The organism is Pseudomonas sp. CFII64, from assembly GCF_000416235.1.
Classification (GTDB): Bacteria; Pseudomonadota; Gammaproteobacteria; order Pseudomonadales; family Pseudomonadaceae; genus Aquipseudomonas.
Genome location: NZ_ATLO01000004.1, coordinates 1 through 230163 on the forward strand (window position 1 = coordinate 1; position 230163 = coordinate 230163).

A 230163-nucleotide genomic window follows, 5' to 3' on the forward strand; every position below is an offset into this window, starting at 1 on the left:
CTGATGGCGCGGCATGTTCGGTATGTGGATTAGCATGGCGACTCTGTGTGATCTACACAGAATTAAACTAACCCCCACCCCACAACCCGCCTAAAATACCCGCCTTCGCTGCTTTCCAGCTTCAGCCCGCCCCGAGGCGTTTTTCGATGTCAGTCACTGCAACTCCCGCCCAGTCTGCTCAGGACCACCATGCCCAGTTTCTCGGCTTGCTGGAGAACAGTCTGTCGCAGAACTCGTTCATCAAGCTGGTCCTGGCTAAATACGTTGGCGAAGAAGCCGAGTTGCAGCGGGTGATCATCAAGCAGCTGACCGTCAAGGATCAGCCGTGTCTGTCGTTCGTCTATCGCTACAAAACCCGGGACATCACCAAGAATCTGCCGCTGGGCGACGCGGTGCAGCTGATCGGCGGCTTGCTGCCGGACTCGTTCAAGAACGCGCATTTGCTGTCGCTGACCGACGAAGTGCAGTTCGAATACGGCAAGAAAGGCAAAAGCACGCTGTTCAAAAGCAAGGCTCAGCAAGAGCGTGAAGCGCCAACGGCCGGGCATGACAGGGAGAAAAAGCGCTATCTGGAGCTGACCCGTCCATTCCTCACCGATCTGGGCGTGACCAATAAACAGCATGAACTGATCCCTTCCATGTCTCGCAAGTGGAAGCAGATCAACAAGTTCATCGAGGTGTTTTCCCACGCCCTGACGTCCTCGCCGCTCAAACTCGATCAGCCGATAAAAGTCGCGGACTTCGGTTCGGGCAAGGGTTACCTGACGTTCGCCATTCATGACTATCTGCGCAATACCTTGCAGGCCGAAGGGCAGGTGACTGGCGTTGAACTGCGCGAAGACATGGTTACGCTGTGCAACAACGCCGCTGCTCGCCTGGATCATCCGGGCCTGGTGTTCGAGTGCGGCGATGTGCGCAGCGTGGCGCCGAGCGCGCTGGACGTGATGATTGCCCTGCATGCCTGCGACATCGCCACCGATTACGCCATTCATATGGGGATTCGTTCCGGGGCGTCGATCATCATGTGTTCGCCGTGCTGCCACAAACAGATTCGCCTGCAAATCCAGAGCCCGGCGCTGCTCAAGCCCATGCTGCAATATGGTCTGCACATGGGCCAGCAAGCAGAAATGGTCACCGACAGCCTGCGTGCGCTGCTGCTCGAAGCCTGCGGTTACGAGACCAAAGTGTTCGAGTTCATCTCGCTGGAACACACCAACAAAAACAAGATGATCCTCGCCGTAAAACGCGCCGAACCGCTGCGGTCCAGCGACATCCTGGCCCGCATCCAGGAACTGAAAACCTTCTACGGGATTCAGGAGCAATGCCTGGAAACCTTGCTGGTGGCGGACGGTTTTATCAGCTGACTGTCAGCAAAGTTTCGGGCTGCTGAGGGGTTGGTCTTACCGCCGCGTAGGATCCGTCTGAAAATCGCTCACCCCCGACATCTGTCGGGTTCTCGCTGAGCCCGTCGGCAGGCAAAGTTCTGCGCTCCTAAGCCGGTGCAGAGGATAAGTATTCAAGCGCTGGCGCCCTTTGCGCAGGTTCCAGCATGTCCATTCAGATCAGAAAATCCCATCGCTGCCTGTTACTCGCAGTATTGGCCACGGCGCTGCCGGGCTGCGCCATCAGCACTGCCTCGCAACACGACTATTCAGGTTTGCCCGATGACGAGTTCGCGCAAGTCGTGAAGCAGGTTCGAGGTGGCAGCCGCGAACTTTTCAACAACATCGAGCGCGGGCAGATCATTTCGCAACAATTTGTTCGCGGTCGGAACGCCGAGCAAATCCGGACCCTGTTCACTGCGGCGCAAGGTGTCTGCGTGGCAGGGGCGGACTCTTCGCAGCTGGTTTGCGTGGTCGATCGCTGGTGGAAATATGCGATGTCGCGCTCGGCCGCTGACTCGAGGAACCGCTGCATTCCGGGGATTCAGCTGAGGTATCGCTTCAGATTCGATAAACCGAACCAGCCGGCTGCAACCTGGTCCAGGTATGACTTCGATGTCATTCACCTGGCGCACTGCAACCGTACACGCACCCTTCCCGGATAAACGCCGGGAGCAAACCTATCGGTTACTTGCGCTGGATCAATTTCACCCTCGTTGCCAACGCTCATGCTGTAAGCATTCCCCCCGCCGGGTTGTTGTGCAATCGCTCGGCTGATCGTTAGCAATGAGGATCCGTCATGAGCAGCACTTTTTTCATACCCTCCGTGAACATCATGGGCCTGGGTTGCCTCGATGAGGCCATGCAAGCCATCCGCAATTACGGCTTTCTCAAGGCGTTGATCGTTACCGACGCCGGCTTGGCCAAAACAGGGCTGGCCGCGCAGATCGCCGGTTTGCTGGTGGAGCAGGGCATCGACTCGGTGGTCTACGACGGCGCCAAGCCCAACCCGACTGTCAGCAATGTTGAAAATGGCCTGGCCATGCTGCGCGAACGTGAATGCGACTTCGTGATTTCCCTGGGCGGCGGTTCGCCCCATGACTGCGCCAAAGGGATCGCGTTGTGCGCCACCAATGGCGGGCACATCAGCGATTACGAAGGTGTGGACCGCTCCGCCAAGCCGCAATTGCCGCTGATCGCCATCAACACCACCGCCGGCACCGCCAGCGAAATGACCCGTTTCTGCATCATTACCGACGAAGTGCGCCACGTGAAAATGGCCATCGTTGATCGTAACGTCACGCCGCTGTTGTCGGTCAACGACCCGGCGATGATGGCCAAAATGCCGAAGTCACTGACGGCCGCCACCGGCATGGACGCGCTGACTCACGCCATCGAAGCCTATGTGTCGACTGCCGCCACGCCGATCACCGACGCCTGCGCACTCAAGGCCATGACGCTGATCGCCGATAATCTGCACAAGGCCGTAGTGGATGGCTCGGACCTCACCGCACGGGAAAACATGGCCTACGCACAGTTCCTCGCGGGCATGGCGTTCAACAATGCGTCGCTGGGTTTTGTGCATGCCATGGCGCACCAGTTGGGCGGGTTCTACGACTTGCCGCACGGCGTCTGCAACGCGGTCTTGTTGCCCCACGTACAAAGCTTCAACGCCAGCGTTTGCCCGGCCCGCCTGAGCGACGTCGCCCACGCCATGGGCGCTGACACTCGCGGCCTGTCCCCTGAAGAGGGCGCCCGTGCGGCCATCGCGGCCATCCGCAGCCTGTCGAGCTCCATCGACATTCCACCGGGCCTCACCGCGCTGGGCGTCAAGGAAGAAGACTTCCCGATTCTGGCCGCCAATGCCCTCAAAGACGCCTGCGGCCTGACCAACCCGCGACCTGCCGATCAACTGCAGATCGAAGACATCTTCCGTCGCGCGCTCTGATCGCCATTGCCCGCGATTCGGCGAATCGCGGGCTCGAACTTCTCCAGAGGTCATCGATGAAAACCACCTCCAGCGCTATCTGTGAAGCCGCCGACCGACTCGCCGGGTTCGTCGGTTACCACCACAAGGCCCATCGCCATATCGTGCGCTTCAGCGAAGATTCCTTCGGCATGGACGTCGCCGACGACAGCATCACGCCAACCTGCGAATTCGTCTGGTCGCCGGCAGACAACGAACTCATGACCCTGAGCCGCGAACGTCTGCAACTGTTGCTCGAACAGAACATCGACGACCGCCTGCGCATCACCGAACCGCTGCGCGTCTACATGCGCCGGCTTGACCTGCCGGAAATCGTGGTGGAGCGGCGGGTGAAGGCTTAATTTCGCTTGTTGGCGCAAGGCTTGCCCGCGAATCAGGAGGGCTCTTAATTGATATGAGCGATATTTAGCTCAAGAAACAAGGTATGTAATCTATAAGGCTCGCTATGAGTCAATGCAATCTATATTGTTCTTTAAGCTTGACGAGAGCCATATAGGTTACATAATGGGGTTCTTCTCTGAGGCTTCCCCTGTGAAAACTACCTTGCTTGATCAAATTCGTAAGCGTCGTCAGTCTCTCGGATTGAAAATCCAGGACATGCCACTGCGCTCCGGACTGACCAGGCAGCAGTACGGCAAAATCGAGGCCGGCGGCAACCCCCGTCTTGGCTCTATCGATCAGATAGTTGAAGGGCTGGACTGCACTTTATTGCTCATCCCGAAATCAAAAGTCGACATCGTTGAAAGGATCCTTGCCAGCAAGACACTGGCAGATGTGGATCATCGTTATCCCCGGCAAAGGCTCGAGTCCGAAGGACAGCCTCTGGACGCCGTTAAGGATGATGAAAGCCCTTGGGGAGACCTTTGATGGCCGATGAAACGGTGGCAGCATTAAAGCTAACGCTTCAAGGTGAGCTCGTCGGTTATGTCGCTGGGTATTCGAATGGGAAGAATGTGTTCACCCTGTCCCCGGAATACATACAGAACGAAGATCGGCATCCGCTGACGCTGTCCCACACCGAACCCGAGGCGTTGGCCCGTCAGTTAGCCAGAAGGCATCCTTTCATCAGTAGCCACCGCTTGCACCCGGTCCTGAGTAATTTGCTGCCGGAGGGGGCTTTGCGCGACTTTCTCTCGCAGGCCATGAAGGTTCACAGGGACAACGAATTCTCGTTGTTTAGTTGGCTGGGCCGGGACTTGCCCGGGGCCTTGATTGCTGAGCCGATGGAGGCTGCAGAAATCCCGTCACTCGCCTTGCAGCATCACGGCAAAATTGAGCCAGTGGTAATCGCTGTCCCAGACAGCCGAGCGCACTTTTCATTAGCGGGCATACAGATGAAATTCTCTATGCGCGATCAGGATGGGCGTTACATCACAGGCGACCCCGGAAAACCAGGTGACTGGATTATCAAGACGCCGTCGACTGTCCATCCATTTTTGCCGCTCAATGAATACACGGCGATGACGCTCGCAAAGCTTGTCGGCGTCGACATCCCGGAGATAAAGCTAATCTCAATGGGCGACATCGAGGTTCTGCCGAATATAAACCTGCCCAACGAACGGTTCGCTTATGGGATCCGCCGATATGACCGGCTACCAGGCAATCAGCGCATTCACTCCGAGGACTTCGCGCAGATATTCTTCGCTTATGCCCATGATAAATATCTCGGAGCGAGTTATGACCAGATCGGGAAACTGATTTACAGGAACTCGCTTCATGGGCAGCGAGATGCCGTGCAGATGGCGATAAGACTGTTGGTCAACATTCTGTTGGCAAACGGTGATGCACATCTAAAGAACTGGAGCATGATCTATCGGGATGGCAAACATGCCGAGCTTTCACCTGCATACGATATCGTGGTGACTAAAGCCTACATCCTGGATGAGGCTCAGTATGGCCTGAACATGGACAAGACCAGAAATTGGTACGATGTTTCTTTCGGACACTTCGAGAGATGGGCGAAGTATGGGGATATTCCGCAGCGCTTGGTACTCACCAATTTGAAAGCCGTGATGGCAAAGGCTCGTTCCCTTTGGCCCGCCGCTTTGAAGGAAAGCGAGATGCCAGAAAACCAGAAGACCGTATTACGCAGCCATTGGAAGCGTCTACATCCTGATTTTCGAATCGAAGATACCAGGGCTTAAAACCAGAGTGCGAAGAGATGAGTCTTATTAGAAAAGCTCCAGGCATTTCACCGAAATATGGAGTGGCTTCACGGTCTATTGGTCAGTTCAATTCTTGGAGCTCGTAAAGAACTTCTGTCCAGTATCGTACTAAGCCTCACGTATTCCGACGCACAGATGGCCATCCGATGGACGACGCAATCAAGCGCAGCGTAGTACACCTTTAATGGGCGCTGTTTGCGACCGCTGGCCGCATCGCCGCGATTGTCGGCACTAGCGATCGAACTTCTGGGCTGAACGGACACCATCGCGCCTCTGCGTAGCGGCAAAATAGTGACCCGGTGAATCGCCAAAGGCGCGGCGAAACATTGTGATGAAGTTGCTGGGCGCGGCATAGCCGAGAGCGTCCGAGACTACGCTGACGGGATCGCCTCGGGCCAGCATTTCGAGGGCGTGGGTCAAACGCGCCTGCTGTCGCCATTGGGCAAAGCTCAATCCCGTCTCGGTCAGGATGAGACGCCGCAGCGTGCGTGACGATAGCGCCGCCCAAGTCGCCCATTCGTCGAGCGTTCGCTCGCTCTCGGGACGGGCGAGGATCGCATTGGCGATGCGTACCAGTCGCGGATCGGATGGCATCGGCAAATGCAGCCGCTCTTGCGGCGCTTGTGCGATCTCGTCGAGGAGTACGGCGACGAGGCGATCCTGATCTGGTTGCAGCGTGTCCAGGGTGTTCCATGTGACGGCCCTGCGAACCAGCGCGCGCATCAATTCCCCGATGCCCATCACACGGGGGGCGTGGGGCAGATTGCATCCTGCGTCGGGGGCAATGAATACGCTCCACCCACTCAGCGCGCCGCTGACGCTAACAGCATGAGCAACGCCCGGCGGAATCCAGCCGGCACGGTGCGGCGGCAGCAGCCAGGAACCCTGCGCCGTCCGCACATGTATCAGGCCGCTTTCGACGCACAGCACCTGTCCGCGCCGATGCGTGTGCCAGTCATATTCCCGCGTTCCCAACCGATACTCCGTGCCGGGGTCATCATTGCCCCACACGGCAATCAGCGACGGGCCATCGAGCCTGTCGCTGACATCGACGGGAACCGACGATGCTATGGTCATATTGTTTGGCCACTTCTCAGTATTTTATGTCCATATAACGATACCCTTTGTAACCCACCTCAGTCGATCCTGAAAGGCGACACAAACGGTCTTCCAGGTGGATGCACCGTTATTCAACCCGACGAGGTGCATTCGATGTCATCTGCTTCCGCCGCCCCGGTGGTTCCAAATTCCCTTTTGCGTAGCGGTGTTCCGGCGTGGATCGCCGCAGTGGTCGCCTGCCTGTGCTCGTTCATGGTCGTCATGGACGGAGCCATCGTGAACGTCGCGCTGCCGGCGATCCGCGCTGATCTCGGCCTGACCCCAATGGGTCAGCAATGGGTTGTCGATGCCTATCTGTTGTCGCTCGGTGGTTTCATGCTGCTCGCGGCACGTGCGAGCGATATCTACGGTCGCCGCGCCATCCTTCAGGCCGGTCTCGTCACCTTCACGCTGGCGAGCCTGGTAGGCGGCTTCGCGACCAGCGGTCCTATGCTTCTGGCAGCACGGGCGGTTCAGGGCCTCGGTGCTTCAGCGCTCGCAAGCTCGACGCTGGCCGTCATCATCTCGGTCTATCCCAAGGGCGCCGGGCGCGAACGGGCGATCTCCTTCTGGGCGGCATCGGGGGCGATCGCCGCCGCCTTCGGCGTCATCATTGGCGGTGTGCTGGTGAGCGTTCTGAACTGGCGCTGGGTCATGTTCGTCAACGCCCCGATCGGTGCGCTGCTGAGCCTGGTCGTCGCGACCTGCCTCGCGCCGCAGCCCCATGGCCAAGATCGCTTGAAGCTCGACATACCGGGGGCGATCTCAATCACGCTCGCAATCGGCATTTTCATCTTCGGCATCACCCAATCGGTCGCATCGGGCTGGGGATCACCCGTGGTCCTTGGCGCTCTCGGCATCGCCGCTGGCCTTCTTGCGCTGTTCGTCGGCATCGAAAACCGCACCGACCAGCCCCTGATCCGTTTGAGCGTCTTCCGGCATCGCAACATCCCGGTCGGCGTCGTTATGGTCATGGCCCTTGGCGCATCACTGACCGCGTCCATGTTCTTCATCTCGCTCGTCCTCCAGCAGATTGCCGGTTACAGCCCGATGGACACGGGCCTTGCCATGCTGCCGATGGCGCTGCTCCTGGCCATTACCGCCATCTCGTCGCGTTATCTTCGCGATGCCGGTTTCGACCGCTTGCCGTTCTTCGGCGGGTTGATGGCGGCGGCAGGACTGGTCTGGCTGGCTTGGGTGCCTGCCGCGCCCGTCTATGTCGCCGATATCCTGTGGCCGTCATTTCTTGTCGGTGGCGGACTCGGTCTGATGATCATGACGGCGACGCACGCGGTTCTTGCCGGTATTCCCCACGCCGAATCCGGTCTGGCGGCCGGGCTGCAAAACACGGCTCGCCAACTCGGCGGCGCTGTGGGCATCGCTGGCCTCGTGACGCTGGCGCACACAGTGTCGATCGCTCACAGCGGTGGAGGCTCGGACGTGCTCGGCCAGCTGGCCGGATACCACGCAGCGTTTATGGCGACTGGAGCGATCAGCGCGGTCTCGGCGCTCGCCTCGCTGCTGCTCCGGCATGACCCCTGCTAATTCTCAGCCATACCCAGGCTGATGGCGAGGACCTTGCCCGCGCAGGCGGCACGACTCGACCCCACACTTTCAGGAAATGAATCGTGGACTAAAAAGCGTAAGCTGGGGGTGGTTTTGGGTGGAATGGCCGGACTGAAAGTTATGGAAAAAACCTGGTTTTCAGTGGCGTATGGACACAGTGAGTGGATGTCCATAGAAGCTGTATTGGAGCGGGTGAAGGGAATCGAACCCTCGTTATCAGCTTGGGAAGCTGGAGTAATGCCATTATACGACACCCGCTCTGAGCGGCTGACTTTGTACCAGAATGGGCGGCTGAATTGAAGCGCTAATTTCCTGTCGGCCGTTAAACCCTGCTTATCTCCACGGAGCCCATTCGCCGATTACGGCGTTGTCGCGCTGGCGAATGGTTCCCCGGCTCGGTCGAGCGTTGGGTTCAGAGGGCGAAGGCATGTTCTGTCTGGGCCTGTCTGTAGTGGAAGGTCTGACGGGTGCGTGTTGGCTGGGGTGTGAGGTAGTCCAGCAACGCGAAACGCGAGTCGCGGCAGGCGGCTTTGTGCTCCATGTCCAGGAAGTGCCCCGTGGCGCGTATCGTTGTGAACGTGCTGTGTTTCACCACTCGCTCAAAGAGCCTGGCATCGGCGGGGGCGGTGTATTCGTCCCATTCGCCGTTCATGAACAGCACCGGCACGTTAATGTTTTTCGCTGCGCTCAGGTACTCGTTCTCATCCAGGTTCAACACATGACTGATGTGGAAGTGCATCTGGTCATATTCATGGGTTTCCAGGCTGCTGACGTGCCGGTAATTGAAGCGCTTGAACAATGGCGGCAAGTGTTTGCCAATCGTGTCATTGACCAGATTGCCCACTTCATAACGCGCATGCGCACTCAGGTGCAGGACGCCGCGCTCCAGGTAATCGCGCATGTGTTCGTTGACGATCGGCGAGAACGAACTGATCACGGCTTTCTCGATCCGTTGTGGTCGGTGCGAGAGTGCAACCAGCGCCGCCGCGCCGCCCCACGAGAACGACATGATGTGTTCGGCGTTGAAATGGTCGACCAGCTCCAGCAGGATCTGGCCTTCCGCTTCTTTGGTCAGCGGCATTGCGTTGACGTTGTGGGGCTTGGACTTACCCGCGTAGGGCTGATCGTAAAGCACCACGTTGAATTGGGGATGAAGGTTACGCACGGTCTGCGCAAATGACGCAGTGGTGGCCAGTGAGCCGTTGACCAGAATGATGGTCTTCTCTGCGGCATCTGCCCGATAGAACTCCGTGTAAACCCGAAACTGTCCCTGTATATCAAGCACAGCGATTTCTGGCCTCATATCGTATGTCTCCTGGCGTAAACAGTTTTGCGCGCAATCGAAATTGCACGAGCTTCGTGACAGGTTGGCATTCGCCTTAAGGGGCCCAACGTCGATCCGAAACTATCTGTTCGACAGGTATTGTTATTGGCGGGCGATTTGTCGGGAGCCGAGGCTCTGGTCGACAAAAGGATTTCTTAGAATACGTTCATGACTCATCAGTCACATGTGGACCGACGATTGGATTCAAGCAGGGGAGAGGCAAACCCGCAAGTGCCGTTCGTACATTGAACGGCGCGTTCTGCCAGGCGGTAGGCCCTTAGCCGATAGCCACGATTTCTGCAGGATGCAGCGCGCGGTACTGCCCAGGCTCTAGGTCGGGGTCCAGGCTGAGGCTGGCCATGCTTTCGCGGTGCAGACGCAGCACTTTGTTATCGAAGTGGCCGAACATGCGTTTGACCTGATGGTAGCGGCCCTCGACGATTTCCAGTCTGGCCGAGTGCGGGCCGAGCAGGGTCAAGCGGGCTGGCTGTGTGGTGATGTCCTCGAAGGCGAAGTAAAAACCGGCGGCGAATTTTTCGGCGTAGCGCTCGTCGATCACCTGCTCGGTTTCAACATGATAGACCTTCGGCAGCTTGGTCTGGGGCAGCGTCAGCCGACGCGACCATTGCCCGTCATTGGTGATAAGCATCAGACCGGTGGTGTTGAAGTCCAACCGGCCGGCAATGTGCAATTCGTGCTTGTCCGGCTCGTCCAGCAAGTCGATAACGGTCGGATGCTGCGGGTCAACCGTGGCGCTGACACAGCCCTGGGGCTTGTGCAGCATGAAGTAGCGTGCCGCTTTGCCAGCCTGCAGGATCTCGCCATCGAACGCGACGCAGCTGAACTCACGCACATCATGGTGCGCATCGCTGATCACGTGGCCATCAACCGCTACCCGTCGGCCTGCCAGAGCGAGACGCACGTCCTTGCGATTGAAGCGCGGCAGGTTGCTGAGGAAACGATCAAGACGCATGGCTTTGGCAATATGAGTTGGAAGGGCGACAGGGTACGCGATCTACAAAGCTGATTGGTCAGCGCCTGCTTTTTCGATACCGGCGCAGCGCGGACACAGGCAGGCTTTGGCGCGTACCTCAGGCGCCAGCGCCTCGATGATGGCCGGATCGATGGCCACCGAAAAACACCAGCAGGCCTGATCGGCGGTACGCGGGTCCGCCAGGGCGCAGCGGTTGCTGGCCCCACAGGCGGGGCAGCGATCTGGATCGACGTCTGAAAGGTTCATGCGCTTACCGCATCCTCGGTGCAGACCTGATTGCGACCGCGTTGCTTGGCGGCGTACAGCGCGCGGTCGGCGCGGGCGATCAAGCTGTGCAACGTATCGTTGTCTTGCAGTTCGGCCATTCCGATACTGACAGTGATTTGCAAGGCCGTTCCGGAGAACACGTAGGTGTGGTGCTCGGCCAGTAGACGAATTTTCTCGGCAATGCGTCGGGCGCTTCTGATGTCGCTGCCCTTGAGCAGGATGATGAACTCCTCACCGCCCCAACGACAAATGATGTCCGACTGACGCAGGCAGCTTTTAAGATCCTCGGCGAATCCGGCCAGCACCTGGTCGCCCGCCAGGTGACCCTGAGTATCGTTGAGTTGCTTGAAGTGATCCAGGTCCAGCAGCATCGCCGTGAGCGGCTTGGCCTCGCGCTGAGTGTCCCTGAGGGTTTTCGATGCCAGCAGGTCGAAGCCGCGCCGATTGGGCAGGCCGGTCAGGCTGTCGAGAGTGGCCTGGGTTTCAATGTTGTATTTGTAGCGATTGATCAGGCGATGCAGCAGCAGCACGACGATCAGCGTGACGATCAGGCAGATCAACAGATTCAGGTACAGCGATTGGCGAATATCGGTGAGCGCTGTGTCTTCGCGCTTGTCGACGAACAGATACCAATTCAGTTCGGGGATGAAGCGAACGTTGAGAAAGTGCTCGTGACCTTCGGAGCGGTATTCATAAGTGCCGCTTCTTGGCTTGGGCAGTTGTTTGTGCAGTTCGCTCATGCCGGGCAACTTGTTGAGCGACTGGCCGATGGCCGCGCCATTCGGGCCGCCTTCGGCACCGGCCAGGACGATGCGTCCGAACGTGTCGACGAAGTACACGCTGCGCTCATAACGTTGTTGATAGCGATCGATCAATTTGATGACGGCGTCGACCGTCAGCCCGACGCCGGTCGCGCCGATGAACCGGTTGTCGTAATCAAATACTTTGTAGTTGATGAAAAAGGTCAGGCTGTCCTTGTTGGCCATGTCCGGATCGACATTGATCTCATAAGGCGCGGCCATGTCCCGCACCCGGTAGTACCAGACGTCCCGGGGTTCGCGAGCGTCGATTTTCTTCAGCACGCCTTTGGCCTGGTAATACTTCAGGCTGCTGTCGGAAACAAAAAAAGAGGTGTAGGCGCCGTAATGATCCATCACTTCTTTCAGATAACGGGTCATCTGTTCGGGATTGCGTTCACCTTCCACGACCCAGTCGCGCATGAAAGTATCGCGGGCCATCATCGAGGAGATCAGCACCGGGCGCACCAGGTCTTTCTGGATCTCGGAATAGACCGTGTCGGACGTCAGCGGCAATTCGGTGTTGATGATGTTGTCGCGAATAGACGCCCGCGAAGCGTAGTAACTGAGCAATGAAGTCGCCAGGAAGCCGCTCCCTAAAAGAATCACTAACGTCAGTAGCAACGACCGCTGTGAAGTAATGGCGGAGCGAAAAGGCATGGAGTGTCCGATGAAAAATTAGATGACAGGGCACATGCTAGCTTGCCGCCACTACTCACGCTATCGCGAATGTGTTCCAGCCGACAGCTGTCTGGCGTTGATTGCATTCCCCTTGATCATGACCCCGGGTAAACAGGCGCCGTGCCAAATGCCGAGCATCGGCAGTGCAGCAGCAGGATCTTGTCGTAGCGAATGCCGTGATCGAACAAGCTCTTGAACAATTCTTCCAGCGTTGGATCAGCCATGCCCAAGCGCTTTCTTACGGTCAGTACATCCATTGGCGTGCGCAGTAGTCGCCCGCTGAACGGCGATAGATTGGAATTGCGAACCACATGGCTGATGTAGTGGTAGCTTTCGCCATCGGGGGACTGGAATTTGGAGAGCGTGTAGTTCTTGATCTTCCCCGACTGCGATGTGCCGGCCAGCAACTTGTCGGTGAGAACATAGGAAGGCGGCGTGTTCGGTGCAGCGACCCATGTGTTGGCTTGGTTATCCAGGATGCCAAAGGGTTTTACCCGTTGCTGGACCACGTGATGGAGCGAGGGGTCGAGTAAGGTATACCCGTGGGGCGCGTAGACATGCAGTTCGGTGCCGTTGGGGATCAGCGTGTTTTTACTCCACGGCAAATAATAGCCGTGCGTGCTTACCACCAGCGTTCGAGCCTTGCCCCGGTCGGATGTCCACAACAGAAACTTGTGTGTCAGCTTCCATGTTTTGACTGGAGATGTTCCGAATTGGGGATGGCCGGGGATATTCCAGGTTTTCAGCAGGCTGTCGGTGTCGAAGAATTTTTCCAGACGGGTATGGCGAGTGTGCATCGAGCGATTGAGCAACCCGCTGAAGCTGCGGGTGTTGTTGGTTAATGTGGCTGAAGTGGTCACGAACTTTGTAGGACGAACCAGTTTGCCCAGCGAGCGCAGCAATGCCGGTGTGTAAGGTGACAACTGGAGAAAACCCAACGACAAGACAGCGAGCGCGGCCTGCCGTTTTTCTTCGTGGCGTGCGCCTGGCAAGTTCGCCGATGCGATGTTCAGTGAGACGATCCCTGCTTCCGTCGCCAGTGTCGCAATCAATGCCGGGGTCAATAAGAAGGACATGGGGGCCAGCAAGATTTGTAGATGGTTGAATTGGCGAGTCCAATAGTTGAGCAGCACCTCATTGGACGTCACGATAACGTCCTGCGCGTCCATTAAACCGTTCTGCCTGAGGGCTTGCGCCATGTAGCGAAATGGCGAAACAGTCAGGTGTTTGCTGCACAGGTTATGGCCTGCGGCCGTATGTGCGTCGTGGTTGTACAGTGTGTCGGTCCAGGGCCGCAGCAGGGATGTCGGTTCTCTCGGACTTAGTTCGCCGGCCCATATTTGCAGGATATAGCTCAGCCGTTGGTGGTGGCGCAGCGGAACATAGTTGAGGACTGACTCCCGCCATTGCTGGTTTTTTGCTGCTTTTTGCACGTATTGCACAATGGCCTCATCGCTGTCGAATTCGATGAAGCACTTGGCCAGCCCCGCCTGGTAAAGAACCCTTTGCGCACGGCCCTGCTCCCGAAAGACCAGCAGGCCTGGACAATAGATTTCCTGCATGCCTTCAAAGACCGAATATTGCAGGTAAAAGCCCAGCGTTGTTCGCTCGATTACACCGCTGCGTGGTTTGACGTAGAGCTGTTCGAGGGCTTTTACAACAATGTCGAAGCCGCTTTTGAACAGCAGTCGCGCTTTGAGGCACACCACCGCTTGCGTCATGAACGTTGTTTTGAAACATTGTTCGACGCTGTCCTGATGCCGGTCCCAGAACCGCTCGACGCGGCGAGTCATGACGCGCAGGAAATCAATTTTCCGGATGTGGTTTTCGATGGCTTGTGGTGTGACGGCGAGCTCCTGGATATCAACGGCATGACCGTTTTGCGTAGCGTCGATATAAACAATCGTGCGCGCGTCATGATCCAGATAACCTTCGGCGTGCTCGACCCGGTAATTGTTTATCAGCGCCTGGCTCAGGCTAATCGGCAATCCAGCGGGTGTACTGACCTGAGTGATGGGGACGCGGGCGCTGCCCAACGGAGTAAAGGTTTTACCCCTGACATAACGGATAAATACCTGGTCCGGATTTATGTCGAGCCCATGTTCGTCTTTCATCACTTTGCGCATGAGCCGAGCGGCGGTTTTCAGGGGCGCCGGCACGCGCTGCAGGACAGTCGGCCGGGTTTGCCAAAGGTCAGCGGCGCTGACCAGGTTCAGCGCGCTGCGGATCGGTTTTAACCACGGGTGTTCGGTCACTGGCTCGACGTCTGTCATTGCCTCACGGTGCAGATAATCCAGAGAGAGCTGTTTTTGAACCTTGGTGATCGCAACAAAAAAATCGCCTTCAACTGTACTTAGTTCGGGCACCACAACCGCTTCGTTTTCTGCCGCGTCAGTTATTTGCACTCCACCGGTGGCATTCAGGGCATCGAGCAGCATTCGTGTCATTCGCTGCGGATCATCGCTGATGTATTCGGTGGGCTGGGCTGCATCCCCTGGCTGATGAATAAAACAGTGTGAAGTGGTGTGGGATCTGAGCTGAAACACTCCGGGAGCCCGGCGACCGTTCAACGACAGCATGCTGACGCTGGAGAGCGTGCCTGTGGCGGGGTATTCCAGGCATTCAGGATTATCGGGGAAGTCTCTCAGCCCGAGGATATCCAGCCCGAGGTGATAGCCCTCCCAACCGAGTTTTCGCTGGGCAAAGTGAGTGTGCAGATCGTGCAGGAAAGACAATTTGGCCAGGGCACGAAAAGTCGCTTCGTGACGAGCCCAGAAAGCGTTGATCAAGGCCTTATAGTCGGCCGCCCAAGGCGCATTCAGAATCACGTCCATGGCATTGCTGGCCATAAAGTCGGGCAGTGAGTCATCCAGAGCGGTGTCAGCCAGGGTTGCGCCCAACAAGGCCTGCATGGCCGGTACGTTGAAAGAAATAGTCGCCAGCTCTGTCAGCGAGAATTGCTTTGTGTACTGTTCCCGCCCGTCACTTTCAACGGCGGGCTGGGTGTCATGGGTGAGACGGATGAATAACGTGTCAGGGTCCAATGCCTTGCCGGTAAGTTGGCGCAAACGCCGGGTCAATTGATCGCGAACATACCCACTCCACATTGGCGGGCAATCCATGTCCAGTTGATAAGCCTTGAGCAGCAACGCCGAGTTGGCGACAAGTTTCATCGCCGGGCTTTTTCTTGACGCTTTGAGTTTCTTCAGCGCCAGAGACGGCGCGGCTGGGGCTGCAACAGCGGGGGATGCCGGGCTGTAATAAAACGGTGAAGTGGCAAAGCTGCCTGACGAATTGAGGCTGTCCTGCTTCTGCGCCGATCCATTGCTTACAGTATTGAAGATTGGCAGCTCCAGCTCGGAGCCGTTGGGATATTCGTGATACGTCGAGTCGGAAGCGGGCGAATCGGGTGTTATTTCGGGCTCTTTCATATGGGCGGGCAAACTGGCAGGTCACGATGAATGGCCTGCCACTATCTCATCCGGATTTTTGTTATTTCCGGTAATTATTTAAACGCTTATATATGCCCGCCAGCCGCCCAGATGGCTGATATTGGTTGCCCCTGCAAGACCATAGGGCTCGCAGATGAATCCGCATTCCCAGCTCCCGTCAGCCAGCTGCACTTTGCCCAGGCCCAACGGCGCCGGAATGCCGGTCAGGAACGAACCCAGTTCTCGACTCGGCAGCTCCCAGACTTCCACTGCGATAGCCACGCCGTCCTGTTCGACCCGGACCATTCCCGGGCGAAATGGCGGACCACCGGCCAGCGCATAAAGCTGATAATCCGATGAGCTTTGGGTCGCTTCCACCAGGCGCGCGCCGCGTTGCTTGAGCTGCCAGTTCAACGGCAACCCGTCCAGATGCGCGCCGCACACCACGAGCCGGGCCATGTCATTGCGCGCGCTGCCGGCAGGTTTGGACAGCTGTCCGGCGAGCCCGCCAATCAAGGGCAGTTCGGTGTGGCGTTGCAGGGCGTCGGCGATGCTCAGCAAGTACTGATCGGTGAACACGCGCCCGAACACGGTGACGCCCCACGGCATGCCGTTGTCCATGAACGCGCTGGGCACGGCGACGGCGGCGTAGTCCAGCAGGTTGACGAAGTTGGTGTAGTAACCCAGCTCCGAGTTGCGCAGCACTGGTTCGGCTTCCAGTTCTGCCGAGCTGACGGGGCGGCCGATGCTCGGCGTGACGACGAAATCCACGCCTTCCATGACGCGATCACTAATGGCCTTGAGTGCTTGCAAACGGTACTGCGCCTGAAATGTTTCCACGCCGGTCACCAGCGGCGCTTTACCCAACACCGCGCGGATGACCGGCAGCACGGCTTCAGGGTTGCTCTGCATCAGCTCCCCAGCCACGCTGTAGCGCTCGGCAACCCACGGGCCGTTATACAAAAGGCCTGCGGCTTCGAGGAATGGCGACAGGTCGATGGTCACGGCTTCGCCACCCATGGCGGTCAGGCGGTCGATGGCATCCCCGAACAACAGCGGCCCTTGTGGGCAGCCGAAGTATTCAAGGTCCTGAGCGCGCGGTACGCCGAAGCGAAATGGTCGCGGCGCACCGAAGGCCGAGGCGTCGTTCCATGCCGGATTGCTGCGGCTGTATTCGTCACGCGGATCAAGTTTGGCCACCAGCCCCAACAACTGGCTGGCTTCCCGAGCAGTGGCGGTGAACGTCGTGACGCAATCCAGCGTCCGGCACGCCGGAACCACGCCTGCGGTGGAGATCAATCCTTTGCTGGCCTTCATGCCGACCAGATTGTTCAGCGCAGCGGGCACGCGGCCCGAGCCCGCCGTGTCGGTGCCCAGCGCGAAACTGCTGACGCCGAGGGCAACCGCCAGCGACGAGCCGGAGCTTGAGCCACCGGCCGGATATTCCTTGAGCACGCTGTTGGGGCAGGCGCCAAATGGCGAGCGACTGCCATTCAAACCGGTGGCGAACTGGTCCAGATTGGTCTTGCCCAACGGAATCGCGCCCAGGGCAATCAGTTGCTCCACGATGGTCGCCGAACGCTCGGGCTTATAGGTATAAGCAACGCAGGCCGCCGTGGTCGGGATGCCGGCCAGATCAATGTTGTCCTTGATCGAAAACGGCACGCCATACAGCGGCAGGTCGTTGATGTCCCGGCCTTGCAGCGCGGCGAAGTAGGGCTCCAGTTCAGTGGGATCCAGCAGGTAAATGTACAGGTGATATTCAGGGTTCAGCGCAGCAGCTTTTTCCCGCAGCGCTAGGATCAGCTCGCGGGGCGTAAGGTTGCCCGACTGGTAGGCCGCGCGTACTGACTCCAGGCGCAGGTCGCTCAAGGTGACTTCAAGGCTCATGGCGAAATTCCATAAAATTGATAAGAACAGACCGCATCAAACGGCTTCTATGACTACGACTCGCTGTCCCGCACGCACCGCCGAACCCGGTTGTACGCGCACCTCCCGAACCACGCCGGCAAGTGGCGCCAGCAGCGGGATTTCCATTTTCATCGACTCCAGAATCACCAACACATCACCAGCAGCGACCTGTTGGCCTACCTCAACCTGCACTTGCCAGAGATTGCCGGCAAGGTGACTGTCGACACTGTGTTCACCGGCGTTTAGCGGCGCTTCATCGGTCAGCGGCGCCACGGCTTCATCGCTTTCGAAGTTGGCCTGGCCGCTGGCAATCCAGCGCTCCCGCTCGGCCTGAAACGCACTTTGCTGCTGGCTGCGGAAGGCGGCGATGCCTTCGGCTTCACTGCTCAAGAACGCCTGATAATCTGCCAGGTTCAAGGTGCTGTGTTCAATTTGCAGTGGGTAGCGGCCCAGCGGGAAATCCCGGCGAATGCGCAGCAGCTCTGCGGCGCTGACCGGATAGAAACGAATCTGATCGAAAAAGCGTAGCAGCCAGGGCTTGCCATCGAAGGCCGCCACGTCCCGATAACGATTCCACATCTGCAACGTACGCCCGACAAACTGATAACCCCCCGGACCTTCCATGCCATACACGCACATGTAGGCGCCGCCGATGCCCACCGAGTTCTCCGCCGTCCAGGTGCGCGCCGGGTTGTATTTGGTGGTCACCAGCCGATGGCGCGGGTCCAGCGGCGTGGCGACCGGCGCACCCAGGTAGACATCGCCCAGGCCCATGACCAGATAACTGGCTTCGAACACCGTGCGCTGCACTTCGTCGAGGTTGGGCAGGTCGTTGATGCGGCGGATGAACTCCAGATTGCTCGGGCACCACGGCGCGTCCTTGCGCACAGTGGTCATGTATTTCTCGATAGCCAGCTGACAGGCCGGATCGTCCCAGGACAGCGGCAGATGCACGATACGCGACGGGACTTGCAGGTCCTTGGCCGCGCACACCGCATCCCATTCACCGGCGACGATTTCCAGCAGTTGGTGAAGCGGCAATTGCTCGGGCTGGTAATGCACCTGCAGCGAACGAATGCCCGGCGTCAGGTCAATTACGCCGTGCAGATTTTTGGCCTCCAGCGCCTGCATCAACGCATGGCCGCGAAAGCGCAGCACCAGATCCAGCTCCGGCGCACCGATCTCCAGCAACAGATGAGTATCGCCGGAGAGCCGCGCTACCAGGCGCGTGTCGTCGCGGCCGATGTCGAGCATGATCGGTGAACGCAGATCATCTTGTAGGACCGGCTTTGGCCGGGAGAGGGGCGTGACATTCGCAGCCTTTGCGGCGTTGGAGAGATCTTCCTCCCGGCTAAAGCCGGTCCTGCAGGTTGCGTAGTCGGCGGTGAAAATATCCCGGGCAGTCTGGATGCTCACTGCTGCAAACATCACCTTATCGCCGGCCTTGAGCTGCCCCAGCTGCCACAGATCCGCTTCGATGATGGTCACCGGGCAGACGAAGCCGCCGAGGCTCGGCCCGTCGGGGCCGAGGATGACGGGCATGTCGCCGGTGAAGTCCACCGCGCCGATGGCATACGGATTGTCGTGAATGTTCGACGGATGCAAACCCGCTTCCCCGCCATCGGCCCGTACCCATTCCGGTTTCGGGCCGATCAGGCGCACGCCGGTGCGGCTGGAGTTGAAATGCACTTCCCAGGCCGTGGCAAAAAACGTCTGCATGTAGCGTTCAGTGAAATACTCCGGCGCGCCGTGCGGGCCATAGATGACGCGAATGTGCCGAACGTCCGCCAACTCCGCGAGCTGATCCGTTGCGATGTGTTGCCCGGCGCTGCGTTCAATCAACGGCGAAATGTGCAGCACATCGCCAGCCCGCAATGCCCGACCGCCATGGCCGCCAAACTGGCCCAGGGTGAAGGTACTTTTGCTGCCCAGATAATCCGGCACATCCAGCCCGCCACGTACGCATAAATAGCTGCGCGCGCCTGCTCCGGCAATGGTGCCAAGCGCCAGCTGCGTACCGGCAGGCACCAACAACGCGGTATTCATCGGCTGCATCTCGCCGTCCAGCGTGATGGGGATCGCCGCACCCGTCACAGCAATCACCGCGTCGGTGTTAAAGCGCAGCAACGGCCCGCTCATGGTGATTTCCAGTGCCGCGCAGCCTTCGACGTTGCCCAGCAGGCGATTGCCCTGACGCAAGGCGCGGCTGTCCATTGGCCCGGACGGCGGCACACCGACTGCCCAATAACCGAGCCGCCCCGGATAGTCCTGAACGCTGGTCTGCGTGCCGCCGCTGAGCACTTCGAACGTGTCGGCGTGGTACACCAGACCTTCCAGGCAGCGGGTCCACGGCTGGCCGCTGGCAAACGGGACGTCGGCGATGATCTGGCGCAGGTAATCACGGTTGGTTTCGACGCCGTACAGGCGGGTGTCGCTCAAGGCTTTGGCCAGCCCGGCGCGGGCCCGCTCGCGGTTCGGCGCCCAACTGATGACCTTGGCGATCATCGGATCGAAGAACGGTGGAATCTCGCAACCGGCTTCGACCCAGGTATCAATGCGCAGGCTTTTGCCGTCTACAGCAGGGAAGTTCACGGCGGTCAGCAAACCGGGACTCGGCTGGAAATCCCGACCCGGATCTTCGGCATACAGACGGGCTTGAATGGCATGGCCGCCGGGTTTCAGTGCTGCCTGCAATTCACTCAACGGCGGCAGGTCGCCAGCGGCCAGTTGCACCATCCAGCTGACCAGATCGACGCCCCAGACTTGCTCGGTCACCCCGTGCTCGACCTGCAAGCGGGTGTTCACTTCCAGGAAATAAAAGCGCTGATCCTCGCTGTCGAAGACAAACTCCACAGTGCCGGCGCTGCGGTAGTTGACCGCTTTGGCCAGCTTGATCGCCGCCATGCACAGCGCTTCGCCCATGCCTTCGGGCAGGTTCGGCGCCGGGGTTTCTTCAAGGACTTTCTGGTTGCGCCGCTGCACCGAGCAATCGCGTACACCCAGCGCGAGCACTTCGCCACGTCCATCGCCGAACACCTGAACTTCAAGATGCCGGGCGCGCTGGATGTACTTCTCGATGAACACCCCAGCGTCGCTGAAGTTGTTCTGCCCGAGGCGTTTCACCGCCTCGAACGACTCGCTCAGCTCGGCGGCGCTGCGGCACACGCGCATGCCAATCCCGCCGCCGCCGGCGGTGCTTTTGAGCATTACCGGGTAACCGATGATTTGCGCAGCGCTCAGCGCGGTGTCGAGGCTGTCGAGCAATTCGGTGCCTTCGAGCATTGGCACGCCGTGCTGTTTGGCCAGGGCGCGAGCGGTGTGCTTGAGGCCGAACACCCGCAGTTGTTCGGGCGTCGGGCCGACGAAGGCAATGCCTGCGTCTTCGCAGCGTTGCGCGAACGCGGCGTTTTCAGAGAGAAAACCGTAGCCGGGATGAATCGCTTGCGCGCCGCTGGCTTTGGCGATGGCGAGGATTTTCTCCACCGCCAGATAAGTCCCGGCCGCGCCGCCTTCACCCAGGCTGTGGGCTTCGTCGGCTTGCAGCAAATGCAGGCTGGCGGCATCGGCTTCGGAATACACGGCAACGCCTTTGACGTGCAGGGCGCGCAAGGTGCGCAGGATGCGGCAGGCAATGGCGCCACGGTTGGCGATCAGCAGTGTGTCAAACATGGCTTGAACCCCGGAAGTCGATGGTTCGACCCCAAACTGGGAAGCGGGCCGTCCCGCTATTGATGTGTCTGCACGAGGGTCGTCCGTCGTGGTCAGTTGCTAGCCCGCTCGCGGCTGAAGCCGCTCCTACAAAACACCGCCCGTAGGAGCCGCCGAAGCCGTCCCCGAAACACCGTCCGAAGGGGCCGCCGAAGCCGTCCCCCCGAAACAATTTCCGTAGGAGCGGCTTCAGCCGCGAGGGCTCAATTCCAGACGTGCAATTCAGCCGGCGTCGGGTTGTAGCCATTGCACGGGTTATTCAGCTGCGGACAGTTGGAAATCAGCACGATCACGTCCATTTCGGCGCGCAGTTCGACGTATTTGCCCGGCGCGGAGATGCCGTCCTCGAAGGTCAGCCCGCCGTCAGCGGTGACCGGCACGTTCATGAAGAAATTGATGTTTGGCCCGATGTCGCCTTTGCCCAGACGCCCGTCATGTACGCAGGCGCGCAAGTAGTTGTCGCGGCAGCTGTGCATGTGGCGTTTTTCCAGGGCGTAACGCACGGTGTTGCTCTCTTGTGCGCAAGCGCCGCCGAGGGTGTCGTGACGTCCGCAGGTGTCATCGACGATGGTCAGCATCGGTTTGCCGAGGTTGGAATACAGCACGCTGCCGGTGGTCAGGTAAACGCTGCCTTGACGGCGCAAGGTGCGCTGCACGTCGTAACGTTCACGGGGGTTGGCGAGGCTGAAGAACAGCGTGTCGACCGCCTGATTGCCCTCCAGATCGAGGATGCGCAGGGTTTGCCCGGCCTTGAGTTCAGTCAGCGAAGGTTCGCCGGCCGGAATGAAGGTGGTGGATGCGGCGGTAGCGGAAGTCGTATTCATGGACGTGCTCCTCAGGCGAACAGGCGATCGGTATTGATGAAGCCGCGCTGGTTTTCCGGGCGGGACGTGCGGCAATGTTCGGCAACGCTGGCATCGGCTTTCATCCAGCTCAGCTGCAGCGGCTGCGGGGCGTATTCAGGATTCGGGTCCATGGGATGCTGCAGCGCGGTGAGGACGACCAGGGTATCCATCGGCGCGTACAGCTCGATGTAGTCCCCGGCTTTTGAATTGCCCGGCACAAAATGCAGGCGCCCCGCGTCGTCAACGTTGACGCGGCTGAACAGGTTCAAGGTCATCAGCAGGTCCGACAGGCCCAGGCCCCATTTGCCCAGCTCGACCAGCAGGTTGTCGGTGCCGTTGCGAAAGAAGCCGTTGCGCAGTTCCTGATAGCGGCCCTGACCGTATTTCTCCGCGACTTCATCAGCGCAGAGCACGCCGCCGAGGCTGTCGCTCCAGCCGCAGGTGTCGGCGGTGATTGCCGCCAGCACGCGGCCCATGTCCGAATACAGGCAATGGCCGCTGGTGAGTTTGGCGGTGTGCTGGCACTTGAGGCTGTCCGGCAGATTCAAACGCTCGGTTTTTTCATGGGCGTTGAGCAGCGTCAGGCTGATGTTGGCGTTGCCGTTGAGATCGGTCAGACGCAACAGTTCGCCGCGCTTGAGCACGAATGAACGATGGCCGCCGCCGGGCAGCAGTTCTTCGGCGAAAACCGGGAATAGCGTGTTCGATGTGGTCATGAGCAGAATCCTCTAAGCCTGTTGCAGCGAATCAAGCGCGGCGCGTGCTGCGCGGCGGTCGCTGTTCAGGGGAATGTCGTAAGTGATACGCGCGCCATAAGCGCCGGGGGCGTGGGGGTCGATGCGCACTTTGTCGAAGACCAGCAAGCGGGTGCCGAGGTTGAAACCTTCGGACAAGTCATGGGTGACCATGAACACCGTCAGCTGCGTTTCGCGCCACAGGTCCAGCAGCAAGGCGTGCATGTCCTTGCGGATGCCCGGATCGAGGGCGCCGAAGGGTTCGTCGAGCAGCAACACCCGGGGTTTCATGATCAGCGCCTGGGCGATGGCCAGCCGCTGTTGCATGCCGCCGGACAGCTGCGTCGGGTACTTGTCCAGCGAATGACCGAGGCCGACTTTGTTCAGCAACACCGCCGCTTGTTCGCGAGCTTCGCGTTTGGCATTGCCGAACAATCGCCCGAGCAACGCCGAGCGCGGCAGTTCCAGGCCCAGGGCAACGTTGTCCAGCACTGACAGATGCGGAAACACCGAATAACGCTGAAACACCACGCCACGGCTGGCATCCGGCTCGCTGGCCAACGCCTTGCCGTCGAGCAGAATCTTGCCCTTGCTTGGCACTTCCTGACCCAGCAACAGACGCAGAAAGGTGGATTTGCCGCAACCCGAGGCACCGACCAGGGTGCAGAATTCACCCTCGGCGACGCTCAGGTTCAGGCCTTCGAGCACCACTTGATCGTCGTATTGTTGCCAGACGTTTTGCACGGAAATAAAACTCATCCTCGCGCCCCTTCATACCAGGGGAACGCCTTGCGGGTCAGCGCCTTGAGGCCCCAATCCATCAGCCACGCCAGCAGCGTGATCCAGACCACGTAGGGCAGGATCACGTCCATCGCCAGATAGCGCCGTACCAGAAAGATCCGGTAACCGAGGCCGTCCGTGGAGGCAATGGCTTCGGCCGCGATCAGGAACAACCACGCCGATCCCAGCACCAGCCGCAAGGCGATCAGCAAACGTGGCAGCAATTGCGGCAGGATCACCCGCAGGATCAGCGTCCAGGTGGAAGCGCCCAAGGTCTGCGCCTTGATCAGCAGTTCTACCGGGATTTCCCGGGCGCGCTGTTCCAGATCACGGGCCAGGATCGGCGTGATGCCGATCACGATGAGCATGACTTTCGACAGCTCACCCAAACCGAAGACGATGAACAGAATCGGCAGAATCGCCAGCGGCGGCACCATCGACAGCACCGTCAACAGCGGCGACAACGGCGCGCCGAACAACGGCAGGATTCCCGAGGCAATGCCCAGGCACAAACCCAGCAACGCGCTGATGCCCAGACCGATCGCCAGCCGGCGCAGACTGGAACCGGTGTCCTGCCACAGCAGGTATTCGCCAGTGCGGGTATCGGCTTTGAACGCCATGCGATTGACCGCATCGGCCATCTGCACGGCGCTGGGCAGCAGCTTGTCGTTGGGGTTTTCCGTCAGCCGTGTCGCCGAGCCGGTGAAATACGCGAACAGCAGCAGGGCGAACGGCAGGATCACCAGAAGCAGGCGACTGGCCCGATCCGGGCGGCGATTTATCAAACGCATGGCAATGACCTTTGTGCGAAACGCGGATTACAACGTGCCGTCGGCGGCCATTTGCACGTAGCTCGGGTCGAAATGCAGCTTGAGGTTGGCCTTGTCACCGGACATCACGCCGTTGGCGAAGGACATGCCCACGGCGCTGGAATCCTTGGCGCCTTCACCCAGCAGGCCGTGTTCGAAGGAGAAGCTGGCGACCTTGCGCATGGTGTCTGGCAGTTGTTTGCTGGTGGCGAATTCCAGGGCTTCCTTGGGTGTGGCGAATAGCTTGGTGGTGTCCAGTTGCGACTGGAAGCCTGCCAGATCAGTGCCCGAAGCCTTGGCCATGTGCTCCAGCGCGACTTTGCTCGCGGCGGATTTGGCGTTCATCAATGCAACCACTTCAAACCAGGCACCGGTCAACGCTTTGCCCAGCGCCGGGTTGTCTTTCAGGGTCTGGGTGTTGACCACCATCATGTCCATGATTTCGCCGGGGATCTTGCTGGAATCGAACACCTGGGTAACGCCGGGCTTGGCCTTGATATCCGCGAGCATCGGGTTCCAGGTGGTGACTGCCTGGACGTCGTTGGTGTTGAAGGCGGCGGAGATGTCGGCATCGGAGGTGTTGACCACTTTCAGGTCTTTCTCGGACAGGTCAGCCGTATCCAGCGCACGGGCCAGCAGGTAGTGGGAGACGGAGAGTTCCACCAGATTGACGTTCATGCCCTTTAGGTCGGCGACTTTCTTGTTCGCGCCTTTGATGACGATGCCGTCGTTGCCGTTGGAGAAGTCGCTGACGATCAGCGCGGTGCTGTCGACGCCGCCTGCAGCCGGGATGGTCAGTGCATCCATGTTGGTCATGGTGCAGCCATCGAACTGGCCAGCGGTGTATTGGTTGATGGATTCGACGTAATCGTTGAGCTGGGTGACATCGATCTTGATGCCGTACTTTTTCGCCCACTTGTCGACAATGCCTTGGGTGCCTGCGTATTCCCAGGGCATCCAGCCGGCATAAATGGTCCAGCACACGTTAAATTCTTTTTTCACGGCGGCTTGCGCCGAAGAGAGGCTCAATGCAGCGACGAGGCCGGCAGCGAGCAGGCCGAACAGACGGGACTTTTGCATGTAACAACCTCCAGTAGCGAAAAGGGGCGGTCAGGAGCAACGCGACACCACTGGTGTCCTGTCTCCCGGGCTTTTATCCCGCCGTGTAACCTCTACTGGAGGTCGCCAACTCTCGGACCAGCCACTCGCCATTCACTGGCGAGCCGGAACCCTAGTCGGCTATTGCAAATTGTGGTGCCGCGAACCTGTTTTGACTCCTGCACGGGTTTCCTAAAGCGAGAGTTGTGCCAACTCGTCACAATGCCCGACACAGAGGGGCTGCGACGCGCGGGCAGGTTCCGGGCGGACGCATATCGGCTGATCATGGTGCGCGCACGCACCGGCTTGGGGCGCGAGCGCACAAATATAGTTAGGCCTACGGGGCACTTGAAGGGGGATTTCGTGTCTTATTTTTTGTCCGCCAGCTATTGGCGAACGCCGACCAGCGTCGCTGGTTTGTGCCCTATCGCGGTCCGGGAGGCCGCCATGTATCGACGACCCTTGCTGCTTGTTTTACTGGCTCTGACTCTTGCTGGTTGCTATGGAGGTCCCGGTTACTACGAATCCGATGTGTATACCCAGCCCGCAACCGTTGTTGGAGGTGGATATGCTTATGACAATGGCTACCGTTCGACTTATTACCAGGAACGGCGCATCTATGTAGCGCCGCAACCACGCTACTACGCCCCGGCGCCGCGCTATTACGCGCCGCCACCGGTTCCACGTTATTACCAACCCGGCAGACCGCCCGGTTATGGTTGGGGTGACAACCGCTATCGCGGCGGCAATCCCGGCTATCGCAACGATCCGCGTCGCGACTACCGAGGCGGCCCGTCATGGGGCGATCACGGCGGCAACCGCGGCCATGACGGCCGAGGTCCGGGTCGAGGCGACGGACGCGGCGATGGCCGTGGCGGTCGCGGCGGAGATGGCCGAGGCGGGCATCGCTGATCGGTAGATGAAAAAAGAACGGCACTCTATGGAGTGCCGTTTTTTATAGGTCGGGATTTTCTCAATGGATGCTGGCAACCCTCCTTCAGATATTTCTGATAGGGGCGTGGGAGCATTCCTGAAATACATATCTAGCCTCAGAAACGGGTTCGACATTGATAGGGTTTCACACCCAAAAATGGAGATTACCCATGCTTCGATGGCTCAACTTGATAGGTGCATCAAGTCTCGCTGAATGGCATTGCACGACTTCCAGTCTAGGGCCATATAGCGCTGGTTATTTTTTTGTACGTACGATTAAATGGTAATCATCTACGATGAAAACAAACGTCAGATCAACCTTGCCAAGCACGGGTTGGATCTGGCGGATGCCGGTCTGGTGTATGACGCGCCGAATAAAACCACGTTGTGTTCGCCTCGTCAGGATGAAGACCGATTTCTCGACGTGGCCATGGTCGAAATTGTAGGTGTCGTACTGGTGCTCGTGTACGTTGAGCGCGGTCCGGACATCCGAGCAATTTCACTTCGTCGCGCTTCGAAACAGGAGAGGAAACGCTATGCCGACTTCCAGCAAAACTGACTGGGATCGCATCAAACGCGAAGCCGACGCAGAAACGCCGGTTGAGCATGATGCCGAGTCTCCATACAACCCTGATGATCCAGCGGCTGTGGACGCCTTCTGGGACACGGCCGTTGTTCGCCGGCAAGGTGAGCGAGGCCCGCAGAAAGCGCCCGTCAAAGAGCGTGTGACACTGCGTCTATCGCCGGATGTCGTGGATTATTTCAAAGCCGGCGGCAGTGGATGGCAAACCCGGCTGAATCAAGCCCTCAAGGACTATATTCACGAACATCAGCGTTAGATGAACCGGCAGGCAAATTTAGATCCAGCCAAGCACCGGTTTTTGCATCTGACGACACTTCCACTGCCATCCATTCGGAATCCTTCCGTTCGCCTCTTTATCAGTCGGACTTATTGCTCAATACCCCGACAAATCCGCCAACGGATGCCGACCTTCCCAAGCCTTGGCGAAGTGTGCGTCGATCACTGGCTGCGGGACATTGACCACGTCCTGCCAATGCCAGTGGGGTTTGTTGTCCTTGTCGATCAGGCGCGCGCGGACGCCTTCGCTGAATTCGGGATGGCGGCAGCAGTTGAGGCTCATGGTGTATTCCATCTGGAATACTTCGGCCAACGACAGGTGGCGGGCGCGCTGGATTTGTTCCCAGACCAGATGCGCGGTCAGCGGGCAGCCTTCGGTCAGGGTCTTGGCAGCGCGGGCCAGCAGGGCGTCGTCTTTATGTTGCAGGTGGCTGATGGCGCTCCAGGCGCAGGGCAGGTTGCCGACGTCGAGGATTTCATCGATCTGCTTGCGACGCGGCAACCACTGCGCCGCTGGCAACTGGCCGATGGCTTCCTGTTGCAGTGCCTTGAGCAGGCTGTTGAGCTGGATCGAAGTCTGTTCCTGCCAGTTGAGCTGTTGCAGGCCGTCGATCAACTCGTCCTGCTGTTCATCGAGCAGGAAGCGGTCGGCGAGGTCCAGGTCCAGTGCGTCGTGGCCGTTGATATGCGAGCCGGTCAGGCCCAGAAACAGACCGAGCTTGCCCGGCAGTCGCGAAAGGAACCAACTGGCGCCCACGTCCGGATACAGCCCGATACTGATTTCCGGCATCGCCAGGCGACTGCTCGGTGTGACGATGCGGATGCTGGCCCCTTGCAGCAGGCCCATGCCGCCGCCCAGCACATAACCGTGTCCCCAGCAAATCAACGGTTTTGGATAGGTGTGCAGGCTGTAATCGAGGCGGTATTCAGCGGAAAAGAAATGCGCCGCCAGCGGCGGCACTTCACCGGGATGCTCACGGCAGGTTTCCACCAGAGTACGTACATCGCCGCCTGCGCAGAACGCTTTGGGGCCGTTGCCCCGCAGCAATACGCAAACAATGCTGTCATCGCTGGCCCAGTTGTCCAGCTTGTCTTGCAGGGCCAGGATCATCGGCAGCGACAAGGCATTCAATGACTTCTCCGCGTCCAGCGTGGCCACGCCGATTCGGGCGCCGTCCTGAGCAGGGAGTTCTTCAAAGAGCAGATTCATCGTGACCTCTCGAGGGCAATACAGTTATCCAACAGAGTTTTTGATTGCCTCATGTCGGGTTAAGTTGCGATCAAGTGTAGGAAACGGCCGAGCGTGATGCGCGGTATTTGACATTGATGGCGAGCTTTCATAGGGTCTGCTCCCGCTCCAGCACAGTCCGCGCGCAATGTTTTGCAAGGTATGACCATGACATCCGACGATCGCATCAAGCTTGAACCCAGCTGGAAACACGCGCTGCGTGACGAGTTCGAAAAAACCTATATGAACCAGCTGCGCGAGTTTCTGCGCCAGGAACACGCGGCCGGCAAAGAGATCTACCCGCCGGGGCCATTGATTTTCAACGCGCTGAATTCCACGCCGCTGGATCAGGTCAAGGTGGTCATCCTCGGCCAGGACCCTTACCACGGCCCTGGTCAGGCCCACGGGTTATGTTTCTCGGTGCAACCCGGCGTGCCGGCGCCGCCGTCGCTGGTCAACATCTATAAAGAGCTCAAACGCGACCTGAATATCGACATTCCCGCCCACGGCCATTTGCAGTCATGGGCTGATCAGGGCGTATTGATGCTCAACACTACCTTGACCGTAGAACGCGCCAATGCCGCTTCCCACGCCGGCAAGGGCTGGCAACATTTCACCGACAAGGTGATCGAAACGGTCAGCGCTCACCAGCCGCATCTGGTGTTCATGCTCTGGGGCGCTCATGCGCAGAGCAAACAGAAACTGGTCGATGCCACCAAGCATCTGGTGCTGACCTCGGTGCATCCTTCGCCGTTGTCGGCTTATAAAGGCTTTCTGGGCTGCGGGCATTTCAGCCGGGCCAACAAGTATCTGGAGCAGAACGGCATGGCGCCGATTGAGTGGCGATTGCCTGCGGTTTGAGTGTGGGAGCAAGCTCGCTCCCACGGGGCTTGGTGTTATTCAGGATTGCTCTCGCCGATCCCAATACCGAAACACCGGCTCCGCCAGAAACAACACAAACAATAAGCGCATCACCTGCATTGCCGTCACCAGCGGCACAGAGAGTTGCAGCACCTCCGCCGTGAGGCTCATTTCGGCAATGCCGCCGGGCATCATGCCAAGGGTGAGTGAGCGCAGGTCCAGATGGGTGGCGGCGCTCAACCCAAGCGCGGCGAGGGCGGCGATGAGCATGGTCAGCGCGGTGCCGAGCAGCGTCTTGCCGATAAACGAAGGGGCGCGACGGAAAAACTCACGGTTGAAATGACAGCCCAGACCGCTGCCGATCAGCCATTGCCCGATCTGGCTGCCGCCGTCAGGCAAACCGATGTGCAGATCCCAGACAATGCTGACCGTCGCGCTCACCAGCAAGGGGCCGAACAGCCATGGATTGGGTTGCTTCAAACGCTGCCAAAGCCAGGCCACAGCTGCGCCCAAAGGAAACAAAACGGCAAGCCACCGCCAGTCAACGGAGCCCGCATGGAAAGCTGGCGTGCCATCGCCCAACAGGTATTTGAAAATCGCCGGAACGCAGAGCACCACCGCCAGTACGCGCAGGCTTTGTCCGGCGGCGACGCTGCTGAGAATGGCGCCGTTACGTGCGCCGAGGTTGACCATTTCGCCGGAGCCGCCGGGCATGCTGGAGAAGAACGCGGTAGCGCGATCCTCCCCGCTGCGCCGCATCAACCACACCCCGACAACGCTGGAAACACTGGTCACCAGCGCACCGAAAAAGATCAGGCCGAAATGCGCCATGACCTGCTCGATCACTACGGGAGTGAAGTGCAGGCCAATGCCGATGCCGACCACCCATTGACCGCATTTGCGGCCGCCGGGGATTTCTGCCAGTTGCCACGGGGTCAGGCAACGGACCAGGATGATCGCCAGTAACGAGCCTACCATCCAGGGCAATGGCCAGCCGACCTGGCTGGCGAGGTAACCGCCCAGCAGGCCGACCAGCGGGGTTGCCCACCACGTTCGGAAGGGTCGCTCAGACACGAGTGGCTGCAAGCCGTTGTGCTGAACGTCGACGCCAGATGCGAATCAGCGGGAACACCAACATGAAGATGGTCAGTACCCAGACGCCGAGGGTGATCGGGCTGGACCAGAGAATCTCCATCGCACCGTTGGAAATCGACAGCGCGCGACGCAGGTTCTGTTCCATCAAGCCGCCGAGGATGAAGCCCAGCAGGATTGGCGACAATGGGAAGTCCAGCTTGCGCAGGATGTAACCGAAGATGCCGATGCCGACCATCAGGAACAGGTCGAACGTCGTGGCATGCACCGCGTAGACGCCGATCCCGGTGATGATCGCGATAACCGGCACCAACGCCCAATTTGGCACATTGAGGATGCGGGTGAAGATGCGGATCATCGGGATGTTGAGGATCACCAGCATGATGTTGGCAACGAACAACGAAGCGATCAGGCCCCAGACAATGTCTGGTTGTTGCTGAAACAGCATCGGGCCGGGGGTGATGTTGTACAGCGACAGTGCGCCGATCATCACCGCCGTGGTGCCCGAACCCGGAACGCCCAACGTCAGCATGGGCACCAGGGCACCGCACGCCGAGGCGCCGATGGCGGTTTCCGGAGCGGCGAGGCCGCGCATGTCACCCTGGCCGAATTTGCCGGTTGCACCCGCCAGACGTTTCTCGGTCATGTACGCCACGGCGCTGGCCAATGTTGCGCCCGCACCCGGCAATACGCCCATGATGAAGCCCAGCAGGCCGCAGCGAATGTTGACCACGAAGACCGAACTGGCTTCCTTGAAGTTGAACATCATGCGGCCGGTGGCTTTCACCGCTTCCTGACCGCGATGGGTTTTTTCCAGCAGCAACAGAATCTCGCTGATGGAGAACAGACCCAGCACCAGCACCACGAACTGAATGCCGTCGGTCAGGTGAATGTTGTCGCCGGTGAAGCGATACACGCCGCTGTTGGCGTCAATGCCGACTGCGGACAGGAACAGGCCCATCAGCGCGGCAATAAAGGTTTTCAGCGGCCGATCACCGGCCATGCCGCCCAGGCAAACGATGGCGAACACCATGAGCACGAAATATTCCGCCGGACCGAAGGCGATCGCCCATTTCGCCAGCAGCGGCGCGAACAGCACCATGCCGCACGTGGCAATCAGCGCACCGATGAACGAACTCCAGGCCGACAACGACAGCGCCACGCCCGCCAGACCCTGGCGCGCCATTGGGTAACCGTCGAGGGTGGTCATGACGGTGGACGCTTCGCCCGGAATGTTCAGCAGGATCGAACTGATCCGGCCGCCATATTCACAGCCCAGGTAAACCGCCGCCAGCAGGATCAATGCCGACTCCGGAGGCAGGCCCAGCGCAAAGGCAATCGGGATCAACAGCGCAACGCCGTTGATCGGACCCAGCCCTGGCAGCAGGCCGACGACGGTGCCGATCAAGGTGCCGCACAAGGCGGTAATCAGGTTGTAAGGCGTCAGCGCAACGCCGAAGCCCTGGCCGAGGTAGCTGAAAGTATCCATTGATCAGTTCTCCAGAACGTCAAGCAAGCCCAGGGGCAACGGAACGTCCATGGCTTTATCGAATAGAAGGTAAAGGCCGATGCTCATCAAAATCACCACGATCACGCTTGGCACCCAACGCCCGCCATACAGGCGCGCCATGGGAATGCCGATCAGGATGCTGCTGAGAATGAAGCCCAACGGTTCGAACGTACCGGCAAAAATCAGCAGCAAAGCCACGCAGGCGGTGATCTTGATGATGGTTTCGCGGTCCAGCTTCGGGTCTTCTTCGGTGTGGACGATGGGCGTCGGCCGAAACAGCAGGTACAACAGCGCCAGCCCCATCAGGCCCAGCATCAGCAGGGGAAACGCCCGCGGACCGACCGGCTCGTAGGAAAACGGCGCTTGATAGGGCCAGGCCATCAACGCCAGGCCGGCGCAGACCAGCAGCAGAAACGCGGCAAAAATTCGTTGGATCAACATGGTGCAAGCTCCTGGGTTGCGCCGCCTCGCTGGCGGGCGCAACCGCTAGTCAGTCAGGCGATCACTGAATCAGGCCGAATTCCTTGGCCAGGGTCTTGTAGTCGGCGACTTGCTTCTTCACGTAGGTGTCCAGTTCCTGGCCGGTCATGGCAAACGGGAACAGTTCACGCTGGTCGCGCAGCTTGGCGAAGTCTTCCGAGGCCAGCAGCTTGTCGAAAGCGTCTTTCCACCAGTTGTATTCGGCGTCGGTCACTTTTGGCCCGAGGTAGAAGCCACGCACTACCGGCCAGACGATGTCGTAGCCTTGCTCTTTGGCCGTCGGGATGTTTTTCATTTCCGGCTCGTCCAGACGCTTCTCGGCGAACACCGCAAGCAGGCGCATGTCGCCGCTGAGGATGTGCGGCATGGAGTCGGAAATGTCGGTGCTGCCCACTTGAATGTGACCGCCGAGCAGCGCCGTGGCGATTTCGCCGCCGCCTTCGAGGGCGACATAACGCAGGTCACGCGGGTTGATACCGGCGGCCTTGGCGATCAGTGCGGTCTGCATCCAGTCCTGGCTGCCGACGGTGCCGCCCGAGCCGATCACGACTTTGCTCGGGTCAGCCTTGAGGGCCTTGACCAGATCGTCGAGGTTTTTGTAGGGCGAATCGGCTTTCACCGCGATGGCGCCGTAGCTGGTGCCCACCGCCGCCAGCCAGCGCACCGCGTTTTCATCGAAACGACCGAATTTGCCTTGGGCCAGGTTCAGCAGCGAGCCGCTGGACCACGCCACCAGCGTGCCGGCATCGGCAGGGCGCTGAGCGACTACCGCGTTGTAGGCCACTGCGCCTACGCCGCCGGGCATGTAAGTCACACGCATCGGCTTGGTAAGAATTTTCTCGTTGATCAGCGCGCTCTGTACCAGCTTGCACGTCAGGTCGAAACCACCGCCTGGCGAGGCGGGGGCAATGCATTCAGGGCGCTTGGGTTCATCGGCGAACAGCTGGGTAGCGAGCATCATGCAGCCGGCGGCTACAGCGAAACGACGCAAAGACAAGTTCATGGTCAGTCTCCAGAAGAGTTGTTGTTTTTTTGAATGGTGCTTTTAGATGTTGAAGCAGTGACGCAACCCCGCAACCGAGGGCTCAGGCGAAATGCTTCATCGGAGGCGGTGAGGCGAATTCGCAGGCGGGGGAGCTGACGCAGAAGATCCACGCTGCAAGCTGATGCCGACAGAGATCGAGGAAGAACGGGAAGAGGGGTGTGAATTCGGAACAGCTGACAACCCAGGCTTGGTCATGGGATTGCTCATGGATAACTCCGTTTTTCATTTTTGTTTTTATTGTGAAAGCGCATCGTGGCGCTTTTCTTTCGGTCCCGGGTTGCGGGCCTTTTCGCGATGCTAAACAGCGAAGCTTTCACAAACCTTTCAGCTACCTTTCAACTGCCAACTAAAATGAGTTTGCAGGTGTTTCGTGCTTCACAGGCAGCGGCGCGCCTGTAAACTCCGCGCTCCTACCGTCACGCAATCAGGAGAAGTCGATGCGTGTTCTGCTCGTCGAAGATCATCCACAACTGGCTGAAAGTGTGGCACAGGCGCTCAAAAGCGCAGGTTTGACTGTGGACGTGCTGCATGACGGTGTCGCCGCCGACCTTGCCTTGAGCAGCGAGGAATACGCCGTGGCCATCCTCGATGTCGGCTTGCCGCGCCTCAATGGTTTTGAAGTGCTGGCGCGTTTGCGCGGGCGGGGCAAAAACCTGCCGGTATTGATGCTGACCGCACGCAGCGACGTGAAGGACCGCGTCCATGGTCTCAATCTGGGCGCCGATGATTATCTGGCCAAGCCGTTTGAGCTCTCCGAACTGGAAGCGCGGGTCAAGGCGCTGCTGCGCCGCAGTGTATTGGGCGGCGAGCGCCAGCAACGTTGCGGCGTATTGGCCTACGATCTTGATACCCGACGCTTCACCCTTGGCGAAGAACTGCTGACCCTGACGTCCAGAGAACAAGCGGTGCTGGAAGCGCTGATTGCCCGGCCGGGTCGAGTCATGAGCAAAGAACAGCTGGCTTCCCAGGTGTTCGGTCTGGATGAAGAAGCCAGCGCCGACGCCATCGAAATCTACGTGCATCGCTTGCGCAAGAAGCTCGACGGCCAGCCGGTGGGGATCGTGACGTTCCGGGGCCTGGGCTATTTGCTGGAAAGTCGCGATGAGCCGGCATAACAGTCTTCGCTGGCGCTTACTGTGGAATCTCGGGCTGCTGTTGACGGTGTTGATGCTGGCCAGCGGCCTGAGTGCCTACTGGAATGGCCGCGAAGCCGCTGACACCGCGTATGACCGGACGCTGCTGGCCTCGGCGCGAACCATCGCCGCCGGGGTTTCCCAGCGCGACGGCACGCTGAGCGCCGATGTGCCTTATATCGCCCTGGATACCTTCGCTTACGACAGCGTCGGGCGCATTTATTACCAGGTCAACGACATCAATAAACAGTTGATCTCCGGCTACGAAGGTCTGCCGCCACCGCCGCCCGGTACCTTGCGCACCGATGACTACCCGGCGTTGGCCAGTTTCTACAGCGCCCGCTATCAAGGCCAGGATGTGCGGGTGGTCAGCCTGCTCAAGCCGGTCAGCGAGCCGAACATGAACGGCATGGCCGAGATCCGTGTCGCGGAAACCGAGGAAGCGCGGGTCAGAATGGCCCGTGGTCTGATGGCCGACACCTTGTTGCGCCTGGGCATGCTCGGCGCGGGGGCGTTGTTGCTGGTCTGGTTTACTGTCAGTGCAGCCTTGCGCCCGCTGGAGCGGCTGCGCACTGAGGTCGAAGAGCGTCAGCCAGATGATCTGCGCTCCTTGCCTCTGGTCGAAGTGCAGCACGAGCTGCGCCCGCTGGTCAGCGCCCTCAATCACTTTACCGAGCGTCTGCGCCAGCAATTCGAGCGTCAGGCGCAGTTCATCGCCGACGCCGCTCACGAATTGCGCACGCCGCTGGCGGCACTCAAGGCGCGGGTCGAGTTGGGTCTGCGCTCACACGAGCCCGCCGATTGGCGCACGACCCTCGAAAGCGCGGCCCAAGGCACCGATCGACTGACCCATCTGGCCAATCAGTTGCTGTCGCTGGCACGTATCGAAAACGGCGCCCGAGCCATTGCCGAAGGTGGCGCGCAGCTGCTGGATCTGAGCCAGCTGGCCCGTGAACTCGGCATGGCCATGGCACCGCTGGCACACGCGCATGGTGTTGCCTTGGCACTGGAAGCTGATGACCCGGTCTGGCTGCGGGGCGAGCCGACCTTGCTCAACGAATTGCTGAGCAACCTCATCGACAATGCCCTGGCGCACACGCCGTCGGGGGGCAATGTGATTCTGCGGGTCAGCGCTCCGGGCATCCTTGAGGTGGAAGATGACGGCCCCGGCATTCCTGAAACCGAGCGTGACCGGGTTTTCGAACGCTTTTATCGCAGTCGTCAACAGGGCAGTGGATCGGGGCTGGGTTTGGCCATCGTCGGCGAGATTTGCCGGGCGCATCTGGCGCAGATCAGTTTGCATGACGGCGCCGAGCAGGGTTTGAAAGTGCGGGTCAGCTTTGTGACGGCTCAATAAGCCAACCTCAACGCCAACCTCGTTGGAGCGAGGCTTGCCCGCGAATCGGGTTAGCCATCGACATTTCAATTGCCTGGCCAGACGCATTCGCGAGCAAGCTCGGCTCCCACAGGATTACGCGAAGCCGTTGGAGCGAGGGTTGGTTTGTTTGACGAGAGGGTGCAGCTCAATAAAGCATGAGCTTGGCTTCATCCATTTCGGCGCCCAGGTGGCCGCCGCTCAGGTTCAGCCCCAGTTGATGAAACGCAGGCAGGCTGCTCAACTCGATCTGGCTGTACGGGTGCGCGGTTCCTTGATGCAGGTGCACCGTTGCTACCTGCACCAGATCGATGTAATCGGCACGTTGCGAGACTCGGGTGAAGTCCTGAAATCTGGCGGGCACCAAAGCCAGCGGCTCGGGGAAATCCCATGAGCGCAGCAGTCGTTCGCCAATCACCGGATGAATCTGCTCGATCACATGGTTGAGGCTGACCTCGTCCGACAGCAGCTCGTTGTGGTCTTCGGCATAAGTCAGGATCGGCAGCACGCCAATCAAATGTATCAGCCCTGCCAGTGTCGCCTGGTCAGGCCTGAGGTGCGCGCGGCGGCTGCTCAGTGCGTAGCTGATGCCCGCCACCTGCAGGCTTTGTTGCCAGATTTCACGCATTTTGCGTTCGACCACTGGCGACTTGGCGTGGAACATTTGCTCGACCACCAGACCGATGGCCAGGTTGCAGCTATAAATAACGCCCAGCCGAGTGATGGCCGTGTTGACGTCACTGACTTCAAAGTTGGGGCGCAGCAAGGGGCTGTTGACCACCTTGATCAGTCGCGCGGAAAGCGCTGTGTCGCTGCCGATGACTTTACTCAGGGCAGCAATGCTTATTTCCGTGTCCTCTGCGGCGAGACGAATTTTTAGTGCTACTTCCGGCAGGGTAGGCAGAAACAAGGCATCTCGATCGATGGCCTTGATCAAGTTCCTCTGCACTTCGTCAGCCATTTCACTCATGTTGCATCTCGTTGGCGAAGGGAAGTCTGGGGCCTCCGGGCCCGGAAGGGCGGAGGCGGGGCAGATAAGCAGACATTGACCGAACCCAGGCGTTCGTTCGGTATCAGCGCTGGGTTTCGAGTTTGCTGTCCAGGGCATAAGGCAGTTCGGCCAGTTGCAGCCTCGGGCCTTCAACCGATCCCAGATGGACATCACCACTTTCAGCCGCATCGGCCTGCAAAACAGCCAATAACTCGACGCCTTCTTGCGTCCGGGCAGCGAGCACGACGTTACCCACGGCGCTGGCATGAACCGGGGAAAACAGCGCGGCACCTGGCTCCGGAGCGCTCTGTTGCGCGAGTGTCAGCCTGTACAAGCGTCGCTTGAGCTTGCCCAGGTATTGCATGCGCGCAACGATTTCCTGACCGGTGTAGCAGCCCTTTTTGAAACTCACGCCGCCGACCGCTTGCAGGTTCAGCATTTGCGGAATGAACTCCTCCCGCGTGGCCCCTACCACTTGTCCGATACCAGCACGAATCTGCCCCAGCAACCAATCGTTGAGCGTGCCTTCGGGCAATTGTGCGGCCAGACGCGAGCGAATATCGGCGGCTTGCTCGATGCGAACCCAGAGTTCGGCCCTGGCCGGGGAGACGCGGATGGCGATCAAATCGTTGTCGCGAACAACCGAGTCAGTGTCCTGCGGCAAGTCCAGGCCCAGGCTGACCAATGCGCCATCACCGTCCTGCAGGCCAAAGCGCAGCCAGGCAGCGCTCTCGTCGCTCAGTTTCGACTTGGAGAACACCGCGTATTTCTTCAGGTCGTCCAGCTGTGGCTCAATCAGTTCACTGGCCATCGCCAGCAGGCAACCGTCACCTTCAAGCAGGATGCGGAAGCTCGACTGCATGCGGCCTTTTTGCGTGCAGCGCGCGCCCAGGGTCGCTTTTGCATCGCTCAGGTAGTCGAGGTTGCAGGTCAGTTGTCCTTGCAGGAATTTACTGGCGTCCACGCCGCGTACGGCAAGGACCCCTTCGTGGGAAAGCGGGCAGAAGAAAGCTGAATCGGACATGGGTCTTCGCGGGCCTGAAAAGTCTGGGGCACATAATAGTGCCCAGTCTTCATTATGTGTACATGAAAACTACTGCGACCATTGTGCGGTTCGCGCAGCTGGCCTGCAGTTGTATACTCGCCGCCTATTTCGAGGAGCGCTCCATGGTCGAAGACGTCGAACTCAACCGCCTTTACTGGCACAGCCGCCGCGGCATGCTTGAACTGGATGTGCTGCTGGTACCGTTTGTCCGGGAAGTCTACCCGACGCTTAACGATGCGGACCGCGATCTGTATCGCCGCCTGCTGACGTGTGAGGACCAGGATATGTTCGGCTGGTTCATGCAGCGCGCGGAGTCGGAAGACGCCGAGCTGCAGCGCATGGTTCGCATGATTCTGGATCGTGTCCAGCCTGCCTGATCGATTCGAATGCCGTTGGCAGCCGTCCCGTTGGCTGCTTGCGGCGTATTTGAGTGCCCAGTTACTGGCACTGACCTCGCTTTATCTGCTGGATATCCCGACGTGGGCGTTGCTCGGCGGTGTTGTGCTGTGCGCCGCGCACGCGTGCTGGATCATCCCGCGCCGTATCTTGCTTGGCAGTCCTCGCGCATTTACCGCCCTGCGGCGTAATGCCGAAGGGTGGCAACTGTGGAATCGCCGCGATGGCTGGCAAGCTGTGCAGTTGCGTCGTGACAGCATGGCGCTGCCGCTGCTCGTAGTGCTGCGCTTCCGGTTGGCAGGCAAGGGCGGCTCAGGTGCGCGGTGGGTGTGCGGGCTGTGTATCCCCCTGGATGCAATGGCGCCGGACGAGCACCGGCGCCTGCGGGTACGCTTGAAGTTCAGCCGGCGTAGGTGGGCGGCACCAGAATAGTGTCCAGCGCCTCGGGCAGCATGTCCGGGTAATCCAGGGTGTAATGCAGGCCACGGCTTTCCTTGCGCGCCATGGCCGAATTGATCATCAACTCGGCCACCTGGGCCAGATTGCGCAACTCGATCAGATCGCGGCTGACCTTGTAATTGCTGTAGAACTCGTCGATTTCATCCAGCAGCATGCGGACCCGGTGCTGGGCGCGTTGCAGGCGCTTGTTGGTGCGCACGATCCCGACGTAGTCCCACATGAAGCGCCGCAGCTCATCCCAGTTGTGAGCGATGATCACGTCTTCATCCGAATCGGTCACCTGGCTGGCGTCCCAGCTGGGCAGGCTCTGCGGGGCAGCGCTTTCGGGCAGCTGGCGCAGAATGTCGGCCGCTGCGGATCGGGCATAGACAAAGCATTCCAGTAACGAATTGCTGGCCATGCGGTTCGCGCCATGCAGACCGGTGAAGCTGGTTTCGCCGATGGCGTACAAGCCCGGCACATCGGTGCGCCCATGCTCGTCGACCATGACGCCGCCGCAGGTGTAATGCGCGGCCGGAACCACAGGGATCGGCTGGCGAGTGATATCGATGGAAAATTCCAGGCAGCGTTCGTAAACGGTCGGAAAGTGGCTCTTGATGAAGTCTGCCGGTTTGTGGCTGATATCCAGATAAACGCAATCGATGCCCAGGCGCTTCATTTCATGGTCGATGGCTCGGGCCACGATGTCACGCGGCGCCAGTTCGGCACGCGGATCGAAGCGCTGCATGAAGCGCTCGCCATTGGGCAGCTTGAGGTAAGCACCTTCGCCGCGTAGCGCCTCGGTCACCAGAAAACTCTTGGCCAACGGATGGTAGAGGCAAGTGGGATGGAACTGGTTGAACTCCAGATTCGCGACCCGACAACCCGAACGCCAGGCCATGGCGATGCCGTCGCCGCAGGCGCCGTCGGGGTTGCTGGTGTACAGATAAACCTTGGCGGCACCGCCCGTTGCCAGAATCGTGAAGCGCGCGCTATAGGTGTCGACTTCCCCGCTGCTACGGTTGAGGACGTAGGCGCCGAGGCAGCGTTTGCCGTCCAGGCCCAGGCGTCGTTCGGTGATCAGATCGACCGCGACACGTTGCTCCAGCAGCTCGATGTTCGGCCGTTCCTTGGCCCTGGCCAATAATGTCTTGAAGATCGCGGCACCGGTGGCATCCGCCGCGTGAATGATTCGTCGATGGCTGTGGCCGCCTTCACGGGTCAGGTGAAATTCGAATCCGCCGTCTTCCGTGCTGGTCTGATCGTCACGAGTGAACGGCACGCCTTGATCGATCAGCCACTGAATTGATTCACGACTATGCTCGACGGTGAATCGCACGGCGTCTTCATTGCACAAGCCGCCGCCCGCATCGAGGGTGTCTTCGACGTGGGATTGCACGGTGTCAGTGTCGTCCAGCACCGCAGCAACGCCGCCCTGAGCCCAGAATGTGGAGCCATTGGCCAGCTCACCTTTGCTCAAGACCGCAACGCTCAGATGAGCGGGCAATGTCAGCGCAAGGCTCAAGCCTGCCGCGCCGCTGCCGATCACCAGTACATCGTGTTGGAAATGTTGGCTCATGTCTGAATTCCGCATCAAGCGGCCACTAGTATAAGTATGGGTGGAACGGCACAATGGCCGCACTTTTATGGCATTGTGAAACCACAGCGGCTTGGGATTGTGCGCCAGTCCAAAGCATCGTGCATACCCATTTCCAGTTGGCTTTGACGCAGAGTAATACGGCGCCAGATAGTTTTTCCTACAGGAAAGGTAAAGTGGGTCTTACACCTGATTGTTAAATCTGGGAACTTTTTGATAGCGCCCAGGCTCAATAGCAGGTTGCCTTTAAAAGGACAGCGTCGGCTTAATGCGGGGCTAATTACAGCCATTGCCAGCGATTTCGACGACAAGATTATTCGCGCAGCCGACCTAGTTCGAGCTGCGTTTTTCGTGCAGGCCTGTGAGTGTCAGCCGGAAACTTGCTTGGAGGGGGAGAACTTTTGCGAGAAGCCCGAGTCTATGTATGCAAGCCGATACAATGGCCGTTGCAATGCTCCTTTAAGCTCAATGAGGAGTGTTCATGCTAACCCAGGAAGAGGATCAGCAGCTGGTCGAACGCGTACAGCGCGGCGACAAGCGAGCTTTTGATCTGTTGGTGCTGAAATACCAGCACAAGATTCTCGGGTTGATCGTGCGGTTTGTGCACGACACCCATGAAGCCCAGGACGTTGCGCAAGAAGCTTTTATCAAGGCTTATCGCGCGCTTGGAAACTTTCGCGGAGACAGCGCCTTTTACACATGGCTGTACCGCATCGCCATTAACACGGCGAAAAACTATTTGGTGTCCAGAGGTCGGAGGCCGCCAGATAGCGATGTAAGGTCTGAAGATGCGGAGTTCTACGATGGCGATCATGGCCTCAAGGACATCGAGTCGCCAGAGCGTGCATTGCTGCGGGATGAAATCGAAGGAACTGTCCATCGAACCATCCAGTTGCTGCCAGAAGATTTGCGTACGGCTCTAACTTTACGTGAATTCGATGGTCTGAGTTACGAGGACATTGCCAGCGTCATGCAATGTCCGGTGGGTACCGTGCGATCTCGGATTTTCCGCGCTCGGGAAGCCATCGATAAAGCCCTGCAGCCTTTGTTGCAGGAATCCTGAGACAGCGGCGATAGCCAAGAGAGGAACCGCCATGAGTCGTGAAGCCCTGCAGGAATCGCTGTCCGCGGTGATGGATAACGAAGCGGACGAATTGGAATTACGTCGGGTATTAAATGCCATTGACGATGCGGACACACGTGCCACATGGTCTCGTTATCAGATTGCCCGTGCAGCCATGCATAAAGAGCTGTTGCTCCCTCATCTGGATATTACGGCTGCTGTATCTGCCGCAATCGCCGATGAAGTCAGCCCACTCAAGGCCGGTCGTGGTCCTTGGCGTAGCCTGGGTCGTTTGGCAGTTGCTGCCTCCGTCACTGTTGCGGTATTGGCTGGCGTTCGCTTGTACAACCAGGACGAGATTGCCGGTGCTCAACTTGCACAGCAGACTCAACAACCTGCAGCTCTGTCTACCCCGCAAGTGAAGGGTCCGGCAGTGTTGGCTGGCTATACAGAAAGCACTGAGCAGGCACCTGGTCCGATGGCTAACGGTGTATTGCAGAACCAGGCTGGCTGGCATGATCAGCGTTTGCCGGGTTACCTGCGTCAACATGCTCAGCAAGCTGCGTTGAAGGGGACTGAAAGCGCTCTGCCTTACGCTCGCGCCGCCAGCCTGGAAAACCGTTAAGGAGGATCATGCGCGCCGTCCCTCTACTGCCGTTGCTGTTAGGTGGGTGGCTTGTCCTCCCTGCTCATGCCGATGATGCGCAAGATATGCTCAAGCGTCTTGCGCAGGCGCAGCAACAACAAAGCTTTCAAGGTACTTTTGTTTACGAGCGCAATGGTAGTTTTTCTACCCATCGGATCTGGCACCGCGTGGTCGGTGGCAAGGTCAGGGAGCATCTGCTTCAGCTGGATGGCTCCGCGCAGGAAGTGTTGCGCGTCGATGGTTTGACCCAGTGCGTCAGCGGTACTCTTGAAGCGGGCGTCAGCAATCTGCCTGATTCCCCGGCAAGAACATTCGATCCAAAGAAACTATCGGCTTTGTACGACATGAAAAATGCCGGCAAGTCGAGAGTGGCTGGCCGCGCGGCGACAATTATTGCGCTGACGCCCAAGGATCAGCATCGATTCGGCATTGAATTGCATCTGGACAACGAAACCGCATTGCCACTCAAATCGCTGTTGTTAAGCGAGAAGGGGCAGTTGCTGGAGCGTTTCCAGTTCACTGAACTCGATACGGCAGATATCCCGACCGATCAGGTCTTGCAGCCAAGCGCTGATTGCAAACCAGTCGATTTGACCAAGGCCAAGCCTGAAGCCCCCGGCAAACCCGGTCCGTGGCGTTCCGAATGGACTCCACCCGGCTTCGAGCTGACCAGCAATACATCTCGTATGGACCCGACGTCAAAGGTGCTGGTCTCCAGCCTCATGTATGACGACGGCCTTTCGCGATTCTCGGTGTTTATCGAGCCGGTGAGTGCCGCGACAGTCACTGATATCCGTACGCAGCTCGGTCCTACCGTAGCAGTATCGCGACGTCTGACGACGCCCAAAGGTGATGCCATGGTGACGGTTGTCGGTGAAATACCGCTTGGGACTGCCGAACGTATCGCGCTCTCCATGCGCAGCGCCGACGTCCCGCCGAGCAAAAAGTAGTCGGCTTGGCGATGATCCGGGCCCAAGATGTAAAAGCTTTCATCTTGGGCCCGATACGCCGTATAGACTGGCTTTTCGGGGTCGCTGGGGCACTCGCTGAAACGTTTGGTGAGATATGCAAGTTGCAAAAATCCTCGTTTTTTTCTATAGGTCACAGCTTCGCAGCTCTGGCCTTTGTTGTTTCCGAGCCAAAAATGCTGACTGATGGCCGCGCGCTTTTTCCGAGTGCTTCACGCGAGCCGTTGTGTCGTTCGATCTGTATTGCTTAATCATGCTCATCGTTAACGGGAGCCGTATGTTGATACCAAGCTTTAAGTCCTATCTTTCCCTGATGGCCGCTGTGCTGATGTTGGGCCAGGTGGCTACTGCCCAGGCCGAGGCGTTGCCAGACTTCACCACGCTCGTCGAGCAAGCATCGCCCGCGGTGGTAAACATCAGTACCCGCCAGAAATTGCCGGATCGTGCGGTCGCCGGGCAGATGCCGGATCTTGAAGGTCTGCCGCCGATGTTGCGCGAATTCCTTGAGCGCAGCATGCCAAACCAGGGCCCGCGCGCGCCTGGCTCCCCCAAAGGGGATCGTCAGCGTGAAGCACAATCCCTCGGCTCAGGTTTCATCATTTCCGCTGACGGCTATGTCCTGACCAACAACCATGTGGTTGAAGGCGCCGACGAAATTCTGGTTCGCCTGTCCGATCGCAGTGAGCTGAAAGCCAAGCTGATCGGCACTGATCCGCGCACCGACGTGGCCGTGCTGAAGATCGAAGGCAAGGATTTGCCAACCGTGAAACTGGGCGATTCCGAGAAGTTGAAAGTCGGCGAATGGGTACTGGCTATCGGTTCGCCGTTCGGTTTTGATCACTCGGCGACCAAAGGCATTGTCAGTGCCAAAGGCCGCAGCCTGCCCAACGACACGTACGTGCCGTTCATCCAGACCGACGTTGCGATCAATCCGGGCAACTCCGGCGGTCCGCTGTTCAACATGTCGGGTGAGGTGGTCGGGATCAACTCCCAGATATTCACGCGCTCCGGCGGCTTCATGGGCCTTTCGTTCGCCATTCCGATCAACGTCGCGATGGACGTAGCCAATCAGCTCAAGGCCAGCGGCAAGGTGAATCGCGGCTGGCTGGGCGTCGTCATTCAGGAGGTCAACAAAGACCTGGCTGAATCGTTCGGGCTGGACAAGCCGGCCGGTGCGCTGGTTGCCCAGGTACTTGAAGACGGCCCGGCTGCCAAGGGCGGCCTGCAAGTGGGCGATGTGATCCTCAATGCCAATGGCCATCCCATCGTGATGTCGGCTGATTTGCCGCAAATCGTCGGTAACCTCAAAGATGGCAGCAAGATTCAGCTGGATGTTATCCGCGAAGGCAAACGCAAGACACTGGAAGTCACGGTTGGCGCGTTGCCGGACGAAGGTCAGGAAATGGGCGCGGCGGACGGTTCGGGCGTAGAGCGCAGCAGTAATCGTCTGGGCGTTTCCGTAGCTGATCTGACCGCCGAACAGCAAAAAAGCCTCGACCTGAAGGGCGGCGTGATCATCAAGGAAGTGCAGGAAGGTCCTGCGGCATTGATTGGTCTGCAGCCTGGCGATGTGATCACTCACCTGAACAATCAGGCGATCTCGTCGGCGAAGAACTTCACTGAGGTGGCAAAAGGCCTGCCGAAGAATCGTTCGGTTTCCCTGCGTGTGCTGCGTCAGGGTCGCGCCAGCTTCATCACCTTCAAGCTTGCGGAGTAGTCGCTTGCGTTAGCCAGAAAGGGCGGTCATTACCGCCCTTTCTTATGCGCGGCACACAGGCTAATGCCGATCCGCTCGCCTGTGAACGTGACGCCCCGGCGTTACTTCAGGTACAATTCCCGGCTATTTTTCGGCGGGTAAACTGCCTGCAACCTTTTTGAGTGTTGATCCGTGAGTGATTTGAGTCATATCCGCAATTTCTCCATCATCGCCCACATTGACCATGGCAAGTCGACGCTGGCCGACCGTTTCATTCAGATGTGCGGCGGCTTGTCCGAGCGCGAGATGGAAGCCCAGGTACTTGACTCCATGGATCTTGAGCGCGAGCGCGGGATCACCATCAAGGCCCATAGCGTCACGCTGCACTACAAGGCCAACGACGGCAAAACCTATCAGCTGAACTTCATCGACACCCCGGGCCACGTGGACTTCACCTATGAAGTCAGCCGTTCCCTGGCTGCTTGTGAAGGCGCGCTGCTGGTGGTCGATGCGGGCCAGGGCGTTGAAGCCCAGTCGGTAGCCAACTGCTATACCGCCATCGAGCAGGGCCTTGAGGTCATGCCGGTGCTGAACAAGATGGACCTGCCGCAGGCCGATCCGGACCGCGTCAAGGAAGAAATCGAGAAGATCATCGGCATCGATGCCACTGACGCCGTGGCCTGTAGCGCCAAGAGCGGCATGGGCGTCGACCTGGTGCTGGAGCGTCTGGTCCATACCATTCCCGCACCGACCGGTAATATCGAAGCGCCACTGCAAGCCTTGATCATCGACTCCTGGTTCGACAACTACCTGGGCGTTGTTTCCCTGGTGCGTGTGCGTCACGGTCGGGTCCGCAAGGGCGACAAGATTCTCGTCAAATCCACCGGCAAGATGCACCTGGTCGACAGCGTGGGCGTGTTTACTCCCAAGCACACGGCCACGGTTGACCTGAAAGCCGGTGAAGTGGGCTTCATCATCGCCGGTATCAAGGACATTCACGGTGCGCCGGTTGGCGACACCCTGACCCTGAGCACCACGCCTGATGTCGAAGTGCTGCCTGGCTTCAAGCGCATTCAGCCGCAGGTTTACGCCGGTCTGTTCCCGGTCAGCTCCGACGACTTCGAAGACTTCCGTGAAGCGCTGCAGAAGCTGACGCTGAACGACTCGTCGCTGCAGTATTCGCCGGAAAGCTCCGATGCACTGGGCTTCGGCTTCCGTTGCGGCTTCCTCGGCATGCTGCACATGGAGATCATTCAGGAGCGTCTCGAACGCGAATACGACCTGGACCTGATCACGACTGCGCCGACGGTTATTTTCGAGCTGCTGCTCAAGACCGGCGAAACGATTTACGTTGATAACCCGTCCAAGCTGCCGGATCTGTCGACCATCGAAGATACGCGCGAGCCGATTGTGCGGGCCAATATTCTTGTGCCCCAGGAGCACCTCGGGAACGTCATTACGCTGTGCATTGAAAAGCGCGGCGTTCAGCACGACATGCTGTTCCTGGGTACTCAGGTGCAAGTGAGCTACGACCTGCCGATGAACGAAGTGGTTCTGGACTTCTTCGATCGTCTCAAGTCGGTCAGCCGTGGTTATGCGTCGCTGGACTATCATTTCGATCGTTACCAGTCCGCTAACCTGGTCAAGCTCGATGTACTGATCAATGGTGAGAAAGTCGATGCCCTGGCATTGATCGTGCACCGCGACAACGCGAACTACAAAGGTCGCGCGTTGACCGAGAAGATGAAAGAGTTGATCCCTCGGCAGATGTTCGATGTGGCAATCCAGGCCGCCATTGGCGGGCAGGTTGTGGCACGTACCACTGTCAAGGCGCTGAGAAAGAACGTACTGGCCAAATGTTATGGCGGCGACGTCAGCCGTAAGCGTAAATTGCTGGAGAAGCAAAAGGCCGGTAAGAAACGCATGAAGCAGGTCGGCAACGTGGAAATTCCACAGGAAGCTTTCCTTGCAGTGCTCAGGTTGGAATAGTCAGGTCCTATGTCACTAAATTTCCCGCTGTTGTTAGTCATCGCTGTTTTTGTCTGCGGTCTGCTGGCATTACTCGATCTGATCGTCCTGGCGCCTCGTCGCCGGACGGCCATCTCGACGTATCAAGGCAGTGTCACTCAGCCGGACATCGAGGTTGTCGAGCGCCTGAACAAAGAGCCTTTGCTGGTCGAATACGGCAAATCGTTCTTTCCGGTGCTGTTCATCGTTCTCGTCCTGCGTTCGTTTCTGGTTGAGCCGTTCCAGATTCCTTCGGGCTCGATGATCCCGACGCTGCGAGTGGGTGATTTCATTCTGGTGAACAAGTTCTCCTACGGCATTCGTTTGCCGGTGCTGGACCAGAAAGTCATTCAGATTGGCGATCCACAGCGTGGCGATGTAATGGTGTTCCGCTTCCCGAGCGATCCGAGCGTCAACTACATCAAGCGCGTCGTCGGCTTGCCGGGCGACCAGATCCGCTACACCAGTGACAAGAAGCTGTTCGTCAATGGTGAGTTGGTGGCCAAGCAGTTGATCGGCACTGAGCCGGGCACGCTGGGCAGCGCGGAGCTTTACAACGAGAAGCTGGGCGAGGTCGAGCATCAGATCCGTCAGGAAATGACCCGTTATCGGGCGCCACCTGATCGTGAATGGACGGTTCCGGCTGCGCATTACTTCATGATGGGCGACAACCGGGACAACTCCAACGACAGCCGTTACTGGGATGATCCGAGTATTCCCAAGGACGAGCTGGGCATGGTTCCGGACAAGAACATTGTCGGCAAGGCGTTCGCCGTATGGATGAGCTGGCCTGAGCCTAAATTGAGTCACCTGCCCAACTTCTCGCGGGTAGGGTTGATCAAGTAATCGATGCGGCGCTGTGTGATACAGCGCCGTATGTCATTTGGGCTGGCTCGAATCGGTGTCGCAGTGGAGCAATCCTGTCGACCGCTTTCGACGGGCTATCCTTGAGGTTTCATATGAAAGTCGCCGGTTCGCAGAAAGGGTTGTCGTTTGTGGGATGGCTGTTGGCGCTGGCGCTGTTGGCGTTTGTCGTCAATGTGGCCTTCAAGCTGGTCCCGCATTATCTGGACCACCGGTCGCTCAAGAGCGCCATTGAGGCGGTCGAGACCAATCCTTCGCTGGATATCACCACGGTCAGCGATTTCTACAGTTATGTCGGTAAAAGCATGCAGGTCAACAGTATTCGGGATTTGGATTTGAACAAGGTGTTAAGTGTGACGGTGGAAAACAACAAGTTTCTCGCCCATTTGAAATACGAGAAGCGTGAAGCACTGATCCAGAATATCGATCTGGTGGTCAAGTTCGACGACACATTCAGCGTGGGTAAACCGTGAGCGTTTCGTTGAGTCGCCTGGAGCGCCAGCTCGGCTATACCTTCAAGGATCAGGAACTGATGGTCCTGGCCCTCACTCACCGCAGCTTTGCCGGGCGCAATAACGAGCGTCTGGAATTCCTCGGTGACGCCATTCTCAACTTCGTCGCCGGTGAAGCCTTGTTCGACCGCTTCCCACAGGCGCGCGAAGGCCAGTTGTCTCGCCTGCGGGCGCGTCTGGTAAAAGGCGAAACCCTGGCCGTGCTGGCGCGTGGTTTCGATCTGGGCGAGTACTTGCGTCTGGGTTCCGGCGAACTGAAGAGCGGCGGTTTTCGTCGCGAGTCGATTCTTGCCGATGCACTTGAGGCGCTGATTGGTGCGATCTACCTTGATGCCGGCATGGACGCGGCGCGTGAGCGGGTTCTGGACTGGCTCACCACCGAGTTCGACAGCCTGACGCTGGTCGACACCAACAAAGATCCAAAGACCCGGCTGCAGGAGTTTCTCCAGTCGCGTGCCTGTGACCTGCCGCGTTATGAAGTGGTGGATATCCAGGGCGAACCGCATTGCCGAACTTTCTTCGTCGAATGTGAGATCACCTTATTGAATGAAAAAAGCCGGGGTCAGGGTGTCAGCCGTCGCATTGCCGAACAGGTAGCAGCGGCCGCAGCACTCATTGCCCTTGGCGTGGAGAACGGCCATGAATGATTCAATCGCAACACGCTGTGGCTATGTCGCCATTGTCGGCCGCCCGAACGTGGGCAAATCCACGCTGCTCAACCATATTCTGGGTCAGAAGCTGGCGATCACTTCGCGCAAGCCGCAGACCACGCGTCACAACATGCTGGGTATCAAGACCGAAGGCGCCATCCAGGCGGTCTATGTCGATACCCCGGGCATGCACAAGAACGGCGAAAAAGCACTCAACCGCTACATGAACAAGACCGCATCAGCCGCGTTGAAAGACGTTGATGTGGTTATTTTCGTGGTTGACCGTACGCGCTGGACCGACGAAGACCAGATGGTGCTGGAGCGCGTGCAGTACGTGCAGGGCCCGGTGATCCTGGCGATCAACAAGACCGACCGCCTGGAAGACAAGACCGAGCTGATGCCGCATCTGGAATGGCTGCAGGGGCAGCTGCCCAATGCGTCGATCATGCCGATTTCCGCGCAGCACGGGCACAACCTTGAAGCGCTGGAAACCCTGATTGCCAAGCACCTGCCGGAAAACGAGCACTTCTTCCCGGAAGACCAGATCACTGACCGCAGCAGCCGCTTCCTGGCCGCCGAGCTGGTTCGCGAGAAGATCATGCGGCAGTTGGGTGCCGAGCTGCCGTACCAGATCACCGTTGAAATCGAAGAGTTCAAGCAGCAGGGCAAAACCCTGCACATTCACGCCTTGATCCTCGTCGAACGTGATGGCCAGAAGAAAATCATCATTGGCGACAAGGGCGAGCGCATCAAGCGCATCGGCACCGACGCGCGCCGCGACATGGAGCTGCTGTTCGACTCCAAGGTCATGCTCAACCTTTGGGTCAAGGTCAAAGGCGGCTGGTCCGATGACGAGCGCGCCCTGCGTTCGTTGGGCTACGGCGACCTGTAAGCTCAATGCCCAATGGTGGAGCCTTCGCTGCGCTCTGCCATGGGCAGTTACATTCCTGCCTTGTCTTCGCCTCTTTCGAGCCAGCCTGAACAATGAGCGCGCCAATCGGCCAACTTGCTTACGTGTTGCACAGCCGGGCGTACCGTGAGAACAGCGCACTCGTCGATTTCCTCACGCCGCAAGGTCGCTTGCGCGCCGTGCTGCGCAGTGCGCGTGGCAAGGCCGGCACCCTGGCGCGTCCGTTTGTACCGCTGGAGATCGAATTTCGTGGCCGTGGCGAACTGAAGAATGTCGGGCGCATGGAAGCCTCGGGCGTGGCCAGCTGGCTGATAGGCGAGGCGCTGTTCAGCGGCCTTTACCTCAATGAGCTGATCATTCGCCTGTTGCCCGCCGAAGATCCCCATCCCGCTGTTTTTGATCACTACGCTGCAACTTTGCTGGCTCTGGCCGAAGGTCGTCCGTTGGAACCGCTGTTGCGTTCTTTCGAATGGCGCCTGCTCGACGATCTCGGCTACGGTTTCGCGCTGGACATGGATATCAATGGCGAACCGCTGGCCAGCGACGGCATGTACCGTCTGCAAGTGGACGCCGGCTTGGAGCGGGTGTATCTGTTGCAGCCGGGTCTGTTCCAGGGCGTCGAGCTGCTGGCCATGGCCGAAGCCGACTGGAGCGCGCCGGGAGCGTTGTCGGCCGCCAAGCGGTTGATGCGTCAGGCATTGGCCGTTCACTTGGGCGGCCGACCATTAGTCAGTCGCGAACTGTTTCGCAAGCCATAAACAGGCTTTATGCTCACCGACCTGTTCCGCCCATCTTTGAGGAGACACCCGTGACTCACAGCACTCGCATCCTTCTTGGCGTCAATATCGATCACGTCGCCACGTTGCGTCAGGCCCGGGGAACGCGTTACCCGGACCCGGTCAAGGCCGCGCTGGATGCCGAAGAGGCGGGCGCCGATGGCATCACCGTGCATTTGCGTGAAGACCGCCGCCATATCCAGGAACGTGATGTGCTGCTGCTCAAGGACGTGTTGCAGACGCGCATGAACTTCGAAATGGGCGTGACCGAGGACATGCTGGCGTTCGCCGGGCGCCTGCGCCCCGCGCATGTCTGTCTGGTGCCGGAAACCCGCCAGGAATTGACCACCGAGGGCGGTCTCGACGTCGCAGGTCAGGAAGCGCGCATTCAGGCGGCCGTTGAACGCTTGAGCAAGATTGGCTGTGAAGTGTCGCTGTTCATCGATGCCGATGAGCGGCAGATCGCCGCGTCCAGGCGTGTGGGTGCGCCGGCCATCGAGTTGCACACCGGCCGGTATGCCGACGCGCAAACCCCGACGGCTGTCGCTGACGAGCTGCAACGCATTGTTGATGGCGTCGCCTTTGGTCTGGCTGAAGGTTTGATCGTCAACGCCGGGCACGGCCTGCATTACCACAACGTCGAAGCCGTCGCGGCGATCAAAGGTGTGAACGAGCTGAACATCGGCCACGCGCTGGTGGCTCACGCGCTGTTTGTCGGCTTTAAATCAGCCGTGGCGGAGATGAAGGCGTTGATTCTGGCGGCGGCTTATAAGGGCTAAAACTGTTCGCTGTAAGGCTCGGCAGGACCGGCCACTTTGTCCGGGAAGGCGTCAGGTATGCCGAGGAAGATCTTCAGCGTCTGCACTGGCGTCTTCGGGGACAAGTCCCCTCCTACCGGATCTTCACAAGGTCAAGGCTTGCGCCCCACAATCACCGCCCGCATCGGCGCGGGCAGGCCTTCCACGGTCTTGCTGTGATCTTGCGGATCGAGAAAGTCGCTCAGGGACTGGAAGCGCATCCATTCCGTGCCGCGCTGTTCCTCGACCGTGGTAACGCTGACGTCCACGCAGCGCACATCGACAAAGCCTGCGCGGCGCAGCCACAGCTCCAGCGCCGGCACCGAAGGCAGGAACCAGACGTTGCGCATCTGCGAGTAGCGGTCCTCAGGGACCAGCACCTGATGCACGTCGCCTTCGATCACCATGGTTTCCAGCACCAGCTCACCGCCTTTGACCAGGCAATCCTTGAGCGCCAGCAAGTGATCGATGGGTGACTTGCGGTGATACAGCACGCCCATGGAAAACACTGTGTCGAAGCCTTCCAGCCGTGCTGGCAAATCCTCAAGCGTGAACGGCAAATGCCAGGCCGGAAGGTCGGGCAGGAAGCGCTGCATGGCCTGGAACTGGCAGAAGAACAGCCAGTTCGGATCGACGCCAATCACGCTGTCAGCCCCGGCACCAAGCATGCGCCACTGGTAATAACCATTGCCGCAGCCAACATCAAGGACGCGTTTGCCCTTGAGGTCCAGATGCGGGGCAACCCGCGACCACTTCCAGTCCGAGCGCCATTCGGTATCCACATGCACGCCGAACACATCGAACGGCCCTTTGCGCCATGGCGACAGGCCTAACAGCGCCTTGCGCACCTGAGTGCGGGTTTCGCCGTCGCATTCGGCGTCCAGGGTAAAACTGTCCGCCAGATCGACGCGGGTCGGCTTCAAATCGGGCAAGGCATTCAGCGCGCCTTGCCAGCGTTCCAGATCGCCGTGGCCTTTGGTCATCTTGGTATCTAGCTGCGCTTGCAGGCCGTTGGCCCATTCAGTCAAGGGAGTGCCCGCCAGACGGCGGACCAGAGGAGCGAGATCAATCATGGCAGGGCAATCAACGAGGCAAAGTTAAGGCATTGGAACCAGGGCACCACCTTGGAAAATCCTGCATCAAGCAGGCGCTGGCGGTGTTCGTCGAGGCTGTCGGGCTTCATCACGTTTTCGATGGCGCTGCGTTTCTGGGCAATTTCCAGTTCGCTGTAGCCATTGGCGCGCTTGAAGGCGACGTGCAGATCGGTGAGCAGAGCGTGTTCCTGTTCGTCATTGAAGCGCAGCTTCTCCGACAGAATCAGCGCGCCGCCCGGCACCAGTGACTGGCGGATACGGCTTAACAGGCTCAGACGCAGCTCGGGGGCGATGAACTGCAGCGTGAAATTGAGTGCCACCACCGAGGCTGGCTGGAACTCAAGGGCCAGAATATCGCCTTCGATGACCTGCACCGGCAGCAACTCCTGAAACATCGAGTCCTGTCCATTGAGGTATTCGCGGCAGCGCTCAACCATGGCCGCCGAGTTATCCACAGCAATGACCTGGCAACCCTCGGTTCGCACATGGCGACGCAAGGCTTGAGTCACGGCACCCAGTGAGCTGCCCAGGTCGTACAGCACGCTATTGGGTTGTGCGAATTGCGCCGCGAGCACACCAAGATTTTCGACAATCGTCGGATAACCGGGCACCGAGCGCTTGATCATGTCCGGGAACACCCGCACCACGTCCTCGTTGAAGGCGAAGTCCGGCACCTGGGCAAGGGGCTGGGCGAATAGGCGGTCGGGTTCTTTGCTCACGGCAGTTCCGGCGTAGGGCTGAAAAGTGCGGCATTTTAGCCAATTCCACGTCAGGGCCCAAACCTCATCTGCGCAGAGTTGGCTAAAAGTTACTCATTGACGGTAATCACGCAGTCGAAAGTGCGTTCCGGCGCGACTTCCGGCGCCCAAGGCTGCTGATAAACCATCATCAGGTGACCGCTGCCAGCGTCGGACGCCTTGTAGCGCCATACCGACTGGCCGGCACTGCCGACCATATTTTTGTCTTCAGGGTTGCTGTACACCTCGGGCCCCATGCTGCGCAGGATGCCCTGCGCCGGGTTCTGGATCTGCCAGCGGTAACCGGTGGTCGGCGTGCTGGGCAGCGTCAGCATCAGGATCTGCCCGGTTTTCAAGGTCAGCGGGCATTCGCTTTGTTTTTCGAGGGTGACGATATGGCGCGGTTGCTGCGCACAGGCAGCGAGCAGGCACAGGCTTAGCGGGGCGATTAGACGGGCGGGGGTCATGGAGGCTCCAGTCTCGTTTGACGAGACTGGAGAATAGCCGATTCTGCTGGAACGAGGCTGTAGGGCAATTACCTGCTAGAACAACACCTTCGCCACATCCGCAAAGCGCTTGGCGAAATGCACGGTGATGCCTTCTTTCAGGTAGTCCGGCAGTTCTTCGAAGTTGCCACGGTTGGGTTCCGGCAGGATCAGCTCGTTGATCTTCTGCCGACGGGCCGCAATCACCTTCTCCCGCACGCCGCCGATTGGCAGGACATGCCCGGTCAGGGTCAGCTCGCCGGTCATCGCCACGCCTTTTTTCGGTGCCTGATTGCGCGCCAGGGACAGCAAGGCGCTGGCCATGGTCACGCCAGCACTTGGACCGTCCTTGGGCGTCGCGCCTTCGGGTACGTGCAAGTGGACAAAGGCTTCGTCGAAGAAACGCGGGTCGCCGCCAAACTGTTCAAGGTTCGAGCTGACGTAGCTGTAGGCGATTTCAGCAGACTCCTTCATCACATCGCCCAACTGGCCGGTGAGTTTGAAGCCACGGTTGAGGGTATGAATCCGCGTTGCCTCGATCGGCAAGGTCGCGCCGCCCATGCTGGTCCAGGCCAGACCCGTGATCACGCCGGTCCCGGACAGGACCTGTTCATTGCGGAACACCGGCATGCCCAGCGAGGCTTCGAGATCTTTGGGACCGATCTTGATCACCGACTTGGGCTCGTCCAGCAGCTTGACCACGGCCTTGCGCACCACTTTGCTCAGCTGTTTTTCCAGCTGTCGCACACCGGCTTCTCGGGCATAACCGTCGATCACCGCCCGCAGGGCGTTGTCGCTGATCGCCAGGCTGCCTTTGGACACACCGGCTTTTGCCAGCTGCTTGGGCCACAGGTGACGCTTGGCGATGGCCAGTTTCTCTTCGGTGATGTAACCGGAGAGGCGAATCACTTCCATCCGGTCGAGCAGCGGGCCGGGAATCGAGTCGAGAGTGTTGGCGGTGCAGATGAACAGCACTTTGGACAGGTCCAGACGCAGGTCCAGATAATGGTCGAGGAATTCGACGTTCTGTTCCGGGTCGAGGGTTTCCAGCAGCGCCGAGGCGGGATCGCCCTGGAAACTTTGGCCCATCTTGTCGATTTCATCGAGCATGATGACCGGGTTCATCACTTCCATGTCCTTGAGCGCCTGCACCAGCTTGCCCGGTTGGGCACCGATGTAGGTGCGACGGTGGCCCTTGATCTCTGCTTCATCGCGCATGCCGCCGACACTGAAACGATAGAACGGCCGGCCCAGGGATTCGGCAATGGAACGGCCGACACTGGTTTTACCGACGCCCGGCGGACCGACCAGCAGCACAATGGAGCCGCTGATCTCGCCTTTATAAGCGCCGACCGCGAGGAATTCGAGGATGCGCGCCTTGATGTCATCCAGACCCGCGTGATGCTGGTCGAGCACCTTGCGGGCGTGCTTGAGGTCCAGCTTGTCCTTGCCGAACACACCCCACGGCACCGAGCTGGCCCAGTCCAGGTAATTGCGGGTAACGGCATATTCCGGCGAGCCGGTTTCCAGCACCTTGAGCTTGCCGATTTCCTCGTCGATGCGCTTGCGCGCCTGCGGCGGCAGGGTTTTGCCTTCCAGGCGGGCTTCGAACTGTTCGATGTCGGCGCTGCGGTCATCTTTGCTCAGGCCCAGCTCTTGCTGAATGACCTTGAGTTGCTCCTTGAGGAAGAACTCGCGCTGGTGTTCGCCGATCTTGCGGTTCACCTCGGCAGAGATTTCCTTCTGCAGGCGCGCCACTTCAACTTCCTTGCGCAGCATCGGCAAGACTTTTTCCATGCGCTTGAGCATGGGCACGCAATCGAGCACTTGTTGCAGCTCGACGCCGGTCGCCGAGGTCAGCGCTGCGGCGAAGTCGGTCAGCGGCGACGGATCGTTGGGGCTGAAGCGATTGAGATAGTTCTTCAACTCTTCGCTGTACAGCGGGTTGAGCGGCAGCAGCTCCTTGATCGCGTTGATCAGGGCCATGCCATACGCTTTGACCTCATCGGTCGGCTCATTGGGCTGATGCGGGTACTCGACTTCCACCAGGTACGGCGGGCGATGATGCTTCAGCCAGGTCTTGATGCGCACCCGGCTCAGGCCCTGGGCGACAAACTGCAGCTTGCCGTTTTCGCGACTGGCGTGGTGCACCTTCACCAGCGTGCCGTATTCGGGCAATGCGTCGGTATTGAAGTGACGCGGGTCTTCCGGCGGGGTGTCCATGAAGAACAGCGCCAGGGAGTGGTGCTCGGACTTGCTCACCAATTCCAGCGTTTCGGCCCACGGCTCTTCATTGACGATGACCGGCAACACCTGTGCCGGGAAGAAAGGGCGGTTGTGAATCGGGATGATATAGACCTTGTCCGGCAGGTTCTGCCCAGGCAAGGCGAGCGAGGTGCTGGTGGAACTCAGGGTTACTTCGTGCTCAGCGTCTACTTCATCTGGCAAATCGTGTGAGTCTGCTTGCTGGTCGCTCATGGGGCACCTGCACAATTGAACATGGCTCTTAGATGGGGCGATGTCGCTCAGGTTTCAATGGCTGCGGTCGATAGCATTTGTGAAGGGGATAAAAACAAGGCGTTGGGCCATCAATAATCCGCCTCGCGCTGATCAACGGACGCTTACGGCGCCTGACTTTTTTATGCGTGAACCTCCGTGCCGCCGCGACAATTAGCCTGCGACGGGCACTTCGATGCCAAGGCTGGCGCTCTTATTACCGGCTTGCCGTTGCGGACTGACACTGTATGAACACACTTCTATCTTTTCTGATCCTGCCGGCGATTTGCGCGATGTGCATGGGTTCAGCGTCGGCGGCGACGTTGACTGCGCAGTTGATCAATCAAAACGGCAAACCGTTGGTCGGCGCGGTACTGACCCTGCAAGGTGCGGCAGGCAGGCCCGCCGTAGCGCTCAAGGCCGACATGGACCAGCGCGACAAGGAATTCGTCCCGCATGTGCTGGCCGTGCGAACGGGCACTGCGGTCAAATTCCCCAACAGCGACAACATCCGTCATCAGGTGTATTCCTTCTCGCCCGCCAAACGCTTTGAACTGCGGTTGTATGGCGGCACTCCGTCTGATCCGCTGCTGTTTGATAAACCCGGCGTCGTGGTGCTGGGCTGTAATATTCACGACTGGATGCTCGGTTATATCTATGTCACCGATGATCCCTGGTTTGCCGTCAGCGACAGCAATGGCAACGTGACGCTCGATCAACTTCCGGCCGGCCGGTACGTCGCAACACTTTGGCATCCGAAGGTTGCTGACATGCAGCCTGTATCCGGGGGGGATATGGACGTTCCGGCTTCAGGTCTGACCCGGCGCTTCAGTCTGGCGGTGGAAAGCAGCGATGACCCACCCGTCGCCCCGGCCCCCACGACGTTTGGCGATGCCTTTCACAAGGCGGCCCATGAATGAACCTGCGCACCAGCTTTCAGGCACGGATTGCCTTCGTATTGATCGCCTTGTTGGTCGTGGTGTTGGGTGCCGTGTTCTTCGCGGTGAAAGCCGCGACCGGCGATGCCGTTCGTTCCCAGGCCCAGGCCCAGCTTGAGGTCGGTCGCCGGGTTTTCGAAGGCCTGATGGATATGCGCGGTAAACAACTGCGCGGCGGTGTGCAGCTGCTTTCAGCGGATTTCGGGTTTCGCGACGCAGTGGCCAGCGTCGATGCATCGACCATTCGTTCGGTGCTGCGCAATCATGGCGGCCGCATCAACGCCTCGGACATGTTCTTGCTGGGCATGGACGGCAAGGTCATCGCCAGTACGGTGCCAGCGGTGGCCGAAGGCTCGCCGTTTCCCTTCGAGCAGGCATTGCGCGAGGCCAGGCTCAACAAACAATCAATGGTCATCGTACCCGGCGGTGGACAGCCCCATTTGCTGGTTGAGAGCACGGTTCTCGCGCCGCTGCCCATCGGCCGGGTCGTCATGGGTTTCATCATGGACCAGGCCTTCGCCCAGCAATTGCGTTCGCTGAGTAATCTGGAGGTCTCGTTTCTGGCCGTGGAGCACGGCGCTGCGGGGCAACTGATCAGCACTCAGCCAGCTGAAATGCAGGCCAGTCTCGTGGATCTGATGCTCACGGCTTCGATTGAACAGGTGCGCATGACCCAGCATTCTGACCAGAGTTTTCTCAGTCAGACCATTGTGGTCGACAACGTCACCGACGGCCGTGGCGAGCAGGTCATTGCGCTACTGCAAAGCCCGATCGACAAAGCCATGCTTGCGTTCGCGCCGCTGGATCAAAAAATCTTCTGGATCTCCATCATTGCGTTGCTCGCCTCGTTGATCGGTACGTTGATCCTGGCGCGCAGTGTATCGATGCCGGTGCAGATCCTGGCACTGGCGGCCAAACGTATTGGCAACGGCGATTACAAGACGCCGGTGGGCATGGCGCGTAGCGACGAACTGGGCATGCTTGCCGGGGCGATCAACGCCATGCAGCAGGGGATCGCCTCGCGTGAGCATCAATTGGCGCACAACGCCCTGCATGACTCGCTGACCGGCTTGCCTAACCGGGCGCTGGCCATGGAACGTCTGGGCAGTTCGATTACCGCGCAGCGTTCCATGGCGTTGTTGTATCTGGGGATCGATAACTTCCTGGCGATCAACCAGGTCTGCGGCGCCGCAGGCGTAGATGAGCTGTTGCAGCAAGTCGGCCAGCGGCTGCAAGCCAGCCTGAACCCCGGCGATACGGTCGCTCGCCTGACAGCCAACGAATTTCTCCTGTTGCTGGACCATAAGGGCAGCGACGGCGCGGTGGCTACTGCCGACCAGCTGCAGCGCTTGCTGAGCCACGCACAACGCATCGACAGCCACGACGTGACGCTGGAATGCAGCATCGGCATTGCGGTGTACCCGGAGCACGGCGACTCGGCACTGGAGTTGCTCAAGCGCGCGGCCATTGCTCGCCAGGACGCGGCTGGCATGCCGGGCCGTTTGCAGGTTTATCAAGACGGCAGCGATCTGGCTCACCAGCGCCAGATCAGCCTGATTCGCGATTTGCGCCACGCTGGCCGTAATGGCGAGCTGACCTTGCACTACCAACCCAAACTGGACATTCGCCAGGGCCGCGTTCGCCAGGCTGAAGCGCTGCTGCGTTGGCAGCACCCGCAGTTCGGCAACGTGTCGCCGGCCGAATTCATCGTTCTGGCCGAGCGCACCGGGAGCATTCAATTACTGAGCAGTTGGGTGATCGAAGAGTCCCTGCGCCAGTTGGCCGAGTGGGCCAGGCGCGGCCTGCACATCCAGCTTTCGGTGAATATTTCTGCCGAAGACCTGCTCAGTGCTGACTTGCCTGCGCGTGTGGTCGGCTTGCTGCGTTTGTACAAGGTTCCGGCGGAGCAACTGATTTTTGAAATCACCGAAAGCGCGATCATGCGTGAGCCAGAGCACGCGCTGGCGGTTCTCAACAAGCTGCGCGAATGTGGCATCAGCCTGTCCGTGGACGATTTCGGCACCGGTTACTCGTCCCTCGCGCATCTCAAGCGGCTGCCGGTGCAAGAGTTGAAAATTGATCAATCCTTCGTGCGTAACCTGGATGAAACCAGCGAAGACGCCGTGATCGTGCGTTCCACCATCGAGATGAGCCACAACCTGGGCCTCAAGGTGGTCGCCGAAGGCGTCGAGTATGAGCACAGCCTGCGCCTGCTTGAGCGCTGGCATTGCGACACGGCGCAAGGCTATCTGATCAGCCGCCCGTTGACCGCGGTGGCCTTTGAGGCATGGATGAGCGCTTCTACCTATTCACCCAGCCTGATGGTTCGTTGAAACATGGCTTACAGATATTCGGTTGTGCTGAGCTCGGTGTTGAGCTGTGTCTTGGGCGCCTGCGTACAAACCGTCGAGGCCGATAACGGCCGGCTGATCGCCACCGGCGGTGCGTCAAGCATTGAAGGGGCAGCGGGCGGCGGGATCATTCCCTGGGCAGTATTGACCGGTTACGGCGAACAGGGCGAATGGGGTAGCAGTGTATTTGCCACCCATGTCGATCTGCCGGATTACACCCTGGACGTTGCAGGTATGTCGGTTGCATACGGCAATCGTGTGGAATTGTCGTACGCCCATCAGCGGTTTGATCTGGGCACACTGCAGCACAAGCTAAGCCTGCCGGACGACAATCTCACTCAGGATATCTTTGGCCTCAAGGTCCGGTTGTTCGGTGATCTGATCTACGACAGCTTGCCGCAGGTGGCTCTGGGCCTCGAATACAAGCACCAGAACGACTTCCTGATCCCTGCTCTGGTGGGCGCCAGGCGTGATTCGGATGTGGAAGGTTATCTGACCGCCAGCCGCTTGTTGATGGGCGCCGCGTTTGGTTACAGCGTGGTACTCAACGGCGGTTTGCGTTATAGCCGCGCCAACGAAACCGGCTTGCTGGGGTTCGGTGGCGACCGCCGCGATACCCGCAGCGTGTTGAAGGAAGGTTCGGTGGCCATCCTCTTCAATCCACGCTGGGCGCTGGGCGTGGAATACCGGGAAAAGCCTGACAACCTTGCTTTTGCAGGCGAAAGCGATTGGGCTGATTTGTTCGTCGGATATTTCCCCAATAAGCATTTGTCGGTAGTACTGGCTTACGCGCGTTTGGGCGAAATCGCCACCCTGGATGACCAGAACGGGGCCTATCTGTCCATTCAGGGGAGTTTCTGACATGCGCCTGTTGAGCGGTTTGTTGATTGCCTTGCTGGTCGGTTGTGCGCAACAGCCGCCACAAGATGACAGCTTGTATCTGGCTTTGGGCGAGCGTCCCGGTATCCAGCGGATAATCGAAGGCATGTTGCTGAACATCGCCAAGGACCGGCGCATTGTCGAGCACTTCAAAAAGGTCGATATCGTGCGCCTGCGCGACAAACTGGTCGAACAGGTGTGCGTTGAAGCGGGTGGCCCCTGTCGCTATTCCGGCGACAGCATGGCTGAATCCCACAAGGGGCAGAACCTGACGCGCAGCGACTTCAACGCGCTGGTGGAAGACCTGATCGACGCCATGGACGCCGAAGGCATTTCCGTACCCAATCAGAACCGCCTGATCGCCCGCCTGGCGCCGATGCGTGGGGATGTGATCGAGAAGTAGGACTGGCTTTAGCCGGGAGAGCGTGCTCCCGGCTAAAGCCAGTCCTACGAACTGCCCCATAACGAAAAAGCGGCCATCTTTCGACAGCCGCTTTTTCATTGCCTCAGCGAACCATCAATCCGGCAGTTTGAACGCCATCACGTAGTCGCCTTGCTTGGTGCCCAGCGAACCATGACCGCCCGCCACGACCAGCACGTATTGCTTGCCGTCTTTGCCGGTGTAAGTCATCGGCGTGGTTTGCGCGCCTGCTGGCAGGCGGCCTTCCCACAACTGCTTGCCGTTACGAACATCGTAGGCGCGCAGGTATTGGTCAAGCGTGCCGCTCAGGAATGCGACGCCACCGGCGGTGGTGAACGTCCCGCCCAGGCTTGGCACGCCCATGGACAGCGGGATAGGAACCGGCGAGCTGTCACGCACGGTGCCGTTTTTGTGCATCCAGATGGTTTTGTGATTGGTCAGGTCGACCGCCGCGACATAACCCCAGGCTGGCGCCTGGCAAGGCAAGCCCATCGGCGACAGCAGTGCTTCGAGGATCACACCGTATGGCGCGCCTTTGTTGGGCTGCACGCCTTCGGTTTCGCTTTTGCGACCTGGACCGCCTTCGACTTCGACCGCCGGCACCAGTTTCGAACGGAAGGCCATGTAGCTCGGATTCACGAACGCGATCTGGCGTACCGGATCGACTGAAATGCCGCCCCAGTCAAACACACCGAAGTTACCTGGATAAACCAGCGAACCTTGCAGCGACGGCGGGGTGAACGGGCCGTCGTAACGCAGGGATTTGAAGTCAATCCGGCACAGCATCTGGTCGAACGGCGTCACGCCCCACATGTCACGCTCCTTGAGGGGCGGCGGCATGAAGTTCAGGTCGGATTTCGGTTGCGTCGGCGAAGTGTGATCGCCTGCCACCGCGCCCTGAGGGACCGGGATTTCGTTGATCGGGATGATCGGCTGACCGGTGCTGCGGTCCAGCACATAAATGCTGCCCTGCTTGGTCGATACCAGTACCGCTGGCTTGACGCCATCTGCGGTTTTCATGTCCAGCAAGGTCGGCTGACCGCCCACGTCCATGTCCCACAGGTCATGGTGAGTGAGCTGCATGTTCCAGCGTACTTTGCCGGACGCGATATCCAGCGCCACAATGCTTGCGCTGTATTTTTCCGACTCCGGCGTGCGATTGCCGCCCCATTGATCCGGGGTCTGGTTGCCCATCGGCAGGTAAAGCATGCCCAGCTTTTCATCGACCGCGAACATCGACCACATGTTGGGCGAGTTGCGGGTGTACTTCTGGCCCTCGGCAAGCGGCGTGGTGTCGTCCGGATTGCCACTGTCCCAGTTCCACACCAGACGGCCGGTGTGGACGTCGAACGCACGGATCACGCCGGAAGGCTCGTCTACCGAAACGTTATCGGTGACGTGGCCGCCGATAACCACCAGATCCTTGGTCACCGCGGGTGGCGAAGTGGAGTAGTAACCGCCAGGTGCGAAGGTGCCGATATTGGCGCTCAGGTCGATGGCGCCTTTGTTGCCGAAGTCTTCACAGACTTTGCCGGTGTCGGCGTTCAGCGCGATCAGGCGCGTGTCGGCAGTTGGCAGGAAGATACGACGTGGGCAAGCGTTGCTGCCGTTAGTCGCGACGGCCGGAGTGGCCGGGCTTTGCGCTGGCGCTGCGGCATAAGCGGCATCATCGTGATACGACACGCCACGGCAGGTCATGTGCGCCCAACCTTTGAAGTTGGCGGCATTCTGGGTGCTGATTTTTGGATCGTAGCGCCAGATTTCCTTGCCGGTATCCGGATCCAGCGCGATCACCTGGCTGTGCGGCGTGCAGACATACAGCATGCCGTTGACCTTGAGCGGGGTGTTTTCCGCCGTGGTTTCGCCTGGGTCGTTCGGGCCAGGGATATCGCCGGTGCGATAGGTCCAGGCCGGAACCAGCTTGTTGGCGTTTTCCGGAGTGATCTGCGCCAGCGGCGAATAGCGGTCACCGAAAGCCGTACGACCATAGGACTGCCAGTCACCGTCGGGCATGGCCGGTGCGGTGTTGCTGGTGCCCGCGGTGTCGCGGTCCAGTTGACCCTTGATTTCGCCAGGGTGGGTGAACTGGCTGGCCAGCGCGGCAACACCGGCCAGCACCACGGCCACGCTCAACGCGCCGGTCGCCAGGCCGCCGGGTTGGCCACGCAGCACTGGGCGGCGGAACCAAGGCAGCAACAAGACGATACCCAGGGCAAACCACAACGCCAGACGCGGCACCAGTTGCCACCAATCCAGGCCGACTTCCCACAAGGCCCAGACGGTGCTCGCAAACAGAATCACTGCATACAGACCCAGGGCAGCGCGGCGTCCGGTGATGAGCAGCAGGCCCGTCACGGCGAAACCGATACCGGCCAGCAGGTAATACAACGAACCGCCCAGTTGCAGGAGTTTGACACCCCCCGCCAACATGATCAGGCCCATCAACAAGATCACCAGCCCGAGCAACGTCGGTAGCAAGCGATATCGACTGAAAGCACCATCAGTGCTCATAGTGTGAATCTCCGTGACAGTTAAGTGATTGAAACTTTTATATTCGTGACGCCGATTCCTGACGAATCGTGTGGCGATACTTTGACGCTAGTTGCTGAAACCTATTACCGACAGTTCAAATCAACCGTTGGTCAGAACGACGACTGGATTTTCAAGCCCGCGACCAGCGCGTCGTCGACCTTGTCCACACCGCCCGGATGACGGATGAACTGCAGGTTGGGACGCACGGTCAGCCAGTGGGTGACGTGCACGCCGTAATACAGCTCGGCGTTGTATTCAGTATCCTGCAGCGGCATGAAGGCCGGGTCGCTGTAGTCGTAGACCGCCGCTGCCCGATTTTGTGCGTCCGTGTTTTTGCGGTACGCCGGGTTGACGTGAATGCGCGCGATGGCCAGACCGATGTCGTCCTGCGGGCGGGCATCGAACGGACCTTTGTAGAAGCCGCCGAGTGCCACATAGTTGTCGACCCTGTTGGTTTTCTTGTCGTGCAGCGTGCCGTTGACGAACAGGCTGAGGCCGCGACTGGAATCGCCATCGACGGCGGTGACTTGCTGACGCAGGTTCAGCCACAGGCCGTGTTTGCTCGAAGCGCTGCGATAGGCGCCATCGGTGGCGGCTGCTGACTGACCATTGCTGTTCTTGTACACATCCTGGCTGTCGGCGGTGCTGTAGTAATAACCGGCGCGGTATTCGCCTGGCAGGCCGGCAACTTTTGGCGACCACACCAGTTCAACCGGCAATACCGCGCCTTGGGTGCCGCTGCCGCTGAGCTTGAAGCCGTTGTCGTTTTCCAGGTTCGAGGGGTTCTGCTCGAACACGCCGATCTGCGCAAAGAATTCAGGCGTCAGCTGATATTTAACGCGCATGGCCCATTGGCTGATCGGCCAGTTGTAGACGATGCCGCCGTCCCAGTTGCCGACCTGGGAGCCGCATAACGCCAGGTTCTGGAAGTCGCACGGGAAGGTGCCGAAATCTTCGCCCTGATTAAAACGGCCGAGCTTGATGCTCAAGGCCTGATCAAGGAATTTCTGCTGGTACCACATCTGCGTCAGGCGGGTAACGCTGCCTCGGCCCCAGACTTCCTGGGACGACGAAAGCGTGCCGGTGCGCGGATCGCCGACGCGGTCATTACTGATGTTGTCGCCATTACGATTGCTGACCGTCAGCTGGAACTCGGCATCGTGCCAGCCGAGAATCTTCTGCAGATCAAGGTGCGCGCCCAATGCCCATTGATCGCTGTAACGAACGGCTTTGTCATGGTTGTAACCGCCATGCAGGTTGGAGCCCGTCTCGGAGGTGTAGTCCAGCTTGAAGTCATACCCTTGCTGCGCAAGCTCACTGCGCTTGCCATTCCAGTCGCCCAGCATCCAGGGCGAGTCGGCATCGAATGCGGGTGCTGCCTGCGCGCAAGTCGCAAGCCCCAGTGCCAGCAGGCCGCAAACGCCATGGATGGTTTGCAGGCGCGACACAGCAGGCACGGCGATGGCAGCAGATCGTCTCGGGTAATCGGACATTAGGAGCATTCTTTTTAAGTTATTGAGTGAGGGTCGAAAGCGGCATCTCGCACCTGAAGAAACGAGAGAAGGAAGCGAAAAAACAGGATTAATCGATTCAGCCGTTGAGGATGGCAATGATAGGGGGCTAACGACTCAGCAAACAGCGGGGAAATTGACATGGATCATTGCGAGGGCTGCAACAGTGAGCTTGAGGGGCGACCGCGATGTCCTCCGCGCACACTATTTCAGGACAACTCCTACACTTTTGATGGGCATTAGCAGTGCGACAATCGGCAGCCTTCGCACGCTAAGCTCTTCCCGCTGTCAGAAGGCTCGGCTAAGGTGCGCAGCTCTTTGAAACGCCCTTGCTCATCAACTCGAAGGTTCCGCATGACAACACAGCATTCCAATCCTCTGCATGGCGTGACGCTGGAACAGATCCTCAACGCTCTGGTTGAGCATTACGAGTGGTCCGGCCTGGCTGAGCGCATTGATATTCGCTGCTTCAAGAGCGACCCGAGCATCAAGTCCAGCCTGACGTTTTTGCGCAAGACGCCCTGGGCTCGGGAAAAGGTCGAAGCGCTGTACGTGAAGTTGCACCGCAGCAAGGGTTGGTAACTTTGTCCGGGTTGGAGCCTGGGCCACAAGGATTAACATCGATGTACGCCGAACACACGCAACCGGCGCAGGGACAGCGCCGCTACACGATCATTGCCGCGAGCCTGGGCTGGTCGGGACTGGTCATTCAGCTGTATCTGATTTTCTTCGCGCGCTGGGCAGACGACGCCAGCCTGATTGGCGGATTAGTGCGGTTCTTCAGCTTTTTTACGGTACTGAGCAACACGTTGGCGGCGGTGGCCCTGACCTGTGCGCTGAGCCGCAGCACGTCAGCGGCGCAGCGTTTTTTTCGCCATCCCGTGGTGTGCGGCGCGATTGCGACCAGCATTGTTCTGGTCGGTCTGGCCTACAACATTCTATTGCGCCATTTGTGGCAACCCGAAGGCTGGCAATGGGTCGCGGACGAATTGCTCCACGACGTCATGCCGCTGATGTTCCTGGGGTATTGGTGGCTGTATGTGCCCAAGGGCGTGTTGCAATTCAGACATGTGCTGCTGTGGATTCTTTATCCAATTGTCTACTTTGCCTACGTGCTGCTGCGCGGCAATTCCCTCGGCGATTACATGTACCCCTTCATTGATGCGGGAACCATCGGCTTTGCCAGGGCCTTCATCAATGCCGGCGGGGTATTAGCGGGGTTTGTCGGGGTCGGTTTGTTGTTGGTGGGGGTGGATCGATTCAAGGGGCGTCGGGCGTAAACGCCCGCTCGCTCCAACGGGGATTCAGCCCTCATCCCGCTCATCAAGCCGCCAGTAACCCGAGCACTTGACCAGCGATTCATCGAGCCCGAATTCGCCGAGCAATACGCGCCGAATCCTGCGTGACAACGCCGCTTCGGTGGCGACCCAGGCATACAGCTGGCCTTCGGGCATTTCCAGGCGGCGGGTGACGTCCACCAGGTCTTGCTCGCCGCGCACGATCCAGATCACGTCGACTTGCGCCTGGCTCTGGAACACCTGCTGTTCGCCCATATCCGCAACCTCGACCACCACCAGCGCGCAGCGATTGGTCGGCAGGCCTTCAAGACGCCGGGCGATGGCGGGCAGCGCGGTCTCGTCGCCGATCAACAGGTAGCTGTCGAACATATCCGGCACGATCATCGAACCACGCGGGCCACCGATGTACAAAAACTGCCCCGGTTCGGCCTGTGCGGCCCAGGTGGCGGCCGGACCTTCGCCATGGAGCACGAAGTCGATGTCCAGTTCGCCGCTTTCGGCGTCATAACGACGCGGCGTGTAATCGCGCATGGCCGGGCGCGGGCCGTCATCCGGCGCGCCGAGTTGCAGGGTTTCCATCGCTTGCTGTTCTTCTGGGGTACGCGGAAAAATCAGCTTCACGTGATCGTCGGTTCCCAGGCTGATAAAGCCGGTCAGCTCCGGCCCGTGCAGCGTAATCCGACGCATCTTCGGGGTGATGTCTGTGACGCGCAGCACCTGCAACTTACGGCGTTTGATTTCATGGCTGACGCGGTGGATCGATTGTTGCGAATTCATACCGACTTCTCCGAACCTTGAGGGCCATCGACGATGGCTTTGGCGGTGTTATTGAGCAGGTCGCGAACCCGCAGGATTTCCTCGGGGCTCCAGCGGCCATCATGCAGATGCATGGCGTGACGCAGATTGTTCACGGCTTCATGGATTTCCGGCGGCCGTTCGTGACCTCGCAAGGAACGCTTGCTGACGTCGATGCGCATGCGGACGCCGTCCAGCGCCACGGCTTGCTCGGTCAGTGACGCGCGACCCGTCTCAGTGATGGCGTAGTGTTTTTTGCCGCCGTGAGCGCTGCCTTCGATCAATTCGCTTTCTTCAAGAAAGGTCAGGGTTGGATAAATCACGCCGGGGCTCGGGCTGTAGGCGCCATCGAACATGCTTTCAATCTGACGGATCAGGTCGTAGCCGTGGGATGGCTGTTCGGCGATCAGCGCCAGCAACAGCAATTTCAGATCCCCCGGCGCAAACACCCGAGGCCCACGGCCACCGCGTTCGCCGCGAGGACGCTTTTCAAAACCGTCACGACCTTCGCCGTGGTCGCGGTGATGGGGGCGGTGTTCATTGTGGTGATGGTCATCACGCATTTCTCTATCTCCTGTGCAAGTTAGATATACCTTAAGATATATCTTAATCATTGCGCAAGAGATAAAGACGAACGGTTCTCATCTGCCACATTCCGTTGGAGTGAGGCTTGCCCGCGAATCAGACGCCTCGGTGGACCAGAGCTATCGCGTTATCGCTTTTCGCGGGCAAGCCTCGCTCCAACGGGGCCGTCGGCGCACTGCATTGCGTATGCGCGCCCGGTTCAAGATACGGACTCAGGATCGGCGCCATGCCCTTGAGCACTTGCACCGGCAGTGCCGAGGTGAAGCGAAATCCTTCCGCGGCCTTGCCGGGCACGAAGGCGGTAAGCGTGCCGAAGTGGTTGTCGCCCAGATAAAACACGAACGTCGCCGTGCGGTTTATCGCCCGGGAGCTGAGGATGCGACCGCCCGCGCCGATGCTTTCGATGCGGTTGTCGCCGGTGCCGGTTTTACCGCCCATTGCCAGCGGGCTGCCATCCGGTAATTTGAAACTGCCCTGCACGCGCTTGGCTGTGCCGCCGTCCACCACTTGCGACAAGGCTTCACGCATGGCCGCCGCCACTTCGGACGGCAATACGCGCTTGCCAAGCTCCGGGTTGTTGGCCAGCCGCGTTTCATAGGGCGTGTCGGCGGCAAAATGCAGGCTGTCGATGCGCAAGGTCGGCAAGCGGATGCCATCGTTCTGGATGATCCCGATCAACTCCGCCAACGCCGCAGGACGGTCCCCCGAGCTGCCGATTGCGGTCGCCAGGGAAGGCACCAGATGATCGAACGGGTAGCCGACCCGCTGCCAGCGTTGATGGATATCGAGGAACGCTTCGATCTCCAGCATGGTGCGGATGCGGCTGTCGCGAGCGCTTTTATGCCGGCTTTTGAACAGCCAGCCGTAGACTTCCTGACGTTCGAAATGGCTGGCCGTCACCGCATCCTTGAACTGCGCCTCCGGGTTTTTCAGGAGATAACCCACCAGCCACAGATCCAGCGGGTGAACCCTGGCGATATAGCCCTGATCCGGCAAGTCGTAGGCGCCCGGGCCGTAGCTCTGATACAGCTCGGCCAGGCGCTTTTCGCTCAGCCTGGGGCCGATTTTTTCTTCGGCCATGTGCGCCCGGACAAACGAGTTGAACGCCGTCTGATCGGCTTCCGGCAGCAAATAGCGATGAACGGCCGCCAGCCGTGGCGCTGTGGGATGAACGCCATCAAGGAACGTGTCAAGCCGCTCCTGGGTGGTCTTGTCCTTGTAGCGTTTCCAGAATCGCAGCAGAAAAACCGAGCCTTCCCGATCCGCGAAGCGGGCGAGGTATTCCTGGCGGCGCGGGTTGTCATCGTCCTTGAGCAGCTCGGCGCTGTTGCTGGGTGCCTGGTACGTGCTGTAACGCACCAGATCGCGCATCAGGCGAATGAACGGCAAGTTGATCGACTCGCGCAACGCCTCGCGCAGCGTCGGGTTGCGCCCGTTATCTTCTTTGCGGAAATTGTTGAAGTGATGCAGGCCTCCGCCGGTGAAAAACCGCTCGCCTGGGCTCGCCGAGTAATGCCGATCCAGGGCCGCAGAAAGCATCTTCGACACGCTGCGATCCTTGTTCTGCGCCAGATAATCCACCGCCCAGCGAGTCAGGCGATCCTGCTCTTCCACCGGGGTTTTACTCAGTTGCGCCGAGGTCAGCCCGGCGTAGCGCCCGTGCAACTCGGCGATCATCTCCAGATACGTCGTCAGCACCCGCATCTTCGCCGTCGATCCGAGTTCCAGCTTGCTGCCTTCGTTGATGTCGAACGGCTGGTCGGTGCTGTCGGTCTGCACCCGCACCCGCGATCCGTCCGGGCCCCGCTCGAACAGGGTAAAGCTGTAACGCACCTGCGCGGTACTGGCGGGCGTCAGCAAGCGCTCGCCCAATAATCCGACGTTCGCTGCGAAAGCCGGGTCGGCCAGATCGCGCAGGTACTGGCCAACGCGCGCCTGCAACTCGCTTTGCAAGGTGGTGGTGGCTGACAGGTCCAGACGATCCAGATCATAAAGCGGGCGATTGAGCATCCCCGACAGGCGACTGCGCGCCACACTGATGCCCTTGTTGGTTTCAATCGGCTGAATGGTCGGCTGCTGAATCCAGTTACGGTAGGTGACCGTGCTGTTCAGCGCCGCATCCGCCAGACGCTGATCAATGACTTTATTCTGCGCCAGCAGGCGGATATGGCTATCGGTCAGGTCAGCCAATTCCGCGCGGCCCTTGGCCAGATAGTGCGACGGACGTCGCTGGGCGATCACCAATGAGAGCACTTCACGCAACGCCAGGCCACGCGCCGCCAGACTTTGTGGGTCGCTGGCGGTGGACGCCAGTAACTGGTTGGTGCGCACGAAATCCGCGCCGTACCAGACCCGCAACCCTTCGGCCAACCCGTGCACTTCGCCATGGCCCGGCACCGCCGACAACGGCACGCTGTTCAAATAATCACGCACCACCCGCTGCCGGGCTTGCAGGGTTTGCTCGCCGGGTTGATAGGCGCGCACGCTGGCGGAAACCATCTGTCGCAGCTTCTCCGAGCCCGACTGAGTCAAGCCATCGGGGGAGTGACGGTATTTTTCCAGCTGTGTGGCCAGCGTGCTGCCGCCTGCCGATTGGCCGGGCAGACCGATCATCTTCGCCAGCTGTGAAACCGCAGCCTTGGCAAACCGTGGCCAGTCCACCGCCGGGTTGGCCATTGGCTGCCGCGGGTCCAGCAAATCCCGGTTCTCGATGAACAACAGGCTGTGCACCACCAATGGCGGAATTGCGGCATAGCTCGGATAGAACTGCTGCGGGTAGCGGAACTGATAGAGATCGGAACCCCGGCAGTCGGTAATCGACAGCCCGGCCTGAATCTTCTCTTCGTAAGGCACGAAAAAACCGCGTCGGCCGTAAGCGAGCAGTTCGGGGGAGAAGCGGGTCTGTTCAACGATCAGATAATCGCGCTTGAGCAGGCGCGGCAGGAACTCATCCAGAGCGGAGTAACCCAGGCGCTTATCAAACGGTCCGTCCCCCGGATACAACACCGCATCGCTGGGGCCAGGTTGCAGCGAGTAGCTCAGGCTTGCCGAAAATCGGCTGAACTCCCGGGCCTGCAGCCTGGAGGTTCGCGATTCGGTGGCAATGACAAAACCGAACACCACCAGGCCCATGACCAGCAACACCCAGAACACGCGCCACGCATTACGCCTGTGGCGAGGGCTTTTCGGCATTGGTGGCTGATTCTGACTGTCCGTGTCCTGAGCAGTCTGCTTCGTATCGGAATGCCGTAATACACCCATATCCATTGGCCCGGTTAAACCTGTTAATCGCACCTGACACAAGCTTAGACGCTGGCAGACGTGGCGGCAGAAATCTTTGGTCTCAGGAGCGGTAAGGCGCTGGCCGACCCGTTTGTGGGAACGGTCTGTTTATTAACGTAGGTGGCTGACGGCGGGTGGGGCGGGTGATTACGTCCGGTTTTGTCAGTGGCTTAAACGCGCTGTGTAAATAATATTTATATATTGACTGAATCTACTCAAGGATTTGCGATGAACAAGAATAAAAAGCTCGCCCTCGGTACATTTGCGTCTGCTCTTTTATTGGCGGGGGCGTGTGGGGTGAATGCGCAGGGGAATGTAGAGGTTGTGGGGAATGGATCTGATGAGCCTGTATGTCAGGTTTTGTCGGATCAAGTTCATAGGCTGCGAAATAAGCTCAAAAATAAAGAGGAAGTTCACTGTTAAGAGTTTGCGGCAATACGTGGCCAAAAAGTGATGTTGGTGAACCGTACTCCTGATTCTGAAAAGCAGTTACTTATCGAATACTTTCATGAGGGGCGATGGGCGAAGGGCTATCCAGGGGACACAATCACCTTCTCACGTCTCAAGGCAGGTGACGCGGTCCGGGTCCGAATTTCTTATCGGCGGACTGAAGCTTATAAAGACACAGAATACAATTTGAGCTTCGGGTCATACGCGTTCATGAAAGATGTAAAGCTGACAGCGCCGCCAGTCTGGGCTCGTGTCGGAGCGGGTAATACCGGATGGGTGGTAGGCGTACAAACCTACGAAGAGTTATCGTATGAGTTGCAATATACCGATTCCACTGGTGCTCCCCTTAAAGGAAGTTACGCTAAATTTAATCTGTATCTGGATGGTCGTTCGAAGGAGCCGGATTTTTTCAGGCTAGCATCAGCCGACGATACCGGGAAAATCGATCTGACATTCAAACTGGATAGGTGCTATGACAGCGAGGTGCGCGCAGAACAGAATGACGATGAGGGCGTTAATTACGGGATCGCCGGATATAAAATAGTTCGCTGGTTCGTATCTGACGAACTGGTTGGCCCTGAAAATTTTGAGCAGCAGAAGAAGTGGACGGCTGCGTTCGCGTTGCATTGCATCAGCAATTAATAACCCTATAGATAGGTAGTTCTATAAGGCCCGCCTATCTACGTTGTAAGCGTCCAGTCATCACGTTTTTATGTCAATTGAACGACGCTCATAAATCGGTTCGTTGGGAACCCAGGGATTTCCGAAGAGGTCCAGTGCACCGGTGGGATGTGCCAATAGCGCCGCATAATTCACCCGCGTGCCTAGATTTTCCATGCTAAGAGGATCTTGTCCCGGTTCGGGTGCTTTGTAGCCTGCGTATTTTATTAGCGTTTCTGCATGTGCTTGAAGGGCTGCGTTTAGTCGCTTGTGATCGCGTAGGGACTGGGTCAAAATTGCTTGCTCTAGCGGGGTGAGTTCGTCTGAGTCAATAATGCTTATTTGGCCGCATGCATCCAGCGTGAAGTTGAATAGTTTGGTCGATAGCTCTGGATATGTTTTGGCAAGCGCATTCTTAAAGTTTTGCAGTTCTGACTTGATAATGTTGACTCCTGTCTCCGCAAGCAAGCGTAGTGAAGATAGCTCAAATCCCCGGCATGTCCAGCAGCACTCTTTTTCCTTGATAACTTCCGGACCGCCCCAAGGATTTTCTCTTGCGTAATTTTGGTCTTCTGTCATTCCGATAACGCCCTGGAACAAACATTTCTGATCCGAAGAGCCTCTATAACCCTTCAACGTATCAGTTGAACTGACTGGCTTATCGCTGGGTTGCGAAGTGGTCCGCAAGGATTGTCCTTGTTCATGATTAGCTTGAATGGCTTCCTCCGCTCTGGCGTTTCTTGATGCCAGGTTTGGGTAAGGTGATTGCGCAGCGGAATTGGGATTGATATTCATAGCAACTCTCTCTGTTCATTTCCCCTTCATAACGGCCAACTGCAAAAAAACTTTGCCTGATAAAGTTGTGGGAAATTTCCGAGTAGGAGTTTCAGTGCGACGCAGTTCTCAAACAGCAACCACCTGGGGAGGTTTTGGTTTGCCCAGGCGTTTGTTGAGATCGAGCCAGTCGGCGCATGAGCGCCATCGGCGCGAGGGCGAGGAGTACGCCGAGGTAGCGAGCAGTAATTCGCTGAGTTCGGTGCCTGCTGTAAGCATCGGCAGCATTAGTTGTGCGAAATGTATCACGAAAAAATTAATGAGTAGGACGTTTCTGATTTTTATACGAGCGTGTTGACTCAGATTATACGCAGTGATTACGTCGAATTTGTCAGTGGTAAAACTGCCTGGCATAACCAAATTAAATTGTTGAGGTTTCACATGCATAAGAATAATAAATTGCTATTAAGTGTTGTCGTGTCCGCTGTTTTATCAGCGGGAACTCATGCTGCATGGGCACATGCTGTTGTTGAGGGAAGCGTTGCACAAGTTCCCCCTGCGCCGACGGTAGAGGAACCCGTGTTCAGCGTGTTGTCAGATAAAGTTCATAACATCAACGGCCGGTTAAACAGCTCGGCGTCCGAGCACTATTACGGCTTCACCTCCCTGCGAGGGCAGGATGTCTTGCTGCATTCGACGAGTCGGCAACACATCAAGGTCGAGCGGCACGTAGACGGAGCCTGGACATTAATTTCAGGCCGAAATACCCTCAAAGGCCTGGAACCGGGCGAAGAAATCATCCTCAGGGTGACACACAACCAAAGTACGCCCTCTGGCAGCGGAGAATATAGCCTGGTGTTTGGCTCCTATCCCGTCTTGAAGGAATTCAAGTTTCACGATGAGGAGGCCGTTTTGCGCATCCCCTATGGCTATGCCTATCCGGAATGGCTGCCTACGCAGGCCTATAAACAGGCCAGGATTGAGGTGCAGTTTACTGACACTTCTGGGGCCGCGCTGGAAGGGGCAATAGCAGCGTTCGGAGTCAGTTTTGACGACGGTTACAGAGAGAGTATAAATACTGCCCTGTTCTCCAATAGCGAAGGCAAAGCTTCGCAGTTGGTTGAGTTTGGACGTTGCGAAGGTGGCGCTCAAGCCAGAGATTTTGTTGAATACAGTCGGGGGTACAATAATACGTGGAGAAGTTACTATCGTACCGGCAGTTATGTAGTGATGAACTATCTGGTTGACGTGGTCGCGAATCCTGAAGGCTATAATTTGGCGCATATTTGTCGTCAGCAATTGGTGAGTAGCAGACCTTCTTGAGCATAGCAATATCCAGGGCCCACCAGGTTTTCTGGTGGGCCCGCTTTTTTTCTTATGCAAGCGTGTCGATCGATGGCTCGGGCCGTCTCTCTGAATTGTCATTGAGCATTTTATCAAATGTTTTATTCAAGCTGTCCCACGCAATATTGAGGATGTTGCCGTAGTCAATCGTCGTTTGAAAATTGTGCCTGTTTAGATTGTATTTTTTGCCAAGGCTATCGGCATGATCTATCAGCGTCATCAGTGTTTGAAAGTGTGAATTAACTGTTTTGCTTAATCCATTGAATGTATTGATTTTCTCCGTTAACCAGGATTTGTCGGATTCACTCAGTTTCTGATGGGGGTCGAGTATTTTAATTTTTCCGACTTCATCCAGTGTAAATCCATATTTTATCGATGCGATATCAGAGTGTTGATCGGTAATGTAGTCGGAGAATTCCTTGAATTTAATTTTAATGGTGTGAAGTTGCGAAATTTTATCTACTTCTTGCATGAATATAAAAAATCTCCTCCTGTCATAATCATATGTTAAATTTTCCATATACCACTTCTCTGACTCCCACGGTTTTTCTTCGTACTCATAGAGTTCGATTTTATCAGCCGTCTCCAGGGTTCCTGGGGCTGCGTCTGCGTCGAGCGCCTTTATATCACCGGGGTTGCCAGTCGCCAAAGCTGGCCTCTCAACGTCAAATTTTCTATTTTGTACCAACGAATAGGCACTGCTGACGCTCACTGCGGAATTGATATTCAAAATAACTCCCTCTCTAATTAATCCGTTCCCCCTCCTTAACGGCCAACTGCAAAAAAACTTGGCCTGATAAAGTTGTGGGAAACTTCCGAGAAGGAGTTTCAGTGCGACGCAGTTCTCAAACCGCAACCACATGGGCGGGTTTTGGTTGGCCCAAGCGTTTGTTGAGATCGAGCCAGGCGGCCATGAGCACCATCAGCGCCAGACCGATGAGGGCGGTGCAGATTTGCATCGGCCAGGTATCGCCCGCCAGGGCGTTGGCCATGTCGGCGAGGGGGGCGAGGAGTACGCCGAGGCAGAAGATTTCCAGCGAGTAGCGGCCCATTCGACAGGTCTGTTGCGCTGGCCAGTTGGCCAGCCAGCGTTGGCCGACGGGCAGCAGTTTTGCCACGCAGTAGGTCAGGGCCAGGAAGTGCAGCAGACGCACGGGGGCAAGGTCGGTCTTGCTGATGGGGTAGAGCCAATCGGCGATGATCTGCGGCACCAGCTCGGCGTGCAGCTCAGGGAATTTCCAGAGCACGGTCAACACGCCCGCCAGCAACACGTAAGCGGCGCAAAGCATGAACAGCGGTTGTCGCCGCAGCGCAACCGGCTCGGCGCTGCTGGTCGATTTCGCTTGGGACTTCAGTGCACAAGCGCCGCCCAGCACAAACAGCAACTGCCACGCCACTGGATTGAAATACCAGACGCCGCCGCCTTCGTAGGCTGAAAGGTTCCAGCCGTACAGCGGCACCATCATGTACAGCGCCAACGACAAGCCGACCGTCAGCGCAATGCTGCGCAGCATCAACGGCAGGATCAGCGGCAAGGCGAGCAGCAGCAGAATGTACAGCGGCAGCGGGTCAGTCAGGTTGGGTTTGAAGCGCAGCAGCAATTCATCGGCCAGCGCTTGCTGCGGATTGCCGACGAAGTATTCCAGGCCCATTTCCCGGACCATGTCCCGGGTTTCGACGTGATTGTTGGCGACGAAGACGATGCCCATCAACAAGGTCAGCAAGAAGATATGCACCACATACAGCACCCAGGTGCGGCGCAGGATGCGAATGCAGGCGACGACAAAACCGTCGCGTTGGGCAATGCGGCCGTAGGCCAGGATCGCCGCGTAGCCGGCCAGGAACACGAAAATTTCCGCAGCGTCGCTGAACCCGAAATTACGTACGGTCAATTGGGCGAAGGGGTTGTCCGGCACGTGATCCCAAAAAATGAAGATCAGCGCCAGGCCGCGAAAAAAGTCGATGCGCAGGTCGCGTCCGTCAGTCATAACGGTGGGCTCTTGAAGTCGTAAAAAGTAGAGGTCAATGCACAGGCAATGGTTCACGCCGTCGGTCCAGCAGACCGGCGGCGCGGAAGGGTGGCGGGTTAGCGGTGCAAATGCAAAGCGAGGCTATTACAGAATGTCTCAATGGGCACCAGGCATGCCCATCAAGGTTTCTGCGGTCGATCAGGCAATCGCGTTGGGCTCGAAACTGTCTGCCCGCGCCATTTGCCACATGTTCGAATAGAAGCTGCCATCAACGGGGCCGGTGAGTAGCTGGCCGGGCTGCAGGAATACATGGGACTGCGAAAACAGTTTCACTTCCGTCGCCGACATGCGCCGCACCAGGTGCCGAGCGCCCAGTTGCGAGGGATGATCGAGCCCGGCGGCGGCGATCATTTCTGCCAGGGCCTTGAGCGTATTGCGATGGAAGTTGAAGACGCGCTGGGCTTTGTCCGGCACGACCAGCGCCCGCTGGCGCAGGGTGTCCTGAGTGGCGACGCCGGTCGGGCATTTGTTGGTGTGGCAACTTTGCGACTGAATGCAGCCGATGGCGAACATGAAACCACGCGCCGAGTTGGCCCAGTCGGCGCCGATAGCCAGCACGCTGGCGATATCGAACGCACTGACGATCTTGCCGCTGGCGCCGAGCTTGATCTTGTCCCGCAGGTTCAAGCCAACGAGCGTGTTATGCACGAACAGCAGGCCTTCGCGCATCGGCACGCCCATGTGGTCGGTGAACTCCACGGGCGCTGCGCCAGTGCCGCCTTCGGTGCCGTCAACCACAATGAAGTCGGGCAGGATGCCGGTTTCCAGCATGGCTTTGGCGATCCCCATGAACTCCCAGGGATGGCCCAGGCAAAACTTGAAACCCACCGGCTTGCCGCCGGACAACTCGCGCAACTGCGCGATGAACTGCATCATTTCGGTGGGTGTAGAGAATGCGCTGTGCCGTGATGGCGAGACGCAATCCTCGCCCATCATGATGCCTCGGGTTTCGGCGATTTCCTTGGTCACCTTGTCCTTGGGCAGGATGCCGCCATGGCCGGGTTTGGCGCCCTGGCTCATCTTGATTTCGATCATTCGCACTTGTGGGTCCTGCGCCTGCCTGGCGAAGCGCTCGGGATCGAAGCGTCCATCGGCGGTGCGACAACCGAAATAGCCGCTGCCCAGCTCCCAAGTCAGGTCGCCGCCGTTTTCCCGGTGATACGGGCTGATGCTGCCTTCGCCGGTGTCATGGGCGAAGTTGCCGAGTTTGGCGCCCTGATTCAAGGCGCGGATGGCATTGGCGCTGAGCGAGCCGAAACTCATCGCGGAAATATTGAACAACGAAGCCGAGTAAGGCTGGGTGCATTGCGGGCCGCCGACGATGACGCGAAACGAGTTCGGATCGCTCAATGGCGCGGGGCGCATGGAATGGCTGATGAATTCGAAGCCGGTCTGGTAGACGTCGATCAGCGTGCCGAAGGGCCGGTCTGCCGACTCATTCTTGGCCCTGGAATACACCAGCGAACGCTGCGCCCGGGAAAAGGGCAGGGCGTCGCTGTCGGATTCCAGCAGGTACTGGCGAATTTCCGGGCGGATGGCCTCCACGGCGTAGCGGATGTTGCCCAGGATTGGATAATTGCGCCGCACCGAATGCGGTGATTGCAGCAGATCGAAAATGCCGACTATCGAAAGCAGCCCGGTGACCAGGGTAAACGGCCATAACCATTCGTGATGCAAGAACGGCAAGCTGAACAGCGTGAACAACACACAACCTACAAAGAAGGCGTAACGACTGAGAAGGGACAGGCTCATACGTATTCCTGGGCTAATAACGGTGATTTATTGGCTGCGCTCGATCTTTGTCGCTGCGCTTTGGAGCGGACTTGGAAGATACAGGCCTTTAAGGTAATTCTGAACCGATCCCGGGACGCGATCACGTCAGTTCGCGATTTGATGCGGACCGGTTTTAGCCGGGAAGATGCCTTCGCGGCTGAAGCCGCTCCTACGAGTTAGCCAGTCAGGTGTGTGCCGCTCAGCTCTCCAGCACCCAGGGTTTCACGCGACGGGTGCGCTGCGCCATTTCATGAATATCTTCCCGTCCCTCGAGGCTGGTCCAGCGCAGGTGCTCGATCAGCTTCATTTCTATCGGGTTGAGTGCCACGAAGCCCAGTTCGTCGGCCTTGCGCATGAACGCGTCGCGGGGTTCGCCTGGTTGACTGGCGGCGATCACTTCCTGCAAGGCGCTTTGCAGCATCGAGACGTAGCTCACCAACATTGAGGGGTTGCACAGCACGTCGGTTTTATTGACATAGCCATCCAATAGACGCAGCGAGTCGCGGGCTTCAATCAGGCGGTTGTACGCGTAGGAGGGGAGTTGAAAATGATCGGGTTGAGACATGGCTTGTTTCCATCCGGCCAGTATGCCAGGAGGCCAATCCCGGGTCATTGATTGAGCAGCAGCGGCTCGAACATTAGCGACATGTGTCTGCCTAATCAAGTTCGCGAATGATGCAAGTCACGACAATCGATGATGGTTCACACTTCGCGTTATGTTACTGTGTAACACATCAATTACGTACTCATCTGGAGGCAACATGAAACCTGATATCCACCCCGCATACCGTACCGTGCTGTTCCACGACACCGCCGCCGATGCGTTTTTCCTGATTGGCTCCACGGTTGATACGGAGCGCACGCAACAACACACCGATGGCAAAACGTATCCTTACGTCGCCCTCGATGTATCCAGCGCTTCACACCCGATGTACACCGGGCAGCAGCGTAAAACCACTACCGAAGGCCGTATCGCGGGCTTCAACAAACGCTTTGCAACGTTCGGCTCCGGTGGCAAGAAAGACCCTGAAGCCACGGAATGAAACCGCGTGGTCCCGAGCGCTGGACGATCAGATTCTGTTCGTCCGGCGCGCGGGATTTTTTTTGCCTGAATTTCAGTCCCGATGACAACCGGCATGCTTCGTCGCTGGACTAACGCGTCAATTTGCTTTTGACTCTGCGGCCTGAAACCCAGGAGTTGTCGTTTTGAAAACATCAGTCGCCATCCTCTTCGGCGGTCAATCCAGCGAACACGAAGTCTCGCTGCAGTCAGCCAAGAACGTGATCAACGCGATCGATCGCGGCAGTTATGACCTGACCTTGATCGGCATCGACAAGCAAGGCCGCTGGCTGCATTTCGATGAGTGTGATTACCTGCTCAATGCTGATAACCCTGCACAGATCAAACTCAGCGAGTCGGGCAAGCTGCTGTCGTTGCTGCCGGGAAGCCTGGCCGGGCAGTTTGTCGACGTCGCGTCGGGTGTCCAATTGCCGAGAATCGATGTGGTGTTCCCGCTGATTCATGGCGCATTCGGCGAAGACGGTTCATTGCAGGGCTTGTTGCGCCTGCTGGCGATCCCGTTTGTTGGACCGGACGTGCTTTCCTCGGCGGCCTGCATGGACAAGGACGTCACCAAGCGTTTGTTGCGCGATGCCGGAATCGCCGTCGCCCCTTCGCTGGTGCTGACGCGCGGGCAATCGGCGCGCTTCGAAGAAGTGTCCGCCAGGCTGGGCCTGCCGATGTTCGTCAAACCGGCCAGCCAGGGTTCGTCCGTGGGCGTCAGTAAAGTCAGCGACGAAGCGGGCTTTAGCGCCGCGCTGGCGCTGGCTTTCGAGTTCGATCACAAGGTGTTGATCGAGCAGGGCATCGTCGGTCGTGAAGTGGAATGTGCAGTGCTTGGCAATCGCCAGCCACAGGTCAGCGTGTGTGGGGAAGTCATCGCCAATGACGAGTTCTACGCCTACGACACCAAATACCTGAACGGCGATCAGGCGCGGATCGCCATTCCGGCCGAGCTGACGCCCGAACTCAGTGATCAGGTCCGGGACGTGGCGCTGCACGCTTATCGAGTACTGCAATGCGCGGGGCTGGCGCGGGTGGATTTCTTCGTCACCGAGGCGCGGGACATCATCATCAATGAGGTCAACACCCTTCCGGGATTCACCTCCATCAGCATGTACCCCAAACTCTGGCAGGCCAGCGGCATGACCTATGCGGGCCTGATCGACCGGTTGATCGTGCTGGCGCTGGAACGCGCCGATGAAGCACGCCAGCTCAAGGTCGAGATATTTTCATGAAGGTGATTCAGATAGCCGCCGCGCTGTTGATCGGGAAGGATGGCCGCACCTTGTTGGTCCGCAAGCGCGGGACGACAGCCTTCATGCAACCGGGCGGCAAGATCGAACCCGGCGAGCTGCCTGCCGTGGCTTTGGCGCGCGAGCTTGAGGAAGAACTGGGGTTGCTGATTGATCCCGTTCAGGCCGCTTATCTCGGCTCCTTCGCCGCACCGGCGGCCAACGAGCCTGGCTTTGAGGTGCGCTGCGAGCTTTTTGAAGTGCGCATCGATGGCGATGTGGTACCGGCGGCAGAGATCGAGGAGGTCGTCTGGATCAGCGCCGACAGCCATCCTCAACTGCCATTGGCCCCGCTGACCCGGGATTCGATCCTGCCGATTTATCAGGGATTACCCGCTCAAGCATGACGTGCATTCTGTAGGAGCGGCTTTAGCCGGGAGGGGGCCAGATCATACACCGCACCTGTGTCGGCAGAACTCTCGCCCTCCCGGCTAAAGCCGGTCCTACGGATCCCACATTAGCCGCGCGACACCGGTCGTCGTTTACCGCACCGCACTGACCCCATCCAGCGTCGAGAACGAGGTGTCCTTGGCGGTGAGCAGGAAATCGCGCATGTACGGCGCGTCGAGCATGTCGGTGCGCACGGCGGCGTACAGCGTGGCGAACAAGCCTTTCTCGCCCAGGCGCTTGGCCTTCACATAACCCCGCGAGCTGTATTCATGCAGCGCCCAGTGCGGCATCCCGCACACGCCACGGCCGCTGGCGACCAGCTGCATCATCATCACGGTCAGCTCGGAAGTGCGCACCTGCGCCGGTTCGATGTCGGCGGGCTCCAGAAACCGGGTGAAGATGTCCAGGCGGTCGCGTTCTACCGGATAAGTAATCAGGGTTTCCTTGAGCAGGTCCTCGGGCACGATGTAAGGCTTGTTGGCCAACGGGTGTTGGTTGGCGACGGCTAACATCGCTTCGTAAGTGAACAGCGGTACATAAGTAATACCCGCCAGTTCCAGTGGGTCGGACGTCACCACCAGATCCAGATCACCACGGGCCAGGGCAGGCAGCGGCGCGAAAGCGAAGCCCGACGCCAGATCCAGCTCCACTTCCGGCCAGGCATCGCGAAACTGATCGATGGTCGGCATCAGCCACTGAAAACAGCTGTGGCATTCGATCGCCATGTGCAGACGCCCGGCCGTGCCGCCTGCCAATCGTGCGATGTCCCGCTCTGCGCTGCGCAACTGCGGCAGCACCGCATCAGCCAGTTGCAGCAGGCGCAATCCGGCGCTGGTGAAACGCACCGGCTTGGTCTTGCGCACGAACAACTGCATCGCCATGCGTTCTTCCAGTTCCTTGAACTGGTGGGACAACGCCGATTGCGTCAGGTGCAGGCGCTCGGCGGCCTCCACAAGGCTGTCGGCTTCGCGCAAGGCATGCAGGGTTTTCAGGTGGCGTATCTCAAGCACCGCTGGCGCTCCATGAATAGATTTTGTGATCAACACGAAAACAATGAGTTTGTCTCATGTTGCCTTCGCTGTCGACAATGGCGCCATCTTTTACGGAGGGACGCACCATGGCCTTGGCCCACACACTTGGTTTTCCGCGCATCGGCGCTGATCGCGAATTGAAAAAAGTTCTGGAAGCTCACTGGAAGGGCGATCTGGATGAGCAAGGCCTGCGCGCCGCCGGTCGCGAGCTGCGCGCCGCGCATTGGCAGCTGCAAAAGGATGCGGGCATCGAGCTGCTGCCGGTGGGTGACTTCGCCTGGTACGACCAGGTCCTTACCCATTCGCTGACCTTCGGTGTAATCCCCCAGCGTTTCGCCCAGACCACGGACGCTCAAGGCTTGCCGACCCTCAACACCCTGTTCGCCATGGCGCGAGGTGCGACTGCGTGTTGCAACGGGGCGCATGGCAAAGGCCAATACGCGCAGGAACTGACCAAGTGGTTTGATACCAACTATCACTATCTGGTCCCGGAATTCACTCAGGATCAGCGTTTCAAATTGAGCTGGGAACAGCTGTTCGAAGAAGTCGACGAAGCCCGCGCCCTTGGCCACAAGGTCAAGCCGGTGGTGATCGGTCCATTGACTTACCTGTGGCTGGGCAAGGCCAAGGGTGACAGCTTCGACAAGCTCGATCTGCTGGAGCGCTTGTTGCCGCTGTACGGCGAAATCCTCGGCCGCCTGGCTGCCCAGGGCGTTGAGTGGGTGCAGATCGATGAGCCGATTCTGGCGCTGGATCTGCCGCAGGACTGGAAGAACGCCTTCGAACGCACCTATCACAGCCTGCAATATTCACCGCTGAAAAAACTGGTGGCGACCTATTTTGGCGGCCTGGAAGACAACCTCGGTCTGGCGGTTTCCTTGCCGGTGGACGGCCTTCACATCGACCTGGTGCGCGCGCCGGAACAACTGGCTGCGGTGCTCGACCGCCTGCCGACTTATAAAGTGTTGTCCCTGGGCGTGGTCAATGGCCGTAACGTCTGGCGCTGTGATCTGGACCAGGCGCTGGCGCAATTGCGTGAGGCGCAGCTGCGCTTTGGTGACAACTTGTGGGTTGCTGGCTCCTGCTCGCTGCTGCACAGCCCGGTGGACGTGCAACGTGAAGACAAGCTCGATGCCGAGCTCAAGAGCTGGCTGGCGTTTGCCGTGCAGAAATGTGCAGAAATCTCGCTGCTCAGCGCGGCCTTGAACGCGCCGGAGTCATCCGAAGTGCAGGCCGTCCTGGCTGAAAGTCGCGCCATCCAGATCAGCCGTGCGCAATCGCCGCGTATCCATAAACCTGAAGTGCAGGCGCGTCTGGCGGCAATCACCGCTGCCGACAGCCAGCGTCAATCGGCGTTTGCCGCGCGTATTGAACAACAGCGTGCGCGCTTGAATCTGCCGGCATTTCCGACAACGACCATTGGCTCATTCCCACAAACGCCGTCCATTCGTCTGGCGCGTCAGTCGTGGAAACAGGGGCGTCTGTCGGCCAACGACTATACCGACGCGATGCGCCACGAGATCCGCCACGCGGTGCAAACCCAGGAACGCCTGGGGCTGGACGTGCTGGTGCATGGCGAGGCCGAGCGCAACGACATGGTTGAATACTTCGCCGAGCAACTGGATGGCTACGCCTTCACGCGCTTTGGCTGGGTGCAGAGTTACGGCTCGCGCTGCGTCAAACCAGCGGTGATCTTCGGCGACTTGAGCCGTCCGCAGGCGATGACCGTGGACTGGATCAGCTACGCCCAGAGCCTGACCGACAAGGTCATGAAAGGCATGTTGACCGGGCCGGTGACCATGCTGATGTGGTCTTTCCCCCGCGAAGACGTGTCGCGCAAGGTCCAGGCGCAGCAACTGGCCCTGGCGATTCGTGACGAAGTGGTGGACCTGGAAACGGCGGGTATCAAGATCGTGCAGATCGACGAAGCGGCCTTCCGCGAAGGGCTGCCGCTGCGTCGGGCGAACTGGCAGGAATATCTGGACTGGGCTGTCGAAGCATTCCGCCTGTGCGCGTCGGGCGTGCGCGACGAAACACAGATCCATACCCACATGTGCTACAGCGAATTCAATGACGTGATCGAGTCAATCGCCGCCATGGACGCCGACGTGATCACCATCGAAACCTCGCGCTCGGACATGGAATTGCTGCAAGCCTTCAAGGCGTTCGATTATCCGAACGACATCGGGCCCGGCGTCTACGACATCCATTCGCCACGGGTGCCCGGCACTGAAGAAATGGTCCGCCTGATGACCAAGGCCGTGCAACGCATCCCGGCCGAGCGCTTGTGGGTCAACCCCGATTGCGGCCTGAAAACCCGCGCCTGGCCTGAAACCGAAGCGGCGTTAGTCAATATGGTGGCGGCGGCGCGGCAGTTGCGTAGTCAGTCTGCTGCCAGCTGAAAGCTATGAGCCACAAGCTGCAAGTGACGCTGCGAAAATCGCTTGCGGCTTTAAGCTTGCAGCTTGCTGCTCTGAATGACCATTCAGCCCTCTTCATCAAACTGTCACGTAACTGTGGCAGCGCGCTTTGCAAAACATCATCAAACTCGTTGCCTACTGGGGATCTGTTTTTTGGTGTTTTTTCATGCGCGTGTTTCTCTTCCTGGCCGCACTTTTGTGCGGCTTGCCGTCTTTTGCGGCCTCTCGATGTGATGTCAACGTTCCTACGCAAATAGCTGAACTCCAGCAAGTGCGCCTGGCTTACCAGAGTGTCGGCCGTGAATCCGACCCCGCCTTGCTGCTGGTGATGGGCTTGGGCGGGCAGTTGATTCACTGGCCGGACGAGGTGGTGGTCGCGCTGTGCGAGCAGGGTTATCGAGTCATTCGCTACGATAATCGCGATGTCGGCCTGTCAACCTGGATACAGCCGCCCGCCAGTGCCAACCTGACCTACGAAGTGCTGCGCTTCAAGCTGGGCCTGCAAGTTTCAGCGCCGTATTCGTTGACTGACATGGCCGATGACGCGCTGGGTTTGATGGACGCGTTGCACGTCCGCCAATTTCATGTGCTGGGCGCGAGCATGGGCGGCATGATCGCTCAGCATCTGGCCGATCTGGCGCCGCAGCGCATCGAAAGCCTGACCTTGATCATGACCAGTTCCGGCGCCCAGGGCTTACCGATGCCCAATCCGGCGTTACTGCAATTGCTCGCCAAGCGCGGCGCACCGAATCGCGAGGCGGCGCTGGAGCAGCAGGCAGATTTGCTCGCCGCGTTGGGCAGCCCCGAGGTGAAAGATGATCGTGCGCTGTTGCTGCAACAGGCCGCGACTTCCTACGACCGGGCGTTCAATCCGGAAGGGGTGAAGCGGCAGATCCTGGCGATTCTGGCCGAGCCCAGTCGCGTCGAACTGCTGGATCGCCTGCGTTTGCCGGTGCTGGTGGTGCATGGCACGGCCGACCCGTTGTTGCCGGTGATGCACGGCGTGCATGTGGCCGCGCATATCCAGGGCAGTCAGCTGCGACTGATTCCGGGCCTGGCCCATCGTTTTCAGGAAGCCTTCAAGGCCCCGTTGCTGGGCGCGGTGTTGCCCTACCTGCGCGCGCAGCATGAAGACGGCCGACACATGGCGCAGCTTTGAATATCGGCGGCACTTAGGCGTATCGTGGCAGCCTGTTTCCTTAGAGTGAGCCTGCCATGACGACTCCCCTGAAAATCGATTTTGTCTCCGACGTTTCCTGCCCCTGGTGCGTGGTCGGCCTGCGCGCCTTGAACGAGGCGCTGGCTGAACTGGGCGATGAAGTGCAGGCGCAGATCCACTTCCAGCCGTTCGAACTGAACCCGAACATGCCCGCTGAAGGTCAGGATATCGACGAGCATATCCAGCAGAAATACGGCTCCACCCCAGAGCAATCCAAAGCCAATCGGGAAAACATCCGCCTGCGTGGTGAAGAATTGGGCTTTACCTTCTCCCAGGGCAACCGGCGCATCTACAACACCTTCGATGCACACCGTCTGCTGCATTGGGCAGAGCTGGAAGGCAAGCAGCAGGCGCTGAAAGAAGCGCTGTTTACGGCCTACTTCACCGATCTGGCCGACCCGTCCAGCCATCGGGTGTTGGCAGATGTAGCGCAGAAAGTCGGACTCGATCGTATGCGCGCCGAAGCCATCCTGAGCAGCGACGAATACGCCAGCGACGTGCGCGAACTGGAGCAACTGTGGGTTTCCCGTGGTATCAGTTCGGTGCCGACCATTATTTTCAATGATCAATACGCCGTGTCAGGTGGCCAGCCGGTGGATGTGTTTGTGGGGGCGATTCGGCAGATTCTGGCAGGGGATGCGTAAACAACTCATTGAAGTTGAATAGATCCTGTAGGACCGGCTTTAGCCGGGAGCAGGCCGATACATCAGCAGCAGTTGCGTCGTCAGAGCCCACGCTCTCCCGGCTAAAGCCGGTCCTACGGATCCTGGCAATTTTGGCTAACCCAACCCGTATTTTTTGACCTTGTCGAACAGCGTGGTCTTGGCCATGCCCAGTTCCTGACTGGCCTGGCTCAGGTTGCCGCCGCTGCGTTGCAGGGCCTCGCTGAGCAGGTTTTTCTCGAAGGCTTCCACGGCTTCGGCAAAACCCAGGCTTAGGCTTTCGATCTGCGCGCTTGCGGTCTTGAAGGCCGGCAGGCCGAGGGCAAAGCGCTCGGCGACGTTGCGCAGTTCACGCACGTTGCCGGGCCAGTCGTGGCTCATCAGGCTGGATACGGTTTGCGGATCCAGTTGCGGCGGCTCTCGGTCAAAGCGCAGCGATGACAGCTGCAGAAAATGCTCGAACAGTTGCAGGATGTCCTCGCGGCGTTCGCGCAGCGGCGGCAGCTCCAGGGTCACGACGTTCAAGCGGTAGTACAAGTCGCTGCGAAACAGCCCGGTCTTGCCCATCTCGTTCAGGTCCGACTTGGTCGCGGCGATCACTCGACAATCCACCGCCACGCTCTGGTTGGAGCCCAGGCGTTCCAGCGTCCGTTCCTGCAAGACCCGCAACAGTTTGATTTGCAGGTTGATCGGCATGCTTTCCACTTCGTCGAGGAACAGCGTGCCGTTGTGCGCGTGTTCGATCTTGCCGATGCGCCGCTTGCCCGCGCCGGTAAAGGCGTTGGATTCATGGCCGAAAATTTCGGTTTCGAACAGGCTTTCCGGCAATCCGCCACAGTTCAGCGCAACGAACTGCTGGGAATGGCGACGACTGAAATCATGCAGACAGCGGGCGACCAACTCTTTGCCAGTGCCGGTCTCACCTTCGATCAGCACGTTGGCCGAGGTATCGGCGACGTTGGCGATCAAGGCGCGCAGGTTTTGCATGGCGGGCGAGCGACCGATGATTTTGCCTTCCAGCGAATCACGCTCGGCCAGCTGCTTGCGCAGCGACCAGACTTCCCGGGCCAGCCCGCGTTGCTCCAGGGCGCGACGCGCGACTTCCACCAGCCGCTCGGGGGAGAAAGGTTTTTCCATGAAATCATAGGCGCCGTCGCGCATGGCATTCACCGCCATGGAGATATCGCCATGGCCGGTAATCAGCACCACTGGCAGGCTTCGGTCGCGGGCCTTGAGCCGGGTCAGCAGTTCCAGACCGTCGATGCCGGGCAGGCGAATATCGCTGATGACGATCCCGGCAAAGTTATCGCCGATACGCGCCAGGGCTTCTTCGGCGCTGCCGACGCCTTCGCTGGGAATGTCCTCCAGCGCCAGCGCCTGCTGGCAGCCGAGCAAGACGTGCGGGTCGTCTTCGACGATGAGTACGGTCAGGTCAGTGTTCATTCGGGGTTCTCATCAGGCGACCTACAAATCAGCAAATGGAGTGTGGGAGCGAGCTTGCTCGCGAAGTGGCCTCTATCCCAAGGGCGTGCAACATCGCCTTCGCGAGCAAAGTCGCTCCCACCGGTCATACGGACACCAGCGGCAAACACAATACAAACGTCGTTCCGCCTGTTGTCGGATGCTCGGCGCCAAGGCTTCCGCCAGCCGCTGCGGCGAGGCTCGCAGACAAGGTCAAGCCGAGCCCCAGCCCTTGTTCACCGGGCTTGGTGGTGAAAAACGGTTCGAACAGATGCTTGCGCGCTTCGTCGTCGATGCCGTGGCCGTTATCGCGCACCAGCAGGCGATAACGGCCGTCCACCAGCGAACCTTCAAGCCACAGTTCAGGCAGCGGTTGAGCGCTCATGGCGTCCAGCGCGTTGCCGATCAGGTTGACCAGAATCTGTTCAAGACGCGTCTGGTCGATCATTAATTGCGCGTCGACAAACTCCTGATGGAGGTCCAGCGAGAAGTTTTCCAGGCGTCCAGCCAGCAGTTGCAACGCCGCCTCGACCGCTTTGCTCAGCAAGGCCTGGCCCTTGTCATCGCCGCGGCGGGCGAAGGCGCGCAGGCTGGCGGTAATGCGGCCCATGCGGTCCACCAGATCATTGATGGTGCGCAGGTTGGCGCTGGCTGTATCCAGTGCGCCGCGCTCAAGGAAGCGCACGGTATTGCCCGACAAGGTGCGCAACGCAGCGAGCGGCTGATTCAGTTCGTGAGCGATGCTGGTAGACATCTGGCCGATGGCCGCTAACTTGCCAGCCTGCACCAGTTCATCCTGAGCCCGGCGCAGCGTGTCTTCAGCCTGGCGTCGTTCGCGAATCTGGCCTTTGAGACGTTCGTTACTGGCGCGCAAGTGCTCGGTGCGTTCGGCAATCTTGCGTTCCAGTTCGTTGTTGGCCTGTTGCAAGGCTTCCCGCGCGGCAAGCCGTGTCGAGAGCACTTTGCGCCGTTCATTCCAGGCGATCAGCAAGAAGGCCACCAGCGCGCAGATCACTGCCACCAACATGCCCTGGCTGCCCGCTTCCCGGCGCAGGTCTTCCAGCGGGGTCAGCAAGGTCAGGTGCCAGGGCGTGTCGCTCAGTTGCCGGGTCTGGGCCAGATAGCTCACTTGTTTGTGTTCATGATCGACGCTGACGTTGGCCGGAAAGGTGAGTTTCTCCACGCCTTCGGCCAGGGATTCGCGCTCCAGCGGCACCAGTTCGTTCAGCGGGAACCAATAATATTGCAGGCTGCGCGCCAGGCGCTCCTTGATTTCCGCCGTCAGCGGGCGTACCGATTTCAAGCGTCGGGCCGGGTCGCTGGAAAGGATGATGATGCCGTTCTCGTCACTGACGAATGCCTCCAGACGCGCCCGTTGCCAGCGCTGTTCAAGGGCTTCGAGCTGGACCTTGATCACCGCCACGCCAATGATCTTGCCTTGCTCTTCCAGGCCATGGGCCAGGTAATAGCCAGGCTCGCCGGTGGTGCTGCCGATGCCATAGAAACGGCCGGGCAAACCACGCACTGCGTCCTGAAAATAGGCGCGGAACGACAAGTCTTCGCCCAGATAACTGTCGGCGTCGCGCCAGTTACTGGTGGCCAGTACGCGGCCGGTGGTGTCCAGCACATAAATGGCGCGGCTGCGGCTGCGGCGGTTCAGGCCTTCGAGGTAGTCGTTGACCTTCTGCCGCAGCTCCGGCGTCGGATCTTTGAGCAATGCGGAAACGTTGGATTCAAGCTCCAGCACGCTGGGCAAATACGTGTATCTGTTGATTTCGCTTTCAACGGTGCGCGCGTGCAGCTCCAACTGACGTTCGCCATTCTCCTTGAGAGCCTTGATCCCGTTATGTTCACTGAACAGATAGGCGATGTAGCCCAGGCCGATCATCAGCGCAATGATCAGCGGCGGCAAAAACAGGTGGCGTATCAGGCGGGGTTTCACGGCGAGTGATGGCGGCGCGGCGCGATAAAGATTGGGGTCGCATTTCATCACAGTCGTCCTGAGCCGAACAGCGGCCTGACTCGCAAAGAGCCAGGCCACCGACGGGGTATCGCTTAGTGCTGAAGGATCTTGGCGAGGAACTGCTGCGCACGCTCGGAGCGGGCGCTGACGTCACCGAAGAATTCTTCTTTCTCACAGTCTTCAACGATCTGTCCCTGATCCATGAAGATCACGCGGTTCGCCACTTTGCGGGCGAAGCCCATTTCGTGGGTCACGCACATCATGGTCATGCCTTCGTGGGCCAGCTGCACCATCACGTCGAGCACTTCGTTGACCATTTCCGGGTCAAGCGCGGAGGTCGGTTCGTCGAACAGCATGACGATCGGGTCCATGGCCAGGGCGCGGGCGATGGCCACACGTTGTTGCTGACCACCGGAAAGCTGGCCCGGATGCTTGTTGGCGTGGGCGGACAGACCGACGCGCTCCAATAGCTTCAGGCCTTTCTCGGTGGCTTCGGCCTTGCTGCGGCCCAGCACCTTGATCTGCGCGATGGTCAGGTTTTCAACGATGGTCAGGTGCGGGAACAGCTCGAAATGCTGAAACACCATGCCGACCCGCGAGCGCAGCTTGGGCAGATTGGTCTTGGGATCGGCAATCGAAGTGCCATCAACGGTGATGTCGCCCTTCTGGAAGGGTTCCAGCGCGTTGACGCATTTGATCAGGGTCGATTTGCCGGAGCCGGACGGTCCGCACACCACCACCACTTCGCCTTTCTTGACCTCGGTGCTGCAATCAGTCAGTACCTGGAAGTCCCCATACCACTTGTTGATGCTCTTGATGGAAATCATACGGCGAACCTTTTTTGCAGGCGCTTCACCAGCAACGAGGCGGCAAAGCTGATCGTGAAGTACACCAGACCGGCGATGATCAGGAACTCATTGGCGCGGCCAATGATGTCGCCACTGGCCCGCGAGGCGTTGAGGAAATCCACCAGACCAACGGTATAAACCAGAGAGGTGTCCTGGAACAGAATGATGCTCTGTTGCAGCAGCAGCGGGGTCATCTTGCGAAAGGCCTGGGGCAGAATGATCAGACGCATCATTTGCCCGTAGGTCATGCCCAGCGCCTGTGCGGCACCCATCTGGCCCTTGGAAATCGATTGCACACCGGCACGGACGATTTCGCAGAAGTACGCAGCCTCGAACATCATGAACGCCACGACGCAGGAGGTGAACGCACCGATGGGCGTGTCTTCGCCGGTGATCCAGCGCAGCACGAACGGCACCGCCAGATAGAACCAGGTGATGACCAGCAGCAGCGGGATCGAGCGGAAATAATTGACGTAAGCGCCGGCCAGATTGGACAGCCACTTGTTCGACGACAGGCGCATCAATGCCAGGATGGTGCCGAGCACCAGACCGCCGACGATGCCCATGGCCATCAGTTGCAGGGTCATGACCATGCCGTTCCACATGCCGGGAATGGCTTGGCTGATTCCGGAAAAGTCCATTATTTGCCCCCCACGGAAATCAGGCCGGGCACCGCGACTTTCTTCTCGATCACGCGCATCAGCAACATCAGGCTCATGTTCAAGGTGAAGTAGATCAGTGTCGCCAGCGTGAAAGCTTCAAACAGGTTCGCGGAAAACTCGGCGGTCTGTTTGGTCTGGGCGAGCAGTTCCATCAAGCCGATCAGCGAGGCCACCGACGAGTTCTTGAACACGTTGAGGAATTCGGAGGTAAGCGGCGGAATAATGATCCGGTACGCCTGCGGCAGCAGCACGTTCCAATAAATCTGCGGCAGCTTGAAGCCCATGGCGCGCGCGGCGGATTCCTGGCCAACAGGCAACGCCTGAATGCCGGTGCGCACCTGTTCGCAGACTCGGGCAGCGGTAAACAGACCCAGACAGACCACCACGCTCAGGAACGCTGAAGTCGTCGGGTTGAGGTCCTGCTTGTACCACTCCTGAATGTGTTCAGGCAGCAGATCCGGTACCAGGAAGTACCAGATGAACAGCTGTACCAGCAGCGGCACATTACGGAAGATTTCCACGTAAACCGTGGCGATGCCTGCTACCAGTCGGTTCGGTACGGTGCGCATGACACCCAGCACCGAGCCCAGCAGCAAGGCTATGATCCAGGCAGCGACAGCGATTGCGATAGTCCAGCCCAGACCGGAAATATACCAGTCCAGATAGGTTTCGCTGCCAACGCCGGTGGACTTGAAGAACACACCCCAGTCCCAGTTGTAATTCATCAGGGTCTCCCCTCTGATCGATCCAGATACACGCAACGGCATCCTGAGAGGGCACGTGCCCTCTCAGGAATATCTTGATGGGCGATTAAGCCTTTTTGTCGTCAGCCGCTTTGTCGGTCGGGTTGCTGATCAGTTCTTTGACCTTGTCGCTCATCGGGAACATGAGGTTCAGGCCTTTAGGCGGGATCGGTTGTTCGAACCACTTGCCGTAGATCTTGTTGATCTCGCCGGACTTGTAGGTCGCCACGATTGCGTCGTCGACCGCTTTCTTGAACGGTTCGTCGCCTTTACGGACCATGCAGCCGTAAATTTCGTACGACTGCGCCGTGCCAGTTACAGCCCAGTCAGTTGGCTTCTTGGCTTTGGCCATTTCGCCTGCCAGCAGCGCGTCATCCATCATGAACGCAACGGCACGACCGGATTCCAGCATCTGGAAAGACTCGCCATGGTCTTTGGCGGAAATGACGTTCATGCCCATTTGCTTGTCGGCGTTCATCGACTTGAGGATGCGCTCGGACGTAGTGCCGGCGGTGGTCACGACGTTCTTGCCTTTCAGATCGTCGAAATCCTTGTACGAAGAATCAGCCTTGGACAGCAAGCGGGTGCCGATTTCGAAGATGCCTACCGAGAAGTCAACCTGTTGCTGGCGTTCAACGTTGTTGGTGGTTGAACCACATTCAACGTCAACGGTGCCGTTCTGTACCAGCGGGATACGCGTCTGGGAAGTGACCAGGTTGTACTTGACCTTCAGGTCCGGCATGTTCAGGTCTTTTTTGATGGCTTCGACGATTTTCAGCTGAATGTCGTGGGAGTAGCCAACCGGAATGCCGGAAGCGTCAGCGATATAGGAAAACGGAATCGAAGCATCGCGGTGCCCGAGGGTGATGGTGCCGGACTCTTTGATTTTCTTCAGTGTGCCGGTGAGTTCGGCGGCGAAAACTGGAGTGGTCATCAGAGCGGCAGCGATTGCTGCGCCCAAAAGATGGGGGACGATGCGCATCTGTAATTCCTCGACTTTGTTTTTTTTATGGGGCCGAAACAGGTGTGGCCCGCTTGTTCGGCGAATGCTTCAACGGCGGCCGACAGGGGCACACGTTACTGTCGAAGCGATCGACAAGTAGTGTAGAGCAGGAGCCGTGCCAAGCACGGAGCGCAAGGTTAACTCATTGTTTTAAAAGGATTTAAAGTTTTATCGGGGGCGGGGCGGGGGCTTGAAGCGTCCGGGAAGCCGAACTATGGAGGTGGGCACGTTCGGAAAACCGAATGATATAACCATCGAACCAAATGTATCCGTAGGACTGGCTTCAGCCGGGAGGAGGCCTGTCCATGGGCAGCAGCTCCGGTGTCAGAGCTCTTGCGCTTCCGGCTGAAGCCGGTCCTGCGGATTCATATTTCAAGCCGCTTCGATAGCGCCTTTTCTACGTGCCACAACATCCAGGTATTGCTGGACGCCAGCACGCTCTTCAGCGGTCATGAACAGGCCCAGTTTGCTGCGACGCCACAAAACGTCTTCAGCGGTGGTCGCCCATTCGGTGCTGCACAGGTAATCGACTTCACGGGTGTACAGGCCGGCGCCAAGGTTGTCGCCCATGTCGGCAAGGCTTTGTACGCCTTCCAGCAAGCGCCAGCTGCGGCTGCCGTAGGTGCGCGCCCAGCGTTGGGCGATGTCTGCTGGCAACCAGGTGCAGCGCTGAGTCAGTTCGGCGCTCAACACGGCTGGCGTGCTCATGTCTTCGCCGCCGGGCAGGCTGGCTTTGGCGGTCCAGCTTGGCTTCATGTCCTTGAAGAACGGTGCGAGCTGCGCCAACGCCGATTCCGCAAGCTTGCGATAGGTCGTCAACTTGCCGCCGAACACCGACAGAATCGGTGCTTCATCGGCGCCTCCGGACAGTGACAGCGTGTAGTCCCGGGTAATGGCTGACGGATTGTCCGATTCGTCGTTGCACAGCGGACGCACGCCTGAATAAGTGTTGAGCACATCGTCCCGGCTCAGCTGCTTCTTGAAGTGGTCATTGGCCACTTTGAGCATGTAGTCCATTTCGCCGTCGGTGATTTCCACCTTGCTCGGATCGCCTTGATATTCGCGGTCTGTGGTGCCGATGATCGTGAAGCGTTCCAGATACGGAATCGCAAACACAATGCGCTGATCTTCGTTTTGCAGGATGAACGCGTTTTCGCCTTCGTACAGCTTCGGCACGATCAAGTGACTGCCCTGAATCAGACGAATGCCGTACGGCGATGTCAGCTTCAGATCATCGCGAATGAACTTGGCAACCCACGGGCCCGCCGCGTTGACCAGCGCCTTGGCGCGAATCGAAAACAGCGTGCCGTCGGCGCGTTCCATGTGCAGATGCCACAGGCCATTGCTGCGCCGGGCATTCAGGCAACGGGTCTGGGTGTGGATATGCGCGCCATGTTCCCGCGCAGCCATCGCATTGAGTACCACGAGGCGGGCGTCATCGACCCAGCAATCGGAATATTCAAAACCACGGGTGATAGTGGCTTTCAGCGGGCTGTCGCTGCCGAAACGCAGGCTGCGTGAACCGGGCAGCTTCTCGCGCTTGCCCAAATGGTCATACAGAAACAAACCGGCACGAATCATCCACGCTGGGCGCAGATGTGGGCGATGGGGCAGCACGAAGCGCATCGGCTTGACAATGTGCGGTGCCTTGGCCAACAGCACTTCACGCTCGGCCAAGGCTTCGCGCACCAGACGGAATTCGTAATGTTCGAGATAGCGCAGCCCGCCGTGGATCAGCTTGCTGCTGGCAGAAGAGGTGTGACTGGCAAGGTCATCCTTTTCACAAAGGAACACAGAAAGACCGCGACCGGAAGCATCTGCGGCAATTCCGACACCATTGATACCACCACCAATGACGGCGATGTCGTAGACCTCGGAGAGGGGCGGTACAGGCAAGACGGAATGGGGCATCGGATGGCCTCCTGATATTTGTTCGAACAACAGATTCGAACATTTATGTTCATTTCCGAAAATCATAGCTCAATAATGAAAGCTCTTCCAGTCGGTATTCATTGAAAATACTGATTGGAAGTGGGGAATGGAACAAAAGTGAACATGGAGTCGAGAGGGGTCGCAGGGCCGGCTTTAGCCGGGAGGAGGCCAGTATGGCCGACACATGTGCATCGTCAGGGATGCGGTCCTCCCGGCTAAAGCCGGTCCTACAGCCACTGTCGAACAAGCCGACACATCGGCTGAAGACAGGGAGTTACTTTTGGTCGTATGCTTTTTCATGGACTCGCCCTCGCTGTCGTTGGCTTCTTAAGAATGCCACTGTGGCGCTACAGACGCCTCGGCTTGGGCGAGTCCATCCAATTACGAGATCTATGCGGGGCTTTAAACCACTTCCAGCCGGATCTTGTTCTGCGTCAGCAATTGCATCAGCGCCGGCACCGGGGCCTGATCGGTCACCAGACAATCGATCAAACTGATAGGTCCGAGGCGTACCATGGCGTTGCGGCCGAATTTGCTCGAATCCGCCGCCAGCAGGACTTGCCGCGCGTTGGCGATGATCGCCTGGGAAACCCGGACTTCCTGATAATCGAAATCCAGCAGGCTACCGTCTTCGTCGATACCACTGATGCCTACCAGGGCAAAGTCGACCTTGAACTGATTGATGAAATCGACACTGGCCTGGCCCACGACACCGCCGTCACGGCGCACGTTGCCGCCCGCCAGCAATACCTCGAAATCATCCTTGGCACTCAGAATCGACGCCACATGCAGATTGTTGGTGATGATTTTCAGGTTGTTGTGATTGAGCAGGGCGCGGGCGATGGACTCGGTGGTGGTCCCGATATTGATGAACAGCGAGGCGTGATCGGGGATTTGCGCGGCGATGGCCTCGGCAATCCGTTGTTTCTCATCGCGCATCTGATCCGCACGCATGGCGTAGGCGGTGTTTTCAATGCTCGAATCATAGGCCGCGCCGCCGTGGTAGCGGCGCAACAGGTTCATTTCCGCCAGCTGATTGATATCGCGGCGGATGGTTTGCGGGGTCACGACGAACAGCGTGGCCATTTCCTCGATGCTGACATAGCCGCGCTCACGGACCAGTTCGAGGATCTGCTGCTGACGGGGGGGCAGATTCATTATTGTTGAGTGTCCTTTCAGGCTGCCAAATGCGGCCCATGATGCCGCAGGCACAGGCTGCCTGTCAGCCGGAAACTCATGTAACTCAATACTGCCCCTCGCTCAGGCGCTGCTTACTCTTGGTTTTCGTGCGGTTCCCAGTCACGGGTGCGCGCCACGGCTTTCTGCCAGCCTGCGTAGAGTTTCTCGCGCTGCGCAGGCTCACACTGTGGTTCGAACTCGCGCTCGATCACTGCCTTGTTGCGCAACTCGTCCAGACTGCTCCAGAAACCGATGGCCAGGCCGGCCAGGAACGCTGCGCCCAGGGCCGTGGTTTCGCGCATTTTCGGGCGTTCCACGTGGGTGCCGAGGATGTCGGCCTGGAACTGCATGAGGAAGTTGTTGGCCACGGCGCCGCCGTCGACACGCAGGGATTTCAGGCGTTCGCCGGAATCCTGTTGCATGGCGTCGAGTACGTCGCGGGTCTGATAGGCAATGGATTCCAGCGCCGCACGAATGATGTGGTCGACTTTCACGCCTCGGGTCAGGCCGAACAATGCGCCACGGGCATACGGGTCCCAGTACGGCGCGCCCAGTCCGGTGAAAGCCGGGACCAGATAAACGCCGTTGCTGTCCTTGACCTTGGTGGCGAAGTACTCGGTATCCACCGCATCGGTGATGATCTTCAGTTCGTCACGCAGCCACTGCACGGTAGAACCGCCGTTGAACACTGCGCCTTCCAGCGCATAAGCGACTTCGCCGCGCGGGCCGCAACCGATGGTGGTCAACATGCCGTGGGCAGATTTGACTGCCTTCTTGCCGGTGTTCATCAGCAGGAAACAGCCGGTGCCGTAGGTGTTCTTGGCCTGGCCTGGCTCGACGCACATCTGGCCGAACAGCGCCGCTTGCTGATCGCCCGCGATGCCGGCGATTGGAATGCCGCTTTTGCTGTGGCCGTAGACTTCCGACGAGGACTTCACTTGCGGGAGCATTTCCCGCGGGATATCCAGCACGTCCAGCATGCGCTGGTCCCATTCCAGCTTGTGAATGTTGAACAGCATGGTCCGCGAGGCGTTGGTGTAATCGGTGACATGAACCTTGCCGCCGGTAAACTTCCAGATCAGCCAGCTATCGATGGTGCCGAACATCAGCTCGCCGTTGCGCGCGCGTTCGCGGCTGCCTTCGACGTTGTCCAGAATCCACTTGATCTTGGAGCCGGAGAAGTACGGATCGATGACCAGGCCGGTGGTATCCCGGATGTAATCTTCCAGGCCATCACGCTTGAGCTGCTGGCAGATTTCGGTGCTGCGGCGACACTGCCAGACGATGGCGTTGTAGATCGGCCGGCCGGTTTCCTTCTCCCAGATCACCGTGGTTTCACGCTGATTGGTAATGCCGATGGCGGCGATCTGGTTGTGATGCAAATCTGCCTGGGCCAGCGCCTTGGTCATGCAGGCCGTCTGGGTGGCGAAGATTTCCATGGGATCGTGTTCGACCCAGCCCGCTTGCGGGTAGTGCTGGACGAATTCGCTCTGGGCGGTGCTCACCACATTGGCGTCGCGGTCGAAGATGATCGCCCGTGAGCTGGTCGTGCCCTGGTCAAGCGCAATGATGTAGTTCTTGTTCTGTGAGTCAGTCATGTCGATTGCCTTGCAATAATGGGTGAGTTTCAAGAGCGCGGGTGAGGTTCAAGCTCACGCCCGGACTTTCAGGGCAGCAACATCAGCATCGTTCTTTTTAACAGGTGCGGCACTAGCAGGGGTGGCGTTGGGCAGATAGCGCGCGATCAACGCACGATAGCTGGCAGCGCCGAGGCAGGCACCAAGAATTGGTGCAAAAATCGGAACCAGGAAATAAGGGATATCGCGTCCGCCGGTGAACGCCATCTCGCCCCAGCCGGCAATGAACGCCATCAGTTTAGGGCCGAAATCCCGTGCCGGATTCATGGCAAAACCGGTCAGTGGGGCGGTGGACGCGCCAATCAGGGCAACCAGCAAACCAATCAGCAGCGGTGCCAGGGCGCCGCGTGGCAGGCCGTTGTTGTCGTCTGTCAGCGACATGATCACCGCCATCAGAATCGCGGTAATCACAAATTCCACCAATGCCGCCTGGCCGATTGAAATCGCCGGATTAGGGTAGGTGGTGAAGGCCGAGGCCAACTCAAGGCTTTCAAGCGTGCCGCGCACCATGTGGTGCGTTTGTTCGAATTCGAAGAAAAGGCTCACGTACAGCAGATACACCAGGCCGGCACCACAAAAGGCTCCAGCGGTTTGCGCGGCGATATAAAACGGCAGTTTGCGCTTTTCAAAACCTGCAAACAGGCTCAGCGCGATGCTGACCGCCGGATTGAGGTGAGCGCCGGAAACCCCGGCGCTGAAATAGATCGCCATGCTGACCGCCAGGCCCCAGATGATGCTGATTTCCCATAAGCCAAACGTGGCACCCGCGACCTTGAGCGCCGCAACACATCCTGTGCCGAAGAAAATCATCAAGGCGGTGCCCAGAAATTCGGCTACGCATTGGCCTTTCAGCGTCGGTTGTTGTAGAGCGATTGTCATGAAGGACCTCATTTTTTGTTTTTTGCAGCGCCGTGTGCAATTCACCGGTGCTATCTTTTTCATCGTGTCGGCGAAACCCCATCGCCGACCGAGATTCGACCGTGACTAGAAATATAGTTCCGATGATATTCGTAAACGAAAAAATATAGACAAGAATGAATACTGTCAAAGGTCGGATGTGAACCATCGGCCACATTGTGACCAAGGCGCTTGAACGGGTTGCGATTTGTCCTGTATCGGGCGTCCTTGAGCATTCATCACCCCGTATACAGGCGCTGATCAAGACGCACTGACAGCGAATCGCTTAAAGTAGCGGCCTGAATCATCTGCCCGCCACCCTGGAGCGCTGCATGACCCCCGCACTGGATCTGCTGAAAAAAGTTCGCGCCGAACATCGTATCCACAGTTATGAACATGACCCGAAAGCGGCCTCGTATGGCCTGGAGGCCGCAGAAAAACTCGGGCTGAATCCGCAGCAGGTGTTCAAGACGCTGCTGGCGAGCACGGAAAAAGGCGAGCTGCTGGTGGCGGTGGTTCCAGTGGTCGGCACGCTGGACCTCAAGGCGCTGGCTCATGCGGCGGGAGCCAAGAAAACGGAAATGGCTGATCCAGCCGCCGCTCAGCGTTCCACCGGTTACTTGCTGGGCGGCATCAGCCCGTTGGGCCAGAAGAAGCGGTTGCGCACCTTTATCGACCAGAGCGCCGAGGCGTTCGCAACGATTTACGTCAGCGCCGGGCGGCGCGGCCTGGAGGTTGAACTGGCGCCGGCGGTGCTTGCGGAGCAGACCAAGGCGATTTTTGCGCCGGTTGGGCGCGGTTGATTGTTGGAGCGAGGCTTGCCCGCGAATCAGGCACTTCGGTGTATCAGCCCCACCGCGTCATCGCTCTTCGCGGGCAAGCCTCCAACGGGTTCGAAGCACTGCTACACCGGACTATGAGTCGGAACACTCCCCGCCGCCGGAAACACCACCAGGTGTTCTGCCGCGACGCGAATGCCGACTTCTTCACCGGCAACGTAATCGGCATGACTCGGGAAAATCGCCTCCAGCTGGCTGCCCGTGGAAAGCTGCAAGCGGTAGAGCGTTGATGCGCCCTGGAAGGTCTTGCTGGTCACCCGCGCCTTGAGCGCACTGTCCCGGTCATAAACGATATCGTCCGGGCGCAGCAATACATCGACGGCGCTGCCTTTGATTGCCGCGTAGGCACGGTTGCCTTGCAGCACGCCCAGCTCGGTTTGCACCGATTGCGGATCGACCATCAGGCCACGAATGAAGTAGCCCTGGCCAATGAAGCTGGCAACGAAAGGCGTCAGCGGTTCGTGATACAGGTTGTAGGGCGTATCCCATTGCTCAAGACGACCTTCCTTGAAAACCCCGACATGATCGCTGACCGCAAAGGCTTCTTCCTGATCGTGCGTGACCAGAATCGCACTGGTGCCCCGCGCTTTGAGAATGTCGCGAACTTCATGGCTCAGCCGACGGCGCAATTCCCCATCCAGGTTGGAGAACGGTTCATCGAGCAATAACAACTGCGGCTCGGGCGCCAGCGCACGCGCCAGGGCGACGCGTTGTTGCTGGCCGCCGGACAATTCATGGGGATGACGCTTGCCCAGCGCGCCCAGGTTGACCAACTCAAGTAATTCTTCGGTCACCTGCTTGAGGCGCGGATGCTTGCGAATACCGAACGCGATGTTTTCGGCGACGCTCAGGTGCGGAAACAACGCGTAATCCTGGAAGACCATGCCAATGCGCCGCTTCTCCGGCGCGAGGGTAAACCCCGGTCGGGAAATGACTTCGCCAGCCAGGGTGATATCCCCTTCATGTACAGGCTCAAAGCCGGCAATGGCGCGCAGGGTCGTGGTCTTGCCGCAGCCGGAAGAACCCAGCAGGCAGCCGATATCCCCGGCGTTCAGGTGCAGATTGAGATTCTGCACCACCCGTTGATCCTGATAGCCGCATGCCAGATTGCGCAGATTCAGCAGAAGCGGCTGACTCATTCTGGCTGGCAGGACGGTGCGACAAGAAATTCGAGCAAGGCTTTCTGCGCGTGCAGGCGATTTTCCGCCTGATCCCACGCTACGGCACGCGGATCGTCGAGCAAATCGGCGCTGATTTCCTCGCCTCGGTGTGCAGGCAGGCAGTGCATGAACAGCACGTCGTCGGCAGCCAGATCCAGCAGTTCGCGGGTCACCTGGAATGGACGGAACTGTGCGATGCGCTTGGCGGTTTCTTCTTCCTGGCCCATGGAGGTCCAGACGTCAGTGCTGACCAGATGCGCTCCAGCGACGGCTTCACGTGGGTCGCGCACCACTGTGACCCGCTCGCCGGCCAGGGCGAGGAACTCAGCATTGGGTTCGTAGCCGGCAGGGCAGGCAATGCGCAGCTGGAAGTCGAACTGAATCGCGGCTTCTATATAGCTGTTGCACATGTTGTTGCCGTCGCCAATCCAGGCAACGGTCTTGCCTTTGATCGAGCCGCGATGCTCCAGAAAGGTCTGCATGTCGGCCAGCAACTGGCAGGGGTGCAAATCATCAGACAAACCGTTAATGACCGGTACGCGGGAGTTGGCCGCGAATTCCAGCAGATTGCTGTGGGCAAACGTACGGATCATCACCACGTCGAGCATGCTCGAAAGCACTCGGGCGGCGTCGCCAATCGGCTCGCCACGGCCCAATTGAGTGTCACGAGGCGACAAAAAGATCGCCTGGCCGCCCAACTGGATCATGCCGGCTTCGAAGGAAACACGGGTACGAGTCGAGGATTTTTCGAAAACCATCCCCAGCACCCGGCTTTTCAGTGGCTCGTACAGCACGCTGCGATTACGCAGCTCCTTGAGCTCCACGCCGCGTCGAATCAGGCGCACGAGCTCTTCTGGCTGGTAGTCCATCATCGAGAGAAAGTGCCTGGCGTTCATCATTAACTACCTTTTTGCAACAGACCGCAGATGCTCAAAGCCGGGTTTTATCGGGAAAACGGGCGAGATCTACGGCGAAGGCCGCACGAGGCGGCGAATAGGAAAGGCGCGATGGTATAAAAAAATGTCGCCTGTTACCAATGGCGGCATTGATTTATAAGCCGTTGGCAATGTTTGGAAACATGCTCGGGCCCATCGGCGCCCGTTGCAGGATGGTCGGCGTCAGCTAGACTCTTTCCATCCTGACGAGAATTTGACCCTGCTGGAAGCAGTGAAGAACATTTGTACACCGACCTCACGAGCCAATGCAATTGCTGCCGACCCCGGTGTTGTTATGCGCAGCATATGCGACCTGCTTCACGTGGCTGACACGTCGGCCGTTTCATTACGTTTCATAAAAAGCCGTCCTGAGTTATAAATGGCTGGCGCGCAATCAAGAGGCTCGGGGAATGGATTCAAAAGAACAACAATTGACGGAATTGCTCGGTCTCACGGCCCGCACCCTCACACATCTCACTGCTTCGATGACGTCAATGTCATTCGAGCTGCTGCGCAGCGAAGACGAAGTGACCCGCTCTGCCGGTCGTCGCATGATCGACCGCATGGCGACTATCAGTTCCGGTCTGGATGAACACTGGCGCCTGATCGGTGAACTGACCGGCGTTCATGTGGCCCAGGAACAGATCGAAACCGTCCACGAAATCCAGCTGCAACGCAAGATCACGCCCATCGGCGGCTGATCCTCGCTCCCATCGGCGCGCCTGATGCACGCCGATTCACGTGATGAACGACTCTGGCGAAGTCACCTGCCACGCTCCATAGTTTCGTCTGCTCGATCACTCCAGATCGCAACGACAAAAACATGAGGCTGGCGATGACCAAGACCCTCCACCACCGTGCCTGTCACCTGTGTGAAGCCATTTGCGGCCTTACCATCGAAACCACTTCGACCACAGAATCCGGAACGCAGATCACCTCGATCAAGGGTGACGCGCTGGACACATTCAGCCGCGGACATATCTGCCCCAAAGCGGTGGCATTGCAGGATATCCAGAATGACCCGGATCGATTGCGTCAGCCGATGCAGCGTATTGGCGATCAATGGCAGCCAATTGGCTGGGACGCTGCGTTCGAGCTGGTGGCCGAACGTCTGTTGTCCATTCAGCAGCGTCACGGGCAGAACGCGGTGGCGGTGTATCAGGGCAATCCCAGCGTGCATAACTATGGGTTGATGACGCACAGCAATTATTTTCTCGGACTGCTCAAGACTCGCAACCGCTTTTCAGCGACTTCCGTGGATCAACTGCCGCATCACCTCACCAGTTTCCTGATGTATGGCCACGGCTTGCTGCTGCCGATCCCCGACATTGATCACACCGATTTCATGCTGATTCTGGGCGGCAATCCGCTGGCCTCCAACGGCAGCATCATGACCGTTCCGGATGTGGAAAAGCGGCTGAAAGCGATTCAGGCTCGCGGCGGCAAAGTGGTCGTGGTCGATCCACGGCGCAGCGAAACGGCGGCGATTGCCGATCAACATGTGTTTGTTCGTCCGGGTGGCGACGCGGCGCTGCTGTTTGGACTCCTCAATACGCTGTTCGAAGAAGGCCTGACCCGCGCCGGTCATTTGCCTGTCGATGGTATCGAGGAGGTGCGCAACGCGATTGCGGCGATGACCGCCGAAGCGATGAGCCCGCGTTGTGGTGTTCCAGCCTGGCAGATCCGGCAACTGGCGCGGGATTTCGCCGCAGCCGACAAAGCCGTGTGTTACGGGCGCATGGGCATCTCTACGCAAGTGTTCGGCACTTTGTGTCACTGGCTGGTGCAGTTGATCAATCTAGTCAGCGGCAACCTTGATCGAACGGGCGGCGCCTTGTGCACCGAGCCGGCTGTGGATCTGGTCAGCACGACGTCTGGCGGGCATTTCAATCAGTGGCAGAGCCGGGTTTCCGGGCTCCCGGAATACGCTGGCGAGTTGCCGGTATCGGCGTTGGCTGAAGAAATTCTTACCACGGGGGAAGGGCAGGTTAAAGCGTTGATCACCGTGGCGGGCAATCCGGTGTTGTCGACGCCCAATGGCCGACAGCTGGATCAGGCGCTCGACGGGCTTGAATTCATGCTCAGCATCGATTTGTACATCAACGAAACCACGCGCCACGCCGACTTGATCCTGCCCTCGACCTCGGCGCTGGAAAACGATCATTACGACACGACGTTCAACATGTTTGCCGTGCGCAACGTGACCCGCTTCAATCGGGCGATTCTCGAAAAGCCAGCAGGTGCCTTGCATGACTGGGAGATCTTTGTCGGACTGGCCAGGGCTTTTGCTGCCAAGGCCGGACGGGAATTGAAGCCGACCATGGCTCCGGCACAAATGATTGATCGGGGTTTGCGTGGCGGCTTGTACGGCGAGGCGTCGGAATATTCGCTGTCCCTGGATCGTCTGCTTGATCATCCACATGGCCTGGATCTTGGCGCGCTGAAGCCCAACCTGGCGCCACGCTTGAAGACTGCGAATGGGCGTGTTCAGGCCGCACCGGAGGTGATCATGGCTGATCTTGCGCGTTTCGCCGCTGCCAGCACGCCAGCCGTCGGCGAATTGTTGCTGATCGGTCGCCGCCATGTGCGCAGCAACAACTCCTGGATGCACAACTACCACCGGCTGGTGAAGGGCAAGCCGCGTCATCAGCTGTTCATGCATCCGGATGATCTGGCCAGTCGCGGGCTGAGCGATGGTCAGCAAGTGCGGGTCAGCTCCCGGGTGGGTGTAATCGAAGTGCAAGTGCTGGCCAGTCTCGACATGATGCCGGGCGTGGTCAGCCTGCCTCATGGTTGGGGGCATGCGCGGCCTGGCGTCCAGATGGGCATCGCCCAAAGCCAGCCCGGCGTCAGCGCCAACGACTTGACTGACGAGCGGCAACTCGACAGCCTGTCCGGCAATGCAGTGTTGAACGGGGTTTGTGTGCAGGTCGCAGCTGCCTGAAGGCAGGGAAGGCTGAGCGTCCTGCTCGGGATTCCGTTACAATGCGCCACCGTGTCGACAACTGAGTCGGAAAAGTTAAGCCGAGGTGCTCCATGGATATTATCGAAACGATTAAAGAGCAGATTGCCAACAACACCGTTCTGCTTTACATGAAAGGCTCTCCGAATGCTCCGCAGTGCGGTTTTTCGTCGAAGGCTTCCCAGGCATTGATGGCATGTGGCGAGAAATTCGCTTATGTCGATATCCTGCAGAACCCGGAAATCCGCGCCAACCTGCCAAAGTACGCCAACTGGCCGACTTTCCCACAGCTGTGGGTAGCAGGCGAACTGGTTGGCGGTAGCGACATCATCACCGAAATGATGGCTGATGGCTCGCTGCCAACGCTGGTCAAGGAAGCAACTGTCAAAGCTGCGGCCAACAAGACCGAAGCTTGATTGCGGGCTGCGCTACCTGGAGCGAATTGTGGGAGCGAGCTTGCTCGCGAAGAGGGATGGCGCACGTGGCGCAAATTCACTTTGCCAGCACCTTAGCCTCGCGGATAAATCCGCTCCTACACTGTTGATCGCATTCCAGATTGGGTAGCCAATAAAAAAGCCCCGCTCTCATCAGAGAAGCGGGGCTTTTTCGTATCGGTCGATCAGACTGTTCAGTCGCCCATTTGCGACTGCAGGTAGTTTTCAATCCCTACCTTGTCGATCAGGCCCAACTGGGTTTCGAGCCAGTCGATATGCTCTTCCTCGGATTCGAGGATATCTTCCAGCAGTTCGCGGCTGCCAAAGTCACCCACCACTTCAAAGTGCGCAATCGCAGCCTTGAGGTCGGCCAGGCCTTTTTGCTCGATCTTCAGATCGCACTCAAGCATTTCCTTGGTGTGTTCACCGATCAGGATCTTGCCCAGCTCTTGCAGATTAGGCAGGCCTTCAAGGAACAGGATGCGCTTGATCAGCTTGTCAGCGTGCTTCATCTCGTCGATGGATTCGTGATACTCGTGCGCACCCAGCTTTTTCAGACCCCAATCTTCATACATACGGGCATGCAGGAAGTATTGATTGATCGCGACCAGCTCGTTTCCGAGGATCCTGTTGAGATGCTGGATGACTGTAATGTCGCCTTTCATGTTCGAGGTCCCGCCAATGGCTTGTGTCTAAAAAAGGCAAGTTTGAGCCGCAGTTATAGCTCTGTCAAACCTAAGTTATTGAATATTAAGTGAAAATAAATAGTAATAAGAATGTTTGTGTTCCGCATCTTGGTCCTAAGCGCTTGAATTACAGGCATAAAAAAACCGGACACTGGGTCCGGTTCGTTAAATTCGTTTAATCAGGCGACTGAAAATTCTGCGGGGTAAGCCAGCGAGGGCTTGCTGATTTGCAGTTCGGTCAGCGTATTGCGCACAACTTCCTTGGCGAGACACGCGCATTTCCCACATTGGCTGGCTACGCCCAGGGTTTGGCGGACATCGCGATAACTGCAGCAGCCTTCCAGAATTGCATCCCGGATTTGACCGTCAGTAACACCTTGGCAGAGGCAGACATACATAAGTGAGAACCGTCGCTGTTCATTGCTCGATGCGGAGGATACTAATGTTAATGAGAATGCTTGTCAAAACTCTTTGAGAGGCTTTCGCGCAGTGTCGATGAATGGTAAATCAGGGAATAGGCTTAGCGCGAAATGACCTTAAGGCTATTTCGCGGCGAAAAAAAACCGGCCTGTTGAGGGCCGGTTTCTTTCAGGCAAACAACGACTCAGTCGTTGAAGTCTTCCCAGCCGCCCATCTGTTTCCAGCGATTGACGATGCCGCAGAACAAGTCAGCGGTCTTCTCGGTGTCGTAACGAGCCGAGTGCGCCTCGCGGCCATCGAAGTCGATACCCGCCGCCGAGCAGGCTTTGGCGAGCACGGTCTGGCCGTAGGCGAGCCCGGCCAGTGTCGCGGTATCAAAACTGGAGAACGGGTGAAACGGATTGCGCTTCATGTCCAGCCGCGCTACAGCGGCGTTGAGGAAGCCCAGGTCAAAGCTGGCGTTGTGTCCGACCAATACCGCGCGCTTGCAGCCATTGGCCTTGAGTGCCTTGCGGACCCCACGGAAAATGTCGGTCAGTGCGGTTTCTTCGCTGACGGCCATGCGCAGCGGATGGTCGAGTTTGATTCCAGTGAATTCCAGTGCTGCCGCTTCAATGTTCGCGCCCACAAAAGGCTCGACCCGAAAGAAGTAGGTGTGCTCCGGGAAGACGAAGCCCTTCTCGTCCATACCGATGGTGACCGCTGCAATTTCCAGCAGGGCATCGGTGGCGCAGTTGAAACCACCGGTTTCAACGTCGATGACGACAGGCAGATAGCCACGGAAACGGGCAGCCATCGGATGACGCGAGCCGCCTCCGCCGTGACCTTCCTGTTCGTCGTCGAAATGATCTTCACTCACGTGTGTGTCTCCAGCAGGCGCCAGCGCAGTTTTTCACCGGCACGCAGGGGTATTACGGACAGCTCGCCAAACGGCAGACTGGTGGGCGCGGTCCATTCTTCACGGACCAGCGTTATGGTGTCTTGGTGAACCGGCAGGCCATAAAAGGCCGGGCCGTGGAGGCTGGCAAAACCCTCCAGTTTGTCCAGGGCATTGCGCTGCTCGAACGCTTCGGCGTACATCTCGATCGCTGCGTAGGCGGTGTAGCAACCGGCGCAACCGCAGGCGGCTTCCTTGGCATGCTGGGCATGAGGCGCCGAGTCGGTGCCCAGGAAAAACTTCGTGCTGCCGCTCGTTGCGGCATCCAGCAAAGCGCTCTGGTGCGTATTGCGCTTGAGAATCGGCAGGCAATAGAAGTGCGGACGGATGCCGCCAACCAGCATGTGGTTGCGGTTGTAGAGCAAGTGATGGGCGGTGATCGTCGCGCCGACATTCGCCGAAGCCTGATTGACGAACTGCACGGCCTCGGCCGTGGTGATGTGCTCGAACACCACTTTGAGCGTCGGGAAGCGCTCGACGACGCGGGTCAGCTGTTCATCGATGAACATCTTCTCGCGGTCGAACACGTCGATCTCGCCCCGGGTCACTTCGCCATGCACCAGCAACGGCATGCCGACCTCGGCCATGGCCTCCAGCGCGGGGAAAATCTTGTCGATGCTGGTCACGCCGGAATCGGAATTGGTAGTCGCGCCGGCCGGATACAGCTTGGCCGCGTGAACAAAGCCACACGCCTTGGCCGTGCGGATATCTACCGGCTGGGTCAGGTCAGTGAGGTAGAGCACCATCAGAGGCTCGAAACGACTTCCGGCCGGACGTGCCGCCAGGATGCGCTGGCGATAAGCGTCAGCCTCCTGTGCATTGCGTACGGGTGGCACGAGGTTCGGCATGATGATTGCGCGGCCAAAAGTACGCGCTACGTCAGCAACGGTGTGAGGCAAAACAGCTCCATCGCGGAGGTGAATGTGCCAGTCGTCGGGACGCAGGAGGGTCAGGCGGTCAGACATTGGGGATTCCAGGCGGGTCAAACTCGCTGGGAATGCTACCGGAAAAGACTCTCTCAGGCACTCGCTATCAAGTTTTGTAGGAAGTTACCGATAGCCAGTTGTAGGAAGCCATTTTTTGGTAACGCCGTATTTTTTTGTGGAGCCTCCCGTGCGCCAGCGATATTTAGCCTTGCTCAGCCTTTTCGCCAGCCTGCCGGCGATGGCTATTACTTTCCAGACGCGTCTGGAAAGTATCGAGTGGAAGGTCGAAGGCGATCAGTTCGAATGTCGTCTGAGCCAACCCATCACCGATTTCGGTGCGGGCGAGTTCGTGCGCCGGGCGGGTGAGCAGGCGATCTTTCGCATCAAGGCTTCGGGGGCAATTATGGGGCCAGGCTCCGCAACCCTGCTGGCTGCCGCTGCACCTTGGCAGCCGGGGCGCGGCGATATCAATCTGGGCTCGGTCCGGGTCAGCAATGGCGGATTTCCCTTCAATAGCTCTCAGGTGCAGGCCGGGCGTTTGATCAACGGCCTGATGGACGGCCGCAGCCCGGTTATCCGGCACTATTCCCGTGACGGTGGCGGGACCATGGAAGTGCGCTTGCTGCCGGTCAAGTTCAACAAGGCCTTCGGCGAGTACCAGCTGTGTGTCACCAAGCTCTTGCCAATGAACTTCGACCAGGTCAAGCAGGCCGAGGTCGGCTTCCCCGGCGGCGGTATCGAACTCGACAGCCGTGCCAAGTCGCAGCTGCAAACAGTGGTGGCTTATCTGAAGGCAGATCCGACGGTCAATCACATCGAGCTCGACGGACACTCCGACAACAGCGGCAACCGCCTGACCAATCGTGACCTTTCCCGACGTCGCGCATTGGCGGTGATGGATTTCCTCAAGGCCCAGGGCGTTCCCGAAGAGCAGATCACCTTGCGCTTCCATGGCGAGCGTTACCCGCTCGCGCCGAACACCAACAACGCCAACCGCGCACGTAACCGCCGGGTGAACATTCATCTTGAACGGGTGACTCCCGACGAGAAGCCCGCGCCCGTTGCCTCAGCAGGCAGCGCAGCCAGCACTTCCTGATCGAGCGAGATTCGTCGCCCACTCGACATAAACTGTCGCTTCATCGTCAGAAGCTGTCGCGCCACTGTAAATCACTGCCCATGAGCGGTAGAATCCCGGGTTTTCCGTACAACCCGGTGGAGTGATGGCATGGCGGACGTAAACAAGGTAGTTCTCGCGTATTCCGGTGGCCTGGATACTTCGGTAATCCTCAAGTGGCTGCAAGATACGTACAACTGCGAAGTGGTGACCTTTACCGCTGACCTGGGTCAGGGCGAAGAAGTCGAGCCCGCACGTGCCAAGGCTAAAGCCATGGGCGTGAAAGAAATCTACATCGACGACCTGCGCGAAGAGTTCGTGCGTGATTTCGTGTTCCCGATGTTCCGTGCCAATACCGTCTACGAAGGCGAGTACCTGCTGGGCACTTCCATCGCTCGCCCGCTGATTGCCAAGCGTCTGATTGAAATCGCCAACGAAACCGGTGCTGACGCCATTTCCCATGGCGCGACGGGTAAAGGTAACGATCAGGTCCGCTTCGAACTGGGTGCTTACGCGCTCAAGCCAGGCGTCAAAGTGATTGCCCCTTGGCGTGAATGGGATTTGCTGTCCCGTGAAAAGCTGATGGACTACGCCGAGAAGCATTCGATTCCAATCGAACGTCACGGCAAGAAGAAATCGCCGTACTCCATGGACGCCAACCTGCTGCACATCTCTTACGAAGGCGGGGTTCTGGAAGACACCTGGACCGAGCACGAAGAAGACATGTGGCGTTGGACCAAGTCCCCGGAGGACGCACCGAATGTTGCGACCTACCTGGAGCTGACCTATCGCAATGGCGACATCGTTGCGCTTGATGGCGTTGAAATGACGCCCGCGACCGTGTTGGCGACCCTGAACCGCATCGGCGGCGAAAACGGCATTGGTCGTCTGGACATCGTTGAAAACCGCTATGTCGGCATGAAATCCCGTGGCTGCTACGAGACGCCGGGCGGCACCATCATGCTGCGCGCTCACCGCGCCATCGAGTCGATTACCCTGGATCGCGAAGTCGCTCACTTGAAAGACGAGCTGATGCCCAAGTATGCCAGCCTGATCTACACCGGTTACTGGTGGAGCCCTGAGCGTCTGATGCTGCAACAGATGATCGATGCTTCCCAGGCTCATGTGAACGGTGTCGTGCGTCTGAAGCTGTATAAAGGCAACGTGATCGTGACCGGTCGCAAGTCGGACGAGTCGTTGTTCGATGCCAATATCGCGACATTCGAAGACGACGCCGGTGCCTACGACCAGGCGGACGCTGCAGGCTTCATCAAGCTCAATGCCCTGCGCATGCGTATCGCCGCCAACAAGGGCAGAAAGCTGTTCTGACCTGACGTAAAAAATGCAGCACCCTGAACCGGTGCTGCATTTGAATTCGTTGCTGAGGGTCATTGGATTCTCAGGCTGGCTTATTGGTATCGAAGTGCAGATTATCTGTTGTTTTTGCTTGTGGTCTTTGCGTAGGAACGTCGTTGCTCCTGTGCTTGAAGGCTGGCCCCGAGCACCGGTTTGATGAACGCCAGCAAATCCTCCGTTTTCTTGCTATAGCGCTTCAACAGCGTCATCAGTCTTTTTTCGAATTCCAGTTCCTTGATCAGTTCAGGATTATTCTTGAGGTCTTCAAGGCGTTGCAGGTTTTTGTCCAGCGCACGCTCTGCGTCGCGGTAATCTCTTAGTTTTGACATGATAGTTTCCGTCGTCTGTCCTTGGGCTTGGTTGAGTCAGGTAAAAGCAGTTTTCATAAACGTCTCGTCCTTGGTTGATTTCATTAAACGTTAGCTCCTTTTTTGACATGTTATTTACCGATCCTACGAAACTTGATGTTTGGCCCCGTAAGGCATGCTGATTGAAGTGCTTGATTGCACAGTGTTTTAATTGTTTCGCCTTTATCACGTGGATCAAGCTGTCAGCTTAACTGCCTTATTCCTACAAGATTAATCGCTTAAATCTGTTGATTTTTATCCGTCTGAGGCGGGCTGCATGACGATTTCCTACAGCGGTATTCTTCTTTGTTAAAACTTAAACTCAATGCCATTGCTTCATTCGACGTGCTGGTTTTAGATGTCGTAGCTTCAGGGCGGGCTACGTCTTCGGTGTGAAAGTTCTTCAGTTCGGTGGGCGTGTATAGCACTTTATTGTTGAAATTCAATGTCAGAAAAAAGAACACGACCAACGTTGAAGGGAAGGCGATCAAAAACCAGATATATATCTGACGGTTTTCGTCATCCAGGTAAGGTAGTACCGTTGTCGCTGAGGCTTCTGATAGTGCTGCAAATACCGCGATGACGCTGATGGGATTTACAATCCGGTTTAAACGTTTCATTTGTTGTTCCTTATAGAGTAGATGACAAACGCCACCAGGCGATAAAGAACGTTTAACCAGATTGAATTTCTTTTCGCAATATCCGAAAAGGGGGCAAAAATCGAAGGTTGACGCTTTTGGTTCAGGTGAATGCAAGGGCGGGTGACCGCTCGACGACGCAGGAGCGCGCTTGCCGGGGATGCAGGTTGTGCAGGGTGTCAGGCCGGTACTGACGGGTTGTCGGCTGTCATTGCGATCAGATAGGTACCGGCCATAGGTTGGTGTAAGCAGGACTCAGGGCGTATCGTCGTCTCCCCGCTGCTGAAACTCAAAGCGATAAGCCTTGCCGATGTCCCACACCTGCCGCACGGTCAGATCAAGCAAGCGAGCGATCTCCACTGCGGTATAACCCAGACTGGAGTAATGCATGGCGTGACCTGCGACCAGGTCATCTATCTCCATGGGGTCCTGTAATGCTTCCCGCTTGATTTCATTGATAGGTCGACTGAATGCTATTTTCACACCGTGTTCGAATGCCAGCTGTTTTATTTCTTTCCTGTTCATTCTCAGTGAATATTGAAGCGCTGACATCCCGGCGCCCTTGGCGACCAGATCTTTGAGGAGATGTATTTTACTGTTTCGCTCCTGCGCGTCATCCGGGGTGTTGTCGGAGGCCGGAGTTGATCGCGGCGGCGATACATTGCCTTCCTTTATGACATCAATCACCCCGCCTTGAGCGACGAATCGTTCGACAGCGGCGGCAAGGTCCCTGGTACTTCGTTGATCGGGAGCGCGGTGGGTAGTCTTGCTATTCATGGTATATCCTTTTTTGAACATGGTTATACACATGGCCAATTCAAAATGAATCTACAGGCCGGACCCAGGTCTGTCAGTGTTGAGCAGTGTCTGATTGACCTTGCCTGCACTGTTCGAGTCCCTTCAGTTGTTTTTGAATGGGATCCATACAATAAAAAACCATATAAAAGGTAGTCAAAGTGACATTGCCTCTTAGGTGGTTGCTCAATTAATTCAGCATGCTTCACGCTAAGATTAGTGAGTTGGTTGTTAAAAAAGTAACGACTGGTAATAGAATTTGCAAGTAAAAATAGATGCTTTACATGAATTGATTTGCCCTGGTGCTACGTGTCTTACATGCTTTTATTTGGCGTCTGTGAGTTTTGTAGTACATTTCCTCTTTAAATGGCGGAGTATGGCGTCAGCTGGCAATATAGTATTAGCTGTATGTCGGATGAGCGTTTTTAAAACGTCTGAAGGCGCAGCGTTGTGAAGCGTCGGATAAATAGATAGTTGGGTAATAAATAGTTATGCATCTTTCGTGCTTCGTTTTGATAGCAGCCAAACACAATTGCGGAGTGATAACCGGTCATAGGCGGGTGATGCCAATGCGCGTCCTTTGATTAGGATTTGTCCGAAATATTCGTAGGAGTTTTCCTGAAATATATATATTTACAAAAACAGCGCTGCAATATGTGTAGTTTTTCAACAGAGGCAACAGGCAGGGTTGAGGTAATTATGTGTGCAACATTTTCTGACGCGGGTCTCTGGCGTCCTCATCGATAGCACATATGATGAATAGATAACGAATACGCGGGCCGCAGGCAGGCGCATTGGAATTTCCTCAGGCAGGGGACGTGGTCGATCCGGCGATGTTTAAACCTGGGGGCCGAATGGGGCTGGTGCGTTTATTCAGCCATTCGATCCTGCGAGCGTCCTGATAGGCCAACGCAGCAAATCGATCTGAAGTAGTGGCGAGGCGCTATCTAGCCTGGGGTCATCTTAAGTCCGCCGGATGCGTAGGAGTGAACCGTGGTTTGAATGAGAAATGTTCATCGGCTCCGTGGCATCCGGTTCATTAATCATAAGAGGTAGCGGGTCTAATGCTTGATTTGACTGTAACGATTGTCCTTGGGTTGCAACGCTCTATCCCGGTCTTTGCCGGGATGAACGATTCGTCCATTGTCAGGGTGGATATAATTTGAAAAATTTCTGGAATGCCGTAATGCGGCTGAAATTTGTAGGACTATTCTGTTGTAAGTGTACGAATGGTCTTTGGCTGTTACTCCTCAGGGGTGACCGCCATGCAAAGCACTAAACGACTAGGCTATTGTGCTGACTCTGAAAATTCGAATAGCGAAAAATGGACTGCCCATGAATAAAGTGCTGATCGTGGATGATCATCCCGTCATTCGCCTTGCCGTACGTATGCTGATGGAGCGTCATGGCTATGAGGTCATCGCGGAGACGGACAACGGCGTGGATGCCCTGCAGTTGGCACGCGAGCATTTGCCCGACATCGTGATTCTCGACATTGGAATTCCCAAGCTGGACGGGCTTGAAGTCATCGCTCGTTTGTCGGCGATGACGCTGCCCTTCAAGGTGCTGATTCTGACCTCGCAGGCGCCTGGGCATTTTTCCATGCGCTGCATGCAGGCGGGCGCGGCAGGTTACGTCTGCAAGCAGCAGGATCTGACCGAGCTGCTGAGCGCTATCAAGGCGGTATTGTCAGGTTACAGCTACTTTCCAAACCAGGCGCTGCATACCGTTCGCTCGAGCATGGGTAACGCCAGTGAGGCCGATATGGTTGATCGTCTGTCCGGGCGGGAAATGATGGTCTTGCAACAGCTCGCCAGGGGGAAAACCAATAAGGAGATAGCCGACGGTATGTTTCTGAGCAATAAAACCGTCAGTACTTACAAGACTCGCTTGCTGATGAAGCTCAACGCTCACTCGTTGGTGGACTTGATCGAGTTGGCCCAGCGCAACGGTCTGGTCTGATTCCCTCTAGCCTCTCGAGCATGAGAGGCTTTGACGGCGCGGGCGTACTGATCCATGCATGGCGCGTTGCGTCTTCGGTCTTAAAGGTCGAAGTCGTAATCCGCCAATTGCTTTTGCAGTCGTCGCTCTTCCAGCAGGTTGTCGATAGTGCGACGTTTGCTCAGGTTGGTCTTCGCCTGCTCGACGGGCGTCGGCTCGGCCTCGTCCGATTCGACGGCAACAAAGTCGTCGTCTACGTCTATTTGCTCTTTGTCAGTGCTCATGAAGTTGACTCCAGGCTTGGGGCATTCATGGCGCACCTTATAGCGACAAAGCGAAGGCGGGTAAAAAAGATTTTTTCAATCGATCAGGCGCTAAAACCCCCATCGCTCAATCGTCCGACGTTTTGTATTTGTAATCGCACAGGTCTTCGATTCGACAACTGCCGCAGCGAGGCTTGCGTGCCTGGCAAACATAGCGGCCATGCAGGATCAACCAATGGTGGGCGTCCAGCAGATAATTTTTTGGTACGAACTTCATCAACTGCTTCTCGACTTCGACCACATTCTTGCCGGGTGCGATGCCCGTTCGATTGCTGACGCGAAAAATGTGCGTATCCACCGCCATTGCAATCTGGCGGAATGCAGTATTGAGCACCACATTGGCGGTCTTGCGACCCACGCCCGGCAAGGCTTCCAGCGCTTCACGGGTTTCGGGCACCTGGCCGCCGTGCAGCTCCACGAGCATTCGGCAGGTTTCTATGACGTTTTTGGCTTTGCTGTTGTAGAGGCCGATAGTCTTGATGTACTCGGACAAGCCTTCAACACCCAGGTCGTATATCGCCTGCGGTGTGTTGGCAACCGGGTAGAGGCGGGCCGTGGCCTTGTTGACGCTCACGTCCGTGGCCTGTGCTGACAAAATCACCGAAATCAACAGCTCGAACGGCGAGGTGTAGGCCAGTTCGGTTTTTGGGTCCGGGTTGTCTTCGTGAAGTCGGCGGAAAATTTCCAGGCGTTTCGCGGCATTCATGTACGGAGTGTTTCCCTGGAGGCCAGTGCCTCGTTAGATGCTGGTTTCTTTGGCGCGCCGCTTTAGCGCGTTTGCCACTGCGAGCATGAGGCCCAGAACGATAAAGCCTCCCGGAGCAAGTATCGCAAGATGAAGGCCGGACACTGACGAAAATAGGTCAATCTGCCATCTCGATGCGCTGCTGCCAAACAACCATTGCGCATTGCTCAACAACGAGGCTTGACCCAGTAGCTCTCGAACCGCTGCGAGCAACATGAATGTCGCGCCGTAGAAACCGGTCAGACGTAGAAAGCTCCGGGCGCTGCGGTGCGGATCAGTTTCGGTATTTGATAACAGCAGACACTGAACCCCGATGAGCGGCAGGTAAATGCCCAGCGCTTGATACAACTCAAGGGCGTGCACTTGCAACAGCAGGCCGGCGAGAGTGACCAAGGTGGCGGCGATTGTGGCGCCGATCAGCAACCTGATTGTTGAGTGCAGTAGCGGCGCGACGACCTTGTCCAAAGCCAGGTGCAGCAACCCGACCGATCCCAGCACCAGAAGAAATCCCATGGTTTTAACCAGCGAGTCAGTAACGCCGATCAAAGGCGCCAGGCTCAGGGGCCCCATCAGCACGAACAGAACGGGGCGATTGCCGGGGTTCAAGGCCGTTCTCCTGTCAGGTTGGGCAGCAAGCGGGTTTTCTCGGTATCGAAGTAGCGCAATGTCTCGCGGATTGCGTCGATGGCACCGCGCGACGTGAGGGTCGCGCCAGCGATTTGATCGAAGGTCCCGCCGTCCTGTTTCAGTTTCCAGCCTGCATCATCCGGGTCGGTCAAAGATTTGCCGAGAAAACCATTGAGCCACTGCGGTTCGGAAACTATCCGCCCGCCAAGACCGACTGTTTCGGCGTGGCTCAGCACCTTGATGCCACTGAGCCTGCCATCCACCGATACGCCAATCAGCAGTTCCATCGGCCCTGCGTAACCTTGGCCGCGACTGTGAAAAATGATCGCGACAGGGCGACTTTCCAGTGTTGCCAGGAAACCTTCGAGTACGGCGGAATCTGGCGGGCGACCGGGCAACGCCAAGGGCTGTTGCAGCGGTTGATTGTCATAGCTTTGCGCAGGAATGACGCCGAGTAACACTTGGTTGCGTAGCGTATCCCGACTCGCCTGGATGGCCGGCGCAGCGGTTTTTTCAAGCACCAGCGTGACGCCGACGCCCAGGCATATGACGACAACGAGCAGTAGCCCGGCAAGAGGTCTGGAGAGCGGCTTCACGACTGTGCACCGGGCGTGGCTGGCAATGCGGTCAGGCGCTCCAGTGCCGGGACGGCGAGGTTCATCAGCAATACCGCAAATGCAACGCCGTCCGGATAAGCGCCCCAGGTGCGAATGACATAGATAATCAGGCCGACGCCGACGCCGAAGAGCAGGCGCGCCCTGGGGTTGTCCGGCCCGGAAACCGGCTCGGTGACAATGAAAAACGCACCGAGCATCGTCGCGCCGGTGAGCCAGTGAAACAGCGGCGAACCGTTGGAGTCCGAGCCGGAACCGTTCCAGCACAGCAGGCTGATCACGAACAGGCTGCCGAGCATGCCAACCGGCGCGTGCCAACTGATCAGGCGGCGTTGCAGCAGCAGCGCCCCGCCGGCGAGGAAAGCGAGGTTGACCCATTCCACGCCGCGCCCGCCCAGGCTGCCGAATGCCGGACTGCGCGCGAACAGTTCGTCGACGGTCAAACTCTTGTTGATGCGAAGTACGTCGAGTGCGGTTGCCTGGGACCAGGCATCCGGGTTTGACAGGCCGCTGAGGTCGAGGCCGAATATGTGCTGCAGGCCACCCATCAGACTCAGGCCGTGCGTCGCGGGCCAGTGGTTCATCTGTTGGGGGAACGAAACCAGTACGAAGGCATAGCCCAGCATCGCCGGATTGAAGGGGTTAGTGCCGATGCCGCCATACAGATGCTTGCCAAACAGCAGGGCAAATCCGCTGGCCAGCGCCGTTACCCACCAAGGGGAATAGGGCGGCAGCGCCAGCGCCAGCAGGGTTGCACTGACCAGCGCGCTGTAATCACTGAGTGTCGGCAGCAGCGCTTGCCCGCGCAGGGCGAGCACGGCGGCTTCCACCAGCAGCGCTGCACCCGCCGCTATCAGCCAGGTGATCAATACGCCCCAGCCGAAGATCCAGAAGAGGGTCAATGCCCCCGGCAACGTCGCAATCAGCACCCACAGCATGGTTTTTTGCAGGCGCTCATTCACCTGTTCCAGGTGAATGGCGTTATCAGGCGTTTGCACGAGTATCCATCAAGGCAGAAGAGGGCTGCATTGCCGAATCAAGCGCCAACTCGGCTGTGTGAAGTGCTGTTTGCAAGATCGCCAGTTGCTCGGCAGGGGCTTGAGCTGACAGGGCCTTGTTGAAGGCGGCGCGGGCCATGGCCAATTGGATCTTGGCCCGTTTCAGGCCGCTGTCATCGCGCGGGGCTAGCGGCGTTTGTGCCAGCACGGGTGCCTGATCTTGCAGGCTCGCCAGCGCTTGCTCGGCGGCTTCGAACTCTTTTTGCATCGCCACCAACTGCGCAGCCTGCTCGGCGATGGGCGGATGACCGAAAGCCTTGAGGGATTTGTTCAGCTGCGCCCGGCTCATGGCCAGGGTACTGCGCGCTTTTTTCAGCGCATCTTCGTTTGTTGCCAGTTTTTGCGTGCGTAGACGCTCGATTGCAGACTGCAACGGGCTCTCAAGGGTGTCTGGCGGCGATGCGGGCTTTTGCGCGCGGGCCAGCCGCTCCGCGTGACGCTGTTGCTCTTCGTGGCGCAGGCGAGCGTTGCGGGCTTCGAAGCGATGGCGCGCGTGATTGCGTTTGCGCGTCCGGGCCCAGGTTTGCCCCTCGGTCACCGCAAGACCGCCGACAATCGGGATTACCCCCGTGAGCGGCAGGGGAAGCATATCGATGCAATCCACCGGGCACGGCGCCACACACAGATCGCAGCCCGTGCATTCGTCAACGATGACGGTGTGCATCATCTTTGCCGCGCCAAGAATTGCATCCACCGGGCAGGCCTGAATGCACTTGGTGCAGCCGATGCATTCGGCCTCGCGGATGAACGCAACCTGCGGCGGGGCCAAGCCACGTTCGGCGTCCAGCGCCAGAATCGGCACTCTGAGCAGTTGTGCGAGGGCTTCGATGGTTTCTTCGCCCCCCGGCGGGCATTTATTGATGGCTTCGCCGTCGACGATGCCCTGCGCATAGGGCTTGCAGCCTGGATGGCCGCATTTGCCACATTGGGTTTGCGGCAGCAGCGCATCGATGCGTTGAATGAGAGTCATGGTTTGCCCAGTCCGCTGAAGCCAAGAAAGGCCAGCCCCATCAGGCCCGCGCCAATCAGCTGGATGGGCAGCCCCTGAAAGGGTGCGGGAATGAGTTGCTGTCGCAGGCGTCCGGTCAGGTCGTCGAACAGGCTCAAGACCAGCCAGAATCCCAATCCGCCTCCCAGACTTAACGCGACGGTATGGATCCATCCTTTGTCCGGCTCGCTGCCCAGTACCATCAGGCCGAGTACACCGGCGTTGCCGATCAGCAGCCGATGCATGCCGTCCAGTGGCAAGCGTGGAAACAGTCGGCCCAGGGTCTGCAACGTTGGACCGATCAGCAACACAACGGTAGGCAGGAACACGAACAGCGACAAAAAACCAAAGCCCCAGGGCAGCAAGACGTACCGGTAAATCCCTTGGCCAACCAGACTGCTTACAAGCATCAGGCTGAGTGTGGCGATGCCCAGCGCATGCACGCGAGCACGGGTATTGGTCGTCTGCACGGAGGCGGCCAATACTGGATCGACAGCAATCGGTTGCTGTAACACGAAGTTGTTGACCAGCGCGGCGCTGATGAAGATAAGGATGAAGTCGGTCATGTGCTTGCCGGATGTGCGAACAGGCTGAAGAGCCTTTCTAAAGGGTAGACAGTATCTGGCAAGAAACCGGTTCGTTTCGTTGGGCGCTGCCGCAAAACCTTGTAGGAGAGGACTTGTCCCCGAAGGCATCAGCCCAGCCGATGCTTTCCCGGACAAGTCCGGTCCTACCCAGGTTGTGCAAACTTACTTGATACGCTGCCCCGGCTTTGCGCCGCTGTCAGGGCTGAGCAAGTAGATTTCTTCGCCGCCAGGGCCCGCTGCCATCACCATGCCTTCCGATAGGCCGAAACGCATTTTGCGCGGCTTCAGGTTGGCGATCATCATGGTCAGGCGACCTTCCAGTTCGGAAGGGTTCGGGTACGCGCTCTTGATGCCCGAGAACACGTTGCGTTGCTCGTCACCGATATCCAGCGTCAGGCGCAGCAGTTTGTCGGCACCTTCCACGTGTTCAGCCTTGAGGATCAAGGCAACCCGCAAATCAACGGCGGCAAAGGCATCGAACTCGATTTCCGCAGCCAGCGGCTCCTTGGTCAGCTCGCCATTGCCTGCCGGTGCGGCATCGGTTTCGGCAGCGCTGGTGGTCAGGTCTTCTTTCGAGGCGGCAGTCATGGCTTCGACTTTCGCCGGATCGATGCGGGTCATCAGGGCCTGGAACGGGTTGAGCTGATGATTGCTCAGCAGCGTCTGGTGGTCGTCCCAGGTCAGCGGCGGAACATTGAGGAATTTTTCCGCATCGGCGGCCAGCAACGGCAGCACCGGCTTGAGGAAAATCACCAGTTGCCGGAACAGATTGACGCCCAGCGCACAGACGGCCTGGACTTCATCCTGCTTGCCTTCCTGCTTGGCCAGCGACCATGGCGCCTTTTCAGCGATATAGGCATTGGCGCGGTCGGCCAGGCCCATGATTTCACGCATGGCGCGGGCGAAGTCACGGGCTTCGTAAGCTTCGGCGATACCCGGCGCAGCGCTCAGGAACGCATCGGTCAACTCGGGCTCCGGATTGCCGGCCACCAGCACGCCCGCGTTGCCTTTATGAATGAAGCCTGCGCAACGACTGGCAATGTTGACGACTTTGCCGATCAGGTCCGAGTTGACCTTCTGCACGAAATCTTCGAGGTTGAGGTCCAGATCGTCGACACCTTTACCCAGTTTGGCTGCGTAGTAATAACGCAGGTATTCCGGCGACAGATGTTCCAGATAGGTCCGGGCCTTGATGAAGGTGCCACGGGACTTGGACATTTTCTGCCCGTTTACCGTGACGTAACCGTGCACATTGATGCCGGTTGGCTTGCGCAGGCCGGCACCTTCAAGCATCGCCGGCCAGAACAGGGCGTGGAAGTTGACGATGTCCTTGCCGATGAAATGGTAAAGCTCGGTCGTGGAATCCTTGGCCCAGTACGCATCGAAGTCCAGGTCCGGACGGCGCGCGCACAGGTTCTTGAAGCTGGCCATGTAGCCGATAGGCGCATCCAGCCAGACATAGAAGTACTTGCCCGGCTCATCCGGAATTTCAAAGCCGAAGTACGGTGCGTCGCGGGAGATGTCCCACTGCTGCAAGCCGGCATCCAGCCATTCGGCGATCTTGTTGGCCACGGCATCCTGCAAGGAGCCGCTGCGGGTCCAGCTTTTCAGCATGGCGTCGAACGCAGGCAGATCGAAGAAGAAATGCTTGGATTCCTTCAGGACCGGGATCGCGCCGGAGATCGCCGAGCGCGGATTCTTCAGGTCGGTCGGCGCATAAGTGGCGCCGCATTTTTCGCAATTGTCGCCGTACTGATCCTCAGTGCCGCATTTCGGGCAGGTGCCCTTGATGAAGCGATCGGCCAGGAACATCTTTTTTTCCGGGTCGAAATACTGGGTGATCGAGCGCGTCGCGATATGCCCGGCATCGCGCAGGCGCTTGTAGATCATGCTCGACAGCTCGCGGTTTTCGTCCGAGTGCGTCGAGTGGAAATTATCGAAATCGACCAGGAAATCGTTGAAGTCGGCGCTGTGCTCGGCTTTGACGTTGTCGATCAACTGTTCCGGGGTGATGCCTTCCTTTTCGGCGCGCAACATGATTGCCGAGCCGTGGGCGTCGTCCGCGCAGACATAAATACACTGATTGCCGCGATGCTTCTGGAAGCGCACCCACATATCAGTCTGGATGTACTCAAGCATGTGGCCAAGGTGGATGGAACCATTGGCATAGGGCAGGGCGCTGGTGACGAGGATCTTGCGTGGCTCGGACATGGGGCTCGGCTACTTGAAGTGAAACGGAGGTCGACCACTATAAAGGTCCGGGCAATTTTTTTCACCCCGCGCAGACGTAGGAGTCTTCTGGCATGCGGAGCGAAACCATGCTGCCGATCTATAGAAGGGGTAGGATAGCCGCCTGTTTTAGTCTGCCTTTATTCGGGAGTAGCCCATGAGCGCTGTAAATCGCGCAGCGGTGGAAGCCGTTCTTCGCCAATATACCGATCCCTATTTGAATCAAGACCCGGTCACTGCCGGTTGCGTGCGCGCCATCGACATTCAGGGTGAGCGCGTCAACGTCCAGCTGGAACTGGGTTACGCCGCCGGCCTGTTCAAGAATGGCTGGGCGCAGATGCTGCAAATTGCCATCGAAGGCCTGGATGGCGTGACGTCGGCCAAGGTCGAGATCAGCACGGTCATCGCCGCGCACAAGGCCCAGGGGCAAATCCCCGGCCTGGCCAATGTCAAAAATATCGTCGCCGTGGCGTCGGGCAAAGGCGGGGTCGGCAAATCCACGACCGCTGCCAATCTGGCCCTGGCGCTGTCTCGGGAAGGCGCGCGGGTCGGGATTCTCGACGCCGATATCTACGGGCCAAGCCAGGGCGTGATGTTTGGCATCGCCGAAGGCACCCGGCCGAAGATCAAGGATCAGAAGTGGTTCGTGCCCATCGAATCCCATGGCATCGAAGTCATGTCCATGGCGTTCCTGACCGATGACAACACGCCGATGGTGTGGCGCGGTCCGATGGTCTCCGGCGCTTTATTGCAGCTGATTACCCAGACCGCGTGGAATGACCTGGATTATCTGGTCATCGACATGCCGCCTGGCACCGGCGATATCCAGTTGACCCTGGCCCAGAAAGTCCCGGTCGCTGGCGCAGTGATCGTCACGACCCCGCAGGATCTGGCGTTGCTGGATGCCAAGAAGGGCGTGGAGATGTTCCGCAAGGTGAATATTCCGGTCCTCGGCGTCGTCGAGAACATGGCGGTACACATCTGCTCGAACTGTGGCCATGCTGAGCATTTGTTTGGCGAGGGCGGTGGCGAGAAGCTGGCCAGTCAATACAACGTCGAGCTGCTGGCTTCATTGCCGCTGTCGATGTTGATTCGCGAACAGGCTGATGGCGGCAAGCCAACGGTCATTGCCGAGCCGGAAAGCCAGATTGCGATGGTCTATCAGGAACTGGCGCGGCACGTTGGCGCGCGGATCGTGCTGCAGGAAGCACAAAGCCCGGCGATGCCGAATATTTCGGTCAGCGACGACTGATTAGGGAGGCTTTGCTCGGGATTGCAGCGTAGGACCGGCTTTAGCCGGGAGTGGGTGCCTGCTTGGAAAGAGATGCCGCCTTCCGGCTAAAGCCGGTCCTGCGAATTTCTTGCCATCGGCGTGGCAAAAAACGCAGGCATAAAAAAACCCCGCTTTTGGCGGGGTTCTTTTTAAGCGATTCAGTACAAGTTAGATAACTTGAACTTCTTCAGCTTGCATGCCTTTCTGACCGCGGGTAGCGATGAAAGAAACCTGTTGGCCTTCTTTCAGGCTTTTGAAGCCGTCGGATTGGATAGCTTTGAAGTGAACGAACAGGTCGTCACCCGATTGTGGAGTGATGAAGCCGAAGCCTTTTTCATCGTTGAACCACTTAACGGTACCAGTTTGGCGATTAGACATGGTGTATCTCCTTGGACAAAGTTAACTGCGACTCAGGAAATGCCCTGGCCGAGACTGAGTGCAAAGAGCAGGAAAAATTCTTGGAGATGGTTGGATCGAAATTCAACATCGTGTAGAGATTCTCAGTGACACAAGCAACACAGTGACGCCACCTTAACGCTTTTTTTTGAGTGTGCCAACACTCTGTGCAGGAATATTTCTATTCGTGTCCAAAGCATGACCTGCATCATGCCCACAGTCTTTGAACCCGACGCCCCGGCCCGGTAAGATGCCGGACATCTTTTTCACCTCGCTATTCAGGACACCGCCATGAGCATCAAATCGGACAAGTGGATTCGCCGCATGGCGCAGGAACACGGCATGATCGAGCCTTTCGTGGAGCGTCAGATGCGCGGCGAGGGTGCCGACCGGCTGATCTCTTACGGCGTTTCCAGCTACGGCTACGACGTGCGTTGCGCTGCCGAATTCAAGGTATTCACCAATATCAACTCGGCGACCGTCGATCCGAAGAATTTCGATGAAAAAAGCTTTGTCGACGTGACCAGCGACGTCTGCATCATCCCGCCGAACTCCTTTGCCCTGGCGCGCACCGTCGAATATTTCCGTATTCCGCGTAATGTGCTGACCATCTGTCTGGGAAAAAGCACCTACGCGCGCTGCGGCATCATCGTCAACGTCACGCCGCTGGAGCCTGAGTGGGAAGGCCACGTGACTCTGGAATTCTCCAACACCACGACGTTGCCGGCAAAGATCTACGCCAATGAAGGTGTGGCGCAGATGCTGTTTCTGGAATCCGACGAGGAATGTGAGATTTCCTATAAGGATCGCGGCGGCAAATATCAGGGCCAGCGTGGCGTTACCCTGCCGCGCGCCTAAGCTTCGGTGTATTTGTTACCGTTGATCCTGCGCGAATTGAATTAGTCTTCATTTCGGCACTCTATTGAGCTGAACTGTTTCCCCTCGCGTCATGCGAGTGGGGCCAACGCTCAGGAGTGCCCTTATGAAGATAGAAACGAAGCCCAGTCCCCAAGGGGTTGACCCGCATGCAAATCAAGTCGGTCTACTCGCCTGGTCGTTACTAGCGCATCCACAATTCAACATGGTTGGCGGTATTCCCGGCCAGCCAGGCCCTGATGGGCCGGGAGAAATCCCGGAGCCGACTGAACCGGGCAGCCCGACTGTTCCGGACGAGCCACCACCAGCCCCGGTCGTCTGAATCCCCTCATGTTTCTGCTGGCGCATTCACTGGCCGGCAGAGTCGTGGCTGATCGGTCACGAAACTGGCTGAAACAGGCTGAGTTGAAACGATTCAGCAAGCAGCTATCCTGCCGCCCACACCGCGCCATCGCCGACGACGTATACTTGCGTGTCAGGGGTTTTTTCAATGGCGAAGCCGCCGGTAAATCCACCGAAGGCGGGTAGCAGACTGACCGTTTCGCCCACATAAAAGCAGGCCAGTCGCAGACTTTGTCGTCCCCGGCCCTGCAAGCGATAAACCGGATGCACATGCCCGGCCAGCACATGATGCGTCGTGTGTGGATCGGGCTCATGCTGAAGGGCGAACGGACCCAGCAGGAGCGGCTCGGTAACGACTTCGATTGCAAGACTTTCAGGTGGATCGCCCGCGCGTCTGTCGTGGTTGCCGCGGATCAGCGTCATGCGCAGCTCAGGGCGCGCCCTGCGCCACTCACCCAGCGCGTTCAGCGTGGTTGCCGCGTGGGATTCAGGCGCATGCAGGAAGTCGCCGAGAAAGATCAGCCTGTCGCAATCATAAGCAGTCAGCAGTCGATCAAGCCGCTCAAGGTTGCCTTGAGTGGTGCCGTGTGGCACCGGTTGGCCCAGTTTTCGATAGGCTGCCGCCTTGCCGAAATGCACATCGGCGATCAACAGCGCGCGGTGTTCCGGGTAGTAGATCGCTTTGTCGGCCAGTAACCACAGCTCGGCACCGGCCAGATTGATCGCAAGGTACGGCTTCATACGTTCGCCTCTGGTCCGGCGGCCTTCTCAAGATCGCGCACCATGCGGGCGATACGGTCGGCGAGTTTTTCCGAGCTCAGGCTTTCGCGCATGCGCTCCACCAGCAGTGGAAACGCCAGCGGCGTGGCACGTTTGATGACGTGTACGTCAAGCGTGCGCTGATTAATGCGTTGCAGGGTTTGTTCGAGCCGTTCCACGTCCAGTTCCTGGCGCAAGACTTCCTCCTCGGCCTGAGTCAGCAGCAGATTGCTGGCGTCGTATTGTTTGAACACTTCAAAGAACAGCCCGCTGGAAGCTTGCAGCTGGCGATTGCTCTTGGGTGCGCCTGGATAACCGAAAAACACCAGCCCGGCGATCCGGGCGATTTCCCGGAAGCGGCGCAGTGCCAGCTCTCCGGCATTCAGGCTGGCGATGATGTCGGCCATCAGATGATTTTCAGAAAACAGATCTTTGCTCAACTGCTCTGCCCAGTCGATTGGCGTGGCGCTGAGCAGTTCAAAACCGTAATCGTTGACCGCAATAGAAAAGGTCAGCGGCGTATCCCGGCTCAGGCGCCAGGCCAGCAGGCTCGCCAACCCCAAATGCACATGTCGCCCGGCAAACGGGTAGAGAAACAGATGCCAGCCTTCCCGGGACTTGAGCACTTCGGCGAGCAACGAGTGTTGCTGCGGCAAGCCCGACCAGTGCCGCTGAACCTCCAGCAGCGGTTTGACGGCCTGCATTTCCGGGCTGATAAACTCGCCACGGGCAGCGGCATCGAATTTGGCGACCACCGCGTCAGCCAGTTCGTTGGAAAGCGGCATCCGTCCGCCATTCCAGCGCGGCACGGCGGCCTTCTTGCGGGTGGCGCGTTTCACATAAGCGGTCATGTTCTCGACCCGCACCAATTCCAGCAGGCGACCGCCGAACAAGAAGCCATCACCGGGTTTAAGACGGGCGATGAAGCCTTCTTCAACGCTGCCCAGCGATCCGCCGCCACCGCCTTTGGACCAATATTTCACGTTGATGCTGGCATCACTGACGATGGTGCCGACGCTCATGCGGTGCCGACGCGCCAGTCGCGCATCCGGCACGCGCCAGATGCCGTGCTCGTCCGGCTCGACGCGTCGATAATCCGGATAAGCGGTCAGCGAGTGGCCGCCATGGCGCACAAAGGCCAGCGCCCACTGCCATTCCTCGTTGGTCAGCTCGCGGTAGGCCCAGGCGCTGCGCACCTCGGCGAGCAGTTCCTCGGGCAGGAAGCCGCCGCCCAAAGCCATGCTGACTACATGCTGCACCAGCACATCCAGCGGTTTGTGCGGCGATTGCCGAGGCTCGATCATTCGCGCAGCTATCGCGTCGTGCGCCGCTGCGGCTTCGACCAGTTCAAGGCTATGCGTGGGCACCAGCGTGACGCGAGATGGCCGCCCCGGCGCATGCCCGGAACGACCGGCGCGCTGCATCAGACGCGCCACGCCTTTGGCCGAGCCGATTTGCAAGACTCGCTCGACGGGCAGGAAATCCACGCCAAGGTCGAGGCTGGAGGTACACACAACTGCTTTAAGCTGTCCTTCTTTCAAGGCGCGCTCGACCCAGTCGCGCACCTCCCGGGACAACGAGCCATGGTGCAAGGCAATCAAACCCGCCCAGTCAGGTCGTGCTTCGAGCAGTGCCTGATACCAGACTTCCGACTGCGCCCGGGTATTGGTGAACAGCAGGCAACTGGCGCTGCTGTCCACCTCGGCCAGCACTTGCGGCAACATCCGCAGGCCCATGTGCCCGGCCCACGGAAAACGTTCGATGGCCGGGGGCAGCAGCGTATCGACCCGCAACTCTTTGTTGATCTTGCCTTGCACGCTGACCCCGCCGTCGCCCAGCAACACCTGCTGCGCATGGTCTTGATTGCCCAGGGTCGCGGAAACGCCCCACACGATCAGTTGCGGATTCCACCGACGCAAGCGGGCAAGGGCCAATTGCAGCTGCACGCCACGCTTGTTGCCGATCAGCTCATGCCATTCGTCAACGACCACCATCTTCAGTGTCGACAACGTGCGCAGCGCGTCGGCGCGCGTGAGCAGCAAGGTCAGGCTTTCCGGGGTGGTGATCAAGGCGGAAGGCAGGCGTCGACCTTGTCTGGCCCGTTCGCTGCTGCTGGTATCGCCGGTGCGCAGGCCGACGCTCCAGGGGATGTCGAGATCCTGCAATGGCGCTTCGAGTGCGCGTGCCGTGTCGGCGGCGAGGGCGCGCATCGGGGTTATCCACAGCACGCTCAGCGGCGCGGCCGGTGGTTTGCGTTTGCGCGGTTTGTCATCCAGCAAGGCTTTATTGGCTTGGGCAAAGCAGTTCAGCGCGGCAAACCACACCGCGTAGGTTTTGCCGGAGCCGGTGCTGGCGTGCAGAAGCCCGGACTCGCCTCGTTTGACGGCCGACCAGACTTCTTTCTGGAAAGGAAAAGGCTTCCAGTCGCGCGCCGAAAACCATCGCTGAGCGAAATCGTTGGGTCTGCTCATGCGCACCGCGTGCTCTGAATGGGGTAAATCAGAGACAGCGGCGCGTGGGGATTAGTTTTACGGCGATCTTCATCAGGATATTGCTTCGGTAGGACCGGACTTGTCCGGGAAGCGTTGGTTCGGGCAATCGAGGTGGATCAGGCGGATTACGGTTGCTCTGCTGGCCAATCGGGGACAAGTCCCCTCCTACCGGACGTGTGTGGCTCGGTAGGACCGGACTTGTCCGGGAAACGTTGGTTCAGGCAATCGAGGTGGGTCAGACGGATCAGGGTTGCTTGCTGGCCAATCGGGGACAAGTCCCCTCCTACCGGACGTGTGTGGCTCGGTAGGACCGGACTTGTCCGGGAAACGTTGGTTCAGGCAATCGAGGTGGGTCAGACGGATCAGGGTTGCTTGCTGGCCAATCGGGGACAAGTCCCCTCCTACCGGACGTGTGTGGCTCGGTAGGACCGGACTTGTCCGGGAAACGTTGGTTCAGGCAATCGAGGTGGGTCAGACGGATCAGGGTTGCTTGCTGGCCAATCGGGGACAAGTCCCCTCCTACCGGACGTGTATGGCTCGGTAGGACCGGATTCATCCGGGAAGGCGTCAGTCCCGCCGATGCATCTACGCGCCTGAAAAAATGCCTACGCGGATAAATCCGCTCCTACGATGGTTTTGCATGTCGTCGAATTAACGATCTACTTCAAATTCCCGCTCAAGAACTGTTGCAAACGCTCGCTTTTCGGATTGCCCAGGACTTCTTCCGGGTGGCCGGATTCTTCAATCTGGCCTTGGTGCAGAAACACCACCTGGCTCGCGACTTTGCGGGCGAAGCTCATTTCGTGGGTGACCATGATCATGGTGCGGCCTTCTTCAGCCAGGCCCTGTATCACCTTGAGCACTTCGCCCACCAGTTCCGGGTCCAGTGCAGACGTGGGTTCGTCGAAGAGCATGATTTCCGGCTCCATCGCCAGCGCCCGGGCGATGGCCACGCGCTGTTGCTGGCCGCCGGAAAGAAAGGCCGGGTACTGGCCGGCAACACGGGCGGGCAGACCGACTTTGTCCAGGTACTTGCGGGCGCGCGCTTCGGCTTCGACTTTGGAAACACCCAGCACCCGGCGTGGCGCCATGGTGATGTTTTCCAGAACCGTCATGTGTGCCCACAGATTGAAATGCTGGAACACCATGGCCAGACGCGTGCGAATGCGTTGCAACTCATCGGGATCGGCGACGCGCATGCCGCCGGCGTCGCTGACCATGCGTACGGGTTGACCGTCCAGGGTCATCGCGCCGTCGTTGGGCTGTTCGAGGAAATTGATGCAGCGCAGAAACGTGCTCTTGCCCGAACCGCTGGCGCCGATCAGGCAAATCACGTCGCCGGTGCTGGCCTTGAGCGAAACGCCTTTGAGCACTTCATGATCGCCGTAGCTTTTATGCAGGCCATCAATGGTCAGTTTGTACATGACGGGCAGTCCTTAAGGAGAAAGTAGGTAACCGCTGCGGTAGGCTTCGGTGCCTGCAACGTGAGCGATGACCATTCCGGCAGTCGCCATGCGTCGTAACGAACGGGCGTAGAGCAAACCGGAATTAAGGGTATGGATGGGGGTGACGAGGTCGCTGATCGGGTCGATGATCTCGGCGATCAATTGCCCGGCCTCAACGTATTCCCCCGGCTGGGTGCAGAACACCAGCAAGCCGCCCACTGGCGTCGCCACTGGTTCCACTGCTGCCAGCGGCGTGGCTGGATAGAGCAATTCCGGTGGCGGGGTCGCCTCGCAGGCAATCGCGCCGAAATGACTGAGGTAACTGATCAACGCCTGACAGTCGCGGCTGGCCAGGGCGTGATTGACGTCGCCCTGGCCGCGCAGTTCGAGGGTTACCGAAAAGCTGCCCATCGGGATCTCGAAGCGATTGCCGAAGCGTTGCTGCAATTGCCACCAGACCAGCGTGAAACACTCATCAAACGATTGGCCGCCCGAATCGGTTGCCAGCAGGCTGGCCTGGGCGCCGAGATACCGCGACAGCGCCTCAACCTGTGGCCAGGCTTCGGGCGTGGTGTACAGATGCTCGACGGCTTCGAAATCGCAATGCAGGTCCAGGACCATGTCGGCATCGCAGGCCAGCCGTTGCAGGGTCAATCGCTGGGATTGCAATTGCGTGCTGGCAACTTGCGCTTCCAGCGCGTCGCGCAGGCTGCGGCGGATCAGTTGGACATTGTGCTGCGGGTCGTCGTTGAGCTGAGCCTCGACGGCATCGCCCACTTCCAGGCCGAGATCCACAAACCAGCGGTTGAAGTTCTGTCCGCTCTCCAGTTCATAGCGACCCAGCGGAATATCCATCAGGATCTGTTCCAGCCCGACTGGATTGGCCACCGGCACAATGACGATTTCACCCAGCAGCAAGCCGGCGTTTTCCAGCTCGCTCAAGCGCTGCTTCAGATACCAGGCGAGCAGCATGCCGGGCAGTTCGTCGGCATGCAGCGAGGCCTGGATATAGATCTTGCAGGCGCCGTTCTGCGGTCCGTAGTGAAAGCTGTGGATCTGTCGCGCGGTGCCCGGCAGCGGAGCCAGCAAATCGTGGGTTTCATGGCGCATATGCAGTTCCTAGTGAGCCGGGCCGAGGAAGGCCAGCCAGCGACGCTCGGCCAGACGGAACAGACCCACCAGGATGAACGTGACGCACAGGTAAATCAGCGCCGCGATACCGAAGGACTGGAAGGTCATGAACGTGGCCGAGTTGGCGTCCCGAGCGACTTTGAGAACGTCCGGCACCGTGGCGGTGAACGCGACGGTGGTCGAGTGCAGCATCAGGATCACTTCGTTGCTGTAATAAGGCAGCGAACGACGCAACGCCGAAGGCATGATCACGTAGGTGTAGAGCTTCCAGCCGGTCAGGCCGTAGGCCTTGGCGGCTTCGACTTCCCCATGTGCCATGCTGCGGATCGCCCCGGCGAAAATCTCCGTGGTGTAGGCGCAGGTATTCAGGGCAAAGGCCAGGATCGTGCAATTCATGGCATCGCGAAAGAACGCGTCGAGCATCGGCTGTTCGCGAACGGCGGCGATGCTATAGATGCCGGTGTAGCAAATCAGCAGCTGTATATAGAGGGGCGTACCGCGAAACAGATAGGTGTAGAACTGAACCGGCCAGCGCAGCCAGGCTTTGCTCGATACCCGGGCGATCGACAACGGGATCGATACGCAAAAGCCGATGGCAATGGATGCACTGAGCAGCCACATGGTCATCGCCAGGCCGGTAATGTGCATGCCGTCGCTATAAAGGAAGGGCCGCCAGTATTCCTGCAGCAGTTCGATCATCGTTGAGCCTCCCGGCTGCCGGCGGCGTAGCGGCGTTCTGCCCAGCGCAGCGCGAAGTTGGAGGCGCTGGTGATCAGCAGATAAATCACTGCCGCGAGCACCAGGAAATAAAACAGCTGATACGTGCTCTTGCCAGCGTCTTGCGCAGCCTTGACCAGATCCGCCAGGCCGATGATCGATACCAGCGCCGTAGCCTTGAGCAACACTTGCCAGTTATTGCCGATACCCGGCAGGGCAAAACGCATCATTTGCGGGAATACCACGTAGCGAAAACGCTGACCGCGCTTGAGGCCGTAAGCGGTAGCAGCTTCAACCTGGCCGCGAGGCACGGAAAGAATCGCACCTCGGAACGTCTCGGTGAAATACGCGCCATAGATAAAGCCGAGGGTGATCACGCCTGCACTGAAGGGATCGATTTCGATGTAGTCCCATTCCATGGCATCTGTCAGCTGGCTCAGCCAGGTTTGCAGGCTGTAGAAAATCAGCAGCATCAGGACCAGATCGGGAACGCCACGAATCAACGTGGTGTACATCTGCGCCGGCACGCGCAGGATTGCGCTGCTCGACAGTTTGGCACTGGCGCCGATCAGGCCGAGCACGATGCTCACCAATAGCGACAGTACCGATAATTTGATGGTCATCCAGGTGCCTTCAAGCAACAGCGGGCCGAAGCCTTTCAAGCTGAATGCCGAGAGTCCCAGATTTTGTAGAAGGGCATCGAACATGGATAAAGCCTTTAGCGGTCAATAAAACAAAACGCCCATCGAAACGGCGCCGGATTGTCGTCGGAATCGATGGGCGTCGGGGTGTTATTTACCGCTGTACAGGTTCAGATCGCCGAAGTGTTTCTTCTGGATCTCGGTGTACTTGCCGTCGTCGTGCAAGGCTTTGATGCCTTTGTCCAACAGGGCTTTGAGCTCTTTGTTGCCTTTAGAGATGCCGATGGCGGTCTTGGCTGGCAACAGTTCGCTGTCGATTGGCTTGCTGACTTCGTAGTTGGCGCCTTGTGGCGACTTCAGGAAGCCCAGTTCGGCTTGCAGCATGTCCTGGATCGAAGCATCAAGACGACCGGAAACCAGGTCGGCATACACCTGATCCTGATTCTGATAAGCCTGGGTTTTCACGCCAGCCTTGTCCAGAACGGCCTTGGCGTAGGCTTCCTGAATCGTGCCTTGCTCGTAGCCGACAGTCTTGCCTTTCAGGCTGGCTGTGTCGGCAGTCAGGCCTGCGCCTTTCTTGAAGACCAGCGAAGTCGGGCCGGAAAACAGTTCGTTGGAGAAGTCGATAACCTTCTCGCGAGCCGGGGTCACGGTCATCGAGGAGATCACGCCGTCGAACTTGCGGGCTTTCAGGCCAGGGATCATGCCGTCGAAGTCGCTTTCGACCCAGACGCATTTCACTTTCAGCTCGGCGCAGACTGCGTTACCCAGGTCGATGTCGAAACCGACCAGGCTGCCGTCGGCGGCTTTGGATTCGAAAGGTGCATAAGAAGGATCGACGCCAAAGCGCAGTTCCTTGTATTCCTTGGCCATTGCATTACCAGCGGCTAGACAAACAGCCAATGCAGAGAGGGTCAGCCATGCTTTTTTCATCGTTCAGTCCTTAAAACCAAAATGAGCGTTGGGAACACGCGAGGCTTGCTACCGGCGGGTGCCAGACCCGAGAAGATAGCAATTTCCGAACCAAAGATACGAACGTGCGTTTTAAATGTACGCAGTTGTCGCAATGCTGTCTTCGAGTCTGGTTACGCGCGACTGCGAGAGTGTAGCTGGTTCGCGAAACGCTCCGAATGGACAAAAAATCGCCTTGCGCAACGCCTGAATGCGCCAGATACGCTTCCAGGTGTGGGTGTTCGTCTGCAGTCGGCGCGCGCGCAGGAGTCATTCAGTAACCATTGAGTAGCACTGCGCACAGGCGCGCACACAAACGGAGCATTGATCCGGGCGCAGAAAAATCGGCGCCCTAAAAAAGAGCGCGCATCCTAACTCAACAAATCCTGCAACGTCGACAGGCTGTCAGCCTCGGCCACCGGTTTGTCATGGCGCCAGCGCAGCATTCGCGGGAATCGCACGGCAATCCCGCTCTTGTGCCGCTTGGACAGCGCGATGCCTTCGAAACCCAGCTCGAATACCAGACTTGGGGTAACACTGCGCACCGGGCCGAATTTTTCCACGGTGGTCTTGCGGATAATGGCGTCGACCTTGCGCATTTCTTCGTCGGTGAGGCCTGAATAGGCTTTGGCGAAGGGCACCAACGTGCGTTCGCTGGATTGCGGCGGCCCATCCCAGACCGCAAACGTGTAGTCGCTGTACAGGCTGGCACGTCGACCGTGGCCGCGCTGGGCATAAATCAGCACCGCGTCGACGCTGAACGGATCGACTTTCCACTTCCACCAGACGCCCATGTCTTTGGTGCGACCCACGCCGTACAAGGCTTCCCGGGCCTTGAGCATCATGCCTTCGACGCCAAGGCTGCGCGAGGCTTCGCGCTGTTTCTGCAGGTCCGCCCAGTCCTTGCCGGTCAGTACCGGAGACGGCAGCAAGACCGGGCTGTCGCAGGCTGCGATGACGTTTTCCAGCTGAGCCCGTCGCTCATGTTGCGGGCGACTGCGCCAGTCATGACCCTGCCATTCGAGCAGGTCATACGCCAGCACCACCACCGGCACCTCCTCAAGGATTTTCTTGCCCAGTGTTTTGCGGCCGATGCGTTGCTGCAACAGCGCGAAGGGTTGCACCGAAGGTTGCGCTGGCCCGGCGCCGACTTGCGCTTCGCTGCTCAGGGCAAACTCGCCGTCGACGACCGTTTCGCCCGGTGGCGCTTTCCAGACCACGATTTCGCCGTCGATCACCGTCCCGTCGGGCAAGCTCTGGGTCAGTGTGTGCAGCTCCGGGAAGCGATCAGTGACCAACTCTTCGCCCCGCGACCAGAGCCACAACCGACCTTCGCGCTTGACCACTTGCGCGCGAATGCCATCCCATTTCCATTCCACCTGCCAGTCATCCACCGGGCCGAGCAGGGTTTCGAACTGATCCACCGGCTGTTGCAGGGCATGGGCGAGAAAAAACGGGTAGGGCTGGCCGCCACGCTGGGCGTGTTCGTCGTCGGACTCTTCGGCGATCAACTTGAGAAAACCGGCTGCGGTCGGGCGATGGGACAGATCGGTATAGCCAACCAGACGTTGCGCGACCCGCTTGCTGTCGATGTCCGCCAGGGCGGCGAGGGCGCGGGTCACCAGTAACTTCGACACGCCGACCCGGAAGCTGCCGGTGATCAATTTGATGCAGACCATCAGGCTGACGCGATCCAGTTGCGTCCAGAAGCCGGACAGACGCTCGGCAAGCTCTTCCGGCGGCAGGCCGCGCAAGGGCAGCAAGTGTTCCTCCATCCAGATCGCCAGGCCTTGATCCGAGCTGTGCACCGCTTCCGGCAACAGCAGCGACAGGGTTTCCGCCAGATCACCGACCGCCTGATAGCTTTCTTCGAACAGCCATTCGGGCAAGTGCGCCAGGGTCATGGCCTGTTCGCGCAGCAGTTTGGTCGGCACCAGTTGGCGTGGGCGTCCGCCGGCCAGAAAGTACACTGCCCAGGCCGCATCCTCTGGGGGAACCTGAGCAAAATACTCGCGCATGGCGGCGAGTTTTGCGTTGCTGGAAGTGGTTGCGTCGAGCCGGGAATAGAGTTCGGCGAAGGCTTTCATGGCGCCACCTCGTCCGTTTCTGTTTCCGTTTCCGCTGATGCAGGCGCCTGGGCTTTGGCCTCGCCAGCGTCTTCCTCGTCGCCGTATTCAGTGACGAAGCCTTGGGCATCCAGCCCGGATTCGCGCAAGTAACGCACGAGAACCGCCACCGAGCCGTGGGTCACCATGACCCGCTCCGCGCCGGTATTTTCGATGGCCCACAACAAGCCCGGCCAGTCGGCGTGATCGGAAAGGACGAAGCCGCGATCCACGCCGCGCCGTCTGCGGGTGCCACGCAACATCATCCAGCCGCTGGCGAACGCATCGCTGAACTCACCAAAGCGCCGCATCCAGGTGCTGCCGCCAGCGGAAGGCGGGGCGAGGATCAACGCCTGACGCAGCGCCGGATCGGTCTTTTTGAAGTCGCCTGCGTACTGGGTTTCAGGGATGCGCACGCCAGCTTCGCGGTACACCCGGTTCAGCGGCTCGACTGCGCCATGCACGAGGATCGGACCGATCTGCGGATCAATGCCATGCAGGATTCGCTGAGCTTTGCCGAACGAATAGGCGAACAGCACACTGGCTTTGCCGGCCGCCGCATTGGCCCGCCACCAATCGTTGATGCCGGCGAAAATCTCCGCCTGCGGCTGCCAGCGGTAGATCGGCAGACCGAAGGTCGATTCGGTGATGAATGTGTGGCAACGCACCGGTTCGAACGGCGCGCAGGTGCCATCCGGTTCGACTTTGTAATCCCCGGACGCGACCCAGACTTCGCCTTTATATTCCAGGCGAACCTGTGCCGAGCCCAGCACGTGTCCAGCCGGATGCAGGCTGAGTTTCACGCCGTGGTGCAGCAGGGTTTCGCCATATTCCAGGGTTTGCAGGTTGATGTCCTGGCCCAGCCGGGCGCGCAGAATCCCTTCTCCGCGGGCCGCCGCCAGGTAATGTTCGTTGCCGGTGCGGGCGTGATCGCCGTGGCCGTGGGTGATCACCGAACGTTCCACCGGGCGCCACGGATCGATATAAAAATCCCCGGGCGGGCAATACAGACCTTCGGGGCGAGCGATAACAAGATCCATGGGATGACCAATGCGATGGGCTTGTTAGTTATGAGGCGGGGCGGGGGAGGAAGTTCGAGCCGTAGGACCGGCTTCAGCCGGGAGGGCATTCTCGCGGCTAAAGCCGCTCCTACATGCAACTGCGCGAAGGTTCAGCAATGGGATGACCAATGCGATGGGCTTGTTAGTTATGAGGCGGGGCGGGGGAGGAAGTTCGAGCCGTAGGACCGGCTTCAGCCGGGAGGGCATTCTCGCGGCTAAAGCCGCTCCTACATGCAATTGCGCGAAGGTTCAGCACATCCATGAGTCAGGAGCACCGGCTTCGCGAGCAAGCTCGCTCCCACATTTCAGGACGTGCTATTTCCCCGGCACCAACGTCAACCGCTGCTTGCCATAGGCCTTCTCAAGATTCTGCTGTTGCACCGGAATCGTCTGATACAGGCCCTTGAGCGCAGGCTCGATGGCGTCGCTGTAATTGGCGCTGGCCGGGTTGCCGGACTGGCCGATGTTGACCTGGCCCATCATCGGTTCGGCCTGGCTGAAGTCGACGATCATGCGCATGCCGGGTGCCACCGGGCTGTCGAAATTCGTTCCCCATGGATAAGCCGCGATGTTCAGCGTGCTGTGATCGCCGCCCGCCGCAACTGCGCCATGCTCGACGCTGTTAGGGATTAATGGATTGCTTTGCCACAGGTAGCGATGCAGTTTGCCCCATTGCCAGCTCTTGTGATCGCCGCCCAACTGGCTGTCGCCAGCGGTAATGGCCGCTGCGAGGCTGCGGGCCAGAATCGTCGGCTTTTCTTCTTTCTGCGGGGTTTTCACGTCATCCCAGTACGGACTGTCCTCGCGCCCCAGCAGGTGATCGGCCTGCGGCGCGTAAGACAGGCTGGCGTTCTGCACCAGGGCTTTCCAGGTCGGGCTGCTTTCCGGACCCAGTTCGTCGAGAAAAATCTGCCGGGCGCTTTCCTGCAAAAACAGCTCATACAGCGCTGCGTCGGCGGACGTTGCCGACAGCTTGCCGTCGAATGCCATCAAGCGCGTGTAAGCCTCGCGCGCTTTACCGCGCTCGGCCTCGGGCAGGGCATCAATGGCTTGTTTGAGTGGTTTGACCATGCCTGGCGCTTCAAGCATTTTCTTCAGCTTGGCGGCGAAGGTGGTGGTCTGGTCGTATTGCATGGCGATCACGCTGCGGCTGTCCTGCTTGCCGCTGTTGGCCAGCTCGGCGATACGTTCGGCGCGTTCCGGCGTCTTCCACGAGTTGGACAGCTGCATGCCGTAACCCTTGGGGAAGGTGCGCTGGTTGGCGGTGCCGATCCAGCCTTGAGTCGGATCCTGATCGTAGGGATGCAGCATCGCGTCGGCGAAACCGTCCCAGTCATAGCGGCTGTCCCAACCCGGCGACGGCAGCAGGCCCAGGCCCTCACGGCGATTCGGGAAGCGGCCGGTGACTTGCCAGCCGATGTTCGCGGCATCGGCGAATACCATGTTCAGGGCGATGGCGCGGATTTCCCGGCTCGCGTCGAAAGCTTTGTCCACTTTCGGGGCGCGGGACAGGTCGAAGAACGCGTCCAGGCTCTTGTCATCTTTGTAGTCTGGGGTTTGTAGCGCGAGGCCCAGACCATTGCTCAGTTGTCCGCCCAGATTGCTGTTGAGCAGCGGGCCGTGACGCGTCTCGTAGACCGCTTCGCGCACCGGGCTGCCACCTTTGACGAAAAAGGTTTCTTCGTGGGACGTCGTCGGCAGCCATTTGCCATCGGCCATGTACATCAGGCGATTGTTTTCCCGCTTGAGTTTTTCCAGGAACAGGTCCTGGTTGTCGCCCATCACCGAGGCCATGGACCAGGAAAGCTTGCCGTTGAAGCCTGACAGGATCAGCGGCAGACCGGCGATTGAAGTACCGGCCGCCTGATATTTCGGCGCGCGAATCTGCACGAACGTCCAGGCTGAGGCCAATGCGGCGGGCAGCTGCATGTCGTTGGCCAGCAAGCTGCGGCCATTGCGAGCGCGCTGCGGTGCGATAGCCCAGTTGCTGGAAGCCGCGACGCCGAGCATGTTCAAGTCCGCGAGTTGCAGGGCGACTTTATTCAGATCGCCAAGCCCGGATACTTGTCCGCCGAGGTTCAAACCCTTGAGCTTTTCTGCTTCGGCGAAGGGTAATTCTTCATCCGGATAAGTCGGAATCAGCCACGCCAGCTTGTCGACTCCGACTTTCTGCGCCAGCACCAGCGCGGACAATTCTTCCTGCAAGTTAACCGACTGGCTGAAGTTCAGCAGACTGAAAATCAGCGCCGAGTCTTCGGCTTTCCAGTATTCCGGGCGATAGCCGGAGGAGGCCAGGTCGGCAGGCAACTTGTCGCGATAGCGGAACAGGTAGGCGTTGACGCCTCGGGCATAGACTTCAAAGAAGCGCTTGAGACGTGGTGACGCGGCGTTGTACAGCTCGCCGGCGTTGCGTTTCAGGTTGGCCGCGCGCATCAGGCGGTCGACGTCCAGGGCGCTGGAGCCAACCATTTCCGACAGCCGACCCTGGGCGAGCAGGCGCATGCCGACCATTTGCGTGATGCGGTCATTGGCATGCACATAGCCCAGCGTGAACAGCGCGTCGTGGAACGTGCTGCTTTCGATCAGCGGCATGCCTTGTGGCGTGCGGCGCACCGAAACGTTTTGCGCCAGGCCCTTGATCGCAATCGTGCCTGAATTCGGCATCAGCGTATCGGTGTCGCCACCGCCGAGCTGGCAGCCCGCGAGACTCAGGAAACCCGCCGCAGCGGCGGCAGCGCCGAACCGGGGTAGAAATTTGGAAAGGGCTGGCGAGGCCATGGGCGGAGCTCCTGCGGGGGTGGCGTATAAAAGGCGCTACGTTAGAGAGCAGGCGCGCGGCACGCAAGCGGGGAACGGGAGTTTATTTCAAGGTTTTTCAGCGTTGGCCGCGATCACGCTCGTCCGTACGACCGGCTTTGACCGCGATCACGCTTGAACTTTATGATTTCGGCGGATTCACCTTGTCCACAAGCGCGTACGCCCGCTGGGTGGCGGGGCGCTTGGCGACGGTTTCGAACCAGCGCTTGATATGCGGGAAGTCGTCGAGGTTCTGTTCCTGGAAGGTGTGCGACACGATCCACGGGTAGATCGCCATGTCCGCGATGCTGTATTCGCTGCCCGCCACGAAGTCGCGGCCGTCCAGCTGCTTGTTCAGCACGCCGTACAGTCGAGCGGTTTCGTCGACGTAGCGCTTGATCGCGTAGGGGATTTTTTCCTTGGCGAAGCGGTTGAAGTGATGATTCTGACCCGCCATCGGCCCCAGTCCGCCCATTTGCCAGAACAGCCACTGCAAGGCGACCTGCCGACCACGCAGATCCTGCGGGATGAACTTGCCGGTTTTTTCCGCCAGATACAGCAGGATCGCGCCGGATTCGAACAGACTCAGCGGCGCGCCGCCATCGGCAGGTTGGTGATCGACAATGGCCGGAATGCGATTGTTGGGGGCGATTTTGAGGAATTCAGGCTTGAACTGATCGTTCTGGCCAATGTTCACCGGGAAGATCTTGTACGGCAGACCGGCTTCTTCAAGAAACAGCGAGACTTTGTGACCGTTGGGCGTGGTCCAGTAATGCAGGTCGATCATTGAAAGCTCCGAATGAGTTCAGCGCAAAAAAAGACCCCCTGTTTTACTCCGACTTCAGCGGATCGCACAAATGAAAACGGCCTGCAAGGCAGGCCGTCGGCAAGGCTCGACACGTTACGCGCCGTGGCACTTCTTGAATTTCTTGTCGCTGCCGCACGGGCAAGGATCGTTGCGGCCAACGTCTTTCAAGGCGTTGCGCACCGGCTCCTGGTGAGCATGACCGCAGTTCGGGCCATGAACGTGGCCGTGCTGGTGGTCGTGATGGTCATGGGCGTGATCGTCGTGATCGTGATTGCAATCAGGGCCATGCACGTGGTCTTGCTGGGTCATCGGGGTTACTCCGGAATAAAATCGCCGGGGATTATCTCCCCATCGCGGCCGATACGCACGTTGTGCCGGAACAAAAAGCCGGTCTTGAGTTTGCCTTCCAGGCGGTAGTGAATCGCCTGATCAGGCTTTTTCAGCTGCCTGGCGATGTATTTCAAGTGCTGCCAGAGGTTGGTCCTGATCGGCACGACAAAGTTCTCGTGACCTTCGCCGTCAACGACAAACCAGTCGGTGGACTCGCCGTCCGCGAGCATTACGTCGCCGAGCATGACTTTATAACGCAGGCTGCGCACCAGCATGCTGCCGCTGTTGGGGTTGTCGACGCGAAAATGCAGCTTGAAATCCTGCTGCATCAGCCTGGCCTTGACCACTTCGACGCGGGTCAGGCGCACCACGGGCTCCTTGTAGTCGCTGACCACCAGGCTCGAGCATCCGGCCAGCACCGAGAGCAGCAGCGCCAGGCTAATTGTTCTGATCACATGCGCCTGTAAAAACATTGTCGTGCTCCATTTGAGGCCAGAGTTTAGCAGGGCGGCCTGCTTGTTCCATTTGCCGAGCGTACGCATACTCATGCCACGAGCTACAGAGTCTGACCCATGAATCTTTATGAAATTGTATTTAATGGCCAATTGATACCCGGCGCTCAGCTTGAACGAGTGCAGGCCAATCTGGGGAAATTGTTTCAGGCCGATGCCCAGCGCCTGGCGCTGCTGTTTTCCGGGCGGCGTCTGGTGCTCAAGAACAACCTTGACGCAGCGGCCGCTGAAAAGTATCGCTCGACCCTGGAACGTGCCGGAGCGTTGGTCGAAGTTCTGGCCATGGCGCAGCAGATCGAAGAAGTGGAACTGGCGCCGCCGCCGGACGAACCCGCCTGGTTGCGCAAACCGTCAGCCAGCAAGGGCCGCCTGCAGGTCGCGCCGCGCGATGTGTACATGGCTGCTTTCGTGGACGTCGATGCGCCGGATTTCGTACTCTTTGAAACCGGCAGCGACTTGCAGGACGCCAAACCCCAAGCCGTTGCGCCGCGCCTGGACCTTTCCGGCATCAGCCTGGCCCCGGCCGGCAGCGACATGGGTCAGGAGGAAAAACCCAAGGCCGGACCAGCGCCGGACACTTCGCACCTGAGCCTGAAATGAATCAGGCCATGTAGCTGGCGCAGCACTTCTTGAACTTCTGTTCGCTGCCGCACGGGCAGGCATCGTTGCGGCCGGCCTTGAGCGGCACGGTGGAATCGATGAAGTACCAGCGGCCCTGATTCTGTACGAAGGATGAGCGTTCACGATGGCTGTGCTCGCCTGCACCGTCATGCCAGCGTGCCGTGAACGTGACGAACGCATGTTCCGGCTTGCCGCCGAAAACTTCCGTGCTTTCGACTTCCAGTCCCAGCCAGGTACTTTGCAGGCTCCACAGGCTGATCGACTCGCGATCCAGCCCGGCTTTCTGCGCCGGTAGCGTGGTATCCAGCAAGTAATCCACCAGGCCCAGCACGTAGGCGCTGTAGCGCGAACGCATCAGTTTTTCGGCGCAAGGCGTAGGCTGGCCGGCATGAAAAGGGCCGCAGCAGGTGATCAACAAATCTCCGCTGCCGCATGGGCAGATAGCGCTACTCATGGGTCACCACCAATATTTGCCAAAATTCTCCGGGTTGGCCCAGAAACGTGCGTTGAGCCAATCCGGTACTTGTTTGTATTCGCGCAGGTCGTAGGTGAACAGCGTCAACACTTGTTCGTCCCGGCCGAAGCGCTCCGTCAGTTGCAGGGCCAGGGAATAGAAGTCCGTGTCCTGCCAACCGCAGGCAGGCAAATCGGCGAGCACCGCGATGCGGCTGGCGTTCAGGTTGCGAATACCGCCCAGCAATTCCAGCCCGGCGCGCTTGGGCAGGTGTTCCAGGCAATCGACGACCAGCGCCAAATCGAAGCGCTGCGCGGCCAGTTCCGCTGGCAATGATCCCGGCGTGGCATGAAACACTTCGGTTTCCGGATGCGCGTCCTTGAACGCCTCAAGCGCCGGAAATGTCTGCGTACCGATCATCAGCAGGCGACGCGGCGCCTGCTGGTCGAGCAGGGCGGCCAGCGCTTGCTGGGGCGTGCGGGTGGAAAAGCCTTCGCTCATCGAAAATCCTCGTATTGACCTGCAAGACTAGCGCGCTCTCGGCGGCGGGCCTAGTCCTGTCGGGATTGAACCAGCAGCTACGCCCCATTGAGCCTGACCAAATCCCGTAGGGCCCATCAATGTGTGTCGGCGACACAGTGAGAAGTGGCCAGGTATTTGCCTTTCCCCCAATAAATACGGGCTCAAACTGGCGAAGTGGCGATGTGATGTCTTTACTTGAGTGGCGGCGCATTGGGCCGAACCCTTGGGAGAAGAAATTGATGAGAATAATCCGGACGGCGTTACCTCTGATTCTTGTAACCAGTGTCTTGACCGGTTGTGCCGGTTTGCAGAAGACCGACTGGCCATTATGTGCGGCCGGCGGCGCTTTGGCGGGCGCGGCGGCGGGGGCGTTCCAGACCGCTGCGGTTGCGGCCAGCCTGGGCGGCGCGGTGGGCGTGATGGCGGGCGCGTATTGCTGGGTACATGGCGACGGCGACGATGATGGCGATGGCGTGAAAAATAGCGTCGATAAATGCCCCGATACGCCCAAGGGAGTTCAGGTAGACGCCACCGGTTGTCCGCTGGTTGAGCCAGCGCCCGCAGCAGTGGTTGAAGAAGTGGTGGTGGTCAAGGAAGAGGTCATTGTCATCAACGATGTGCTGTTCGAATTCGACTCGGCGCGCCTGACCGCCGCCGACAAATCGAAACTCGATCTGATCGCCACTCGCCTGAAACGCGAAGCGCCGAGTGCTCAGTTGCGGGTCAGCGGGCACACCGACAGCGTCGGCCGTGATGCCTACAACCAGAAACTGTCCGAAAAACGTGCGATTTCGGTGACGGACTATCTGGTGAGTTCCGGCATCCCGCGCAGTGCGTTCGTATCGGTCGAAGGCGATGGCGAAGCGCGTCCTGTGGCCGACAACAAAACGGCGTCCGGTCGCTCTCTGAACCGTCGTGTAGAAATCCAGATCAACCGCTGATTCTCCCTCCCAATGCGGGCTTGGCACAGTTGCCAGGCCTGCATTTCCTGCGCCGTTCGGCAGTTTCGCGCGACTGCGTGAAGAATTTTCATCACCCCGCTGGCATATTCGGCAAGCAAGCCGTCTACTGTGCGCGCGGAAAACGCACGCAATAATAAGCGTTCGCATAAAAAATCATGACCAGGGGCGAGTAATGAAGGTGTTTTGGGGATTGGGGAAGCTGCTGACGTCAGGGTTCTGGCTGGTGGTACTGCTGAATCTGGTAATCGTGTTGCCGACGCCGTTCGCGATGCTGATCAAGCTGGCGGGCAGCCTGCTGATCTTGACGCACGTCGCCGAACTGCTGCTGTTCAATGGCAGCCTGCGCGGGCGCAAGCATCCTTGGCGTGATCGCCTGCAGATTCTGGTCTTCGGCATTTTTCACCTGCAATCCTTCCCTAAATCGTCCTCGGAGGCCGCTCATGCGTAGTCTTTTGCTGCTCGCCGCGCTGTGCAGTCCTTTGGCGATGGCCCAGACCATCACGGTTGAAAGCCATTCCTTGATGCGCCTGCCCAATGCCACCAGCGTGCTGCAGCTAGAGCGTCTGGAAGTCGCGGATTACGGCACCTTGCTGATTCCGTCCGGCCTTACCGAAGTCAAGGTCGATCAACTGGTGCTGGGCCATGAGGCGCGCATTGCGATTGTGCCCGGCAGCCAGCCGTTCAGTCTGGTGGTGCATCGCGGTCAGCTTGGCGAAGGCAGCCAGATCACGGCGCGTGGGTCGCCTGGCACTTATGAGAAAGCGCCGTTGCCGGGGCGAAATCTGACGCTGCGCCTGGAGTCCCTGAACGCAGCCGAGCTGTCGGTTGATGCCCGCGGCGGCACGGGCGCGCCCGGTTATGTCGGCCTCGATGGCGCCAACGGCGAAGCGCCGGGTTGCACCTGGGGTCAGGCGGGACGTGGCTTCAATGGCGACGACGGCGGCAATGGTCACGACGGCGCCGCAGGTGGCCAGGTACGTCTGGAACTGCCGCTGGCATTCCCAGCCGCGCACATCAAAGTCAATGTCGAGGGTGGTGCCGGAGGTGCGGCGGGTCAGGGCGGTCGTGCCGGCAAGGGCGGAGCGTCCAAGGGTTGCATCGTCTATCGCGCCGATGGCGGCAAGGCCGGACGTGAAGGTCTGCCAGGCCAGCCGGGTGTTGCCGGGCCAGCGGGCGCGTTGACGGTTCAGCGGCTGTAAGCACGACAGTGGGAGCGAGCTTGCTCGCGAATCAAGCGCCTCGGTGGACCAGACCCACCGCGTTATCGTTCTTCCCGGACAAGTCCGGTCCTACCGGGCCACTGCAAAACCGGTCTCGGGGACAAGTCTGGTCCTGCCGGGCCAATGCAAAACCGGTAGGAGGGGACTTGTCCGCGAAACGCCAGCCCCGCCCGTGATGCTCAGGGAATAAACGGGAGTCTCAGAACCCCGGTCGCGCCGAAGCAATCACCACGACGGCCAGACCCACCAGCAAATTGATCCCCACCAGCCGGCGAATCCGACCGAGTGCGGCGGCGCCTTCGGCCCAATTCTCAGCGTCCACTGCGCGGCGCAGTTCCGGCAGCTGCAATGACTGGATACGAATAAACAGCGCAGTCATGACCACGTACAGGCCCATCATCACCTGCACGTAGCGCGGCGCGCCGTCGAAGCCGCCGAAGTGCAGGTGCATCATGCCCACGCCGGTGATCGGCAGGACCACCACCGTGGCCCAGACCCAGACGAAAAACCGTGGAAACACCTGGACCCACAATTTCAGGCGAGACGGGCCTTCCAACGCCGCGCCGACCGCCGGTCGCAAGACCATCCAGGCGAAAAACATGCCGCCAACCCAGACCAGAGCGGCCAAAACATGCAACGTGTAGACAAGGGCGAAAGGTGTCATCAGGTACTCCGTTCTGCGCGGATGGAATTTGCGGGGTATGATAGCCGCCCGTGAGAACTACTGAAGATATATCCAGCAGTTTTGCGTTTTAATTGTCACCGATGCCCAGCAGCGCCCGAGCCCGACCTAAGCCATGATCAGTAACGAACTCAAGTCCCAGATTCAGGGCGCCTACTCGCGTTTCCTCGAAGCCAAGAGCCTCAAGCCGCGCTATGGCCAGCGTTTGATGATCGCCGAGATCGCCAAAGTGCTGGGCGACGTCGACACCGATGAGGAAGGCCGGCGTTCGGGAGACCCGGCGGTGGTTGCGGTCGAGGCGGGCACCGGTACCGGCAAGACAGTGGCCTATGCCATCGCGGCGATTCCCACCGCCAAGCTGGCGGGCAAGCGATTGGTGATTGCGACGGCAACCGTGGCCCTGCAAGAGCAGATCGTCTACAAGGATCTGCCCGACCTGATGCGCAACAGCGGGCTGAATTTCACCTTCGCCCTGGCCAAGGGGCGCGGTCGCTACATGTGTCTGTCCAAGCTCGACATGCTGTTGCAGGAAGGCGATGCAAGCAACGCCACTGCGCAGCTCTTCGAAGAAGAAGGCTTCAAGATCGAAGTCGATGAGGCCAGCCAGAAGCTGTTCACGTCGATGATCGAAAAACTCGCCGGCAACAAGTGGGACGGCGACCGCGACAGCTGGCCCCAGGAACTGCCCGATCAGGACTGGGCGCGTCTGACCACCGATCACAGCCAATGCACCAATCGGCATTGTCCGAACTTCCAGCAGTGCGCCTTTTACAAGGCCCGGGAAGGCATGGGCAAGGTCGACGTAATTGTTACCAACCACGACATGGTGCTGGCCGACCTGGCGCTGGGCGGCGGCGCTGTGTTGCCTGATCCGCGCGAGACGCTGTACGTGTTCGACGAAGGCCATCACCTGCCGGACAAGGCCATCGGCCACTTCGCCCACTACACGCGCTTGCGCTCCACTGCGGACTGGCTTGAGCAAACCGCCAAGAACCTCGCCAAATTGCTCGCCCAGCATCCATTGCCGGGTGATCTGGGCAAGTACATCGAACAGGTGCCGGAACTGGCGCGTGAGATCAAGGGCCAGCAGCAGTTCATGTTCACCGCCTGCGAACAACTGGCGGATTTTCGTGCCGGCGAAGACATGCAAGGCCGCGAGCGCCCGCGTCATCGGTTCGTGGGTGGCGTGGTGCCCGAGCACATCCGCGAGATGGGCATCGAATTGAAGAAAGGTTTTGCGCGCCTGGACGATCTGTTCACGCGCCTGACCGACCTGCTCAAGGAAGGCATGGACGGCGAGGTCAACATCGGCATCGCCAGCCATCAGGCCGAGGAATGGTATCCGCTGTTTGGCAGCCTGCTGGCCCGCGCCCACGGCAACTGGGAATTGTGGACAGCGTTCACCGCCGAAGACCCGGAAGACAGCCCGCCCATGGCGCGCTGGCTGACCCTGGCCGACAGCGGCTCGTTGTTTGATATCGAAGTCAACGCCAGCCCGATCCTCGCCGCTGAAATGCTGCGTCGTAATTTGTGGAACATTGCCTACGGCGCGCTAGTGACGTCGGCGACGCTGACCGCACTGGGTAAATTCGACCGCTATCGCATGCGTGCCGGTTTGCCCAAGGGCGCGGTGACGGCGGTGGTGCCGAGCCCTTTCCATCACGCTGATGCAGGTGTGCTGCGCGTGCCGGACCTGAAAGCCGATCCGCGCGACTCGGTGGCGCACACCGCCGCGATCATCCGCGAATTGCCGAATCTGGTGGAAGGCTCACGCGGCACGTTGGTGTTGTTCTCGTCGCGTAAACAGATGCAGGACGTGTTCGACGGGCTGGAGCGCGATTGGCGCAAGCGAGTCTTCATTCAGGGCAACCTGTCCAAGCAGGAAACCCTCAACAAGCACAAGGCGCGGGTCGACAGCGGCGAGGAGAGCGTGTTGTTCGGGCTGGCCAGTTTTGCCGAAGGCGTGGACTTGCCCGGCGCGTATTGCGAGCACGTGGTGATTGCCAAGATCCCGTTCGCAGTGCCGGACGATCCGGTCGAAGCGGCACTGGCCGAATGGATCGAAGCCCGTGGCGGCAATCCGTTCATGGAAATCGCCGTGCCCGATGCTTCGTTGCGTCTGGTCCAGGCCTGCGGGCGATTGCTGCGCACCGAAGAAGATCGCGGCACCATCACGCTGCTCGACCGCCGCGTGGTCACCCAGCGTTACGGCAAAGCCATCCTCAACGCCTTGCCGCCGTTCCGCCGCGAAATTTCCTGAAAAATCCTCGGCATCATTGGCGCCGGATCGGGTCTTAACCTGGTCCGGGTGTCTATGCACAACCGCCTGGCCCGTAGGACCGGCTTTAGCCGGGAGAGGGTTCTCGCGGCTGAAGCCGCTCCTACGATCGGATATCGGCCAAGTGCGACGCGCCCACAGGCCACAGGATTCAGATCATCAAGGAGAACCTGATCACATGATTCGCCGCTCACTGTCTGCCGTGCTGGTCATGGCCTGCGCAGGACCTCTATTCGCCGAGCCGGCTGGCCAGCAGACGCTGTTCAGCTTTGTGCGTCCGGCCGACGTGGTGCAGGTCGCCACGGATAACACCAGCCTGCCGCAATCCAACGCCGAACAGACCGCCGAAGGCGAAGTGCTGCGGCGCGTGGTGTTCAATCCCGTGGCCCGGCCGAGTCTGCGCCTGACGCCACAAAACGGTGTCTGGGACTGGTCCGCCGACAGCGCCATGACCTTGCGCATCCAGAGCGCAATGGATTGGGCGCTGACCGTCGATGTACAGATTCAGAGCGCCGACGGCAAAGTGATCAACAGTCGCGTGGACTTGCCCGCAGGCCCGGCTCAAACCTTGTTGGTGCCGTTACAGGCCAGTTCGCCGTTGACCCAGGGCATGCGCGCCGCACCGCCGATGCCGTGGAGTTACGACGGGCAGCGCATCTTGCTCGCCAATGCTCAGGGCGAGCTTGATCGCAGCCAGGTGGTTTCTGTCACGCTGTCGATGACTCAGCCGAAGGTCGCGCAGAGCATCTTGCTGGAGCGTTTCGGCGTGCAGCAAGGCGACGCGATTCAACAGGCCGTCTACAGCGGCATCGTCGATGGCTACGGTCAGTTTTCCCGTGGCAAATGGCCGGAGAAAGTCAGCAGCGACGAGCAACTCAAGGCTGCTGCCGCCAAGGAGCAGCAGCAGACCCAGGCCTGGCTCACGGAGCGTTCCGGGCTGGATAAATTCGGCGGCTGGCTCGACGGCCCGGCCTTCGACGCGAAAGGTTTCTTTCGCACTGAAAAACGCGCGGATCGCTGGTATCTGGTCACCCCTGAAGGCCACCCGTTTTACTCGTTGGGCATCAATGCGGTCGCGGCGGACGACAGCGCGACCTACGTTGAAGGCCGCGAATCGATGTTCGCCAGCCTGCCCCAAGAGAATGAGCCGCTGGGCGCGTCCTACGGCAAGGGCGACAATCACAGTAACAATGGCTCCGGCAAGGATCGCCAGTTCGATAAAGGTCGCTGGTTCGATTTCTACGGGGCCAATCTGCAGCGAATCTATGGCCCGAAAACCTGTGAGCCAGTAGCGTCAAGCCCGGCCGAACCGGTCGCTGCTGCCGTGGAATGCAAACCCGCGCCATACGACCTTCAGCATTGGGTCGAGCGCACCCTCGATCGCCTGCAAGCCTGGGGATTCAACACCGTCGGTAACTGGAGCGAGCCATTGCTTGGCTCTCAGGATCGGGTGCCTTACACCTTGCCGCTGTCGATTTATGGCGACTATTCCAGTATCAGCACCGGCCAGGATTGGTGGGGCGGCATGCCTGATCCCTTCGATCCGCGTTTTGCCATGGCTGCCGAACGGGCCATCGCCATCGCCGCCCGCGACCATCGCGATGATCCGTGGCTGGTGGGTTTTTTCGCCGATAACGAACTGGCCTGGGCCGGGCCGGGCGATGATCCCAAAGCCCGCTACGCGCTGGCCTACGGCACCATGAAAATGACCACCGACGCGCCGGCCAAGCGTGCGTTTCTCAAGCAGTTGCGCGACAAATACCGCAATCAGCAAGGGCTGTCCCAAGCCTGGGGCATTGAGTTGACCGCCTGGGAATTCATGGAAGACCCTGGTTTCGAGCCGCCGCTGCCCAACCCCGAACATCCGGAAATCGAAGCCGACTTCAAGTACTTCCAGCAAGTGTTTGCCGAAACCTACTTCAAGACCATCTCCGATTCGCTGAAATGGCACGCCCCCAATCACTTGCTGCTGGGCGGGCGTTATTCGATCAGCACGCCCGAAGCGGTGGCCGCCTGCGCCAAATATTGCGATGTATTGAGTTTCAACTTCTATACGCCCAAGCCGCAGGACGGTTACGACTTCGCCGCGCTGCGCCAGTTGGACAAACCAGTGCTGGTCAGCGAATTCCATTTCGGCTCCCGTGATCGCGGGCCGTTCTGGGGCGGGGCGATGGAAGTCGCGCGGGAAGAAGATCGCGGGCCGGCCTACGCCAACTTCCTCAAACAGGCGCTGGCCGAGCCGTCGATTGTTGGCGTGCACTGGTTCCAGTATCTGGACCAGCCGGTCACCGGGCGTTTGCTGGATGGCGAAAACGGCCATCTCGGTTTGGTGGGCATTACCGATCTGCCGTTTCAGGGTTTTGTGGAAACGGTGCGCAAGAGCAATCGCCAGGTGGCTGTTGTGCTGAACAAGGAAGCCGCCGCGAACAAGGCTGCTGCCGATCCCGGCGCAACGCCTCAAACCACGCAACCTTGAGCGGAGCCGGTTCCCAAAGCGTCCAATCGCTGAAACAATGCAGACCATTTTTTCAGATCAGTCGTTTCGGGAGCCAGCGGGTGCAGATTCAGGGTCATTTCGAGCTTAAATTCGAAGCCGTGCGCGAAGCGTTCGCGGCACTCTTCGAAGATCCTCAAGAGCGTGGCGCTGCGCTGTGTATCCAGATCGGCGGCGAAACCGTGGTCGATCTGTGGGCTGGCACTGCCGACAAGGATGGCGCCGAGGCTTGGCACAGCGACACCATCGCCAATCTGTTCTCCTGCACCAAAACTTTCACGGCGGTGACCGCGCTGCAACTGGTGGGTGAGGGCAAGCTCAAGCTGGACGAGCCTGTCGCTCGGCTCTGGCCGGAATTTGCCGCAGCCGGTAAAGAAGCCATTACTTTGCGCCAGATGCTGTGCCATCAGGCAGGTTTGCCCGCGTTGCGCGGTTTGCTGCCCGCTCAGGCGTTGTACGAATGGGAAACCATGACGAGCGCGCTCGCGGCGGAACAACCCTGGTGGACGCCGGGGCAGGGGCACGGTTACGCCGCCATCACTTATGGCTGGCTGGTGGGCGAAATGCTGCGTCGCGCGGATGGTCGCGGGCCGGGCGAGTCCATCGTTGCCCGCGTGGCACGGCCGCTGGGCCTGGATTTTCATGTCGGTCTGGCCGATGACCAGTTCCACCGCGTTGCCCACATCGCACGGGGCAAAGGCAATACCGGCGACGAGGCTGCGCAGCGGCTACTGCAAACCACCCTGCGCGAGCCCAATTCCATGACGGCGCGGGCGTTTACCAATCCGCCGTCGATCATGACCAGCACCAACAAGCCTGAATGGCGGCGCATGCAACAGCCTGCTGCCAACGGCCACGGCAACGCGCGCAGCCTCGCCGGTTTTTACAATGGCCTGCTCGATGGCAGTCTGCTGGAGCCGGAATTACTCGGCGAACTGACCCGCGAGCACAGCGTCGGCCAGGACAAAACTTTGTTGACCCAGACGCGTTTTGGTCTGGGTTGCATGCTCGATCAGCCCACCGTTCCCAATGCCACGTATGGCCTGGGCGCCAAGGCGTTTGGCCATCCAGGGGCTGGCGGTTCCACAGGTTTTGCCGATCCTGAGCGTGAAGTGGCTTTCGGCTTCGTCACCAACACTCTGGGCCCGTATGTGCTGATGGATCCTCGCGCGCAGAAGCTGGCTCGGGTGCTGAGTGAGTGTTTGCTCTAAGTTGTGTGCATAAGTACTTGTTTCTTACCGACTGTCGATTAATCGGCCCGAACAGGAACCGTGTGACGGTTTCCTTTTCCAACAGTCTGTTTATGCGTGTTATATGGGCTCTGCCAAGTCCCCTTGTCTGCTTACTATTTTTTGTGGGTCACCCATGTCGTCTAATAAAAGCCTCGCTATCGCCCTTTGTTTTGCTGTCACGGGCTGTGCTCAAACGCCTCAGAATGATTCTGCCGCCACCGGCTCCAGCTGGTGGCCGTTCGGTGCCGACAAGGTCGCCGATGCTTCAGCGCCTGGTGCCGCGCCAGCCAAGGCTACGGAAACCAAACCTGCACCAGTAGCCGCTGCTGCCCCTGCCGAAGGCGGCACTCATTGGTACTGGCCGTTCGCTTCCAGCGACAGCGCTGCACCGAAAGCCGACAGCGCCGCCAGCAAGCCCGCTGAAAAAACCGTGCCGCCGCTGGTCGCCAAGTCCGAGACTGATACCCAGTGGTGGTGGCCGTTCAGCAGCAGCAAGAAGGACGAGCCGCAAGCCGCGCCAAAGATCGACCCTAAAGTGACCCAGGCTTGGCTCGACGAATACGAGCCACGTCTGCGCCTGGCGATCAAGGACACGCCGTTCGAGATCGAACGTCGTGAAGATTTGCTGGTGATCACGGCGCCAGTGGACAGTTCGTTCAACCCTGATCGTCCGGCCATGTTGCTGCCGGTTACGCTGGGTCCGATCACTCGTCTGGCAAAAATCGTTGAAGTTGATCCGAAAACCGCCGTGCTGGTACTCGGTCACGCCGACACCAGTGGCCCTACGGCTGCCAACCAGAAAATCAGCCAGGAACGCGCGCAATCGATCGCCGCGATCTTCCGCCTCAGCGGTCTGGAGCGTAATCGCCTGAGCCTGCGCGGCATGGGTGCGGTTGCGCCTCGTGCAGCCAACGACAGCGCCGAAGGTCGCAAGCTGAACCGCCGTGTGGAAATCCTGATGACGCCGCAGAACACCATGGCGGCGCTGATGGCTAAATATCAATTGCCGCCTGCGCCAACCATGGTTGCGGTGCAGGACGCCAAGCCTGCTGCAGTAGCGCCAGTGGTTGCGCCCAAACCAGCGGTGAAAGCAGCCCCGGCCAAAGCCGCTGCCAAGAAGCCGGTCGCCAAAGCCCCGGCTGCGAAAAAAGCAGCGCCGGCGAAAAAAGCCGCTCCGGCCAAAGCCGCGCCAGCCAAGGCTGCTGTGAAGAAGAAGCCGGCCGCGACGGATCAGGCCAGCAACTGAGTAGCCGGTCTGACTCGCGCTTGCCAAGGTGAGTCAGCCCCAGGATTTTTTTCAGCGAAGGATGGACGTCATGACCCAGTCTCTGGCCGATATGCGCCGTGACTATGCCCGCGATGGCTTGACCGAAGCGCAGTCGCCCGATGAGCCGTTTGCCCTGTTTCATCAATGGTTTGCCGAAGCGGTGAAAACCGAGCAGGCACCCGTTGAAGCCAATGCCATGACGTTGGCGACGGTGGACGAGGACGGGCGTCCGCATTGCCGGATCCTCTTGCTCAAGGGCCTCGATACTCAAGGCTTCACCTTCTTCACCAACTACGACAGCGCCAAGGGCCAGCAACTGGCGGCGCGTCCGTTTGCCGCCATGACCTTCTTCTGGCCGACGCTGGAACGCCAGGTGCGTATTGAAGGGCGCGTGGTCAAGGTCACGGCGCAAGAGTCCGACGCGTATTTCCAGGTCCGCCCATTGGGCAGTCGCCTCGGCGCCTGGGCTTCGCCGCAGAGCCGGGTGATCGCTGATCGCGCCGAGCTGGAGGGCATGATCCAGGCAACCGAACAACGCTTCATCGACACTCAACCCCATTGCCCCGAGCATTGGGGAGGCTACCGGCTGTGGCCCGAACGCATCGAGTTCTGGCAGGGACGGCCGAGCCGTCTGCATGATCGCCTGAACTATCGCCTGCTGGATAACCAGTGGACGCGGGAACGACTCGCGCCCTGATCCTGTTCGTTGAATTTTTCGCCCGGCCCGTCGTCATACCGCTATGAAGGCGCTGCTGTATAGCGCCTGAATGATCTTAAATTAACGAGGCTGGGGTCGTGACAGTGCCTGTTGCGCGAAGTCTAATGGCTACCTGTTCCTCTGGAGATACCGATATGCGTAAGTCTGTTCTGTTGGCTGCCTCATTCACCGCGATGGCGCTGACACTGGGTGGTTGTACGTCGAATCTGACCGGCGACTCCTATTCCCGTGATGAAGCGCGGACAGTGCAGACCGTTCGCCTGGGCACCATCGAGTCGCTGCGTCCGGTCAAGATCGAAGGCACCAAGACGCCTATCGGTGCAGGCGCAGGCGCGGTTGTCGGCGGCGTGGGTGGCAGCGCCATTGGTGGCGGTCGCGGCAGTATCGTCGCGGCAGTCATTGGTGCGGTAGCCGGCGGCTTGCTGGGCTCGGCCACCGAAGAAGGACTGACCCGCACCCAAGGCGTGGAAATCACCGTTCGCGAAGACGACGGTTCCATGCGCGCTTACGTGCAGCAAGTCCAGGAAAACGAAATCTTCCGCGTCGGCGAGCGCGTACGCATCATGAGCGTCAACGGCACGAGTCGTGTGACGCACTGATGGTTTGACGGCAGATCCGGATGGATCTGTAAGAAGTAATGAAAAATGCCCGTGTCTTTGGATGCGGGCATTTTTTTGTCTAGATTTTTTGCGAAAGTATTCTATGTGCGGATTCGGAGTCTATCGACCTAGTTGATGTAGGAAAGTGCATGTGCGCGAGTAAGTGGTTTCGGAATCAATCGAGAGTCCAGCTAGTTTCTATTAATCATCGTGTTTCGTATTGACGGCAGGTCGTGGGATTGATTATGTCTTGGTTGTCAGTTGATAAATAGCTGGCCGCGGGTGGCTTCATGTGCGCCTGCGATTAGTTTGCTAACGGTTAATCAACAGCCATAACGGGTGTGGACTTCTATCGCCCAGAAGACGGCTGAAAAATAAAAAAGGAATCATGGATCATGCGTAAATCTTTGTTTAAAAAGCACGCAATGTATATGACTATTGCGCTCGCGCTTCTTAGCGGAATGGTAAATGCTGTGGCGGCGAAAAATCTGGATGATACAATGGTGGTGGCGCAAGATGCGGTGCAGCCAATTATTTTGGCGGATAAGCTGCATGGTTTTAATGGCTTTCTACAAAACAATGCGGAGGTAAAATATTATAGTTTTACGGCGGTACGTGGGCAGAACGTGATGTTCAGGGGGACGCGTCCGGCAAGCTGGCAACCAGGGGTCGCTTATGAATATAAAACCGGAGATGTCTGGCAGTTGCTGCCGGCCAACGGTGTTCATATTTTCGATAAGCTGACGCCTGGGGATGAAGTGTTGATCAGGGTGTTCAAACGTCCGAACAGCAACACGGTGTCTCGTGCTTATGAATTTCGATTTGGTTCTGCGCCTTATCACGCCAGTGCGGACTTGATTAGAAGTGACGCCCAAGGCTTGCCGCTTTATGCCGGGGTTTTTCAAGCTTTCCGGGAAGTAAACTGGTCGATACATATCCATGATTCGACCGGGCAACCGCTTGAAGGTGCAAAAGCCAGTATCCAAGTTGGAGTTGCAGAAAAAATCGACCTATACACTGCTGTCGATGGTCGGGCGGCAGCCACGATAGCCTTGCCCGGCTGTGAGGGCAGCATGGTCTCCAACTCCTTTTCTACTGGTAATGGAACATTAAAACGGTGGTGGAATCTCAGGTATAACCCGGGCCGGTTGGTCGCAAAACTGGAGGGCGACGATCGAGGTTACCGATGGAACTCAGGGACCATTGATAATACCTTTGGACATATCTGCAAGCAGTGGCTGTTGTATTGATTTAATAACTCTTGAACCGGGCGCATATCCGTATGCGTCCGGTTTGCTGTAATGCACATTATTTTTTCGATTTTTTCTCGGCTTGCTGTTGTTCAAGAATTTTTTCACCTTGCACCTGCAATTGTTCCACCCACGAGAATCCTCTAGCCGGGCTGGTGCCGCCATTTTGAAGCAATAAACCGTAATCAACAAATTTGTAGATGTTTTTCAAAGTGACAATACCGTCATATTTAGTCAGCTCTGGTACGTGCTTCAGGCTGTGAACAACCAGTTTTGCATGTTCAAAGGTCAGTTCTTTAAAATCGTCCAGATCATTGAGCCAGCCGTTCAGCTGGTTGATTTCTTTGTCACTCAGAGCACCTTTCGGAGAAGTCACCTCCAGGATCCCATATTCATTGACGGTGAAACCAAAGTTTTTATCAGCCAGATCAGGCAGGCATATACGCAGCTGGTCTTTGAATCCAGTAAATATCTCCTGCATTTGCTCCATCCTCAAATTCATCATCCAGTTGAGGGTATATACGGCGTCGTCTTCGTAGTGACCTAATGATGTGGCCAGCTTTTCGCTTATTTCGGGAGGGAGATTTTCGACGGCTTCCAGAGAAGCTTGCAAACCAATTTTGTTATAGGGGGCGCGAACGGTGGTGTACTTGAAACCCTCTGTAGAAAGCAGTGACTTATAAACTTCTTCCCGCTCGGGTGTAATTGTCCCTTCTGCCAGTCCGGTTTGATAATCCTGTTTGATGGATTGCCAGTAGTCGAGGCCTGGACGATATCGCGGGGCTATGAAAGCGTGCTGCTGCGCATGCGGGGAGGGCGTAATGGTAGAAGACATAATTTCATCCTTCTTTAGTTTTTTTATGTTCCCCTTCTATAACGGCAATCGCTACAAACCCGTGACCTGATCCAGCCGTGCGTTCTGTCTGCATAATTTGTATGAAATCGGCTACATGCGCCCCTATAGACGAGGCGCTTGTTAACCTTGAGTGCGCAACGAAGGTTAGGTTACTGCCCCTGATTCCTCCGGCTGGCAACCACCATCACCCCATATCCGATAAACGCTGCCAGTATCGACCCGGTGAGAATGCCCATGCGGTCGACGCCTGCGTAAGCGCTGTTGCCCGGTTCAAAGGCCAGGGAGCCGACGAACAGGCTCATGGTGAAGCCGATGCCGCACAGGATCGATACGCCCAGCACTTGCCCCCAGTTGGCGCCTTGGGGCAGGGCGGCGATGCCCAGTTTGATGGCCAGCCACGTCAGGCCGAAGACGCCGAGGGTTTTGCCCAGCAGCAAACCTGCCGCAATGCCCATGGGCACCGGGTGGGTGAAGCTTTCCAGGGTCACGCCGCTCAGGGATACCCCGGCGTTGGCGAAGGCGAACAGCGGCAAAACGCCGTAGGCGATCCATGGGTGCAGCGCGTGTTCCAGGGTCAGCAGTGGCGAGGATTCTTCGTTGCGGGTACGCAGTGGAATGCAGAACGCCAGCACCACGCCCGCCAGAGTCGCGTGCACGCCGCTCTTGAGTACGCATACCCACAGCAGCAGGCCGATCAGCAGGTAAGGCCCGAGCTTTACCACACCGAGTCTGTTCATGACGATCAACGACAGAATGGAAGCCGCCGCCAGAATCAGCGACAGGTTTGACAGTTCGCCGGAGTAAAACAGCGCGATCACCACGATGGCGCCCAGGTCATCGATGATTGCCAGGGTCATCAGGAACAGCTTGAGCGATACCGGAACGCGTTTGCCCAGCAGGGCGAGGACGCCAAGGGCGAATGCGATGTCGGTGGCCATCGGGATCGCCCAGCCGCTCAGGGCCGTGGGATCGTCCTTGTTCAGCGCCCAGTAGATCAGCGCTGGAATGACCATGCCGCCGATGGCCGCCGCACCGGGCAGGACAATCTGCGAAGGTTTGGAAAGATGCCCTTCCAGAACTTCACGTTTGACCTCAAGGCCGATCAACAGAAAGAACAGCGCCATCAGGCCATCGTTGATCCAGAGCAAAAGCGGTTTGGCGATTTGTACTGCGCCGATCTGGGCGACAACCGGAACGTCGAGAAAGGCGTTATACAGCCAGGACAAAGGGGAGTTGTTGATGATCAGCGCCAGGGCGGCGGCAGCAATCAGTAATAAGCCGCCTGCTGCTTCAAGCTGAAAAAAACGGGTGATAGAACTACGTAGAGGCAAGGTTCGCGCTCCATTCTTGAACAAAAGGAGCGACACCCTAACCCGTAGTTCCGGCTGTTAAAACAAAAGTTATATTCTTTTTTGTTATAAGAAATATAGCGGGATTAGAGTGTTTCCAAGTCTGTCGGCAACCTGATTTATTGCCGTCAGACTGTGTCTTTATGTGTCGTAGGAACGGTCCGAATTCGCCAGCGAAAGCTAGATTTCGATACCTAACATGTCCCTGGCCAGCGCCTCGGCAATGCGAATTCCATCGACGCCTGCGGACAAAATCCCACCGGCATAACCCGCGCCTTCACCCGCCGGATACAGGCCTTTAGTGTTCAGACTCTGCATGGTTTCGTCGCGAGTGATGCGCAGCGGTGCCGAGGTGCGGGTTTCGATGCCGGTCAGGATGGCGTCGTGCAAGGCGAAGCCTTTGATCTGTTTGTCGAACGCCGGCAATGCTTCACGAATGGCTTCGATGGCATAGGCGGGCAGGGCATCGGCCAGATCCACCAGTTTTACACCCGGTTTGTAGGATGGTTCGACGCTGCCCAGCGCGCTGGATGCTTTGCCGGCAATGAAGTCGCCGACCAGTTGCGCTGGTGCTTCGTAGGTGCTGCCACCGAGAACATAAGCGTGGGATTCCAGACGCTCCTGCAACTCGATGCCGGCCAACGGCCCGCCAGGATAATCTTCCGGGGTGATGCCCACGACGATGCCCGAGTTGGCGTTGCGTTCGTTACGCGAATACTGGCTCATGCCGTTGGTGACCACCCGATTCGGCTCGGAAGTCGCCGCCACCACGGTGCCGCCTGGGCACATGCAGAAGCTGTAGACCGAGCGACCATTCTTGGCGTGATGCACCAGTTTGTAGTCGGCAGCGCCCAGTTTAGGGTGACCGGCGTATTTGCCCAGCCGTGCCCGGTCGATCAGCGATTGCGGGTGCTCAATGCGGAAACCTACCGAAAACGGCTTGGCTTCCATGTACACGCCACGGCTGTGCAGCATGCGGAAGGTGTCGCGGGCGCTGTGTCCCAGGGCCAGGATCACATGGCGGGACTCGATGCGTTCGCCGCTGTCGAGCACCACGCCCTGCATCTGGCCGTTGTCGATGAGCACGTCAGTCACGCGCTGTTCGAAGCGGACTTCGCCACCGAGGGCCTTGATCTCTTCGCGCATGGTTTCCACCACGCCGGTCAGGCGGAAGGTACCGATGTGCGGTTTGCTGACGTAGAGGATTTCTTCCGGCGCGCCGGCTTTGACGAACTCGTGCAGCACCTTGCGGCCATGGAATTTCGGGTCTTTGATCTGGCTGTAGAGCTTGCCGTCGGAGAATGTCCCGGCACCGCCCTCACCAAACTGCACGTTGGACTCCGGGTTCAGGACGTTCTTGCGCCACAGGCCCCAGGTGTCTTTGGTGCGCTGGCGAACTTCCCGGCCGCGTTCGAGGATGATCGGCTTGAAGCCCATCTGCGCGAGCAACAGCCCGGCGAAGATGCCGCAAGGCCCGAAGCCGACCACCACCGGGCGCTCGGTCAGACCTTCAGGCGCACGGCCTACAACTTTGTAGCTGATATCCGGCGCTGGATTGAGATGGCGGTCATCGGCGAGCCTGAGCCGCAGCGCAGCTTCGTCCCGGACCTGGAAATCGATGGTGTAGATGAAGCACAGCTCGGACGACTTCTTGCGCGCATCGTAGCTGCGCTTGAACAGCGTGAAGTCGAGCAGTTCTTCGCTGGCGATGCCCAGGCGCTGCAAGAGTGCAGGTCGCAGGTCTTCTTCCGGGTGATCGATCGGCAGCTTGAGTTCGGTGATTCGTAACATGAAGGGATCCAGTTTCCGGGCCGCAGGTTCAGCCCGACAGCGCTACAAGAACCGGCGATTATAAGCCACATTGAGGGGAAGTCGCGAAGCAAACCAGGACCGTTGGAGCGAAGCTGCCCGGGAATCGGCCGCAAGAGCGACTGTAGGTGCGACTGTAGGTGCGACTGTAGGAGCGACTTCAGTCGCGAGCCACTCATAAAACAGCCCTCCCGGCTAAAGCCGGTCCTACAGCCGTCCTCGGTCCTACAGCCGTCCTCGTTCCAACGGGCATCATTTACTCAGTCATTGCGCCCGCCGCCGTAATAACCGCAACCACGCTGGGTCTGGCCGTTGAGGCGCAGTTCGGCGGTCAGGTGTTGCACGGCGCCGGTGACGCTGTCGACGCAACGCTGTGGCGCGACCCACAGCTCCATGGTCTGGCCGTTGGCTTCGCTGCTGACGCTGAAGCGTCCGTCCGGCAGTTGTTCTTCGAGATAAGGTACGGCAATCGGCTCTTTGCCGAGGCGTTCGATGACCATGCCTTTACCGCTGACATTGACGTTCCAGGCCGGTTTGTTGCCGTTGACGTGCAGGTTCAGGCGTTTGAAGTTCGGATCGTCGCAGGCCTGACCGGCGCGCTCTACACGGTAGAGCTGTTGCAGGTCGAGTTGACCGTCGCTGTTGGCCGCCTTGCCCGCGACGAAGCTGCCACGCAAGTCAGCGAAGACCTTGCCGGAGTTGTCAGCCAGGGCCGCGGATTCCTGGAGGACGCCGGTATTGCCGACGTCCTTGACCACGAAGCGGCGTTGTTCATTGCACGGCTGAAACATCAGCTTGCCGCCTTCGCCGCTCAACGAACCCTGCATGCGCGTCCAGTTCGCCTTGGATACCGACGACTCGGGCTTGGCGCCGAGCATCTGGCATCCGGCAAACAGCGGCAGCAGGGCAAACAACATTACGGAACGGGCAGCAAACATGGGATGGTCTCCAGACAAGTGCCGCCACGTTACTCAGCCTGCCGCGCCATCACAAGGGGCAGTTAGCCAACGCGGTAGGTCTGACCGGTCTGTAGGCCTTCGACACTTTTCGCGTAGGCAAGCGCGACCTCGGCTGCGGGAACCGGTTTGAAACCCCGAAAATAAGGCGCGTAACTGCCCATGGCTTCCACCAGAACCGTCGGGCTCACCGAATTGACCCGCATACCCCGTGGCATTTCGATGGCTGCCGCGCGCACAAATGCATCGATGGCGCCGTTGACCAGGCTGGCCGACGCGCCCGAGTGAATCGGGTCACGGCTGAGGATGCCGGTGGTGAAGGTGAACGAAGCCCCGTCATTGGCAAATTCGCGGCCAATGAGCAGCAAATTCACCTGGCCCATCAATTTGTCCTGCAGACCGAGGGTGAAGTCAGCTTCTTTCATGTCGGCCAACGGGACGAAGTTCACGTTTCCGGCAGCGCAGACCAGCGCATCGAAGCGGCCTATCCGTTCGAACAGTTTCCGGATTGAAGCGCTGTCACTAATATCGACCTGTTCCTCGCCGCTGTTGCGACCGGCCCGCACAATTTCGTGGCGCGGCGCGAACTCGTCGGCGACTGCCGAACCGACCGTACCGCTTGCACCAATCAATAAAATTTTCATCGTGCTGCTCCGAGCATGTCTTTCAGGGAAGTTGAGCACGAAGTTTAGGTGGACTAATTGCAGTCGATAAGAGTGCTAATAGGCAACCTTTGGTTCTCATAAGGAAACGATAGTGAGTGAAATAGACGACCTGGCGGCGTTCGCGGTCTTGATCGATGCCGGTAGCTTCACCGCTGCGGCGGCGCGCATGGGCTGCAGTAAAGGGTATCTGTCCAAGCGCATCAGCCATCTTGAGGAGACTTATTCAGTCATGCTGCTGCATCGCAGCACTCGCAGCCTCAATCTGACCTCGGCCGGTGCGGCCCTGTTACCCCAGGCGCAACAGCTACTGGCGAGCATGAATCGGGCGCGCAATATCGTGGCTTTGATGCGCGATGACATGGTCGGGCAGGTTCGCCTGACCACCCCCGTTTCCCTGGGGGAAACCTTTTTCGAAGGCTTGCTCATGGAGTTCTCCGAAAAATACCCGCAAGTGACGATCGAACTGGACCTCAACAACAGTTTTCGTGACCTGCGTCGCGATGGCTTCGATTTGGCAATACGCTCGTATGTCGCTCCCGACGAGCGCCTGGTTGCCAAACCATTGCTGGCCATTCAGGAACTGACCTGCGCCAGTACCGATTACCTCGAGCGGTACGGCCAACTGCATACGCCCCATGAACTGGTCACGCACAAGTGTCTGCTCAACAGCCATTACAACGGCCGCCACGAATGGCTGTATCACCAGAATCATCAACTGACCCGCGTGCAGGTCTATGGCGCGTTCGCCAGCAATCACTATGGTCTGTTGAAGAAAGCGGTGATGGTGGGCGCCGGCATCGCGCGTCTGCCGTCCTACATGGTGCATGCCGAGGTCAACGACGGGCGCTTGCACTGGCTGTTTCGCGATTACCAGACGAGCGTTCTGCCGCTGTTTCTGGTGCATCCCTATGAGGGTGAATTACCCAAGCGTATCCAGGTTCTGGCGGACTATCTGTTGGGCTGGTTCCAGCGCAGCACTGATGCCCTTGAGCGCCTGGCGACCCTGGAAATAAAAAACGGCCCGTAGGCCGTTTTTTGATCAAGGGCAGTACCGAAAGCTTACCCGCCGAGGTACGCGTCGCGGACTTTCGGATCGACCAGCAGCTCTTCCCCGGTGCCTTGCATGACGACCCGGCCGTTTTCCAGCACGTAGGCGCGATCCGCGATTTTCAGCGCCTGGTTGGCGTTTTGCTCCACCAGAAACACCGTTACGCCATCACGACGCAGCTGTTCGACGATCTCGAAAATCTGCTGGATGATGATCGGCGCCAGCCCCAGCGACGGTTCGTCGAGCAACAACAGCTTGGGCTTGCTCATCAGCGCCCGGCCGATGGCGAGCATTTGCTGTTCGCCGCCGGACATGGTGCCGCCGCGCTGGTTGAAGCGCTCCTTGAGGCGCGGGAACAAATGCAGAACCTTGTCCATTTGTTCCTGATAATCGCCTTTCTCGGTGAAGAAGCCGCCCATGGCGAGGTTCTCCTCGACAGTGAGGCGCGCAAATACGCGACGACCTTCCGGCACGACGGCGATGCTCTTGCGCATGATCTGCGCCGACTCCAGGCCGACCAGTTCCTCGCCCATGTAGCGGATGCTGCCGCTGTGGGCCCGAGGTGCACCGCACAAGGTCATCAACAAGGTTGATTTACCCGCGCCGTTGGCGCCGATCAGGGTCACGATTTCGCCTTGGCGGACTTCCACGTTGACGCCATGCAGCGCCTGAATCTTGCCGTAGAAAGTGGAAACGTTTTCGAATTGCAGCATTTACGCTTCCCCCAGATAGGCTTTGATCACTTCGGGATTGTCACGAATCTGTTCCGGCGTACCATCGGCCAACGGCGTGCCCTGGTTGATCACCACGATGTGGTCGGAAATGCTCATCACCAGTTTCATGTCGTGCTCGATCAGCAGGACCGTGGCGTTGTGTTCGTTGCGCAACATGCCGATCAGCGCCTTGAGATCCTCGGTTTCCCGTGGGTTCAAGCCCGCTGCCGGTTCGTCGAGCATGAGAATCCGCGGACGGGTCATCATGCAGCGGGCGATTTCCAGGCGGCGTTGCTGACCGTAGGCCAGGGTGCCGGCGGTACGGTTGGCGAATTCCTTGAGGTTCACCGCTTCCAGCCAATGCTCGGCGTACTCCATGGCTTCGCGCTCGCTGCGACGGAAGCCCGGCGTGCGGAACAGACCAGCAAAGAAATTGGTGTTCAAGTGCCGGTGCTGAGCCACCAGCAGGTTTTCCAGCGCGGTCATTTCCTTGAACAGACGCACGTTCTGGAAGGTACGCACCACGCCTTTGCGGGCAATCTCGTGTCCCGCCAGGCCTTGAATAGCCTCGCCATCGAGCAGAATGGTGCCCGACGTCGGCCGGTAGAAACCGGTCAGGCAGTTGAATACCGTGGTCTTGCCGGCACCGTTGGGGCCGATCATCGACACGACTTGTTTCTCATTGACGGTCAGGCCTACGCCGTTGACCGCCAGCAGACCGCCAAAGCGCATGCTCAGGCCGCTGACTTCTAATAGCGGGCGGCTCATTTGCGCAGCTCCATGTGAGGACGTTGCATGGGCAGAAGACCCTGAGGACGCCAGATCATCATCAGCACCATCAAGGCGCCGAACATCAACATGCGGTATTCACTGAAATCACGCATCAGTTCCGGTAGCAGGATCATCACCACGGCGGCGAGGATCACCCCCAGTTGCGAGCCCATGCCACCCAGCACCACGATGGCGAGGATGATGGCCGACTCGATGAAAGTGAAGGATTCCGGCGTGACCAGGCCCTGGCGAGCGGCGAAGAAGCTGCCGGCGAAACCGGCGAACGCAGCACCCAGGGTGAAAGCCGACAGCTTGATGATGGTCGGATTCAGGCCCAATGCGCGGCAGGCGATTTCATCTTCACGCAACGCTTCCCAGGCACGGCCGATAGGCATGCGCAGCAGGCGATTGATCACGAACAGCGCGGCCAGCGCCAGCAGCAAGGCAACCAGATACAGGAAGATGACCTTGTTGATGGAGTTGTATTGCAGGCCGAAGAACTCGTGGAAGGTTTGCATGCCTTCCGCCGCCTTGCGTTCGAAGGACAAGCCGAACAGGGTCGGTTTTTCAATGTTGCTGATGCCGTTCGGGCCGCCGGTGAGGTCGGTCATGTTACGCAGCAGCAAGCGGATGATTTCACCGAAGCCCAGCGTCACGATGGCCAGATAGTCACCGCGCAGGCGCAACACCGGGAAGCCCAGCAGGAAGCCGAACGTCGCCGCCATCATCCCGGCAATCGGCAGGCAGATCCAGAAACCCAGGCCGAAGTAGTGGGACAGCAGGGCGTAGCTGTAGGCACCGACCGCGTAAAAGCCCACATAACCCAGGTCCAGCAGACCCGCCAGCCCGACCACGATGTTCAGGCCCAGGCCGAGCATCACGTAGATCAGGATCAGCGTGGCGATATCCACCGCGCCTCGGGAGCCGAAGAACGGCCAGACCAGTGCGACCATGATCAGGCCGAGCATGATCCAGCGCTGGGTGCTCGGCAGGGTCAGGAAATTGCTGGCCTTGGCGGGCATGACCGGCATGCTCGGTGACGAACGCCACGCCGCGCTGATCTGTTCATGGAACAGCACCCGCAGAAACATGGCGATGGCACAGGCAAAGATAATGCTGACGGTGGTGCTGCTGGCGCCGATGACTGCCAGTTTGACGCCGACGATTTCCAGCTTCAGGCCGAGTATCGGGTAAGCGACAGCCAGCACCAGCAAGGCGCTGAACAACGCTGATTTGAGTTTCCTGGTCATACTTTTTCAACCTCCGGGCGGCCAAGCAGGCCGGTCGGCCGGAACAACAACACCAATACGAGAAGACCGAACGCCACCACATCCTTGTACTGGTCGCCGAAGATATCGGCGCCAAAGGCTTCGGCCACGCCCAATACCAGACCACCGAGCATGGCGCCCGGAATACTGCCGATACCGCCCAGTACCGCGGCGGTGAAGGCCTTGATGCCGACCAGGAAACCGGCGTTGGGGTTGATCACGCCGTACTGCATGCTCAGCAACACGGCAGCGACCGCCGCCAGCGCGGCACCGATGACAAAGGTCAGGGCGATGATGTTGTTGGTGTTGATGCCCAGCAGGTTGGCCATCTTGATGTCTTCGGCGCAGGCCCGGCAGGCGCGGCCCAGACGAGAGCGGGAGATGAACCAGGTCAGGCCGAGCATCGCGATCAAGGTCACGATGAAGATCAGCACTTGCATGTAGGAAATCACGACTTCATGGGTGCTGGTCGAGCCAAACACGAAGTTGCCGGGAATCAGGTTGGGAATCGATTTGTCTTTGGAGTCCTGCGACAACAGAACCGTGTTCTGCAGGAATATCGACATGCCGATCGCAGAAATCAGCGGGATCAGACGGTTGCTGCCGCGCAACGGGCGATAAGCCACGCGCTCGATGGCATAACCGTAGGCACTGGTCACGACGATACTGGCGACGAACGCGGCGGTGATCAGCAACGGCAGGCTGTCCAGCCCCATCATCGTCAGGCCGGCGAGGGCGATGAACGCGACATACGAACCGATCATGTACACCTCGCCATGGGCGAAGTTGATCATGCCGATGATGCCGTAAACCATCGTGTAACCGATGGCAATCAAGGCATAGGTGCTGCCAATGGTCAGGCCATTAACCAGCTGTTGGAAAAAGTGATAGATGTCTATCTCGGGCATTACAGCGCTCCTGAAAACCTGCTCGGTGTTCCACTGGTGGTCGTCTTGCTGCCCGTGCGTCGTGATATGGGTCCACGTTGGCATCGAGCCCAGTGAATCACTGGTAACGGTTTTGAAGATGTTCAGCCGGACGTTTTCTTGTGGATTGGTCCAGCTCGTAAAACAAAGCCCACTGCGGTTGCAGTGGGCTCTGGGTTCAACTGACAGCGATTGCTTACTTCACAGGCGCTTCAGTCTTGGTGCCGTCTTTGTGCCAGGTGTAGACCACGAATTTGAAGTCTTTCAGGTCGCCTTTGGCGTCGTAGCTCAAGTCACCAGTCGGAGTTTTGAAGGTGCCGGCGTGAATTGCCGCAGCAACCTTGGCGGTATCTTCGCTCTTGGTCGTTTTGATCGCATCGGCAATCACTTGAACCGCGGCGTAAGCCGGGAACACGAACGGACCGCTTGGGTCTTCTTTCTTGGCCTTGAACGCATCAACCAGCGCCTTGTTGGCAGGATCCTGGTCGAACGAAGCAGGCAGGGTTACCAGCAGGCCTTCGGAAGCGTCCTGGGCAATCTGCGAGATCGACGCGTTACCCACGCCTTCCGGACCCATGAAGCCGGCTTTCAGGCCTTTTTCCTGTGCCTGGCGCAGAATCAGACCCAGCTCAGGGTGGTAGCCGCCGTAGTAAACGAAGTCGACGTTGGCTTGCTTCATCTTGGCGATCAGCGACGAGAAATCCTTGTCGCCAGCGTTGATGCCTTCAAACAGGGCAACTTTGACTTTTTTTGCTTCCAGGGTCTGCTTGACCGCAGTCGCAATGCCTTCGCCGTACTGCTGCTTGTCGTGGATGACCGCAACGATTTTTGGCTTGACGTGATCGGCGATGTAATTGCCAGCCGCCGGGCCTTGAGCGCTGTCCAGACCGATGGTGCGGAACACCAGCTTGTAGCCACGAGCGGTGATTTCCGGGCTGGTTGCAGCCGGAGTCACCATGATGATGCCTTCGTCTTCGTAAATGTCCGAAGCCGGTTGCGTGGAGCTGGAGCACAGGTGACCAACCACAAACTTGACGCCGTCGTTGACGACTTTGTTGGCGACCGCTACCGCTTGTTTCGGATCGCAGGCGTCGTCGTATTCAACCGCTTCGAGCTTCTTGCCATCTACGCCACCTTTGGCGTTGATCTGTTCAATGGCCATTTTGGCGCCGCTGAACTGCATGTCGCCATACTGGGCGACTGCACCGGTTTTCGGGCCGGCGATGCCGATCTTGATGGTGTCTGCTGCGAATGAATGGCTGGCAACCCCCGCCATAACCAGTGCGGCAAACAGCTTGGAAAGCTTCTTAGTACCCTTAGTCATGATGCTCCACTCTTGTGTTTTAATTTTTATAATCCTGACGCCAAAGCTGCAGGACCGGATTGGTAGATTCCGATCTTCCCCCCGGCAACTGTACCGGAACAGTTTAGAGCGCCGATTGATCGCTTGGAAAGCTGGCTGCAGGGGGCAAAACCGAATGATGTCGCTAAATTGTAAGAAAGATACAGAATCAAGCGGTTCGACGTGTCCAACCGACCTTCAAACCCTTGGTTTCCCTGATCTTCCCTGCAATCAATTACTTGTATCTGGGTTTGTCTGGAGCAGAGTCGGCGCTATTATTTGCGTCGATTTTCTTTTCGGTGGAACCCATGAGTGAAGAACCAAGCACCCTCTATGCCAAATTGCTCGGTGAGACGGCATCAATTACCTGGACGGAGCTGCAACCGTTCTTTGCACGCGGCGCCCTGTTGTGGGTCGAGCCCACTCTGGATTTGATCGAAGTGGCGCAGGCCGTTGCCGAAAACGACGCTGCCAAAGTCAGCACGTGGCTTGGCACGGGAGAAGTGGGCAAGGTGGCTGAAGCGCGTGCGCTAGAGCTTGTGGAGCGTGACCCGACACTTTGGGCAGTCGTAGTGGCTCCTTGGGTGCTGGTCCAGGATAGGGCGCCCGCTTTATAAGTGGTCAGTTTTGGTGCGCGCGGGCGCCGCGCCTGGGTAGTCTGGTAACCGGCCCGGAACCGGGGTAGCGAAAAATCTCACTGTTGGTGTTGTCGTCGTAGGACCGGCTTTAGCCGGGAGAGCTGCACGCGCGGCAATGCAGATGCGTAGCATGCAATGCCGCCCTCCCGGCTGAAGCCGGTCCAACGGGACTCAATTGAACTCCGTTACAAGCCGTAACCCGTCTTGCCCGTATGCTGATTCAGCGAGATGACGCGGGTCTTGCCGATGCGATGGCGGTAGATCTCGCGCAAGTACTTGATGGCCTTCTTCACGCTTTCACGGGAAATGCGGATGTCGTTGATCGAGACAAACTTGGCTTTGTCCTCGATCAGCTCGCGGTACTTCTTCTCGTACATGGGCTTGATCGCATACCAGTTGGTGTCGAGGATCCTGGCCGGGTTTTCATATTCATTGAGCAAGTCGTCGATGCGCTCTTCATCAAATTCGTCGCTGACAATGAAGTCCAGAATCGAGTTGTCCAGCGTGTCGTCGAAGCGGAACTGGTTTTTCGCGAAGCAGCGCTTGATGAACGCCACGATCAGCGTCAGAAAGTCATCCGACAGGCAGGGACTCTTGGCGATCAAGGTGGTCAGCGACAGGTTGGCCGACGCTCCGATCACCAGTGCATAACGCTTGAGCGTGGTGTTGGGGAACAGGCTGTTCAGGTGCGTCTTGAGACGGTTCAGGTCCATGTAGGACAGCTTGTAGTCTTTGGGCAGCGAGACGATGGACACCACCGACGAGCAGTTCTTGAAGAAGTGCAAGTCATGCAGCGCCGCGGCGTCGTAGCCGGAGGTTTTGTACTGGTCCAGCGCAGCGCGATAACGCTTGGACTCGATCGGCAGCAAGCTGATGCCTTCGATGGCCTGGGTCACTTTATTGAAGTGCGGCAAGTCAATGGAGCGGAAAAACAGGTCGTCGATGTTCAGGCGTGGCGGTTCTTTCTCGAACACCTTGAATTTGTCCGAACCGGGGACCGGGCTTTCCGGCACCACCGACTCGGCGTAGGCAATCGCTACCGGCCCGGCCAGGCTCATGAACAGGTCGTTGGCATCCAGGCGGATGGTCTCGCCGATATCAATGCCGGCACGTCGGAAATAGTTCTGATCGTAATCGGTGGTAACGGCCTGGGCAGTGAGGATGTTGAAGATCTGCTGCGAGATGTACTGGTTGGCGTGACGTTCCATGGCGTTCACATCGATGTTGTCGATGTTGCCGTCATCGCTTTCTTCGGCGTAACGCATGATGTCGTTGGAGATCAGCATCATGGCGTTCCAGGGGCGAATTCGGCCCATGACGCTGGCTTCGCTGCTGTCTTCGTTCTCGAAGTTGTACGAAAAGTCCCACTCCTCAGCCAGATACTTGCAGAGCAGGCGACCGGCATTGATATGCAGCGCCTCGGACATTTCGCTGCGGTGATCGGAAATGTTCGGCAGCACACAAATGCCACTGGTGAAGATAGGCTCGAACACAAAGGACCGGCCGCGTTTGCTGTCGTTTTCGTCAGTGGGGCGGGTGTCGAAGGTTTTGTTCATGTACGAGAACTGTTGCGCCAGGCCGAACTCCGAGGCCATGCCAGAACCCGTACCGCCGCCCGCACTGAAAATGTAGAAGTACAGGCGAGACTGGTTGGCCTTGATGCCGCACGAATCGATCAGGTACGAGTGGATCAGCTTCCAGTCAGTGCTGGAGAATTGGCTGGTGTCCTTGTTCAGGATGATTTTGGCCAGGTACTGGCCGAGGATCGGTGCGTTACCGGCGCCTCCTGCATGGACTTCGGACAAATCCATGATTTTCATTTTGCTGTAGTCGTTGATGAACCCGCTTTTCTCGCCCTTGCGTGAGAAGCGGATGCGGCCAGCAATGTCCTTGTCCAGATCCCCGAGCATGACCAGCGGCTCAACCAGAAATACGGGTTTGCTGGCTTTGTTCTGCACCAGCCGCAGATTGTTACGGATCCAGTGCACCGGGCTGTAGCGCTTGTCATCGCGCAGGCGATCTTCGTTCTCGAATTGATTGAGGTAGAACTTGCGCGCGTTGTAGACCAGTTCGGCAACGTCCAGGGCGATGTTCGAGCCGCAGCGGCCCAGACCGATCAGGCATACCGAGGGGAACTGCTGTTCGCTGCGCAGCACGCTTTCTTCAATGTGCACTGAAGGTGAAGGCGGGAAGACTGTGTCGCGCAGACCGTCGAGATTATCCAGGATCCGGTCGGTATCGGTTTCCGTGAAATACATATATTGCTGAGCGGGAATGGGCTTGGGTCGGTAGGAGGTGCCAGGTACGCCATCTGCCTTTGCGGCAACGGCTGCACTCAATGGTCCGGATATCGCGCCAGCAGAATCGTTTTTATTGGTCATCGTGCGCCATTTGCCTAAGGAGGCTGCGATGCGGTCGGGGTCATCGCGCCATCACGGAAAGAGAAGTTACGACGTTGCAGTGCGCTTTTTCAGGGGCGAAAGGGGATAAGCCCGAGCAACGACCAAGGCGCTCCCTGTCTGGTTCAAGTAATGAATCGGCAGGCATAAGGAAATCTTTAGATTTTCTGATGAGTGGATTGAACCCGGCTGATTCCTCGCTGTCGTTTCGCGAAAGGCGCACCCCGCGATGCCAGGACATTTGCTTAACGAATGTTTACAGACAGTCGTGGATAAGCGTTCTAGATTTAACGGCGCGGTCTTCCAACAACAATAAAAAGGGAGCTTCACCATGAGCAGCAGTTCGCAGCCTCTTTCGCCGCAGGCGTCCAACGCGTGGCGCGTCTTGTTTCTGCTGTTTCTGGCCAACCTTTTCAATTTCTTCGACCGCACCATTCCGGCGATCATCATCGAGCCGATTCGCAAGGAATGGCAGTTGAGCGACTTTCAGCTGGGCATCATTGGCACCGCGTTCACCTTGGTCTATGCCATCGCCGGGCTGCCGCTGGGGCGCATCGCTGATACCGGTTCGCGCAAAATACTCATGGGCTGGGGGTTGGCGGTCTGGAGCGGGCTGACGGCCGTGAACGGGCTGGCTGGCAGCTTCTGGACGTTTCTATTGGTGCGCATGGGCGTGGGAATTGGCGAGGCCAGTTATGCGCCAGCGGCCAATTCCTTGATTGGCGACCTGTTCCCGGCCCATCGACGGGCGCGAGCCATGGGCATTTTCATGCTGGGCCTGCCGTTGGGGCTGTTGCTGGCGTTTTTCACCATTGGTGCGATGGTCAAGGCGTTCGACAGCTGGCGCGCGCCGTTCTTCATTGCGGCGGTGCCGGGCCTGGTGCTGGCGGTGTTCATGTTTTTCATCCGTGAACCCAAGCGCGGCGCGGCCGAAAGCGTTCGCATATCCGAGGAGAAAATCGACAAGCCGATTCGTCGCGTACTGGCGATCCCGACGTTTGGCTGGCTGGTGCTGGCCGGATTGACCTTCAACTTCGCCACTTATGCGTGCAACTCATTCATGGTGCCGATGCTGCAACGCTATTTCCTGCTGCCGTTGCAGGAAGCAGCGGTCGCCACCGGGATTATCGTCGGGGTGACGGGGCTGGTAGGGCTGACCGCTGGAGGCTGGATCGCGGACAAGTTGCATCAGCGTTTCGCCAATGGTCGCCTGATGTTCGCTGCCGTGAGCATGCTGGTGGCGACGCTGGCCACAGGCTATGCCTTGCACGCGGGGCGAATTGAAATCGGAGTGTTTGTTGCTGTGTTCGGCCTGGGCTGGTTGTTCGCTTACAACTTTTATACCTGCGTCTACACCGCCATTCAGGATGTCGTGGAACCCCGTTTGCGGGCGACGGCCATGGCGCTGTTTTTTGCCGGCTTGTATCTGCTGGGTGGCGGTTTAGGGCCGGTGGTCGTGGGGTTGTTGTCCGATCATTTTGCCCATTCGGCGATGGCGGCGGCCGGCGCCCTGGAAATGGCCGAGGCGTTCAAGGCGGTCGGCTTGCATGACGCCATGTATTTGATCCCGGTGGCGTTGTTCATGACCTTGCTGTTTCTGCATCAGGCGTCGCGCTGCTTTAGCCGCGATGCGCAGAAGATGAGGGTGGGGATGGCGGCGGATGAGCCGGCGGAGATTGGGGCGGGGAGCACGTCGGTTGCCTGACGTGCCGCCTTCCCGGACGCCGTAGGAGCGACTTTAGTCGCGAGGGCGTCGATTGTCCTCCCGGCTAAAGCCGGTCTTACAGCAAGCCTCCTACAGCGAGGCTTTTTTATTCGATCAACCCGCTACCAGCACCCGAATCGCTTCCAGGCGCAGCGCGGCTTTATCCAGCATCGCCAGGCCTTGCTCGCGTTGTGCGCGCAGGGCGATCAGTTCGCTGTCGCGCACCGTCGGGTTGACGGCTTGCAAGGCGGTCAGGCGCGCCAGTTCTTCGTCGGTGTCGGCAGCCAGGCGACGCTGCGCCTCGGCCACGCGCTCGGCGTGTTTCGGTGCGATCCTGGCTTCGCCGGCGTTGATCTGCGGATTGAGCACGTCGCGCTGGGCCTGGATGAACTTGTTGGCGCTGGCACGCGGCACGCTTTCCAGTTGTTCATTCAGGGTCACGAACGACACGCGGCCTGACAAATCATTGCCGTTGGCATCCAGCAGGCAGCGCAAGGCGGCCGGTGGCAGATAACGGCCCAGTTGCAGCGAGCGCGGCGCAACCACTTCGCTGACATAAAGCAGTTCCAGCAGAACGGTGCCAGGCTTGAGCGCCTTGTTCTTGATCAGCGCCACGGCGGTGTTGCCCATGGAACCGGACAGCACCAGATCCATGCCGCCCTGAACCATCGGGTGTTCCCAGGTGATGAATTGCATGTCTTCGCGAGACAGCGCCTGGTTGCGGTCGTAAGTGATGGTCACGCCTTCGTCGTCGCCCAGCGGGAAGCTGGCGTCGAGCATTTTTTCGCTTGGCTTGAGGATCAGAGCGTTTTCCGAATGGTCTTCGCTGTCGATGCCGAACGCATTGAACAGGGTTTCCATGTAGATCGGCAGGGTGAACTGATCGTCTTGCTCAAGAATCGCCTCGACCAGCGCTTCGCCTTCGCCCGCTCCGCCGGAGTTGAGCTCCAGCAAGCGGTCGCGACCGGTGTGCAGCTCGCTTTCCAGGCGCACGCGCTCGGCGCGGGCCTCATCGATCAGCGCCTGCCATTCGTCGTCATCGCCGCTTTCCAGCAGCGGCAGCAGGCGCGGGCCGAACTGATGTTGCAAGGCGTTGCCGGTCGGGCAGGTATTGAGGAACGCATTGAGCGCTTCGTGATACCACTGGAACAGCCGCGCTTGCGGGCTGGTTTCCAGGAATGGCACGTGCAGCTCGATGGTGTGTTTCTGGCCGATCCGGTCCAGACGACCGATACGCTGTTCCAGCAAGTCCGGGTGCGCAGGCAGATCGAACAACACCAGGTGGTGCGAGAACTGGAAGTTACGGCCTTCGCTGCCGATTTCCGAACAGATCAACACCTGTGCGCCGAATTCTTCATCCGCGAAATACGCTGCAGCGCGGTCGCGCTCAAGGATATTCATGCCTTCGTGGAACACCGTGGCCGGGATGCCGGAACGCACGCGCAAGGCGTCCTCCAGATCCATCGCGGTTTCAGCGTGGGCACAGATCACCAGTACCTTGACGCGCTTGAGCATTTTCAGCGTGTCGATCAACCAGTCGACGCGGGGGTCGAAGCGCCACCAGCGTTCTTCTTCGGTAACGTCCGGTTGCGCCTGGAAGCTGACTTCCGGGTACAGATCGGCGTGTTCACCCAACGGCAATTCGAGGTATTCGGCCGGGCAGGGCAGCGGATACTGATGCAGCTTGCGCTCCGGGAAGCCTTGCACGGCGGCCCGGGTATTGCGGAACAGCACGCGGCCTGTGCCGTGGCGGTCGAGCAATTCGCGAATCAGGCGCGCGCTGGCTTCGGTGTCGCCATCGTTGACGGCGGCCAGCAACGCTTCGCCCTCGCTACCGAGGAAGCCGTGAATGGTTTTGTGCGCTTTTGGCGACAAGCGTCCCTTGTCGAGCAGCTCCTGCACCGCTTCGGCCACCGGGCGATAGTTTTCGCTTTCGGCGCGGAAGGCTTGCAGGTCGTGGAAGCGGTTCGGATCCAGCAGGCGCAGGCGCGCAAAGTGGCTGTCCTGACCCAGTTGTTCCGGGGTTGCGGTCAGCAGCAACACGCCGGGAATGACTTCAGCCAATTGTTCGACCAGGGAATATTCAGGGCTGGCCTTTTCTTCGTGCCAGACCAGGTGGTGAGCCTCGTCGACCACCATCAAGTCCCAGCCCGCAGCAAACAGCGCGTCCTGGGCTTTCTCGTCTTCGACCAGCCATTCCAGAGCCACCAACGCCAACTGAGTGTCTTCGAACGGGTTGCTGGCATCGCTTTCGATGAAACGCTCGGAATCGAACAGCGCGACCTGCAGGTTGAAACGGCGGCGCATTTCCACCAGCCATTGGTGCTGGAGGTTTTCCGGGACCAGAATCAACACGCGATTGGCGCGACCGGACAGCAGCTGGCGATGGATCACCAGACCGGCTTCGATGGTCTTGCCCAGGCCGACTTCATCCGCCAGCAAAACCCGTGGCGCGATACGGTCGGCGACTTCCCGGGCGATGTGCAACTGGTGGGCGATAGGCTGCGCACGCACGCCGCCCAGGCCCCAAAGGGAGGACTGCAACTGGCGGCTGGTGTGTTCCAGCGTGTGATAACGCAGGGAAAACCACGCCAGCGGATCGATCTGTCCGGCGAACAGGCGATCAGTGGCCAGACGGAACTGAATGAAGTTCGACAGCTGGGTTTCCGGCAGCGTGACCGGTTCGTTCTGTGCGTTGAGCCCGTGGTAGACCAGCAGGCCGTCGACGTCGTCGACTTCGCGCACGGTCATCTTCCAGTTTTCGAAGTGGGTGATCACGTCGCCGGGAGAGAAGCGCACGCGGGTCAGCGGTGCGTTACGCAAAGCGTATTGACGCGTGTCGCCAGTGGCCGGATAGAGCACGGTCAACAAGCGGCCGTCCTGTGCCAGAACGGTGCCTAAACCCAGCTCGGCTTCGCTGTCGCTAATCCAGCGTTGCCCCGGTTGATACTGCTGCGCCATGCTGCCTGTCTCCCGCCTTGAAAAAGCCGACTATGTTAACGGAACACGCTGCCCAGGCCAAAGGCGGAGTGAACTTTCAACGCGATTTCTCCTGTATTTCCGGCTAAAACTGCGTTTTGCGGCACTAGTTGCAGCAAACATAGTCGAATCTTTCTCATTCAACGGTTCAAGTCGACGAAACGGCGGCCGACAATTACTCAACAGGAGATCAAATCATGCTGCAGCCGACCCTTCCCTTGAGTGTGGTGCCCGTCACTTCCCAGCTGGATGCGGCCAGACAGGTCCCGGATATTCCGCCTGTTGCACCCGTGCAGTCCAGCTCCACCGAAACCACCATCGACTTGCGCAATCATGACGCTGAACACAGCGCGTTATTGTTGCGTGAAGAACAGCAACGTCATCACGAGCAGCAAAAGCGTCGTGAGCAGGGTTCTGATGAACCGGAACATCTTGCGGTGCCCGGCGTTTCGCTGAATGCCGATAACACCGTGCCGGTGGTGCCGCTGATGGATGAAGCGCCGCGCCAGGGCATGTGGGTGGATGTCGAAGTCTGAGCGTGAGCGGTGCGCCTGTGAGCGCTGCTGCGCTGGTCATGGGGCACGGGATTGCGCATTATTAGCCTCACTTCCATGTGTTCGAGAGTGCAGGCCATGAGCGGAGATGAAAAACTGATCGACCTGGGCGCCGAACGTGCCAAGCGGGTACACGATCTCAATGACAAGCGGCTGAACGAAGTGCGCAATGCCTTCGAGCAAGCCATGCCCCTGAGTCCGGGCAAGAAAAAGTCGAAGAACAAACCGAAAAAGCGCTGAATCCCCCCAATTCCGTTGACCCAGATCAGTTATCCGCGCGCTTGGCGATCAAGCGTGTGGCGCTATTGATTTGGGTCAATTTCCATCGCCGCCGCTGTGGGTAATCTTGCTCCATCGAACAGGGACAGAGCAGGAGGCGCGGTTATGTTTTTCGACAATGTGGTTGTGGCCGGTGTCGTTACCGTTGGCCTGATGCTGGTGTTCTTCGCAGGCTTCGGACTATTTATCTGGAAGGACTCGCAAAAGCGCAAGTGAGGCTGAGGCCTTCTATAACAAGAGCACGCAAGGCATTTTGGGCGACTTCGGTCGCCCTTTTTTTTGTTGCGAAAAAATGAGTTGAATCGCTGTAGGAGCCAACTTGTTGGCCAGGCGAAGATTCGTTGGAGCGAGGCTTGAAGGGGGGCGCGCTTTTCGGGGACAAGTCCCCTCCTACCAGTTTGTATCTGCCCGGTAGGACCGGACTTGTCCGGGAAGAACGATAACGCGGTGGATCTTGCCCACCGAGGTACCCGGTTCGCGGGCAAGCCTCGCTCCAACAGGTTTTCGCAGAATCAACCGATGCTGATTGCCGGCAATTGAGTCAGGGTCACGGTCTGCTGTTTACGCGGGGCGATAATTTCTGCTTCGCCGTCAACCACCAGTTCTTCACGCTGATTAAAAACGCGAGTCGCGATGCGTACGCGGAATTTCGGCATTTTTTCCAGGATTTCCAGGCGTACGGTTAGGGTGTCGCCCAGTTTTACCGGTTTCTGGAAGGTCATCTGCTGGCCCACATAAATGGTGCCCGGCCCAGGCAACTCGCAGGCGACGGCAGCGCTGATCAATGCGCCGCTGAACATGCCGTGGGCGATGCGTTCCTTGAACATGGTCTGCGCAGCGTATTCGGCATCCAGGTGCACCGGGTTGTGATCACCGGACATAGCGGCAAACAACTGGATGTCGCGCTCTTCAACAGTCTTGCTGTAACTGGCGGTCTGGCCGACTTCAAGGGCTTCGTAAGGGGTGTTGGTAACCTGAGTCATGGGTGATCCTGAATATTGAAAAGAGGCCTGGCGATGACGGGCAAAGGTGGCGAGGTCATTCTGCCCGACGCGGTCTTGGCTGCTGCAGTGTCTGCTCCAGCCAGTCGAGTACATCCCCCGTGACTTCATCGCGGTTGGTTTCGTTGAACAGCTCATGCCGCGCCTGCGGATAGATCTTCATTTGTAACATTTGATGACCTGTCTCGGCCAATGCGTCGGCAAGATCCTTGAGACGTTTGCCTTCGCTCACCGGATCACATTCCCCGCCAATTATCAGCAACGGCAGGCCTGGATCGATCTGTTTCAGGTTCGACGGCTTGCTGATTTGCTGCAGGCCACCGAGCAGATCCAGCCAGAATTGATTGGTGCAACGAAAGCCGCACAGCGGGTCGCTGATGTACTGATCGACTTCCCGGGCATCCCGGCTCAGCCAGTCGAAGCGGGTGCGTGCCGGTTTGAACGCCTTGTTGAACGAGCCGAATGACAGCCATTCGATAAGCCGACTGCGCCCGCTCGGGCCTTGCCGCCAGCGTTCCAGGCGGGCGATGGTGCTGGCGCTGCGGTACAGGGAAACCGGCTGGAAATTCGAGCCGCTGAGTATCGCGCCCTGCAAGCTGGCGCCGTGATGCAGCAGCCAGGCCTGCGCTATATAGCTGCCCATGCTGTGGCCCAGCAGAAATACCGGTGTGTCGGGATGACGCTGGCCTATGGACTGATTCAGGCTCGCCAGGTCATCCACGACTTTGCTCCAGCCGTTTTCATGGGCGAAATGGCCCAGCACGCCTTGGGCGGCGGTCTTGCCGTGGCCGCGCTGGTCGTGGGCATACAGCGCAAATCCCGCAGCGCACAGCGGCTCGCCCAGGCGAGCGTACCTGCCGCTGTGTTCGGCCATGCCATGAGACACCATCACTACCGCCCTGGGCGCCAGCGGCGGTAACCAGGCATTGACGTACAGGCGAGTGTGATCGCTGGCGTCGAGCCAAAAGACTTCGTGTTTCATGACGTCTCCCTTGCCTGAGTCCGCTGATATTCCGGCGCTGTGCATGAAGTGTATAGCCGATGACCGATTGCAACCCGATCAGCACCGAGATTCACGCCGATGATGACGCATTGGCCGGTATTTGCCTTCCTGACGATTGCTGCTAACGTCCGCCAAGCCCCGCGTTACAGCAGCGGGCCAGACACTCTCAGGTAAGAGGACAATAACAATGCAACCTGATTTCTGGAATGACAAACGCCCGGCGGGTGTACTCCCTGAGGTGGATCTGCACGCCTACAAGTCAGTCATCGAAGTGTTCGAGCGCAGTTGCCGAAAATTTGCCGATCGCCCGGCGTTCAGCAATATGGGCATTACCCTGACCTATGCCGAGCTGGATCGGCATTCAGCGGCATTTGCGGCGTTTCTCCAGCAACACACCGAACTCAAGCCTGGCGACCGCATCGCCGTGCAAATGCCCAACCTGCTGCAATATCCGATTGCCGTGTTTGGTGCGCTGCGCGCCGGCCTCATCGTGGTCAACACCAATCCGCTGTATACCGCGCGGGAAATGCGTCATCAGTTCAAGGACTCCGGCGCTCGGGCACTGGTTTATCTGAACCTGTTCGGCAAGCTGGTCCAGGAAGTGCTGCCCGACACCGAGATCCAGTACCTGATTGAAGTGAAGATGGGCGACATGCAATCAGCGGCGAAGGGCTGGCTGGTCAATGTGATTGTCGACAAGGTCAAGAAGCTGGTCCCGGCCTACGACTTGCCCCAGGCCACGCCGTTCAAAAGCGCGCTGCATCTGGGGCGCGGCCATCACCTGCAACCGGTGACCCTCGGGCTTGAGGATATCGCGGTGTTGCAATACACCGGAGGCACCACGGGCCTGGCCAAGGGCGCGATGCTCAGCCACGGCAATCTGGTGGCGAACATGCAGCAGGTCTACGCCTGCATGCTGCAGCACGGCGACGACGGCAGCCCGGTGTTCCGGGAGGGCAAGGAAATCATGATCGCGCCGTTGCCGCTCTATCATATCTATGCCTTCACCGCGAACTGCATGTGCATGATGGTCAGCGGCAACCACAACATCCTGATCACCAATCCACGCGACATTGGCGGCTTCATCAAGGAACTGGGCAAATGGCGTTTTTCGGCCATGATCGGCCTCAATACGCTGTTCGTGGCCTTGATGAATCATCCGGATTTCAAATCCCTGGATTTCTCCAGCCTGAAAAGCACCAACTCCGGCGGCACCGCCTTGGTCAAGGCCACTGCCGAGCGCTGGGAGCAGCTCACGGGTACCCGCATCGTTGAAGGTTACGGGCTGACCGAGACGTCGCCCGTGGCCAGCGCCAATCCTTATGGCCGCCAGTCCCGACTCGGCACCGTGGGGATTCCGATGCCGAGTACGGCGATGAAAGTCATCGATGATGACGGCCACGAGTTGCCGCTGGGCGAACGCGGCGAGCTGTGCATCAAAGGCCCGCAGGTGATGGTGGGTTACTGGAAACGTCCGGATGCAACCGCCGAGGCCATCGACGCCGAAGGCTGGTTCAAGACCGGCGACGTTGCCGTCATCGATGCCGACGGTTTCATCAGCATTGTCGACCGCAAGAAAGACCTGATCATCGTTTCCGGTTTCAACGTCTACCCCAATGAAATCGAAGACGTGGTGATGAGCCATCCCGGTGTTGCCAACTGCGCCGTCATCGGCGTACCGGACGAACGCTCCGGGGAAGCAGTGAAGCTGTTCGTGGTGGCTCGCGAAGGCGGGGTCAGCGTTGAAGAGCTGAAGATCTTCTGCAAGGAAAACTTCACCGCTTATAAAGTGCCGAAACACATCGTCTTGCGCGAGTCGCTGCCGATGACCCCGGTGGGCAAGATCTTGCGGCGGGAGTTGCGGGATATTGCGTAAAGAATCGTCGACACCGTCTTGACCCTCATCGCGCAACTATTTGAATACATTCGCAGGACCGGCTTAAGCCGGGAGGAGGCCGGTGCATTCGCAGCCGTTCCATTGTCAGCCCTTCCGCCCTCCCGGCTGAAGCCGGTCCTACGAAGGCAATTGAGGCTCTAGCCCAACAATTTCGGGCAGATTTGCGACAAATAGTATGATTGCTCTAAATGTGACTACTGGATAATCAAGAGTCATTTTAGTGACTGTAGAGGCCTTTGTTGGCTCTATGCGACCCTCGGCAAAGCTGCTACTCTCGGCGCGCTTTTGGACCAGTCCGTAAGTCAAAAGCGTGAACCGCAAAATTCCAAAACACAAGAAAATCACCGCGATCAAGCGGTGTGAAGAATTCGCTGTCGCTGAGGAGCCGGCTTCCATGATCGAAAATTTCTGGAAGGACAAGTACCCGTCCGGCATTGCTGCCGATATCAATCCAGACGAGTACCCCAACGTCCAGGCGGTATTGAAGCAGTCTTGCCAGCGTTTCGCCAATAAACCGGCCTTCAGCAACCTGGGCAAGACGCTTACGTACGGTGAGCTGTACGAATTGTCCGGTGCCTTCGCTGCCTGGATCCAGCAACACACTGACCTGCAACCCGGCGACCGCATCGCTGTGCAGCTGCCCAATGTGTTGCAGTACCCGATTGCCGTATTCGGTGCCATTCGCGCCGGTTTGATCGTGGTCAACACCAACCCGCTGTACACCGCGCGGGAAATGGAACACCAATTCAACGACTCCGGTGCCAAGGCCCTGGTGTGCCTGGCGAACATGGCGCACCTGGCGGAAAAGGTCGTGCCCAAGACTCAGGTCAAGCACGTCATCGTTACCGAAGTGGCCGACATGCTGCCGCCGCTCAAGCGTCTGCTGATCAACAGCGTCATCAAGTACGTGAAGAAGATGGTCCCGGCGTATCACTTGCCCAAGGCTGTCAAGTTCAATGACGTGCTGAGCCAGGGTCGTGGCCAGGCGGTCAACGATGCTTCACCTGCGGCCAATGACGTCGCCGTGCTGCAATACACCGGCGGCACCACGGGCGTGGCCAAGGGCGCGATGCTGACCCACCGCAACCTGATCGCCAACATGCTGCAGTGCAAGGCGTTGATGGGCTCCAACCTTAATGAAGGCTGCGAGATCCTGATTACGCCGTTGCCGCTGTATCACATCTACGCCTTCACCTTTCACTGCATGTCGATGATGCTGATCGGCAATCACAACATCCTGATCAGCAACCCGCGCGATCTGTCGGCGATGGTCAAGGAGCTGTCGAAGTGGAAGTTCAGCGGCTTCGTCGGCCTCAACACGCTGTTCGTGGCGCTGTGCAATAACCAGGAATTCCGCAACCTGGATTTCTCTGCCTTGAAAGTAACCCTTTCCGGCGGCATGGCGCTGCAACTGGCTGCCGCCGAGCGCTGGAAGGAAGTGACCGGCTGCGCGATCTGCGAAGGCTATGGCATGACCGAAACCAGCCCGGTGGCCACGGTCAATCCGATCCAGAAGAATCACGTTGGCACCATCGGTATTCCAGTGCCGTCGACCTTGTGCAAAGTCATTGATGACGCGGGCGTCGAACAACCGTTGGGCGAGATCGGCGAGCTGTGCATCAAGGGGCCGCAGGTCATGAAAGGCTACTGGCAGCGTCAGGACGCCACCGACGAGATGCTCGACGCCGATGGCTGGCTCAAGACCGGCGACATTGCGGTCATTCAGCCCGATGGCTACCTGCGCATTGTCGACCGCAAGAAAGACATGATTCTGATCTCCGGCTTCAACGTCTACCCCAACGAACTGGAAGACGTGCTGGCGACCTTGCCCGGCGTGCTGCAATGCGCAGCCATCGGCGTTCCGGACGAGAAATCCGGCGAAGCGATCAAGGTGTTCGTGGTGGTCAAACCCGGCGTGACCCTCACCAAGGATCAGGTCATGGAACACATGCGCGCCAACCTGACCGGCTACAAAGTCCCGCGCAGCGTGGAATTCCGCGATGCACTGCCCACCACCAACGTCGGCAAGATCCTGCGCCGCGAATTGCGTGATGGGGAATTGAAGAAGTTGGGGTTGAAGAAGTAAGTGCTTGCATGTTGGTCAGGCCTGCGTAAGTAGCAGGGCTGACCTTTCAACTGGATCGGAGCTTGCGTTCTTTGCTTTGGAAGGCATCAAAGATCGTCGATATCGACGGGCAAAGATTGTTCGTGCTGACGCGATTCGATTAGTACACAGAGCTCAACATCTTCGAGATGCTCTTCGCTCTCCGAGATTTCTATTTTGGGTTGGGTTGCAGCGTCGCTCAGATGTTTGCTCATAGGTAGCAGATACTCGTTGCTGCGAGGTCAGTGCACGAAAGCGGAGGCATATCCGATAACCTTCGACGCCTTATTAAGCAGCCTCGCGATTAAATTCGCTCCTACAGATTAGTGCACATCTGCTCTGCCTAGAACCTTGGAGCCAATTTATTTGCGATTGGCCAGGACATCCAATGCATCTGCCTTCCCGATGAAATCCAGCCCCACGTAGTCTGATGTTCGCCCAACCGACGCTGCATCTGCATCATTCGCCCCAATCTGCGACAATCCCCCCTTTTGTACCCTTCAAAAGACCCTGCGCACCTGATGACCGATCAAACGCCTTCTATTGACCAACTGCTGAACAACCTCGACCACGCGATGATCAGCGAACGGCATCGTTTGCGTCGTCAGTTGCACGATCTGCGCAAGAAGCCCGATGAGGCGAAGCTGGCGCAGTGGGTGGCGAAGGTGCAAGCCTCGTTTGCCCAGGTGACGGCGCGGCGTGACAGCGTGCCGGTGATTCGTTACGACGACAGCCTGCCGATTGCCGCCAAGCGCGACGAAATCAAGGCCGCGCTGCTCAAGCATCAGGTGCTGATCATTGCCGGCGAAACCGGGTCGGGGAAAACCACGCAGTTGCCGAAGATCTGCCTGGAAATCGGTCGCGGGCAACACGGCTTGATCGGTCACACCCAGCCGCGTCGTATTGCGGCGCGCAGTGTTGCCAGCCGGGTCGCCGAAGAACTCGGTACGCCATTGGGTGCGCTGGTGGGTTATCAGGTTCGTTTCGAAGATCAAAGCGACAGCAACACGCTGATCAAGCTGATGACCGACGGCATCCTGCTGGCGGAAACCCAGCATGACCGGTTCCTGGAACGCTACGACACGATCATCGTCGACGAAGCTCACGAACGCAGCCTGAACATCGACTTCCTGCTCGGCTATCTGAAAACCCTGCTGCCGCGTCGCCCGGACCTGAAAGTCATCATCACCTCGGCGACCATCGACTTGCAGCGCTTCTCCGAGCACTTCAACGACGCACCCATCGTCGAAGTGTCCGGCCGAACCTTCCCGGTTGACCTCTGGTATCGCCCGCTGACGTCCGAACAGGACGAGGAGGGCAACAGCGTCGAAGAAGACCTGACCGTGGACCAGGCGATTCTCGCCGTGATCGACGAACTGGAAGCCTTCGAGCGCAGCGAACGCAAGAGTCCCGGTGATGTGCTGGTGTTCCTGCCCGGCGAACGGGAAATCCGTGATGCAGCAGAGATGCTGCGCAAGGCGCAACTCAGGCACACGGAAATTCTGCCGCTGTATGCGCGCTTGTCACCGGCTGAACAGCAGCGGATTTTCCAGTCGCATCCGGGACGCCGCGTGGTGCTGGCCACCAACGTTGCCGAAACTTCCCTCACTGTGCCGGGTATCCGTTATGTGATCGACACCGGCACCGCGCGGATCAGCCGCTACAGCTATCGCGCCAAGGTCCAGCGTCTGCCGATTGAAGCGGTTTCCCAGGCCAGCGCCAATCAGCGTAAAGGTCGTTGCGGCCGGGTTGAGCCGGGGTTGTGCGTGCGGCTGTACAGCGAAGAAGATTTCAACGGGCGACCGGAATTTACCGATCCGGAAATCCTGCGCACCAACCTCGCGGCAGTCATCCTGCAGATGCTGCATTTGCGTCTGGGGGAAATCACCGATTTTCCGTTTATCGAACCGCCGGATGGCAAGGCCATCGGCGACGGTTTCAACCTGTTGCAGGAACTCTCGGCGGTCAATCGCGAGAACCAGCTGACCCCGCTGGGCCGCCAATTGGCGCGCTTGCCGGTGGACCCGCGCATGGGGCGGATGTTGCTCGAAGCGGCGAAGCAGGGCAGTTTGCAGGAAGTGTTGATTGTCGCCAGCGCCATGTCCGTGCAAGACGTGCGCGAACGCCCGCCGGAGCGTCAACAGGCTGCGGATCAGGCCCACGCACAATGGAAAGATGCGGACTCGGATTTCGCCGGCCTGGTCAATCTGTGGCGTGGTTTCGAAGAGCAGCGCCAGGCATTGACCGCCAGCCCGTTGCGCAACTGGTGCCGGCGCAACTTCCTCAATTACCTGCGGCTGCGCGAATGGCGCGATTCCCATCGACAACTGAGCCTGATCTGCCGCGACCTGCAACTGACGGTGAACAAAGAGCCGGCCGACTTCCCGAAGTTTCACAAGGCGATTCTTTCCGGACTGCTGAGCCAGGTCGGGCAAAAGGCTGATGAAGGGGATTATCTGGGCGCGCGGCAGCGTCGCTTCTGGATTCACCCCTCGTCCGGACTGGGCAAGAAGCGCCCGCAATGGTTGATGGCAGCGGAACTGGTAGAAACCACCAAGCTTTACGCACGCATGGTCGCCAAGATTGATTCGGACTGGATCGAGCCGCTGGCCGGGCATTTGATCAAGAAGAACCACTTTGAACCGCACTGGGAAAAGAAGCGCGGCCAGGTCGTGGCGTTCGAGCAGATCACGCTGTTTGGCCTGATCGTGGTGGGACGTCGACCGGTGCATTACGGCCCGATTGATCCTGTGGTGTCCCGCGAGCTGTTCATTCGTGAAGGTCTGGTGCGCGGCGAAATCCAGTCCCGGGCCAAGTGCCTCACGGCCAATACCAAACTGCTGGAAAGCCTCGACGAGCTGGAAGCCAAGGCACGTCGTCGCGATATTCTGGCCGACGAAGACACGCTGTACAGTTTTTACGAAGCGCGGATTCCCGCCGAGATTCATCAAACCGCGACGTTCGACAGCTGGTACAAGACCGAAAGCCAGAAGAACCCGCAGTTGTTGATCATGCGCGAGGAAGACGTGCTGGCCCGTGAAGCCAGTGAAGTCACTGCCGCGTATTACCCGGACACTTTGCGCCTGGGCGACCTGACGCTGGCGCTGACTTATCATTTCGAGCCGAACCATCCCCGCGATGGCGTGACCGTGCGCGTGCCCGCGCCATTGCTGTTGTCGCTGCCCGCCGAGCGCCTGGAATGGCTGGTGCCGGGTTTGCTGGAAACCAAGTGCATTGCCCTGGTGCGCAACCTGCCCAAGGCGATTCGCAAGAACTTCGTGCCGGTGCCGGACTTCATCAAGGCCGCCTTGCAGCGCATGACCTTCGGCGAAGGCTCGCTCCCGCAAGCGCTGGGCCGCGAACTGCTGCGCATGACCGGCGCCCGGGTGACCGATGAGGCCTGGGCTGAAGCGGCGCAGCAGCTGGAAAATCATCTGAAGATGAATCTGGAAATCGTCGACGCCGAGGGCAAGTTCCTCGGTGAAGGACGCGATCTGGATGAGTTGACCGCGCGTTTCGCCCAAGCCAGTCAGGCCGCCTTGGCGGTGCCGCAGACAGCGAAAAGTCAGCAGCCGGTGGAAGCGAAGGTGTTTGCCCCGGTCGCCGAGAAAACCCAGCAGAACATCGCCGGGTTGTCGATGACGGTGTATCCGGCACTGGTCGAGGAATCGGGCACAGTCAAGGAAGGGCGTTTCTCGACGCCGGCCGAAGCCGAATACCAACATCGTCGCGCCTTGCAGCGCTTGTTGTTGCAGCAACTGGCCGAACCGGCGAAATTCCTGCGCAGCAAACTGCCGGGGCAGACCGAGCTGGCGTTGCTGCATCGGGAATTGGGGCGCATCGATGCGTTGGTCGAAGACATCCTGTTGGCGAGCCTCGACAGCTGCATTCTCGAAGGCGAAGCCAATTTGCCACGCGACGGTGCCGGGCTATTGGCGTTGGCCGAACGCAAGCGCGGCGGCTGGACCGAACACGCCGAGCGCCTGGCGAAGCTGACCCTGGAAATTCTCAAGCTCTGGCATGGCCTGCAAAAACGCTTCAAGGGCAAGATCGATCTGTCCCAGGCCGTGGCCCTCAACGACATCAAGTCGCAGCTCAGCCATCTGGTCTATCCAGGCTTCGTCCGCGAAACCCCGGCGCAGTGGCTCAAGGAGTTGCCGCGCTATTTGAAAGCCATCGAAATGCGTCTGGAAAAACTGCCCGGCCAGGTGCAGAAGGATCGGGTCTGGAGCACTGAACTGGCGGGGTTGTGGGCGCAATATCAGGCGCGGGCCAGCAAACACGGACAGGAAGGCAAGCGCGACGACGAGCTGGTGGCCTATCGCTGGTGGCTGGAGGAATACCGGGTTTCACTGTTCGCCCAGCAGTTGGGCACCAAAATGGCGGTTTCGGATAAACGCCTGAGCAAACAGTGGAGTCAGGTGGAGGGGTGATTGGAAAGGGCACCTGATTCCGGCCGGGGCTTGCTACGCGACGAAGGATCGCCTATAGGGTTCACCTTTAATCACCCGCCCGGATAGCGCCAAAAGCCAGCAGTTATGGCACACTTCACGACTTGAGCCCGATGCGTCGCGCGGATTTTCTTGCGCCTTCGGCAGTTACTTTATGCAGGCATTGGTACGTTGGTTCCATAAGTGGGCCAGCCCGCCGTGCCCGAGCAGGTCGCTACCTGCATTGATCAATAAGAGAGGAACGACCGTGCACAACGTCGTCATCAGCGGCACAGGCCTGTACACCCCGGCCGACAGCATTTCCAACGAAGAGCTGGTGCAGTCTTTCAACACTTACGTTGCTCACTTCAACAGCGAAAATGCCGACGCCATCGAGCGCGGCGAAGTGCTGGCACTGACCGAATCCAATGCGGCTTTCATTGAAAAAGCCTCCGGCATCAAAAGCCGGTTCGTGATGGACAAGGCAGGCATTCTCGACCCGCAGCGCATGAAGCCGCGACTGCCCGAGCGCACCAATGACGAGTGGTCGATCCTCTGCGAAATGGGCGTCGCCGCTGCCAGGCAAGCCTTGCAGCGCGCGGGTAAAACCGCCGCTGATATCGACGGCGTAATCGTCGCCTGTTCCAATCTGCAACGCGCCTATCCGGCCATTTCCATCGAAATCCAGGCAGCACTGGGTATTCAGGGTTTTGGCTACGACATGAACGTCGCCTGTTCTTCCGCGACCTTCGGCATTCAGGCGGCGAGCAATAGCGTGCAGCTGGGGCAGGCTCGGGCGCTGCTGGTGATCAGCCCGGAGATCTGCACCGCGCATCTGAATTTCCGCGACCGCGACAGCCACTTCATTTTTGGTGACGGCGCGACTGCCGTGGTAGTCGAGCGCGCTGATCTGGCCACTTCGGCTTATCAGTTCGATATCGTCAGCAGCAAACTGCTGACTTCGTTTTCCAACAACATTCGCAACAATTTCGGCTTCCTCAATCGTACCGCCGACGAAGGTGCGGATTCGGCGGACAAACTGTTCGTCCAGGAAGGTCGCAAGGTCTTCCGTGAAGTCTGCCCGATGGTCGCTGAGCTGGTCGGCGCGCACCTTGAAGCCAACGGTTTGAATGCCAGCGACGTGCAACGCTTCTGGCTGCATCAGGCCAACCTCAGCATGAACCACCTGATCGTCAAGAAGCTGCTGGGCCGTGAAGCGACCCTCGAAGAAGCGCCGGTGATTCTTGATACTTACGCCAACACCAGTTCGGCCGGTTCCGTGATTGCGTTTCACAGCTATCAGGATGACTTGCCCAAAGGCGCGCTGGGCGTGCTGAGTTCGTTCGGTGCCGGTTATTCCATTGGCAGCGTGATCTTGCGCAAGCGTTGATCGCGAAGCAGGAAACCGGGTGTTAACCGGGTATGTCACTTTTATGCGTCGGATAAATACCGTGAATGACTTCATTGTGAGTCATTCAAGGATTTACCGATGCCTGCAACACCTCCCCTCAATAGCAATCCTGCAATTGCTCCAGTCCCGGCCGGGGCTGGCGAACCTGACGGTTCTTTGCCATTCGGCACGGACCACGCCAATCTTGAGTTCCTGAAAACCGCGCTCCCCGCCTGGTACGTCGATGCCTCAAAGCCCATGCGCGAGGCCTTGCGCCGGAGCCATCTGAAGAGCCAGATGTCCAGACGAGTGCTGGAACCGATCCGCAATCGCCTGGTGCCGATCCAGACCTTCGCCACTCCGCTGCTGGAGCAGGCCTTGTTTGATCGCTTCAAGGTGCGTCTGGATGTGACGGCCAATCAGTTGGTGACCATGAAGGTCGACAGTTTCCTTTTGCTCGAGACCCGTACCCCGTTGAAGCAAACGCTGCTGCATGCGGCGTTGCAGAATTTCGAGGCAAGCGAAGCCAGCGTCGACGGCCTTGGCCAAGGCGCAGCACTGTTGCCGGTCGACGGTTTTCAGGTGGAATTGGTCTACGGCTACGGCCCGCTGCCAGGGATGCCGCGCTTTCGCTATCGCTATAACAACACGCTGGCAATCAAGCCCGAAGCGTTTGCCGAGATGAGTCGCGCGCTGGATCTGGGTGGGCGATACCAGGCGCTTCTGGACAGCGTGTTCAAGCCTGCCCCGCTTGAGGACCAGCCGCCGCTTTTGGCCGCTCAGGCCGTGGCGAGCGCTTTTATGAACGACGAACGCGATGCGCTCGAAGTGTTGGCGCATACCGCCCGCATGAAAAATCATCTCAGCGCCGACACCTGGCAGCTGTTGCTGGAGGTCGTCAATCCCGATGGCCAACCTCGCTGGCATGGCAGCAGGGTGCGTTATCGCCAGCTGCATATGCTCGATACCTACGCGTTTCCCGGCAGCACGCTGTATGGCGCGCTGCTGATCGAACCCGATCTGCCTGGCGATGACTTGCCTTGTGTGGTGTATCTGCCGGGCGACCCACAGACGCCGCTGAAAGAATATGCGTCCTTCAGCGCATTCACTGTTGCGCTGAACCACACGTTGTTCGACATGAAGTATCAGGAATACTTTCGGCGCTTTGTCAGCCTTGAACAGAGTCATCTGTTCTTCATCAAGCTTAATGAGCGACTGACCCCGTTGCGACCGGTCCCGGGCGATGAAAGCCTGTTGGCCCCGTATTTCGATGAAAACGCCGAGCTTTATCTGGCCAAGCGCGCCATTGACAAGCCCCCGTTCGAAGCGCTTTACGAGCACTTGCAGGCCAAAATGTATGCGGATTCGCGAATCGTCGCGGTTCCCACCAGTGATGAAGACCGTAAAAGCCGGCTCAAGCGTTGGCAAGCCTTCGAGTCGGTGGGTATGGATTTGCTGATGGTGGCGGGTTTTTTCGTGCCGGTACTGGGCGCTGCCATGGCTGTTGCGGCGGCGGGACAGTTGTTGCACGAAGCGTTCGTGGCTGTGGAGGACTGGACCCATGGCGAAACCGAAGAAGCGCTCAATCACCTGTTCGATATCGGTGAGAATGTTGCAGCGATGGCGGTGTTGGGCACAGTGGTGCATACGGCGCCGCGTGTTCTGCCCTCGGCGTTTGTGGAAAGTCTCGTCCCGGTCAACTTGCTGAACGGCATGACGCGCCTGTGGAAGCCCGTGCTCTCGCGGTTCCGGCAGAACATCACCTTGCCACCCTCAGTGATAGCCAATGCCCAAGGCTTGATCAAACTCGGCGGGAAAAACTGGTTGGCACTGGAGGGCAATGTTTACCGGCTGGAGTTCGATGCCCGCATGGGCAAGTGGCGCGTCCAGCATCCCACCGACGCCGAACTGCATTCGCCGCTGCTCGAACACAATGGCGCCGGCGCCTGGCGTCACGAAGGTGAAAACCCCATGGGCTGGGACGACATCAAGGCATTGAAGCGCCTGAGCAGGTCCCATGAAGGTTTTTCCGATGAAACCTTGCAACGCGTGCTGCGCGCCACCGGTGCCGACGAGGCGTTGTTGCGTCAGGTGCATGTGGAGAATCTGCCAATGCCTGCGTTGCTCAACGATACCCTGCAGCGCATGGGCATCGAACAGCAGGTGGAAGATTTCATTACGTTGACGAGCGGCAGCGATCTGGATCTGGTCAGTACGCCGCGCATCGAGCCTTTCCTGAAGCTGCTCGCCTCTGCCGAAAGCTGGCCTGCTGCCCGTGGGCTGCGTCTGCTGCGTGAACCCACTGCGGTGCCGGGAAGCTGGAACATAACCCCTGATTTGAAAACCTTGATTGAGGTCTCTTACAAGCCGGGCGGTATGACCGTTCTGCTTGATACGGTGCTCAAAGGCTTGCAGCCTGATGAAATCACCCGCTTGCTGGGTGCGGAGGTCGAAGGGAGACCCGCGCAGATTTTGCGTCTGGCCCGCAATCTGTCCGAGCTGGCCCGGACTCACACACGCCCACTGAGAGAAGAGCTGTACGCGCTGGCCGAACACTCCAGCGATCCGTTGATCAAGCTGATTCGCCGCGACTTCCCCGGCATGCCCAAGGCCATCGCCCAGGAAATGCTCGACGCTGCCACCCCGGCGCAAAAGCTGCGCATGACGACGTCCGGGCGAATCCCCCTGACTATCGCCGAGCAGGCGCGGGAGTACCAGCGACAGCTGCGATTGAACCGCGTCAGCGAGGATTTTTACCTGGCGCAAACCGACAATCCGGACACTTTCAAAGTTGGACTTGGCTTGCTGTCGAGTCTGTGGGGCTGGCCAGCGAACCTCGCCATCGAGTTGCGCGATGCAACGCTGACTGGCGAACTGCTGGATGCGGCCGGCAATAGCCCGAGCGCACAGATCCGTCACACGCTGGTCAAGACCGATTCGGGATATCAAACCTTCATCAGCGATGGCAACCGAATCGGGGGTAGCAGCCAGAAGTTCTTCGAGGCCTTGTTGCAAGCCTTGCCTGATTCAGCCCGACAGAATATGGGCCTTTCGGCGGCATCTACCGAGCGAGACCTGCGGCACTTGCTGGGTGATCACGCCATCACCCGACGCACGAGCGTTGCACGCATGTTGAATATCCGGTCAATCAAGCCCGGTTTCTGCTGGCCGCATCGCTTGGCAGACGGGCGTGTCGGTTATCCCATGAGCGGGCGTTTGCGCAGCTTGTTCAGCCGTATCGGGGTTGGCGCGCATAATTATTCACCGGAGTTGGCCATCAAGGCGTTGTATCCGGGATTCATCGAGGGTGAAGTCCAGACATTCCTTAATCGGATGCGGGCTGAGTATACCGGCGAGGCCTGGGGCTTCAGCACCTTTGCCAAGCAGCGGCTCAAGGCCCTGGCGAAAGAATACAAGGCTCTGGAGCAGGCGCTGGACGAGTGGCTGGAAAGTGAAAGAAGCATTGCCGACCCCGACGCCTCACTGGCCGACTCCATACAGGATGCCCAGGCTTCGGTAGCCATACGGCTGAAATTGGGCTGGAAAAGAATGGGCATCAGGCGCTACAACGACGCTGGCGAGTTCATTGGATATGAACTCGATCTGAGCGACTTGTGCGTTTCCTCGCTGCCCGAGTTGAACGTCAACTTCGACCATATCGGTGTACTGCGAGCCGAGCGGCTGGAGCTGACGACCCCGCAGGCGGATCGCTTGCTCAAGCCGTTCAATAACTTGCGCATTCTCGAGCTTGATGGCAACGAGCTGACGACCGTGCCCGCCAGCGTTGCGCGACAGGGCCAGCTTCAGAAGCTGTCGTTGCGCGATAACCCGCTGGTCCTGGACCCGGATTCTGCCCGGCACATATGCAGCGCGACGTCCCTGCAAACCCTGGATCTGGAAAACTGCCCGATTGGATCACAACTGGATCTGCGTCCGCTGAACAGGCTACTGACGCTGGGGTTGCGTTCCACCCACATCGACGCTTTACCGGTTGGAATGTGGGATTGTCCACTGTTGCGCGATGTCGACTTGCGCGACAACCGGATTACCGACCTTACCGATGCCAGTCTGGCGAATCTGGGCAGCGCTTACGTCAGGGTGCAGTTGCACGACAACCCGCTTAACGAGGTCTGCCTGCTGCGTGCGGAAAATCTGCTGACCGACGCTGCTCGGGCTCGCATCGGCATCCGCGAGGCGCGGATCCACTTTGAGCATCAACCCGGCGCGGATGCGGGATGGATGGAGGGCGTTGCAAACGGTGACAAAACGGCGAGGGCCTTGAAGTGGGACGATCTGGAGGCGGAACCCGATTCCGCAGACTTCTTCCGGGTGTTACATGAGTTAACCGGCAGCGCCGACTTTGCCCAATATCAAGAAACCTTGAGCGTACGGGTATGGGCGTTGATTGATGCCATTGCTGAAAACCGGGCACTGCGCGAGGAGCTTTATGCCATGGCGATGCAACCGCAGACCTGTTCCGATGGCGTCGCGATGGTGTTCAGCGACCTGGAACTGCATGTGCGGATATTCAACATCATGGCCACGTCGCAAAGCACCCAACAACCCGCCAATATATTCAGGCTGGTCAGGGGCCTGGCGCGTCTGGATGAAGTCGAGAAAATCGCGCTGGTCAATATCCGGACCCGAGAACTGCTTGGCGAAACAGTGGATCACGTCGAGGTACGGATGGCGTTTCGAACCGGGCTCGAAAAGCGCTTGCAGTTGCCTGAGCAGGTACGTGGCATGACGTTTCTGGCGTTGGCGGGTGTCACCAGGCCCATGCTGGATAATGCCGGGTTGCGGGTGCTGGCCAGAGAAACCACGCCGGGATTCTTCAGTCATCTGGTCGCACGCGAGTTCTGGATGAAATTTCTTGAAGAGCGCTTCAGTCAGCGGTTCGAGACCCTCAACGCACCTTTCTATGAGCGTCTGGACGCCCTGCACAGCCGCCGTATGGAGCTTGTGGACGGGGATTATATTCAGCAGGTCGGCGAGATACAGCGCGAGCGCGCACTGGAGGTTGAGGCATACGCGGTGCGACTGACCGAGGACATCGCCGGGAAAGTCGCGCGTAATGAAAACGGGGGACCTTCGCGCTCGACCTGACGCCAGGCGGGTTCCTGCGAGCGCGGCGACAATGTCGCCATGCGGTAGTGGGTTATGTCACGCCCCGCCCGCAAATAAATACCGTGAATGACTTCCTGGTAATCATTCACGGTATTTCCAATGTCCTCAACAACACCCGCCACCCACTACCCGTCGCCCACAACAACGCCTGTGTCTTCCAGCACCGACGAGCATTTCGGCGCCGTACCTTTCGATACCGGCCACGCCAATCTTGAGTTTCTCAAGGGCAGCATTCCGGACTGGTACGTCAAGGCGCCCAGGCAATTGCGCGAAGCGCTGCGCCAAAGCCAACTCAAGAGCGAGTTGTCGCGGCATATCGTCGAGCCGATCCGGTCACGGCTGAAGTCGATAGAAAAATTTGCGACACCGCGGCTGGAGCAGGCCCTGTTTGACCGTTTCAAACTGCGGCTGGACGTCACCGCCAACCAGTTGGTGACCTTGCAGACCGAGGGTTTTTTTCTCCAGACTCGTACCCCCCTCAAACAAACTCTGCTGCACGCGGCCTTGCAAAACTTCGAAGCGAGCGAAGCCAGCGATGGCGGCCTCGGGCAAGGCGCCGCGCTGTTGCCGGTCGACGGGTTTGCGGTCGAATTGATTTACGGCTCCGGACCGCTGCCGGGGTTGCCGCGTTTTCGCTATCGCTATAACGGCACGCTGGCTATCAAACCCGAAGCGTTTGTCGAGATGAGTCGCGCGCTGGATCTGGGTGGTCAATATCAGGCGCATCTGGACAGCGTGTTCAGACCTGCGACCGCCGAGGGACAACCGCAGGGTTCGGCAGCTCAGGCGGTGGCCAGCGCTTTTATCAACAGTGAACGCGATGCACTGGCCGTATTGGCGCACATTGCCCGCATACGCGAGCATCTCGGCGCCGACAGCTATTCGATGTTGCTTGAAATGGCAGAACCTCACGGCCATCCGCTGTGGCACGGCAGGCCGGTACGCTATCGCCAGCTCCATATGCTCGATACCTACGCGTTTCCCGGCAGCACGCTGTATGGCGCATTGCTGATCGAACCCGATCAGCCTGGTGATGACTTGCCTTGCGTGGTTTATCTGCCCGGCGACCCCGAGGCGCCACTCAAGGAGTACGCATCCTTCACGGCATTCGTTGCCGCAATGCGCCACAAGTTGTTCGAGATGAAGTATCAGGAATACTTCCAGCGCTTTATCAGCCTTGAACAGAGTCATCTGTTTTTCGTCAAGCTCAATGAGCGATTGACCCCGCTGCGACCAATCCCGGGAGATGACAGCCTGTTTGCCCCTCACTTCGATCCAGACGCCGAGCTTTATCTGGAAAAGCGCGAGCTTGCCAAATCCCCGTTTGACGCGCTTTACGAGCACTTGCTGAGCAAAACCTACGCTGATTCGCGAATCGTCGCGGTTCCCACCCGTGATGAAGACCGCAAAAGCCGGCTCAAGCGTTGGCACGCCTTCGAGTCGGTGGGTATGGATTTGCTGATGGTGGCGGGTTTTTTCGTCCCGGCACTGGGCGCTGCCATGGCTGTGGTCGCGGCGGGGCAGCTGTTGCACGAAGCGTTCGTGGCTGTGGAAGACTGGACCCATGACGAAACCAAAGAAGCGCTCAATCACCTGTTCGACATCGGTGAAAACCTTGCGGCGATGGCGGTGTTGGGCACTGCTGTACATCTGGCGCCGCGTGTCCTGCCATCGACGTTCGTCGAAAGTCTTGCCCCGGTCAAATTGCTCAACGGTGTGACGCGCCTGTGGAAGGCGGAACTCGCGCCTTTTGAGCAGGATGTTGTCTTGCCCAAATGGCTTGCGGCCGACGCGCAAGGGTGTCTCAGGCTGGAGGGGAAAACCTGGTTGCCACTGCAAGGCAGGCTGTACCGGATCGAACTCGATCCGAAAGTGAATCAGTGGCGCATCAAGCATCCCTCTGAGTCGAGCCTGCTTTCCCCGGCGCTTGAACACAACGGTGAAGGCGCTTGGCGATATGAAGGTGAAAATCCTGTGGAATGGGATGAAATAACCGGTCTCAAACGCTTGCATACCGACCATGATGCCTTTACCGACGCAACGGCGGAGCACGTGCTGCGGGTCACCGGCGCCAATGAGGCGCTGCTGCGGCACGTGCATATCGATAATCTGGGCGCGCCAGCTTTATTGAGGGATACCGCTCTGCGCTTTCGCGCCGAACAGCAGGTGGAAGCGTTCATCGATCGGATCGGCAGTGAGCCGGATAACGTGACTGCCCCGCGTATCGGACCTTTCCTCAAGCTGCTGACGTCAGCACCGAACTGGCCTGAAGGCGTGGCGTTGCGTTTGCTGGAGCAGCAGGGCGTCGTGCTGGAAACCTGGAATGCTCATCCCGGCACGCGTTCGGTCATTCAGGTCACTTACACACCGGGGAACATGACTACATTGCTGGGCGACGTGCTGGACGGTCTCGCTGAGGATGAGATCCAGGCGTTGTTCGGCGAAGCGATCGACGGGAAGGCGGCAAGGGTGCTGCGCCTCGCCCGGATGCTTGGCGAACAGGCTCAAACACGCAAAGCGCGGCTGCGCGATGATATTCACGCCTTGGGAAGCGGCTCCAGTGAGCCTCTGATCGCATTGGTCCGGCGCGATTTTTCCGGGCTGCCGGACGTCGTCTGCAAAGAGCTGCTCGACATGGCGACTCACGCGCAGCAGGCGCGCATGATTTCAGCCCGGCGTTTGCCGCTGCCCATCGCCGAGCAGGCGCGCGACTATCTCCAGCAGCTGCGCATCAATCGGGCCAACGAAGGTTTTTTCCTCAAGGAAACTGATAACCCGGACACCATCACGGCTGGCTGGAAACTGCTGAGCATGCTGTCAGGTTGGCCCGCAGACGCCGCGCTTGAGCTGCGTGATTCCACCTTCACCGGTGAGTTGCTCGACAGCGTGGGCAATAGCGCCAATGCTGAAACCTATTCCATTGTTGCCAGGAGCGACGCCGGCTATCAGGCTCTGGATCATCACGGCAATCCCCTTGGCCAGGCTGAGCAGGCATTTTTCGCGGCGCTGCTTGATGCATTGCCCGGTCCGGTCAGGCGTGCTGTCGGCCTCCCGGAAGGCGCAACTGAGCAGACGCTGCGGGCTCGTCTGGGTGATCTGGCTGTGCCGCAGCGTGACACCGTTGCCCGGATGCTGGGGATGCAAGCGATCAAGCCCGGCTTCAAATGGCCGCAGCGCCTGGCCGACGGACGCACCGGCTATCCCATGAGCGGACGGATGCGCGGGCTGTTCAGGAAAATGGGCTTGGGCTCCGGACGCGCTTCGCCTGAGCTGGCGGTCAAGGCGCTCTACCCGACGTTTGTCGACGATGAAATCAAAGCCTTTCTCGACGAACTCAAGGCTGCGCACAGCGGGCCTGTAGAGCAGTTGCCACTGTTCATCAAAAGTCGGCTGGATACCTTGGCGTCTGATTACAAAATCCTCGATCGCACGCTTGATCAGTGGTCGGAGTCGCCGCATGCCCCAGTAGGCACCAGGAATGCGCGACGTATTGCGGCGTTTAATCTGCGCAATTGCTGGAGGCGGACCGGCAACTTAATCCGACAGGCGGATGGCAGTTTATCTTACAAGCTGGAGTTGAATGACCTGCACATCGGGAGTCTGCCACCGCTCAACGGCAATTGGGACCATGTTGGCGCGCTGGAGCTCAAGCACCTCAATCTGTATACAGCTGAAGCCAACGCTTTCCTGCGTTACTTCAAACAGGCTTTCTGGATCAGCCTGCGCGGTAACAATCTAACGTCGGTGCCGGAGGTCTTGAGTGAAATGTCGCGCCTGGAACGCTTGTCGTTTGCTGAAAACCCTCTGGTTCTGGACACCGCCAGCGCCATGAGCCTGAGCCGTTGCACCGTGTTGCGATCACTGGACCTGAGTCAGTGTCCGGTGGGTGAACACCTGCACAGGCTGAGTTTTTTCCCCCAGTTGCGCACGCTAGGACTACGTGCCACCGGTCTGGATGCAGTGCCGGATTGGGCCTGGCGAAGCGAGATGCTGCGGCATCTGGACCTGCGCGACAATCAGATAGCGGAACTCAGTGGCGGGACGTTGAACCATCTGGTGCAGCCCGGTCTTCGGCCGCAATTACATGACAATCCGATCAACGATTCGAGCATGGTCAGGGCGCGGATATTGTTCACTGAAGTGGAGTTGCGTCGGATGGGGCTCGGATCGGCGAGAGGGCATCACGATGCGGCTTTGCCATCAGGCACCTTTTGGCTCGCCGGGCTCCCGACGGAAGAATTGCAATCCCGGCTTCTCAAATGGGGCGATTTACAGAGTGAGCCCAATAGCGGTGAATTTTTCCGGGTGCTTCACGATCTCACGCTGTCAGCCGACTTCAATCATTATCGGGCAGGGCTGACAGGACGTGTATGGCGCCTGGTTGACGCGGCCAGTGACACGACCCAGCTGCGCGAGGAGTTGTTCGAGATGGCCGCGCATCCCGTGACCTGTGGTGATGGCGTGGCCATTGTGTTCAGTAACCTTGAGATACATGCGCAAGTGTTCAAGGTTTCCGCATCCGTTTCACCTGACGACCAGCCCGCTCAACTGTTCCGGCTGGTCAGAGGATTGCAGCGGCTGGATGACGTGGAGTCAAGCGCCTGGCAGCTGATCGCAGTGCGCCGAGCCGCCAATGTCCCTGTGGATGAAGCGGAAATCCGCCTGGCGTTCAGAGTAGGCCTCGCGCATATTCTGGACCTGCCCGGTCAGCCTGAAGGCATGCTCTACAACCGGCTGGCCGGCGTGACGCAAGACATGCTTGATGATGCTTATTCAGGAATTCTTGCCAAAGAGGGCCAGCCGCAATTTTTGCAGGCGCTGATCGCGCGTGATTTCTGGATGACGTTTCTGGAGGGTCGTTATGCAGATACCTTCGCGCCGCTCAAGGCCGGCTTTCAGGACCGCATGGAAGCATTGGACAACGACAGGGCTGGCTTGACGGACGAACATTATCTGGCGCGAGTCGGGGCTATTCAGCGTCAGCGCAACGAGGCGTTGAATGCGCTGGCGTGTCGGCTATCGCTGGATATTCAACTGGCTGTAGTGCGCGAAGAGGCGATGCTTGCCCGCAGTCTGGATCAGACGGGGAGAGGGACTGTAAACGCAGGCTGAACGTTCGGCCTGATGACGGATGATGGGGATCACCGGCCAACGCCAGCCTGACAAAAACCAACCGACGCTGAGTACGTCTCGGCGTCGGCTTTTGGGCAGGGGATGCTTAGAACTTGGCTTCAACGTCCAGCTGCAGCGTGTTGGCGTCTGCGTCGCGCTGGCTGGCCACGGCGTAGTCGGCCTTGGTCAGGAAGTAAGTCGCGCCGACGGAGAAGTTCTTGTCGATTTCGTAACCGACCTTGATCTTGTGACCGCGCGAACCGGTAGTGCCGTTGGCGAAGTCCGAGTCAGTGAAGGCGCCAACGACAGCGTTACGCTGGGTGTCGCGGTAGTTGTAGTCAAGACCGAAGCCAAACACCTTGGTCTTCACGCCCGCCAGCCAGGCGGTGTCCTGATCGTCGGTGCTGTCATTGTTGACGACGTATTGGCCGTACAGCGCCAGTGGCAAGCCAAGACCGCTGATATCGATCTGACCGAAACCTTCGTACAGACGGAACTGATTGGTGGTGTTGCCGTTGACGCGCAGGGCAGCGCTGTCCTTGTCATTGTCGAAGGCATAAACGCTGCCGCCGAGGGTGACTTTCAGGTTGTCGGTCGGTGCGAAGCGCGCGCCCAACTGGCCGGCGGTCATGCTCAAGTCGTGACGGAACTGTGTGCCTTCGCCGTCGATGTTGTCCTTGAGGGTGTAGTAACCGGCGCTGCCGAACAGCTCGGTCTTGCCGCCCAGTGGCAGGCTGTAGGTGGTTGCCAGACCTTCCGGGTTGATGTCGCCATCCCAGATCACGTCACCCATGCTGACCCACGGCTGGTTCATCTTGCCGCCAATGACGTGCAGGTTCTTGACCGCAGTCGGCGCGTAATCGATGAAGCCCAGATCCAGCCACAGATCCTTCTTGACGAAGTAGCCATCCAGATCCTGGTTGGTGGAGCGCGCATCGCTGCTGCCGCCGGTGGCGATACGGATACCGGTGCTCACCTGCGGGTTGATTTCGGTGTAGGCACCCAGACGAGCGCGAATACGCTGGCGGTCCTTGTCCTGGCTGTTGGTCTGGCCATCGATATTGATGGTTTCCTGACGAACCCGCACATCACCCTTGAATTGAGTCTTGGTCGCCCAGGCAACTTTCTGTTCGAAAGCGGCCTGAGAAGCTGATTTAGTGTTCTGGACGTCGGCGAGCGCTTGCTTCTGAGCCTGCTGGTCTTTCGCCAGTTCGGTCTGCAACTCGGCATATTGAGCCTGATTGATCGAGCCATTGGCCCTGAGCATGTCGAGCAGTTTAGCGTCGACTGCGGCATTGGCCGGAACACTGATGGCCAGAACGAGGCCACCACACAGGGCCGCCGCAGTTTGTGCAGAAACAAGACGCATATCAATCTCCATAACTTGATAAAGGATGACGGCAGGCCATCCCGAATAACCGCCCCACGGTCAGAGCGCGAATGGGGGTTAGTGCCCCCGGTTCTAAAAACTGGCGCCAGTATCACTGCGAGTTATTACAGAAAAGTGGCAAAGCAATGGCACGTCGATGACAATGCAACCTTTCGGCAAAGGTGCGGTCCAGAGCCTTCGGCGTGCCTGCAGGCAGGATTGCTTGGGGTTACGCAATGCTGGTGGCCTGGGCAGCACCCAGGAAGGTCGTTTTAGGCGAAATGCACTATTGGGCTATGTCACAACCTGCCCGCCAGGTAAGTACCGTGAGGCTAATTTCAAACACCTCGTGGACTCAACCATGTCAGACACAGCTGTTACCGAATCAATGCCGGATATTACTTTCTATAATGAACACTTTCCTAATCAGGAAATCCTGAAAAAGCGTTTGCCATGGTGGTTTACCCGATACACGCCGGATATGGCGTCGTTACAAGTGGAGTTGTACAAAAGTCAGCTGCAAAGTCTGGCGGCGCAAAAAGCGTTCAGCACGCTGATTGAACCGCTCAAATCGGTGCGCGCATTCAGCAGGCCGCTGTTGAATAACGCGATGCTTGAACAGTTCAGGGTCAAGGCGGACTGCACACAGATTTACCTGGAAGAACTCATCGCCGCCAGCCCTCTGGAAGTGACGAGGAGTTCACTACTTTCCGCTGCCCTTTTTAATTTCGCTGTTAATAAGGTATTCCTTCCAGGGGCCGTGCTTCGGTATATACCCGCTGTATATCCAGCCGATTACAGCGATGTGTGCGGGGAGCAAATTTCCTGTTCTTCAGGGCAACTGAATACCGAACCCGCAGCGTTTGCACAGATGTGCCGAACCCTCGATCTTGGCGGGAAATATCAGGCACACCTTGACAGCGTATTCAAATCCGAAACGACTTCCGGGCAGATTTCCGAAGCTTTTATTCTGAAAGAACGGCTTCGATTTGAAGTGCTGAGCCATATCGCACGGATGAAATACGATGTCAGTGCAGAGGCTTATGAAGTCTTGCTGAAGGTCGCAAAAGATGGCGAAAGGCCTGTGTGGCGCGGAGGGCCGGTTCGGTACTGTACCTTGGAAATTCTGGATCGTCGTTTCACGGGCGGATTCATGGGCGGTCTTGCGCAGGGCATCCTGATCGTCGAGTCACATACGCGGCGCAGCTATGCAGACCCTATGCCCAGGGAAGAATTGATCAGGTTTGGCGAACCCGGTCATGATTATCCGGTGGTCGTTTACATGCCAGGCGACCCTGTTCATCCGCTCAAGGAATACGGCAGTAGACTGCATTTTATTGCCGACTTGCTGACCCGGTTTACCGAGCCTTCTTTCCAAAGCTACTTCGCACGGTTTATCCGCCTGCAGTATCGTGGTCAGTTCTTTGAGAAAATGAACAGGGCACTCGAAGGGGATATCTTCAGCGAAATCGCCCCCCTCTTGATGTCCCAACAAGGCCGACCGTTTCAACTCCTGTACAACCAGGCGTTAGACACACTTTATGCCGACGCCGAAGTGCTTGCAGTACCCGTTGCGCACACCCAACACGCCGCCAACACTGGAGCACTGCACATATTCAGGTCCGTTGCCCATTTCGGATTCGATCTGGCTGATGTATTCCTGCCGGCTTCGGAAGTTCGTGACCTGTTAAAAGATACTTTCATCGCCCTTGAAGACTGGAGCGATGGCGATACCGGGAAGGCACTGGATCAGCTCTATGCTATCGGCAAGGACGCAGTAATGCTTGCGGTGCCCAAAGTTGCCAAGGAAGTCGAGAGGGTGGAAAAAGTCTATGAAGATGGAAAACAGGCGCTGGAATTCCTCAAGGAAGTACTTGAACCCGCAGTCAGTAGTTCCGGCACTTCAACCGCGGCACAGGAGGGAGCTGAGCGGGATAAGATTGTCGAAATTGAACCCGGTAATGATGTACATCAAACACAGAGCACACCCAAGCCTTCGGCATTCATCGAAAGCCTGGTTCAGGTCAAGTCCTACGATCCTTCGACGCGGTTGTGGAAACCCAGCCTGGATTCCTACGCACTGCACGGGTTGCCCGAAGGCGCCTTCCTTGACTCACGCAGCCTGTACCATGCGGGCGGCAAAACCTATCTGGCGATGGGAAAGCATTTTTACCAGATCCACCTTGACCCAACCCTGAGGAAGTGGTGCGTTCTGCATCCCGACGCCGCACCAGGTTATTCACCCGTTCTGGAAACCAACAACGCCGGTGCCTGGCGCTTCGAAGGCGAAAACCCGATGGGGTGGGATGCGTACACCGCATTTCGGCGCCTGCACGGTGACCTGGCGGTGCTTTCGGATGACACGATCCAGCACATCCTGCGGGTGACGGAAGTAGACGAAGCCCTGTTACGCAAGATCCATGTGGATAAGCTGTTCCCGCCAGCGTTGCTCATTGATTGCACCCAGCGCTTTCTTGTTGATCGTGAAGTTTCCGAGTTCATCGACCTGATGTGGGTTATAGCCAATTTCGGTTCGGCCGAGGAGCATGATCAGTTCTTCGTCGCCAGGATCGAACCGTATCTCGATTTTCTGGTGACCCTGCCGGGTTGGCCGGGTGATTGCGTATTGCGTCGTGTAGACGCACAAGGGACAGTGCTGAGTATTCATGCGCCGACCACCATCACCTTGCGCACAGTCGATGTGATGTACACCCCTGGCAGAATGAACGCACTCCTGGACGCTCTGGTGATCAAACTGTCGCCGGAGGACGTTGAGATGTTGCTGGTCGACTACGAGGGACCGAAAACTCAAGGCCAACATCTCGCGTTGCGCATTGCCTATGAAGCACAGGGTAGGCGAGGGGTACTTTTTGAGTTGCTTTACGCCGCTCTGAATCCTGCGGCCGCTCCTTTGGTCCAACTCATGAAGCGCGACTTCAAGACGCTGCCCGATACCGTTGCACGCGAGATCGTCAGCGGCGCCAACAGCGTGGAACGCAGCCGTATGGAAGAAGCCCGGCGCATCCCGCTGCGTCTGGCCGAGCAGGCTCGTGAATACCTCCAGCAATTGCGATTAAACCGGGCGCTGGAGTGTTTTTATCTGCACATCGAAACCCCCGACAGCTCCACGGTGGCCCTGGGTTTGATTAGTTCCTGGCCCGACTGGCCGCAGGATCAGGCGATTGAAGTCCGTAACGTTAATGGCGAGACGCTCTCTCGCCTGGGGGGCAGCAATACAACATCAAGCCAGCCGAGTCTGGTATTGGTGAAAACGGATGACGATTATCAAGCGTTCGACGGCAACGGCAGCCCCATTCAACTCAAGAGCGCAAGCACGCATGGCACCCTGGCGAGCGCTCTGGCGGCTCAGACGAGCCTCGCGGACGACGTGGGCCAGCTCAAGGTCGCTCTGGGAGACATAGCAACGAAGCAGCGCAGCAAGGTTAAACGACTTTTGGGTATGCGCCAGACAAAACCGGGAATCATCTGGCCTTCGCGTCTGGCTGATGGACGTGTGGGGTATCCGTTGAGTTCTCGCCTGCGAGGACTGTTCAGCAAGTTCCGCAACAACGCGCAGGCATTTTCGCCGGAGCTGGCGGTGCAGAATCTTTATCCACAGCTCACGCCCCGCGAAGTCAGGAAGTTCCTTCAGGCAGCCGCGTTGGGGCTCACTGGTACGGCCGGTGAAAAGCAGAATCAGATCCGAGCCATGCTGAATGAACTCACCGAGCAATATGCCCGACTGGAAAGCACGCTGGATCGCTGGCTGAGTGAGGTGAGACTGGCGCAGGACGGGCATTTGCCTGATGCCACTGTCGCGGGGCGTGAAACTGCCAGGACACGGATACTGGCATGCTGGCGAAAAGAAACGGCGTCGTTGATCGATCCTCAAGTGCCGGATTCGGCACACAAACTGGACCTCAGTGACCTGTCCATCGGCGCGTTGCCCGCGATAGAGGCGAACTTCAAGCACGTCCACGCGTTGACGCTGGAGAACATGGCGCTGACCGTTGCTGGCGTGGAAGCATTTCTCCGGTGCTTCCCTCAGGTGCGCTGGCTATCGTTGCGCGGCAACCTCCTGAACTCGATCCCTGTGACGTTGGGCAGCCTGTCCACCTTGAAAAGCCTGATGCTGAGCAATAATCCCGTCACTGTCGATGCCGAAGGTTTGCAATCCCTGCAACGCCTGAAGCAATTGGAAACGCTGGTACTTGAGGGCCAGGCTATCACTATCCCGGTGGCAATCGACATCAGCCAGTGGCCAGCATTGGTGGAGCTGAAACTCAGAAACTGCGGATTCGTTATCATGCTGTCCGGGTTGGGTGTTCATGAGCCGTTACGCCACGTCGATCTGCGTCATAACCGGATTATCGACATATCAGAACAGACTTTAAGCGCCATTGCCTCGCGTCCCCAACTTTATGTGCGGCTGCATCTGAACCCTCTCAGTAACGAAACCATCGAGCGGGCTTTACGCTTCTTTAATCCCATCAGGCTGGTACGCATGGGCGTTATGACCCTGCCCCGGCTGCCTGGGCGCAATCCGCCAGTTTCGGAATGGCTGGCAGAAACCGGCAGTCAAGAGCAGCTTCTGCGCTGGGCAGAGTTGCAGCTGGAAACCGGCGGGGAGGCGTTTGTCCAGTTGGTCAGTGACTTGTTCATCACGGCGGATTACCGGGATAATCGCCGGGAGTTGACTGTCCGACTCTGGCGAATGATCGATGCAATGTCCAGTTCCTACGCGCTGCAGGAGGAGCTCTTCGCGCTGGCTGCTCATCCGCAAACCTGCGGCGATGGCACCATGATCATCTTCAACCAGCTGGACGTTCGCGTATTGGTGTTTGAGCTGGAGGTCGCGAACGGAGGCGTAACACCTGTTGACATGTTCAAGCTGATCCGTGGGCTTGAACGCTTGTCTGAGCTTGAGAAAATTGCGCTTGAAGACATCAACGCAAGGATCGCGAACCAGCCGGAACTGGATCTGGCCGAGGTCAGGCTCATTTACCCCACCCGATTGCGTGAAAGCCTTGAGTTGCCGGGGCAGGCGCGCGCGATGCTGTTTGAAACCACCTCGGGGGTTACCCAGCAGATGCTGGATCAAGCCAGGAACCGGGTTCTTGCCAGGGAAAGCACCCAGGCGTTCTTCGACGCCATGATCGCCCGCAAGGACTGGATTTCGTTTCTTGAAGAGCATTATCCCGCTCGCTTTGAACAGATAAACCAGCCGTTTCATGATCGTCAGGATGTGCTCGACTCTGCTCGTGGCACCCTTACTGACGAGGCGTTTTTACGTGGCACAAACGAGGTTCTTCGGGACCGGCAAGAGGCCTGCTCGGTGCTGGCATCGCTACTGACACAGGAGATTGCCCAGTCCGCAGCCGCCGCTGGCTGACGATAAACGGGACACGGTGGTCGTGAACAATCGTCGGTTATGAGGGATACTCGCGGGCACGTCTGCTGCTCCTGGGGAATTGCGCATGTCCGTACAGACCACCGACAGCCTGAGCACGATCGCGTCCTCGCAATGGGACGCGCTCGTGCCAGGCCATTCGCCCTTCCTGCGTCATGCGTTTCTCAGCTCGCTTGAGGACAGCGGCAGCCTCGGCCCGCGCTCGGGGTGGCGGGCCGAACACCTGCTCGACGTTCAGGACGGGCAACTGGTGGCCGCCATGCCCGCCTATCGCAAATGGCATTCCTACGGCGAGTACGTGTTCGATCACAGCTGGGCCGACGCCTGCCGTCGCGCCGGAATCGCGTACTACCCGAAACTGCTGGCCGCCATCCCGTTCAGCCCGGTCAGCGGGCCGCGCATCCTGTGCGCATCCCCCGAGGCTGGCGTCCAATTGCTCGGCAGCCTGCCGGGTTATCTGGATGAGCAAGGGTTGTCCAGCGCTCACGTCAACTTCACCGATCCCTTGGCGGATGCCTTCCTGGCTGAGCAAGCCGGATGGTTGCAGCGCTATGGCTGCCAGTTTCATTGGCAGAATCGTGGCTATCGGGATTTTCAGGATTTCCTCGACGCCTTGAGTTCGCGCAAGCGCAAACAGATGCGCAAGGAGCGTGAGCAAGTGGCGGGGCAGGGCATCGAGTTCGAGTGGCTCGAAGGTCATCAACTCAGCGAAGCGTTGTGGGATTTTGTCTACGCCTGCTATTCCAATACCTACGAGATCCGTGGGCAGTCGCCTTATCTGACGCGAGAATTCTTCAGCTTGTTGGCCGAGCGTATGCCGACAGCGATTAGGGTGGTGCTGGCGCGTCAGGGTTCACGTCCGGTGGCCATGGCGTTCAGCCTGTTGGGTGGCGACAGTTTTTATGGGCGCTATTGGGGATGCCTCGCGGAGTTTGATCGCCTGCATTTCGAGACGTGTTTCTATCAGGGCATGGACTACGCGATTGCCCACGGCGTGCAGCGATTCGACGCGGGCGCGCAGGGTGAACACAAACTGATTCGCGGCTTCGAACCGGTCATCACCCGGTCGTGGCACTACCTGACGCATCCGGGATTGAAAGACGCCGTGACGGGCTTTCTCGAGCAGGAGCGCGTGGGCATATTGGCCTACGCCGAAGATGCCCGCGGGGCGTTGCCGTATCGGCAAACCGTGGAATGAATCGTTGGAGCGAGGCTTGCCCGCGAATCAGGCGCCTCGGTGAACCTGATGCACCGCGTGATCGTTCTTCGCGGGCAAGCCTCGCTCCAACAGGTTTAATCAATCCCCACAAATCCGCCGGTCTGATGCTGCCACAACCTTGCGTACAAGCCGCCGTGGGCCAGCAGTTCGGCATGGGTGCCGCTTTCGGCGATCTGGCCGCGTTCCAGGACCACCAAGCGGTCCATCCGCGCAATGGTCGACAAACGGTGAGCGATGGCAATCACGGTCTTGCCTTGCATCAGGGTTTCGAGGCTTTCCTGAATGGCTGCTTCAACTTCCGAATCCAGCGCCGAGGTGGCCTCATCCATGATCAGAATCGGCGCATCCTTGAGCAGCACGCGGGCAATCGCAACGCGCTGGCGCTGACCACCGGAAAGCTTGACGCCACGCTCGCCGACATGTGCATCGAAGCCGGTCCGGCCTTCAGCGTCCGACAGCAACGGGATGAACTCATCGGCGCGGGCTTTGTGCACCGCTTCCCATAATTGTTCGTCGGTTGCATCGGGCTTGCCGTACAACAGGTTGTCGCGGATCGAGCGGTGCAACAGCGACGTGTCCTGAGTGATCATGCCGATTTTTTCCCGCAGGCTTTCCTGTGCGACGTGGGAAATGTCCTGGCCATCGATCAGAATCCGCCCGTCCTGCACGTCGTACATGCGCAGCAACAGGTTCACCAGCGTCGATTTGCCCGCGCCGGAAGGGCCGATCAAACCGATTTTTTCGCCGGGTTTGATGTCCAGGTTCAGGCCGTGAATGATCCCGTTGCCATTGCCGTAATGGAAATCAACGCCGTCGAACTTCACGCCGCCCTTGTCCACTTGCAGGCGTGGAGCAGGGTCGCGATCGGTAACGCTGACCGGTTGCGAAATGCTCTGCAGGCCGTCTTGAACCATGCCGATGTTTTCGAAGATGCCGTTGACCACCCACATGATCCAGCCCGACATGTTGACGATGCGAATCGCCAGACCCGTCGCCAGCGCGATAGCGCCCACCGAGATCATGGATTGCGTCCACAGCCACAGCGCCAAACCGGTGGTGGTGACGATCAGAATGCCGTTCATGGTGGTGATGACGGTGTCCATGGAGGTCACGACGCGGCCGGCCAGCTGGCTTTTTTCGGTCTGCTCGCTGATCGCTTCCCTAGCGTATTGCTGCTCGAAATGGGTGTGGGCGAACAGCTTGAGGGTGGTGATGTTGGTATAGCCGTCGACAATGCGCCCCATCAACTTGGAGCGCGCATCGGATGACACCACCGAACGCTCTTTCACACGCGGCACGAAGTAGCACAGGGCCAGAATGTAGGCGACGATCCAGGTCAGCAGCGGGATCATCAGGCGCCAGTCGGCTTCGGCAAACAACACCAGCGCACTGATGGCATAAATCAGTACGTGCCACAGCGCGTCCACGGCCTGCACCGCCGAATCGCGCAGCGAGTTGCCGGTCTGCATGATGCGTTGGGCGATGCGCCCGGCGAAGTCGTTCTGGAAGAACTTGATGCTTTGCTTCAGCACATAGCTGTGGTTCTGCCAGCGAATCATGCTGGTCATGCCGGGGCTGATGGTCTGATGCACCAGCAGGTCATGCAGACCGACGAAAATCGGCCGCAGCACCAGCGCGACGACGGTCATCCAGATCAGCTCGGTGGCATGGATGCTGAAGAAATTCGGGTCGGGCGTGCCTTGGGCAAGGTCGATGATGCGGCTCAGGTAACTGAACAGCGCCACTTCGATCAGCGCGCCGATCAGGCCCACCACCAACAGTGCAGCGAAGCTTGGCCAGACCTGGCGCAGGTAATAGATGTAGAAGGCGAGGACTTTATTCGGAGGGGCGTCGGTGGGTGCGTCCCGGAAGATGTCGATCAGTTTTTCGAAACGACGATAGAACATTGGCTGACGCCTGCTTGCGCGCAGGCTCTCCTTGCTTGAAGAAAACTCCCACAGTCAGACCGCGTGATCCTGACATTGCTCAGAACAATTTCACGCGGCCTGGCACATCTCGACTCAGTCGACGCGCTTGGCGGACTTGATCAGGATCGGGTCCAACGGCACGTTTTGCATGCCACCTTTGTTGCCGGCCTGGGCGTTGACGATCTGGTCGACCACGTCCATGCCCTTGACCACTTTGCCGAACACCGCATAGCCGAAATCACGACCGCCATGATCAAGCATAGCGTTGTCACTGGTATTGATGAAAAACTGGCTGGTGGCAGAATCGACAACCGAAGTGCGCGCCATGGCCAGCGTGCCGCGCACGTTGTGCAGGCCGTTATTCGCTTCGTTCTTGATCGGGTCCTTGGTCGGTTTTTGCGTCATCTGTGCAGTGAAGCCGCCGCCCTGGGCCATGAAGCCGGGAATGACGCGGTGGAAAATGGTGTTGGTGTAGAAGCCGCTGTCGACGTAGCCCAGAAAGTTCTGGGTGCTGATTGGCGCCTTGGCATCGGCGAGTTCGATTTCAATCGCGCCAAAGCTGGTGTCGAGCACGACGTGGGTCGGCTTGGCGGGTGCGGTGGCAGCCATCAGATTGGCGGCAAAAAGCACGGAGCAGGCGGCGATAGCGATTTTTTTCAACATGGGTCAGTTGATCCTGATTGAGGGTTTCGACTGCGATCAGCAATGCGGACATGCTGTGATCCAGTGCGCAAGGTAAGCACGTTTGGCTTTTTTTGCCCAGTGGCCCTATGCAAAGGGCTTAGGCGCGGGTTGCTTCAGACCGGCACGGCGTCGATGAATTCCAGCACGATGCGATTGAATTCGTCGACCTGGTCCAGCGGCGTGGCGTGCCGGGAATCGTTGATGACGATCAGCTGCGCATTGGCGATCAGGCCCACGTAAGCCTGTTTCAGCGCCACCGGCGTGTAATCCCGATCAGCGCTGATGATCAGCGTCGGGCACGTAATCCGCGAGAGTTTTTCCTGCACGCCCCAGCCGACAATGGCATCGAAACTGGCCAGGTACGCGCGTTTGTCATTCTCGGCCCATCGCGTGGCCATCTTGGTGCGCAAATGGGCCTGTTCGGGTTTGGGAAACATATTCTTGCCCAACGCCTTGCCGAGGGTTTCCATGCTCAACAGCCGGGCCAGGCTCCAGCGTTTGGCCCATTGCCAGACGTCATTGGCGCTCTTGACCTTGACCTGGGGGGCGCTGTTGACGATGCACAGGCTTTTGACCAGCGCCGGATGATCCACCGCCAGTTGAAAACTGATCATGCCACCCATGGACAGCCCGACCAGATGCACTGCGGGCAGATTCAAGTACTCGATCAGCGCCAGCACATCGCCACTGAAGCCGCGCATGCTGTAGCGTTCCCGGGGTTTGTCGGAGCGCCCATGGCCGCGCATGTCCATGACGATGACGTGATAGTGCGCCGCCAGTGCCGGAATCTGGTATTCCCAGTCCCGGCAGCTGGAGCCCAGGCCGTGCAGCAAGAGCAATGGAGCGCCCTGGCCGTATTCCTCGTAATGCAGTGTGCAACCGTCATGTTCGAAATACGCCATGGACATCTCCTTGTCAGGCTTGTTGAGGTGCTGCGAAAGGTGCGGTCAGTGGCGCGGTGTCGAACGTGCGGATCAACTCGATGAGGATCTGCGTTGCCGGGCCCAGTGGTTTGTCCTTGCTGGAATAAAGATAGAAGGTCGGGCTGCGGCTGCCGCCTTTATCCAGCGGCAAGGCCTTAAGCACGCCTTCCTTGAGTTCGCGTTCAATCAGGTGTCGAGGCAACCACGCGAAACCCAGGCCGCTGCTGACGAACGTTGCGGCGGTCGCCAGGCTGCCGACCGTCCAGCGCTGCTCAGCGCCAAGCCAGCCAACGTCCCGAGGCTGATTGCGGCCCGAGTCGCGAATCACCACCTGCAGCTGGCTTTCCAGATCCTGGAAATTCACCTCGCGCTGCAACTGGTGCAGGGGATGTTCCGGATGCGCGACAGCGACGAATTCCACGCTGCTCATTTCCGTGCCCAGATAACCCGGAATGCTGAAACCACTGATTGCCAGGTCGGCAACGCCTTCGAGCAGCACTTCTTCCACGCCGGACAGCACTTCCTCACGCAGCCGCACCCGACAACCGCGACTCTGGGGCATGAACGCGGTCAGGGCCCTGACCAGGCGTGCGTTGGGGTAGGCCGCGTCGACTACCAGACGCACTTCCGCTTCCCAGCCTTGCTCCATGTGATGGGCGAGGTCTTCGAGTTGACTGGCCTGCTTGACCAATTGCCGTGAGCGGCGCAGCAACACGCCGCCGGCTTCGGTAAGCACGGCCTTGCGCCCGTCGATACGCAGCAACGGCACACCGAGTTGATCCTGCATGCGCGCCACGGTGTAACTCACCGATGACTGCGACCGATGCAGGGCGTCGGCGGCCTGAGCGAAACCGCCATGGTCGACCACGGCCTGCAAGGTGCGCCATTGATCAAGGGTCACGCGGGGCGCTTTCATCTGTAGCTCCTTCTTACGCTTTGTCCTAATCTGCCAATCCCCTCTTGGAGACTGCCCGATGAACAGAATCTGTTGTGTGTTGCTGGCCATGCTGCCGCTGAGCGCCTGGGCGTATCCCATCGAAGTGGAAAAATACTATCAAGGCGTCGACATCGACTACACCAGCCATGACACGTTTTACGATACCGGCGCCATCACCGTGAACAACTACGGCAGCGTCCCGGCCAAATGCCGCGTGGTGTTTCAGAATGGTCCGGAGGCGCCCAAGACGCGCCGCGTGACCGTCGCCGCGAAAAAAAGCGTGGACGTGTCGGCCAAGTTCAACCGCAGCATTATCAAGCTGCGCATCAAGCTCAGCTGCGAACCGGAATAATCACTCGTCGGGCGTCAAACTGGGTAAGAGAGTAGAGCGCCCCTCTCGATAAAACAAATTTTTAGATGTTTAACAGCGGATTTTTACGCTTTTTAATCGATACAGCCTGCTCTACTCTGCACTCCATCGACTCAAGACATTCTTCGATGGAGGCACCGCCCCATGTCCCGCGTACTGATCATTGAAAGCAGCGCCCGCCAGCAGGATTCCGTCTCTCGCCAATTGACTCAACAGTTCATTGGCCAGTGGCGAGCAGCGCATCCCGACGATCAACTGACGGTCCACGACCTTGCCACCAAGCAGGTGCCGCATCTGGATGCCACGTTGCTGGGCGGCTGGATGAAGCCTTCAGAGCAGCGCACCACGACCGAACAGGCCGCGCTGGATCGCTCCAATCAGTTGACTGACGAATTGGTGGCGGCGGATGTGCTGGTGCTTGCAGCGCCCATGTACAACTTCGCTATCCCCAGCACGCTCAAAGCCTGGTTCGACCATGTGCTGCGTGCCGGTATCACCTTCAAGTACGGCGAAACCGGGCCGCAAGGCTTATTGGTCGGCAAGCGCGCCTTTGTCCTGACCGCCCGTGGCGGCATTTATGCAGGCAGCAGCCTTGATCATCAGGAACCGTACCTGCGCCAGGTGCTGGGTTTTATCGGCATCCATGACGTCACGTTCATTCACGCCGAAGGCCTGAACATGGGCGGCGACTTCGTTGAAAAAGGCATGAACCAAGCCATCGCCAAACTCGCCCAGGTCGCCTGACCCCGCTGCACTGCAGATTTCCCCTTGGCACCCGCCGCTCCTGGGTGCGTGGCCCGATTGACCCCTCTTTGGCGGTCATCGGGCTTTTTTCTGTCTGGAATTCAACGGGCCGCTCAACATTTTTGCGAAATATGACTAGACTCGGTTGCTAGCTGAATCGATTAACCCGTTGCGCAAAATCATAATTCCAATAAGGACCGCCCTCATGAAACCCCTTTCCCTGCTGCTCGGCCTCGGCGCCATTACCGCCGCCTCCAACGTTTTCGCCTGGGATTACGTCTTGCTCGATGCCGACAAGGCCGCGCAAAACCAGCAAATCACCAGCGCCCAACTCGGCGTGAAGACCGACAAACCTTTTTCCGTGACTATGCGCACCCTGCACGGCGGGCGTCAGGAAGGGGTGAGCATCATCGATATCGACAACGGCACGATGAAACTCTCGGTCGTGCCCACGCGCGGCATGAACGTATTGCGCGCTTCGGTGGGCGACGTAAGGATGGGCTGGGATTCGCCAGTCAAGGATGTGGTCAATCCGGCATTCATCGAACTCAACGGCCGTGGCGGGTTGGGCTGGCTCGAAGGCTTCAATGAGTTGGTCACGCGCTGCGGCTACGAATGGGTCGGGCATCCGGGCATGGACAATGGCGAACTGCTGACCCTGCACGGTCGCGCGGCGAATATCCCGGCGAGCAAAGTCACCTTGCACATCGACGAAAAGCCGCCTTATGCAATCAGCCTCAAGGGTGAACTTCAGGAACAGGCTTTCAAGAAAGTCGACTTCACCGTGCAGACCGAACTGGTCACCGAACCCGGCAGCGCGCGCTTTACCCTCAATGACACGCTGACCAACAACGGCGACTATCCGAAGGAATATCAGGCGCTGTATCACAGCAACTTCAGCACGCCATTCCTGGAGCAGGGCGCACGTTTCGAAGCGCCGGTGAAGCAGGTTTCGCCATTCAATGACAAGGCCAAAGGTGATCTGGCTGACTGGCAGACATACCGCGCGCCGACGCCGGACTACGACGAAACCGTCTACAACGTGGTGCCTTACGCGGATGACAAGGGCGACACGCTGACCGTGCTGCACAATAAAGCCGGCAGCCTTGGCGTCGCAGTGGGCTTCAATACCCAGCAGTTGCCAGTGTTCTCCCTGTGGAAAAATACCGACACCCAAGGCCAGGGCTATGTGACCGGGCTGGAGCCGGGCACCAGTTTTTCCTACAACCGTCGCTACCAGCGCCCATTGAGCCTGGTGCCGACCATCGGCCCGAAACAACAGCGTCAGTTCCAGATCAGCTACAGCCTGCTGGCCGATAAAGGCGCGGTGGACCAGGCTTTGGGGCAGATCAAAACCATTCAGGCCGGACGCAGCACCGAAGTGCGCAATGAGCCGTTGGTGGATTTGACCAAGGAGTAAGACGCAAAGTCCGACTCGTAGGACCGGCTTTAGCCGGGAGGTCGCTGCAGTTGCTGCAAATGGGCTGACCTCCTCCCGGCTGAAGCCGGTCCTATGTATGGACTCGCCCATAAAAAAATGACACCCAAACCCCAAAACCGCTAAGGTCGCCGGCTTCAATCGGGGGCGCATATGGGTTATCTACTTTTCGTGACGCTGATTCAGGCGTTGTCCTTCAGCCTGATCGGCGTTTATCTGGCAGGTCATGTCGACAGCTACTTTGCCGTGCTGATTCGCGTGGTACTGGCCGGGCTGGTGTTTATTCCGCTGACCCGCTGGCGTCAGGTCGAGCCGGGTTTCATGCGTGGCATGTTGCTGATCGGCGCGCTGCAATTCGGCATCACTTACGTGTGTCTGTACCTGAGCTTTCGGGTATTGACGGTGCCGGAAGTCTTGCTGTTCACCATTCTTACGCCGTTGCACGTCACGCTGATCGAGGATGCACTCAATCGACGCTTCAACCCTTGGGCTTTGTTGGCGGCACTGGTCGCGGTGCTCGGCGCCGGGGTGATTCGCTATGACGGCATCGACGGCAATTTCCTCGGCGGCTTCCTGCTGCTGCAAGTCGCCAACTTCACCTACGCCGCCGGGCAAGTGCTCTACAAACACTTGGTAGCGCGCTATCCCAGCGACCTGCCGCACTACCGGCGCTTCGGCTATTTCTACCTGGGCGCGCTGATCATCGCCTTGCCCGCGTTCCTGATGTTCGGCAACCCCCAACACCTGCCCGACGCGCCGCAGCAATGGCTGGTTTTGCTGTTCCTGGGTCTGTGTTCGACAGCGTTGGGGATGTATTGGTGGAATAAGGGGGCGTGCCTGGTCAGCGGCGGGACTCTGGCGGTGATGAACAACCTTCATGTACCCATCGGGCTGCTCATCAACTTGCTGATTTGGAACCGCCATGAGGATTTGGGTCGCTTGTTCATCGGCGGGGCGGTCATCGTGGCTTCGGTGTGGATCAGCCGCTTGGGCGTGAAAAAGCCTCGATTAACATGATCTGATTTGGCCTTCCTCGCCAACAAGTTGGCTCCTACAGTCAGGACTCAGGGACCCGCTGGGCCAACCCCGCGCGCATATCCATCCCGCTCGGTTGTTGATAGAGGCTCAAGCCAAATTCCGGCAACACCGCCAGCAGGTAATCGAAAATATCGCCTTGAATGCGCTCGTATTCGCCCCAGACGGTGGTGCGCGTAAAGCAGTAGATTTCCAGCGGCACGCCCAATGCTGAGGCTTCCAGCTGGCGGACCATGCAGGTCATGTCGGGATGAATGTCGGGATGGCTTTTCAGATAGGCCAGCGCGTAGGCGCGGAAGGTGCCGATGTTGGTCATCCGGCGCCGGTTGGCCGATAGCTGCGCCACGTTGCCCTGCGCCTGATTCCAGGCCAGCAGTTCGGCCTGTTTGCGGCTGATGTAGTCGGTCAGCAAATGCACCTGGCTCAGATGCCGCTCTTCTTCGTCGCTCACGAAACGTACGCCGCTGGCATCGATGAACAGACTGCGCTTGATGCGCCTGCCGCCTGACTGCTGCATGCCGCGCCAGTTCTTGAATGACTCGGACATCAGGCGCCAGGTCGGAATCGAGACGATGGTTTTATCGAAGTTCTGCACCTTGACCGTATGCAGCGTGATGTCCACCACATCGCCGTCGGCACCGACTTGCGGCATTTCGATCCAGTCGCCGACGCGCAGCATGTCGTTGCTGGTCAACTGCACGCTGGCCACGAACGACAGCAGCGTGTCCTTGTAGACCAACAGGATGACCGCCGACATGGCGCCAAGCCCGGAGAGCAGCAACAGCGGCGAGCGGTCGATGAGCGTGGCGACAATGATGATGGCGGCGAAGATATACAGAATCATCTTCGCCAGCTGCACATAACCCTTGATCGAGCGCGTGCGGGCGTGAGTGGTGCGCGCATAAATGTCGAGCAGCGCATTGAGCAGCGCACCCATGGCCAGGGTCATGAACAGAATGGTGAAGGCCAGCGCGACGTTGCCAATCACATTCTTGCCGGTGGCGCTCAGGTCGGGCACCAGATTCAGGCCGAACTGGATCACCAGCGACGGCGTTATCTGCGCCAGGCGCTGGAAAACCTTGTTGTGCAGAAAATCATTGAGCCAGTGCAGCGCCGGTTGCCTGCCGAGCATTTTCATGGCGTAGAGAATAAGGAAGCGCGCGACTCTGCCGAGTGCGAACGCCGCAATCAGCAACAGCAAAAGGCCGAGACTCGCGTGCAGCACCGGATGTTGATCCAGCACATCCCAAAGTTTCTGCACCCGCAGCCATAGCGATTGAATATCCATGCGACTCTTTAAGACTCCTGAAGAAATTGGCTGCGAATTAGAGCATTCATAGGCCCGTCTTGGGCGACGTATGGCAAATCGAGTAACAAAATAAGCAGTTAGTCGTAAAGAAACTCGGCCCCGGCGCTCGAAACCGTTAGGCTATGCGCCTGTATTTTTGTATTTCGTCGAGGTAGCACCCGTGTTTTCCCAATTCGCCCTGCATGAACGCCTGCTGAAAGCCGTGGCCGAGCTTAATTTTGTCGAGCCTACGCCTGTGCAAGCAGCGGCCATCCCGCTGGCGCTGGAAGGGCGTGACCTGCGGGTGACTGCGCAAACCGGTAGCGGCAAGACTGCGGCTTTTGTATTACCGATCCTCAATCGCCTGATGGGCCCGGCCAAGGTTCGCGTCGACATTCGCGCGGTGATCCTGCTGCCGACCCGCGAGCTGGCACAGCAGACGCTGAAAGAAGTCGAGCGCTTCTCCCAGTTCACCTTCATCAAGGCCGGGTTGATCACTGGTGGCGAAGACTTCAAGGTTCAGGCCGCCATGCTGCGCAAGGTGCCGGACATTCTGATCGGTACGCCGGGTCGTCTGCTGGAGCAGCTCAATGCCGGCAACCTGGACCTCAAGCAGGTTGAAGTCCTGGTTCTGGACGAAGCCGACCGCATGCTGGACATGGGTTTTGCCGAAGACGTCGAGCGTCTGGCTGGCGAGTGCCCGAACCGTCAGCAGACCTTGCTGTTCTCGGCCACCACTGGTGGTGCCGGCCTGCGCGAGATGATCGGCAAAGTGCTGACCGATCCGCAGCACTTGCAGGTCAACAGCGTCAGCGAGCTGGCTTCGGGCACACGCCAGCAAATCATCACCGCCGACCACAACAGCCATAAAGAGCAGATCGTGCATTGGCTGCTGGCCAACGAGACGTATCAGAAAGCGATTATCTTCACCAATACCAAAGCCATGGCCGACCGCCTTTACGGGCGTCTGGTGGCGCTGGACTACAAAGCCTTCGTGCTGCACGGCGACAAGGATCAGAAAGACCGCAAGGCAGCGATTGATCGCTTGAAGCAGGGCGGCACCAAGATCCTCGTGGCGACTGACGTTGCAGCGCGTGGTCTGGACGTTGAAGGCCTGGACATGGTCATCAACTTCGACATGCCGCGCAGTGGCGACGATTACGTGCACCGCATCGGCCGTACCGGTCGCGCGGGTGGCGAAGGCCTGGCGATTTCGTTGATCTGCCACGGCGACTGGAATCTGATGTCCAGCGTCGAGCGCTATCTGAAGCAAAGCTTCGAGCGTCGCACCATCAAGGAAGTCAAAGGCTCTTACGGCGGACCGAAGAAGGTCAAGGCGTCCGGCAAGGCGGTTGGCGTGAAGAAGAAAAAGACCGACGCCAAGGGCGACAAGAAGAAAACCGGCGCCAAGGCCCCGACCAAACGCAAAATCGCCAATCGTCCCAAAACCGATGCGTTGTCATTGGTCAGCAAGGACGGCATGGCCCCGTTGAAAAAGCGCAAGCCAGAAGCGCCGGCGGCTGAGTAACGATTCATAGCCAAACCCTGTAGGAGCGGATTTATCCGCGAAGGCGATATTCCGGCAGCAGAAGATGTGTCGAATGTATCGGCCCTTCGCGAATGAATTCGCTCCTACGGGTGATCGGCGGCTAACGCGCTATTCCGCTTTCTTCTCCGCCGTGTTCAATTCCTTGAGCCGCTGATCAATCAGCTGGCACTTGTCTGGCAGGTCCTTGGACGCTGTCTCCAGATTCATTTTCTGCAACTCGTCGTTGATCTCCTTGGCCTTGGTCGGATTCTGTTCGGTGAGTTTCTGCACTTCCTTGGCCAGTTGCTCGCGCTTGGCGGTTGCCTCTTCGGGCGTACATGCCCATGACGGCACGGCGGTCAGCAGGGTCAACGCGGCGGTAATGCTCAACAGGATTTTCATGGCTGCCTCTATTTCCTTTGCGGGCTTGAACGGTTGAGCGCCAGATTCGGCAAAAAGTTCAGCAGCACCGCTCAGCCGCCACGGCTGAACGGCCAGCGTCGGCGCGGGTCACAACCCTCAGTAGCAAGCCTGATGGCGGGACGTCACGGGCCATTTATCCACGCTGGATGGAGGTAAGAACAATGGAAAAGCCTTATGACTGGGACCTTATCGAACGTCTGCTGCACGAAGTGCAAAACAGCGCCGACGACAGCTTCAAACCGCGCAAATACGCCGAGGAACACGCGGCCGCTAAGGCTGCGGATGGCGAAGCAGTCGGCAATCTTGATCACCTGAAAGCCATTGCCGGTGAATACGAAGCATTGCTGCTCAGTCGCGGTTTTATCCAGCCGCGTCGGGAAGAAGAGGGTGGCAACGGTGAAAACTTCGTCCTCAGCCCGCGCGGTGCAAGCCTGCTGGCGTTGATCGACAGCAGCATCCCTGGCAACGACCATCCGCGTCAGGTGCTGGACGACCAGGAAGATCCGCTGGATCCGGTAACGTTCGAGGAAGTCGCGGCCAAGGCGCAGATTGCCTGAGTTGTACCGGCCTCGTAGGACCGGCTTCAGCCGGGAGGGCGTATGGGACCTGGATTGATGGCTCTCGCGGCTAAAGCCGCTCCTACGAGGCGAGGTTACCCCGGGCGTGATTGCTAGGCAGCCTTCGCCGCTTTCAGGCAGCTCAAGTCAGTGAAGTCCTTGCGTGTGCTGGCAATTTTCTCCAGCAATTGCTGACGCTGGTCCGGGCTGCTTTGTGCGATCAGGTCCACCAGCAAGGCAATCGCGGCTTTTTCGGTCTGGTCATACGCCACGCGGTATTGCGGCGTCCAGAACGTTTCCCGATCCTGCAACAGCTTGGCGATTTTCTCCGGGAAGTCGCTGGCCTGGCGATTCTGCACAGTGTTCACAAACAGCGCCTGCCAATGGGCGCGGTTGTCCAGCCAGGCGCGGTTCTGTTCCCCCAGCGAAGTTGACCAGCTCTGCACGCGCTGTTTCTGCGCGGCATTGAGCGAGCCGAGCCATGGGCTCAAGCGTTTTTCCATGCGTTCAGCGCGTTCGCTGATCTGCTTGTCCAGCGGCTGCTTGAGGTATTCATCCTCGCGATTGCGACGATCCTTGGCGAATGTCTCCTGCATCTCCGCGACCTGCTTGTCGTCGAGCTGCGCCAGAAGCTCCACGGCGGACGGTGTGATCTGGCGGGAGATCTGGGCAATGGCTTGCTTGGCTTCTTCAGTGCGCGCGCGCAGTTCCGGTTCGGTCACCTGATTGCTCTCGACCATGTCTTCCAGGCGATCCAGCCAGGTGAGGTAGCCGGGCAATTGGGTGCTGCAATGCCAGCTCAGATGCTCCTTGAGCCGCTCGCTCAGCCAACCCTTCTGTGTGGAATTCATCCCCAGGTAGTCATTGAGCGACCAGGGAATGATGACGTCCAGATTCCGATAAGCGAGCCCGATGCGAGTGCATCCGCCCAGCACAAACAGCGCCATCAACAACGTAATGAAGGCTTTGAACGGGGTGCGCATGAAGACTCCTCGATTGACCTGCTTATCCTGTAGAGCGGGCCTGAGGATAGCAGTTCAGTCAATCAGAAGAACGCGCGCACGGCCTTGACGGTGAAGGTGCCTTCGCACTGCGGATTGTGGCCGCTGTAGGCGCTGCAATCACTGCCGCTCAGGCTGGAGCCGCTGTAGATCAGGTTCATGTCGATGCCCATCCACGGCCGTGTGATGTTCAGTGACCAGTCGTTGAACATGCTGACCATGCCGCCATCGGTGATCTGCTGCGGCGTATCGAACTGATGATTGGCGTATTGCATGCGCACGCCGATGCCCAGCCGCTCGATACCGCCCAGATCAACGAACAGGGTGCTGTCGCGACGGCCGACGTCGTTGCTGAACGCGGCGCCGACGCGACTGTTCAGCACGCGCAGGCCGGCGTAGAACTCATGGCTGTCCAGTTGGCTGGTGTCGGGGTAGCTGTAGCGAATGATGCCCATCTCGTAGCCGAGGGTTTTGTCGAAGGGCTTCTTGAAACCCATGTACGAATCGACTTCCAGCGTGGTGTCGTCCGTAATGCCGACGCTGGGTGTCCACTGTCCGACGTAGAAGCCACTTTCGTGGGTCAGGTCCAGGCCGCCATGAAACGAGCCGCTGCCGTTTGGCGTGACCAGGCCCTGGGCCATGCTGCGCGCGGGCGAAGTGCCGAGTTTGAGATCGAAGGCACCCAATTCCCGCTCCAGAACCTGGGCAGAAGCGGACTGACAGATGACAACGACGCCCAGTGACAGGACGTATTGACGAATATTGAGCATGAGCTCACTCCCGGGGTTGAGGAGTGGGATTGGAGCAGTCGTATCGAAAACGGCGCTTCGGCAAATTGCCGGCGACCCAACAGAAACCGCGAGCTAGAGCCTCGCAAGCATACCGGCGAATGCGCGCGGGATCAGACCGTTCGTCGATCCGCGCACTATCAGTTGGAAGCGGTGGTCTGCGGCGAGGGAATAATCAGGCCGCGAATCACCACCAACGCTTGCTCGAAAGACGGATAGCCGCTCTTGGCGACATCCAGTTCGGCGTAGTCGGCGCGGTAGCGTTCAGACTGTTTCTGGTCGCTCATGCTCAGCTGTTGCGCGAGCAGGGCAATGGCCAGCGGGTGCTTGCTGCGGGCAGCATCCTGGAGCAATTCGATAACGCGTGGCTGGTCCCGTTGTTGACGAATCAGCAGCACGGCCTGGTAGAACTCGGCTTCACCGGAGGCGTCGTCGATGCCGGCACGGCGCAGCATGGCTTCAGCCAGTTCATAATTCTCCCGGTCGGCTTCACTGATCAACAGCTTGGCCTGCAGCATGTCGTTTTGGTACAGCAAGTGTTGTTCACGACAGGCGCTGCCTGCGGGGTAACCGTCATTGAGCGTGTCGTCGCAGCCGTGCGATGCACAACCACCCAGACAAATCAGTGCGCCGAAAAGCATCCAGTTCTTCATTCGTGCATTCCGCAAAGGGGTCTGGCTCCAAGGGCTTCATCCTGCCCGTCGCAGCGTCAGTACGCAACGAGCTGAGCACCAAAATGGTATGCCAGGAGGCTGAGCGAGGAGTCTAGCTGATGCAGCGAAGGATCAATCCACTAGCGCCCTGATAATCAAAGCGCATAGAGATCGACAACTGGAGCGGGGAAAATTACTTTTTGCCGAGGGTGATTTGCTTGGATGGGCCGAAAGTCTGGCCGCTGACGCCTTTGGCGATTTCCTGGATTTCACCACCGGACTTCAGAAAAGCAGCAATCTGGGCGTTGATCGAATCGCTCGTTTCAACGGCTGGAGCTGGCTTTGCTTTGGAGTTGGATGCTTTTACGCGCATGGCTGCCATTAACCTATATAAACTTGATACGGCCAGCAATTGTATATGAATGGCTTGACAATTGCTTTAAAAATATAGCCCTAAAAGCTGTGCCCCTCGCGCAGACAATTATTTATATGGGCGGATAATTAGCTCGCTAACTTGCTGTTTTGCTGCTGAAAAGTTGTTTTTGGCCGGAATCTGGCAGGACAAAAACTGCGATGGCGGGCTGAATCAGTCTGACGAATGGGGAACAAATTGTTGATTTGCGATGGGTTCCAGCGCGTCGCGATCCTGATCGGCAAACTCGGGTAGAATGTCGCCCACGTAATGAGGGTATTTGGAAATGGCGTTAATCGGGCGTTACAACAGCTTGCAAGTCGTGAAACACACTAACTTTGGTCTGTATCTGGATGGCGGGGCGGATGGCGAAATCCTGCTGCCCAACCGTTATATCCCCAAGGATATTCCCAGCGAAGACGAAGACTGGCTCAACGTTTTCGTTTATCTGGACAGCGAAGACAAGCTGTTGGCTACCACTGAAACACCCAAGGTTCAGGTCGGTGAATTCGCCAGCCTGAAAGTCGTTGAGGTCAACAGCATTGGCGTGTTCCTCGATTGGGGCCTGCCCAAGGATTTGCTGCTGCCGTACTCGGAAGAGAAGCGCACGTTGCAGGCCGGTGATTATTGCGTGGTGCATGTCTACCTGGACAAACACACCCGCCGCATCACCGCGACCGCGCGCCTGGACCGATATCTGGACAATACGCCCGCCACCTATACCGTTGGCCAGGAAGTCGATTTGCTGGTCGCCGAAGCCACCGATATGGGCTTCAAGGCGATCATCAACAACAAACACTGGGGCTTGATCCACAAGAACGAAGTGTTCAAGTTCATGCGTGCCGGCAAGCAGGAAAAGGGTTTCATCAAGGAAATCCGTACCGACGGCAATCTCAGCCTGAGCCTGCAACCGGTCGGCGCGGAAGCCTCCAGCAGCCTCAACTCGAAAATCCTCAGCAAGCTGCGGGAAAACAACGGCACGCTGCCCGTCAGCGACAAGAGCGATCCGCAGGTCATCAGCGGTTTGTTCGGCGTCAGCAAAGGCAACTTCAAAAAAGCCATTGGCGCCCTTTATAAGTCGGGCCAGATCGTGATTCACGCCGATCGTATCGATCTGGTGTGATCTCGCGTGATGGTTCTGTAGGACCGGCTTCAGCCGGGAGGGCTTGAGTTCTGGCGACGCAGTTGTTGCGTCTCCCGGCTAAAGCCGATCCTACGGATCCTACGGCGCGCATAGTCGTCGCGCAGAAATTTCACTGCACCGGGACATTGTGTCCGCAATCAGGGTCTGACCTTTTCAGCAGTCCCTGCGCGCAATCGCGTTTAAAAAACGGATGACCCATGAAAAGAAATCTGACGGCTTACCTGAGCACATTGGTGGCGTTCCTGATCCTTGATGGTATCTGGCTCGGTTTGCTGATGGGCCCGACTTACCGCAGCTGGCTCGGTTCGATCATGGTCGACAAGCCTGTGGCGGGGCCGGCGGTGGTGTTTTACCTGTTGTATACGGCGGGGCTGGTGTATTTCGCGGTGCAATCGGCCTTGCGTCGCCACAGCCTGACCCATGCGATCAAGCGCGGCGCGATGCTGGGGTTGGTGGCGTACGGCACGTATGACTTGAGCAACTGGGCCACGTTGCAGGGCTGGCCAGCGCAGATGGCGTTGGTGGATCTGGCGTGGGGAACCGTGGCATCAAGCGTTGCGGCGACGGTCGGTTACCTGGTGGCGAAACGTCTGGCGTAAAGCCGTCGCGCCTGCTCGTAGCCGCAGCGGCAACGAGCAGGCTCGCTACATCAAGGTTGCAGGAACCCGGCAAAGCTCAGGTTCGCGCCGTCCGGGCGCACGTCCTTGAGGAATGAATCCTTGTCGGCGCTCAACTCCAGGCTCACGGTTGATTTGCGTTTGCCTCGGTTGCGCACCACCAGGCCTTCCATGTGGTCGCGCAGAAACACCGTGGTGACCTTCAGATGCAGCAACTGGTCGGTGCTGGGCGTGTGCAGCAGCAGATGAACCCATTCGTATTGACCCACAGCCAGGCGGCCGAGCGGCAGATCGAACCACCAGATGTTCTTGTTGGTGTTCAACGCCGTGAAGTGGGTGTTGTTGGTGCCGAGCACGGCCCCGCCCAGTTCCAGATTGCGGCGTGCGATGGCCTGCTTTTTATCGAGTTTCATAATGTTCCTGTGGATCTGAATAGTCGGCGCACTGACCCGAGTCAGCGCAGCCTGATTGCGTGCCGCATTCTCGGGGGTTGCCGGGCAAACTTAAAGTCAAACTTGCGGCCTGTCCGGAAAAAACACGGCAATTTCCTCATCCTGGCCGGGCTGACCAGCGGCAGCGCAGCGGGTAAAAATAATTGAAACTCTGCGCAAAGGCGGCGGGTCAATCTTTATGTCGAGGTTACGACACCCGAATTTTACTCTGGAGAGTACCTATGAGCAGCACTGGCGATAAAGTTAAAGGCATGGCTAACGAAGCTGTTGGCAACGTCAAGCAAGGTGTTGGTAAAGCTACCGACAACTCCAAACTGCGTGCAGAAGGCAAGGCTCAGGAAATCAAAGGCGAAACCCAACAAGCGGTAGGCAAAGCCAAAGACGCTGTGAAAAAGGGCGTCGACAAGGCATGAAGCTATCGGTCCCGAATCGGTATTCGGGGTTGATACTTAAATAACGGTCATCCTCGGATGGCCGTTATCATGTCCGGCATGGCTGATTTGAAACTTTCCTGTCGGACAGACGGTCAATTAAGCTCTGAAACGCCTGCCAGTGCGGCAGGATTATTGGTCAACGCAGAACTGCCGAATGTGAACTGGTCGTTTCGGCACTCCAGTTTTCAGCACCATTAAGCGAAGGAAACGCCATGATTTTTTCGGAATTGCGCAAACTTTCGCCGTTCAAGGTGATGGTGCGGACCGTCAGCGAGTTCCTCGACGATGAAATGTCGACCTACGCGTCGGCATTGGCGTACCAGATGCTGTTTTCATTATTTCCTTTCCTGTTGTTTCTGATCGCCTTGATCGGCTTCCTGCATCTCCCCGATTTTTTCTCCTGGTTGCGCCTGCAATCGGAGCTGGTTTTGCCGCCCCAGGCGCTGGAACAGGTCAACCCCGTCATCGACCAACTGCAACAGTCCAAGGGCGGTCTGCTGTCCATTGGTATCTTCATCGCGTTGTGGACCGCGTCGGCAGGCGTGCGCCTGATGATGAGCGCCATGAACGCCGCGTATGACGTGGTCGAGGGCCGGCCGGTCTGGAAACGCATTCCGTTGTCAGTGCTCTACACCGTCGGCATTGCCCTGATGTTGCTGGTAGCGGCGGCGCTGATGGTCACCGGCCCACAAGTCATGAACTGGCTGGCCTCGCAGATCGGCATGGAAGACTTCATTGTCACCTTGTGGACGATCCTGCGCTGGCCGCTGATCGTCTTGCTGCTGATGGTGTCAGTGGCACTGATTTATTACGTCATGCCCGACGTAAAACAAGAGTTTCGCTTCATTACGCCCGGTTCTGTGCTTGCGGTGGTGGTGTGGATCATCGCGTCGCTGGGCTTCGGTTATTACGTCAAGACCTTCGCTGACTACAACGCCATGTACGGCAGCATCGGGGCGATCATTGTGCTGTTGCTGTATTTCTATATTTCGGCGGCGGTGCTGTTACTGGGCGCGGAAATGAATGCGGTGGTCGAGCACATGTCCTCCGAAGGCAAGGACGTTGGCGAGAAAGAAGCGGGCGATGGTGGCGTCGCGTCCACCGAGAAGCAGCACGTTTCCGGGCTGGGTCGCGACCATTCGGTGCCGCTGCCCGCCAAGGCCGACGAATCCTGAGCAGAGCTGTGGCAGGATGACGTTTTCGTTGAAGGAGGCCGATGCATGATCCGCGACATTCTCAAAATGGGCGATGAGCGTTTGTTACGCATCGCCCCGGCTGTGCCCGAAGCGATGTTCGGTACTGCTGAGCTCAAGACCCTGATTGCCGACATGTTTGAAACCATGGAAAGCGTCGGCGGCGTAGGACTGGCGGCGCCGCAGATTGGCGTCGACCTGCAGTTGGTGATCTTTGGTTTCGAAAGCAGCGAACGCTACCCGGACGCTGAAGCGGTGCCGCAAACCATCCTGCTCAATCCGCTGATCACACCGTTAAGCCCGGCCCTCGAAGAAGGTTGGGAAGGCTGCCTGTCGGTGCCCGGTCTGCGTGGCGCTGTTGAGCGTTATCAAAGCATTCGCTACGAAGGCTTCGATCCCGAGGGGCAACCCATTCAGCGTATTGCCCACGGCTTTCACGCTCGAGTGGTGCAACACGAGTGCGATCATCTGATCGGCCGCTTGTACCCTTCGCGCATTACCGATTTCAGCAAGTTCGGGTTCATGGACGTGATGTTTCCGGACATGGACCCGAATGCCGATGAATGACTCAGTGACCCGCCGGTTTGATAAAACGTAGCGTCAGCCGGTCGGATTCGCCGATTGCCGCGTACTTGGCGCGGTCCTGATCACCCAGCCGGAAGGTGGGTGGCAAGGTCCAGACGCCTTGGGCGTAATCCTTGGTGTCCTTGGGATTGGCGTTGATTTCACTCTGGCCTGCCAGCTCGAACCCCGCATCCTTCGCCAGTTTCACGATGTAATCCGTCGGCAGGTAACCGCTCTGCTTGATTGCCTCCACGGAAGCCCCGTCCTTGGCGCGGTGATCCACCACCCCCAATGTGCCGCCCGGTTTCAGCACGGCGTAAAAGGCCTTGAACATCGCCGGCGCATCGTCGGCCAGCACCCAGTTATGCACGTTGCGAAAGGTCAATACTGTGTCCGCTGAGGCCGGTTTGCCGAACGTCGGAGTTTGCGGGTCGTAGTCGATGACCTGCGCTTTGCCGTAATGGAGCGGATCAGCAGCGAATTTCTGTTGCAGGCTGTCGGCGGCCTTGCGTGCGTAATCACTGGCTGCCGGATCGACCACCGCGGCGATGTACTGGCCGCGATCCTTGAGCAGCGGCGCCAGCAGTTCGCTGTACCAACCGTTGCCGGGGGTGATTTCGATCAGGGTTTGCTCGGGCCGCAAGCCGAAGAACTGCAGGGTTTGCTGCGGATGACGATAGCCATCACGCGCGCTGTTTTGCGGGGCCCGCCAGTCGCCTTTCAACACCTCGGCGAATTGAGCGTCGGTGACAGTAGAAACGGGCGCGGCAGCCATAGCCAGCGGAGTGGCCAACACACCGAGTAAAGAACAGGCGATAAGCGCAGATTTCATGGTCCGTCCTTGAGGCTTGAAAAGGTCAGGCCGCAGGCTAGCACGGGGTTTTGCGGGGCGGATCACACATTTTGTGCAGTGGTTAGTGCTGGATGATCTATGGGCGAAGGGACCTGCCGTAGGAGCGAATTTATTCGCGAGGTGGTCGCACAGATTCGCCTTGATCCCGTTGGAGCGAGGCTTGCCCGCGAATCGATCTTTCAGGCGCCGAAGAAGGGCTGGACGTTCCGGCCCCTTCGCGGGCAAGCCTCGCTCCAACAGAGCTGGGTAGCATTCAATCACCCACCCGCACCAACGCCACCAATGTTTTGTTGCGCCCATAACGCATCAGTTTCTCGCCCAGCGATTGGGGTAGCGCGCCCGCCGGGGTAAATCCAGACGCCTCGTAGAACCCCTGCAAATCCGGATGGCAAAACAGCCAGACCGGTTCGGTCAACGAACCGGTGGCATGAGCCATCAACTGTCTGGCGACTCCCTGGCTGCGCCATTGCGGCGCGACGAACAGCCCGGTCAGCCAATACCCTCCGGCAACGGGTGTCATGGACAGCGCGCCGATGATCTCCTGTTTTCTGGCCACCCACGCCCGCGCCGCGCTGGACGCGCGCATGTTCGAGCGGTGTTCGCGATAGAACTTGTCCAGCAATGGCAGGCAGTCGGGTGGCAGGATCGAAAACTCAATGTCGGGCATGGCGATGCGTGGGCTCCACAGGTAATCGCACGATGGCTTGGCGGCGCATGATACAGCGGCGTAAACGGCGCGGCGCGTGCGGCATAGGTGTATAACTGAGATCAGATCCTTCATCTGGAGCACGCATCATGAGCAAAGGCATGGATTCAAAGAAAGCCGCGAAGAAAAAACCGACCAAGACCCTCGATGAAAAGCGCGCCGACAAAAAAGCCAAGAAATCCGATACCGGGTTGTTCGGTCACTGATCTATCAGCGTTGCAAACAATGGAGCCTATGCAGGCTCCATTTTTTTGATCTATTGTTGGCCGCTCACGCCTTCGCCGAGTCCGCGCATGATCCAGGGTTTCGCCCAGTTATCGATGTACACCGCGCCCGTTCGCGTCCAGCAGGCCAGTGAAACCTGGCTGGCGCGCATCGTTCAGTTGCTGAGGGCTGAACGTCTGTCAGGCGAGCTTGAATTGCCGCAACTGTGGCTATCGCCGCAACTGCTGCTGGCCCAGACCTGCGGTTATCCGTTGATGACTCTGTTGCGCGACAAGGTGCGGCTGATCGGCCGGCCGGTCTATGAATTGCCCCACAGCGCCGACGGCAACCACTGCAGCCTGTTGCTGGTGCGCGCCGACGATCCGCGCACCCGGCTGACAGAGTTTCGCGACAGCCACGGCCTGATCAACAGCGAAGACTCCAACTCCGGCATGAACCTGTTGCGGCACCAGATTGCGCCCTTACAGCGGGACGGCCGCTTCTTCGGGCGCATTTCTGCCACCGGCGGCCATCGCAACAGTTTGCGTTGGCTCAAAGAGGGGCGCGGCGACCTCGCCGCCATCGACAGCGTGACCCATGACTATCTGGCCCGGGACTCCAGCGAAGAGCTCGCCGGCCTGCGGATTCTGGCCCGCAGCGCCATCAGCCCATGCCTGCCTTACATCACCGCCTTGGGTGTGAATGCTGAGCAGGCGGAGCAGATTCGTGCAGCGATGAATCAGGCGTTGCTGGATTTACCCGAGGTTGCCCAGGTGTTGGCGATTGGTGAAGTGCTGAGCGCCAGCGCGGCGGATTACCAGGTTTTGCTCGACTACGAGCGTCAGGCCCGTGACGCGGGTTTGCCATGGCTGCGCCCCTGATCGTTTCGCCGCACAACTAATCTGTAATCGGCGCTGTCGATACCTTTACCAACACAACCTGACTGACTTTCGGGCGAGCTGATCACGGCATCCCATAACCCGCCACCTAGAGGTGATCATGACATCTATTAAAACCCTGCTGGGCTGCTCGCTATTGGCGCTGGGCCTGCTCGCTCAACCCGCATCTGCGGCGGACAAAACCGCAACGATCCATTTCGGTGATCTCACCTGGGAAAGTGGCAGCCTGATTACCCAGGTGCTGCGCACCATCGTGGAAAAAGGCTACGGCTATCCCACTGATACGCTGCCGGGCAGCACTGTGAGTCTGGAGGCCGCACTGGCCAAAAATGACGTCCAGGTCGTCGGCGAAGAATGGGCCGGGCGCAGTCCTGCGTGGGTCAAGGCCGAAGCCGAAGGCAAGGTGTTCGGCCTGGGCAATATCGTCAAAGGCGCTACCGAAGGTTGGTGGGTGCCGGAGTTCGTGATCAAGGGTGATCCCGCCAAAGGCATCAAACCGTTGGCGCCGGACCTCAAGTCAGTGGCTGACCTGCCGCGTTACAAAGACGTGTTCAAAGACCCCGAACAGCCGGACAAAGGTCGTTTTCTCAACAGCCCTACCGGCTGGACTTCCGAGATCGTCAACACCCAGAAGCTCAAGGCCTACGGCCTGAACGACACGTTCGTCAATTTCCGCACCGGCTCCGGCGCGGCACTGGATGCCGAGATCAGTTCGTCGATTCATCGTGGCAAGCCGGTGTTGTTCTATTACTGGTCGCCAACCCCGCTGCTGGGTCGCTTCAAGCTGATCAAACTCGAAGAACCGCCGTTTGACGCCGAAGCCTGGAAAACCCTGGCCGACGCCAGCAATCCAAACCCCAAGGGCACCCGTTCGCTGGAACCGCACCTGAGCATCGGCGTGTCGGCCGAGTTCCACAAGCAGTACCCGGAGCTGGTGGCATTTTTCGAGAAAGTTGATCTGCCCATCGATTTGCTTAACCAGACGCTGGGCCAGATGAGCGAAAAACGCCTTGAGCCCAAGGCCGTGGCGCAGGCGTTCCTCAAGGAGCATCCCGAAGTCTGGAAGGCCTGGGTGCCGGCAGATGTGGCCACTAAAGTCAGCAGCAGTCTTTAACCGCAGAGGATAAGTGCCACTCATGAGCGAACCGCGCGTCATTCTGCACACCGAGCGACTGACGCTGCGCGAGCTGAGTCTCGCCGATATTCCTGCGCTGGCGGCGATTCTTGGCGATCCCGAGGTGATGCGCTTTTCAGTGCGCGGGCCGCTGAGCGAGCAGGCCACGACCGAGTTCATCGAGTGGTCGATGCGTTGCTACGTGGCGGATGGTTTCGGGCCTTGGGCCGTGATCGAGGTATCAAGCGGGCTGCTTGCCGGGTTTTGCGCCCTCAATCGCGAAGAAGTGGATCGCGCCGACGAAGTGGAAATCGGCTATCGCCTTGCTCCGGCGTTCTGGGGGCGCGGGCTGGGCACCGAAGCTGCCATGGCGACCCTGGCTCACGGGTTTGAAAACCTGAGGCTGGATTCGATCATTGCCATCGTCCAGCCTGCCAATGTCGCGTCGGTGCGCGTCATCAATAAAGTCGGTTTCAGTGATTTCGTCTACAGCCAGTACCATCGCCTGGGCGTCAGGATTTACCGCATGACGCTCAAACAATGGCTAGCCCGGCGTTCCTGTTAGCGTCACCAAGAGGTTCGGTTACGACCGCCGGGCTGTTAAAGACCGCTTCGACTGCTAAGTTCACAGCGTGCAAGGATTTTCACCGGGAGGCCCCATGACGTTTCGCAGCTCGCTCGCTGCCTTGAACATGCTGTTCGCGCTGCTGGCGTTCGTACTTCCTGACGTATCGCGCGACGCGAGCGCCTCGGAAGTGGATGACAGCGCGCAGGCGTTTGTGCAGGATCGACATCTGGGCGACAGTCTGGGTTGGCTGGGGTATCAAGTGGCTTCGCGCACGGCAACCTTCGCCAGCATTGTCGAGGCCATCGGCAAGACCCAGGCGCAGGCGCTGGTCAAAGGTGAGCTGGAACGCCTGCAACCCGAATATCAAGCGCAATGGGATCGCAACCTGGCCGCTGCTTACGCGCAGTTTTTTACTGCCGAAGAACTGCGCGGCCTGAACTCCGGGGATGGCGCGCAGATGTACGCCAACAAGCTGCGGGCCAAGCAGAACGATGTCGGCATGGACATGAAGGCGCGTTCGGCAGAACTGCTCAAGACCTTTGTCGACCGCGCACTCGATAACGCCCAGCAGACCCTTGAACACTGACTTTTTCATTATTCGCGATGAGGTAAAACCATGGACCCATTCATGCAGGCGGCAATCGACGAAGCGCAACTCGGTCTGGCCGAGGGCGGCATTCCCATCGGTTCGGTGATCGTCCATGACGGCAAGATCATCGGCCGCGGCCACAATCGTCGGGTGCAGGAAGGCAGCGCGATCAAGCACGGTGAAATGGACGCCCTGGAAAACGCCGGCCGCCTGCCCGCACGAACTTATCGCGAGGCAGTGCTCTACACCACCCTGTCGCCTTGCGCGATGTGCAGCGGCGCGATCCTGCTCTATGGCATCCGCAAAGTCATCGTCGGCGAAAACGAGACCTTCATGGGCGAAGAAGAGCTGCTGCGCTCGCGCGGAGTAGAAGTGGATGTCATCCATAACCAGGCCTGCGTGCAAATGATGAAAGGCTTCATTGCGGCCAAGCCTGAATTGTGGAATGAAGATATCGGCGAGTGACACGGTTCACTTAGGACCGTTGGAGCCTTGGTGTAGGACCGGCTTTAGCCGGGAGGGCAATTGAGGTTCTCGCGACTAAAGTCGCTCCTACGGTCGCTCCAACGGTGTCAGGTGCGCCGCGCCACCCCGAACAACGCAACCTCCTGCAATTCCCCACCGCTCTCAACCAGACGCACTGGAGCCGTGCCGCCGGGCATTTCGATTTCGATCAGCCCGGCGCTGACCTGTCCGGCGTGCCAGGCTGCGCAGGCAACCGCGCTGGCGCTGGTTCCCGACGACGCGGTCGGGCCTTCTCCACGTTCGAAGACCCTGGCGACAATGCGACTCGGCGACGCGACACACGCCCATTGCAGGTTCACGCCCGCAGGGCACGGCTCGCCAGTGCCCAGATCACCTTCGGCAAAGGCAATGCGGGTCAACGCGCTGCTCAGCGGCGGCTCATGCAGCGCTTGAAATGCGGGCAACTGCGTGTTGTCCCTGACCAGCGTGACGCAATGCGGATTGCCGATCCTGACAAACACGCTGTGATCCCAATCCGGTTCGAGGCGAGACAGCGCGTTGACCCGGCTGAGCGCGCGGCCAGCGAGGGAAATCTCGCCCAGACCCTTCGCCTGCGCGCCGACCGCAGCCGGGCCAAACGCCGGTTTACCCAGCTCCAGCCAAAAACCGGCCTGGCCTTGCAGGGTCGCAGGTTCTATCCAGGTCGAAACGGGTGAGGCTGAATCGTGTTTGTCGTGATGCACTTTCAGCTCGAAACGCCCTTGAGCGCCGACGTGGCCCGTTTCGGTCAGCGCCTGGGCAAAAATCGTCAGGCCGTTGCCGCTGCGTTCGGCCAAGGTGCCGTCGGTGTTGACGATCAGCACGTCAAAAGGCGCGTGCTGTTGAAAGGGGCCGATCAACAGGCCATCGCAGCGATGCGCCTTGGCATCGGCCGGACGTGTGCCCGGCGGCCAGTCACAGAGCGCACGTATGGCGTCTTTCGCCCAGGTTTCGCGGTCGGCGCTCGCTTGCGCAGCCGTGCGCGCAACGGCGATGCCCAAGTCACGCAAGGCGTCGGGTGTGCTGACGGCGTAGATATTGGCGCGTGCATCGTAAAAGCGGGTCATGGGGCGTCCAGGCGGGTTCGGCTATGAAGAGTCCAAAAGGCTTTTTAACCTGTCGAATGCCTGTCTGTCATCAAACCACCAAGGTCAGCCAGGTCGAAACCAGCAGCAACACGGCCATGCTGCGATTGAAACGCTGCATGCTTTGCGATGATCGGCAAAACTTGGCGGCGCTGACCCCAAGCCACGCCCAGGCACTCATGCAAGGGATAGCGACCAGGAAAAACGCAAGGGATAAATACACCACTTTCAGGCTGCGGTCGGCTTCGTTGCCAGCGAAGACGCTGACCACTGCCAACGCCATCATCCAGGTTTTGGGGTTGACCAGCTGCAGACTCGCCGCGCCAAA

The 230163-nt window shown here is 58.7% G+C and carries 203 protein-coding genes, 1 tRNA gene and 1 riboswitch (1 of these 205 only partly in view); of the genes, 92 read left to right on the plus strand and 112 right to left on the minus strand.

The genetic code is table 11. From position 1 onward, the window contains the following. Window positions 1-146: 146 nt before the first annotated feature. From CFII64_RS00845 to CFII64_RS00870, 6 genes are all read left to right on the plus strand, one after another. Window positions 147-1364 carry an SAM-dependent methyltransferase gene (locus CFII64_RS00845; RefSeq protein WP_020288842.1) on the plus strand — a complete coding sequence of 406 codons (1218 nt, stop codon included), beginning with the start codon at window positions 147-149 and terminating at the stop codon, window positions 1362-1364. Window positions 1365-1549: 185 nt separating this feature from the next. Continuing rightward, window positions 1550-2047, plus strand: a complete 498-nt coding sequence (locus tag CFII64_RS00850; RefSeq protein WP_020288843.1) for a hypothetical protein — start codon at window positions 1550-1552, stop codon at window positions 2045-2047. Between the two features lie 134 nt (window positions 2048-2181). Continuing rightward, window positions 2182-3330: an L-threonine dehydrogenase gene (yiaY, locus tag CFII64_RS00855; RefSeq protein ID WP_020288844.1), complete on the plus strand. Its 1149-nt coding sequence runs from the start codon at window positions 2182-2184 to the stop codon at window positions 3328-3330. Window positions 3331-3386: 56 nt separating this feature from the next. Continuing rightward, window positions 3387-3710 (plus strand): DUF2025 family protein, encoded by a 324-nt coding sequence (locus CFII64_RS00860; RefSeq protein ID WP_020288845.1) that lies wholly within the window; start codon window positions 3387-3389, stop codon window positions 3708-3710. Between the two features lie 190 nt (window positions 3711-3900). Next, window positions 3901-4236: a helix-turn-helix transcriptional regulator gene (locus CFII64_RS00865; RefSeq protein ID WP_044901095.1), complete on the plus strand. Its 336-nt coding sequence runs from the start codon at window positions 3901-3903 to the stop codon at window positions 4234-4236. Next, a complete protein-coding gene (locus tag CFII64_RS00870; protein ID WP_020288847.1) occupies window positions 4236-5513 on the plus strand; it encodes a type II toxin-antitoxin system HipA family toxin in 1278 nt (425 codons plus the stop codon). Before CFII64_RS00865 ends, CFII64_RS00870 begins: the two co-directional genes overlap by 1 nt. Window positions 5514-5765: 252 nt before the next feature. Here the strand turns inward: CFII64_RS00870 and CFII64_RS00875 are convergent, their stop codons facing one another. After that, entirely contained in the window at window positions 5766-6611 is an 846-nt protein-coding gene (locus tag CFII64_RS00875; protein ID WP_020288848.1) for a helix-turn-helix domain-containing protein, read from the minus strand. A gap of 135 nt (window positions 6612-6746) precedes the next feature. Between CFII64_RS00875 and CFII64_RS00880 the strand changes: the two genes are divergently transcribed. Then, window positions 6747-8177 carry an MFS transporter gene (locus CFII64_RS00880; RefSeq protein WP_020288849.1) on the plus strand — a complete coding sequence of 477 codons (1431 nt, stop codon included), beginning with the start codon at window positions 6747-6749 and terminating at the stop codon, window positions 8175-8177. 205 nt (window positions 8178-8382) lie between these two features. On the opposite strand, the gene CFII64_RS00885 is transcribed toward CFII64_RS00880, so the two are convergent. The 13 genes from CFII64_RS00885 to CFII64_RS00945 form a co-directional block, all read right to left on the minus strand. Then, window positions 8383-8456 (minus strand) — tRNA-Gly (locus CFII64_RS00885). Between the two features lie 154 nt (window positions 8457-8610). Next, complete coding sequence (locus CFII64_RS00890) at window positions 8611-9501, minus strand: alpha/beta fold hydrolase (RefSeq protein WP_020288850.1); 891 nt, start codon at window positions 9499-9501, stop codon at window positions 8611-8613. Between the two features lie 298 nt (window positions 9502-9799). Further along, window positions 9800-10495: a pseudouridine synthase gene (locus CFII64_RS00895; protein WP_020288851.1), complete on the minus strand. Its 696-nt coding sequence runs from the start codon at window positions 10493-10495 to the stop codon at window positions 9800-9802. Between the two features lie 42 nt (window positions 10496-10537). Then, window positions 10538-10762 carry a cysteine-rich CWC family protein gene (locus CFII64_RS00900; protein ID WP_020288852.1) on the minus strand — a complete coding sequence of 75 codons (225 nt, stop codon included), beginning with the start codon at window positions 10760-10762 and terminating at the stop codon, window positions 10538-10540. After that, window positions 10759-12240 carry a sensor domain-containing diguanylate cyclase gene (locus CFII64_RS00905; protein ID WP_044901076.1) on the minus strand — a complete coding sequence of 494 codons (1482 nt, stop codon included), beginning with the start codon at window positions 12238-12240 and terminating at the stop codon, window positions 10759-10761. The genes CFII64_RS00900 and CFII64_RS00905 overlap by 4 nt, the downstream gene beginning before the upstream one ends. Window positions 12241-12356: 116 nt before the next feature. Next, window positions 12357-15692 (minus strand): dermonecrotic toxin domain-containing protein, encoded by a 3336-nt coding sequence (locus CFII64_RS00910; protein ID WP_052026551.1) that lies wholly within the window; start codon window positions 15690-15692, stop codon window positions 12357-12359. A gap of 78 nt (window positions 15693-15770) precedes the next feature. After that, window positions 15771-17582 carry an allophanate hydrolase gene (gene atzF, locus CFII64_RS00915; RefSeq protein ID WP_020288855.1) on the minus strand — a complete coding sequence of 604 codons (1812 nt, stop codon included), beginning with the start codon at window positions 17580-17582 and terminating at the stop codon, window positions 15771-15773. Between the two features lie 36 nt (window positions 17583-17618). Next, window positions 17619-21272 (minus strand): urea carboxylase, encoded by a 3654-nt coding sequence (gene uca, locus CFII64_RS00920; protein WP_020288856.1) that lies wholly within the window; start codon window positions 21270-21272, stop codon window positions 17619-17621. A 242-nt stretch (window positions 21273-21514) separates the two neighbouring features. Beyond that, window positions 21515-22135: an urea amidolyase associated protein UAAP2 gene (locus CFII64_RS00925; protein ID WP_020288857.1), complete on the minus strand. Its 621-nt coding sequence runs from the start codon at window positions 22133-22135 to the stop codon at window positions 21515-21517. Window positions 22136-22146: 11 nt separating this feature from the next. Then, entirely contained in the window at window positions 22147-22872 is a 726-nt protein-coding gene (locus CFII64_RS00930; protein WP_020288858.1) for an urea amidolyase associated protein UAAP1, read from the minus strand. A gap of 12 nt (window positions 22873-22884) precedes the next feature. After that, a complete protein-coding gene (locus tag CFII64_RS00935) occupies window positions 22885-23649 on the minus strand; it encodes an ABC transporter ATP-binding protein (RefSeq protein WP_020288859.1) in 765 nt (254 codons plus the stop codon). Continuing rightward, entirely contained in the window at window positions 23646-24461 is an 816-nt protein-coding gene (locus CFII64_RS00940) for an ABC transporter permease (RefSeq protein ID WP_020288860.1), read from the minus strand. The genes CFII64_RS00935 and CFII64_RS00940 overlap by 4 nt, the downstream gene beginning before the upstream one ends. Window positions 24462-24488: 27 nt before the next feature. After that, window positions 24489-25559 (minus strand): putative urea ABC transporter substrate-binding protein, encoded by a 1071-nt coding sequence (locus CFII64_RS00945; protein WP_020288861.1) that lies wholly within the window; start codon window positions 25557-25559, stop codon window positions 24489-24491. A 60-nt stretch (window positions 25560-25619) separates the two neighbouring features. Beyond that, window positions 25620-25725, minus strand: a riboswitch (guanidine-I (ykkC/yxkD leader). A gap of 299 nt (window positions 25726-26024) precedes the next feature. On the opposite strand from CFII64_RS00945, the gene CFII64_RS29140 reads away from it, so the two are divergent. The 3 genes from CFII64_RS29140 to CFII64_RS00960 all read left to right on the plus strand — a co-directional run bounded on the left by CFII64_RS29140 (window position 26025) and on the right by CFII64_RS00960 (window position 27349). Continuing rightward, window positions 26025-26489: a hypothetical protein gene (locus CFII64_RS29140; protein WP_084488228.1), complete on the plus strand. Its 465-nt coding sequence runs from the start codon at window positions 26025-26027 to the stop codon at window positions 26487-26489. Window positions 26490-26790: 301 nt separating this feature from the next. Continuing rightward, complete coding sequence (locus CFII64_RS00955; protein ID WP_020288863.1) at window positions 26791-27069, plus strand: BrnT family toxin; 279 nt, start codon at window positions 26791-26793, stop codon at window positions 27067-27069. Next, entirely contained in the window at window positions 27047-27349 is a 303-nt protein-coding gene (locus CFII64_RS00960; RefSeq protein WP_020288864.1) for a BrnA antitoxin family protein, read from the plus strand. The genes CFII64_RS00955 and CFII64_RS00960 overlap by 23 nt, the downstream gene beginning before the upstream one ends. Before the next feature lie 117 nt (window positions 27350-27466). Here CFII64_RS00960 and CFII64_RS00965 read toward each other — a convergent pair whose 3' ends face one another. Beyond that, window positions 27467-28579 (minus strand): enoyl-CoA hydratase/isomerase family protein, encoded by a 1113-nt coding sequence (locus tag CFII64_RS00965; protein WP_020288865.1) that lies wholly within the window; start codon window positions 28577-28579, stop codon window positions 27467-27469. Between the two features lie 186 nt (window positions 28580-28765). Between CFII64_RS00965 and ung the strand changes: the two genes are divergently transcribed. Next, window positions 28766-29458, plus strand: coding sequence for a uracil-DNA glycosylase (gene ung, locus CFII64_RS00970; RefSeq protein WP_020288866.1), 693 nt, complete (start codon window positions 28766-28768; stop codon window positions 29456-29458). A 39-nt stretch (window positions 29459-29497) separates the two neighbouring features. Here the strand turns inward: ung and CFII64_RS00975 are convergent, their stop codons facing one another. From CFII64_RS00975 to CFII64_RS00990, 4 genes are all read right to left on the minus strand, one after another. After that, window positions 29498-30532 carry an AbrB family transcriptional regulator gene (locus CFII64_RS00975; RefSeq protein ID WP_020288867.1) on the minus strand — a complete coding sequence of 345 codons (1035 nt, stop codon included), beginning with the start codon at window positions 30530-30532 and terminating at the stop codon, window positions 29498-29500. Further along, complete coding sequence (locus CFII64_RS00980; RefSeq protein ID WP_020288868.1) at window positions 30525-32039, minus strand: tripartite tricarboxylate transporter permease; 1515 nt, start codon at window positions 32037-32039, stop codon at window positions 30525-30527. Before CFII64_RS00980 ends, CFII64_RS00975 begins: the two co-directional genes overlap by 8 nt. Before the next feature lie 3 nt (window positions 32040-32042). Continuing rightward, window positions 32043-32501, minus strand: coding sequence for a tripartite tricarboxylate transporter TctB family protein (locus CFII64_RS00985; protein WP_020288869.1), 459 nt, complete (start codon window positions 32499-32501; stop codon window positions 32043-32045). 61 nt (window positions 32502-32562) lie between these two features. Then, window positions 32563-33549 (minus strand): tripartite tricarboxylate transporter substrate binding protein, encoded by a 987-nt coding sequence (locus CFII64_RS00990; protein ID WP_177325386.1) that lies wholly within the window; start codon window positions 33547-33549, stop codon window positions 32563-32565. A 473-nt stretch (window positions 33550-34022) separates the two neighbouring features. Here CFII64_RS00990 and CFII64_RS00995 point away from each other — a divergent pair, with 473 nt between their 5' ends. Both CFII64_RS00995 and CFII64_RS01000 read left to right on the plus strand, forming a co-directional pair. Further along, on the plus strand, window positions 34023-34700 hold the full coding sequence (locus tag CFII64_RS00995) for a response regulator (RefSeq protein WP_020288871.1): 678 nt from the start codon (window positions 34023-34025) through the stop codon (window positions 34698-34700). Then, window positions 34687-36075, plus strand: a complete 1389-nt coding sequence (locus CFII64_RS01000) for a sensor histidine kinase (RefSeq protein WP_020288872.1) — start codon at window positions 34687-34689, stop codon at window positions 36073-36075. The genes CFII64_RS00995 and CFII64_RS01000 overlap by 14 nt, the downstream gene beginning before the upstream one ends. 166 nt (window positions 36076-36241) lie before the next feature. Here the strand turns inward: CFII64_RS01000 and CFII64_RS01005 are convergent, their stop codons facing one another. Continuing rightward, entirely contained in the window at window positions 36242-37063 is an 822-nt protein-coding gene (locus tag CFII64_RS01005) for an HDOD domain-containing protein (RefSeq protein ID WP_020288873.1), read from the minus strand. Window positions 37064-37166: 103 nt separating this feature from the next. Then, the gene (locus CFII64_RS01010) at window positions 37167-38108 is read right to left on the minus strand and encodes a folate-binding protein YgfZ (RefSeq protein ID WP_020288874.1); all 942 of its coding nucleotides are present in this window, start codon (window positions 38106-38108) and stop codon (window positions 37167-37169) included. Window positions 38109-38251: 143 nt separating this feature from the next. On the opposite strand from CFII64_RS01010, the gene CFII64_RS01015 reads away from it, so the two are divergent. Both CFII64_RS01015 and CFII64_RS01020 read left to right on the plus strand, forming a co-directional pair. Beyond that, on the plus strand, window positions 38252-38506 hold the full coding sequence (locus CFII64_RS01015; protein ID WP_020288875.1) for a succinate dehydrogenase assembly factor 2: 255 nt from the start codon (window positions 38252-38254) through the stop codon (window positions 38504-38506). Further along, the gene (locus tag CFII64_RS01020; RefSeq protein ID WP_020288876.1) at window positions 38490-38957 is read left to right on the plus strand and encodes a protein YgfX; all 468 of its coding nucleotides are present in this window, start codon (window positions 38490-38492) and stop codon (window positions 38955-38957) included. Before CFII64_RS01015 ends, CFII64_RS01020 begins: the two co-directional genes overlap by 17 nt. On the opposite strand, the gene nadB is transcribed toward CFII64_RS01020, so the two are convergent. Beyond that, complete coding sequence (nadB, locus tag CFII64_RS01025; protein WP_020288877.1) at window positions 38926-40542, minus strand: L-aspartate oxidase; 1617 nt, start codon at window positions 40540-40542, stop codon at window positions 38926-38928. The two genes, CFII64_RS01020 and nadB, sit on opposite strands and share 32 nt — an antisense overlap. Window positions 40543-41041: 499 nt before the next feature. Between nadB and rpoE the strand changes: the two genes are divergently transcribed. The 11 genes from rpoE to pdxJ all read left to right on the plus strand — a co-directional run bounded on the left by rpoE (window position 41042) and on the right by pdxJ (window position 51431). Next, on the plus strand, window positions 41042-41623 hold the full coding sequence (gene rpoE, locus CFII64_RS01030) for an RNA polymerase sigma factor RpoE (protein WP_020288878.1): 582 nt from the start codon (window positions 41042-41044) through the stop codon (window positions 41621-41623). 31 nt (window positions 41624-41654) lie between these two features. Further along, complete coding sequence (locus CFII64_RS01035) at window positions 41655-42248, plus strand: sigma-E factor negative regulatory protein (RefSeq protein ID WP_020288879.1); 594 nt, start codon at window positions 41655-41657, stop codon at window positions 42246-42248. A gap of 8 nt (window positions 42249-42256) precedes the next feature. Then, window positions 42257-43219, plus strand: a complete 963-nt coding sequence (locus CFII64_RS01040) for a MucB/RseB C-terminal domain-containing protein (protein WP_044901077.1) — start codon at window positions 42257-42259, stop codon at window positions 43217-43219. Window positions 43220-43550: 331 nt separating this feature from the next. Next, window positions 43551-44954 carry a DegQ family serine endoprotease gene (locus CFII64_RS01045; RefSeq protein ID WP_229635482.1) on the plus strand — a complete coding sequence of 468 codons (1404 nt, stop codon included), beginning with the start codon at window positions 43551-43553 and terminating at the stop codon, window positions 44952-44954. A gap of 171 nt (window positions 44955-45125) precedes the next feature. Then, complete coding sequence (gene lepA / locus CFII64_RS01050; protein WP_020288883.1) at window positions 45126-46922, plus strand: translation elongation factor 4; 1797 nt, start codon at window positions 45126-45128, stop codon at window positions 46920-46922. Window positions 46923-46931: 9 nt separating this feature from the next. Then, on the plus strand, window positions 46932-47786 hold the full coding sequence (gene lepB, locus CFII64_RS01055) for a signal peptidase I (protein ID WP_020288884.1): 855 nt from the start codon (window positions 46932-46934) through the stop codon (window positions 47784-47786). Between the two features lie 113 nt (window positions 47787-47899). Then, entirely contained in the window at window positions 47900-48277 is a 378-nt protein-coding gene (locus CFII64_RS01060) for a DUF4845 domain-containing protein (protein ID WP_020288885.1), read from the plus strand. After that, window positions 48274-48963 carry a ribonuclease III gene (gene rnc, locus CFII64_RS01065; RefSeq protein WP_020288886.1) on the plus strand — a complete coding sequence of 230 codons (690 nt, stop codon included), beginning with the start codon at window positions 48274-48276 and terminating at the stop codon, window positions 48961-48963. Before CFII64_RS01060 ends, rnc begins: the two co-directional genes overlap by 4 nt. Then, window positions 48956-49858, plus strand: coding sequence for a GTPase Era (era, locus tag CFII64_RS01070; protein WP_020288887.1), 903 nt, complete (start codon window positions 48956-48958; stop codon window positions 49856-49858). The genes rnc and era overlap by 8 nt, the downstream gene beginning before the upstream one ends. 92 nt (window positions 49859-49950) lie before the next feature. After that, window positions 49951-50634 (plus strand): DNA repair protein RecO, encoded by a 684-nt coding sequence (recO, locus tag CFII64_RS01075; protein ID WP_020288888.1) that lies wholly within the window; start codon window positions 49951-49953, stop codon window positions 50632-50634. Window positions 50635-50684: 50 nt separating this feature from the next. Then, window positions 50685-51431 carry a pyridoxine 5'-phosphate synthase gene (pdxJ, locus tag CFII64_RS01080; RefSeq protein WP_020288889.1) on the plus strand — a complete coding sequence of 249 codons (747 nt, stop codon included), beginning with the start codon at window positions 50685-50687 and terminating at the stop codon, window positions 51429-51431. Between the two features lie 131 nt (window positions 51432-51562). Here pdxJ and cmoB read toward each other — a convergent pair whose 3' ends face one another. The 4 genes from cmoB to lon form a co-directional block, all read right to left on the minus strand. Further along, window positions 51563-52522, minus strand: a complete 960-nt coding sequence (gene cmoB / locus CFII64_RS01085; RefSeq protein ID WP_020288891.1) for a tRNA 5-methoxyuridine(34)/uridine 5-oxyacetic acid(34) synthase CmoB — start codon at window positions 52520-52522, stop codon at window positions 51563-51565. Further along, window positions 52519-53262, minus strand: coding sequence for a carboxy-S-adenosyl-L-methionine synthase CmoA (gene cmoA, locus CFII64_RS01090; protein WP_020288892.1), 744 nt, complete (start codon window positions 53260-53262; stop codon window positions 52519-52521). The genes cmoB and cmoA overlap by 4 nt, the downstream gene beginning before the upstream one ends. Window positions 53263-53351: 89 nt before the next feature. Next, window positions 53352-53747 carry a protease inhibitor I42 family protein gene (locus tag CFII64_RS01095; protein ID WP_020288893.1) on the minus strand — a complete coding sequence of 132 codons (396 nt, stop codon included), beginning with the start codon at window positions 53745-53747 and terminating at the stop codon, window positions 53352-53354. A gap of 75 nt (window positions 53748-53822) precedes the next feature. Then, complete coding sequence (gene lon / locus CFII64_RS01100) at window positions 53823-56243, minus strand: endopeptidase La (protein WP_020288894.1); 2421 nt, start codon at window positions 56241-56243, stop codon at window positions 53823-53825. A 266-nt stretch (window positions 56244-56509) separates the two neighbouring features. Between lon and CFII64_RS01105 the strand changes: the two genes are divergently transcribed. Genes CFII64_RS01105 through CFII64_RS01120 form a run of 4 tightly spaced genes read left to right on the plus strand, consistent with a single transcriptional unit; the run spans window position 56510 to window position 60832 of the window. Further along, a complete protein-coding gene (locus CFII64_RS01105; protein WP_044901078.1) occupies window positions 56510-57181 on the plus strand; it encodes a methylamine utilization protein in 672 nt (223 codons plus the stop codon). After that, complete coding sequence (locus CFII64_RS01110) at window positions 57178-59532, plus strand: EAL domain-containing protein (protein WP_020288896.1); 2355 nt, start codon at window positions 57178-57180, stop codon at window positions 59530-59532. The genes CFII64_RS01105 and CFII64_RS01110 overlap by 4 nt, the downstream gene beginning before the upstream one ends. 3 nt (window positions 59533-59535) lie before the next feature. Beyond that, window positions 59536-60411, plus strand: coding sequence for a DUF3034 family protein (locus tag CFII64_RS01115; protein WP_020288897.1), 876 nt, complete (start codon window positions 59536-59538; stop codon window positions 60409-60411). A gap of 1 nt (window position 60412) precedes the next feature. Beyond that, window positions 60413-60832, plus strand: a complete 420-nt coding sequence (locus CFII64_RS01120) for a group 1 truncated hemoglobin (protein WP_020288898.1) — start codon at window positions 60413-60415, stop codon at window positions 60830-60832. 114 nt (window positions 60833-60946) lie between these two features. Here the strand turns inward: CFII64_RS01120 and CFII64_RS01125 are convergent, their stop codons facing one another. Beyond that, window positions 60947-63361 carry a glucose/quinate/shikimate family membrane-bound PQQ-dependent dehydrogenase gene (locus tag CFII64_RS01125; RefSeq protein WP_020288899.1) on the minus strand — a complete coding sequence of 805 codons (2415 nt, stop codon included), beginning with the start codon at window positions 63359-63361 and terminating at the stop codon, window positions 60947-60949. A 131-nt stretch (window positions 63362-63492) separates the two neighbouring features. Then, window positions 63493-64875 (minus strand): carbohydrate porin, encoded by a 1383-nt coding sequence (locus CFII64_RS01130; protein ID WP_020288900.1) that lies wholly within the window; start codon window positions 64873-64875, stop codon window positions 63493-63495. A gap of 372 nt (window positions 64876-65247) precedes the next feature. Here CFII64_RS01130 and CFII64_RS01135 point away from each other — a divergent pair, with 372 nt between their 5' ends. Both CFII64_RS01135 and CFII64_RS01140 read left to right on the plus strand, forming a co-directional pair. Continuing rightward, window positions 65248-65475, plus strand: coding sequence for a VF530 family DNA-binding protein (locus CFII64_RS01135; protein WP_020288901.1), 228 nt, complete (start codon window positions 65248-65250; stop codon window positions 65473-65475). Between the two features lie 41 nt (window positions 65476-65516). Continuing rightward, window positions 65517-66173, plus strand: coding sequence for a Pr6Pr family membrane protein (locus CFII64_RS01140; protein ID WP_020288902.1), 657 nt, complete (start codon window positions 65517-65519; stop codon window positions 66171-66173). Window positions 66174-66197: 24 nt separating this feature from the next. On the opposite strand, the gene CFII64_RS01145 is transcribed toward CFII64_RS01140, so the two are convergent. The 3 genes from CFII64_RS01145 to CFII64_RS01155 all read right to left on the minus strand — a co-directional run bounded on the left by CFII64_RS01145 (window position 66198) and on the right by CFII64_RS01155 (window position 70832). Next, complete coding sequence (locus tag CFII64_RS01145) at window positions 66198-66968, minus strand: siderophore-interacting protein (protein WP_020288903.1); 771 nt, start codon at window positions 66966-66968, stop codon at window positions 66198-66200. Beyond that, the gene (locus tag CFII64_RS01150) at window positions 66965-67549 is read right to left on the minus strand and encodes a PadR family transcriptional regulator (RefSeq protein WP_020288904.1); all 585 of its coding nucleotides are present in this window, start codon (window positions 67547-67549) and stop codon (window positions 66965-66967) included. Before CFII64_RS01150 ends, CFII64_RS01145 begins: the two co-directional genes overlap by 4 nt. Before the next feature lie 118 nt (window positions 67550-67667). Beyond that, window positions 67668-70832: a transglycosylase domain-containing protein gene (locus tag CFII64_RS01155; RefSeq protein ID WP_052026553.1), complete on the minus strand. Its 3165-nt coding sequence runs from the start codon at window positions 70830-70832 to the stop codon at window positions 67668-67670. A gap of 249 nt (window positions 70833-71081) precedes the next feature. On the opposite strand from CFII64_RS01155, the gene CFII64_RS29670 reads away from it, so the two are divergent. Further along, on the plus strand, window positions 71082-71276 hold the full coding sequence (locus tag CFII64_RS29670; protein WP_047573918.1) for a hypothetical protein: 195 nt from the start codon (window positions 71082-71084) through the stop codon (window positions 71274-71276). Between the two features lie 36 nt (window positions 71277-71312). Further along, complete coding sequence (locus CFII64_RS01160) at window positions 71313-71945, plus strand: hypothetical protein (protein WP_156883138.1); 633 nt, start codon at window positions 71313-71315, stop codon at window positions 71943-71945. A gap of 60 nt (window positions 71946-72005) precedes the next feature. Here CFII64_RS01160 and CFII64_RS01165 read toward each other — a convergent pair whose 3' ends face one another. Further along, window positions 72006-72758 (minus strand): hypothetical protein, encoded by a 753-nt coding sequence (locus CFII64_RS01165; protein ID WP_156883139.1) that lies wholly within the window; start codon window positions 72756-72758, stop codon window positions 72006-72008. A 420-nt stretch (window positions 72759-73178) separates the two neighbouring features. On the opposite strand from CFII64_RS01165, the gene CFII64_RS01170 reads away from it, so the two are divergent. Then, complete coding sequence (locus CFII64_RS01170; RefSeq protein WP_156883140.1) at window positions 73179-74060, plus strand: hypothetical protein; 882 nt, start codon at window positions 73179-73181, stop codon at window positions 74058-74060. A gap of 52 nt (window positions 74061-74112) precedes the next feature. On the opposite strand, the gene CFII64_RS01175 is transcribed toward CFII64_RS01170, so the two are convergent. The 4 genes from CFII64_RS01175 to CFII64_RS01190 form a co-directional block, all read right to left on the minus strand. Beyond that, the gene (locus CFII64_RS01175) at window positions 74113-74811 is read right to left on the minus strand and encodes a hypothetical protein (protein WP_156883141.1); all 699 of its coding nucleotides are present in this window, start codon (window positions 74809-74811) and stop codon (window positions 74113-74115) included. 115 nt (window positions 74812-74926) lie between these two features. Continuing rightward, window positions 74927-76069 (minus strand): OpgC family protein, encoded by a 1143-nt coding sequence (locus CFII64_RS01180; RefSeq protein WP_020288911.1) that lies wholly within the window; start codon window positions 76067-76069, stop codon window positions 74927-74929. A gap of 180 nt (window positions 76070-76249) precedes the next feature. Then, window positions 76250-77863: an FMN-binding glutamate synthase family protein gene (locus tag CFII64_RS01185; protein WP_020288912.1), complete on the minus strand. Its 1614-nt coding sequence runs from the start codon at window positions 77861-77863 to the stop codon at window positions 76250-76252. A 220-nt stretch (window positions 77864-78083) separates the two neighbouring features. Next, entirely contained in the window at window positions 78084-78449 is a 366-nt protein-coding gene (locus CFII64_RS01190; RefSeq protein WP_020288913.1) for a hypothetical protein, read from the minus strand. Between the two features lie 196 nt (window positions 78450-78645). On the opposite strand from CFII64_RS01190, the gene CFII64_RS01195 reads away from it, so the two are divergent. The 3 genes from CFII64_RS01195 (at window position 78646) to CFII64_RS01205 (ending at window position 80586) form a co-directional block, all read left to right on the plus strand. Continuing rightward, window positions 78646-78927: a type B 50S ribosomal protein L31 gene (locus CFII64_RS01195; RefSeq protein WP_020288914.1), complete on the plus strand. Its 282-nt coding sequence runs from the start codon at window positions 78646-78648 to the stop codon at window positions 78925-78927. Window positions 78928-79090: 163 nt separating this feature from the next. Continuing rightward, complete coding sequence (gene ddlA / locus CFII64_RS01200) at window positions 79091-80182, plus strand: D-alanine--D-alanine ligase (RefSeq protein WP_020288915.1); 1092 nt, start codon at window positions 79091-79093, stop codon at window positions 80180-80182. After that, window positions 80179-80586, plus strand: coding sequence for an NUDIX domain-containing protein (locus CFII64_RS01205; protein WP_020288916.1), 408 nt, complete (start codon window positions 80179-80181; stop codon window positions 80584-80586). Before ddlA ends, CFII64_RS01205 begins: the two co-directional genes overlap by 4 nt. A gap of 135 nt (window positions 80587-80721) precedes the next feature. Here CFII64_RS01205 and metR read toward each other — a convergent pair whose 3' ends face one another. Further along, the gene (metR, locus tag CFII64_RS01210) at window positions 80722-81639 is read right to left on the minus strand and encodes a transcriptional regulator MetR (RefSeq protein WP_020288917.1); all 918 of its coding nucleotides are present in this window, start codon (window positions 81637-81639) and stop codon (window positions 80722-80724) included. A 107-nt stretch (window positions 81640-81746) separates the two neighbouring features. Between metR and metE the strand changes: the two genes are divergently transcribed. The 3 genes from metE (at window position 81747) to CFII64_RS01225 (ending at window position 85943) form a co-directional block, all read left to right on the plus strand. Beyond that, window positions 81747-84062 (plus strand): 5-methyltetrahydropteroyltriglutamate--homocysteine S-methyltransferase, encoded by a 2316-nt coding sequence (gene metE, locus CFII64_RS01215; RefSeq protein WP_020288918.1) that lies wholly within the window; start codon window positions 81747-81749, stop codon window positions 84060-84062. 184 nt (window positions 84063-84246) lie between these two features. Continuing rightward, window positions 84247-85239 carry an alpha/beta fold hydrolase gene (locus tag CFII64_RS01220; RefSeq protein ID WP_020288919.1) on the plus strand — a complete coding sequence of 331 codons (993 nt, stop codon included), beginning with the start codon at window positions 84247-84249 and terminating at the stop codon, window positions 85237-85239. 56 nt (window positions 85240-85295) lie between these two features. Further along, the gene (locus CFII64_RS01225; RefSeq protein ID WP_020288920.1) at window positions 85296-85943 is read left to right on the plus strand and encodes a DsbA family oxidoreductase; all 648 of its coding nucleotides are present in this window, start codon (window positions 85296-85298) and stop codon (window positions 85941-85943) included. A 135-nt stretch (window positions 85944-86078) separates the two neighbouring features. Here the strand turns inward: CFII64_RS01225 and CFII64_RS01230 are convergent, their stop codons facing one another. From CFII64_RS01230 to CFII64_RS01275, 10 genes are all read right to left on the minus strand, one after another. After that, window positions 86079-87404 (minus strand): sigma-54 dependent transcriptional regulator, encoded by a 1326-nt coding sequence (locus tag CFII64_RS01230; RefSeq protein WP_020288921.1) that lies wholly within the window; start codon window positions 87402-87404, stop codon window positions 86079-86081. A 124-nt stretch (window positions 87405-87528) separates the two neighbouring features. Beyond that, window positions 87529-89412: an ATP-binding protein gene (locus tag CFII64_RS01235; protein WP_020288922.1), complete on the minus strand. Its 1884-nt coding sequence runs from the start codon at window positions 89410-89412 to the stop codon at window positions 87529-87531. Between the two features lie 65 nt (window positions 89413-89477). After that, on the minus strand, window positions 89478-90212 hold the full coding sequence (locus CFII64_RS01240) for an amino acid ABC transporter ATP-binding protein (RefSeq protein WP_020288923.1): 735 nt from the start codon (window positions 90210-90212) through the stop codon (window positions 89478-89480). Further along, on the minus strand, window positions 90209-90877 hold the full coding sequence (locus CFII64_RS01245; protein ID WP_177325387.1) for an amino acid ABC transporter permease: 669 nt from the start codon (window positions 90875-90877) through the stop codon (window positions 90209-90211). The genes CFII64_RS01240 and CFII64_RS01245 overlap by 4 nt, the downstream gene beginning before the upstream one ends. Next, entirely contained in the window at window positions 90874-91620 is a 747-nt protein-coding gene (locus tag CFII64_RS01250; protein ID WP_020288925.1) for an amino acid ABC transporter permease, read from the minus strand. Before CFII64_RS01250 ends, CFII64_RS01245 begins: the two co-directional genes overlap by 4 nt. Window positions 91621-91705: 85 nt before the next feature. Next, complete coding sequence (locus tag CFII64_RS01255) at window positions 91706-92620, minus strand: glutamate/aspartate ABC transporter substrate-binding protein (RefSeq protein WP_020288926.1); 915 nt, start codon at window positions 92618-92620, stop codon at window positions 91706-91708. Between the two features lie 393 nt (window positions 92621-93013). Continuing rightward, window positions 93014-94552: a glycerol-3-phosphate dehydrogenase gene (gene glpD / locus CFII64_RS01260; protein WP_020288927.1), complete on the minus strand. Its 1539-nt coding sequence runs from the start codon at window positions 94550-94552 to the stop codon at window positions 93014-93016. A 423-nt stretch (window positions 94553-94975) separates the two neighbouring features. Beyond that, entirely contained in the window at window positions 94976-95731 is a 756-nt protein-coding gene (locus CFII64_RS01265; RefSeq protein ID WP_020288929.1) for a DeoR/GlpR family transcriptional regulator, read from the minus strand. Between the two features lie 113 nt (window positions 95732-95844). Then, complete coding sequence (gene glpK / locus CFII64_RS01270; RefSeq protein WP_020288930.1) at window positions 95845-97350, minus strand: glycerol kinase GlpK; 1506 nt, start codon at window positions 97348-97350, stop codon at window positions 95845-95847. A gap of 54 nt (window positions 97351-97404) precedes the next feature. Continuing rightward, the gene (locus CFII64_RS01275) at window positions 97405-98268 is read right to left on the minus strand and encodes an MIP/aquaporin family protein (RefSeq protein ID WP_020288931.1); all 864 of its coding nucleotides are present in this window, start codon (window positions 98266-98268) and stop codon (window positions 97405-97407) included. 350 nt (window positions 98269-98618) lie between these two features. Here CFII64_RS01275 and ybaK point away from each other — a divergent pair, with 350 nt between their 5' ends. Continuing rightward, window positions 98619-99089, plus strand: a complete 471-nt coding sequence (gene ybaK, locus CFII64_RS01280; RefSeq protein ID WP_020288932.1) for a Cys-tRNA(Pro) deacylase — start codon at window positions 98619-98621, stop codon at window positions 99087-99089. 101 nt (window positions 99090-99190) lie between these two features. Here ybaK and CFII64_RS01285 read toward each other — a convergent pair whose 3' ends face one another. Together CFII64_RS01285 and argF are read right to left on the minus strand one after the other, a co-directional pair. Then, window positions 99191-100264 (minus strand): ABC transporter ATP-binding protein, encoded by a 1074-nt coding sequence (locus CFII64_RS01285; RefSeq protein WP_020288933.1) that lies wholly within the window; start codon window positions 100262-100264, stop codon window positions 99191-99193. After that, window positions 100261-101181 carry an ornithine carbamoyltransferase gene (gene argF, locus CFII64_RS01290; RefSeq protein WP_020288934.1) on the minus strand — a complete coding sequence of 307 codons (921 nt, stop codon included), beginning with the start codon at window positions 101179-101181 and terminating at the stop codon, window positions 100261-100263. Before argF ends, CFII64_RS01285 begins: the two co-directional genes overlap by 4 nt. A gap of 449 nt (window positions 101182-101630) precedes the next feature. Here argF and CFII64_RS01295 point away from each other — a divergent pair, with 449 nt between their 5' ends. The 3 genes from CFII64_RS01295 (at window position 101631) to grxD (ending at window position 104598) form a co-directional block, all read left to right on the plus strand. Next, window positions 101631-101921 carry a hypothetical protein gene (locus CFII64_RS01295; protein ID WP_020288935.1) on the plus strand — a complete coding sequence of 97 codons (291 nt, stop codon included), beginning with the start codon at window positions 101631-101633 and terminating at the stop codon, window positions 101919-101921. A 134-nt stretch (window positions 101922-102055) separates the two neighbouring features. Then, the gene (locus CFII64_RS01300; RefSeq protein ID WP_020288936.1) at window positions 102056-104164 is read left to right on the plus strand and encodes a molybdopterin oxidoreductase family protein; all 2109 of its coding nucleotides are present in this window, start codon (window positions 102056-102058) and stop codon (window positions 104162-104164) included. Between the two features lie 92 nt (window positions 104165-104256). Then, on the plus strand, window positions 104257-104598 hold the full coding sequence (gene grxD / locus CFII64_RS01305) for a Grx4 family monothiol glutaredoxin (protein ID WP_020288937.1): 342 nt from the start codon (window positions 104257-104259) through the stop codon (window positions 104596-104598). A 212-nt stretch (window positions 104599-104810) separates the two neighbouring features. Here the strand turns inward: grxD and bfr are convergent, their stop codons facing one another. The 4 genes from bfr to pyrC form a co-directional block, all read right to left on the minus strand. After that, window positions 104811-105281, minus strand: coding sequence for a bacterioferritin (gene bfr / locus CFII64_RS01310; RefSeq protein ID WP_020288938.1), 471 nt, complete (start codon window positions 105279-105281; stop codon window positions 104811-104813). Window positions 105282-105481: 200 nt separating this feature from the next. Continuing rightward, on the minus strand, window positions 105482-105700 hold the full coding sequence (locus CFII64_RS01315; protein ID WP_020288939.1) for a bacterioferritin-associated ferredoxin: 219 nt from the start codon (window positions 105698-105700) through the stop codon (window positions 105482-105484). A gap of 206 nt (window positions 105701-105906) precedes the next feature. After that, window positions 105907-106581, minus strand: a complete 675-nt coding sequence (rnt, locus tag CFII64_RS01320; RefSeq protein WP_020288940.1) for a ribonuclease T — start codon at window positions 106579-106581, stop codon at window positions 105907-105909. After that, window positions 106578-107624, minus strand: coding sequence for a dihydroorotase (gene pyrC, locus CFII64_RS01325; RefSeq protein ID WP_020288941.1), 1047 nt, complete (start codon window positions 107622-107624; stop codon window positions 106578-106580). The genes rnt and pyrC overlap by 4 nt, the downstream gene beginning before the upstream one ends. A gap of 148 nt (window positions 107625-107772) precedes the next feature. Here pyrC and CFII64_RS01330 point away from each other — a divergent pair, with 148 nt between their 5' ends. Beyond that, window positions 107773-108681: an OmpA family protein gene (locus tag CFII64_RS01330; RefSeq protein WP_020288942.1), complete on the plus strand. Its 909-nt coding sequence runs from the start codon at window positions 107773-107775 to the stop codon at window positions 108679-108681. A gap of 129 nt (window positions 108682-108810) precedes the next feature. Next, complete coding sequence (locus CFII64_RS01335) at window positions 108811-110028, plus strand: argininosuccinate synthase (protein WP_020288943.1); 1218 nt, start codon at window positions 108811-108813, stop codon at window positions 110026-110028. Window positions 110029-110129: 101 nt separating this feature from the next. Here CFII64_RS01335 and CFII64_RS01340 read toward each other — a convergent pair whose 3' ends face one another. The 3 genes from CFII64_RS01340 to CFII64_RS01350 all read right to left on the minus strand — a co-directional run bounded on the left by CFII64_RS01340 (window position 110130) and on the right by CFII64_RS01350 (window position 111817). After that, complete coding sequence (locus CFII64_RS01340; protein ID WP_020288944.1) at window positions 110130-110384, minus strand: hypothetical protein; 255 nt, start codon at window positions 110382-110384, stop codon at window positions 110130-110132. 257 nt (window positions 110385-110641) lie between these two features. Beyond that, window positions 110642-111022, minus strand: coding sequence for a hypothetical protein (locus tag CFII64_RS01345; protein ID WP_020288945.1), 381 nt, complete (start codon window positions 111020-111022; stop codon window positions 110642-110644). A 273-nt stretch (window positions 111023-111295) separates the two neighbouring features. Further along, window positions 111296-111817, minus strand: a complete 522-nt coding sequence (locus CFII64_RS01350) for a hypothetical protein (protein WP_020288946.1) — start codon at window positions 111815-111817, stop codon at window positions 111296-111298. 1353 nt (window positions 111818-113170) lie between these two features. Here CFII64_RS01350 and CFII64_RS01355 point away from each other — a divergent pair. After that, a complete protein-coding gene (locus CFII64_RS01355; RefSeq protein ID WP_020288947.1) occupies window positions 113171-113797 on the plus strand; it encodes a response regulator transcription factor in 627 nt (208 codons plus the stop codon). 80 nt (window positions 113798-113877) lie between these two features. On the opposite strand, the gene CFII64_RS01360 is transcribed toward CFII64_RS01355, so the two are convergent. The 8 genes from CFII64_RS01360 to metG all read right to left on the minus strand — a co-directional run bounded on the left by CFII64_RS01360 (window position 113878) and on the right by metG (window position 120929). Next, window positions 113878-114060 (minus strand): PA3496 family putative envelope integrity protein, encoded by a 183-nt coding sequence (locus CFII64_RS01360; protein ID WP_020288948.1) that lies wholly within the window; start codon window positions 114058-114060, stop codon window positions 113878-113880. Window positions 114061-114166: 106 nt separating this feature from the next. Further along, complete coding sequence (gene nth / locus CFII64_RS01365; RefSeq protein WP_020288949.1) at window positions 114167-114805, minus strand: endonuclease III; 639 nt, start codon at window positions 114803-114805, stop codon at window positions 114167-114169. Between the two features lie 33 nt (window positions 114806-114838). After that, the gene (locus tag CFII64_RS01370; RefSeq protein WP_020288950.1) at window positions 114839-115450 is read right to left on the minus strand and encodes an Rnf-Nqr domain containing protein; all 612 of its coding nucleotides are present in this window, start codon (window positions 115448-115450) and stop codon (window positions 114839-114841) included. Beyond that, window positions 115447-116067 (minus strand): RnfABCDGE type electron transport complex subunit G, encoded by a 621-nt coding sequence (locus CFII64_RS01375; protein ID WP_020288951.1) that lies wholly within the window; start codon window positions 116065-116067, stop codon window positions 115447-115449. The genes CFII64_RS01370 and CFII64_RS01375 overlap by 4 nt, the downstream gene beginning before the upstream one ends. Next, window positions 116064-117083, minus strand: coding sequence for an RnfABCDGE type electron transport complex subunit D (locus CFII64_RS01380; protein ID WP_020288952.1), 1020 nt, complete (start codon window positions 117081-117083; stop codon window positions 116064-116066). The genes CFII64_RS01375 and CFII64_RS01380 overlap by 4 nt, the downstream gene beginning before the upstream one ends. Beyond that, complete coding sequence (rsxB, locus tag CFII64_RS01385) at window positions 117070-118113, minus strand: electron transport complex subunit RsxB (protein WP_020288953.1); 1044 nt, start codon at window positions 118111-118113, stop codon at window positions 117070-117072. The genes CFII64_RS01380 and rsxB overlap by 14 nt, the downstream gene beginning before the upstream one ends. Then, window positions 118110-118697 (minus strand): Rnf-Nqr domain containing protein, encoded by a 588-nt coding sequence (locus CFII64_RS01390; RefSeq protein WP_020288954.1) that lies wholly within the window; start codon window positions 118695-118697, stop codon window positions 118110-118112. Before CFII64_RS01390 ends, rsxB begins: the two co-directional genes overlap by 4 nt. A 183-nt stretch (window positions 118698-118880) precedes the next feature. Beyond that, complete coding sequence (gene metG, locus CFII64_RS01395) at window positions 118881-120929, minus strand: methionine--tRNA ligase (RefSeq protein WP_020288955.1); 2049 nt, start codon at window positions 120927-120929, stop codon at window positions 118881-118883. Between the two features lie 175 nt (window positions 120930-121104). On the opposite strand from metG, the gene apbC reads away from it, so the two are divergent. After that, entirely contained in the window at window positions 121105-122199 is a 1095-nt protein-coding gene (gene apbC, locus CFII64_RS01400; protein WP_020288956.1) for an iron-sulfur cluster carrier protein ApbC, read from the plus strand. A gap of 189 nt (window positions 122200-122388) precedes the next feature. Here the strand turns inward: apbC and CFII64_RS01405 are convergent, their stop codons facing one another. Next, window positions 122389-122598 (minus strand): cold-shock protein, encoded by a 210-nt coding sequence (locus tag CFII64_RS01405; RefSeq protein WP_002554837.1) that lies wholly within the window; start codon window positions 122596-122598, stop codon window positions 122389-122391. Between the two features lie 309 nt (window positions 122599-122907). Here CFII64_RS01405 and dcd point away from each other — a divergent pair, with 309 nt between their 5' ends. After that, on the plus strand, window positions 122908-123474 hold the full coding sequence (dcd, locus tag CFII64_RS01410) for a dCTP deaminase (protein WP_020288957.1): 567 nt from the start codon (window positions 122908-122910) through the stop codon (window positions 123472-123474). Window positions 123475-123598: 124 nt separating this feature from the next. Beyond that, window positions 123599-123814: a hypothetical protein gene (locus CFII64_RS01415; RefSeq protein WP_044901081.1), complete on the plus strand. Its 216-nt coding sequence runs from the start codon at window positions 123599-123601 to the stop codon at window positions 123812-123814. 104 nt (window positions 123815-123918) lie between these two features. Here the strand turns inward: CFII64_RS01415 and pdeM are convergent, their stop codons facing one another. From pdeM to CFII64_RS01485, 13 genes are all read right to left on the minus strand, one after another. Further along, complete coding sequence (pdeM, locus tag CFII64_RS01420) at window positions 123919-124575, minus strand: ligase-associated DNA damage response endonuclease PdeM (RefSeq protein WP_020288958.1); 657 nt, start codon at window positions 124573-124575, stop codon at window positions 123919-123921. Next, window positions 124572-127064 (minus strand): ligase-associated DNA damage response DEXH box helicase, encoded by a 2493-nt coding sequence (locus tag CFII64_RS01425; protein ID WP_020288959.1) that lies wholly within the window; start codon window positions 127062-127064, stop codon window positions 124572-124574. Before CFII64_RS01425 ends, pdeM begins: the two co-directional genes overlap by 4 nt. A 680-nt stretch (window positions 127065-127744) precedes the next feature. After that, the gene (locus CFII64_RS01430; RefSeq protein ID WP_020288960.1) at window positions 127745-128509 is read right to left on the minus strand and encodes an ABC transporter ATP-binding protein; all 765 of its coding nucleotides are present in this window, start codon (window positions 128507-128509) and stop codon (window positions 127745-127747) included. Between the two features lie 12 nt (window positions 128510-128521). After that, a complete protein-coding gene (locus tag CFII64_RS01435) occupies window positions 128522-129640 on the minus strand; it encodes a succinylglutamate desuccinylase/aspartoacylase family protein (protein ID WP_020288961.1) in 1119 nt (372 codons plus the stop codon). A 9-nt stretch (window positions 129641-129649) separates the two neighbouring features. After that, window positions 129650-130360 carry an ABC transporter permease gene (locus CFII64_RS01440; RefSeq protein WP_020288962.1) on the minus strand — a complete coding sequence of 237 codons (711 nt, stop codon included), beginning with the start codon at window positions 130358-130360 and terminating at the stop codon, window positions 129650-129652. Beyond that, the gene (locus CFII64_RS01445) at window positions 130357-131085 is read right to left on the minus strand and encodes an ABC transporter permease (RefSeq protein ID WP_020288963.1); all 729 of its coding nucleotides are present in this window, start codon (window positions 131083-131085) and stop codon (window positions 130357-130359) included. The genes CFII64_RS01440 and CFII64_RS01445 overlap by 4 nt, the downstream gene beginning before the upstream one ends. An 84-nt stretch (window positions 131086-131169) precedes the next feature. Further along, entirely contained in the window at window positions 131170-131952 is a 783-nt protein-coding gene (locus CFII64_RS01450) for a transporter substrate-binding domain-containing protein (RefSeq protein ID WP_020288964.1), read from the minus strand. 389 nt (window positions 131953-132341) lie between these two features. Then, a complete protein-coding gene (locus tag CFII64_RS01455) occupies window positions 132342-134057 on the minus strand; it encodes an ATP-dependent DNA ligase (protein ID WP_020288965.1) in 1716 nt (571 codons plus the stop codon). Continuing rightward, window positions 134054-135115, minus strand: coding sequence for a ligase-associated DNA damage response exonuclease (locus tag CFII64_RS01460; protein WP_020288966.1), 1062 nt, complete (start codon window positions 135113-135115; stop codon window positions 134054-134056). The genes CFII64_RS01455 and CFII64_RS01460 overlap by 4 nt, the downstream gene beginning before the upstream one ends. Window positions 135116-135451: 336 nt before the next feature. Next, window positions 135452-137914 carry a penicillin acylase family protein gene (locus CFII64_RS01470; protein ID WP_020288968.1) on the minus strand — a complete coding sequence of 821 codons (2463 nt, stop codon included), beginning with the start codon at window positions 137912-137914 and terminating at the stop codon, window positions 135452-135454. A 160-nt stretch (window positions 137915-138074) separates the two neighbouring features. Then, window positions 138075-138719 (minus strand): glutathione binding-like protein, encoded by a 645-nt coding sequence (locus CFII64_RS01475; RefSeq protein WP_020288969.1) that lies wholly within the window; start codon window positions 138717-138719, stop codon window positions 138075-138077. A 114-nt stretch (window positions 138720-138833) separates the two neighbouring features. Further along, complete coding sequence (locus tag CFII64_RS01480; protein ID WP_020288970.1) at window positions 138834-139049, minus strand: SEC-C metal-binding domain-containing protein; 216 nt, start codon at window positions 139047-139049, stop codon at window positions 138834-138836. A gap of 5 nt (window positions 139050-139054) precedes the next feature. Next, on the minus strand, window positions 139055-139543 hold the full coding sequence (locus CFII64_RS01485; RefSeq protein ID WP_020288971.1) for an LEA type 2 family protein: 489 nt from the start codon (window positions 139541-139543) through the stop codon (window positions 139055-139057). A 99-nt stretch (window positions 139544-139642) separates the two neighbouring features. Between CFII64_RS01485 and CFII64_RS01490 the strand changes: the two genes are divergently transcribed. Then, window positions 139643-140182, plus strand: coding sequence for a hypothetical protein (locus CFII64_RS01490; RefSeq protein WP_020288972.1), 540 nt, complete (start codon window positions 139643-139645; stop codon window positions 140180-140182). 1 nt (window position 140183) lies between these two features. Here the strand turns inward: CFII64_RS01490 and CFII64_RS01495 are convergent, their stop codons facing one another. After that, window positions 140184-140657 (minus strand): YchJ family protein, encoded by a 474-nt coding sequence (locus CFII64_RS01495; RefSeq protein WP_020288973.1) that lies wholly within the window; start codon window positions 140655-140657, stop codon window positions 140184-140186. Window positions 140658-140660: 3 nt separating this feature from the next. Beyond that, window positions 140661-141158: a DUF6231 family protein gene (locus tag CFII64_RS01500; protein WP_020288974.1), complete on the minus strand. Its 498-nt coding sequence runs from the start codon at window positions 141156-141158 to the stop codon at window positions 140661-140663. A 260-nt stretch (window positions 141159-141418) separates the two neighbouring features. Here CFII64_RS01500 and CFII64_RS01505 point away from each other — a divergent pair, with 260 nt between their 5' ends. The 3 genes from CFII64_RS01505 to CFII64_RS01515 all read left to right on the plus strand — a co-directional run bounded on the left by CFII64_RS01505 (window position 141419) and on the right by CFII64_RS01515 (window position 143340). Further along, complete coding sequence (locus CFII64_RS01505) at window positions 141419-142120, plus strand: OmpA family protein (protein WP_044901082.1); 702 nt, start codon at window positions 141419-141421, stop codon at window positions 142118-142120. Between the two features lie 193 nt (window positions 142121-142313). Next, complete coding sequence (locus CFII64_RS01510; RefSeq protein ID WP_020288976.1) at window positions 142314-142589, plus strand: DUF1145 domain-containing protein; 276 nt, start codon at window positions 142314-142316, stop codon at window positions 142587-142589. Further along, a complete protein-coding gene (locus CFII64_RS01515) occupies window positions 142582-143340 on the plus strand; it encodes a hypothetical protein (RefSeq protein WP_020288977.1) in 759 nt (252 codons plus the stop codon). The genes CFII64_RS01510 and CFII64_RS01515 overlap by 8 nt, the downstream gene beginning before the upstream one ends. 220 nt (window positions 143341-143560) lie before the next feature. On the opposite strand, the gene CFII64_RS01520 is transcribed toward CFII64_RS01515, so the two are convergent. Further along, a complete protein-coding gene (locus tag CFII64_RS01520) occupies window positions 143561-144025 on the minus strand; it encodes a CopD family protein (protein WP_020288978.1) in 465 nt (154 codons plus the stop codon). A 133-nt stretch (window positions 144026-144158) separates the two neighbouring features. Here CFII64_RS01520 and dinG point away from each other — a divergent pair, with 133 nt between their 5' ends. The 7 genes from dinG (at window position 144159) to CFII64_RS01555 (ending at window position 153881) form a co-directional block, all read left to right on the plus strand. After that, on the plus strand, window positions 144159-146303 hold the full coding sequence (gene dinG, locus CFII64_RS01525) for an ATP-dependent DNA helicase DinG (RefSeq protein WP_020288979.1): 2145 nt from the start codon (window positions 144159-144161) through the stop codon (window positions 146301-146303). A gap of 196 nt (window positions 146304-146499) precedes the next feature. Continuing rightward, a complete protein-coding gene (locus CFII64_RS01530; protein WP_020288980.1) occupies window positions 146500-148797 on the plus strand; it encodes a beta-galactosidase in 2298 nt (765 codons plus the stop codon). 80 nt (window positions 148798-148877) lie between these two features. Then, window positions 148878-150026, plus strand: coding sequence for a serine hydrolase domain-containing protein (locus tag CFII64_RS01535; RefSeq protein ID WP_020288981.1), 1149 nt, complete (start codon window positions 148878-148880; stop codon window positions 150024-150026). Window positions 150027-150180: 154 nt separating this feature from the next. Then, window positions 150181-151293: an OmpA family protein gene (locus CFII64_RS01540; RefSeq protein ID WP_020288982.1), complete on the plus strand. Its 1113-nt coding sequence runs from the start codon at window positions 150181-150183 to the stop codon at window positions 151291-151293. A 70-nt stretch (window positions 151294-151363) separates the two neighbouring features. Continuing rightward, a complete protein-coding gene (pdxH, locus tag CFII64_RS01545) occupies window positions 151364-152011 on the plus strand; it encodes a pyridoxamine 5'-phosphate oxidase (protein WP_020288983.1) in 648 nt (215 codons plus the stop codon). Window positions 152012-152166: 155 nt separating this feature from the next. Next, window positions 152167-152631, plus strand: a complete 465-nt coding sequence (locus CFII64_RS01550; protein WP_020288984.1) for a glycine zipper 2TM domain-containing protein — start codon at window positions 152167-152169, stop codon at window positions 152629-152631. A gap of 395 nt (window positions 152632-153026) precedes the next feature. Next, the gene (locus CFII64_RS01555) at window positions 153027-153881 is read left to right on the plus strand and encodes a hypothetical protein (protein WP_020288985.1); all 855 of its coding nucleotides are present in this window, start codon (window positions 153027-153029) and stop codon (window positions 153879-153881) included. Window positions 153882-153939: 58 nt separating this feature from the next. On the opposite strand, the gene CFII64_RS01560 is transcribed toward CFII64_RS01555, so the two are convergent. The 5 genes from CFII64_RS01560 to CFII64_RS01580 all read right to left on the minus strand — a co-directional run bounded on the left by CFII64_RS01560 (window position 153940) and on the right by CFII64_RS01580 (window position 159495). After that, window positions 153940-154716: a hypothetical protein gene (locus tag CFII64_RS01560; RefSeq protein WP_020288986.1), complete on the minus strand. Its 777-nt coding sequence runs from the start codon at window positions 154714-154716 to the stop codon at window positions 153940-153942. 170 nt (window positions 154717-154886) lie between these two features. Next, window positions 154887-156068 (minus strand): Na+/H+ antiporter NhaA, encoded by a 1182-nt coding sequence (gene nhaA, locus CFII64_RS01565; RefSeq protein ID WP_020288987.1) that lies wholly within the window; start codon window positions 156066-156068, stop codon window positions 154887-154889. A gap of 198 nt (window positions 156069-156266) precedes the next feature. After that, window positions 156267-157877 (minus strand): NAD(P)/FAD-dependent oxidoreductase, encoded by a 1611-nt coding sequence (locus CFII64_RS01570; RefSeq protein ID WP_020288988.1) that lies wholly within the window; start codon window positions 157875-157877, stop codon window positions 156267-156269. Between the two features lie 278 nt (window positions 157878-158155). Continuing rightward, on the minus strand, window positions 158156-158833 hold the full coding sequence (locus CFII64_RS01575) for a COG3650 family protein (RefSeq protein WP_020288989.1): 678 nt from the start codon (window positions 158831-158833) through the stop codon (window positions 158156-158158). Window positions 158834-158895: 62 nt separating this feature from the next. Beyond that, the gene (locus CFII64_RS01580) at window positions 158896-159495 is read right to left on the minus strand and encodes a short chain dehydrogenase (RefSeq protein WP_020288990.1); all 600 of its coding nucleotides are present in this window, start codon (window positions 159493-159495) and stop codon (window positions 158896-158898) included. Window positions 159496-159607: 112 nt separating this feature from the next. Here CFII64_RS01580 and CFII64_RS01585 point away from each other — a divergent pair, with 112 nt between their 5' ends. Then, the gene (locus tag CFII64_RS01585; RefSeq protein WP_020288991.1) at window positions 159608-160543 is read left to right on the plus strand and encodes a LysR family transcriptional regulator; all 936 of its coding nucleotides are present in this window, start codon (window positions 159608-159610) and stop codon (window positions 160541-160543) included. Window positions 160544-160575: 32 nt separating this feature from the next. Here the strand turns inward: CFII64_RS01585 and CFII64_RS01590 are convergent, their stop codons facing one another. The 5 genes from CFII64_RS01590 to CFII64_RS01610 all read right to left on the minus strand — a co-directional run bounded on the left by CFII64_RS01590 (window position 160576) and on the right by CFII64_RS01610 (window position 165566). Then, window positions 160576-161277: an ABC transporter ATP-binding protein gene (locus tag CFII64_RS01590; RefSeq protein WP_020288992.1), complete on the minus strand. Its 702-nt coding sequence runs from the start codon at window positions 161275-161277 to the stop codon at window positions 160576-160578. Continuing rightward, entirely contained in the window at window positions 161278-162045 is a 768-nt protein-coding gene (gene livG, locus CFII64_RS01595; RefSeq protein ID WP_020288993.1) for a high-affinity branched-chain amino acid ABC transporter ATP-binding protein LivG, read from the minus strand. It abuts the gene before it with no gap. Beyond that, entirely contained in the window at window positions 162042-163298 is a 1257-nt protein-coding gene (locus tag CFII64_RS01600; RefSeq protein ID WP_020288994.1) for a high-affinity branched-chain amino acid ABC transporter permease LivM, read from the minus strand. The genes livG and CFII64_RS01600 overlap by 4 nt, the downstream gene beginning before the upstream one ends. Next, a complete protein-coding gene (gene livH / locus CFII64_RS01605; protein WP_020288995.1) occupies window positions 163295-164224 on the minus strand; it encodes a high-affinity branched-chain amino acid ABC transporter permease LivH in 930 nt (309 codons plus the stop codon). Before livH ends, CFII64_RS01600 begins: the two co-directional genes overlap by 4 nt. Before the next feature lie 214 nt (window positions 164225-164438). Beyond that, window positions 164439-165566 carry a branched-chain amino acid ABC transporter substrate-binding protein gene (locus CFII64_RS01610; RefSeq protein ID WP_020288997.1) on the minus strand — a complete coding sequence of 376 codons (1128 nt, stop codon included), beginning with the start codon at window positions 165564-165566 and terminating at the stop codon, window positions 164439-164441. 326 nt (window positions 165567-165892) lie between these two features. On the opposite strand from CFII64_RS01610, the gene CFII64_RS01615 reads away from it, so the two are divergent. After that, window positions 165893-166201: a DUF2288 domain-containing protein gene (locus CFII64_RS01615; protein ID WP_020288998.1), complete on the plus strand. Its 309-nt coding sequence runs from the start codon at window positions 165893-165895 to the stop codon at window positions 166199-166201. Between the two features lie 206 nt (window positions 166202-166407). Here CFII64_RS01615 and CFII64_RS01620 read toward each other — a convergent pair whose 3' ends face one another. Next, window positions 166408-168603 carry a hypothetical protein gene (locus CFII64_RS01620; RefSeq protein ID WP_044901083.1) on the minus strand — a complete coding sequence of 732 codons (2196 nt, stop codon included), beginning with the start codon at window positions 168601-168603 and terminating at the stop codon, window positions 166408-166410. A gap of 349 nt (window positions 168604-168952) precedes the next feature. Here CFII64_RS01620 and CFII64_RS01625 point away from each other — a divergent pair, with 349 nt between their 5' ends. Continuing rightward, entirely contained in the window at window positions 168953-170326 is a 1374-nt protein-coding gene (locus CFII64_RS01625) for an MFS transporter (RefSeq protein ID WP_020289000.1), read from the plus strand. A 114-nt stretch (window positions 170327-170440) separates the two neighbouring features. Here CFII64_RS01625 and rapA read toward each other — a convergent pair whose 3' ends face one another. Next, window positions 170441-173287 (minus strand): RNA polymerase-associated protein RapA, encoded by a 2847-nt coding sequence (gene rapA / locus CFII64_RS01630; RefSeq protein WP_020289001.1) that lies wholly within the window; start codon window positions 173285-173287, stop codon window positions 170441-170443. A gap of 215 nt (window positions 173288-173502) precedes the next feature. On the opposite strand from rapA, the gene CFII64_RS01635 reads away from it, so the two are divergent. The 3 genes from CFII64_RS01635 to ccoM all read left to right on the plus strand — a co-directional run bounded on the left by CFII64_RS01635 (window position 173503) and on the right by ccoM (window position 174354). After that, a complete protein-coding gene (locus tag CFII64_RS01635; RefSeq protein WP_020289002.1) occupies window positions 173503-173841 on the plus strand; it encodes a hypothetical protein in 339 nt (112 codons plus the stop codon). Window positions 173842-173937: 96 nt separating this feature from the next. After that, a complete protein-coding gene (locus CFII64_RS29995) occupies window positions 173938-174099 on the plus strand; it encodes a hypothetical protein (protein ID WP_020289003.1) in 162 nt (53 codons plus the stop codon). 144 nt (window positions 174100-174243) lie between these two features. Next, complete coding sequence (gene ccoM / locus CFII64_RS30430; protein WP_020289004.1) at window positions 174244-174354, plus strand: cytochrome c oxidase subunit CcoM; 111 nt, start codon at window positions 174244-174246, stop codon at window positions 174352-174354. A gap of 296 nt (window positions 174355-174650) precedes the next feature. On the opposite strand, the gene CFII64_RS01650 is transcribed toward ccoM, so the two are convergent. After that, a complete protein-coding gene (locus tag CFII64_RS01650) occupies window positions 174651-175121 on the minus strand; it encodes a MaoC family dehydratase (protein WP_020289005.1) in 471 nt (156 codons plus the stop codon). Window positions 175122-175176: 55 nt separating this feature from the next. Next, a complete protein-coding gene (locus tag CFII64_RS01655; RefSeq protein WP_020289006.1) occupies window positions 175177-176121 on the minus strand; it encodes an alpha/beta hydrolase in 945 nt (314 codons plus the stop codon). Between the two features lie 208 nt (window positions 176122-176329). Here CFII64_RS01655 and fadD2 point away from each other — a divergent pair, with 208 nt between their 5' ends. Then, window positions 176330-178018: a long-chain-fatty-acid--CoA ligase FadD2 gene (gene fadD2, locus CFII64_RS01660; protein ID WP_020289007.1), complete on the plus strand. Its 1689-nt coding sequence runs from the start codon at window positions 176330-176332 to the stop codon at window positions 178016-178018. A gap of 415 nt (window positions 178019-178433) precedes the next feature. Next, a complete protein-coding gene (fadD1, locus tag CFII64_RS01665; protein WP_020289009.1) occupies window positions 178434-180125 on the plus strand; it encodes a long-chain-fatty-acid--CoA ligase FadD1 in 1692 nt (563 codons plus the stop codon). 86 nt (window positions 180126-180211) lie between these two features. Here the strand turns inward: fadD1 and CFII64_RS30120 are convergent, their stop codons facing one another. Further along, window positions 180212-180358, minus strand: a complete 147-nt coding sequence (locus CFII64_RS30120) for a hypothetical protein (protein ID WP_020289010.1) — start codon at window positions 180356-180358, stop codon at window positions 180212-180214. Window positions 180359-180664: 306 nt separating this feature from the next. On the opposite strand from CFII64_RS30120, the gene hrpA reads away from it, so the two are divergent. From hrpA to CFII64_RS01685, 4 genes are all read left to right on the plus strand, one after another. Beyond that, entirely contained in the window at window positions 180665-184576 is a 3912-nt protein-coding gene (gene hrpA, locus CFII64_RS01670) for an ATP-dependent RNA helicase HrpA (protein WP_020289011.1), read from the plus strand. A gap of 265 nt (window positions 184577-184841) precedes the next feature. Beyond that, entirely contained in the window at window positions 184842-185963 is a 1122-nt protein-coding gene (locus tag CFII64_RS01675; protein ID WP_020289012.1) for a beta-ketoacyl-ACP synthase III, read from the plus strand. 99 nt (window positions 185964-186062) lie between these two features. Then, window positions 186063-191069 (plus strand): NEL-type E3 ubiquitin ligase domain-containing protein, encoded by a 5007-nt coding sequence (locus CFII64_RS01680; RefSeq protein ID WP_020289013.1) that lies wholly within the window; start codon window positions 186063-186065, stop codon window positions 191067-191069. Window positions 191070-191189: 120 nt separating this feature from the next. Continuing rightward, complete coding sequence (locus tag CFII64_RS01685; protein WP_084488222.1) at window positions 191190-196202, plus strand: NEL-type E3 ubiquitin ligase domain-containing protein; 5013 nt, start codon at window positions 191190-191192, stop codon at window positions 196200-196202. A gap of 106 nt (window positions 196203-196308) precedes the next feature. On the opposite strand, the gene CFII64_RS01690 is transcribed toward CFII64_RS01685, so the two are convergent. Further along, a complete protein-coding gene (locus CFII64_RS01690) occupies window positions 196309-197571 on the minus strand; it encodes a putative porin (RefSeq protein WP_020289015.1) in 1263 nt (420 codons plus the stop codon). Between the two features lie 361 nt (window positions 197572-197932). Between CFII64_RS01690 and CFII64_RS01695 the strand changes: the two genes are divergently transcribed. Next, window positions 197933-202963 carry an NEL-type E3 ubiquitin ligase domain-containing protein gene (locus tag CFII64_RS01695; RefSeq protein ID WP_177325382.1) on the plus strand — a complete coding sequence of 1677 codons (5031 nt, stop codon included), beginning with the start codon at window positions 197933-197935 and terminating at the stop codon, window positions 202961-202963. An 85-nt stretch (window positions 202964-203048) separates the two neighbouring features. Further along, the gene (locus CFII64_RS01700) at window positions 203049-204179 is read left to right on the plus strand and encodes a GNAT family N-acetyltransferase (protein WP_020289017.1); all 1131 of its coding nucleotides are present in this window, start codon (window positions 203049-203051) and stop codon (window positions 204177-204179) included. Window positions 204180-204274: 95 nt separating this feature from the next. On the opposite strand, the gene CFII64_RS01705 is transcribed toward CFII64_RS01700, so the two are convergent. The 4 genes from CFII64_RS01705 to CFII64_RS01720 all read right to left on the minus strand — a co-directional run bounded on the left by CFII64_RS01705 (window position 204275) and on the right by CFII64_RS01720 (window position 208651). Then, the gene (locus CFII64_RS01705; protein ID WP_020289018.1) at window positions 204275-206107 is read right to left on the minus strand and encodes an ABC transporter ATP-binding protein; all 1833 of its coding nucleotides are present in this window, start codon (window positions 206105-206107) and stop codon (window positions 204275-204277) included. 114 nt (window positions 206108-206221) lie between these two features. Then, entirely contained in the window at window positions 206222-206791 is a 570-nt protein-coding gene (locus CFII64_RS01710) for a peptidylprolyl isomerase A (protein WP_020289019.1), read from the minus strand. A gap of 134 nt (window positions 206792-206925) precedes the next feature. Next, complete coding sequence (locus CFII64_RS01715; protein ID WP_020289020.1) at window positions 206926-207714, minus strand: alpha/beta fold hydrolase; 789 nt, start codon at window positions 207712-207714, stop codon at window positions 206926-206928. A 13-nt stretch (window positions 207715-207727) separates the two neighbouring features. Further along, on the minus strand, window positions 207728-208651 hold the full coding sequence (locus CFII64_RS01720) for a LysR family transcriptional regulator (RefSeq protein WP_020289021.1): 924 nt from the start codon (window positions 208649-208651) through the stop codon (window positions 207728-207730). A 58-nt stretch (window positions 208652-208709) separates the two neighbouring features. Here CFII64_RS01720 and CFII64_RS01725 point away from each other — a divergent pair, with 58 nt between their 5' ends. The 4 genes from CFII64_RS01725 to CFII64_RS01740 all read left to right on the plus strand — a co-directional run bounded on the left by CFII64_RS01725 (window position 208710) and on the right by CFII64_RS01740 (window position 212241). After that, window positions 208710-209024 carry a hypothetical protein gene (locus CFII64_RS01725; protein ID WP_020289022.1) on the plus strand — a complete coding sequence of 105 codons (315 nt, stop codon included), beginning with the start codon at window positions 208710-208712 and terminating at the stop codon, window positions 209022-209024. 162 nt (window positions 209025-209186) lie between these two features. Further along, window positions 209187-209786, plus strand: a complete 600-nt coding sequence (locus CFII64_RS01730) for an FMN-dependent NADH-azoreductase (protein ID WP_020289023.1) — start codon at window positions 209187-209189, stop codon at window positions 209784-209786. Between the two features lie 205 nt (window positions 209787-209991). Next, on the plus strand, window positions 209992-211206 hold the full coding sequence (locus CFII64_RS01735) for an aldose 1-epimerase family protein (protein ID WP_020289024.1): 1215 nt from the start codon (window positions 209992-209994) through the stop codon (window positions 211204-211206). Window positions 211207-211377: 171 nt separating this feature from the next. Further along, window positions 211378-212241 (plus strand): carboxylate/amino acid/amine transporter, encoded by an 864-nt coding sequence (locus CFII64_RS01740; protein ID WP_020289025.1) that lies wholly within the window; start codon window positions 211378-211380, stop codon window positions 212239-212241. A gap of 40 nt (window positions 212242-212281) precedes the next feature. Here the strand turns inward: CFII64_RS01740 and CFII64_RS01745 are convergent, their stop codons facing one another. Then, entirely contained in the window at window positions 212282-213547 is a 1266-nt protein-coding gene (locus tag CFII64_RS01745) for a mechanosensitive ion channel family protein (protein ID WP_020289026.1), read from the minus strand. Window positions 213548-213728: 181 nt separating this feature from the next. On the opposite strand from CFII64_RS01745, the gene CFII64_RS01750 reads away from it, so the two are divergent. Then, window positions 213729-215075 carry a DEAD/DEAH box helicase gene (locus CFII64_RS01750; RefSeq protein WP_020289027.1) on the plus strand — a complete coding sequence of 449 codons (1347 nt, stop codon included), beginning with the start codon at window positions 213729-213731 and terminating at the stop codon, window positions 215073-215075. Between the two features lie 129 nt (window positions 215076-215204). Here the strand turns inward: CFII64_RS01750 and CFII64_RS01755 are convergent, their stop codons facing one another. Further along, window positions 215205-215477 carry a hypothetical protein gene (locus CFII64_RS01755; RefSeq protein ID WP_020289028.1) on the minus strand — a complete coding sequence of 91 codons (273 nt, stop codon included), beginning with the start codon at window positions 215475-215477 and terminating at the stop codon, window positions 215205-215207. Between the two features lie 182 nt (window positions 215478-215659). On the opposite strand from CFII64_RS01755, the gene CFII64_RS01760 reads away from it, so the two are divergent. Next, entirely contained in the window at window positions 215660-216055 is a 396-nt protein-coding gene (locus tag CFII64_RS01760) for a hypothetical protein (RefSeq protein WP_020289029.1), read from the plus strand. Between the two features lie 113 nt (window positions 216056-216168). Here the strand turns inward: CFII64_RS01760 and CFII64_RS01765 are convergent, their stop codons facing one another. The 4 genes from CFII64_RS01765 to CFII64_RS01780 all read right to left on the minus strand — a co-directional run bounded on the left by CFII64_RS01765 (window position 216169) and on the right by CFII64_RS01780 (window position 218879). After that, window positions 216169-217038, minus strand: a complete 870-nt coding sequence (locus tag CFII64_RS01765; protein ID WP_020289030.1) for a DUF6279 family lipoprotein — start codon at window positions 217036-217038, stop codon at window positions 216169-216171. Window positions 217039-217100: 62 nt separating this feature from the next. Next, window positions 217101-217826 carry a TorF family putative porin gene (locus tag CFII64_RS01770; protein WP_020289031.1) on the minus strand — a complete coding sequence of 242 codons (726 nt, stop codon included), beginning with the start codon at window positions 217824-217826 and terminating at the stop codon, window positions 217101-217103. Between the two features lie 158 nt (window positions 217827-217984). Then, window positions 217985-218497: a hypothetical protein gene (locus tag CFII64_RS01775; protein WP_020289032.1), complete on the minus strand. Its 513-nt coding sequence runs from the start codon at window positions 218495-218497 to the stop codon at window positions 217985-217987. Between the two features lie 193 nt (window positions 218498-218690). Next, window positions 218691-218879 (minus strand): hypothetical protein, encoded by a 189-nt coding sequence (locus tag CFII64_RS01780; protein ID WP_020289033.1) that lies wholly within the window; start codon window positions 218877-218879, stop codon window positions 218691-218693. A gap of 316 nt (window positions 218880-219195) precedes the next feature. On the opposite strand from CFII64_RS01780, the gene CFII64_RS01785 reads away from it, so the two are divergent. Beyond that, entirely contained in the window at window positions 219196-220032 is an 837-nt protein-coding gene (locus CFII64_RS01785) for a S1 RNA-binding domain-containing protein (protein ID WP_020289034.1), read from the plus strand. 218 nt (window positions 220033-220250) lie between these two features. Next, on the plus strand, window positions 220251-220652 hold the full coding sequence (locus tag CFII64_RS01790) for a DUF2177 family protein (RefSeq protein ID WP_020289035.1): 402 nt from the start codon (window positions 220251-220253) through the stop codon (window positions 220650-220652). Between the two features lie 50 nt (window positions 220653-220702). On the opposite strand, the gene CFII64_RS01795 is transcribed toward CFII64_RS01790, so the two are convergent. After that, window positions 220703-221083 (minus strand): hypothetical protein, encoded by a 381-nt coding sequence (locus tag CFII64_RS01795; protein WP_020289036.1) that lies wholly within the window; start codon window positions 221081-221083, stop codon window positions 220703-220705. A gap of 260 nt (window positions 221084-221343) precedes the next feature. Here CFII64_RS01795 and CFII64_RS01800 point away from each other — a divergent pair, with 260 nt between their 5' ends. The 3 genes from CFII64_RS01800 to def all read left to right on the plus strand — a co-directional run bounded on the left by CFII64_RS01800 (window position 221344) and on the right by def (window position 223316). Continuing rightward, the gene (locus tag CFII64_RS01800) at window positions 221344-221535 is read left to right on the plus strand and encodes a CsbD family protein (RefSeq protein ID WP_020289037.1); all 192 of its coding nucleotides are present in this window, start codon (window positions 221344-221346) and stop codon (window positions 221533-221535) included. Window positions 221536-221768: 233 nt separating this feature from the next. Next, window positions 221769-222731, plus strand: coding sequence for a YihY/virulence factor BrkB family protein (locus CFII64_RS01805; protein WP_020289038.1), 963 nt, complete (start codon window positions 221769-221771; stop codon window positions 222729-222731). Window positions 222732-222776: 45 nt separating this feature from the next. After that, window positions 222777-223316: a peptide deformylase gene (gene def / locus CFII64_RS01810; protein ID WP_020289039.1), complete on the plus strand. Its 540-nt coding sequence runs from the start codon at window positions 222777-222779 to the stop codon at window positions 223314-223316. Window position 223317: 1 nt separating this feature from the next. Here the strand turns inward: def and CFII64_RS01815 are convergent, their stop codons facing one another. Beyond that, complete coding sequence (locus CFII64_RS01815) at window positions 223318-224145, minus strand: class I SAM-dependent methyltransferase (protein WP_020289040.1); 828 nt, start codon at window positions 224143-224145, stop codon at window positions 223318-223320. A 274-nt stretch (window positions 224146-224419) separates the two neighbouring features. Continuing rightward, on the minus strand, window positions 224420-224833 hold the full coding sequence (locus CFII64_RS01820; RefSeq protein WP_020289041.1) for a GNAT family N-acetyltransferase: 414 nt from the start codon (window positions 224831-224833) through the stop codon (window positions 224420-224422). A 332-nt stretch (window positions 224834-225165) separates the two neighbouring features. Here CFII64_RS01820 and CFII64_RS01825 point away from each other — a divergent pair, with 332 nt between their 5' ends. From CFII64_RS01825 to CFII64_RS01845, 5 genes are all read left to right on the plus strand, one after another. Then, on the plus strand, window positions 225166-225957 hold the full coding sequence (locus tag CFII64_RS01825; RefSeq protein ID WP_020289043.1) for a phosphate/phosphite/phosphonate ABC transporter substrate-binding protein: 792 nt from the start codon (window positions 225166-225168) through the stop codon (window positions 225955-225957). 118 nt (window positions 225958-226075) lie between these two features. Beyond that, window positions 226076-227089, plus strand: a complete 1014-nt coding sequence (locus CFII64_RS01830; protein ID WP_020289044.1) for an ABC transporter substrate-binding protein — start codon at window positions 226076-226078, stop codon at window positions 227087-227089. Between the two features lie 22 nt (window positions 227090-227111). Further along, window positions 227112-227654 (plus strand): GNAT family N-acetyltransferase, encoded by a 543-nt coding sequence (locus CFII64_RS01835; RefSeq protein WP_020289045.1) that lies wholly within the window; start codon window positions 227112-227114, stop codon window positions 227652-227654. Window positions 227655-227748: 94 nt separating this feature from the next. Next, a complete protein-coding gene (locus CFII64_RS01840; protein ID WP_020289046.1) occupies window positions 227749-228243 on the plus strand; it encodes a hypothetical protein in 495 nt (164 codons plus the stop codon). Between the two features lie 30 nt (window positions 228244-228273). Continuing rightward, window positions 228274-228711 (plus strand): nucleoside deaminase, encoded by a 438-nt coding sequence (locus CFII64_RS01845; RefSeq protein WP_020289047.1) that lies wholly within the window; start codon window positions 228274-228276, stop codon window positions 228709-228711. A 107-nt stretch (window positions 228712-228818) separates the two neighbouring features. On the opposite strand, the gene CFII64_RS01850 is transcribed toward CFII64_RS01845, so the two are convergent. Beyond that, window positions 228819-229817, minus strand: a complete 999-nt coding sequence (locus tag CFII64_RS01850) for a diaminopimelate epimerase (RefSeq protein WP_020289048.1) — start codon at window positions 229815-229817, stop codon at window positions 228819-228821. Between the two features lie 70 nt (window positions 229818-229887). Then, on the minus strand, window positions 229888-230163 hold the final stretch of the coding sequence (locus CFII64_RS01855) for a LysE family translocator (protein WP_020289049.1). It continues 330 nt past the right edge of the window; the window shows 276 of its 606 coding nt (coding positions 331-606); the start codon falls outside the window, past its right edge; it ends in the stop codon at window positions 229888-229890.

Excerpts from the sequence above, each read along its gene's own strand:
- CFII64_RS01185 (WP_020288912.1), bottom strand. The coding sequence starts at position 77,863 with ATGAGCCTGTCCCTTCTCAGTCGTTACGCCTTCTTTGTAGGTTGTGTG.
- CFII64_RS00860 (WP_020288845.1), top strand. The coding sequence starts at position 3,387 with ATGAAAACCACCTCCAGCGCTATCTGTGAAGCCGCCGACCGACTCGCC.
- CFII64_RS01815 (WP_020289040.1), bottom strand. The coding sequence starts at position 224,145 with ATGAAATCTGCGCTTATCGCCTGTTCTTTACTCGGTGTGTTGGCCACT.
- CFII64_RS01480 (WP_020288970.1), bottom strand. The coding sequence starts at position 139,049 with ATGACCCAGCAAGACCACGTGCATGGCCCTGATTGCAATCACGATCAC.
- ccoM (WP_020289004.1), top strand. The coding sequence starts at position 174,244 with ATGTTTTTCGACAATGTGGTTGTGGCCGGTGTCGTTACCGTTGGCCTG.
- def (WP_020289039.1), top strand. The coding sequence starts at position 222,777 with ATGATCCGCGACATTCTCAAAATGGGCGATGAGCGTTTGTTACGCATC.
- CFII64_RS00925 (WP_020288857.1), bottom strand. The coding sequence starts at position 22,135 with ATGAATACGACTTCCGCTACCGCCGCATCCACCACCTTCATTCCGGCC.
- CFII64_RS01220 (WP_020288919.1), top strand. The coding sequence starts at position 84,247 with ATGCGCGTGTTTCTCTTCCTGGCCGCACTTTTGTGCGGCTTGCCGTCT.
- CFII64_RS01000 (WP_020288872.1), top strand. The coding sequence starts at position 34,687 with ATGAGCCGGCATAACAGTCTTCGCTGGCGCTTACTGTGGAATCTCGGG.
- CFII64_RS01450 (WP_020288964.1), bottom strand. The coding sequence starts at position 131,952 with ATGAAAAAAGCATGGCTGACCCTCTCTGCATTGGCTGTTTGTCTAGCC.
- CFII64_RS01255 (WP_020288926.1), bottom strand. The coding sequence starts at position 92,620 with ATGCGCATCGTCCCCCATCTTTTGGGCGCAGCAATCGCTGCCGCTCTG.
- CFII64_RS00995 (WP_020288871.1), top strand. The coding sequence starts at position 34,023 with ATGCGTGTTCTGCTCGTCGAAGATCATCCACAACTGGCTGAAAGTGTG.
- CFII64_RS01170 (WP_156883140.1), top strand. The coding sequence starts at position 73,179 with ATGCATAAGAATAATAAATTGCTATTAAGTGTTGTCGTGTCCGCTGTT.
- CFII64_RS01615 (WP_020288998.1), top strand. The coding sequence starts at position 165,893 with ATGAGTGAAGAACCAAGCACCCTCTATGCCAAATTGCTCGGTGAGACG.
- CFII64_RS01560 (WP_020288986.1), bottom strand. The coding sequence starts at position 154,716 with ATGTCTTCTACCATTACGCCCTCCCCGCATGCGCAGCAGCACGCTTTC.
- fadD2 (WP_020289007.1), top strand. The coding sequence starts at position 176,330 with ATGCAACCTGATTTCTGGAATGACAAACGCCCGGCGGGTGTACTCCCT.
- CFII64_RS01540 (WP_020288982.1), top strand. The coding sequence starts at position 150,181 with ATGTCGTCTAATAAAAGCCTCGCTATCGCCCTTTGTTTTGCTGTCACG.
- yiaY (WP_020288844.1), top strand. The coding sequence starts at position 2,182 with ATGAGCAGCACTTTTTTCATACCCTCCGTGAACATCATGGGCCTGGGT.
- CFII64_RS01755 (WP_020289028.1), bottom strand. The coding sequence starts at position 215,477 with ATGAAAATCCTGTTGAGCATTACCGCCGCGTTGACCCTGCTGACCGCC.
- CFII64_RS01705 (WP_020289018.1), bottom strand. The coding sequence starts at position 206,107 with ATGTTCTATCGTCGTTTCGAAAAACTGATCGACATCTTCCGGGACGCA.
- hrpA (WP_020289011.1), top strand. The coding sequence starts at position 180,665 with ATGACCGATCAAACGCCTTCTATTGACCAACTGCTGAACAACCTCGAC.
- CFII64_RS00935 (WP_020288859.1), bottom strand. The coding sequence starts at position 23,649 with ATGAGTTTTATTTCCGTGCAAAACGTCTGGCAACAATACGACGATCAA.
- CFII64_RS01575 (WP_020288989.1), bottom strand. The coding sequence starts at position 158,833 with ATGTTTGCTGCCCGTTCCGTAATGTTGTTTGCCCTGCTGCCGCTGTTT.
- CFII64_RS29995 (WP_020289003.1), top strand. The coding sequence starts at position 173,938 with ATGAGCGGAGATGAAAAACTGATCGACCTGGGCGCCGAACGTGCCAAG.
- CFII64_RS01775 (WP_020289032.1), bottom strand. The coding sequence starts at position 218,497 with ATGAAGAACTGGATGCTTTTCGGCGCACTGATTTGTCTGGGTGGTTGT.
- CFII64_RS00955 (WP_020288863.1), top strand. The coding sequence starts at position 26,791 with ATGGTAATCATCTACGATGAAAACAAACGTCAGATCAACCTTGCCAAG.
- CFII64_RS01430 (WP_020288960.1), bottom strand. The coding sequence starts at position 128,509 with ATGTACAAACTGACCATTGATGGCCTGCATAAAAGCTACGGCGATCAT.
- CFII64_RS01505 (WP_044901082.1), top strand. The coding sequence starts at position 141,419 with ATGAGAATAATCCGGACGGCGTTACCTCTGATTCTTGTAACCAGTGTC.
- lepB (WP_020288884.1), top strand. The coding sequence starts at position 46,932 with ATGTCACTAAATTTCCCGCTGTTGTTAGTCATCGCTGTTTTTGTCTGC.
- CFII64_RS01105 (WP_044901078.1), top strand. The coding sequence starts at position 56,510 with ATGAACACACTTCTATCTTTTCTGATCCTGCCGGCGATTTGCGCGATG.
- CFII64_RS01530 (WP_020288980.1), top strand. The coding sequence starts at position 146,500 with ATGATTCGCCGCTCACTGTCTGCCGTGCTGGTCATGGCCTGCGCAGGA.
- CFII64_RS01275 (WP_020288931.1), bottom strand. The coding sequence starts at position 98,268 with ATGACAATCGCTCTACAACAACCGACGCTGAAAGGCCAATGCGTAGCC.
- CFII64_RS01805 (WP_020289038.1), top strand. The coding sequence starts at position 221,769 with ATGATTTTTTCGGAATTGCGCAAACTTTCGCCGTTCAAGGTGATGGTG.
- CFII64_RS00875 (WP_020288848.1), bottom strand. The coding sequence starts at position 6,611 with ATGACCATAGCATCGTCGGTTCCCGTCGATGTCAGCGACAGGCTCGAT.
- CFII64_RS00850 (WP_020288843.1), top strand. The coding sequence starts at position 1,550 with ATGTCCATTCAGATCAGAAAATCCCATCGCTGCCTGTTACTCGCAGTA.
- CFII64_RS01735 (WP_020289024.1), top strand. The coding sequence starts at position 209,992 with ATGAAACCCCTTTCCCTGCTGCTCGGCCTCGGCGCCATTACCGCCGCC.
- metG (WP_020288955.1), bottom strand. The coding sequence starts at position 120,929 with ATGTCCGAGCCACGCAAGATCCTCGTCACCAGCGCCCTGCCCTATGCC.
- CFII64_RS01500 (WP_020288974.1), bottom strand. The coding sequence starts at position 141,158 with ATGAGCGAAGGCTTTTCCACCCGCACGCCCCAGCAAGCGCTGGCCGCC.
- CFII64_RS01190 (WP_020288913.1), bottom strand. The coding sequence starts at position 78,449 with ATGTCTCAACCCGATCATTTTCAACTCCCCTCCTACGCGTACAACCGC.
- CFII64_RS01135 (WP_020288901.1), top strand. The coding sequence starts at position 65,248 with ATGACAACACAGCATTCCAATCCTCTGCATGGCGTGACGCTGGAACAG.
- rsxB (WP_020288953.1), bottom strand. The coding sequence starts at position 118,113 with ATGACTCTCATTCAACGCATCGATGCGCTGCTGCCGCAAACCCAATGT.
- CFII64_RS01355 (WP_020288947.1), top strand. The coding sequence starts at position 113,171 with ATGAATAAAGTGCTGATCGTGGATGATCATCCCGTCATTCGCCTTGCC.
- fadD1 (WP_020289009.1), top strand. The coding sequence starts at position 178,434 with ATGATCGAAAATTTCTGGAAGGACAAGTACCCGTCCGGCATTGCTGCC.
- rpoE (WP_020288878.1), top strand. The coding sequence starts at position 41,042 with ATGCTAACCCAGGAAGAGGATCAGCAGCTGGTCGAACGCGTACAGCGC.
- CFII64_RS01250 (WP_020288925.1), bottom strand. The coding sequence starts at position 91,620 with ATGAATTACAACTGGGACTGGGGTGTGTTCTTCAAGTCCACCGGCGTT.
- CFII64_RS01780 (WP_020289033.1), bottom strand. The coding sequence starts at position 218,879 with ATGGCAGCCATGCGCGTAAAAGCATCCAACTCCAAAGCAAAGCCAGCT.
- CFII64_RS01455 (WP_020288965.1), bottom strand. The coding sequence starts at position 134,057 with ATGAAAGCCTTCGCCGAACTCTATTCCCGGCTCGACGCAACCACTTCC.
- CFII64_RS01040 (WP_044901077.1), top strand. The coding sequence starts at position 42,257 with ATGCGCGCCGTCCCTCTACTGCCGTTGCTGTTAGGTGGGTGGCTTGTC.
- CFII64_RS01350 (WP_020288946.1), bottom strand. The coding sequence starts at position 111,817 with ATGAATAGCAAGACTACCCACCGCGCTCCCGATCAACGAAGTACCAGG.
- CFII64_RS00895 (WP_020288851.1), bottom strand. The coding sequence starts at position 10,495 with ATGCGTCTTGATCGTTTCCTCAGCAACCTGCCGCGCTTCAATCGCAAG.
- CFII64_RS01790 (WP_020289035.1), top strand. The coding sequence starts at position 220,251 with ATGAAAAGAAATCTGACGGCTTACCTGAGCACATTGGTGGCGTTCCTG.
- CFII64_RS00930 (WP_020288858.1), bottom strand. The coding sequence starts at position 22,872 with ATGACCACATCGAACACGCTATTCCCGGTTTTCGCCGAAGAACTGCTG.
- CFII64_RS01125 (WP_020288899.1), bottom strand. The coding sequence starts at position 63,361 with ATGAGCACTGATGGTGCTTTCAGTCGATATCGCTTGCTACCGACGTTG.
- CFII64_RS01610 (WP_020288997.1), bottom strand. The coding sequence starts at position 165,566 with ATGACTAAGGGTACTAAGAAGCTTTCCAAGCTGTTTGCCGCACTGGTT.
- CFII64_RS01650 (WP_020289005.1), bottom strand. The coding sequence starts at position 175,121 with ATGACTCAGGTTACCAACACCCCTTACGAAGCCCTTGAAGTCGGCCAG.
- CFII64_RS00960 (WP_020288864.1), top strand. The coding sequence starts at position 27,047 with ATGCCGACTTCCAGCAAAACTGACTGGGATCGCATCAAACGCGAAGCC.
- CFII64_RS01235 (WP_020288922.1), bottom strand. The coding sequence starts at position 89,412 with ATGAAATGCGACCCCAATCTTTATCGCGCCGCGCCGCCATCACTCGCC.
- CFII64_RS01405 (WP_002554837.1), bottom strand. The coding sequence starts at position 122,598 with ATGTCTAATCGCCAAACTGGTACCGTTAAGTGGTTCAACGATGAAAAA.
- CFII64_RS00880 (WP_020288849.1), top strand. The coding sequence starts at position 6,747 with ATGTCATCTGCTTCCGCCGCCCCGGTGGTTCCAAATTCCCTTTTGCGT.
- CFII64_RS01155 (WP_052026553.1), bottom strand. The coding sequence starts at position 70,832 with ATGGGTGTATTACGGCATTCCGATACGAAGCAGACTGCTCAGGACACG.
- CFII64_RS00910 (WP_052026551.1), bottom strand. The coding sequence starts at position 15,692 with ATGAAAGAGCCCGAAATAACACCCGATTCGCCCGCTTCCGACTCGACG.
- CFII64_RS01845 (WP_020289047.1), top strand. The coding sequence starts at position 228,274 with ATGGACCCATTCATGCAGGCGGCAATCGACGAAGCGCAACTCGGTCTG.
- CFII64_RS00980 (WP_020288868.1), bottom strand. The coding sequence starts at position 32,039 with ATGGATACTTTCAGCTACCTCGGCCAGGGCTTCGGCGTTGCGCTGACG.
- CFII64_RS01600 (WP_020288994.1), bottom strand. The coding sequence starts at position 163,298 with ATGACCAGGAAACTCAAATCAGCGTTGTTCAGCGCCTTGCTGGTGCTG.
- CFII64_RS01115 (WP_020288897.1), top strand. The coding sequence starts at position 59,536 with ATGGCTTACAGATATTCGGTTGTGCTGAGCTCGGTGTTGAGCTGTGTC.
- CFII64_RS01060 (WP_020288885.1), top strand. The coding sequence starts at position 47,900 with ATGAAAGTCGCCGGTTCGCAGAAAGGGTTGTCGTTTGTGGGATGGCTG.
- CFII64_RS01710 (WP_020289019.1), bottom strand. The coding sequence starts at position 206,791 with ATGTTGAAAAAAATCGCTATCGCCGCCTGCTCCGTGCTTTTTGCCGCC.
- CFII64_RS01570 (WP_020288988.1), bottom strand. The coding sequence starts at position 157,877 with ATGTTACGAATCACCGAACTCAAGCTGCCGATCGATCACCCGGAAGAA.
- CFII64_RS01295 (WP_020288935.1), top strand. The coding sequence starts at position 101,631 with ATGGATTCAAAAGAACAACAATTGACGGAATTGCTCGGTCTCACGGCC.
- pdxH (WP_020288983.1), top strand. The coding sequence starts at position 151,364 with ATGACCCAGTCTCTGGCCGATATGCGCCGTGACTATGCCCGCGATGGC.
- CFII64_RS01045 (WP_229635482.1), top strand. The coding sequence starts at position 43,551 with ATGGCCGCTGTGCTGATGTTGGGCCAGGTGGCTACTGCCCAGGCCGAG.
- glpK (WP_020288930.1), bottom strand. The coding sequence starts at position 97,350 with ATGACTGACTCACAGAACAAGAACTACATCATTGCGCTTGACCAGGGC.
- CFII64_RS01035 (WP_020288879.1), top strand. The coding sequence starts at position 41,655 with ATGAGTCGTGAAGCCCTGCAGGAATCGCTGTCCGCGGTGATGGATAAC.
- dinG (WP_020288979.1), top strand. The coding sequence starts at position 144,159 with ATGATCAGTAACGAACTCAAGTCCCAGATTCAGGGCGCCTACTCGCGT.
- CFII64_RS01655 (WP_020289006.1), bottom strand. The coding sequence starts at position 176,121 with ATGAAACACGAAGTCTTTTGGCTCGACGCCAGCGATCACACTCGCCTG.
- CFII64_RS01340 (WP_020288944.1), bottom strand. The coding sequence starts at position 110,384 with ATGTCAAAACTAAGAGATTACCGCGACGCAGAGCGTGCGCTGGACAAA.
- CFII64_RS01485 (WP_020288971.1), bottom strand. The coding sequence starts at position 139,543 with ATGTTTTTACAGGCGCATGTGATCAGAACAATTAGCCTGGCGCTGCTG.
- CFII64_RS01740 (WP_020289025.1), top strand. The coding sequence starts at position 211,378 with ATGGGTTATCTACTTTTCGTGACGCTGATTCAGGCGTTGTCCTTCAGC.
- CFII64_RS01715 (WP_020289020.1), bottom strand. The coding sequence starts at position 207,714 with ATGGCGTATTTCGAACATGACGGTTGCACACTGCATTACGAGGAATAC.
- CFII64_RS01770 (WP_020289031.1), bottom strand. The coding sequence starts at position 217,826 with ATGCTCAATATTCGTCAATACGTCCTGTCACTGGGCGTCGTTGTCATC.
- CFII64_RS01225 (WP_020288920.1), top strand. The coding sequence starts at position 85,296 with ATGACGACTCCCCTGAAAATCGATTTTGTCTCCGACGTTTCCTGCCCC.
- CFII64_RS01625 (WP_020289000.1), top strand. The coding sequence starts at position 168,953 with ATGAGCAGCAGTTCGCAGCCTCTTTCGCCGCAGGCGTCCAACGCGTGG.
- CFII64_RS01345 (WP_020288945.1), bottom strand. The coding sequence starts at position 111,022 with ATGAAACGTTTAAACCGGATTGTAAATCCCATCAGCGTCATCGCGGTA.
- CFII64_RS01825 (WP_020289043.1), top strand. The coding sequence starts at position 225,166 with ATGATCCAGGGTTTCGCCCAGTTATCGATGTACACCGCGCCCGTTCGC.
- nadB (WP_020288877.1), bottom strand. The coding sequence starts at position 40,542 with ATGAGCCAACATTTCCAACACGATGTACTGGTGATCGGCAGCGGCGCG.
- CFII64_RS01800 (WP_020289037.1), top strand. The coding sequence starts at position 221,344 with ATGAGCAGCACTGGCGATAAAGTTAAAGGCATGGCTAACGAAGCTGTT.
- CFII64_RS01230 (WP_020288921.1), bottom strand. The coding sequence starts at position 87,404 with ATGAACACTGACCTGACCGTACTCATCGTCGAAGACGACCCGCACGTC.
- era (WP_020288887.1), top strand. The coding sequence starts at position 48,956 with ATGAATGATTCAATCGCAACACGCTGTGGCTATGTCGCCATTGTCGGC.
- CFII64_RS01010 (WP_020288874.1), bottom strand. The coding sequence starts at position 38,108 with ATGTCCGATTCAGCTTTCTTCTGCCCGCTTTCCCACGAAGGGGTCCTT.
- CFII64_RS01725 (WP_020289022.1), top strand. The coding sequence starts at position 208,710 with ATGAACAGAATCTGTTGTGTGTTGCTGGCCATGCTGCCGCTGAGCGCC.
- CFII64_RS01315 (WP_020288939.1), bottom strand. The coding sequence starts at position 105,700 with ATGTATGTCTGCCTCTGCCAAGGTGTTACTGACGGTCAAATCCGGGAT.
- CFII64_RS01475 (WP_020288969.1), bottom strand. The coding sequence starts at position 138,719 with ATGATCGACCTGCATTACTGGACCACGCCCAACGGTCACAAAGTCTCG.
- argF (WP_020288934.1), bottom strand. The coding sequence starts at position 101,181 with ATGAACGCCAGGCACTTTCTCTCGATGATGGACTACCAGCCAGAAGAG.
- CFII64_RS01760 (WP_020289029.1), top strand. The coding sequence starts at position 215,660 with ATGGAAAAGCCTTATGACTGGGACCTTATCGAACGTCTGCTGCACGAA.
- CFII64_RS01240 (WP_020288923.1), bottom strand. The coding sequence starts at position 90,212 with ATGATTTCCATCAAGAGCATCAACAAGTGGTATGGGGACTTCCAGGTA.
- CFII64_RS01745 (WP_020289026.1), bottom strand. The coding sequence starts at position 213,547 with ATGGATATTCAATCGCTATGGCTGCGGGTGCAGAAACTTTGGGATGTG.
- CFII64_RS01555 (WP_020288985.1), top strand. The coding sequence starts at position 153,027 with ATGCGTAAATCTTTGTTTAAAAAGCACGCAATGTATATGACTATTGCG.
- CFII64_RS01195 (WP_020288914.1), top strand. The coding sequence starts at position 78,646 with ATGAAACCTGATATCCACCCCGCATACCGTACCGTGCTGTTCCACGAC.
- CFII64_RS01180 (WP_020288911.1), bottom strand. The coding sequence starts at position 76,069 with ATGACTGACGGACGCGACCTGCGCATCGACTTTTTTCGCGGCCTGGCG.
- CFII64_RS00870 (WP_020288847.1), top strand. The coding sequence starts at position 4,236 with ATGGCCGATGAAACGGTGGCAGCATTAAAGCTAACGCTTCAAGGTGAG.
- CFII64_RS01285 (WP_020288933.1), bottom strand. The coding sequence starts at position 100,264 with ATGAGTCAGCCGCTTCTGCTGAATCTGCGCAATCTGGCATGCGGCTAT.
- CFII64_RS01205 (WP_020288916.1), top strand. The coding sequence starts at position 80,179 with ATGAAGGTGATTCAGATAGCCGCCGCGCTGTTGATCGGGAAGGATGGC.
- livG (WP_020288993.1), bottom strand. The coding sequence starts at position 162,045 with ATGAGCCGCCCGCTATTAGAAGTCAGCGGCCTGAGCATGCGCTTTGGC.
- nth (WP_020288949.1), bottom strand. The coding sequence starts at position 114,805 with ATGAATGCCGCGAAACGCCTGGAAATTTTCCGCCGACTTCACGAAGAC.
- CFII64_RS01685 (WP_084488222.1), top strand. The coding sequence starts at position 191,190 with ATGTCCTCAACAACACCCGCCACCCACTACCCGTCGCCCACAACAACG.
- uca (WP_020288856.1), bottom strand. The coding sequence starts at position 21,272 with ATGTTTGACACACTGCTGATCGCCAACCGTGGCGCCATTGCCTGCCGC.
- CFII64_RS01440 (WP_020288962.1), bottom strand. The coding sequence starts at position 130,360 with ATGATCGAACTGCTGCAGGAATACTGGCGGCCCTTCCTTTATAGCGAC.
- CFII64_RS01130 (WP_020288900.1), bottom strand. The coding sequence starts at position 64,875 with ATGTCCGATTACCCGAGACGATCTGCTGCCATCGCCGTGCCTGCTGTG.
- glpD (WP_020288927.1), bottom strand. The coding sequence starts at position 94,552 with ATGCCCCATTCCGTCTTGCCTGTACCGCCCCTCTCCGAGGTCTACGAC.
- CFII64_RS01265 (WP_020288929.1), bottom strand. The coding sequence starts at position 95,731 with ATGAATCTGCCCCCCCGTCAGCAGCAGATCCTCGAACTGGTCCGTGAG.
- cmoB (WP_020288891.1), bottom strand. The coding sequence starts at position 52,522 with ATGATTGATCTCGCTCCTCTGGTCCGCCGTCTGGCGGGCACTCCCTTG.
- CFII64_RS01765 (WP_020289030.1), bottom strand. The coding sequence starts at position 217,038 with ATGCGCACCCCGTTCAAAGCCTTCATTACGTTGTTGATGGCGCTGTTT.
- CFII64_RS00965 (WP_020288865.1), bottom strand. The coding sequence starts at position 28,579 with ATGAATCTGCTCTTTGAAGAACTCCCTGCTCAGGACGGCGCCCGAATC.
- CFII64_RS30120 (WP_020289010.1), bottom strand. The coding sequence starts at position 180,358 with ATGAGCAAACATCTGAGCGACGCTGCAACCCAACCCAAAATAGAAATC.
- CFII64_RS01635 (WP_020289002.1), top strand. The coding sequence starts at position 173,503 with ATGCTGCAGCCGACCCTTCCCTTGAGTGTGGTGCCCGTCACTTCCCAG.
- CFII64_RS00985 (WP_020288869.1), bottom strand. The coding sequence starts at position 32,501 with ATGTTGATCCAACGAATTTTTGCCGCGTTTCTGCTGCTGGTCTGCGCC.
- CFII64_RS01335 (WP_020288943.1), top strand. The coding sequence starts at position 108,811 with ATGGCGGACGTAAACAAGGTAGTTCTCGCGTATTCCGGTGGCCTGGAT.
- CFII64_RS01580 (WP_020288990.1), bottom strand. The coding sequence starts at position 159,495 with ATGAAAATTTTATTGATTGGTGCAAGCGGTACGGTCGGTTCGGCAGTC.
- CFII64_RS01590 (WP_020288992.1), bottom strand. The coding sequence starts at position 161,277 with ATGCTGCAATTCGAAAACGTTTCCACTTTCTACGGCAAGATTCAGGCG.
- dcd (WP_020288957.1), top strand. The coding sequence starts at position 122,908 with ATGAGCATCAAATCGGACAAGTGGATTCGCCGCATGGCGCAGGAACAC.
- CFII64_RS01140 (WP_020288902.1), top strand. The coding sequence starts at position 65,517 with ATGTACGCCGAACACACGCAACCGGCGCAGGGACAGCGCCGCTACACG.
- grxD (WP_020288937.1), top strand. The coding sequence starts at position 104,257 with ATGGATATTATCGAAACGATTAAAGAGCAGATTGCCAACAACACCGTT.
- CFII64_RS01700 (WP_020289017.1), top strand. The coding sequence starts at position 203,049 with ATGTCCGTACAGACCACCGACAGCCTGAGCACGATCGCGTCCTCGCAA.
- CFII64_RS01470 (WP_020288968.1), bottom strand. The coding sequence starts at position 137,914 with ATGGCCTCGCCAGCCCTTTCCAAATTTCTACCCCGGTTCGGCGCTGCC.
- CFII64_RS01150 (WP_020288904.1), bottom strand. The coding sequence starts at position 67,549 with ATGCGTGATGACCATCACCACAATGAACACCGCCCCCATCACCGCGAC.
- livH (WP_020288995.1), bottom strand. The coding sequence starts at position 164,224 with ATGCCCGAGATAGACATCTATCACTTTTTCCAACAGCTGGTTAATGGC.
- CFII64_RS01460 (WP_020288966.1), bottom strand. The coding sequence starts at position 135,115 with ATGGATCTTGTTATCGCTCGCCCCGAAGGTCTGTATTGCCCGCCCGGG.
- lon (WP_020288894.1), bottom strand. The coding sequence starts at position 56,243 with ATGAGCGACCAGCAAGCAGACTCACACGATTTGCCAGATGAAGTAGAC.
- pdeM (WP_020288958.1), bottom strand. The coding sequence starts at position 124,575 with ATGAAGCCGTACCTTGCGATCAATCTGGCCGGTGCCGAGCTGTGGTTA.
- CFII64_RS01120 (WP_020288898.1), top strand. The coding sequence starts at position 60,413 with ATGCGCCTGTTGAGCGGTTTGTTGATTGCCTTGCTGGTCGGTTGTGCG.
- CFII64_RS00900 (WP_020288852.1), bottom strand. The coding sequence starts at position 10,762 with ATGAACCTTTCAGACGTCGATCCAGATCGCTGCCCCGCCTGTGGGGCC.
- CFII64_RS01620 (WP_044901083.1), bottom strand. The coding sequence starts at position 168,603 with ATGACCAATAAAAACGATTCTGCTGGCGCGATATCCGGACCATTGAGT.
- CFII64_RS01785 (WP_020289034.1), top strand. The coding sequence starts at position 219,196 with ATGGCGTTAATCGGGCGTTACAACAGCTTGCAAGTCGTGAAACACACT.
- metE (WP_020288918.1), top strand. The coding sequence starts at position 81,747 with ATGGCCTTGGCCCACACACTTGGTTTTCCGCGCATCGGCGCTGATCGC.
- CFII64_RS01695 (WP_177325382.1), top strand. The coding sequence starts at position 197,933 with ATGTCAGACACAGCTGTTACCGAATCAATGCCGGATATTACTTTCTAT.
- CFII64_RS01015 (WP_020288875.1), top strand. The coding sequence starts at position 38,252 with ATGGTCGAAGACGTCGAACTCAACCGCCTTTACTGGCACAGCCGCCGC.
- CFII64_RS01360 (WP_020288948.1), bottom strand. The coding sequence starts at position 114,060 with ATGAGCACTGACAAAGAGCAAATAGACGTAGACGACGACTTTGTTGCC.
- CFII64_RS29140 (WP_084488228.1), top strand. The coding sequence starts at position 26,025 with ATGTATCGACGACCCTTGCTGCTTGTTTTACTGGCTCTGACTCTTGCT.
- CFII64_RS01425 (WP_020288959.1), bottom strand. The coding sequence starts at position 127,064 with ATGAGCAGACCCAACGATTTCGCTCAGCGATGGTTTTCGGCGCGCGAC.
- ybaK (WP_020288932.1), top strand. The coding sequence starts at position 98,619 with ATGACCCCCGCACTGGATCTGCTGAAAAAAGTTCGCGCCGAACATCGT.
- CFII64_RS01495 (WP_020288973.1), bottom strand. The coding sequence starts at position 140,657 with ATGAGTAGCGCTATCTGCCCATGCGGCAGCGGAGATTTGTTGATCACC.
- CFII64_RS01820 (WP_020289041.1), bottom strand. The coding sequence starts at position 224,833 with ATGCCCGACATTGAGTTTTCGATCCTGCCACCCGACTGCCTGCCATTG.
- CFII64_RS29670 (WP_047573918.1), top strand. The coding sequence starts at position 71,082 with ATGAACAAGAATAAAAAGCTCGCCCTCGGTACATTTGCGTCTGCTCTT.
- CFII64_RS01690 (WP_020289015.1), bottom strand. The coding sequence starts at position 197,571 with ATGCGTCTTGTTTCTGCACAAACTGCGGCGGCCCTGTGTGGTGGCCTC.
- CFII64_RS01445 (WP_020288963.1), bottom strand. The coding sequence starts at position 131,085 with ATGTTCGATGCCCTTCTACAAAATCTGGGACTCTCGGCATTCAGCTTG.
- ung (WP_020288866.1), top strand. The coding sequence starts at position 28,766 with ATGACATCCGACGATCGCATCAAGCTTGAACCCAGCTGGAAACACGCG.
- CFII64_RS01730 (WP_020289023.1), top strand. The coding sequence starts at position 209,187 with ATGTCCCGCGTACTGATCATTGAAAGCAGCGCCCGCCAGCAGGATTCC.
- CFII64_RS01110 (WP_020288896.1), top strand. The coding sequence starts at position 57,178 with ATGAACCTGCGCACCAGCTTTCAGGCACGGATTGCCTTCGTATTGATC.
- CFII64_RS00945 (WP_020288861.1), bottom strand. The coding sequence starts at position 25,559 with ATGCAAAAGTCCCGTCTGTTCGGCCTGCTCGCTGCCGGCCTCGTCGCT.
- apbC (WP_020288956.1), top strand. The coding sequence starts at position 121,105 with ATGAGCGCTGTAAATCGCGCAGCGGTGGAAGCCGTTCTTCGCCAATAT.
- CFII64_RS01680 (WP_020289013.1), top strand. The coding sequence starts at position 186,063 with ATGCCTGCAACACCTCCCCTCAATAGCAATCCTGCAATTGCTCCAGTC.
- bfr (WP_020288938.1), bottom strand. The coding sequence starts at position 105,281 with ATGAAAGGCGACATTACAGTCATCCAGCATCTCAACAGGATCCTCGGA.
- CFII64_RS01840 (WP_020289046.1), top strand. The coding sequence starts at position 227,749 with ATGACGTTTCGCAGCTCGCTCGCTGCCTTGAACATGCTGTTCGCGCTG.
- pyrC (WP_020288941.1), bottom strand. The coding sequence starts at position 107,624 with ATGTCTGACCGCCTGACCCTCCTGCGTCCCGACGACTGGCACATTCAC.
- recO (WP_020288888.1), top strand. The coding sequence starts at position 49,951 with ATGAGCGCGCCAATCGGCCAACTTGCTTACGTGTTGCACAGCCGGGCG.
- CFII64_RS01795 (WP_020289036.1), bottom strand. The coding sequence starts at position 221,083 with ATGAAACTCGATAAAAAGCAGGCCATCGCACGCCGCAATCTGGAACTG.
- CFII64_RS01720 (WP_020289021.1), bottom strand. The coding sequence starts at position 208,651 with ATGAAAGCGCCCCGCGTGACCCTTGATCAATGGCGCACCTTGCAGGCC.
- CFII64_RS01835 (WP_020289045.1), top strand. The coding sequence starts at position 227,112 with ATGAGCGAACCGCGCGTCATTCTGCACACCGAGCGACTGACGCTGCGC.
- CFII64_RS01165 (WP_156883139.1), bottom strand. The coding sequence starts at position 72,758 with ATGAATATCAATCCCAATTCCGCTGCGCAATCACCTTACCCAAACCTG.
- atzF (WP_020288855.1), bottom strand. The coding sequence starts at position 17,582 with ATGAGCCTTGAAGTCACCTTGAGCGACCTGCGCCTGGAGTCAGTACGC.
- CFII64_RS01005 (WP_020288873.1), bottom strand. The coding sequence starts at position 37,063 with ATGAGTGAAATGGCTGACGAAGTGCAGAGGAACTTGATCAAGGCCATC.
- CFII64_RS01490 (WP_020288972.1), top strand. The coding sequence starts at position 139,643 with ATGAATCTTTATGAAATTGTATTTAATGGCCAATTGATACCCGGCGCT.
- CFII64_RS00905 (WP_044901076.1), bottom strand. The coding sequence starts at position 12,240 with ATGCCTTTTCGCTCCGCCATTACTTCACAGCGGTCGTTGCTACTGACG.
- CFII64_RS01095 (WP_020288893.1), bottom strand. The coding sequence starts at position 53,747 with ATGACCCCCGCCCGTCTAATCGCCCCGCTAAGCCTGTGCCTGCTCGCT.
- CFII64_RS01830 (WP_020289044.1), top strand. The coding sequence starts at position 226,076 with ATGACATCTATTAAAACCCTGCTGGGCTGCTCGCTATTGGCGCTGGGC.
- CFII64_RS00940 (WP_020288860.1), bottom strand. The coding sequence starts at position 24,461 with ATGCGTTTGATAAATCGCCGCCCGGATCGGGCCAGTCGCCTGCTTCTG.
- CFII64_RS01300 (WP_020288936.1), top strand. The coding sequence starts at position 102,056 with ATGACCAAGACCCTCCACCACCGTGCCTGTCACCTGTGTGAAGCCATT.
- CFII64_RS01510 (WP_020288976.1), top strand. The coding sequence starts at position 142,314 with ATGAAGGTGTTTTGGGGATTGGGGAAGCTGCTGACGTCAGGGTTCTGG.
- CFII64_RS01145 (WP_020288903.1), bottom strand. The coding sequence starts at position 66,968 with ATGAATTCGCAACAATCGATCCACCGCGTCAGCCATGAAATCAAACGC.
- CFII64_RS00890 (WP_020288850.1), bottom strand. The coding sequence starts at position 9,501 with ATGAGGCCAGAAATCGCTGTGCTTGATATACAGGGACAGTTTCGGGTT.
- CFII64_RS00845 (WP_020288842.1), top strand. The coding sequence starts at position 147 with ATGTCAGTCACTGCAACTCCCGCCCAGTCTGCTCAGGACCACCATGCC.
- CFII64_RS01520 (WP_020288978.1), bottom strand. The coding sequence starts at position 144,025 with ATGACACCTTTCGCCCTTGTCTACACGTTGCATGTTTTGGCCGCTCTG.
- CFII64_RS01515 (WP_020288977.1), top strand. The coding sequence starts at position 142,582 with ATGCGTAGTCTTTTGCTGCTCGCCGCGCTGTGCAGTCCTTTGGCGATG.
- rapA (WP_020289001.1), bottom strand. The coding sequence starts at position 173,287 with ATGGCGCAGCAGTATCAACCGGGGCAACGCTGGATTAGCGACAGCGAA.
- CFII64_RS01850 (WP_020289048.1), bottom strand. The coding sequence starts at position 229,817 with ATGACCCGCTTTTACGATGCACGCGCCAATATCTACGCCGTCAGCACA.
- CFII64_RS01415 (WP_044901081.1), top strand. The coding sequence starts at position 123,599 with ATGAAGATAGAAACGAAGCCCAGTCCCCAAGGGGTTGACCCGCATGCA.
- CFII64_RS01550 (WP_020288984.1), top strand. The coding sequence starts at position 152,167 with ATGCGTAAGTCTGTTCTGTTGGCTGCCTCATTCACCGCGATGGCGCTG.
- CFII64_RS01435 (WP_020288961.1), bottom strand. The coding sequence starts at position 129,640 with ATGCGCCATGAAACCCACGATTTGCTGGCTCCGCTGCCGGGCACCGCG.
- CFII64_RS01390 (WP_020288954.1), bottom strand. The coding sequence starts at position 118,697 with ATGACCGACTTCATCCTTATCTTCATCAGCGCCGCGCTGGTCAACAAC.